Genomic DNA, 225,015 nt, shown 5'->3' with positions numbered 1-225,015 from the left:
TCGAACTGGAGGCCGCCGTAGTAGCCGTTGCCGGTGTTGGCGGCCCAGTTGCCGGTCGCCTCGCACTGCGCGATGCGGTCCCACGCGGAGCCGTCACCGATCGCCGGCGTCGGCGCCTCCTTGGTGCCGACCTTGACGATCTTCGGCTTGGCCTGGACGAGGATCTTCTCCGAGATCTGCTCGCGCGAGACCTCTTCACCATTCTTCTTGGTGACCTTGTAGGTCACCATCTTCTGGCCTGGCGTGCCCGGATCCTCGACGGTCTCCTCGCCCTGCAGCTGCGTCGGGTCGTCGACCTTCTGCACCTCGGGGTCGATGTCCTCCTGCTGGTTGACCATCGAGACGCCCATGCGCGAGACGTGCACCTCGGCGCCGTCCTTGAGCGAGACGTCCAGGCCACCTTCGACGGCGTCCTCCGGCCCGAGGTTGAGCTTGAGCGCGGACACGAACTCCTTGGCGGTGACCGCGTTGCTCGTCACCTGGCGCGGAGCTTTGGTGCCGTCGTAGAGCGTGATGTGCTTGAGGGTCTTGACCTGCACGGTGGAGCCTTCGAGCGGCAGTTCGCCCGAGGACGGCATGGAGGTCCAGGCGCCCTGGGCGACCATGTCGTTCATGCCCAGCTGGTTCATCGCCTCGCCGAGCGTGGTGGCGCGCACCCAGGAGGGCCGCGAGACGCCGTCGACGACCAGGTTCAGCTGACGGCCGCGCTCGAGCTTGATGACGCCGCCGTCGCCGACCGCGGCCTGCGGGGAGGGCGAGAGCGAGTCGTGCTCGCCGACCGACAGGCCGGCGTCCTCGAGCACCTCGCCCACGGTGCCGCCGTAGCTGTGGATGGTGCGCTGCTGGCCGTCCACGTCGACCGTGACGCTCTTGTTCATCGCCAGCGCCGCGGCACCGCCGCCGCCGACGGTGATCATGACCGCGAGCACGGCGCCCTTGAGGAAACGGCGCTTCCAGGTGCGGGTGGCCTCGCGCAGACCCTCCTCCACGGCGACCTGCTTGGCCTGCGGCGTGGCGGTGCGGTCCTCGGCCAGCTCGTCCGGCAGGGACAGCGGCGGGAGCATGGTGGTCTCGGCGTTGATCAGCCGGATGAGTTCGTCGACGTCGACGTCGATCTCCGCCATCAGCGTGTCGGCGTCGGGGCCGAGCGCGGTGAGGACGTCCTGCTCGGTCACGTACAGCTCGTCGGAGAAGTCCAGCTGCCCGTACGCGGTGTCCTCGAGCTCGCGGTCGAGGACTGCCACCGAACCAGCGGAGGAGAAGTAGTCGGGCTCCGCGCCAAGGCGCGCGCCACCCTGCCTGCTACCAGTCACCGGGTCGTTCCCTTTCCCAAGACGGCATGCGTCACCGCAGCCGTCCTTTCGTCGCGACGCATCCGGGGATGCGCCTCTCAAGTCCGACACCCCCAGCCAGCGCCATCGTCACGGTTCCGGGCCGTACCTGCCCCGGTTCCGCTTCCCCGACGTGCACTGACGTGACTGGTGGGCGTATCAGCCGGCATCCGCTGCGCGGTACCGACCGGCACGATCACGGGACAGTAACGTCAGACGGGCGGGTTGCGCAAACACCCCCCGGAGTGTCGTGACTTGTGTCACTCGTCCGATGGACGAACGGGCAAACCCGAACGTCGCAATCCGCGCACCCCGAAGTGACACAAAGAGTTCACGCTCCCGGCAGGCCGTACACCCGCTCGGCCGTGGTCCGGACCGCTTCGGCGACCTCGTGCACGGCCTCGCCCCGCAGCATCGCGAGGTGCCGGACGGTGTAGGCGGTGCAGTACGGCTCGTTCGGCCGGCCGCGGTAGGGGTGCGGCGTGAGGAACGGCGCGTCGGTCTCGGCGAGGAACTGGCCGAGCGGCGCCATCCGGGCCGCCTCGTGCAGACCGCGGGCGTTCTTGAAGGTGACAGTGCCGGCGAAGGACAGCACGTACCCGTGGTCGAGGCACCGGCGGGCGATGCGCTCGTCACCGGAGAAGCAGTGGAACACGACGGTGTCCGGCGCGCCTTCCTCGTCGAGAATGCGCAGGACGTCCTCGTGCGCTTCGCGGTCGTGGATCATCAGCGTCTTGCCGAGCCGCTTGGCGAGGTCGATGTGCCAGCGGAACGCCTCCTGCTGCGCGTCGCGGGGCGAGTAGTCCCAGTAGTAGTCGAGCCCGGTCTCGCCGACCGCCACGACCCGTTCGCCACGAGCCAGACGCTCCACTTCGGACCGCTCCGGCTCACCGAAGTCCTTGGTACGCGTGGGATGGATCGCCACCGCCGCGTACACCCGAGAGTCCCAGGTGGACGCTTCAGCCGCCCACCGGGCTGCGGTCAGATCGTCGGCGACGGTGACCACGCGCGCCACGCCGGCCCGCTCCGCCCGGTCGACCATCGCGGTCACGTCGGCCGCGGTGACCGCCCCACAGGCGTCGAGGTGGGTGTGCGCGTCGACCACCGCCACCGGCAGACGGTCCGGGATCGGCGGCAGTGCCCGCTTGTCTTCGCCCATGCCCCCGAAACTACTCGTGAGTGCCTACGACGGTGAGAACCGGCGTAGGCACTCACGAGTAGTTCAGTCGGTGACGATCGGGGCCCAGTCGGGGCCGGTCTCCCCCAACTTCGGGTCCAGCTTCGTGAACAACGGGGTCGGCTTCGCCAACGGACGGCCGATCTCGACCGGCGACGACGCCCACTTCGCCTGCTCACCCGCGTAGTCGCCGGTGAGGATCGGATTGATCCGCCCAGGCACGTCCAGGTCCTCGACCTCCTGCAGCTCCGGCTGCGCCGCCCACACCCCGGTGCCGCCGAGTGCCTCGTGCACCTTCTGCGCCGAATGCGGCAGGAACGGCGTGAGCAGCGTGTTCGCGTCGCTCACCACCTGCAACGCGGTGTGCAGCACCGCGTCGCGCCGGTCCGGGTCGTCCTTGAGCTTCCACGGCTCCTGATCCGACAGGTACCGGTTCGCCGCGGTGACCACCCGCATCGCCTCCGCCGCGGCCAGCTTGAACCGCGAGCGGGCCAGGTGCGCGCCCGCGGTGTCGAACGCCTGCCGCGACAGGGTCTTCAGCTCCTCGTCCGCGGGTGCGGCCTTGGTCGGGGCCGGTACCGCACCGTTGTTCTTGTGCGCCATCGAAATGGACCGGTTGACCAGGTTGCCCCATTCGTTGGCCAGCTCGAAGTTGGTCCGCCGGACGAACTCGTCCCAGGTGAAGTCGGTGTCCTGGGTTTCCGGGCCGGCCACCGAGATGAAGTAGCGCAGCGCGTCCGGTCCGAACTCACGGAGGAAGTCGTGCACGTAGATGACCGTGCCGCGGGAGGTGGAGAACTTCGAGCCGCTCATGGTGAGGAACTCGCTGGAGACGATCTCGTCCGGCAGGTGCAGTTTGCCGTACTTGCCCGGCTCGCCGCCGCGGTCGCCGTCGCCGTTCTGGCCGAGCAGCAGCGCGGGCCAGATCTGCGCGTGGAAGGTGATGTTGTCCTTGCCCATGAAGTAGTAAGCGCGCGCGGCGTCGTTGGCCCACCACTCCTGCCAGGCGTCCGGCGTGCCGTTGCGGCGGGCCCATTCGACGCTCGCGGAGAAGTAGCCGATCACCGCGTCGAACCACACGTAGAAGCGCTTGAGCGGCTGGTCGCGCCAGCCGTCGAGCGGGATCTTCACGCCCCAGTCGAGGTCACGGGTGATCGGCCGGGGCCGCATGTCGTCGATCAGGTTCTTGGTGAAGTTGAGGACGTTCGGGCGCCATTCGGTCTTGGTGCCCAGCCAGTCGCCGAGGGTCTTGGTGAACGCCGGCAGGTCGAGGAAGAAGTGCTCGGTCTCGACGAACTTCGGCGTCTCCCCGTTGATCCGGGACTTCGGGTTGATCAGCTCCGCGGCGTCGAGCTGGTTGCCGCAGTTGTCGCACTGATCGCCGCGCGCGCCGTCGTAACCGCAGATCGGGCAGGTGCCCTCGATGTAGCGGTCGGGCAGGGTGCGCCCGGTGGACGGGCTGATCGCGCCCCGGGTGGTCTTCGGCACCACATAGCCGTTGCGGTGCAGCGCGAGGAAGATCTCCTGGGTGACCGCGGAGTGGTTGCCGGTGGTGGTGCGGGTGAACAGGTCGTAGGACAGGCCGAGGCCGCGCAGGTCCTCGTCGATCTGGCGGGTGTACTTGTCCGCGGTCTGCTGCGGGGTCAGGCCCTCCTTGTCGGCCTGCACGGTGATCGGGGTGCCGTGTTCGTCGGTCCCGGACACCATGAGCACCCGGTTGCCGGCCATTCGCTGATAGCGGGAGAAGACGTCGGACGGGACGCCGAATCCGGACACGTGGCCGATATGGCGGGGGCCGTTGGCATAGGGCCAGGCCACCGCGGTCAACACAGGGGTGCTCATACCTGTTTAGCCTACGGATGCGGTCCACGCCGTGGCGCAGTGGTCGGCGAAGGGAGAACGGTGTCCGCAACGCGTCTGCTCGTGCTCGGAGTGGTGCGCATGTCCGGCCGGGCGCACGGCTACCAGGTGCGCCGCGAGCTGCTCACCTGGTCGGCCGACAAGTGGGCGAACGTCCAGCCTGGCTCGATCCACCACGCGCTGAAGAAGATGACCGCCGAACAGCTGCTGGCGAAGGTCGACGTCGAACCGGGCGACGCGAGCCCGGACCGGGTGGCCTACCGGCTCACCGCCGACGGCGAACGGAAGTTCCAGCTCCTGCTCGCGAACGCCCTGTCCGATCCCGAGGTCGGGCCTCCGGAGATGGCGGCGGGGATCGCCCTGCTGACCACGTTGCCCCGGGCCCACGCGATCGGCATGCTGCGCCAGCGGCTGGTGCATCTGGAGTCCGAGGAACGCCGGGCCCGGCTGATGCTCGGCGAGAGCGCCGAATGGGGCCAGCCACCGCACGTCAAGGAACTCTTCCGGCTGTGGGGCGGGATCTCCGCGGCGAGCCACCAGTGGCTCGGCGAGCTGATCGCCCGGCTGGAAGCAGGCGAGTACGTGATGGCCGACGATCCCGGCCGGTCGTTCGGCAGCCCCGGTCTCTGGGAGGAGAGGGGTTCTCATGATCACAACACTGCTGGAACCGACCGCCGGCACGGCCACGGTCGGCGGGCACGACCTGCTCACCGACCCGCTCGGCGTACGCCGCGCCATCGGCTACGTCGCGCAGGGCGGCGGCACCGCGCCCGAGGTACGGGTCGGCGAGGAGCTGGAGCTGCAGGGCCGGCTGTACCGGATGACGAAGGCCGACGCGCTCGCCCGCGGCCGGGAGCCGGCCGGGCAGCTCGACCTGACCGGCCTCGGCAGGCGGCTCACGAAAACGCTGTCCGGCGGGCAGCGGCGCAGGCTCGACATCGCGATGGGGCTGATCCATTCGCCATCGCTCGTCTTCCTCGACGAACCGTCCACCGGGCTCGATCCGCAGAGCCGCGCCAGCCTGTGGGAACACATCCGGCGGTTGCGTACCGACCAGGGCGTGACGATCTTCCTGACCACGCACTACCTGGACGAGTCGGACGCGCTCGCCGACCGGCTGATCGTCATCGACGACGGCCGGATCGTCGCCGAGGGCTCACCGGATTCGCTGAAGGCGCGGGTGTCCGGCGACGGCGTGGCGATCGGGGTCCCGGACGAGGACACCGCGACCGCGGCCGAGCTGGCCCGCAGGCTCACCGGCGCACACGACTTCGACGTGTCCGGGGGTTCGGTCCGCTTCCGGGTCCCCGCGGCGACACCGCGATGCCTGAGCTGCTGCGCACCCTCGACGCGAAGCACATCACGACGACGTCCATGCAGGTCACGCGTCCCACGCTGGACGACGTGTTCCTCACTCTCACCGGCCGGTCGCTGCGCGACGCGGAGCTGCCCGCACCGGAGGAACCGGAGGTGTCCGGTGTTGCGTGACATCTGGCTGATCTTCCGCCGGGACTCCGGCGCCGCGCTGCGGAACCCGGCGTGGCTGCTGATCGGCGTCCTGCAGCCGCTGCTGTACCTGTTCTTCTTCGGCCCGCTGCCGGTGAAGACGCCCAACGCGCAGGGACTGTCCGATGTGGACGGCTGGATGGTGCTCACGCTCGCGTCGTGCTCCTACCCGCTGGCGCTCACGCTCAAGAGTGAGGAATCGTTCACCGCCCTGCTGAACGCGGTGCTCATGCCGCTGCTGCTGCTGTCCGGGATTCTGATCCCGATCACCGCGGGGCTCGCGCCGAAGTGGCTGTACACGATCTCGCAGATCAACCCGGCCCGGCACGTGGTCGACGTGGAGCGCACCAGCTTCCGCGGCGACTTCTCGATGGACGCGCTGTTCACCGGGAGTGTGGTGGTCCTGGCGATGGCGGTACTGGCGATCTGGTGGGGAGCTCACACGTTCCAGCGGGGAAAACGCCTGATCACGCGCACCGACACGCCGGGGAAGGTCACCTGGCGCCCCGCCACGGGGCCTAAGGTGGCCTTTCACCCGTCGTGGGGCTTGTCAGGGGTGCGAAGTGACCGAACCGGAGAGCGAGCGCGGGCTCACGCTCACGCATCGTGAGCACGTGCTCGATTGGTCGGCGGTACGGGGCGCCGACGTGCGGTTCGCTTCCGTGACCGTCAGCGAGAACGTGAACTGGAGCGATCCCGGCGCCGAGCGGATGCTGGCGGCCGCGCAGGAAGCGGGCCTGCACACCGGTGCCCGGCACTACGCCCGGCCGGGCGCGGTGCACGACCAGGCCGAGCACTTCGTGCGCACGGCGAGCCGGCTCGGCGCGTTCGCCCCCGGCTCCCTCGCGCCCGCGCTGGAAGTGGACGCGCAGAGCGTGGACGACCGGTTCGTCAAGACCTGGATCAAGCACGTGCGGCATGCCGCGCGGATCCGCCGTGTGCTCGTGTACGCCGGGCACGACTGCTGGGCGCACCGGCTGCACCCGGACCGCTGGGCGGATCCCGAGGTGGTGCTCTGGCTCGTGCGGCACAACGGGATCCCCGGCCGCCCGGGCTGGTTCCACGCGCGGCTGGGCGTGCACCAGCACGCCTGGGGACCGGATGTGCCGGGGGTCGGCGGACCGGTCGCGCAGGACGCGGTGGTGTACCCGTTCACGCTCTCCGACCTGCTGCTCTGAGCAGTTCGCCGTCGGCTCGTCGCGACGCCGCGGGCACAATGGCGGCATGCTCGCCCAGCCGCTGCGTACGGATCTGCCGCCCGAACAGGTGGTGATGCGGCTTGCCGCCTACGCACGGGCGCACGGCTTGGCGCAACCCGCCGCGGTGTGCGGCGAGTGGTTCGGCTCGCGAGCGGTGGTCGCGCCGTTCCTCGACGTGTCCCCCAGGCCGTTCCCGCCACCGGTCACCGAGGTGGATGGCGAGGGCGTAGGCGGGGGCTGGTTCGGGTTCCTCGGCTACGACCTTGCCGACCCGTCCGGTCGCCACGGCCGGTTGCCCGCGTCCGCCTGGGGCTGGGCCGACCACGTGCTGCGCTGGGACTCGGCCGGTAACTGCTGGTTCGAGGCGCTGGACGGCAGCCGCGACCCGGAGCTTCTCCGGTCCACTGTGGAACGTGCGTTGGCCGTTCCGGTGACACCGCGCTGGTCGGCGAGTGCTGTGCGGCGGTCTTCGGGCCACGAGCTGGCGGTGAAGGCCTGCGTGCACGAGATCGAAGCGGGCGAGCTGTTCCAGGCCAACGTGTGCTCGCGGTTCACGGGGACGTTCCGCGGTGAGCGGGCCGCGCTGTTCGCCGAAGGTGTCCGGCGGCTGGCGCCGCGGCGGGCGGCGTACGTGGCGGGAGACTGGGGTGCGGTCGTTTCGCTGTCCCCGGAGTTGTTCCTGGCCCGCCGCGGGCGCCGCGTGCGCTCGTCGCCGATCAAGGGCACGCTGCCGCGGCGGGGTCCGGAACACGAGGGCAACGACCGCCTGCTGCGCCGTTCGGAGAAGGACGTCGCGGAGAACGTGATGATCACCGACCTGGTACGCAACGACCTCGGGCGGGTGTGCGAGGTCGGCAGCGTCGTGGTGCCGGAACTGCTCTCGGTGCACCCGGCACCAGGGGTGTGGCATCTGGCGTCCACAGTGGAGGGTGTGCTCGCGGAGGGGGTGGACGACGCCGGACTGCTGCGGGCCACGTTCCCGCCCGGCTCGGTCACCGGGGCGCCGAAGATCCGCGCACTCGACCTGATCGCCGAGCTGGAACCGCGTGCGCGCGGCGTCTACACCGGCGCGGCCGGCATCGTCTCCCCGGTCGCCGGGATGGAGCTGAACGTGGCGATCCGGACCTTCGAGATCGCCGGCGGGGTACTCGAACTCGGTGTCGGCGGCGGGATCACGGCCGATTCGGACGGTGCGGCGGAGTGGCGGGAATGCCTCGACAAGGCAGCCCCGCTCGAACACCTCCTCGCCACCCCACCTCGGTGAGTGGCGAGCCCGGTTCCGGCCTCGCCACTCACGAGGGTCACGCGCGGGGGTTCAGCAGGAGCTTGCCGATCGTGCGGCGGGAGCGCAGCGCCTCGTGCGCGGCGCGCGCCTCGGCGAGCGCGTACTCGCCGCCGGCGATCGCACGCAGCTCGCCTGCCCGCACCAGGTCGAACAGCTCGGTCAGGGCAGTACCGAAAACGTTGCCGGGCAACCGGAGAGCGTGCGGCAGCCACATCCCGCTGATCGCGGTGCTGTGCCGCAGCAGGCTCGGCAGCTTCACCGGCTTCGGCTGCTCGCGCCCGGCCATGCCGTAGAAGGCGAGCCGCCCGAACGGCGCGAGCGCGGCAACGCTCTGGTCGGTCGTGGTGCCACCGACCATGTCCAGGACGATGTCCACGCGGTTGCCGCCGTTGGCCTCGCGCAGGATGTCGGTCATGTTCTCCGCACGGGAGTCCACGGCCACGTCCGCACCCAGTTCGAGCGCGAGAGCACGCTTCTCCTCGCTGCTCGCGGTGGCGATCACCCGGCCGGCACCCCAGGCCTTCGCCAGCTGCACGGCCAGCGAACCGACACCGCCCGCGGCCGCGTGCACGACCACCGTCTCACCGGGTTCGAGGTGTGCGTTCTTGCGCAGCAGCAGCCACGCGGTCGTGCCCTGCGCGATCATGGCCAGCGCGTGCAGGTCGTCCACCCCGTCCGGTACCGGCAGGGCCATCGCCTCAGCGACCACCGCGCGCTCGGCGTACCCGCCGCCCTCGCCCAGCAGCGCGACCACCCGGCCGCTGTCCGGAGTGCGGCCGACGACCTCACCACCCGGCACGAACGGCAGCCGGCTCGCGGCCAGGTAGGAGTTCTCCGCCTGGTGCGTGTCCGCGTAGTTCACCCCGCTGTGGTCGACCTCGACCAGCACCTGGCCCGGACCGGCCACCGGATCGGGCAGTTCGGCCGGGGTCAGCACCTCCGGTCCGCCGAACTCGGTCACCTGCACAGCACGCATTCGCGCTCCTCCTCACGGCTCGTCATGAGACATTCTGGCAGACGTCTCATTCGCGCGACACTCCGTGCTAACGTCTCGTCCATCGACACGCCGCTCTCCTCCCGTGCCCCGCGTCCCGACGCCGTCGCGGCGTTCCGGCTCGCACGCGGCCGGTTCCGCGATGGCCGGCGCGTCGACCTGCGGGACCTCGTCACCGAACTCGGCGTCAGCCGGGCCACCCTGCACCGCTGGGTCGGCAGCCGAGACCACCTGCTCGGCGAGATCCTGTGGGCGGAAACAGCGGCCGTACTGGACAACGTGTCGTTCACCGGACGCGGCGGCGAGGGCATCGCGGAAGCGATCGGCACCTTCGTGCACACGGTGAACGGCTCCGCGCCGTTCCGCGCCTTCCTGCGCCGGGAACCGGAACGCGCCCTGCGCCTGCTGACCACGAAGGCCAGCCTCGTGCAGTCACGCACGATCGACAAGCTGCGCACTTTGCTGTCCGGCGAAATCACCGCGGGACGGCTGAGCACGCCGCTACCGGCAGCGGACCTGGCCTATCTCCTGGTCCGCGTCGGCGAATCGTTCATCTACACCGACGTGATCACCGGCGACGAACCCGACGCGGCGAAGGCGCACACGGCGGCCCGGATGCTGCTCGGCGCTCACTTCCGCGACGCGACGACCGCGTCGTAGAGCTCCTTTTTGGACACACCGGCGGACTCGGCGACCTCCGCGGCCGCCGTTTTCAGCCGCTCCCCGTCGGCGACGCGAGCGCTGACTTCCCCGACCAGGTCCGCGACGGACACCTCGGCCCGCGTCGCCCCCTGCAGGACCACAGTGATCTCGCCGCGTACACCGCCGTTCGCCCACTCCGAAAGCGAAGCCAGCGTGCCGCGTTTGACTTCTTCGTACGTCTTGGTCAGCTCACGGCACACCGCGGCACGGCGCTGCCCACCGAGCGTCTCAGCCGCGGCGGCCAGGGTGGCGGCCAGGCGGTGCGGCGATTCGAAGAACACCGCGGTCCGGCGTTCGGTCGCCAGCTCCGTCAGCCATTTCGAGCGCTCCCCCGGTTTGCGCGGGGCGAAACCCTCGAAGCAGAACCGGTCGCACGGCAGCCCGGACAACGCCAGCGCCGTGGTCACCGCGGACGGGCCGGGCAGGCAGGTGACCGGCAGGTCTTCCGCCACGCACGCGGCCACCAGCCGGAACCCGGGGTCGGACACACTCGGCATTCCGGCATCGGTGACGAGCAGGACGTTTTCCCCACTGCGCAAGGATTCGAGCAGTTTCGGCAGCCGCGCCGTCTCGACGTCCTCGTAGAAGCTGACGACCCGGCCGGCCGGGGACACGCCCAGCGCGGACGCCAAAGTGCGCAGCCGCCGGGTGTCCTCGGCCGCGATCACTTCCGCCGTGCCGAGCGCTTCGACCAGGCGTGCCGAGGCGTCCCCGGGATCGCCCAGCGGGGTGGCGGCGAGCACGAGCCGTCCAGGCGAGGAGATCATGGCCCCACCCTAATGGCGCCGTCACACTGACCTGACCCCCGCGACCCGTAGTATCGGGCCCCGTGACCGCGCTGCTGACCCGTGCCGACGACGGCGGTGCGCGGCCGGAACCGGTCGACGCGCTGCTGCCCCCGACCGACCGCGAGGCCACGCTGCTCGGCCGGGCGATGCCCACCGACCGCCTCCGCGGCTGGGTGGTCACGCTCGTGCTCACCGCCATCGGCGCGATCGTCCGGCTGCAGAACCTCGGGTTGGCCACGGACAAGGGCACCCCGGTCTTCGACGAGAAGCACTACGTGCCGCAGGCAGCGCAGATGCTGCGCAACGGCGGGTACGAGGACAACGCCGGCTACGAGCTGATCGTCCACCCGCCGCTGGCCAAGGACTTCATCGCGTTCGGCGAATGGCTGTTCGGCTACAACGCCTGGGGCTGGCGGTTCGTGCCGGCTCTCGCGGGCACGCTGATCGTGCTGCTCACCGTGCGCGTCGCGCGGCGGCTGACCCGTTCGACGCTGCTCGGCGGGATCGCCGGAGTGCTGGTGATCTGCGACGGCGTGCTGCACCTGCAGTCCCGGATGGGCATGCTCGACATCTTCATCGCGCTGTTCGTGCTCGCCGCGTTCGCCTGCGTGCTGGCCGACCGTGACCAGGTGCGCCACCGGCTCGCGGTGGCGGTGCGTGAGGGCTGGGCCGGCGAGTCCCCGTGGGGGCCGAAGCTCGGCTTCCGCTGGTGGCGCTTCGGTGCCGGGCTGATGATCGGCCTGACCTTCGGGGTCAAATGGTCCGCGCTCTACTACATCGCCGGGTTCGGCCTGCTCACCGTGTTCTTCGACGTCGCGGCGCGGCGGGCGGCGGGCGTGGAGCGGCCGTGGCTGGGCACCATCCGCCGGGACGTGCTGCCCGCGCTGTGGGCGATCGTGGCCGTGCCGCTGCTGATGTACCTGGCCTCGTTCTGGGCCTGGTTCGCCAGCGAGACGGCCACCGACCGGCACTACACCGAGATCAAGGACGTCGACCCCGGGCTGTTCGGCTGGATCCCGCCCGCGCTGCGCTCGCTCGCCGACTACAGCGCGAACGTGCTGCACTTCCACGAAACCCTGCTGACTCCCAAGGACAATCCGCATCCCTGGGAATCGAAGCCGTGGACGTGGCCGATGGGGCTGCGCCCGATGCTCTACTACTACGACGGCACGGTGACCGGCTGCGGCGAGTCCCGCTGTGTCGGCGCGACCATGCTGATCGGCACGCCGGCGATGTGGTGGCTGGCCGTTCCGGTGCTGGGCTGGGGACTGTGGCGTTCGTTCTTCCGCGCCGACTGGCGCTACGTCGCGGTGCTCGCCGGCTACTTCGCCGGGTACCTGCCCTGGTTCACCAACATCGACCGGCAGATGTACTACTTCTACGCCACGCCGCTGGCGCCGTTCCTGGTGCTCGGGCTGGTGCTCGTGCTCGGGCAGATCCTCGGCAGCGCGAGACGCGGTTTCGAGCGCCGGGGCACCGGTCTGCTCGTCGTCGCGCTCTACACCGGGCTCGTGGTGGCCAACTTCGCCTGGCTGTGGCCGATCCTCAACGGGATGCCGATCACGAACGAGCACTGGCAGGCCGAGATGTGGCTGCCGTCCTGGCGCTGACCGTGGCATCGATCGTGGCGCTGAAGTAGGCGCCCGGCGGCACCCCGACCGCCCGGCGGAACGCGGCGACGAACGCGCTCGCCGTCGCGTATCCGACGCGGTGCGCGACCGTGGTCATCGGCAGCCCGGCGGCCAGCAGCGGCAGCGCCGCACGCAGCCGCACCTGGGTGCGCCAGGTCCCGAAGGTCATCCGGCAGTCCCGGGTGAACGCGCGGGCCAGCGTCCGCTCGCTCGCCCCGACGACCCGGCCCAGCTCGGCCAGCCCACGGGCGTCCGCCGGATCGGCGAGCACCACCGCCGCCGCGTCCCTGGCCCGCGGATCCGCCGGCGTGGGCACCGTGATCGTGGTGACCTCGAGTGGTTCGAGCAGGTCGAACGCCACCGCCTCGGCCCGTTTCCGTGGTGCGGCGGCCAGTCCTTCGGCGGACAGGTACTCCAGGAGTTCCCGCAGCAGCGGCCGCACGGCCACCAGCCGCGGCTGCGGCCAGCCGACCGGGCAGCGCTCCGGGTCGGCGTAGATGCCCCGCAGGTCGGCGTGACCGAGGGTGCCGGTGCGGTGCCAGACCCCGGCGGGCACCCAGAGCGCACGGCTGGGTGGCAGCACCCAGTGCGCGTCGTCCACGGTGACCGCGGCGATCCCGCGCGCGGACCAGACCAGCTGGTGAACCGGGTGATCGTGCCATGGAAACCAGGCGCCTGCCGGCAGCGAAAGATCGCCGACGAGCATCGCTCCGGCATGACCGTAATAGAACACGATGTGGCAGCCTATCGCCTTCCGGTCACCACCGGGACGGCTTACCGTCGAGCACATGCCGATGAACCTGATGCACCGCAAGCTCTGCAGCTCGGAGAAGTGGGCCGCGGCCGTGGCCGAGGTGCTGCCGGGCTGGCTGGCGCGGTTCGACCTCGGCGACGACGTACTGGAGATCGGCCCCGGCTTCGGCGCCACCACGCGGGTGCTGCTGGAGAAGGTGCCACGGCTGAGCGTGCTGGAGATCGACCCGGCCTCCACCCGGCTGCTGCGGGAGAAGTTCGGCGACCGCGCCGAGGTGGTCGAGGGCAGTGGCGCGGAAATGCCATTCGAGAGCGGCCGGTTCTCCGCCGTCGTGTGCTTCACGATGCTGCACCACGTACCGACGAACGCCTTGCAGGACGCCATCTTCTCCGAGGCCGCCCGGGTACTGCGGCCCGGCGGTCTTTACTGCGGAGTGGACAGTCAGCTCAGCTTCCGGTTCCGCCTGCTGCACCTGGGCGACACCATGAACGTGCTCGACGCCGCCACACTGCCCGCCCGGCTTGGCGCAGCCGGCTTCACCGAAGTCGACGTGCGGCACCAACCGAAACAGCAGGTGGAGTTTTCCGCCGCGAAACCCTCGTGAGCGTTGATCAGCGAGGGGAGCGGCGCGGCACGATCTGTGTGACGGGGCCGTCCGGCGACTTTCCGGCCCGGCTGAGCCAGCCCTCCACCTCACGCCGCACGGAGTTGAGCGTCGGACGGCGGCGCGGCTCCGGGTCGAGCGAGGCGGCGAGGATGCGGGCGTGCGCGGAACGACGCGGCAGGTGCGACACCGGATCGGCGCGCGCGGCCGCCATCAGCGCGGCCATCGGCGTCTCGCGGGTACCGCGCGGCGGCTGCCCGGCGAGCGCGTAGCTGACCGTGGCGGCGAGCTGCCAGGCGTCCGAAGCGGGGCTGGCTGGCGCGCCCATCGCCTGCTCGGGCGCCACGAAATCGGGGGTGCCGATCATCATCCCGGTGGCGGTCATCTTCGAATCGCCCTGACTGCGCGCGATGCCGAAGTCGATCAGGTGCGCCAGCCCGACCGGGTCGAGGATCACGTTCGACGGCTTGATGTCGCGGTGCAGCACGCCCTTCTCGTGTGCCGCCACGAGTGCGCCTGCCATGGTGGCCCACAGCCGCCCGGCCGCGACGTCGTCGAGCGGCCCCTGACCGTCGACCACCTCGGCGAGCGGACGGCCCTCCAGGTACTCCATCACCAGCGCGAGCCCGTCCGGCTCCTCGGCCAGGTCGTACACCCGCACGCAGTTCGGGTGGTTCACCACGGCCAGCGCCCGCGCCTCACGCTGCATGCGCTCCTCGGTGTCACGGTCGGGCGCGTGCGCGATCTTCAGCGCGACAGTGCGGTTGAGCTGGGTGTCGACCGCCTCCCACACGGTGCCGAAGCCACCGTGGCCGAGCCGGCGGACCCGCCGGTAGCGGCTGCCGCCGGCACCACGGGATCCGGGTGGCAGCGGGACCGGTCCGGGCATCGCGGCGAGCGCGCCCGGCGGTGGCGGCTCCGGCGCGGACGCGAGCGCGGTGGCGGGGTACGGCTTGTTCACCGGCGGCGGGGGCAGCTGCTCACGCGGCGGGGGCGGCTGCGCGGCGGGCGGCTCGTCACGCCGTGGTTCCGGCCGGTTGATCACCGACCAGGCCGGCGGCCCGACGAGCGCGACCGGGATCAGCCCGAGCACGCTGAAGGGCAGGAAGCCGAGCCAGAAGTGCACCGCCGTGTTGGCCGTCATGCCGACGCTGGCGAGCGCCATCACCACGAACGGAATCCAGAAGAAGCGCGACGGCCACTTCGGACCGCGGCGGAACGCGGTACGCGCCTGCAGCATCACGAACAGCAGCGAGCCGAGTGGCAGCACGGTGAAGGCCAGCAGGTACAGCGCGTAGGAAAGCTTGATGCCGTGCGGGTAGAACAGCGTCTCGTAGATGTTCGAACCGCCGCCGAGGTAGGTCTTCTGCACCCCGACGAACGAGCAGTAGTCCTGGTTCAGCGTCTGCGTCTCGGAAACCGAGAGCCCGGTATGCCCGCCGGCAGCGGCGGCGCGGAAGGTCTCGGAGATGCCGTTGGACAGCAGCCACGGCAGCACCAGCACGCTGACCACGCCGATCAGGCCGAACACGGTGAGCGTGGTGGCGTCGTAACGGTTGCCGGTTCCCTTGCGAACGAGCGCGACGACCAGCGCACCCAGCGCCGGGAAGAGCGCGACGAGCGCACCCGCTGTGGTCGTCGCCCACACCCAGTCACCCGGGCAGAAACCCGGGCCGAACAGGGTGTGCGCGAACGAGAGCAGCGCGCTCGCGAAATCGCTCACCGCCTGGTTCCCCTCACTCTCGGTGCCGCCGTGGTGCCGCAGCGCGGCCGATCCGCCCGCTCCAGCTTAGGACGCACGGGGGTCCGACGGGGTTGCCGGGTCGGGGCGCGGGCGCCGTGCGGCCTGGTCCCGGGAGCGGTCCGCGCCGGTCACACCGCATTGTTCCGATTTCGTCCAGGAAGTGCTCTTGATCATGCTACTTTCGGTGCCCGCTCGAGCCGAGCGAACGGCCTGCTCGTCCACGACCCGTCCCGGAGCACCGGAGTGACCCAGCCCGTCCCACCACCCCTGGCCGCGCTCGACGACAACACCCGGTATCTCGCCGCCGGCGCCCATCTGGACCGTGCGTTCGCGGAGAAGGCGGTGCGGGAGTTCCTGGTCGAACCGACCCGGCAGATCCCGCCGTCGCAGGGTGTGGACACCACCACCGTGCTCACCGAGGCGCTGGCCGCCCGGACCCGGCGCAAGTACCGGGACGGCACGTTGATCGTGCTCGGCCTGATCTTCCTCGTCTTCGGTTCGGTGACCGGGATGACTGCGGGCTGGATCGCCGCGGCCGCCACCGGATACGCGGTGCGGAGTTGGCTGCGGGAGCGGGACCGCAACCGGGTGCACCGAATGGCCGGCTTGGTCAGGATCTGCGCACTGCTGCTGGTGGCGGTGACTTTTGGTCTGTTCAGCATCGCGAGCTTCGGCCTCGGCTCACTGGTGTTCGCCGACAGCCATTACGACTACGAGTACGATTCCGCCGGCTCGATATTCGCCGTGGCCTGGTTGATCGCGCCGCTGTGCTGCCTGCTCATGCTCGCTGTCCTGATCGCGGACCGGCTGGTGGTCTGGCAGCTCACCACGGGCTATTTCGGCCGGCAGGCGCGTATTCCCGGCCAGGTCGGCCTCCCACCCGCGGATCGGCTGTCACTTTCCCTCGCCCCGCAACGTTTCCGGCAGCAACTGGAGCGGCACCGAATCGGCCGGCAGCCGTCGGCACCGGACGCGCGGATGCCGGTGACCGTCTTCCGCGGCCGGAACCCCTTCGTGGGCGCGGGCGAGAGCACTACTCCGTGGTCGATGGCGATCCCGCTCGAACAGGACGGCACCGCGGAGACCGAGGAGCCGCTGACCGCGATGGGGCTCTACCAGCGGGTCGCGGACAAGATGGCGGACCTGCGAGCGACCGGCACACTGTCGCCGGACCGACGGCTGCGCGAACTGCGGATCGGCGGCGCCGTCTTCGTGGCCGCCGAGGAACTGATCGACCACCTGCACCTGCCGGAAGCCCCGGCCTATCTTCAGCGGCTGGATCTGCCGCCGGAGACACATCTGCGGGATGTCGAGGCGAACCGGCTCTTCGAGCAGCCCCGCGAATGGTCGCGCTACTACCTGAGCTTGGAGCTGGAGACCTGGGACCGCGAACTGGTCGTCTCGGCGTTCTTGCACGCCGCGATCGATCGGAACGCGCTCTACCTCGAGTGGACGCCGTGCGTGCTGGCGCCGATCGCCGAGCGGTACCGGAATGTCGACAAGATGGTGCGGGGTGGTCCGCGCCCGGTCGGCGAAGGGTTGCTGCGCTGGCTGCTGCTGCCCGGTACCGCGTTCGCCCGGCTGGTGAACGCCTGTCGGATGCTGCTCCCGCTGCCCTACGACGGCTACCAGCTCAACGCGGACCGGTACGGCACCGCGCGGACATTGCGCGAGCTGGCCGCGATGTCCGAACCGCGCGACTACTTCCAGGCCGTGGACGCCCGGCGCTACATCCAGTTACTGGAGAGCCGGCTGGTGCCCGCCATCGTGGAGGTGCTGCGCGAGCACGGCCTTTCCAGCGTCACCTTCGAACGGCAGATCAACGTGGTGACCGGCAACAATGTGACGATCAGCGGAAGCAACAACGCGCCGGTGCTCTTCGGCGGCACCGTGCACGGCGACGTCACCGGCCGGCCCACGGCGGAAAGGAAACCGTGACCGAACCGGGCAACCACGTGCACATCTCGGGCGACAGCAACGGCCCGATGATCTTCGGCGGAGTAGTGCACGGCAACGTGACCGGCGGTACCGGCGGCGGGGAGACCGAGACCGCGGCCGAACTGCGCCGGCTGGTGGCTGAACTGCTCGCGCTCGTGCGCGCCGCCGATCTCGCCAAGCAGGAGGTCATCGCGGACAACCTCGAAGAGCTCGCGGACGCGGCCGGCTCCGAAGTGGCCGCGGCCGTGCCGATCAGCCGCTGGGAAAAGGTGAAGAAGCTACTGAGTGGCGCCGCGGAGTTCGCCGGGCTCACCGTCCGGATCTCCGAGCAGGTCAGCAAGCTCTGGCCGAGCTGACCTGCGCGACCTCCGCAGCGGCGCGATGATGGGGGCGCATCCTTGCCGTCGACGTCGAAGGAGGCATCGTGGGCGCTTACGCGGAGAGCTACCGGCGCAGTCTGGACGATCCGGAGCACTTCTGGCTCGAGGCATCGCATGCGATCGACTGGACCACGCCGCCCACCAGGGCGCTGGATTCCTCCCGTGAGCCATTCTACCGCTGGTTTCCCGACGGGGAGCTGAACACCGCGCACAACGCGCTCGACCGGCACGCCGACGGCGGACGCGGGGAGCAGGCCGCGCTCATCTGGGATTCGCCGGTCACCGGGCAGCGGCGCCGCTACACCTACCGGGAGCTGCGGGACGAGGTGGCGACCTTCGCCGGCGCGCTCGTCTCCCTCGGGGTCACGCGCGGCGACCGGGTGATCCTGTACCTGCCGATGATTCCCGAAGCCGTGGTGGCGATGCTCGCCTGCGCGCGGATCGGCGCGGTGCACTCCGTGGTGTTCGGCGGCTTCGCGCCGAAGGAGCTGGCCGCGCGGATCGAGGACGCGCGTCCGAAGCTGATCCTCGCCGCATCTTGCGGGGTCGAACCGAGCCGCATCGTCGAGTACAAGCCGATCATCGACGCCGCGCTCGCGGTCACCGAGCACCAGCCCGAGCACGTCGTGGTGTACCAGCGCGAGGCCGCGGCCGCGGAGCTGTCCGGTACCGACCTCGACTGGGTCGACCTGGTGGAAGGCGCCGAGCCGGTCGATCCGGTGCCGGTGCGGGCGACCGATCCGCTGTACATCCTCTACACGTCCGGCACCACCGGGAAGCCGAAGGGCGTGGTGCGTGACGCCGGCGGGCACGCGGTCGCGCTGGCCTGGTCGATGGGTGCGATCTACGACGTGCACGCAGGCGACGTCTGGTGGACCGCGTCCGACGTCGGCTGGGTCGTCGGGCACTCCTACATCGTCTACGCGCCGCTCCTGGTGGGCGCGACCACCGTGCTGTACGAAGGGAAACCCGTCGGCACGCCGGACGCGGGCGCGTTCTGGCGGGTCATCTCGGAACACGGCGTGCAGGCACTGTTCACCGCACCGACGGCGTTGCGCGCGGTGAAGCGGGTGGACCCGGACGCGGCCGAGCTGGCGAAGTACGACCTGAGCGCGTTCCGCACGTTGTTCCTGGCCGGGGAGCGACTCGATCCGGAGACCTACCGCTGGGCGCACGACATCCTCGGCACCCCGGTGGTGGATCACTGGTGGCAGACCGAGACCGGCTGGCCCATCGCGGCGAACCTCCGCGGCCTGGAACCGATGCCGGCGAAACCGGGTTCGGCGACGAAGCCCGTACCGGGCTGGGACGTGCGCATCCTCGGCCAGTCGGGCGAGGAACTGCCGGCGGGGCAGGAGGGCGCGATCGCGCTGAAACTCCCGCTGCCGCCCGGTTCGCTGACCACGTTGTGGGGCGACGACGAGCGCTACCGCGAGGCCTATCTGTCGCGGTACCCGGGCTACTACCTCACCGGCGACTCCGGTCACCTCGATGAGGACGGCTACCTGTTCGTCATGGGCCGCACCGACGACGTGATCAACGTGGCCGGGCACCGGTTGTCGACCGGGTCGATGGAGGCGGTGCTGGCCGCGCATCCGGCGGTGGCGGAATGCGCGGTGATCGGCGTGGCCGACCAGCTCAAGGGCCAGGTGCCACGCGGGTTCGTGGTGCTGAAGGCGGGCGTGGACGTCACCGAGGAGCAGTTGCGGGAAGAACTCGTGGCCATGGTCCGTCGCGATATCGGCCCGGTGGCGGCGTTTCGCGACGTGTCCGTGGTCGCCGCGCTGCCGAAGACGCGGTCGGGGAAGATCCTGCGCAAGACCATGCGTGGCATCGCCGACGGCCGCGACGAGCCGGTCCCCTCGACCATCGAAGATCCGGGCGTGCTGGACACGTTGCGTACGGTGCTACGCCCCTGAACTCGGCCGGGCAGTACTCCGGTCAGCGGGAAACCCTTCACCCGTGCGATTCCCGGGTGACGTGCGGATCTGCGGCACGGCAAGCCGTTCGGCCGGTTGTCCGTGGCCCGCGAGTGGTCTATACCTTTGGGGACCGCTCCTGTCCGCACCGGAGGTGCACTGTGAAGACGTTGTCCAGGGCTGTGCTCGGGGTGGCGGTGCTGGGGCTCGCCGCGGTCGCGGTGCCTTCGTCGGCCTCGGCGGCACCTCCCGCGACGGAGCGGCAGGTCACCGACATCGTGCCGGTCCCGGTGGAGGCGAAAGCCGATCCCAGCGCAAGTTTCCGGCTCACGCCGGGCACTGTGATCCGCGCCGGCCGCGGAACCGGCGACGTCGCCGCGTACCTGCGCGAGCTGCTGAAGCCCGCGACCGGCTACCCGCTGCCGGTGCTGCCCGCGAGCGCCGGGCTGCCGGCCATCTCACTCGAACTGGGCAAGGCCGACCCGCGCGTCGGCGACGAGGGATACCAGCTGACCGTCGCGAAGTCCGGTGTTCGCCTCCGGGCGAACACGGCGGCCGGGCTGTTCGAGGGTGTGCAGTCGCTGCGGCAGCTGCTTCCGTCGGAGATCGAGTCCAAGACGGTGCGGCAACGCAGCTGGACGATCGCCGGCGGTACCGTGCTCGACTACCCGCGCTTCGGCTACCGCAGCGCGATGCTCGACGTCGCGCGGCATTTCTTTGCGCCCGATCAGGTCAAGCAGTACATCGACCGGATCGCGCAGTACAAGATCAACACCCTGCATCTGCACCTGTCCGACGACCAGGGCTGGCGAATCGAGATCAAGAGCTGGCCGCGGCTGGCCACCGAGGGCGGGAAGACCGCGGCGTACGGCGATCCGGGCGGCTACTACACCCAGGCCCAGTACCGTGACCTCGTCGCCTACGCGGCGTCCCGGCACATCACGGTCGTGCCGGAGATCGACATGCCCGGCCACACGAACGCGGCACAGGCCACCTACGCGGAGCTCAACTGCGACGGCGTCGCCGTCCCGCCGCGCACCGACATCGAGGTCGGCTACAGCTCGCTGTGCATCGGCTCGCCGACCACCTACCGGTTCGTCGAGGACGTGATCAGGGAACTCGCCGCGATCACCCCCGGCAAGTACCTCCACCTCGGTGGCGACGAGGCACATTCCACTTCGGACGCGGACTACCGGACGTTCTACGAGCAGGTCGCCCCGCTCGCTGCCAAGTACGGCAAGCTGATCACCGGCTGGCACGAGATCGTGAAGAGCGAGCCGCCCGCGTCGGCCATCCCGCAGTACTGGGACCAGGGCGGGCCGGACGCCGACGTGACGGCCGCCGCCGAGCGCGGGAACAAGTTCCTGATGTCGCCGTCCAACCACGCCTACCTGGACATGAAGTACGACGCCTCGACACCGCTGGGCCAGGACTGGGCCGGGCTGGTCGAGGTGCGCGACGCCTACGACTGGGATCCGGCGGACCTGGTGCCCGGCGTCGGCGAGCAGTCGGTGGCCGGCGTCGAAGCTCCCCTGTGGACGGAAACCCTGCGTACCGCCGACGACCTCGAGTACATGGCCTTTCCGAGGCTGCCGGGGATCGCGGAGATCGGCTGGTCCCCGCAGGCTTCCCGCAGCTGGGACAGCTACCGCGCCCGGCTGGCGAAGCAGGCCACCCGATGGGAACAGCAGGGAATCGGCTTCTACCGGTCCCCTCAGGTCGACTGGCCTTGAGCCAGCCGCGCGGCGACGGCACGGCGCGCCAGCCGGTACGGCTCGGCGCTGCCGTGCAGCATCGCGTCGGCGTTGGCCGCCCGGCCGAGCGCGTGCAGTTCGAACGCGAGCAGCTCCGGATCCGCGTCGAGCTGGCCGAGGGACACGGCCTCGGCAGCGCATGCGCGGATTTCGGCCAGGAACGCCCGGCCCATCGCGGCGATCGCGTCCCGGACCCGGCCCGGCTGAGCGTCGAACTCCGCGCTGACGTTGAAGAAGAAGCAACCACCAGGAAAGACACGCTGCTGCGAGTAGTCCAGCCAGCTCTCGCAGAGCACCCGCAGCCGGGGCAGCCCGTCCGGCGTCGCGCGTGCGGGCGCGAGTACATGTTCCGCGAAAATGCCCTGCGCCGCTTCGACAGCCGCGAGTTGTAGGTCCTCTTTGGACCCGAACAGCGCGAACACGCCGCTTTTGCTCAGCCCCAGCTCGCCGGCCAGCCCGCCGACCGAAAGGCCGGCGAGCCCGTGCACGGACGCGACGTCCACCGCCCGGCGCAGCACCAGGCGGCGCGTCGCGTCTCCCCTGGCGACCCGGCCGTCAACCGGCACGGCGGGCCCGCCAACGCTCCACTGTGGACAGCGGGCCGGACCGGTAGGACTCGGCCAGCGCGGGTGCGGACAGGATCCGTCCGGCCAGCTCCAGCGCGGGCTCGACCCGCTCGGCGGGCAGCTGGGCGTAGTTGACGTGCGCGACCACGACCACCTCGGCGACAGTCGGGCCGGCCGAGCGCTCCACCACCTCGACCGGACCGGACGTGGGCACCGTGCCGGACTTGAGCACCCGCAGGTACCAGCCGCACCGGCCGGTGTCGAGCATCGCCGGGACGACGTCCTTGCGGCCGGTGCGCATGGCGAGCTTGAAGCACGGACTCCGCGGCTGGGACACCTGGACCAGCGCGTCTCCCCACGCCCAGACGTCCCCGATCCGCACGTCGTCCTCGGCCGCACCGGACAGCGACAGGTTCTCGCCGAAGTCGCCGCGGCTCACCTCGAACCCGTCGGCCACCCAGTCCGCGTAGTGCCCGGCCGGATAGACGTAAACCGCTTTGTCGACACCGCCGTGCACGGTCAGGTCGGCCTGGCGGTCCCCGTCCAGGTTCAGCTCGGACAGCGCCAGCTCCGGTTCGGCGACCCTGGCCTTGCGGATCGCGCTCAGCACCGGCTCCGCTCGCCGGTGGCCGAGCACCTGCGGTTCCCCCACATAGACGTTCTCCAACGACAGCATGCCGATAAAATAGCACGATCGTTCGGATAGTTACCCGGGTTTTCTCCATCCGCACGTAAGCTGCCCGGCACAGCCGGACCCGACCCCAGGAGACCCCGTGATCCCCGACGAACTGCTCGCCGAAGCCCGCCGGCACGTCGACTCCGGTCGCTTCTTCGGCGAACTGGCCGTCCTGGTCGGCCATCCGACGGTGAGCGATCGTCCGGAGGGCCGAGCCGCGATCGAGACCTACCTGTCCGAAGTCCTGACGCCACGGCTGGCCGCGCTCGGCTGCGCGACCGAGGTGCACCCGAACCCCGATCCGGCGGGCGGGCCGTTCCTCGTCGGGACGCGGCTGGAGTCGCCGGAGCTGCCGACCCTGTTGTGCTACGGCCATGCCGACGTGGTCGACGGACACGCCGGACAGTGGAGCGAGGACCGCGATCCGTGGACCCTGACCGCCGACGGCGACCGCTGGTACGGCCGAGGCGCCGCGGACAACAAGGGCCAGCACCTGATCACCCTGACGGCGTTGCGGCTGCTGCTGGAGCATCAGGGCGCTCTCGGGTTCAACCTCAAGTTCCTCTTCGAGACCGGCGAGGAGATCGGCTCCCCCGGTCTGACCGAATTCGCCGAGCAGCACGACGAACTCCTGCGGGCCGACGTTCTCATCGCCTCCGACGGTCCCCGCCTGGACGCGGCGACGCCGACGCTGTTCCTCGGCGCCCGCGGCAGCGTCCGGATCGCCCTCGACGTGGATCTGCGCCCGGACGCCTACCACTCCGGCAACTGGGGCGGGCTGCTGCGCAACCCCGCGACCACGCTGGCCGGCGCGATTTCCTGCCTGGTCGACGGCCACGGCCGAATCCAGGTGCCCGAGCTGCTGCCTGAGCGCCTCCCGGAGACCGTGCGAGAGGCGCTCGAGGGCGTCACGGTCGCGAACACGCCGGGCGACCCGGTTCCGGACGAGGGCTGGGGAGCGCCCGGGCTGAGCCCCGCCGAACGGCTGTACGGCTGGAACACCCTGGAAGTCCTGTCGCTCGGCGCGGCCGACATCGACCGTCCGGTGAACGCGATCCCGGGCCGGGCGCGGGCGATGCTGCAACTGCGTTACGTGACCGGCACCGACGTCGCGGCGGTGGCCGGCGCCGTCACGAAGCACCTTGCGGCACAAGGCTTTCCGATGGTTCGGGTGACCGTGGAAAGCAGCTACCGCGCCAGCCGCACGCCAGTCGAGGACCCGTGGGTCCGGTGGGCCCGAGCCGTGCTCGCCGAACTCTCCCCCGGCCCGGTCGCGCTCCTGCCGAGCTTCGGCGGCGGCCTGCCCAACCACGTGTTCACCGACGTCCTCGGCCTGCCCACGCTCTGGCTGCCGCATTCGTACCCCGGCTGCCTGCAGCACGCGCCGGACGAGCACCTGCTCGCACCCATCGCCCGGGAAGGGCTCGTGCTCGCCACCGGCTTGTTCCACGCCCTCGGACAGCGGGCGCTCAGCCGTTCAGCCGCGCCGATTCCTCGTCGCTGAACAGCCGGGACCGGATCAGGAACCGCACTCCTTCCGGGGCCTCCAAGGAGAACCCGCTACCGCGGCCGGGCACGACGTCGATGGTGAGATGCGTGTGCTTCCAGTACTCGAACTGCGGTCCGGACATCCACACCGGCACATCCTCGATGCCGTCAACGGTCAGGTCGCCGAGGTGCACGTCGCGCTCGCCGACCTTGAATTCGCCTGCCGGGTAACACATCGGGGCACTGCCGTCGCAGCAGCCGCCGGACTGGTGGAACATCACCGGGCCGTGGGCCGGCACCAGCCGCCGCAGCAGGTCCGCGGCGGCCGGTGTCAGGTCCACCCGCTCACTCATCAGAAGAAGCCCAGCGCCTGGTCGGAGTAGGAGACGAGCAGGTTCTTCGTCTGCTGGTAGTGGTCCAGCATCATCTTGTGGTTCTCCCGCCCGATCCCGGAGGCCTTGTAGCCGCCGAAGGCCGCGTGCGCGGGGTAGGCGTGGTAGTTGTTCACCCATACCCGGCCGGCCTGAATGTCGCGCCCGGCGCGGTAGGCGGTGTTGCCGTCGCGCGACCACACCCCGGCGCCGAGGCCGTAGAGGGTGTCGTTGGCGATCTTGAGTGCGTCCGCGTAGTCGTCGAACTTCGCCACGGACACCACCGGGCCGAAGATCTCCTCCTGGAAGACGCGCATCTTGTTGTCGCCCTCGAACACCGTCGGCTGCACGTAGTAGCCGCCGGCGAGGTCGCCGCCGAGGTCGGCCTTTCCCCCGCCGGTGAGCACCTTCGCGCCCTCCTGTTTGCCGATGTCGATGTAGGACAGGATCTTCTCCAGCTGGTCGTTGGAGGCCTGCGCACCGACCTGGGTCTCGGTGTCCAGCGGATTGCCCTGCTTGATCTTCTTCACCCGCTCGACGCCGTCGCCGAGGAACCGGTCGTAGATGCCGGACTGGATCAGCGCGCGCGACGGGCAGGTGCAGACCTCGCCCTGGTTCAGCGCGAAGAGCGCGAAGCCTTCCTGCGCCTTGTCGTAGAACGCGTCGTTCTGCGCGGCGACGTCGTCGAAGAAGATGTTCGGGCTCTTGCCGCCGAGCTCCACCGTGACCGGGATGATGTTCTCGCTGGCGTACTGCAGGATCAGCCGCCCGGTGGTGGTTTCCCCGGTGAACGCGACCTTCCGCACGCGGTTGCTCGACGCGAGCGGTTTGCCCGCCTCCACGCCGAAGCCGTTGACGATGTTCACCACGCCCGGCGGAATGAGGTCGCCGATGATCGACATGAGCAGGTGGATCGAGGCCGGCGTCTGCTCCGCGGGCTTCAGCACCACGGCGTTGCCCGCGGCCAGTGCCGGCGCGAGCTTCCACACCGCCATCAGGATCGGGAAGTTCCACGGGATGATCTGGCCGACCACGCCGAGCGGTTCGTGGAAGTGGTAGGCGACGGTGTGCTCGTCGATCTGCGAGATCCCGCCCTCCTGGCCGCGCAGCGCGCCGGCGAAGTAGCGGAAGTGGTCGATCGCCAGCGGGATGTCGGCCGCGAGGGTCTCCCGTACCGCCTTGCCGTTCTCCCAGGCTTCGGCGACCGCGATCCGCTCGAGGTTCTGCTCCATCCGGTCGGCGATCTTGAGCAGCACCCCGGAACGTTCCTCGACCGACGTGCGGCCCCAGGCCGGCGCGGCCCCTTCGGCCGCGTCGAGCGCCTTCTCGATGTCGGCCGCCGTGCCCCGCGCAATCTCGGTGAAGGTCCGGCCGGTGACCGGCGTCGGGTTCTCGAAATACTGCCCGCCCGCCGGAGCGACGTACTCGCCGCCGATGTAGTGGTCGTAGCGGCTCTCGTAGTCGACGACGGCGCCGTCGGTGTTCGGTGCGGCGAAAACGGCCATCTTGTCCTGCCTCGTTGCTGGTCGGTGACGGTCGGCGGCGACCGTAGGCCGGGCAACGTTGCACGGACGTTGCAGGCATGTGAGCTGGGTCTCTACCCTGGGACGGGTGGCGGAGCGGCCCGAATCCGACCTGCTGCGCGATCCGGAGTCCTACGCGCGGCTGCTTCAGCGTGTCCGTGACGCGGTGCTCACCGGGGTGCCGTCGCCGCGTTCGCCGCGGTCGGTGGTCTCCGAGTCCTGGGAGCGCTCGCTCGCCGCGCGGGTCGATCCGGAGCAGGGCGAGGCCCCGCTGGTCTTCGAACGGGCGGAGCTGAACGACCTGCGTGCCGGGCATCCGCTCGCCGCGGTGCTCCCGCTGCTGCGGGAAACGCTGGTGAGCATCGCCGAAGACGCCGAGCACATGATGGTGGTGACCGACGCGGACGGCCTGGTGCTGTGGCGCGAGGGCGCCACCGGCGTGCTGCTGCGTGCGGACAGCCTCTCCCTCGCCGAGGGCACCCGGTGGAGCGAGGAGGCCACCGGCACGAACGCGATGGGCACCGCGCTGGCCACCGGCGAACCGGTGCAGATCTACTCCGCCGAGCATCTGGTCCGGCGCTATCACAACTGGACGTGCGCCGCGGCTCCGGTGCGCGATCCGGACACCGGCGCGCTGCTGGGGTCGATCGACGTGACCGGGCCGCTGCGTACCGTGCACCCGGCGATGCTGGCGCTGGTCACGGCCAGCGCCCAGCTCGCCGAAGGACGGCTGCGCGCCCAGCTTGCGGTGCGGGACGAGAAGATGCGCCGGGCCAACATGCGCCATCTGGAAGCACTTCGCGGCCGCCCCGGCGCACTGCTTTCCGCCGGCGGCCGGGTGCTGGCGACCGAGGCCTGCCTGCTTCCCTCCACTGTGGAGGTTCGGCGCGGCGGAGGCACGGTGACCCTGCCGGACGGCCGCATCGCCACCGTCGACCCGCTCGACGAGGGTTTCCTGCTGCGCGTGGCCACGACCGGCGCGGCTCCCCGCCGCAGACTCCTGCTGGAATACCTCACCGACGGCGCCGGTTCGACCACTGTGGACGGCCGGGACATCCCGTTCACCTTGCGCCACGCGGAATTGCTCACGCTGCTCGCGCTGCATCCACGGGGGCTCTCGGCCGAGCAGCTGGCCTTGCAGCTGTACGGAGAAAGCGGGAACCCGGTCACCGTGCGCGCGGAGATCCACCGCCTGCGCACCCAGCTCGGCACCGGCGTGGTGCAGACCCGGCCGTACCGGCTGGCCGCCGACCTCGACGCGGACTTCCTGCGCGCGCGGACCGCCTTGCGCCGCGGCGACGCCGGCGCGGCCGCCCGCTGCTTCCGCGGTCCGCTGCTGCCCGGTTCGGAATCGCCCGCGATCCTGGAGGAACGCGAGTCGATCACCGCGCAGGTCCGCCGGCTGGTGCTGAACAGCGACGCCCCGGAAAACCTGTGGTCGTTCTGGGAAACCTCTTGCGGCGCGGACGATGTCGAAGTGCTCGATGCGCTGTGCGCGGCGTTGGACCACACCGATCCGCGGCTGGCGGTGGCCCGCGCCCACCGCGCGCGACTGCGTTAGCCGGCGGTCGCCGTCTCCCGGATCTCCTCGTCGAGCGCGCGTGGATGGGACGGGTCCACGAACAGCTCTCGCAGCAGCAGGCTGTCCATGTGCTCGACGGTGAGGCCCGGGCGTTTGCCGGTGAGCGCGTTCAGCCTGCCGCCGAGCCGGAACATCGCACGCAGCACTCCGGCCGGCGCTCCCCGTACCGGCCGCGGACGGCCGGCGGCCCGCGCCATCCGGCCGAGCATGTCGTTCCACCGCAGGTTTTCCTCGACCACCGGAACGTCTGCGCCGGACGCCTGTTCCAGCGCGTCCGCAGTCACCACGCCGACGCCCCGCGCGCTCGTGGCGGCGCTACCGCCCGGCGGCGCGAACAGCGGCGCGGACGAACGCACCCACTTCACCACCGGCACCGACCACTGCGGCACACGCCCGGACGCGACGCCGAAGACGAACGGCACCTCGATCATCGCGACCGGCAGACCCGGCCCGGCCGTTTCCCGGGCGACGCGCGCCTGCTCCAGCCGGCTACGCACGTACGGATGCTTCGCGGCAAGCCCCCACTCGGGATGCACACGGTCGAAGTACGTGTAGTACGAGGCGAGCACAGCCGCCCGCGTACAGCCTGCTTCGCGCGCCGCGCGCATCAACGCGGCGACGGGCGTGACATTGCCCGCGTACAGCCGTGGCTCGACCGGCCCCTTGCCGACTACCCGGTCATCCATGCCACCGGCGAAGACGAGACCGTCGTGTCCGGAGAGCAGCTCGCGCAACTCCTCATGGGACGCCTTCGCGACGTCGAGGACCCGGTCGACACCTTCGCGCGCCGTACGCGCCACCGCGGTCGTCTCGTGGCCACGCAGTCGGAGTTCATCGAGCACGTGCCGGCCCAGCAGGCCGCTACCACCCACAACGAGGATCTTCATACCCCTGATCCTTCCAGGTAGACAGCGTCTACAGAAGTTTGCTACACAGTGGCCAGCAGGTGAATCAAGGGTTACGAGGGGAGTTCGCCATGGGCTACCGCACTTTCGTCACCGTCGGCGACAGCTGCGCCGAGGGCTTGGACGACCCGTACCCCGACCGGAGCCAGTACCGCGGCTGGGCGGACTTCGTGGCGAACCGGCTGGCCGAGGACGATCCCGGGTTCCGCTACGCCAACCTCGCGGTGCGCGGACGGCGGCTGGACCAGATCACCGCCGAGCAGCTGCCCGCCGCGCAGCGGCACGAGCCCGACCTGATCGCCTTGTTCGGCGGAGGCAACGACGTGATGACCCGCGGCTGGGACGCCCGCACGGTCGCGCGCCGGGTGGACGCCGCGATCCGGCGGTGCACACAGATCGCGCCGGCGGTGGTCACCTTCACCCTGAGCGACATCGCGCACCGGATGCCGTTCGGCCGGCGGATGCGCCCGCGGATCACCGCGCTCAACGACGCCATCCGCGAGGCGTCGGTCAGCTACGGCGCCACGCTCGTGGACCTGTGGCCGGACCAGGCCGCCCACGATTCCCGCTACTTCGGCGCGGACCGGCTGCACCTGTCCCAGGCCGGGCACCTGCGGGTGGCCGGGCACGTGCTCGACCGGCTCGGCGTACCGCACGACGAGGGCTGGCTGCGTCCGCTGCCCGGGCTGCCGTCCCGTTCGAGCCGCCTCGCCGATCTGCAATGGGTGTGGCAGGAGGTGCTGCCGGTGGGCGTCACCCGGCTCCGCAACCAGCTCACCGGCCGCAGCCCTGGCGACGGTTTCCTGCCGAAGCGACCCGACCTGCTGCCCGTGGTCTTTTCCGAAGCACAGGTGTGAACCGGACGTTGACTGCTCGGCAACGACTGATCCGCACCGCCACGGAACTGCTCACCGGCTCGGGCGTGGAGGCCGTGACGTTGCGCGGGATCGCGAAGGCCGCCGGAGTCTCGCACGGTGCTCCGCTACGGCACTTCTCCGGCCGTGCCGAACTACTGTCGGCAGTCGCGGCAGTCGGCTTCACACAGCTGCTCGGACACAGCACACGCCTACCCGCCGGGACACCGCGCGTACGCCTGACCGCCGCCTGCCACGCGTACGTCGACTTCGCGCTCGCCAACCCGGCGATGTTCGAGCTGATGTTCCGCCGCGACCTGATCGACTCGGAAGAGCCACAGCTCGTCACGGCCAGCAGCGCGGTCTTCGACTACTTCGCGGAGCTCGTCCAGCTCCACCTCGCCGAAGCGGGCGAAGGCGGCGTACGCACCGAAGCAGATCCACGCCTCGTCGCCGCGTCGCTGTGGGCTGCGTTGCACGGCCTCGCGCAGCTGTGGCTGTGGGGTGGCTTGGCGGAGGCGAGCTTCGCACCGTCTCCCGAAGCAGCACTGGCCGTGACGCTCGACGCGTATCTGGGGGCGTGAAGAGACGCTAGTCGGCTTGGAGCGGTGGCAACTGCCGCGTGATCCGGTCGAACAGCTCCTCCAGCGGCTCGCCGAGGTCCCGGCCGAAATCGGTCAGCCCGTAGGTGACCTGGGGTGGCGTCGTCGGCTCGACCTCGCGCCAGACCAGCCCGTCCCGCACCAGCGTGCGCAGGCTCTGCGCGAGCATCTTCTCGCTGATCCCGTGAATGCTCTCGCGCAGCTCGTAGAACCGAAGGTCGGTACTGCGCAAGGAGATCAGGATCCAGATTCCCCATCGGCTGGTCACGTGGTCGACCACGTTCCTCGCCGGGCAGTCGGTGTGAAACACCTCATACCGAGCCTCCGGCCCGGCCGGGGTGAACTGCGGGCCTCCCACCATGTCGTGAGCTTACCTGAAAGTGCGTGCTTACCAGCAGTTCGACCGGCCCCTAACGTCCGGACCACAGCGAATACGGACGAAGGAGCAGGACATGATCGTGGTGACCGGGGCGACCGGGAACGTGGGAAGACCGTTGACCCGAGCGCTGGCCGAGGCCGGCCACCAGGTGGCGGCAGTGTCGCGGAACGCGCCGGCCGAGGGCGCTGACGGTGTCCGCCACGTCGCGGCCGACCTGTCCGAGTCCGGCGGCCTCGACCCGGTGCTGACCGGCGCGAAAGCGTTGTTCCTGCTACTGCCCGGCGATCTCCACGCCACCGGCGCCGACCCGGCGGACCTCATCGGCCGGGCGGTGGCCGCCGGGGTCCGCCGCGTCGTCCTGCTCTCCTCGCAGGGCGTGGCGACCCGGCCGTTCGGCCGGACGCGGGTCGCGCTGCGGGGAGTGGAGGACCTCCTGCGCGAGTCCGGCCTGGAGTGGGCCGTCCTGCGGCCGGGTGGTTTCGCGTCCAACGCACTGTGGTGGGCCGAATCCGTCCGCACACAGCGGCTCGTCGCGGCCCCCTTCGGCGACGTCGGGGTGCCGATCCTCGACCCGGCGGACATCGCCGAGGTCGCGGCCGCGTGCCTGACCGACGATCGGTACCTCGGCGACGTGTACACGCTGACCGGTCCCGAGGTGATCACGCCGCGCGAGCAGGCCGCGGCCATCGGCACCGCGCTCGGCTCGCCGGTGCGGTTCCACGAGCTGACCCGTGCCGAGGCGAAGGCCGCCATGGCACAGAGCATGCCGGCCGAACTCGCCGACGACACCTTGGACATCCTCGGCGCACCGAACGCCGCCGAGCTGCGGATCAGCCCGGACGTCGAGCGGGTCCTGGGCCGCCGGCCGCGTACCTTCGCCGACTGGGTCACGCGCACTGTCGCCGCGTTCCGCTGACGACGACGGGATCGAGGCTCGGCAGAGAGCCGCACCGGGGTTCCTCCCCGCCCCGGGGCTCCCCGCCGAGCTGCGGGAATGGGGTGACCATCCGGGGTCGAAGGTAACGGTTCAGCGCACCGTCGCCATCCACCCGTGGCCGCATCCAGCCGTAAACCCTGGCGGTACGCGGGCTACCGCGAGCGCGGTAGCGGGTTGGGAAAGCGCCGGTCAGGGAGGTAGCTTCGGCGCGTGCTGGTGGTCGGGGAGCGGATCTCGCGTGAGCTGCGAGCGCGGCCGGTCCTGGCGGACACACTGCTGGCCGTCGCGGTCGCACTGTTCCTGCTCGCCGGCGCCGCGGTGCACCGAGGTGAACTGGGTGACCGGCCAGGGCCGTTCGGCTTGGTGCTCGCGGCGGCCGGGGCGCTGCCGGTGCTCGTCCGCCGCCGTGGTCCGATCAGCGCACTGCTGGCCGCCACTGTCCTCGTCGGAGCGTTCGCGCTGTGCGGGTTCCGCGCGACGCTGGGCCGTCCGGACCTGCTCATCGCCGCGTACACGGTGTGGTCACGGTATCCGGTGCGGCGCGCTTGGCCGCCTTCGCTGTTCGCCATCGTCGGCTTCGAGGTGACCATGCTCGTCGGCGACGGCGCCAATCCGTTGGGCGACACAGTCATCGCCGCGCTGCAAGCATCGGCGACCGTCCTGATCGGACATTCGGTGTACGTGCGCGCGAACCGCCTGCGCGAGACTGCCGAGCGCGCCGAACGCGCGGAGCGCGAAGTCGAACTCGAGGCACAGCAGGCTGTGGCCGAAGAACGCCTTCGCATCGCGCGCGAACTGCACGACGTGGTTTCGCACCACCTGTCGGTGATTTCCGTGCAGGCCAATCTCGCGCGATACGTCTTCGAGTCCGCGCCCGGTACTGCGCGCGACGCGCTCGACACCATCACCGGCACGACCACCGAAGCACTCGACGAACTGCGTCGGCTGCTACGCGTGCTCCGCCCGCCAGATCAGGAGCCGGACCAGTATCGGCCACAACCCGGGTTGAAAGATCTTCCGGCACTGATCGGACGGCTGAGCGACGCGGGCCTCACCGTGCAGCTGCGCGTCACGGGTACGCCCCGGCCGCTTCCGCCGGGGCAACAGCTGTGCGCCTTCCGGGTAGCGCAGGAGGCGCTCACGAACGTGCTGAAGCACGCCCCTCGAGCCGACGCCGAGCTGGGCCTCGACTACCTGGGGGAAGCACTGCGGCTGCGCGTGGTCGACACTGGCGACGAGTCCGCGCCGGCCGGCAACGCCGCCGGACACGGCCTGGTCGGCATGCGTGAACGAGCCCGTATGTACGGTGGCGAGATCGAGATCGGACCGCGCGAGCCTGCCGGCTTCGGGATCGAGCTGACCTTGCCGTACCCGGCCTTCGGGCGGACCGCCGGAGAACCGACGTGACCACTGTGCTCGTGGTGGACGATCAGGACCTGATCCGGGCCGGTCTCGTCGCGCTGCTCGGCGCCGCGCCCGGGATCGACGTCGTCGGTGAAGCGGGGGACGGCGACGAGGCGGTCGCCGAGGCCGCGCGGCTGAGTCCCGAGGTCATCCTGATGGACATCCGGCTGCCCGGGCTCGACGGTGTGTCGGCGACCGGCTGGATCCTCGCCGGGCCGGGTGCCGGCAAGCCGCGAGTCCTGATCCTCACCGTCTTCGACCTCGACGAGTACGTGTACCGCGCGCTGCGGGCCGGTGCCTCCGGCTTCCTGCTCAAGGACAGCCCACCGGACACGCTGATCGCCGGTGTTCAGGCCGTGGCCCGCGGCGACATGCTGTTCGGCCCGACGGTGACCCGCAGGCTGATCGAGGCGTACACGCGGACCCCACCGGGTGAACCCGCACCCGGGCTGACCGGGCTGACCGACCGGGAACTGGAGGTACTGCGCCTGGTCGGTACCGGCATGCCGAACGCGGACATCGCCGGGCGGCTCGGAGTGAGCGAGGCGACCGTGAAAACACATCTCAACCGGCTGATGACGAAGCTCGGCATCTCCAGCAGGGCGCAAGCCGTGGTGGTCGCCTACGAGACCGGGCTGGTGCGCCCGAACCGGTAGTCGTCCGGCAGGTCGAGGCCGAACTCCCGGCGCAACACGGCTTTCGCGGCGTAGAGCCCGGACATGCCGTGCACACCGGGACCGGGCGCGGTGGCTGCGGAACAGAGGTAGACACCGCGCAACGGAGTGCGGTGCGCGTCCCAGCGAAGCACCGGACGGGCCAGCGCTTGCCACATCGTGACGGCAGCGGCCGCGATGTCGCCACCTACGTAGTTCGCGTTGTAAGTCTCGAGCTCGGTTGCCGAAACTGCCCGCGACGCGAGGACAGTGTCACCGAAGCCGGGGGCGTACTGCTCGATGCGGCGCCGGATCACCGCGGTGGCGTCGAGCGAATCACCGTGCGGTACATGGGCGTACGCCCAGATTGGTTGCTTGTTCGGAAGCCCGCGCGACGGGTCGGCAACCATCGGCTGCGCGAGGAGGACGTACGGCTCCTTCGCGCGCTTCCCGGCCGCGACGGCGCGCTCCGCCGCGTACACGGCTTCTCGGGGTCCTCCGAGGTGCACAGTTCCCGCCTGCGCCAGCTCCGTATTCCGCCACGGAATCGGCTCTGTCACCAGGAAATCAACCTTCGCGGCAGCCGGACCGTACTGGACTCGTCGCAATGCCCTGCGGTAGCCGTCCGGCAGCGAAGACGCCGCGACGTCGAGGAAACCGCGCGGCGCTAGGTCGAGCAGCACAACGCGCGCATGCGCGAGCTCACTGAGGTCAGTGACGCGGGCGTCGGTGTGTACGCAGCCACCATGTGCACGGAGGTCCGCCACCAACGCGTCAGTGATTTTCTCCGTACCGCCACGCGGGATCGGCCAGCCGTTGGTATGCGCGAGATGCCCAAGCAGCACGGCAATGCCGTTACCCACGAGCGACGGCAAACGGCCCAAGGCGTGCGCGGCGACGCCGGACAGCAACGCGCGCGCCTCAGTACCGCGGAAAGCTCCAGTCCCGAGAACGCGCGAAGCCAGCAGTGCGGCAATCCGTGGTCGAGGCGAATGCCTGAAGTCGCCGAGCAGGGTTTCGGTGACTTCGTCGGTGCGCGCGATGAGCGGCTCCATGAAGCGTCTCCAACGCGCGCCGTCGACACCCAGGCCGGCGCAGGTGCGTTCGAGATCCGCGTACGCGATCGCCGCGCGGCGCTCGTCGATCGGGTGCCCGTACGCCACCTCCGGCCGGCACAGCTGCACACCGTGCGCGGGTAGATCAAACTGTCGGAAGAACGGCGACGCTGCCGCCATCGGATGGACCGCCGAACAGACGTCGTGCACCACGTCGGTGTCGAAGAGCCGCGCGGACCGCGCACCGCCGCCTGGCTCCGCAGCAGCTTCGTACACCGCCACCGACAGCCCGGAGCGGGCGAGCAACACCGCGGCAGCGAGGCCGTTCGGCCCCGAACCGACCACGGCCGCGTCCAGCGTGCGCGACGGCGGCATACCGCGAGCGTAGGCCTTCGGCGACAGAGGGTGCCCGGTGCCCCGGCCGAACACCTGATCGAATAGTGTCGTACCCCGCGCCTACCGTGGACCCCACGCCGGCCCACCCGGGCCGCACCTGCAGAGAGAGGGGGATCATGCCCGACTACGACTCGCAGCTGGAGCGCGTGCGCAAGCTGCTGGCGAAGGCAGAGGACCCGGGAGTCACCGCGGAAGAAGCGGAGCTGTACAACACGAAGGCCGCGGAGCTGATCGCCCGCCACGGCATCGACAACGCGGTGCTGGCCGCCGCCGGGCGCGGCAGCGACGACATCACCGTGCTGAAGCTGCCGATCGAGAACCCGTACAGCCGCGACAAGGCGAGTCTGCTCACCAGCGTCGCCTACCCGCTGCGCTGCCGGACCCTGCTGCACCGCGTGGGCCAGGGCGTCGAGTCGGTCACCGTGTTCGGCTTCCGCTCCGACCTCGCGCGCGTCGAGTTGCTGTTCACCAGTCTGCTGCTGCAGGCGAGCACCCAGCTGAACCGGGTGCGCCCCGAACAAGGCGTGTTCCGCGAGTCGCTGGCCGCCTACCGCCGCACCTGGCTGCACGGCTTCGCCCGCGCAGTGCACGACCGCCTGCAGCAAGCCGAGGCGAAGGCCGTCCGCACCCACCGCCCGACCGCCCCGGGACAGCCGTCAGCTGAACTGGTGGTCCGCGACCGCACCGCGGTAGTACAGCAAGCCTTCGACCGCGAGTACGGCGACCTCCGCACCGCAACCCCTCGCCGCCTTTCCGGCTCTGGCTATCGAGAAGGCCACCGCGCGGGCACCAAGGCGACCCTGGACCCCTCCGCCCTGTCCCGCCACCGCTCAGCCCTCCCGGTCCGCTGACCCCGACCCGCGCGAAACGGGACCACGGCGCCGCCCCGATTCACTGCCGCCCCGGTTCGCCGGGCACCGTCCCGACACCCACGCGGGCCCGCACCGCACCATCCGAGAGGTCCCCATGCCGCCGCTTCGGGTCGAAGATCTCCGCACCAGTCCGCAGCTTCGGCTGCCGGCGCTCGCGCTGGGGGCGGTCGGTGGGAGTTTCCTCCGGCACGACCCGGTCGGCGAGCTGGCTGCCTCCGCCCGGCTGGCGAAGTGGTGGCCGGAGTTCTTTCTCGTGTTGCTGCGCGAAGGCGTACCGGTCGCCCGGGCCGCTGCGGTTCCGGTCGCGTTCCCCACCGCGGAGCGTCCCGAGCTGCCCGACCACGGCTGGGACGGCGCGCTCCTGTGGGCCGCGGAGGACACCCTGGACGGCCGGCCGCCGACCGCGCTCGTCGCGCTGGAGGTCTACGTCGCCGAGGCGGCACGCGGGCTCGGGGTTGCCGCCGCGGCGCTCGGGGAGCTGAAGAACCGGGCGCGCCGGGCGAGCTTGTCCCGGTTCGTGGTGCCGGTGCGGCCCACCGGCAAAACCGCCCAGCCGTTCGAACCCATGGCGGATTACCTGGCCCGCCGCGACCAGCACGGCCGGGCCGCGGATCCGTGGCTGCGCAGGCACGAACAGCTCGGCGCCTGGCCGGTGAAGATCGCGCCGTTCGCGATGACCGTCACCGCAACGCTCGCCCAGTGGGAGCAGTGGACCGGCATCCGGCTCGGGGACGGGTGCACGGCTGTTCCCGGCGGGATCGCGCCCGTGCTGGCGGCGCCAGGCCAGGACCTCGGCGTCTACGTCGAGCCGAACGTCTGGTTCGAACATCCGCTGTCGGCCCGGCCGGAGCCGGTCAGCCGGCCGGATGCGCCCGGCGCTCGGTGAACCGGTCCGTCACATACGAGGCGACCACCATCAGCAGCCAGACATACCGCCCCCAGGACGTACTCACAAAGCTGACCGGGATCGAGATCAGGAACACCCCGGCCGCGGTATAGCCGCCGACGACGAAGCTCCGCATCACCCGATCCGGGGTGCCCGGGCGGACCAGGCCGTGCCGGGAGGCGTGCCCGGACATCGCGGTCAGCACCAGGGCGAGAGCGGCGATCACGACCGCATAGAACACCGGGCCCAGCACGAAACCGCCGTCCACACTGTCCAGCCGGGTCGCGAACGGCGCCACCGCGATGAGGAACAACCACAGCATGTTCAACCGCCGCAACGTCGGATCGACCACGTGGATCCGACGGAACAGCTGATGGTGGTTCATCCAGAACAGCGCGATGACCGCGAACCCTATCAGGAAGACCAGGTACTCCTTCGGCAACAAGTCCACAAAGGAGTGCCACACCTCGGCATTGGTCTCCCCGTGCGGCAGGGACAGGTCGATACCGAGCAGCGTCATCGCGATAGCGACCACCGCGTCGGAGAAGAAGATCAGACGTTCCCGAACATGCCGCCGGTCGTCTTCGTCGATAAAGTACCGGACTGCCCGTCTTCGTTGGCCACGAGTGGTAAGTCTCGCCACGATGCGGCAGAGTGCGTGCTCACGGTGTCGCAGTGGGTCGCCGGTACGAATCCGGCGCCTGGTCCCTGCTCGTGAGCGGGCGCAACCGGTAGCTGTACCGGTAATCCCGATCGGCGAAGAGCTTGTACGCGTCGTGAGTCTGCGCGCCCCAGCTGTCGTCGCCGCCGACGCCCATCTGCCGGTGGTTGAGCCGCAGCACCACGTCCTCGCGCGGGGTGAGCTGGTAGTCGTGCAGCGCCCCGATCGAAAGGTCCTCCGGCGTGAAGTGCGCAGCGGTGAACTCCAGCAGCGGCTCGCCGGTGGCCAGCAACCCGATGCCACGACGGTTGGTCAGCGACACCCAGCGCACGTCGGTCCTGTTGCCGTTCTCCTGCGGACGGATGTACCCGGTCCACTGTTCGGCCACCGTCGACGAGTACCGTCCGACATCCGAGCCGGTGTTGCGGTCCCAGTGGTTTTCCTCCGGTCCACGGCCGTAGTAGTCGACAGTGCTCAATTCCGCGGGAACGAACAAGATTGTGCCGATTTCGGGCAGGTACGGCAGATCCGGCGACCCCGGATGCACCGTATGGTCGACCTTGATCTCCGCGTTGCCGAACACCGTGTACGTGGTGGTGTACGCCGAAGGCACCGTGGTCGGCAGCGTTCCTTTGACCGACACGACCACGGCTCGGCCCCGGGTCACCGAGACGTCGGTGACCTTCCGGTCGGCGCCCGCGTACCGCCAGGTGGCGTTGCGGCTCGGCTGGCCGTTGCCGATGTCGTTGTCGGTCGGCGCGCGCCAGAAGTTCGGCACTGGCCCGGACTTGACGAGCTCGACCCCGTGCGCCACGTAAGCCGTGATGAGCCCGGTGTCCTTCGCTATGGTGACCGTGAAATCATCGCCGGTGAGCTGAATGTCCTTTTCGGACTCTATCGCAGTGACCGCGGGGACCTGGTCGAGTGGCGTGACCGGGACGGCAGAACTGCCGAAGTCCACCGGCAACTGCTGCTTCGCCACCTCGAAACCACGTTCGGCCCACGCGGTAGAAGTCTTGAGGGTGAAGGACAGCCGGAGAAAGTACTCACCCGAGGGCTTCGCGGGCCGGCGCAGTGGCACGGTGATCACCCGGCTCGACTGGGGCGGCACATCCAGCTGCGCGAGCCGTCCGCGCTGCACGACCGCGCCATCGTTCGTGAGTTCCCAGGAACAGTCGTAAGAACTGACGTTGGTGAACAGGTTCTCGTTCTCGATACGTACCTGCCCGGCCGGCAGGTGATCCCCCGCGGAGACGTTGATCGCCTGGTACACCTGTTTGACTTCAACGGCTTTACCACTGATCCGCCGGTCCGCGGTGATGACGCCGTTCGCGCAGAAGTTTCCGTCGTTGGGATTGTCGCCCCAGTCACCGCCGTAGGAAAGATAGGTCCGCTCAGCGGGCTGCTTCTCCGTGTACTTCGCAGTCGCAGCGTCGAACCAGAACCGTACGGCCGGGTCGTCCGCCGCACGGTTGCCCGTCTCGAGCTCCGCGGCGCTCAGCGCTCGCGCGTACACGCGCGCGATCCGGATGTGCCCACTGAACACTCGCTCGGAATTCTCGAAATCCGTGCCGAGTGCGAACTGGACGGTGCCACTGTCCGGCACTTGGTCGGTGTCCTTGTGCGCCAACGCCTTACCGTCGGCGTACAGCGTCAACCTCTTCGCACCGTGGTCGAGCACGCCGGCCACGTGGTGTTCGGCCCCGACCCAGTTCGCCGGCAACGGCGCGCTGACGGCAATCCAGTCGCCGGCATACACGAAGAACTCGAGAGTGTCCTCGGTCTGCTTCAGCGAGTACTGGTGGTCTCCCTTCGCCACAATCGGCTGGTGACCGCCGATCGCGGCGGGCGTGACCCAGGCTTCCAGGGTCAGCGAACCGGTCAGGTCGAGACTCCGCGCGGGCGGGACGACCGCCGCGCCGGCCAACCCGTGCTCGCGGTCGAACGTCGAGGCGGGGGCGAGTTCCGCGGTCAGTGTCTCGGGTCCGGCCTCGGTCAGCAGCTTGCGCTCCGGCGTGGGCCAGTACAGCCCCTGGTCCACGAAGTCCCAGATGAATCCGCCCTGCAGCACCGGATGCGCGCGGATGACGTCCCAGAACTCCTTGAAGTTCCCGGTGGAGTTCCCCATCGAATGCGCGTACTCGATCATGATGTACGGCCGGGTGTCGGACTGGTCGAGAGCCCGTTCCTTGATCGCTTCCGGGGTCGGGTACATCTGCGATCGCACGTCGCTGACCCCGGGCCGGTCGTCGCCCTCGTACTGGATCACGCGGGTCGTGTCGTAGCCGTGGATCCAGTCGTACATCGCGGCGAAGTTGCTGCCCGCACCGGCTTCGTTGCCCAGCGACCAGATCACCACACTCGGATGGTTCTTGTCGCGGTGCACCATCGCCTTCGCCCGCGCGAGCACCGCGGGTGTCCAGGACGGATCGGACGCGGGGTACTGGTCCCGGACGCCGTGCGTCTCCAGGTTCGCCTCGTCCACGAGGTAGAGCCCGTACTCGTCGGCCAGTTCGTACCAGATCGGATCGTTGGGATAGTGCGAGGTCCGCACGGCGTTGATGTTGAGCTGTTTGATCAGGCGGATGTCCTCGACGAGGTCCGCGCGGGTGAGCGCACCACCGCGGACCGGATGGGCCTCGTGTCGATTGGTGCCACGCAAGGAAACCGGCTGGCCGTTGATGCGCATCAAGCCGTCTTTGAGCGCGAATTCACGGAACCCGACGCGCGCGGACAGCGTTTCGACGGTTTTGCCGGACGGGTCGCGCAGCACGAGGACCGCGGTGTAGAGGTTCGGCTGCTCCGCGGACCAGAGCTTCGGCGAGCGCACGTCCTTCGTCGCCTGCACCGGCACGTCCTGACCGGCCGGCACCGAGGAGAGCTCAGCCCGCTGACGCAGCGGCTGCGGCCATACCGGCCGTCGATTCCCGTCGTAGAGCTGGGTTTCCACGGTGTAGGTGCCGTTGTCCGGACCACCGTAGTTGCGGACGTTCGCGGTGACGGCGAGCCCGGCGTTCGCGTACCCGTCCCGCAGCTGCGGATCGAGCCGGAAGTCCCGCAGGTGCACGACCGGTGTCGAGTACAGGTAGACCGACCGGTAGATGCCGGACAGCCGGATCATGTCCTGGTCTTCCAGCCAGTCGCCGTCCGGGAAGCGGTAGACCTCCACCGCGAGCTGGTTGGTGCCCGGCCGCAGGTGGTCGGTGACGTCGAATTCAGTGGGCGTGCGGGAGTCCTCGCGGTAGCCGAGCAGGATGCCGTTGACCCATACGTAGCACGCCGCTTTCACGCCCTCGAAGTGCAGGAACGTACGGCGGCCCGACCAGCCTGCCGGAACGGTGAAGGTGCGCCGGTACTGCCCGACCGGATTGTACTTGGTCGGCGCATACGGCGGCTGGGCGTTCTCGTTCTTGCCGTTGGCCCCCCACCAGGGGTAGGTGATGTTGACGTAGATCGGGAAATCGTGCCCGTGCAGCTGCCAGTCGGCCGGCACCGGGATGCTGCCCCAGGAACTGTCGTCGACGTCCTCGCGGTGGAAGTCCGGATCACGGGCGTCCGGGCGGTCGGCGTACTGGAACTTCCAGTCCCCGTCGAGACTCTGCCGGTACGGAGACCGGGTGCGATCGCCGGCCAGCGCCTGGCCGAGGTCGCCGTAGGGCAGCAGCGTGGCGTGCGGCGGCTCGCTGCCGACGTCGAAGGTCCCGATGTTGTTGTTCCACTCGGGAAAACCGTTGCCCGGTGGGCTTTTCGGCGCGGCCGCGGCCGGGCAGGCCAGCGCGGAGAGCGTGGCCGGTACGGCGAGGGTGCTGAGCAGCGCGGCCCCACCGGCGAGGAAGGTGCGACGGCTGACCGGGCCCCGATGCGCGGCCGGTTCGGGAGAGATTTGCGACATCGAACACCACCCCGTTCTTCGACGCCTGAAGCGTTACCTCTCGATCACGCGAAGTCAACACATTCGGCCGGAGTCCGACCGGACAAGCTGTTGACTTCCAGCGACCATTCGGCCGAATGGCGGTACTCCAGGCACAGGCTGCCGGTGTCCGTTTCGCGAGGCCGGCCGTTTCCTCCAGGACAGTCCACTGTGGAATCGGCGACGCCCTTCGCCGACGCGACCTCAGGACGGCGGCCAGTTCCGCAGCGCGGCGTCGGCCACTCGCTGGAGGTCCTCGCACGCGGCACCACTCGCGGCCTGCACGGCAAGCCCATGTGCGAGGGTCATGAGATAGCGCGCGATCAGCTCCGGATCGGCGCCGGCGGGCAGGTCGCCCTCCTCGACGGCGCGCCGGAACCGCTCGCGCAGCTGCGCCTGCCCCATGGCACGCCACTCGACCAGAGTGTCGCGCGCGACCCGACCGGACTCGCCGGCGGCCAGCCCGCCCTGCACGCCCAAGCAGCCGGCGGGACGGCCGGGCCGAGTATTGGCGCGGACCGCGCCGGTGAGAAACGCCATCGCCACCGCACGGGCAGTGGGCGCCTGCAAGGCCTCGGCGCCGTAACTGGCCGGACCTTCGGTGTAGCGCTGCAACGCCTTCCGGAAGAGCTGCTCCTTGTTGCCGAAGGCCGCGTACATGCTCTTGCGGGAGATGCCCATGGCCTCGGTCAGGTCGGTGAGACTGGCTCCCTCGTACCCCTCCGCCCAGAAGACCACCATCGCCTTCTCGAGCGCCGCCTCGGCGTCGAACGCCCGCGGCCTGCCCACCTGCGCCTTCTCCACCTCCGCATCCTACCTTGTGCATCGATCGGTGCAGAAGTGCTACGGTCGAGTTGTGCACCGATCGGTGCATAACCTGAGGAGGTCAGCGAATGCTGAGGCTGGAAGGCAAGACCGCGGTCATCACCGGCGGCGGTACGCGAGGAATCGGCCGGGCCACCGCCGCCCGGCTGGTGGCCGAGGGCGCGCACGTGTTCATCACCGGCCGGCGCAAGGCCGAGCTGGACGAGGCGGTGGAGGCCATCGGCGAGGGCGTGACCGCGGTACCGGGCGACATCACCGAACCGGGCGACCTCGAGCGGCTCTACGAGCAGGTCGAAGCTCGCGGCCAGGGGCTGGACATGCTGTTCGCGAACGCGGCGGCGGCCTCGTTCGCCACCATCGAGACGATCACCGGCGAGGAACTCGACCGGATCTTCGGGGTCAACGTCAAGGGCACCGCTTTCACCGTGCAGAAGGCACTTCCGCTACTGAACGACGGTGCATCCGTGATCATCAACGCCTCCACCGCCGCGGACAACGGCACCGCGGGATTCGGCGCCTACGCGGCGTCCAAGGCGGCACTGCGGACGTTCACTCGCGTCTGGGCGAACGAACTCAAGGACCGCGGCATCCGGGTGAACGCGATCTCACCCGGACCAACCGACACCACCGGGATGACTGAACTCGTGGGTCCGGACAAGGCGGCGGAGTTCAAGGCGAACGAGGGTTCCCGGATCGCCCTCGGGCGAATCGGACGCGCGGAAGAGGTCGCGGCCGCGGTCGCGTTCCTCGCGTCCCCCGACAGCAGTTTCATGCTGGGCGCCAACCTGTACGTCGACGGCGGCGAGAACCAGATCTGACCGCATCGAGCCGGCCCGGACGCGGCGATCTTCCGGGGTGACGCTCCCTCCGCGTGTCCACTGTGGACTCGTATCGTCACCGTTGTCGTAGGCGCGCCATCGTACTTGGCTCGCCTACGACAACGACTTCGATTCCGACGGCACCCCGCGGCCGCTGACCGTGCCGGAGGATCTGCGGGGCGTTCCACTATGGATGCGGCCGGGGCCAGCGCTCAGCACGACCACCCGACCCTCGAAAGCCCTGGTCAACGGCCTGCGGCCCGCCCGCCACGTCCGCTCTGCGCGAACCCCCGCCGTCGGCGGCCCACGCCCGCGCGTCCACGACTACAGTAGGGTCCGGACGTCGAAACGCGGCAAGAGAGAGTGAGCGACACGTGGACATGTACCAGCAGAGGCAGGCCGCGGCCACCCCCTTGGCCCAGGTCGGCCACCCCACCGCGTCCGCACCGGTGAGCGGCCTTTCGTGGGGCGATTCGCTCTACGACCGTCTCCTCGCTCAGCGCATCATCGTGCTCGGCCAGGAAGTGAACGACGAGATCGGCAACAAGCTCTGCGCGCAGATGCTGCTGCTGGCCGCCGAGGACCCCGACGCCGACATCGCGATGTACATCAACTCGCCCGGCGGTTCCGTCAGCGCGGGTATGGCCATTTTCGACACCATGAACCTGATCTCCTGTGACGTGGCGACCTACGCCATGGGCATGGCCGCGTCGATGGGCCAGTTCCTGCTGACCGCCGGGCAGCCCGGCAAGCGCTACGCGCTGCCCAACGCCGAGATCCTCATGCACCAGCCGCTCGGCGGGGTCGGCGGCAGCGAGTCCGACATCACGATCCAGGCCGACCGGCTCCGCCGGATGAAGCGCCGGATGGCCTCGCTCATCGCCGAGCACAGCGGGCAGACCCCGGAGCAGATCGCCCTGGACTCGGAGCGGGACCGCTGGTTCAGCGCGTCGGAGGCCAAGGAGTACGGCCTCGTCGACCATGTGATCACGCGGTCGAGCGAGACCTCGGGCACCAACCCGACGAACCCCGGGAACTGATCTCGGCCACGCCCGGCCGTGGTCCCGAGCGGGCGAGCAGCCTCCTCGAGACCACGGCCGGGCGTCGGGCCCCGCGGTGGAGGTGGGTGCCTGGACATGAGCGGCAAGGCCTCGCTGTACAGCCAGGCGCTGCACAAGCTGATGAGCGACATGCTCGAAGATCGGACCATCGTCATCAGCGGCGAGCTGGACAGAAGCGTCTCGACCGTCGTGGTCTCGCAGCTGCTCCTCCTGAACGCCACCGACCCCCACGCCGCGATCCGCCTCTACATCGACAGTGCGGCCGGCTCGCTGCCCTCCGGATTCGCGATCTGCGACACGATCGACTGGATCACCCCGGAAGTCTCGACCTGGGCGATCGGCGCGGTGGGTTCGGTAGCGACCCTCGTCCTGTGCTCCGGAGCCGCCGGCAAGAGGTACGCCCTGCCCGGCACCGATATCGTCCTCCGCCACCCGGCCCGGGACGAAGGCGCGGAGCCCATCACCCCACCGGCGGCCACCTACCACCGGTGGATCGGTGAAATGACCCACCTCCTGGCCGAACGCACCGGCAAACACCCGAACACCATCTCCAGCGATCTCCGCAGCCGGCACCACCTGGCACCCACGGACTCAGTCGCCTACGGCCTCGTCGACCACGTGGCAACGCGGGGAAAATTCGCTCCCCAGGGAAACTGATCCCGGCATCCCACAGCACACCCGAGCCGGCTTCCTTACTCCGAGCGGCACTGCGGTGATCGGCAGCGGCCCACCCCGAACGGACCGTCAGCACCCACCCGACCACCCGGACCGCAGCCACTGACTGACTACGCCATGCTCAGTACCTCCTTCTGCCGCCGTCAGCTCGCGACCGCCGCCGCTTGCTCGGGGAGCGCCCGCGGTCCGATGTGTCCTGGGCGAGGCGGTAGCCGTTGTCCACCACGGCAAGCGAGGTCTCCGGACTCAGCGGCCGAGCGGAACACCCCAGCCGGTGGACGCGCGTGCTGCGGTGCCGGCGGAAATCTGCCGCGGCTCGGAGTCGATGCAGCCTGCGACAAGGCATTGGCAGGGTTTGCGGGCCGAGGTGAACGGGCCCGAACCGTAGGTACGTTGCTTTTCGAGCATCACGCGGTCGGCACCGGCGAGACCGGCTACGCAGGCACCCGGAACCCGCGGCAGCACGTCGGGGAAATGCTGCCGCTGCGCATCCGGCCAATCTGACGAAAACGGCCGGCAGCAAGTCGCGGTCACCAGGGTGTTGGACGTGCACCGGAGGAACCCTGGACCGAGCGCGGCGAGAAGATGCGGCTCATCGCGCGGCGTACCAGAGGTCGATATCCGCTGGCACCCTCCGCGTCCGGCTCGGAGCAGGAACTGCTCGGGCGCGCCAACTCGTCACAATGGTTCGGTCTGAGTTCGACGAAGCGGCGAACAGTCGGCGAAGTGATGAACGAGAAACATGAGGAGGCGGACACTGCAGCCGCGTGAACGATACGCATAGCACTTTTGCCTGCCGGTACCGCAGAGCTCGACGCGCAGCGACTGTCGCCGTTGATCACACAGCGCATCCCATGCCGCGCTCATCCATCCAAAAGTTCGCCGGAGCAGCACGGCAATTTGCCACGGCGGACAGCGGTCAGCTGAGGCGGCGGGTGATGGCAAACGCCGCACGCTGGACTTCGACTCCAAGCTGCTCAACGCGTTCGGCGGGGATTTCCTCCTGAGTGCCGGCGACTTGGACGGCGGCGAGCGCGCCCGGCCCGCTGAGGGCGGCGGCGACCGAGGCCATCCCCGGTTCGCGCTCGCCGACAGCCTGGGCATAGCCGATGTCGCGGACGCTCTTTAGCTCGGCGAGGAGTTCGTCGCGATCGACAGGGCTGCCGTCGGCGCGGGTGCGGTCCTTCACCTGGTCGAGCAGTTGGTCGAGGTCCTCGACGTTCATAGCCGCCGCGAGGACCTTCCCCGCTCCGAGGTGGAGGGGAAGTCGCTCACCGATCGGCAGTTCGTAGCGCAGCGGACGAGCACCGTCCACGCGTGCCAGCACGACCCGGTGCCGGCCGAACCGTTTGAACAGTGAAGCGGTGAGGCCGGTCTCGGCGGCGAGGTCCTGCAGCACCGGCCTCGCCGCGTTCAGCAGGGGGCTCGTCGTGAGGTACGCGTGGGCTCCGAAGATCAACCCGACTCCGGGACGGTAGCCCGTCGGGTCGCGTTCGATCCGCCCGCGGGATTCCAGCACGTTGAGGATGCGTTGCGTGGTCGCGATCGGCAGCTCGGCACGACGGGCGATGTCACTCAGGCGCAGGGCGTGCCGGCTGTCGTCGAGAATTTCCAGGACGTCGATGGCACGTTCGAGCGAACGCATGCTGCTCACCGGGGTTTTGGACGCTTCCGGAGTCACCGCTGGCTACCCCCTCTTGATCGAAGCCTCATCTTCCCACACGGTGGTGAACCATCTCAAACCATGGAGAACATATGTGGTCCGCCACCGGCCCGGTCACGCGGTTCCGGACGCGATCGCCGCCCGGCGCCGCGCCTCATCGGCCTCGACGGCGCGGCCGCCGAGAAGGCTGGCGGCGGCCCGGGCGGCCGGGATGACGATGACACCGTCGTCGTCGGCGACGACGACGTCACCGGGCTGGACGACGACACCGCCGACGGCGACGGGCACGTCGACCTGACCGGGGCCGTTCTTGTAGGGACCGGCGGGCGACACCCCGCGCGCCCACACTCCGAATCCGATGCGTTCGAGCTCGTTCACGTCACGGGCCGCGCCGTCGATGATCATGCCTACGACGCCACGGGCCATCGCGCGCTCGGCGATGAGTTCGCCGATGAGCGCTCGGGTGATGTCGCCGTGGCCGTTGACGACGATGACATCGCCCGGCTGCGAAGCCTGAATGGCCTGGTGAATGGCCATGTTGTCGCCACTGCGGACCCAGACGGTGCGGGCTCGGCCGGCCAGCCGCGCTCCCTTCCACAGCGGGCGGATGCCGCCGTCGAGCATGCCCATGCGGTCACGGGCGTCGCCGATGTTGGCGACGGCGAGACCGCCGAACCGCGCGAGCAGGTCACCTTGGGGAACCAGTGCCGCGTCGGCGCAACTGGTGTGGAGTTCGGCGGTTGCCCGGGTCATGATCGGTCGCACCCCCAGGGAGCCGAGCAGCGCGGCTGACGCGCCGGCTTCTTCCGCACGACGAGCAGCGTGTTTACGAGTGCCGTGGTACAGGCGGTCCAAAGTGGTCTCTCCGCCCGAGAGCTCGGCGGCGATCTGGGCGCGGACCCACTCCTCCGCGCCCGCGGCCCGTCCGGCATCACAGGACTCCACAATCAGCGCCGCGAGCCCTTTCATGAAAGTACTGCGCAACAGCTTGCGTGCGGATGCCTCGCCCGCGGCTCCGCCAATGTCATCCACCGGGGCGCCGAGCGAGGTGAATACGGCGGCGGCGCTGGCAGACGCGGCGCCGCTGATGATCACGCTGGTCCTCGCTCCGTGATTGGGGACGGGACCGATGACCGACACGTCAGCGAACCGACGGGCACCGACGACCTCCGCGATAGCGCTCATGACGGCGGGAGCCGCGGCGTTCATATCCACGTACACCGCGTCGGGATCGAGATGACCGGCCACCGATTCGGCTGCCTGCCGCGCGAAAGTGCCGCCCACGAGGCTCAGCACGACCTCCGCGTCGCGAACGGCCGCCTCCGGAGTCTCCGTTCGCTGAAGTCCGCTGGGGGTGGCGTTGTCGGCCGGGTCGTATCCCGTGACATTCCAGCCCCGTTCGACCATTTCGGTCGCATAGAGCGTGCCAGCCTCGCCCAGTCCCAGTACCGCCATCCGCATGCCGACTCCTTCTATCGCAGAACGGTAAGCTTTACCACTAAACGCCGAGTATCACCGTAGAGTGAAACTATGTCAACGCTGAGCGAGGAGAATTTTCACTGTGCGACAGCATCTTGCATAGAACGGGACAAATTCGATCGCAGGTCTTGTCCGTCAGGACGCCTCCGTGTAATTCTCATGGAACGGTATGAGTTCTCATCCTATGGAGAACCGGAGCTTGTCTGCACGACGTGGTGCCCACAGCGGTGTGGCGACGAGGAGGAACGATGGGACTGGCCGTTTGGGCCTTGATCGCGTATATCGCGGTCATCGTGGTCTGGAACGCGGTGCTCAAACGCAGCATCGGCGAAGCGATGATCCTTGGCTTCGTGGTCCTGTGCGCGTTCGGCACCACGAGCTTTCCGCGGCTGGCGTGGGCCGGGTTGCAGGAGGCCGGCAGCCAGAACATCATCTTCGCGGCCCTGGCTTTCACCTTCATCGGCTCGGTCCTCACCCGGACCGGAGTGGTCGACCGCCAGGTCGACATCCTGAACTCGTTGCTGGGCCGGGTCCGGGGTGGCGCCGGATTCGTGGCGACCGTCGGATCGGCCGCGTTCGGTAGCGTGGCCCACTCGGGCTCGGCGAACGCCGCGACCATCGGATCGGTCGCCATCCCCTGGATGGGTCGGTCGAACTGGTCGCCGCGCATCGCGGCCACCGTGGTGGCGGGCAACGCCGGGAACGGTGCGGTGATCCCGCCCAGCGCCTCGTTCTTCGTGTTGCTCGGTTCCGGCGCGGTCGCCCCGTTCGTCACGGTCGAACAGCTGTTTGTGGCCATGTTCGCCACCGCGGGCTGGTGTGTGGCGTGGCGCCTGCTGTGCATCGTCTACTTCGTGCGGCGGTACAAGATCGAGCGCGTGCCCGCCTCGGAGCTCCTCGGGTTCGCAGCCAGCCTCCGGCGCGGCTGGACCTCGCTGTTCGTCTTCGTGGCGATCGCCGTGCCGATCGTGCTGACGTTCGGAGCGGGCGGGACCGCTCTGACCTCGGCACTCGGCGAGAGCGCCGTCGATGCGATCGACATCCTGGTGTGGATCCCCGTCCTTCTCGGACTCGTCGCCGCCGCAATCGGCCGAGCGAAGCTGCCCAGGACCCGGCGCGGATGGGCGCAGTTGATGGACGAGTCGGCGCCCCGGTTCAAGGATGTCGGCGCCACGCTGGTGTTCGCCTTCGCCGGCGGCGCGGTTCTCAGCGAGCTCGGGCTGTCCGACCAGCTCGGCCGGGTGCTCAACGGTCTCGGCGCACCCCCGTTGATCGCCGCACTGATCGTCGGAGTCATCGTCATTCTCGTGGCCGGACCACTGAGCTCCACCGCCACCATGGCCACGGTCGGCGGCGTCGCGTTCGCCGTGCTCGTCACCGCCGGGGTGCACCCGGTGCTGGCCGCCTGCTCGATTCTGGTGTTCTCCTCTACCGAGGGCGCTTCGCCGCCCGGCGCCGCCGCCATCTATATCTCGACGAGCCTCGCGCAGGTCAACCCGGCACGCACCTTCGTCCCGCTGATCATTTTCTACGTCGTCCCGTTCCTCTTCATCGGCACCGCCGTTGCTCTCGGCATCCTGCCGGTGCCGCACTGACGGCCGAATTCACGGTCCGACCGTTTCCGATGACCATCTCGACCGGAGGCCCACCGATGCCCCCTCAACCGAACGAAACCCAGCGATACGGGCTGCGTCAGCGCGCCGACGCCGTACTGACCGCCTCTTTCAGACTCATCCTGATCACGATGCTCGCACTGGGCGCCGTGGTGGTGTTGCTGCAAATCGCCGGGCTCGTCACCGTGAACGCCGGCCTTGTCGAGGGCGCGGCGGACGCCCTCCAGCCGACCCTTTTCGCGATCTCCGCGGTTTTCGGTGTCCTCACCCTGCTGCTTGCCTACGTCCGCGGCTGGAGGAGCGGCGAATGAAGCTGTTCAGCGAACAGGCGATCCTCACGCAGATCCGCAGCGTGCTCACCGCGTGGGGAATGCCGAAAGACGCTGTCGACACCACCGCGGCGGCGATGGTGTACGCGGACCTGTCCGGCATCGACTCCCACGGGATCTCGATGCTGATGATGTACGAGAAGTTGCGCGGCAACGGGCACCTCGATCTGCACGCCCGGCCCGTCGTGGAACGCGAGAACGCCGCGATGGCGCTGCTGGACGCGGGAGGCGGCCTGGGGCATCCCGCGGCGGTCGCGGCGATGAACCTGGCCATCGACAAGGCACACTCCGCCGGCGTCGGGATCGTGTCGGTGCACAATTCACGTCATTTCGGCGCCGCCGGGTACTACGCGAACTTCGCCGCCGAGGCGGGACTGGTCGGGCTCGTGACGGCCTCAGCGAAGGTCACGAGCGTGGTGCCCACCGGTGCGGCGGTGCCCATGCTGAGCACCAATCCGATCGCCTTCGCCGCACCTGCCCGGCACAACCCGCCCTTCCTGCTCGACATGTCCACCAGCACCGTCGCCTCCAACAAGGTCAAGGTCTACGACCTCCACGAGGCCACGATGCCCGAAGGGTGGGTCGTCGACGAGTCGGGTCGCCCGGTGACCGACGCGGGCGAGGCGATGGCCTGGATCCACAACCGCACCGGTGGCGGCCTGACTCCACTCGGCGGATCGGGCACCACTGGCGGCCACAAGGGCTACGGGCTCGCGGTGATGGTGCAGATACTCAGTGCCGCGCTGTCCGGAGCCGATCTCGCCGCCACCCGCCGACCGGGAGCGGCCGAGGACATAGGGCACTTCTTCCTGGCCCTCGACCCCGGCTTCTTCCGCACTGGCGACGAGTTCCTCGACGACGTGGACGAACTCGTCGACACCCTGCGCGCCACCCCGCCGGCCAAGGCAGGCACACCCGTCCAGGTCGCCGGTGATCCCGAACGACGCAATCGTGAACGACGCCGGACGCAGGGAATTCCCTTGCCCGACAGCCTGATCACGAAAATCGCGGCGATCTGCGAACGGGCGCACATCCCGCTGATGCTCGACCACCCCATCCAGGAGAACTGAAGCCGATGTACGACTTCTGCGTGATCGGCGGCGGAATCGTCGGCGCCGCCACCGCACTGAAGCTGCTCGAGAGGCGGCCCGACGCCAGCCTGTTGCTGCTGGAGAAGGCGACCCAGCTTGGCGTCCACCAAACCGGCCACAACAGCGGCGTCATCCACTCCGGCATCTACTACGAGCCCGGCAGCCTCAAGGCCGAACTGTGCCGCCGGGGCGCGCAGGCCACCAAAGAGTTCGCCGCGGCGAACGGGATCCCGTTCGACGTGTGCGGCAAGCTGCTCGTCGCCACTAACCAGGTCGAGCTGCGCCGTCTCCATGACCTCGCCGAGCGCGCCGAGGTCAACCAGCTCGAGATCGAGCACCTCGACGCCGCGGAGCTCCGCCGCCGCGAACCGAACATCCGCGGTGTCGCCGCACTCCTGGTCCCCAGCACGGGCATCATCGACTACGGACTCGTCACGGCAGCGATCGCCAAGCGCATCGAAGCCGCGGGCGGGCGGATCCGGACCTCGACGGAGGTCGACCGCATCGACGAGAACGGCGACGCCGTCGAAATCGGAGCGGGCGAGCAACGCTGGCCGGCGCGCCGGCTCGTGGTGTGCGGCGGGTTGCAGGCGGACCGTCTGGCCCGCCTCGCCGGGATCCGCACCGACACGGCGATAGTGCCGTTCCGCGGCGAGTACTACCGGCTTCCCGCCGCGCGCAAGGACCTCATCCGCCATCTCATCTACCCTGTCCCGGACCCCGATCTGCCGTTCCTCGGCGTGCACCTGAGCCCCACCGTCGACGGCGGAATCACCGTCGGCCCGAACGCGGTACTCGGGCTCGCGCGGGAGGGCTACCGCAAGTTCAGCGTCGACAAGGCGGATCTCGCCGAACTCGCCCGCTTCCCCGGGCTGTGGCGGCTGGCGAAAGCGAACATCGCCACCGGCGCACGGGAGATGAAGAACTCCTTCTTCAAACGCGGTTACCTCGCCGAATGCCGCAAGTACTGCCCCGCACTGCAGGTCGCGGACCTCCTCCCGCAGGAGGCAGGCATCCGCGCCCAAGCCGTACGCAAGGACGGCTCGCTGGTGCACGACTTCGAACTCGAACGCACGCCGCGATCGGTGCACGTGCTCAACGCCCCCTCCCCCGCCGCGACCTCCGCGCTGCCGATCGGCGAGCTGATCGCCGGGGAAATCCTGTCCGCCCACTGACCCACGACACCGACCGTCGCCCGAGGACCGCCATGCTCATCGATGAACTGACCAGCTCGTTCCGCCCCGTGGACCTGGCCCAACCACTGCATCCCGCGATACCGACGTCCCCGAACCATCCCGGATACCGGCACAGTCTGCTCCGCCGCCACGGCGACACGGTGCGCGAAGACGGCAGTTCCGGCGCCAACGACCTGCTCGTGCTCGGTAGCCACACCGGCACTCACATCGACGCCCTGTCCCACATTTCGCACCGCGGGCAACTCCACGGCGGCGCGGACGCCGCCGAAGCCGCGCGTGGCGGTCGCTTCAGCGTGCACGGCGTCGAGACGATCGCCCCGATGCTGCGCCGCGCGGTGCTGCTCGACCTGCCCGCACTCCACGGGGTCACCCGGCTCGACGCGGGTTACGGCATCAGCCCGGACGAACTCGCCGCCGCGACCGAACTCGCCGGCACGCGGCTGCGCTCTGGGGACATCGCCCTCGTCCGCACCGGATGGTCCCAGCTCTGGGAACAGCCGAGCGCGTTCCTGGGCACCGACACCGGGGTGCCCGGCCCCACGGCGGACGCGGCGCGATGGCTCGCCGAGCAGCAGGTCGCCGTCACCGGCTCGGACACCACCGCCTACGAACACATCCGGCCCGGCACCGGGCACGCCCGGCTCCCGGCCCATGTCGTCCTGCTCGTCGACAACGGCATCCCCATCATCGAAATGCTCCAACTCGAACGGCTCGCCGCGACCGGTCACCGCGTCGCCGCGATGGTGCTCGCCCCGCTCCCGCTGGTGGGCGCCACCGGTTCACCGGTCCGCCCCGTCGCACTCGTCCCCGCCTGAGCCCTCCCGCCCATACCGGACACGTAACCACCCAACGAGGGGTGACCCAAGTATGACCACCAAACCCACCGAAGGTGCCGACCCGGACGCCAATCCCGGCAAAGCAGCAATCCGCCGGATCTCCTGGCGGTTGATGCCGTTCCTGCTCGCCGGTTTCCTCATCGCCTACATCGACCGGTCCAACGTCGGCTTCGCCGGCCTCCAGATGAACGAAGACATCGGCCTCACCGCATCGATGTTCGGGTTCGGCGCGTCGATGTTCTTCTTCACCTACGTGCTCCTCGAAGTCCCGAGCAACCTCGCCATGGCCCGCGTCGGCGCACGCATCTGGATCACCCGCATCATGATCACCTGGGGACTGGTGGCCATGGCCACGGCGCTCGTCCAGGGGCCGGTCTCCTTCATCATCGTGCGCATGCTGCTCGGCGCCGCCGAAGCCGGCTTCTTCCCCGGAGTGATCCTCTACCTGACCTACTTCTACCCGGCCGCATACCGGGCACGGGTGTTCGCGCTCTTCAGCGTCGCCATTCCCCTCGCGAGCATCGTCGGCTCCCCGCTGTCGGGCCTGCTGCTCGGGCTCGACGGCACAGTAGGACTCGCCGGCTGGCAATGGTTGTTCATCGTCGAAGGCGTCCCCGCCGTACTCCTCGGGCTGTGCGCGCCACTGATCCTGCCGACCGGACCGGCAACCGCGAAATGGCTGCCAGAGCAGGAGAAGACTTGGCTCAGCAGCACCCTGCGGGACGAGGATTCGACGGTCGAAAAGCCGGCTCGACGGTTGCCGCTGAAAAGGATCCTGCTGAGCCGCCGGGTATTGCTGCTCACCCTGATCTACGCCGGGACCGCGGCGATCAGCCAGGGGCTTTCGTTGTGGCAGCCGCAGATCATCAAGAGTTTCGGTCTCAGCAACGCGCAGGTCGGCTGGATCAACGCCGTTCCCTTCGCCGTCGCGGTGATCGGCATGCTGCTCTGGAGCCGGTTCTCCGACCGACGCAACGAGCGGGCCCTGTCGACCGCCATCCCCATCGTCGTGGCCATCGTGGGCCTTGCCTTCATCCCGGCCGCTCGGTCCCTCCTGCCGTTCGTCCTTCTCGCCAGCGTGGTCCTGATCGGCACCTACGCATCCAAGGGCCCGTTCTGGGGCCTGAGTACCGAAACCCTCTCCCGCCGCGAAACCGCCGCCGGCGTCGCACTGATCAATTCTCTCGGGTCACTCGCCGCCTTCGGCGGGAACTGGATCATCGGCGTCATCAAGGAGAGCACCGGAAGCTTCGTACTCACGCTCCTGCCGCTGCTGGGCATCAGCGTCGCAAGCCTCATCGCGCTGGCCGTACTGGTCCTTCTCCGCCGCACCCAACGCAAAGAACGACACACAGAGCCCGCTCAACGATCGGTCTGACTGTGGCCGGAAACCGCAACATCCAGCGACGGCACGACCTCGTCCGCGTCGGTGTCGAAGGAAGCCATCTCGCGCATCACCGACACGGTCGTGAGATAGCCCCAGCCGGTCCGCGGAGATCCAGTACGACCTTGCCGGTGATCCCGTTTTCCACTGCTTCATGCGCGGCCGCTACGTCGTCGAGTTCGAAGGAGTGCACGGGTAGAGGTGAGAGCAGATTTTGTTCCAGCGCTGAGGTGACCTCGGTTGCCGCGCGCAGTAGCGCGTCCCGCGGTTCGGTGAGGAACAACGCGAACCTCAGCACAAGGTTCGGCCACATCAACCGGAACACCGGCAGCGTCGGGTCCACCGGCTGCGCCGCGTAGGTCACGACCGTCGCCCCCCCCGGGGCGGCGACGGCCAGGTCCAGTTCGATGTTGTCGGTCATCACCCGCACGATCCGCGCCCCGTAGCCGGCGTAAAAAGCGGCGACGTAGCCGTAGCCCAGCCGCGGCCCGGACCGCGACGCGCGGTCGAGGTTCCTCCAGACACCACCGGCCCGGATGTCGCCGAGCTTCTTCACTTCGATGTGGATCAGCTCACCGGGCCGGTCGTGTTCGGAGCGCCGCCACCGGTTCGGGCTGTTTGTCGCGGGGCCGGGCCGGTGGCGCGCAGGTGCTCGCCGTCGAACACACCCAACATCCCGCCCGGACGGGCTGATCGCGTTGACCCGCAACGAGGTCCGGCGTCAGTCGAACCGGCTCGTCGTTGAGCCGGCCCGCCGCATCGCCGACCTCCTCAGCTGGTCTTCGAACACATTTCTTCTGACGGCGACGCCACCGATATCGCGCCCGCACAAGCCACTATCAGCGCCGAGCAGGAACGTGATCACGAAGTCGCGCCCTGAAATACCAGTTCCCATCCGGTGAGGTTTCCCCCCGAGAATACGAGACCCTACTTGAGCGCGGCCACGAGCTTTTCGAGCGTCTCCCACTTGACGGTCGGGGTGAGATTGAACGTGAAGTACGTGATGCCGAGCACCTCGTGAAGCGACCGGATCCGATCGGCCGCCGCCTCGACCGGGCCGGGCAGGTAGGCCGTCAATGTGCGCAGCTTGTCGTCGGAGACGCCCGGGGCGAGGAACCGGAGGACGGACAGGTCGTTGGGATCGTCGATGCCGACCTGGAAAAAACTGAACGCCAGTTCGATGTCGGCCGATCGGTCACCGGCCTTGTCTTTGAAGAACGTCACGCGTTCTGTTAGATGATCGCGGGTGGCCATGCCGGGGAAGGCGACGATGTCGGCATGCTGGGCCGCCGCGGCCAGCATCCGGTCCCCGATGCCCGCGATCATGATCGGCGGCGGGGTCTGGGCGGGCGCGGGGTTGTAGTCGGAGCTGGACAGCAAACGCCGGATCTCGACCGCGTGCTCGACGACGAGGTCGACGCGGGCCCCAGCGCTCGGAAACGGCAGTCCCGCAGCGTGGAACTCTTCCTCGACGTATCCGGTGCCGAGGCCGATCTCGAGCCGGCCGCCGGTCGCGGAGTCGACGCTGGCGAGATCGCGGGCGAGCAACGCGGGACGGTAGAAAGAGGCGTTGATGACCATGTTGCCGACCCGCAACGACGGGGCAGCCTCGGCGATCGAGATCAATGGTGGCAGCGGCGCTGGCATTCCCAGGTGGTCGGACAGCAGGACCACATCGAAGCCGGTCTGTTCGGCGCGGCGAGCCTCCTCCTTCATCTGAGGAATCGGCCCAACCATGCACAAACCGAAGCGCAAGGGACGGGAAGTCATCTGACAACCTTTCATACTGGTCAATACTTCTCATATAAACCGAATACTGGGCTGTGAACACGGAATTCTGGAGACGGAGACTGCGGGCCGAACCTCCATCCCGCGAGCGATCCACTCTTCACCTCAGGTACTACACCAGGCCCACGGTCACAGACCCACAAACCGGGGAACGACGAGCCCGCAACGTTTCCTTGTCGCCAGAAATTTCTTCGACGGACAGGCACAGGTCAGCCTCCGGTCGCTTCCCATCTGGTGGTGTCTGTCAGATGCGGAGCCCACGAAAGTCGAAGCAAACCACACGATGACGTTGCCGCGGTGCAGGTCGGCGAGCAGCTCGTCCGGAGCGGCGACAACGCACTGGGAGCGCCCACCGGCCTTCGGTGGACGGTGCGCTGGCCGGACATCGCGCTTACCCTCGTGCCGATCGCCGTGGCTAGCCCCTGGCGCACGTCTCTCTGCGCGCCGACTCCGCGCGGCGCGGTGGGCGCGGCTACGGCGACCGACAGCGGCGAAGGCCGGGGCGGCAACGTCTGTCAAAGGGCGGCATCCTGTCCCCCACCACACGACCGAGAGGAATCCATGTCGAACGACGCGCCGGACGCCCCGGCAGCGGTCACACCAGAAGCGATCTACGATCTTCGCCGCCGGCTCGACGGCTACCGGCCCGCCCGGGTCGCAGCTGCGCCCGGCTGGAGCCGGGGTGTTCCACTGGACTACCTCGGCGTGCTCGTCGAGTACTGGCGGACACACTACGACTGGACCGTTCACGAGGACCGGATCCGTCGCCTCCCCTGGGTGATCGCCGGCGGCGAGCACAAGCTGCGGCTCGTGCACCAACGGGTCGGTGCCGAGGCACCGACCCTGGTGCTGCTGCACGGCTGGCCGGACTCCATCCTGCGCTTCGACCGAATCCTTCCCGAACTCGCCGACGTGAATCTGGTGATCCCGGCCCTGCCCGGATTCCCTTTCGCGCTCCCGCTGCCGGATGGCGGCCTTGGCTCTGTGGCGATGGCGACTCTCGTCGGCGAGGCCCTCGAGGATCTCGGCTACCCGCGCTACACCCTTTCCGCCGGCGACATCGGATGCGATGTAGCCGAAGCGCTCGCGGCACAACGTCGGGCGGAGGTCGCGTCCCTGCACGTCACCGACATCTCCCAGATCCACTATCTGGTGAACCCGCCGACGGATCTTTCGGAGACCGAACTGGCGTACACGCGCCACGGCACGGACTGGCAGCGGCGCGAGGGCGGCTACATGCACGAGCAGGCGACGAAGCCACAGACCATCGCGGTGCCCCTGTCCGACTCGCCCGTGGGCCTCGCGGCATGGATCCTGGAAAAGCTGCATGGCTGGACAGACTGCGGCAACGACGTCGAGTCCGTCTTCTCCCGCGACGAACTCCTCACCTGGATCTCGGCCTACTGGTTCGACGGATGCATCGGCACCTCCTTCGAGCCTTACACGGTCGGCGCCGATATGAACTGGGCACCGATCACCGCGCCGACTGCGGCGACCATATTCCCGAAAGACCTGGTAAACGCGCCTAGGGAGTTTGCTGAACGCTACTTCGACATCCGCTGGTGGCGCGAGTTCGACCACGGCGGACATTTTGCCGCCTTCGAACACCCCGCCGACTACCTCACCGGCGTTCGCGCCGCGCTCGAGCTCGCGGAGCAGAACCAGTAGTGACCGGGACAGGAGCCGACATGACCTTTGCCTGCAACGTGGATCGGGCTCGCTGCTTCGATGTGGTGATCCTCGGCGCCGGATCTCCCGCCGACCGCACCGTCCAGCGCGTGGACCGCACGCCCGCACGTGTGTAATACGTTCCACCGCAGCGATCACTGCCACTCGGGAGACGCCCGAAGCGCGCGGTCGAGCGCCGTCAGGGCCACGAGCAGCGCGCTGGCCACCGCCAGCACGACCGCCAGCGCGTGCAGGGCAGGCGTGGTCGCCCCGTCACGGAAGCAGGCGCCGATCACCGTGGCCGCGCCGATCGCACCGAGGAACTGCGCGGTCCGGAACAGTCCACTCGCGATGCCGATCGCGTCCGGGTGCGCCTGCCGGTACAGCACCGTTTGGCTGGCCAGGCTCACCAGCCCCTGCGACACACCGAACAGCACGTTCATCGCGAGCAGCACCACCAGCGGCGTCCGGCCGTCCACGAAGGCCAGTGCGACCACCGCTCCGGTCAGCACGGCCGCGGCCCCGGTCAGCCGGACCCAGGTGCTGAGGCGGAACGGGATCGCGGAGAACAGCACCGCGGTACCGGACAGCGGCAACAACAGCAAGCCGGTGCCCGCCTCGCTCAAACCCCGGGAGGTGTCCAGCCACTGCACGTAGCCGAACAACACCGCGTAGAGCACGAGGAACGTCAACGCCTGCCTCAGGTAGGTGCGCAGCAGGGGGCCGACGACGATGGACGGGCCGAGGTGCAGGAACGGCGCTCGGGCGCGCCGGGTCACCGGCACGAGCAGACCGGCCGCCAGAGCGGCAGGGGCCAGCAGCCACAGGTTCCGGGGGGCCGGGAACATCAGCAGCAGCATCACCGCCAGCAGAGCCACCGAGAACAACCCGATCCCGGCGAGGTCGACCGGGGTGTCCGGGGTGGTCGCCGACCGGTCCCGCGGCACCCACAGCAGGGTGAGCGCGAGCACGACCACCGCGAGCGGCGCGTTCACCACGAATACCGCCTGCCAGCCGAAGGCGGACACCAGCAACCCACCGAGGGCGGGGCCGACCGCGGCGACGGCCTGCGAGCACACCGCGAGCACGGCCAGTGCACCGCCGGACGTCTCCGCGCCCGAGTGCCGCCGCAACACCGCCATCGCCGCCGGGAACGCGGCGCTGGTGCCGATCCCGATCACCAGGCGCAACCCGACCAACCAGCCGATCGACACCGGCAGCAGTGCCACCAGCCCGGCGGCGAGGGTGAGCAGACTGCCCCCGACCAGGGTCCGCCGGGCCCCGAAGCGGTCCACCAGCAGGCCGACGACCGGCTGGCCGAGCGCCGAGCCCAGGTAGAGGCCCGACACCAGCCACGCGGTGCGATCCGGGCCCACCCCGAAGGCCTGGCCGATCGGGATCAGCGCCACGGAGATCAGCGTGGTGTTGACCGGGTTGAGGATCGTGCCGGTGGCCAGCGGGACCAGCAGCCGCACACCGATCCCGGTGCGCGGCCGTGCCCGGACCGTCATGACTCGGTCTCCGCCAGCCCGTAGATGCGTCGTGCTGTACCCGCGAACAGCGCGGCCAGCTCCGCCGCCGACGCGCCGACGCTGATTCGCTTGAACGCGTTCCACAGCGTGGCGTACCCGGTGCCCATTTTGTCCACCGGGAAGTTGCTCTCGAACAGGCACCGGTCGGCGCCGAAAGCCTCGATACACCCGATCACCCACCGCCGCCACACCCTCGCGAGTTCCTCGGAGGTCGGCGGGACCTCTGCGGTCCGGTAGTCGTACTCGGCGAGGCGGCTCACCAGCCCGCCGAGCTTGCACACGATGTTGGGCCGCCGCGCCAGCTCCCGGATCGAGGCCAACCACCGGGCGTGCACCTCGTCCAGCCGGCCCGCGTAGGGGCCGTACCCGAGCGGGAATCCGCAGTGGTTGAGCACGATCGTCAGTTCCGGCACGGCGTCGGCGAGCGCGATCACGTCGTCGAGCTGGTGGTGGAACACCAGCGCGTCCAGGGTCAGGCCGAGCCGCGCGAGCGTCCGGGCACCCTCGCGGACCGCCGGGTCGGCCAACAGGTTCGGGCGCACATACGGGCGGCCGTTCTCGATGGCGTCATCGGCATCCCAATGCGCGGAGTACCGGATTCCGGCGAACCGCTCCGGCGCCACCGCGAGGTGCGCCCGCAGCACCTCCTCCACTCGTGCGCCCAGGCTCAGATCGGCGAAGCCGACGATGCCCTCGGCAACCTTCGCCGGCCCCGGCTGCCGCGCCGTCTCACGCAGCACGAACTCGGTCTCTCCGACCGGCCGGAGGTGCTCCGGCCCCTCGGTGCGGTAGTGGGACACACAGTCGATGTAGACAGTGGACACCACGTTGTGGCCGGTGGCGAGATCCCCGGCGAGATCGCCCGCGAGGTAGGCAGCGGAGCCGATCTGCCACAGGTGGTGGTGGGCGTCGACGATGGGCAGCTCGGGATCGATGATCGGTTCGGCGGGCTGCTTGCTCAGCCACTGCTCGTCCGCCGGGTGGATCCGGCCGAACTCCGACGGACGCCCCGCCGCGCCGAACAAGTCGACTGCTGCCATGATGCTCGCTCCTAAGTTCCAAATAATGGAGTTCTAATTCGCAGATAATGGATACAGAGTCGGCCTCGACGTGGAGTACCGTCAAGAAATCGGCACACCGAGTCGCAGACTGTGAAACTGGGTGGGAGCAAGCAGACATGGACGAGCGCGCGAGCAGGACCGAAGGCGGGGAGACGGCACGGCGGGCATTACGGCTGCTCGACACCGTCGCCCGGAGCTCGAAACCCCGGCGGATGGCCGAGCTCAGCGAGGAGGCCGGGATCAACAGGAGCACCGGCTACCGGCTGCTGCGCATCCTCCAGGAAGAGGGCTACCTCGAACACACCGCCGACGGATACGGCGTCGGCAGCAAGCTCGTCGCCCTCGCCGCAGCCGCCCTACCCCGCCACGACGACTACCTCGTCGCCCGTCCGCTGCTGCGTGCACTGGCCTACCGCACCGGCGAGACCGTCGGGCTGCACCGCCGCAGCGGCGACCGCGCGGTGCTCGTGCTCACCGCGGAGAACCAGGACCACCCACTCCGCCACGTCGCCCAGGTCGGCGAGTCCGTGCCACTGGCGCGCGGCTGTACCGGGATGTCGATGTTGGTTCAACTGCCGCCGCACGAGGTCGAGCAGGTCCTCTCCCGCGCCGGCGCGGGAGCCGCCACCGCGCCACAGGACGTCGCCAGGGCCCGCGAACGCGGTTGGTCGTACAGCGTGGAGGCCAACCACGCTGGCATCGCGGGCTTTGCGGTGCCGGTGCCCGCAGATGACCGCCGGGCCGAACCCATGACGTTGGGCGTCTCCGGACCGCTGGGCCGGATGAACCAGGAGGTCGCGCACCGCTTCGCCCCGTTGCTGGCCGAGGCCGCGACACGACTGGCCGAGCTGGGAGTGAACACCGGCCGGGCGGGCTGACCCGAACTCGGTCTCCGGGTCAGCCCGCCCGGCGCGCAGGTTCCGCAGCAGGAGTGGTGGCGGGATTCCACCTCCAGGAGCGCGAGCAGCCCGGGAAACCTCTTCTCGACGTCCGCGCGTCGCAGCCCAATGCTCTTGCGGTTGCCCTAGTCGATCTCGTCGATCAGACCGCCCTCCCGCAACACCCGGAAGTGGCGGGCCTGGGTCTGCTTCGAGATCGGGAGAGCGAACGAGTTGCAGCCCCGCTCGCCGTCGCCCCGGTCGGCCTGCTCCTTCATCCCCGAACGACGGTGTTCATCGGCGAGGGCCCGGAACACCGTACCCTTAAGGTACGAATTTCATCGTGTCTGACCGGGCGGTGGTCGCCCGCGCCACCACTGCCGGACGGTCGTGCTGCTCGGGGACGCGGCGGCGCGTACGCCCTCGCGGAAGACTCGCCGGCCATCCCGGTGACCATGCCAACACCTTCGCCGCCTACGAGTCGCGACTCCGCCGTGAAGTGGGCCCGCGGCAACGACGCGTCGGCCTGCTCTCCCGGCCCATGGCGCCTCGTACCCGCCCGGGCCTCGCGGCGCGCAACACGGTGGCCCGCGCAGTCGGCCGCACGAGCCGGGTCGCCAGCCGCGGACCGCCAGCAGGAGAAGCGGAACGCGGCACCCCGGTCTCCAAGGCACTACGGCTGCGCGTCGTCCGCCGGGGAGGCCTGGCCGGCGCGCTCCGCCCACCAGCGTCGTGCCAGGCTCCGCACCAGCCGGTCGCCGGCCGAGGTGCGCGCGAAGAACCGCTGGAACAGGACCGGGCCGCAGAGCATGGCGTACTCATCCGCCGTCAGCTGCGCTCCCGAAGGCGCGAGCAGCGCGTTCAAGGCGGCCCGGCGATCGGTGACGATGGCACGCAGGGCGTTGCTGGACCCCGGATCCTGGTCGGCGTGCGCGATCAGGGCCGTCAGGGGTGACGCGTTCCCCGCGTCCTGCATGCCGTCGCGCATACCGGTGAGGAACGCGGCGACGATCTCCTCGGGAGACCCGGACCCGCCGGGCATCCCCTCCCCCGCCCGTTCCAGCGCCAGATCGACGAACAGCGCCTCCCGCGTCGGCCAGTGCCGGTACAGCGTCTGCCGCGTGACGCGCGCCCGCGTCGACAGCTCCTGGTAGGTCACCGCCGCGGGGCCACCGTGCGCCAGCAGCGCGCGAGCGTGGGCGAGGACGTGCGCCTTCGTACGGCGGACGCGGGGATCCGGTGCGATGTCGCCTTCCATCCAATAATCATACAACTCGACCTTTAACACACACTGTGTATGATTGTTCGTCATGAAGGGTATTCGTTATCACCGCTACGGCGGGCCCGAGGTACTCGAGCTCGCCGAAGTACCCGAACCACACCCCGGACCAGGACAGATCCGGATCGCGGTGCACGCCGCCGGGGTCAACGGGATGGACTGGAAGGTCCGCGCCGGGCACCTGCGGGACTTCGCGCCGGTAACGTTCCCGGCCGGCACCGGCCTGGACGCCGCGGGAATCGTCGACAAGGTCGGTCCCGGCGTCGAGGACGTCGAGATCGGCACGGCCGTGTTCGGCACCGGGGCGCGCACGTACGCCGAGTACGCCGTGCTGACCGCGTGGGCGAACAAGCCCGATCAGCTCGGCTTCGCCGAAGCGGCCGGCTTCGGCGTCCCGGTGGCCACGGCGCAACGAATCCTCGATCAGCTCGACGTCGTGGCAGGTCAGACGATTCTGATCAGCGGCGCGTCCGGCGGCGTGGGCTCGGCCATGGTGCAGTTCGCCACCGCACGGGGCGCCCGGGTGATCGGCACCGCCAGTGCCGCGAACCACGCCTACCTGGAACGGCTCGGCGCCATCCCCACCGTCTACGGCGACGGTCTGGTCGACCGCGTCCGCGCACTCACCGGCGACGGCGTGGACGCGGCGTTCGACATCGCCGGCTCCGGTGTCATCCCCGAGCTGGCCACCGTGACCGGGAACGCTGCCAAAGTCCTCTCCATCGCCGACTTCTCCGCCGGCGAGCACGGCGCGCAGGTCTCCAGCGGCGGCGGCGACCGGCGGGCTGCGCTCGCCGAGGCCGCTCGCCTCGTCGAGGCAGGCGCGCTGCACATCCCGGTGGCCAGCACCTTCGACCTCGCGCAGGCCGCGGACGCACAGACCACCAACGAGACCGGCCACGTCGCGGGCCGGACCGTCATCGTCGTGCGCCAGGAGAGGTGAGCCGGAGATGACCCCCGTGACCACCATCGTCCACTTTTCGATGCCGGTGCAGAACGCCGACCGGTTCCTCGCCTTCTGGCAGGACGACATCCGGCCCGCGGTCGAGCGCCAGCCCGGCCTCATCAGCGGGACCTTCCACCGATACCTCGACACCGACAGCCCGTTCCAGTTCGTCAACGTCGCGCACTGGGAGAACGCCGAACTGCTCGCCGCCGCGCTGCACACCTCCGTCCAGGAGATGCACGACAACGGCATCGACATGTTCGAGGTCATGCGGGAGCTCGGCGTGGCGGTCTCACAGAACAACTACACGGAGGCCGTGCGCTACCAGGGCACGGCCGCGACGTGACCACGCTTGAGATGACCCGGAAGGACGTTCTCGCATGACAGTCGTACTCATCCATGGGGCACCCGAGACCCCGGCGATCTGGGCCGGCCTCATCGCACAGCTCGACCGGCCGACCGTCACGCTGCAGCTGCCCGGGTTCGGTCGAGGCTCGGGGCCCGGGCTCGACGACAAGGACGCCTACGCCGACTGGCTCGCGCACGCCCTGCAGGACATCGACGGCCCGCTCGACCTGCTGGGGCACGACTGGGGTGGCGCCCTCGCGACACGCGTCGTCGCGACCCGGCAGGTAGCGGCGCGCAGCTGGGCCAGCGACGTGATGGGGACATGGCATCCCGGCAACGACTGGCACCCCATCGCCCGCCTGTGGCAGTCCGCCGCCGGGAGGCCGCGCTGCGTGCCCTCCGCGACCACGACGCGGCGGCGACCGAGCGCCACTACGGGGTCCCCGCGGGCGGGTTCGCCGACCTGCTCGTCATGCAGGGCATGCCTCGGGAACTGGCCGAAGAGCTCGAAGGCGAGCACGACGAGGGGATGAGCGCCGCCATGCTCGCGCTTTACCGGTCGGCCGTGCCCAACCTGCACGCCGACTGGGGCACGCAGCTCCCTGCCCGCATGCCGGCTCCGGGTCTCGTGCTGTCGCCGAACGGCCACCCGTTCAACGAGGCCGAGCAGACCGAGGAGATGGCCGCCAAGGTCGGTGCCCAGCTGGCGGTCCTGGAAGGGCTGGGCCACTCCTGGATGGTGACCCATCCCGCCACGGTCGCCCCGATCCTCACGACTTTCTGGAACGCACAAGCGGAACAGCAGGCCGAGCACCACGAGCGGAGTGCCGTGCCCAGCATGGAGCAATAGCGGACCAGGATCAGTTCAGAAGGTCGATCACCATCCTCGACGACGCGGGCACAAGCCGGGGCACTTGCCGCTCCTCGAATCGCTGCTTGCCGGTTCCGGGCGGCCCACCGTCGCCGAGGCGGCTGGCGGAGCCTCCGGCGCCCTCGCCGAGGACGTCGCCGGGTGCCTGGCCCGCACCGGACCGCGATCGGCTGATCCGCCCCGTCACGAGGCGCGCACCTGCTCGCCGAGATGGCCCCTGGCGCCGCGGCGGTCAGTGCAGCATCGCCGCGAAGGCGCTCCGCAGCTCGGCTACGTAGCAGCCCGGCACCTCGCCGCCAAGCTCCCAGAAGGCTCGGGTCTCGGCCAACCCGGCGAGCTCGCGTTCGCTGAGTTCGCCGTCCTCGGGTGGCACCTCGACATAAGGGGTGAAGGTGTGGAGTGCCTCGACACGGTCCGGGTACCGCGCCCCGAGCGCAGTCGTCACGCGACCTCCCCAGTCACCGCCGGCGGCCACGAAATGGCCGTAGCCCAGCCTCGACATCAGGACTGCCCAGGCGTCCGCGGTCCGATCGACCGACCAGCCCGTCGTCGACGGTCGGCCGCTCGGCCCGAAGCCGGGGAGGGCTGGAGCGACCACATGGAACGCCGCTGCGCCGGGCTCAGCCGGGTTCGCGAGGGCGTCCGCGACCTCAAGCGGTTCGATCACCGAGCTCGGCCAGCCGTGGGTGAGCACGAGGGGTCGCGCGTCGGCGCGCGGGGAGCGCACGTGGAGGAAGGCTTCCCAGCCTCGATACCCCCGAGCCGCCGTCGATGAAGCGCGACCGACCCGGCCGGGCCCGGCAACTCCGTGCCAACCAAGTCGAGCAGCTGATCGCCGACTACCAGTCCGGCGCGACGGTGTACGAGCTCGGTGACCGGTTCGGCATCGAACGGCGGACGGTCAGCAACATCCTCCATCGTCACGGCGTGCCGATGCGCCGCCGCGGCCTCACACCCGAGCAGGTCGACGACGCTATCCACCTCTACAACCTCGGCTGGTCCCTCGCGCGAGTCGGCGACCACCTGGACGTCAACCACACCACGGTGCTGAACAAGCTGCGCGAACGCGGCATCCCGACCCGAGACACCCACGAACGCCCGCGCATCGAAGCAGGTGGTGCTCGATGACCCGTGGTGCAGCGGTGTCGACGCGAACGGCTTCGGACGGGGTCACCGCCGTGCAAGCCGGTTTCGCCAGTCAGGTACCCGCCCCGCTTCCGCGACGCCGGCCGCGGTCATCGGCCCGGAAGCCGACGGCCCCCCGAACCGGCCGGACATCGGTCACTCGTGATCGGGGTGCGGGAGGCCGGGACGCGACGGATCAGCGACGCCGTCAGCGGCTTCCAGGCCGAGCGTGGCCAGCAGCGAAGCGCAGTCTTCGGCGTCGCTTGCGGCTGAGGCGACCAGCCGGGCACCGCGATACCGCGGAGCGGGGGTGAGCCCCGTGGAGCCGGTCTCTTCGGGTGGTATCGCGGCGCGCCTCATCGGTCTGGCAACAGACACTGGGGTGCCGGTACCCCGGGATTCGCGGTGGTCACCAGTTCCTCCGCCGGGATGGTCCATTTCGGTGGTACCGCGGGGGACGAGAGCGGGACACGCCAGCAGCCGGCAACGACGTCAGCGGCTGATGTGCCCATCACAGTCCGAAAAACGACACGGTGCCGGGTCCGGCTCGGATGCCGAGCGGGCGCACGACGTACCGGTCGTCGCGACCACGAACCGGTGCGTTCACCGGATCTTCTCGGGGATCTCTTCGAGTGTCCGCAGCAACCGGATCGCCAGTGCGCGGGCTTCTTCGGCGGACAGCGGCGAATTCTCCTTCACGGTGTTCTCGACGAGGTTCACTCGCTGCTCGTAACGGGTCACGAAGTCCATGACTTACCTTCTTCTCTCGATGACACACGGCGTACTCATCCGATGGTGGGGAGGTCTCCGGTCCACCGGACAGGGGGAGCACCCTTCCCGAAGGACCGATGTCACCGACGGGTGCGGCCGGACGGGTCGTACGCCCGCTTGCCGTGCGCAGCAGACCGGCGATGCGGAAAGCGTTCGGCCTCGTCTCCGGAAGCGGGTGCCGGGGTGTACACGGGCTGGCGGAACAAGCTCCCGTAGCGGCTGTCCTGGGGTGTGGTGAGCGTCCCGGGGCGGGGTTGTTCCGCGATGGGATGGCTGAACAACGATTTGTCCATGGTGGGAGTACTGATCAGGAAATCCTTTCGGGTACGCCGCCGGAGGGCGGCGTCGGGAGTGCGAGCGGCGGGGCCGGGCCGCGGACAGGTCACCAAGTCGACGTGCTCGGGCGCGGGCTTCAGCTCGGCCGCGGTTCGGAGAGGGTGGTTTTCGGGTCCGACGGCATGTCGGTGCTCCCGTCCCCGGTCGCTGGCAGTGCCGGATTGGGGCCGAGGACGGCGCAGGTTCGACCACTTGCGCACGAAATGCTCTCGGTCAACACCCAGCGTACACGACGGCCGCGCGGAGTGTGTTAAGACTGGGTTCTAGCGAAGGGGCCCTCGTGGACCAGCTCAGTCTCGGTGTCATCGCCCGTTCTCGCAAGGAGAACGAACGGCGGCTGCCGATCCACCCGCACCACCTGGACCGGATCGACGCCGATCTCCGGGAACGCATCTACCTCGAACACGGGTACGGCGAACCTTTCGGCGTACCCGACGAACACCTGGCGCGCGCGGTCGCTGGCCTGCGTACGCGGGAGCAGCTCATCGCCGAATCCGACGTCGTCCTGCTGGCCAAACCCCTGCGGGAGGACGTCGCGGAACTCCGGGAAGGCCAGGTGCTGTGGGGCTGGCCGCACTGCGTGCAGGACGCCGAACTGACCCAGCTGGCCATCGACCGGCGGCTGACCGTGATCGCCTTCGAGGCGATGAACCACTGGCGGCGCGACGGCTCGTTCGGGCTGCACGTCTTCCACAAGAACAACGAACTGGCCGGCTACTGCTCGGTCCTGCACGCCCTGCAGCTGATCGGCTCGACCGGCGACTACGGCCGCCGCTTGCGGGCGGTGGTGATCGGCTTCGGCGCGACCGCGCGCGGCGCGGTGACCGCGCTGAACGCCCACGGGATCCACGACGTCGAAGTCCTCACCGCTCGCGGCCTCAGCGCGGTCGGCTCACCGATCCATTCCGCGACGATGGTCCACTTCGACCACGACAAGAACCACCCGGGCGACCCTCGCCGCAGCCACGCACACACCGCCCACGGCCGGGTGCCGCTGGCCGGGTTCCTCGCCGAGCACGACATCGTCGTCAACTGCGTGCTCCAGGACACCGAAGCGCCGCTGACCTTCCTCATCGAAGACGACCTCGCCGCGCTCACCCCCGGCAGCCTCATCGTCGACGTCTCCTGCGACGTAGGCATGGGCTTCAGCTGGGCGCGGCCCACCACGTTCACCCGGCCGACCTTCCCGGTCGGCCACGGCATCACCTACTACGCCGTCGACCACAGCCCGTCCTACCTGTGGAACTCCGCGACCTGGGAGATCAGCGAAGCCCTGCTGCCACACCTGCGGACAGTCCTTTCCGGACAGTCCACTTGGGACGGAGAGGAAACGGTGCGGCGGGCCATCGAGATCCAGGAGGGCACGATCCGCAACCCCGCGATCCTGTCCTTCCAGCAGCGCGCGCCGGAATACCCGCACCGCTCCCGGCGGCTCAAGGCACCGGAACCGTCCACCTGAGACAAGTGCCGCCGCCGGCCGGGCGTTCGAGCCGCAACGCCCGCCTGGGTGCGCAAGCTGGAAGCCGGGGACGCCGCCGCGGTCCTCGCCCTGCGGGCCCGGCTTTCCGGGCGCGACCGGCACCTGCGGTTCTTCGGCCTCGGCGTGGCCGGGCTGGCCGAGCTCTCGACGCAGCTGTCCCACAGCTCCGGCGTCGGGCACACCGCCGTGGGCTGCTTCCTGCACTCCCGGCTGGCCGGTGTCGCCCGCTACGACATCCTGGCCGACCCGGCCGAAGCGGCGGTCGCGCTGGTCGTCGACGGTCGCGGCCCGATCCTCGGCGTGGCGGCCCTGCTGCTCGAACAGCTCGCCGTCTCGGCGGAACACGAAGGCGTGCGGATGCTCGTCGCCGACACCGACGCGGAAAACGCGAAGATGCTCGGCGTTTTCGCGGCACTGGGCATCCCGTTCCGGCCGGGACTGCAGCGCGAACGGCCCGCTGCCGCGGAACGAAACGTCCCTCCTCCGGAGTAGAATCGGCATTGTCCGAGAGCATTTCGCACGCCGGCGATCAAGCCCGCGTCGTTTTCGGCCCCAAGTCCGGCCAGTGCCTTCCGGCCGGGGACGGGAGCACCGGCATGAAGTCGGTCCCGCACACCACCCACGCCATGCGCTTCGCCCAGGCGGCCGACGAACTCCGCCACCACGCGCCGCGGCTGCGGCTCAAGCCGGAAGCACCCATCACGGGGTGGGTCGACGGCGCCTGGTGGCCCCTTTCCCTGGACCTGACCGTCGAACTGCCGTCGCTGCTCCCGACACTGACCGCCCGGCTGGGCCGGATCGAACGGGTCACCTACCACCTCGCGGCCTGGCCACCCACCCCGCGCCGGCTGCGTTCCGGGGACGAGCACGGCGACGTCCGGCTCGAAGGCTTCCGATCGCCGCACGCCGCCACCCTGACCGTGATCGGGGTCGGCGCGCGCCGCCGGCTGACGCTGCTGGTGATCCCGCCGGACGCCGATCCGGACCTCGCGCACCACGCGCTGCTGACCGCGGCACGCCGCGGCAACGACGACACGGTCGACACGCTGCTCGCCGCCCTTGACGAGGACACAGCGGTGCAGCGCTGGGAGGTCGAAGGCGGCCGGATTCCCACGCAGGCGGAACCGGTGGACGCGTAGCCGTCCTCAGTTCGCTCCGCCGCCGGATCCCGGTGGTGTGGCGTCGAGGCGGGCGTGCAGCCGTTCCCGGATCTCGTCCGGGGTGTAGGCCCGCCGCCGTCGTTCCTGGCGCGCGATCACCACCCCGGTCGCGGCGACCCCGACGAGCCCGGCCAGTCCCAGTGTCTTCCACCAGCGCATGGGCCTAGGCTACTGCCGTGCCGGGGACCGAGCTCGATCTCGACGAAGCCGTGGCCGTGACGCGCACGGGCGACCTGTGGCTGTTCCGGGGCCGGTCCGCGGCCGACCGCACGATCCGCGTCGTCACGAACAGCCCGGTCAACCACGTCGGCATGGCCGTGGTGATCGAGGACCTGCCGCCGCTGATGTGGCACGCGGAGCTGGGGAAGAGCCTGCCGGACGTCTGGTCGGGATCCCACCACCGTGGCGCTCAGCTGCACGACCTGCGCCAGGCGGTGCTCGTCTGGGCCGAGCGGTATCACCAGCGGGTCTGGCTGCGCCAGCTCGACCACCCGGTCACCGCGGAGCTGGAGGACGCCGCCCTGCGCACGATCGCGCGGCTCGACGGCACCCCGTTCCCGTCGACCGCGCGGCTGGCGTCCCGCTGGCTCGGTGGACGGCTGCCGTCCCGGAAGCGGGACGTCGCCCGGGACACCGGCCTCGAGTCCGGTTACTGCGCCGAGATCGTCGCGCTGACCTACGAAGCCATGGGCCTGCTGCCGCCGGGCCGGCGGCCGAACTGGTACGATCCGGGCCGCTTCTGGAGCGGCGACCACCTCGACCTGGCCGGCGGTGCCACCCTGGGCGCCGAGATCGCCGTGCGCCTGCCAGGTTGATATCAGTCCATTGTGGACGTCACAGTGGGACCTCGGTCGGCAGGCGGGGTTCGCGGTGCAGGAGTTCGAGCGCGTCGGTGTCCGCGATCGCCGGGAACTTCCGGTAGCTGTTGCGGACCGCGTGCAGCCAGGGCAGCGGGCGCAGGCAGACGAACTGGTCGACCTCGCGGGCGAGCCGGTCGAGGACGGGTGCCTGGGCGACCGGGACCGCGAGCACGATCCGGCGCACCTGGCGGGCGCGCAGGACGCGGATCGCCGTGTGCGCGGTCGTGCCGGTGGCGGCGCCGTCGTCGGCGAGAACCACGGTCCGGCCGGCGATCGGCACCGGCGCGACGTCGCGCCGGTAGACGGCGACCTGCCGGGCCAAGCCGCCCCGCGCCCGGTCGGCGAGCCTGGTGAGCTCGTCCGCCGAGATGTCGAACCGGCGGATCGCGCCGTGGTCCCAGACGACCAGGCCGCCCTCCCCGACGGCACCGAGCAGCACCGGTGGTGGTCCGGCGGCCTCGATCCGGGCGGTGAGCAGGATGTCCAGCGGCGCCCCGAGGACGTCGGCGATTGCGGCGGCGACCACGAGGCCGCCCTCGGACAGGCCGAGGACCACGGCGCGGTCACCGCGCAGCGGGCGCAGGCGGAGGGCCAGTCGTTCGCCCGCCTCCCGGCGATCACGGAACCGCATGGGCACTCCTGCCGTCGGGAGCCGGTCGGCCGTCCCCCAGCATGACCGCACCGCGTCCGCGGGCGGGAGGGCCGTTGGTCATCACCAGCGGACCGTTCGGCACCTTTCGTTCGACAGTCCACAAAGGACTGTCAATGCGGGCGGCCCACCGTCGAGGGCGCCAGCACGACCGCGGGCGCGAGGGTGCGGTCGGCCAGGGCACGGGCCACGTCGCTGAGCCGGCGGTTGTTCCGCCGGGCGTAGCCGCGCAAGGCGGTGAACGCCGCGTCCATGCTCAGCTGCCCGCTGACGGCGAGCACGCCCTTGGCCTGCTCGATGATCACCCGGCTGTTCAACGCGGTCTGCAGCTGCTCGGAGAGGATCTCACCCTGCCGGAAGGCCCGTTCGTGGAGGATCCCGATGGTCGCGGTGTCGGCCAGTCCCTGGGCCAGTGCCACGTCGTCGGCCGACAGCTCACCCGGGGAGTGCCCGAAGAGGTTCAGCGCCCCGATCGTCTGCCGGCGCAGCCGCATCGGTACCGCGTGCACCGACGCGAACCCGTCCCTGGCCGCCTCGGCCGCGAACCGCGGCCACCGCACCGCCTGGGCGGCGATGTCGGCCACCAGGACCGGGGTGCTGGTGGTGAAGCACTCGACGCACGGCCCCTCGTCGATGTCGAGCTGGAACAGCTCCAGCAGCCGTGCCTGCTCGGTGGAGGACGCCAGCACCTGCAGGCCGCCCCGCTCGTCGGCCAGCGTCAGCCCGGCCGCCGCGACGTCGAGCAGCTCCACGCACTGCACCACCAGCGTGTGCAGCAGATCCGCGACGTCGTAATCGTCGACCAGCGTGTCCGCCAGCGCGACGAACGCCCGGGTCACCTGTCGTTCACGGTCGGGCATGCCCACCATCTCCTGAATCGTCAGCTGCCTTCATGGTGATCCTCACCGGAACTCCTCGTCCAGCCGCAGCCGCCGGGCCACGACGTCGGCCGCGACCTCCAGCAGGGAACGTCCTTGGCCGAACGCGTAGGCCCGCAGCCGGGCCAAGGCGGCCGAGGCGGGCAGGTCCAGGTGCGCGATCAGCATCCCGGTGGCCTGGTGCACCTCCCGGAACCGCATTCCCGCGCCGTCCATCCACTGACCGTCGCCGTCGAGCCAGCGATCACCCCCTTCGCGCAACCCCGACAGGGCGAGTGCCGCGATGTCGGCCACCTGCAAGGCCGTCGACAGGTCGGCAGCGTCGAGCGAGCCCGGCGTCGAGCGGTAGGTATCGAGGGTCGCCACCCGGACCGCCCCGATCTGCACCGGGAACGTGAACAACGCGGCCACCGGCTGCGCCGCGGCCTCGGCCGCGAACACCGGCCACGCCGATGGCGGCCCGGCGGCCAGATCGGGCACCAGAACCGGCCCGCCCGAGGTCTGGGCCTCGAAACACGGTCCTTCACCGAGGGAAAACTGCAGCTCCGCCAGCGCCGAGCTCACCGCGTCACTGGCGTAGACGGTCTCGCGGTGCCCGGTGCCGGCCACCACCGACACCGCCGCTCCGTCCACCGGCAGCAAGCGCACACACGCCCGGCACACGCGGCCGACGACGTCGACCCCGCTGCCGGGCGCGTCTTCGTCCAGGGCGGCCAGCACGCTCGCACGCAGGTCCTCGACCTCAGCCACCGCGAACCCACCACCGGTGAGCTCCGCGTTCCCGCATCCGGTTCCCTCCGGGTCGGTGTTCGTGAGCGCCCCACCAACGCGGACACCGCCGGGCCCGGATCAGCACCGCTACCGCGGCTGCGTCCACCGAGCGTACCCGCCCGGCCACCAGGGCACCCGGCGAGCGGCGACGCTTCACGTGGTCAGGGCCGGCCCGGGTGCGCCGCCGGCGGCGCACCTCGCCCGGCGAGGATGTCCTCGGCACTGGCCGTGGTGTCCGGGTCCGCGGCCGTCCGCAGGGCGGCGGTGGCGGCGTCGCGCGCGGTGTCCGGCGCCACCACGAGCAGGATCAGGCGCCGCTGCTGCGTGCCGACGAGCGCGACGGTGTGCGCCTGCATCGAGTGGAACCCCTCCAGCCGGACGACACGGCCGTCCACCACGAGCTTGCGGTGGGCGATCTCCCAGCCGTCGCCCAGCGGGTAGCTGATCCGCTCGACGTCGCCCACCCGGTCGCGCACCGCCGCGAGGACGCCGGGGAACTCGACGCCGGCGTCGCGGGACCGCGGCCACCACGCGCCGTCGACGTACCCGCCGCCGGCGGCCGGTTTCAGCTGCAGGCGGACCTCGTCACCAACGGCGGTCACGACCGGCTCCGGTCCGGGGTCTCGGTGAGCAGGCCGCGTTCCGCCTTGCCGAACCCGCGGGGCGCCGCGGAGTAGCCGGGGTTGAGCTTGCGGGCCAGGCGTTCAGGCTTGGGCCAGCGGACTTCGGTGGCCCAGCCGACCTTTTCGAACAGCCAGATCAGGCGCGCGGACATGTCGAGCTGGCCGCGGCGGACGCCGTGGCGGGCGCCGGTCGGGTCGGCGTGGTGGGAGTTGTGCCACGACTCGCCCATGGAGGCGATGGCCAGCGGCCAGAAGTTCGCGGACTTGTCGCGAGCGGCGTAGGGCCGGTCACCGATCATGTGGCACAACGAGTTCACCGACCAGGTGACGTGGTGCAGCACGGCCACCCGCACCAGGCTCGCCCAGAAGAACGCGGTCAGCGCGCCCCACCAGGACATCGTCACCAGCCCGCCGAGCACGGCCGGGGCCAGCAAGGTGACCACGGTCAGCGCGGGGAACCAGCGGTCGATCCGGGCGATGTCGCGGTCGGCGAGCAGGTCGGGGGCGAACCGCTGCGCGTTGGTCTTCTCCCGGTCGAACAACCAGCCCATGTGGGCGTGCCAGAAACCCTTCGCGAGCGCGGCGGCCGAAGTGCCGTAACGCCACGGGGAATGCGGATCACCCTCGCGGTCGGCGAAGGCGTGGTGGCGGCGGTGGTCGGCGACCCAGCCGATCACCGGGCCCTGCATGGCCATGCTGCCGGTGGCGGCGAGGGCGATCCGCAGGCCGCGGTTCGCCTTGAAGGCGCCGTGGGTGAAGTAGCGGTGGAAGCCGATGGTGACTCCCAGGCCGGTCAGGAAGTAGAACCCGATGGCCAGGGCGACGTCGGTCCAGCCGAGGCCCCAGCCCCACGCGAACGGCACCGCGGCGGCCAGCGCCAGCAGCGGCACGACCGCGAACAGCTTGACCAGAAAGGTTTCGGTGCGGGACTTTTCGCCCGCGAGCATCGGCTCCGCGGTGTTGGGTGGCCGTTGCAGCGTTTGTGTCATGTCGATCGCTCCTTGACGTACCTGTTCGCCAGGGTCTGGGGCGATCAAGTTCCGGGTAGCCCGCTGACGGCGGCCCAAAACCGGGAGATGGTGGAGGTTGCCGGGACGTCCTCACCGCTGAGGCCCGCTACGTGAGCGAGAGCAACCAATAGTCACAACGAACGAACCGCCGGAATGGTTCCCGTACGGTCGACCCTTCGAATGCCGACCGGCCCCGGGCCCATCCGGCACGCCGGTCGGTGGCCCTCTAGCGTGGCGGTCATGGAACACCCCGAACCCGACGCCCGAACGCTCGAACGCGCCCTCGGCGAGTACGTGCGGGCGGTGGCGGCCGCGGTCGGTGTCCCGGACGAAAGCGCCACGGTGGAGATCAGCGACACCGCAACCGCCTACCTCGGGCTGCCGCGGCGGTGGCCCGGCCGGCCCGGTCACGACGTCATGCTGGTCTGGAACGAACGCCGGGGGTGGTCCCTCGCGGTGGAAACCGACCCCGGCGCGGCCGCGGTCGTCCTCGCGCACCACGGCGACGACCTCGTCCCCGGCCCGGACGCGGTGGCCCGGTTCGTCGCCGACACCGCCGCCGGGCGTCCTCCGGGTCAGGCGCCTGCCGGACCGGCCACCGACGTGTCCCGCCGGGTGCTGGCCGAGCGGCTGCGGCCCTACCTCGGCGACGCCCCGAACGGCTGACCGCGGTCCGGCTCCCGTGGTTCTCCACCGGCCCGCGGGGGCATCCGCCCGGCGGTATGCTCGGGAACCAGCGCCCAGACCCCGCTCTCACCCCGACCGGCCTCGTGCCCGGTCATCGCCAGGAGCAGGTTCTTCATGAATTCCCCCCCAGCACAACGCGCTGATCCGCAGGGCGGGCCAGGGGCTTCTCCGGTGCCGTACGGGCTCCGCGTCGCCGCCGCGGTCTCGTGGCGCCTGCTGGTCGTGGCGGCGGCCCTGACCGTCCTCGGCTTCGTGGCCACCCGGCTGGCCTCGGTGGTCGTCCCGGTCGCGGTGGCGCTGCTGCTCGCCGGGCTGTTCTCGCCCGCCGTCACCTGGCTCGCGGCCAGGAAGGTCCCGCGTGCACTGGCCACCGCGATCGTGCTGATCGTGGGCATCGCGCTGGCCGGCGGGGTCGTGACTTTCGTCGTCATCACCGTCACCGTGGGCATGCCCGCGCTGATCGACCAGGTCACCGTGAGCCTGACCGACCTGCACACCTGGCTGCGCACCGGCCCCCTGCACCTGAGCCAGGGCCAGCTCGACCAGCTGCTCGGCAACCTGACCGCCATGCTCGGCCGGAACAAGTCCGTGATCGCCTCGGGCGCCCTCACCACCGCGGTCACCGTGGGGGAACTGCTCGCCGAGGCCCTGCTCGCGGTGTTCTGCCTGATCTTCTTCCTCGCCCAGGGAAACCCGATCTGGGCGTTCCTCATCCGGGGCGTACCCACCCGGCTGCGCGACCGCGTCGACATCGCCGGGCGCAGCGGGTTCACCACCCCGGCCCACTACGTCCGCGGGACAGCCGCCGTCGCGTTCGTCGACGCCGCCGGCATCGGCCTCGGCCTGGTGATCCTCGGGGTACCCTTGGCGGCTCCGCTGAGCACGCTCGTCTTCCTCGGCGCGTTCATCCCCGTCATCGGCTCGGTGATCGCCGGCGGGATCGCCGTCCTCGTGGCCCTGGTGGCCAACGGCGTCTGGGCGGCCGTCATCGTGCTCGCCGTCGTCGTCGGCGTCATGCAGGTGGAAAGCCACGTCCTGCAACCACTGCTGCTCGGGCGGGCCGTCCGGCTGCACCCCCTGGCCGTCGTCCTCACCCTCGCCATCGGGCTCGTCACCGCCGGGATCGTCGGCGCCCTGCTCGCCGTCCCGCTGCTCGCCGTCATCAGCTCGGGCGTGCGCAGCCTGACCACCCGGCCGGAGAACAACTCGCCTGCGGGAGCCGCTCCTCCTGCCGATCCGGAAGACCGCGCCCCGGACCCCGGCGACCGATGACGTGCACGCCGCCGGACCTGTGGTCTGTTGAGGACAGTCGGGAGCCGGCGGCTCGGCCTGGTGCCGGACGGAGTCCCCGCCCTTGCGCAGCCGGGTCGATGCCCGTCCGCCGAGCCTCCCTTCGGGGACCGGGCGATGAGGTGGTGGCCGATCAGCAGCAGTGCTCGCCAGGCCCGGTGTCGTTCACCGACCAACGCAGCGGAAAGAGCCGTCCGCCCGGTCGAAATCCGGCAAGGTCTCCTCGACTTCGCCGTCGTCCGGTCCGCTCCGGACACCGCGACCGGGGGCGGGACAAACGCCAGCGCTCGGCTCCAGGGCCAGTGAGTGCTCACCCGCGGCGTGACCGGATGGGTCGGTCTGCGGCCGGATCCGAAGTTCGCCGGGACGAACCGGGTCACCGGCGCCGCGGCGCGGTATGCTCACCCTGACAGCGCCGAAGTGCCCAGTCCCCGCCCTTGCGACGACCGACAGCCGATGACCGGACGTCCGCACCGGGGCTGCGCAGTGTCCGATGTGGTCAGATCCGGACGGCGACGTCTGGAGCGAACTCATGAAACTCAGGGCACCGGCCGGCCGACGTCGGCACAACCTCGCACCGGAACCGGTGGTGCCGCTCCTGTTCGGCAAGCGCGGGCCACCGTCGCCCCGCCGGGGCTGAAGCTTTCCGAGGAACTGGTCGGCCGCGTCGCCATCCTGGCCCTGCACGGCGAGTTCGACCTGTTCACCACACCCGGGGTGGACCGGGCCATCGACACGATCCTGCTTCGGGGCCCCCGGCGGCTCGTGGTGGACCTTTCCCACGTCTGCTTCCTGGATTCGGCGGGCCTCGAGGTGCTCGTTGCCGGCCACCGGCGGGCCGGCCCGCGGACCGATCTGCGCATCGTGGCGACGACCCGGGCGACGTGGCGGCCGCTGCAGATCGGCCGGCTCCACGAAACCTTGGTCATCCACACCTCGTGCGCGGCCGCGATCGCCGCTCCCGCGCGCGGGAGCCGGGCTGAGCCGGCGAAAAGTTCCTTCGGCCCCCCGGCAGATGACGTGTGACCCTGGGCAGCCGTGGCCCGGACGAGCAGGGTGGTGGCTACCGGAACGCCGCTTCGCGCTCATCCGGGCCGGCCGTCGAAGGGGACAACCACGCATGCTGATCCAGATCGGCACGGACCAGGCCGTGCACGGCGATGAAGGGCTGATCCGGCACTTCGAGGCGGAGCTCGCCGCCAGGCTGGCGCGGTTCAGCGACCACATCACGCGGCTGGAAGCCCGCTTCAGCGAGGAAGCCGCCGACGACGGGAAGGACCGGTGCTGCGTGCTCGAAGCCCGGCCGGCCGGGCGGCGGACGGTGGCCGTCAGCCATCACGCGGGCTCGGTCGCCGAGGCGTGCCGGGGTGCCGTGCACAAACTCGAGAGCATGTACGGCCGGACGGATCACCGCAAGGGCGGGGACTGCATCCGGCACCAGGACGGGCACGCCGGCTCATGACTGCCCTCAGCGGGCTCGGTACGCCGCGACCCGACGCGACCCGGCCATGAAGCTCCCGCGCGCCCGCTCCTGAGACCCGTTCCGCCGTTGCCCGTACCCGGCTCGCCCGAGGAGCCGTCGGTCCGCCGGCACCAGGACCTGACGATCACCGTGGAACGGCTGGGCGGCGTTGCGGTCGTCGCCGTGGACGGCGAAGTCGACCTCTGCACCGTGCCCATGCTCCGCGACGTCCTCGAAGCGACCTCGAACCGGGCACCGTGGCGGATCGTCGTGGATCTGTCGCTCGTCCGGTTCCTGAACGCCGCCGGGCTGGAGGTGCTGATCGACGCCCAGCGCGTCGCCGGGCCGGGTACCGACTTGAGGCTGGTGGCGACGACGCGCGCGACGTGGCGCCCGCTGCAGCTCACCGGGACGCACGAACGGCTGCCCGTGCACGCCTCGCGCGCGGCGACCGTCGCGGCGCCGCGACGGCGGGCGGCGGACACCGGCTGATCCCGGGGAGAGCCGGTCAGCCTCTCCTCGGCTGTGCGGCACCGCGCCGCCGGCCGAGGTGTTCCGGCGGCGGATCAGTGCGGCCGGGCGGGTCGTCCTCCGCCGTGAAGCCATCGGCGGGCGTGAGGCCGAGCATGGCAAGCAGCAGCTCGCAGTCCGCGGCGTCGTGCGACGTCGACGCGACCACACGAGCGGCCCGGTGCCGCTCTTCCCGGGGCAGGGTGAACGGAACCACCAGGATCGCCGGGGATCTTCGCAACCGGGTCACCGGCCCGGCCGCGCAGCCCGGGAAACCGTTGCCGTTGCGGTCATTCGGCTCCTTCGATCGGCCACGCCACGGGGCTTCGCCCCTCGCCGGCGACGGTCCGGTTCCGGTCTCGTGCGCCGGAGCCCGATGGGTGGGCGTCGAGGATGTCGGTGGCTCGAACCAGGCCGGCCGGTGCATCGGCGGCGGCCCCCTGCGGGCGGACGGGCACCCAGGTCGTGCTGGTGTTCGTCGCGCAGGCTGTGCCCGGTGACGGTCCCGAAGTGCTCGCACCACACCGGGGCCGCGCACGGCGACCCGGTCCGGCGCACGCGGCTGCGGTAGCGGACGAGTCAGCCGGGTGGGTAGCCACCGCCGTGGCGGGTGGGCCAGTCCCGGTACGCGTGCCCGGCCGGCGGCCGATCGGTCTGTTCGTCGTCCACCGGTGCCGCCTTCGCTCACGGTGCACTCGGGGTGCACGTCATCGATCGCCGGGGTCCGGGGCGCGGTCATCCAGCTCAGGCGGGGAAGCGCCGGGAGTGCTTCGCCCGGGCGAGTGGTTCTCCGGCCGGGTGGTCAGGGCGCCCCAGGCGATCGCCGACTTGTTCCGGCCGAGCACAAGGAACGGTGAATCCCGCCGCGACGGTCACCGCGGCACCCGGGTGGAAGACCTTCCGTTCTTCGCTGCCGCCATCCATCCTGGAAGGCACCGCGAGGGCGGGGTACCGGCACGGTGCGAGCCGTTGCGGTCGCGGCGACGTCTCGGTGGGCCGGGAGCCGGCGGCACGGGCGTAAGGTGGCGGTATCGCCGCGGACCTCGGCGTGTCCGCTGGAGCCGGGGCCCGAAGCCGGAAGTTCGAGCGAGTCCCGGCTCTCCCCGCTGCTCATCGGTCCCGCGCCCGGATGATCAGCACCGGCAAAAGGAGATCCGGCATGTCGTCCCTCGATCTCGAAACCGGCGTCGCCGCCGCGGAAATCGGCGATCCGGCCGCGGCCGCCTGCGCGGTGTGCCCCCATTCCCCGGAATCGCATGATGTGATCGCGCGCCGGTTCTGCACGGCAACGCAGGCGGGCGGGTTCCACCGCGGATGCGTGTGCGCTGGTGCGTCGGACGCCGCGGTGACCACGGCGACGCGGGTCCCGAAGTGAAGGGCTCGTCATGAACGCCTTCGGGGGACCCGCAGGCCGGGTCCTCCGGCCGTCGTCGCGGAAGGAGCACCGGGCATGACGTTTGCGCCGGACGACACCGCGGGTCCCGTGGTCGGTTCTCCGACCCTCGACCGGCGGCTGCGGCTGAAACCGCCGGGTGCGGTCAAGGGCTGCTTCGACGGCGCCTGGTGGCCACGCTCGCGAGAGCCGGTGGCGGAATTCAGCGCCCTGGTCACTGCGCTCGCCGTGGATTCGGGCCCGGTGGACCGGATCGGCTTCAACCCGGCGATGTGGGATCTGCCCCCGGGAAGCTCGCGCTCGAACCCGGTTTCGTGGAGCTGGCGGGTTCTTCGGCCTGGACCGGTACACGATCATCGTCATCGGACCGCGCATCCGCCGGCTGACCCTGCTGGTGGTGCCACCCGACGCCGATGCCCCCGCGGCGGAGCGAGCGCTGGCAGCGGCCGCCGCGCCGGACGCGAGCGGCTCCGCCGTGCTGATCCTGACCACCAGCGGCATCCTCGGCCCGGCCGCCGGCCCGGCTTGAGGAGGACAGTCGCCGTTTCGCACCGGAGCAGCCGACGGTCGTGCTGAGCACCGCCGGCGGGGCCGGGGGCGCGGGCGGCCCCGCTTCGGGCAGCACCGGAACGGTCAACGGTGGTGACGGCGCCGACAGCGTCACGGTCGCCGACGGCGCGGTCAGGCCGGCGTCGGCGGCCGTCTCGGCCCACCGGCACCCGCGGCACCAGTCCTGGCCACCGGAACCGGCCGCGGTGGGCGCCGGTCCGTGTCACGGATGTCGGCTCTCACCTGTCGGAGGGCATCGCGGAGCCGGTGGTTCCCCGGCCGGCGGTGCGGTCACGGCGATGACGGGGACACGGGCTCCCCCGGGGTCGACCTCGGGCGGCCCGGCGAGGTCACCGGTCCGCGGCGAGTGTGGATCCGTCCCGGTGTAGGTGACGCGCCAGTTCCCGATGCTGAACGCGATCTGCCGCCGAGGTGGGAAGGGGAAGCCGTGGCCCACCGTCGCGCTGGGGTCCGGATGCCCGGCGGTCATCGTCTGCTCCTCGGCCGTGGGAGCGGTTCCACGGGTTACGTGGAACCACAGGCACGCCGGAGTCCGGGGCGGTCTGGTCAGCCTAGATGAGTGATTCCGTGAAGGTCGTGTGAAGTGGCCCCGAGTGTGGGCATGAGTGGAGGGTGCTCATGATCATTTTGTGAAGAACGACCTGAACACCCTCCTGACGGCACTGTACGTGCTCGTCGATGACCATGTGGTGCTGCCCCGGACCGGCCGGGGACGGCGCCCACTACTCACGGACAGTGAGTTGATCACGCTGGCCACTGCCCAAGTGTTGCTGCGGTATGACTCCGAGCGCCGATGGATTCGCCATCTTCATGCCGACTCCCGGTGGCGTGAATGGTTTGCTCATCTTCCTGGGCAGTCCGGCTACCACAAGCGGTTAAAGGCATCAGAACCGTTGCTGCGCAAGACCATCCTGGCCCTTTCCCTGTGCTGTCCGTCCTGGTTTGACGACATGTGGATCACCGATGCCACCCCGGTGCCGTGCGGGATGTCCCGGGAAACCGTGAAGCGCTCCGACCTGGCCGGCCACGCCAGTTACGGCTACTGTGCGTCACACTCTCGGTGGTATTGGGGGCTCAAGCTTTACCTCGTCTGCGCCGGCGACGGCATGCCGATCATGTGGTGCCTGGCCAACCCGAAACTCGGCGAACGCGAGGTCTTGGCCGCCCTGCTCGAGCACAACCACCACCTCGTTCGTGACGGCCAGACCCTGTTGGCGGACAAGGGTTTCGCCGGCAAGGAATTCAAGAAGCTGACCGCGGCGATGGGGCTGGAGTTGCTGCGCCCGGACCGCAAGGACGAGACCTACCGCAACGGCAACCTCGGCGGTGTCCGTCAACGGATCGAGTCGGTCAACCAGACCCTCAAGGGCCAGCTCGACCTCGAAGCCCACGGCGGACGCACCCCCGCCGGAGTGTTCACCCGCGTCGCCCAACGCCTGCTGGCCATGGCCGCCGGCATCTGGCACAACTGGAACACCGGCCTGACCAGCAAACGATCACTCATCGCCTACGACCACTAACACTAACTTCACGGAATCAGCCGTCTAGTGTCGCGCGTCCCAAGTTGTTTGACGTCCGGGGTCACTGGACTCGGGCTCGCTCCCCGAAACCGGCCCGGTCAGTGCGAACGTCCGGCCGCGGCGATGTAATCAAAGATTCGTTCACCTCGACCGACGACATGAACGACTCTTTCCTGTCGCCGGACCAGCCGCCGCCAGGAGACTGCCAACGAACCTCAGACGCGCGCCGTCAGGTCGGCGACGTGGACCGAGACGCCGGTCCGGCCTGGTTTGATCAACGGCGCGGCCGGGAATCCGGATCCGGTATCGAGTGGCCGCCCCAGTCCCCGGCGCCCGCAGGACTCGGGGAAGGACTCCCATGGACGTATCTTCGGTGAGCGAGGGCGCCGGCCTCCGGGCGGCGTCACGCAACGACTTCAGCGCTCTTGGCCGCATCATGCGGCGTGAAGGCCTGCTTGACCGGCGCTACGGCTACTACGCGGTGAAGATCAGCCTGACCCTGCTGGCGTTCGCCGGCGGCTGTGCGGCGTTCGTCCTGCTGGGCGATTCGTGGTGGCAGCTGGTCACGGCGGTGTTTTTCGCGGTGATGTTCGCGCAGGTGGCGTTCCTCGGTCACGACGCCGGGCACAACCAGGTCTTCCGCACCGGGCGGGCCAACGACCGCGCCGGTTACGCGTTCGGCGGGATCGTCGGCATGAGCTACGGCTGGTGGATGGGCAAGCACACCCGCCACCACGCCAACCCCAACCACGAGGGCGACGATCCCGACATCGACATCCCCTTGCTGGCCTTCACCCGCGGGCAGACGGTGCACAAGAGCGGGTTCGTGCGCTGGACGTCGAAGCACCAGGCGGCGTTGTTCTTCCCGTTGCTGCTGCTGGAAGGCCTGAGCCTGCACTGGGCGGGCATCCAGGCGGTGTGGCGCGGGCAGGTCAAGACCCGGTGGCTCGAAGCGGCGCTGCTGTCCGCGCACGTCGTGGTCTACCTGGGGGCGGTGTTCGTGGTGTTGTCCCCGCCGGTCGCCTTGGCGTTCATCGCCGTGCACCAAGGACTGTGGGGCGTGTACATGGGCTGTTCGTTCGCACCGGGTCACAAGGGCATGCCCACCTACACGGACAAGACCGAGCTCGACTTCCTGCGCAAGCAGGTGCTGAGCAGCCGCAACGTCCAAGGCCGCCGGTGGGTGGACTTCACGCTCGGGGGACTGAACCACCAGATCGAGCACCACCTGTTCCCGAGCATGCCGCGGGCCAACCTGCGCCGCGCGCAGCCCCTGGTGCGCGCGTTCTGCGCCGAGCACGGGATCGACTACGCCCAGTGCGGGCTGTTGAAGACCTACCACTACGTCCTGCAGCACTTGCACGAGGTGAGCGCACCACTCCGCGCGGCGGGCGCACCTGCCCGCTAGACCGTAGGGAGGGCCCGCGGCGCGATCACGGAGCGCCGGTGTCTGTCGAGCGCACGTGTATCGGGTTGGATGTTCACACCCGATCGGTGGTGGCCTGCGCGATCGGCAACGAGGCCGCTGACGAGCGTCCGCCGCAGCCGACGGCCGGTCAGCGAGGCGATGGAAAACCAGTCACCAGGTGGGCGCCCGGCCCTTCTTGCAACGCGCCGCAGCGCTCGCGGTTGCGCGCCCTCACCTCCTTTGCTCCAGTCATGCCGGGATGTGCGTTGATGGCGCCCTGACATACCGGCCGAGATCGACGCCCCGTGGTGTCGATGCCGCCGAAGGAACCTCAGGACCACCCGTCAGCAGCGCTGCGCGGCCGAGGGCGGCTTCGCCGTCCTCAATCCCGGCGCGCCCCAACCGAACTCGAACTCCGTCTCCACCTCCGCCACGCCACCACGCTGCTGCAGGCCCTGCTCGCCTTGACCCAGCAAGAGCAAAGCGTTCGACACACCCCAGCCGATCGGCTACCTCAACAACATCGGCCGCGCTAATGGCCGCGACATCCGCACCATCATGGTGGCCCCCGAGCGCGCGCCTTCGGTCGAACTCGGTTTTGAACTCTTCGCCATCGGCAACCTCACCCCCCGCCCGGTACCCCGCACAGCGAGTGTCGAGCAGCAAGCTCGCCCGGATGCCACGAGCCACAGTCAGCGCCACCCTGACCTAAACAACACCAGCCACAACAAGCACGACACCTTACGGGGATAGAACACAAAACAGGCCCTGAACAGCAAAAACCCTCTCGCTCATGCTACGAGCGAGAGGGTTTCTTACGTACAAATCCGCAGGTGAAAGCGGGAAAATCGAACTTCCGGTGGAGCTGAGGGGAATCGAACCCCTGACCTTCTCGATGCGAACGAGACGCGCTACCAACTGCGCTACAGCCCCTCGGAGCGCGAGGCTCCTTGTTCAGTGCTCGTAGAGCGTATCAGCGCGTCGGCGAGCACTGAACATCGGGGTCACTCCCCGACCGCGCGGCGGTACGGGCCGCCCATGCCGGGTTCGTCGAGTTCCTCGAACGCCGGGTCCTCGTCGTCCAGATCGACCACGACGGCCTGGCGGCGGATGCGGGACATCGGCGAGGGCTTGCGTTCCACGATGTTCCGCGGCGGCGAGGCGACGACCTCCAGGTCGTGGTCGTCCTCCTCCAGCTCCGCGGTCTCGGTGCGGACGGAGGACGGCGGTTCGGCCGGCTCGGCGCGCCGGGGGGTGCGGGTGGTCGAGTAGCGGGCCATCCGGCGCTGGCGGATCTCGTCTTCGATGCGGACCTGGCGGCGCAGGTAGCCGAGGTAGCCGACGAGTGCCAGGTCGACCGCGCCGTGGACCCACCAAGCCAGCGAAAGCACGAATCCGGCGAACGCGGCGGTCGCGACTGCGGCGATCAGCAGGATCACGACCACTCGCTGACGGAACGCGTACTTGGCGCGGGCGGCGATCTCGGCCGCCTCCGGGTCGAAGCCGCCCCGGCCCGGCCGGTAGCCACGCCGTTCACGCGCGGTTTCGGCACGTCCCGCGCGCGCGGGCTGCGGCAACGGTTCGGGCTCCGGTTCCGGCTCCTCCTCGAGGTCGGCGTCGAGTTCCGACTCGAGTTCGGCGAGGTCGTCCTCGACCGACGGCTGCGCATTGTCGGACACGGCGTACTCCTCCTGTCCCTCGTTGCGAGCACCCCCGCTGCGCACCACCCGTGCGGCCAGCGCGGAGGTGGGCGTCCGCGCGACCTGCTGGCGCTTGCGGGCCACCATGGGCACGAGAACGACGAGCCATGCCGCGGCCAGCGCGACGATGATCACCGAACTGGGCATCTCCCGTCACCTCCCCCGATCCTCTGCTGTAGTCACGCTAGCCACAACAGTCACACAGGAGACGCAGACTCGCCGGGTTCGATCACGAAAATGCATCACCGCATTAGGTGAATCTCACAAGATGTGGTAACGCGTATCCGGTAGCGGACGCGGAGTCACCATCAGGCCAGGTCGGCGCGCCCGGACCCGAGGAGCCGCGCGACCAGCCCGTCGCCGGTCTCCTCTTTCGTCACCGCGAAGCACAGGTGATCCCGCCAGGCGCCCGCCACGTCGAGGTACCGCTCGAACAGGCCCTCCTGCCGATAGCCGGCCTTCGTGAGCACCTTCAGGCTGGCGTTGTTCTCCGGACGCACGGTCGCCTCCAGCCGATGCAGCCCGGCCGAGTCGAAGGCGTGATCCGTCACGAGCGCCACGGCGGCGGTGGCCACTCCGCCGCGCACGAGCTCCGAGGACACCCAGTAGCCGATCCAGGCCGAACGCAGTGCCGCCCGGATCACGTTACCCACCGTGATCTGCCCGGCGAACTTTCCGTCAACCGTGATCGTGAACGGAAGACACTGCCCGCGCCGCGCCAGGCCGCGCAACGCGGCCCACTGCGAAGGCCAGGACCACAACGCGTTGCGGTCCGGCCACGGCCCCACACCGGTCGGCTCCCACTGTTCGAGGTGGTTCTGATCGCGCAACCGGATGCGGCTCCACTCACCCGCGTCGCGCAGCCGGACCGGCCGCACGGCGACGACCCCGGCCGGAACGCGCAGCGGACCGAGCCGTGCGGGCCAGCCCGGGTGACGGCTTTCGACCGGGTACGCGAGGGCGGCCACGATCCCGGCCCGCTACGCCCGCTGCGCGAGGAAAGTGACCTTGACCTGCTCGCCGGCCGCGACCTCGGTGAGGTCCTCCTCCACCGTGACCAGGCAGTTCGCCTCGGCCAGCGAAGCGAGCAGGTGCGCGCCCGACGTGCCGAGCGGCTGCACCAGGTACTCGCCGTTGGCCTCGTCACGCAGCAGCTGCCCCCGCAGGTAGCCGCGCCGGCCCTTGGTGGACGTGATCGGTGAGAGCAACCGCGCCCCCACGGTCCGCCGGTGCGGATTGCGCGTACCCCGTGCGGCCCGGATCAGCGGTCGCACGAGCACCTCGAACACCACGAGTGCGCTCATCGGGTTGCCCGGGATCAGGAACGTCGGCACCGAGTCCGGGCCGAGGCGGCCGAAACCCTGCACGGAACCGGGGTGCATGGCGATCCGCGTGAGATCGATGTGCCCGAGGTCGGACAGCGCCGCGTGCACCTCGTCCCCGGACGTGCCTCCGGCACCACCGGCGACCACCACGATCTCCGACATGAGCAACCGGCCCTCGACGACCTCGCGCAGCCGCTTCGGATCTCCCGGCACGATGCCGACCCGGCTCACCTCGGCGCCGGCGTCGCGCGCGGCCGCGGCCAGCGCGTAGGAGTTGACGTCGTAGACCTGGCCGACCGACGGCGTGCGGTCGACGTCCACCAGCTCGTCACCGACCGAGACGATCGACACCCGCGGCCGCGGGTAGACCAGCACCTTCGCGCGGCCGACCGCGGCGAGCAGACCCACCTGCGCGGACCCGATCGTGTCGCCCTTGCGCACCGCTACGTCGCCGATCTGCACGTCCTCACCGGTTCGGCGCACGTAGCCTGCCGAGGGCACCGAGCGGTGCACGGTGACCTTGGCCTGGTGCCCGTCGGTGTAGGACGTGGGAACGACCGCGTCGGCGAGCGTGGGCAGCGGCGCTCCGGTGTCCACCCGCACCGCCTGCCCCGGCTGCAATCGCCTCGGCTGCCGCGAGCCCGCCGGGATCTCACCGACCACCGGCAGCTGGACGGGTTCCTCGCCGGCCGTGCGCACGTCGACGCTCCGGACCGCGTACCCGTCCACCGCGGCCTGGTCGAACCCGGGCAGTGCGTGCTCGGCGACCACTTCCTCCGCGCACAGCAGGCCTTGCGCCTCGGAGATCGCCACGCGGACCGGACGGGGCCGCACCGCGGCGTCCAGGGTCAGCGCGATCTGCGCTTCGACGGAGCGGAACTCCGCGGCCGGCTCACCGGCCTCGTCGGCCGGGGTGGCGTCGGGCGATTCGGTCATGGGCGATCGTTCCCGATCCGTTCGGTCAGCCAGGTTCGCAGCGACGGCCCGTAGGTCGGGTCCTCGAGCGCGAAATCGACGGCGGCCCGCAGGAAACCGCCGGGGTTGCCCAGGTCGTGCCTGCCCCCGTGGTGCACGACGACGTGCACCGGGTGACCCTCGCGGATCAGCAACGCGACGGCGTCGGTGAGCTGCAGTTCACCACCGGCGCCCGGTTCGATCCGGCGCAGCGCGTCGAAGATCGCCCGGTCGAGCAGGTAGCGCCCGGCCGCGGCGAAGGTCGAGGGGGCGTCCTCCGGCTTGGGCTTCTCGACCATCCCGTGGACCTGCTTGACGTCCGGATCGCCGGTGTCGGTGACGTCGAAGACGCCGTACGGCGAGATCTGCTCCTTGGGGATGTCGAACGCGCACAGCACGCTGCCGCCGTACTGGGCCCGGACCGCCGACATCCGTTCGAGGACACCGGCGGGCAGCACCAGGTCGTCCGGCAGCAGCACGGCGACCGCGGTGTCCTCGTCGGTGAGGTTCGGCTCGGCTTGCGCGACGGCGTGGCCCAGCCCCAGCGCCTGTTCCTGGACAGCGGTCTCCACGTCGAGCAGGCCCGGCCCCCGGCGCACCTTCGCCAGCAGGTCGTTCTTGCCCTTGTCCTCGAGTGTCTTCTCCAGTTCGGGCTGCGACTCGAAGTACCGGACCACCGCTTCCTTGCCGGGCGAGGTCACGATGACCAGGCGCTTCGCCCCCGCGCCCGCCGCCTCGGTGGCGACGATCTCGATGCCGGGGGTGTCGACCACGGGCAGCAGCTCCTTCGGCACCGCCTTCGTGGTCGGCAGAAAGCGCGTACCGAGGCCGGCGGCCGGCACGATGGCGGTTCTGAACGTCTGAGTGGATTCGGCGCCCGTCATGGGCGCAAAGCCTAACCTGGTCCCATGCGCGAGCCGGGCAATGAGCACCTGAGCAAGGCGGAGTGGCGCACCCGGGTCCTGACCACCCGCGCCTCGGTGTCCCCCGAACAGCACGCGCGGGAGGCCGCCGAGATCGCAGCCGCGGCCGCTTCGTTGGGAGCCGAAACGGTGTGCGCGTACCTGCCCTTCGGCACGGAACCCGGCCGGATTTCCCTGGTCGAGGCGCTGGCGGCGACCGGAGCCCGGGTCCTGCTGCCGGTGGTCCAGTGCGCGCCCGGCCCGCTCGAGTGGGCTGCCTACACAGGGCCGGACGAGCTGGTACCGGGCCGGCTGCGCGGTGTTCTCGAACCTTCCGGGCCACGACTGGGGGTTGACGCGATCGAAGCGGCGGACGTGATCCTCGTACCGGCGCTCGCCGTCGACCGCCGCGGAGTGCGGCTCGGACGCGGAGCGGGTCACTACGATCGCTCGCTCGCCTCCGCGACCGCGGACCTCCTGGCCGTCGTGCGGACCGAGGAGCTGGTGGACCACCTGCCCGGGCAACCCCACGACGTGCCGATGAACGCAGCACTCACCCCCGGCGGCCTGGTCCGGCTGCCCACCCCGTGATGTGAGCAAGGGGCAATTGCGCCGGAGGAATGTCATCCAGCACAATTGGGTTAGCACTCTTGTCGGTCGAGTGCCAGTGCATGAAGGAGCTTCAGTGCCCACGTACCAGTACGCCTGCAAGGAATGCGACCACCGCTTCGAGGCCGTGCAGTCCTTCTCCGACTCCAGCCTGACGGTGTGCCCCCAGTGCTCCGGCCCGCTGCGCAAGGTCTTCAGCTCGGTCGGCGTGGTCTTCAAGGGCAGTGGCTTCTACCGCACGGACTCGCGCGACTCGGGCAGCTCGAACACCACCACGAGCCAGGCCAAGGGGGAAAGCGGCAAGTCCGAGTCCGCATCGTCGAGCACCTCCTCTTCTTCGGACAGTTCGTCGTCTTCGTCGACGTCCTCGTCGTCGTCTTCTTCCTCTTCCTCATCGTCCTCCTCGAGCACGAGCAGCACTGCCTCCGCGGCGTCCTGAACGGCCAGTTGTCCACAAGGGGGCAGTTGTCCACAGGTGCGTGATCCGGCCCTTTCCGAGGGACGGCGCGGTGCCTAACGTCGGTTCCGTGCGGCACCCCGCCGCACGGGAACCGACGAGGGGACGACCGTGGACACGTTGCTCAGCCGCCTTCCGGCGCTGCCCGATCTGCGCAGGTTGCGCGGCCCCCGAGCCCGGCTGATCCGCCAGTGCCTGGCCGCGGCACTCCTGCTGGCCGGTCTGCTCCTCCTGCTCCTGCCACCCGCCGCCCGCGGCGCACCGGCGACCGGCACCGTGGTCTCGGCCCGAGACCTTCCGGCGGGTTCCGTCCTGCGTTCTGCCGACGTCCGGCTCGTCGCCGTGCCCGACGACGTCCGGCCGGCCGGCGCGCTCACCACCCCGGAGGCCGCCGTCGGCCGGTTGCTGTCCGGACCGGCGCGGGCCGGGGAGCCGATCACCGACGTCCGGCTTCTCGGAGGAAGTTCTCCCGCAACGAGTGAGCCCGGCTCGGTCACGGTGCCCGTACGGCTGGCCGACGCGGCCGTGGCGGAGTTGCTGCGTCCCGGGCAGCACGTGGATGTCGTCGCGCGCGGGACTGCCGGCAGTCCCGCGGCGGTGCTGGCCACCGCCGCCACCGTGGTCACCGTGCACCGTCCCGGCGGGACGGACAGCCGCTCGTTCGGGTCTTCGACCGAGGGCCCGCTCGTGCTGCTCGCGCTGCCGACACAGGCCGCCACCAAGGTCGCCGCCTCTTCGCTGGAACAACCGGTTACGGTTACTCTCCGCTAACCCGTCCCTGTTCCGACGGGCGCCGGCCGCCGCCGGACCGCGCCCGTCCCGAGTACCTCCAGGAGTGGCAAGTGCTGAAAGGCTTCAAGGACTTCCTGATGCGCGGCAACGTCGTCGACCTCGCGGTCGCGGTCGTCGTCGGTGCCGCGTTCACCTCGATCGTCACGGCGTTCACCAACGGCCTGATCAAGCCGCTGATCAACGCCATCGGTGGTTCCGACGCTGCGCAGGGTCTTGGCTTCCGGATCCTCGGCCCCAACGGGTCGACCTTCATGGACTTCGGCAGCGTGATCAACGCGGCGGTCAACTTCGTGATCGTCGCGGCGGTGGTCTACTTCCTGATCGTGCTTCCGGTGAAGCACCTGCAGGAACGGCGCAAGCGTGGTCAGGAAGCCGGGCCGGCGGAGCCCACCGACACCGAACTGCTCACCGAGATCCGCGACCTGCTGCGCGCGCAGGCCGGCGGTTCGCAAAGCTCCACCGGCTCCACGCGTTCGGACGACTGATCGTCACCGATCATGGTGCGGCGGCCGGTTCTCGAGATACCAGGAATCCGGGGTGTCCCGGTCCCGGCCCCGCTCGTCGGACGTGGTCTCCGGCAACACGTCACCGAAGACCTCGTCCAGCCGCCGCCGTTGCTTCGCCTCGCTCACCTGCGGGCGTCGTTCCTCGTGCGGCATGTCCCCATCGTCCCACCAGCTGTTTGACAACTGCAGAGAGACACCCGGGAAACCGCCCGGGCCGGCGGCTCAGACCTCCTCGAGCCCGGACAGCTCGTCGATCACGTGCGGTACGAGCGACGACAGCGTGGCCATGCCGTCGCGCACCGCGGCGCGGGAACCGGCCAGGTTGACCACCAGGGTGCTCCCGGAAACGCCGGCCAGCCCGCGGGAGATCCCCGCGTCCACCGCTCCCGCCGCGAGCCCGGACGCGCGCAGTGCCTCGCCGATGCCCGCGATCGGCCGGTCGAGCACACCGGCGGTGGCGTCGGGCGTGCGGTCCCGTGGGGAGACGCCGGTGCCGCCGACGGTGATGACCAGATCGGCGCCGCCGATCACCGCGGTGTTGAGCGCGTTGCGGATACCCGCCGTCTCGGCCTCGACCACCACGACGCCGTCGACGATGAACCCGGTCTCTTCGAGCAGCTCGGTGACGAGGGGCCCGGCTGTGTCCTCGTGCTCACCGTGCGCGACCCGGTCGTCGACGATCACCACGAGTGCCCGGCCCAGCCGCTGTGCGCTCCGTTCCATGCCGACACCGTATCCGGTTCCGGGCCCGCTCCGCCGCCGCGGGCCCGGCGATTCTGACGATTCGGTGACGTGCCCCGCGCCGGGCAGGCGCGAGCGCGCGGGGCCACCTACCGTCGGGCGGGTGCGAGTGCTCATCACCGGCGGGGCCGGGTTCATCGGGTCCCGGATCGCCGATCGGCTGGCCGACGACGGAGACGAGGTCGTCGTCCTGGACAACCTGCTGCCCACCGCGCACGGCTCGGCCGTCGCTCCCGAGTACACGCGCCGGCACCGGTTCCTGCGCGGCGACGTCACCGACGCCGAACTCGTCGCGGAATTGCTGGACGGCGTCGACGCGGTCTGCCACCAGGCCGCAGTAGTCGGGCACGGGATCGATCCGTCCGACGCGCCCTCCTACGCGTTGAACAACGACTACGGGACCGCGGTGCTGCTCGCGGGGATGCACGCGGCGAAGGTGCGCAAGCTGGTGCTCGCCTCCTCGATGGTCGTCTACGGGGAGGGCCGGTACTCCTGTGCCGAGCACGGGATCGTGCCACCTGCTCCACGCCGTCAGTCCGATGTGGACGCGGGACGGTTCGAGCCGACCTGCCGGCGGTGCGGCAACGGGCTGAGCTGGCAGCTGGTACCCGAGGACGCTCCCCTTCTGCCCCGAAGCACCTATGCGGCAACGAAACTGGCGCAGGAGCACCTCGCTGGGGCCTGGGCGAGGCAGACCGGCGGGACCGTCTGGGCGATGCGGTACCACAACGTCTACGGCCCGCGGATGCCGCAGAACACGCCCTACGCCGGAGTGGCGTCGTTGTTCCGTTCGGCGCTGGAGCGCGGTGAAGCACCGACCGTGCTGGAGGACGGGCAGCAGCAACGCGATTTCGTGCACGTCGACGACGTGGCCCGGGCGAACGTGCTCGCGCTCCGCACCGAGGGGCCGGCCGCGGATCTCACGCCGCTGAACGTCTGCTCCGGACAGCCGCACAGCGTCGGTGATCTGGCACGCGAACTGGCGCGCGCCTGCGGCGGTCCGGAGCCGCGGATCGTCGGCGGTGCGCGACCGGCCGACGTGCGGCACGTCGTCGCCGACCCGGCGCGCGCCCGTGACCTGCTGGGATTCACCGCCGAAACGTCGTTCGAGGAGGGCATCGCCTCGTTCGCGACCGCGGAGCTGCGCACGTCAGTCGCCTGATGAGGTGAAGATCACTTCCCGGAATTATTCGGCGGCGCCGGATCTTGGTGGTGGTCATGCGTTCCATTCAGGTAGGGGACATCGAGGTCCAGGCGCTGACGGACGGCCGGTTGCGTTTTCCGGCCTCGTTCTTCCCCGGCCTGGAGCCGGGAAATTCGCCGGGAGTGATCGCTGCGGACGGCTCCGTTTCCGTGGCCACCGGTGCGTTCCTGATCCGTGGCCACGGCCGGACAATCCTCGTTGACGCCGGGTTCGGTCCGCGGCCGCTGGGCTCACCGCAGGACCTGCCGCACGCCGAGGACACCGGTGGGCTGCCCGCCGCACTCGAGGCGGCCGGCTGCGCTCCCGGCGACGTCGACACGCTGCTGCTCAGTGATCTGCACGCCAGGCACGTCGGCTGGGTCGCGCCCCACGGCAAGCCGTTCTTCCCGAACGCCGAGGTACTGCACGGCGAATCCGGGTGGGAAGCGCTGATCACACCGGCCGGCCGCCACGAATGGGCCAGAGTGGCTTTGGAGGCCATTCGCCGGGAGGGGCGGCTGCGTGGCCTCAACGGGATCGAGGAGATCGCTCCCGGAGTCACGGCGCGGCCCGCGCCCGGCCACACCCCGGGCCAGTACGTGCTGGAAGTCGTGGATCAGGAGCACCGTGCCGTGCTGCTCGGCGGCGTGTTCCAGCTCCCGGCCCAGCTGGCCGATCCCGGAATCGGCTTCCTCGCCGACCGTGACGCGGACCAGGCCGCGCACACGCGCCGGCGGTGGCTGGACGACCTCGCCGGCACCGACACGATCGCCGCCGCGGGGCATTTCCCGGACGAGCCATTCTTCCGGATCACCACACACCACACCGTGGAACCGGTTTCCGCGCTCCCGGCGGCCTGAGCCACCGCACCGGACTCGGTCGCCGTACCGGACGGTCCACAGTGGACCCGCCGGTCAGGACACCGCCAGTGGCAAGCGGACCTCGAAACGGCAACCGGGTCCGTGGTTCTGCACTCCGATGTGCCCGCGGTGGGCCTCCACGAGGCCCTTCGCGATCGCCAGGCCGAGCCCGCCGCCGCTGGTGGTGCCCGTGCGGTCGGGGGTGCGGGCCTGCGTACCCCGGAAGGCGACGTCGAAGACCCGGCTGATCTCGTCGTCCGGAATGCCGCCGCACGAATCGTCGACGGCGAGCAGCGCCTGGTCACCGTCGATGCCCAGCTGGACCGCGACCGTCCCGTCCGGTGGGGTGTGCCGGATGGCGTTGGACACCAGGTTCCGCACGATCCGCGCCAGCTCCGGATCGCTGCCGGACACCACCGGCCACGCCGACGCGTTCTCCAGCACCTGGACTTGTTTGCGCTGGGCCACCGGGGACTGCGCGGCGACCGCGTCGCTCACCACGTCGCGCAACGGCACCGCGGACATGGTCAGCTCCAGCGTTCCCGCGGTGATCCGGGAGAGTTCGAAGAGATCGCCGACCATGCCGGACAGCCGGGTGGTCTCCCCGCTGATGCGCTGGGCGTAGTCGGCGACCTCGGACCGTTCGCAGACCACACCGTCGGCCAGCGCCTCGGCCATCGCCTGGATGCCGGCCAGCGGGCTGCGCAGGTCGTGGCTGATCCACGCGACCAGTTCCCGCCGCGACGATTCGGCGGCGCGTTCCCGGTCGCGCGCCTCGCGTTCCCACACACTGCGCCGTGCGACCCCACGGCCGAACACGATGGCCGCGGGCACCGTCACCAGCGCCACCAGCAGGCACACCAGCAGTTCGGTGGTGAGCGCCTCGGTGAACATGAACCCGCTGATGCCGAGGATCCCGACGAGCAGCGCGGCGACCGGGGTCAGCACCAGGGTGGTCATGGTGGTGGCCAGTGACCGGTGCCGGACCAGGTAGAGCGTGAGCCCGCCGAGCGCCGCCACCGGAAGGGCGAACAGCATCGCGAACGGCAGGATGTGCAGGACGTGGAGGACCATCTCCCACGTCGTTTCGCCGGTGCCGATCATCCCGCCACCCCGTCGTAGCGGTAGCCGACGCCCCATACCGTCGCGACGCGGGCCGGCTTGGCCGGGTCACGTTCGATCTTCTCGCGCAGCCGTCGCACGTGGACAGTGACGGTGGACTGGTCGCCGAAGTCCCAGCCCCACACCTTCTCCAGCAGGTCGGCCCGGCTGAACGCCACCCCGGGATGGGACAGCAGGAAGGCCAGCAGGTCGAACTCACGCGTGGTCAACGGCAGCACCTCGCCGTCGAGGGTGGCCTGGCGGGCGGTCATCTGCAGCCGCAGATCGCCGTCCACGAGTTCCGCCGCGGGCGGGTCCGGCAACGGCATCCGTGCCCGGCGCAGCACCGAAGCGACCCGCAGCGACAGCTCCTTCGGGCTGAACGGCTTGGTCACGTAGTCGTCCGCGCCCAGCTGCAGCCCGGCGATGCGGTTCTCCTCCTCACCGAGCGCGGTGAGCATCACGATCGGCACCTGACTGACCTGACGCAGCCGCCGGCACACCTCGAGCCCGCCCATCCCGGGCATCATCACGTCGAGCACCACGAGGTCCGGGGTGCGCGCGGCGAACCGGGACAGCGCGGCGGAGCCGTCCCCGGCCAGATCCACCGCGAAACCGGCGGCCTCGAGATAGCGGCGGACGACATCGCGCACCGTCTCGTCGTCGTCGACCACGAGCACGCGGCCGGCCTGGTCCTCCATAGCTCACCTCACCAGAGCGTCTGCAGCAGGTGGTTGATCGCCAGTGCGACCACCGCCTGCCCGGCCAGCCACCAGCGGCGGTGGCCCGTGGGCAGCAGCGCGGTGGCCGGGATCAGCCATGCGCCGAACGACAACCAGATCCGTTCTACCTCAGCTTTCGACAGCCCGGAGGAATCGGCGAACACGATCGTCAGCACGGCCGCCAGGGTGATCAGCAGAACCGGATCCCGCAGCAGACCACGGCGAGTGGCCGGAAGGAAGGCCGCGGTCACGCCGCGACGGGCCGCGGCGACCACCGCGGGGCCGCAGGCGATCGCAACGGCGGCCAGGTCGGCCCACACCCAGTACGAGTACGGCCGGACCAGCGCGACGCCTTGGTAGTAACGCTCGACCACCAGGTGATAGCCGTCCACCCACCAGAACCCGGCGGCCGCGAACACCCCGACCACGACCAGGGCCCCGAAAATGGCGAGTGCGGCGGACCGCCACTGCCGGCCGAGGATCGCGACGGCGAGCGCGACCACGCCCAGCAGCACCAGTCCGTAGGAAAGGAAAATCCCGAAGCCCAACAGCAGACCGGAGGCCAGCGCGACGGGCAGCGCGTAGCGGCGACGTTCGCGGAACCCGGCCGCGGACAAGGCGAGGAGTGCGACACCGGTGGCCGTCACGCCGGCGAAGAGGCCGTCGCCGGACACGCCGAGCCACACCGCTCCCGGGGTGAGCACCGCGAACGGCAGGGCGGCCCTGGCGGCTTCCGGCCGGTCGAGCAACGAGAGGGTCGCCGGTACCGCGACCGCGACGAGCGCGGCCACGAGTACGACGAAGGTGGATGCCCAGGCCCCGCCGTGCAGGCCGATGCGGTCGAGCCAGACGAACACCAGCGTCGCGCCCGGCGGGTGACCGGAGACGTGGGTGGTGAAGGAGTCGGGCTGGAAGTCGAGGATGCGGGCGGAGAACCCCTGGACGAACCGCGGGATGTCGGGGACGTGCGGAACCTCGTGCAAGTACTCCTGATCGGTGACGAGACGGCCGGCGAAGCCGTGGCTCCACCCGTCGACCATGGCGAGCGAGAAGATCCACGCGAGCGAGGCGGCGTACCCGGCCACCAGTGCTCGCCGCCAGGTCAGCCGGGCGGCGAGTGCCGGGCCGTACAGGACGACCGCGGCGGCGACCAGCACCGCGAACACCGAGCCGGGGCCGACGTGGGGCACCCAGTTCCCGAACAGCGGCGGCGCGAAGGCGTAGATCACCACGCCGGAATCCGGCCGGTTGTAGTACCAGCCGACGCCCGCGGCGGCGAGGACGACCAGCAAGGCGATCCCGACCGTCACGAGGTCGCCGCGCACGCCGGTGCGGCGGGGAACAGGCGGCACCGGCTCGGCGAGCCGGTCAGCCGTTGTCGACTCGCTCATCGTGGGCAACGATAACGGCACGGGCGGCTTCCCGCCGGACTGGAGCGGAATCCGTGAGAACTCGGTAAGATTCCTTCACCCGTCAGGATTTGGTAAGCACGGCAAGGGTTCTGGACCGTCCTTTACGGACTTAGGGTACCCCGGGTGAACGAACTCGCAGTAGACGTCGTGCTGCCCTGCCTCGACGAGGCGGCTGCCCTGCCCGGAGTGCTGGCCGCACTGCCGCCCGGGTACCGCGCGATCGTGGTGGACAACGGGTCCCGTGACGGATCCCCCACGGTCGCGGCCGGCCTCGGGGCGAAGGTGGTGGACGAACCGCGCCGCGGTTACGGCGCCGCGGTGCACACCGGACTCGAGGCCGCGACCGCCGACGTGGTGTGCTTCGCCGACGCGGACGGGTCACTCGACCTGGCAGACCTGCCGAAGCTCGTGGCGGCGCTGCACGCGGGCGCCGACCTCGCGGTCGGCAGGCGGGTTCCGGTGCGGCGCGCGGTGTGGCCGTGGCACGCACGCCTGGGTAACGCCGTGCTGTCGCTGCTCATGCGGACACGGGGGCTGCCAGTGCGGGACATCGCGCCGCTGCGCGCGGTGCGCCGCGAGGACCTGCTGAAGCTCGGCGTAGCCGATCGCGCCTTCGGGTACCCGTTGGAGCTGCTGGTCAAGGCACAGCGAGCGGGATGGCAGGTCAGTGAACTCGACATCAGCTACCGGGAACGGGCGAAGGGCACCAAGTCGAAGGTGTCCGGCTCGGTGCGCGGGACCCTGCGGGCAGTGCGCGACTTCGGGCGGGTGCTGACCCGATGACGCGGAAGTTCTGCCTGCTGGTGATCGCGAAGGCACCGGTACCGGGTTTCGCCAAGACCCGGTTGTGCCCGCCGGCCACTGCCGGACAGGCCGGGGAGATCGCCGCCGCCGCACTACTGGACACGCTCGACGCGGTGACCGCGACCGCCGGGGCGCTGCCGGTGGTCGCGATGACCGGTGACCTGGCCGCCGCGGCGCGCTCGGCCGAGATCGGGCAGGCGTTGCGGCGCACCACCGTGATCGCCCAGCGTGGCTGGGACTTCGGTACCCGGCTTGCCAACGCGCATGCCGACATCACGGCGGTGCACGCCGGATTGCCCGTGCTGCAGATCGGCATGGACACACCGCAGGTCACCCCAGCGTTACTCACCGACGCCATCCGGCCGGTGCTGGAAGGCGCCCACTCCGCGGTGCTGGGCGGGGCGGAGGACGGCGGCTGGTGGGGCCTGGGGCTCGCCGACCCCCGGCATGCCGACGTGCTCGCCCAGGTACCGATGTCGCAGGAGGACACCGGGGACCGGACTCGCGAAGCGCTGGCCGCCAGCGGCCTGCGCGTGGGCGAACTACCCGTACTGTCCGATGTGGACACCATCGCGGACGCCCGGCGGGTCGCCGCGCTCCGGCCGGGCAGCAGGTTCGCGGCCGCCGTCGATGCGGTGGAGGTGACCGCGTGAAACTTGCCGAGGGAAGGGAGTTCGACCGAGGACTGCTCGGTCAGCGATGTTGGCTGGAACTCGCGAACGGTGGACGCGCGGAACTGCCGGTGGACCGGTGGACCGACGACGGCGGACCGGCAGACGCTGTGTTGCTCGACGCGTGCGAGGGTCCGACGCTCGACATCGGCTGCGGTCCGGGCCGGTTGACCGCCGCGTTGGCCCGTCGTGGCGTCGTGGCGCTCGGCGTGGACAGTTCGCCCGTCGCCGTGCGGCTGACCCGGCAGCGCGGGGCGAGTGCCTTGCAGCGCAACGTTTTCGGCCGCATTCCCGGGGAGGGGCGGTGGAACCACGTGCTGCTGGCCGACGGCAACATCGGCATCGGCGGCGACCCGGACGCGCTGCTGCGCCGGGTGGGTGAGCTGCTCTCGGGCGATGGCGACGTGCTCGTGGAGCTCGAATCGCCGGGCAAGGGACTGCACCGCGACCACGTGCGCCTGCGCCCGGCCTCGGCCGGCGGCCGGTGGTTCACCTGGGCCTGGGTCGGCGTCGACGCGATCGCCGAAGTCGCCGCGCGGACCGGTTTCCGCGTCGACTGGACCACCAGCCATGGCCACCGCTGGTTCGCGAAGCTGGAGCGGGCGTGAAGGAGAAACCCCTGATGGGCGAGGAAGAGCCCTCGCGCACGGATGATGCGGAGCCGCGCCCGTCGGGCAGGCTGGTCGGCGCGTGGCGCGGGCTCGATGCCTGGGTGACCGAAGCGCAGACACGCTTCGGTGCGCGGGCCGCACAGGCAAGAACCGGCGCGACACAGGCGAAAAGCCGGGTGCAGCAGGCGAAAGAGCGCGTGGACGAGCGCATCGAGAAGTTGCCGATCCCGAAGGAGGAGCAGTTCAAGGGCGGTGCACACGGCGAGCGTGCGACGGCGCGGGTCGGCAGCCTGCTCGGCATCGCGTTCCTGATCTGCTTCGTCACCGGTTTGCTGAGCCACCTCATCCAGCACCCGCCCGAATGGTTCTTCTGGCCCAGCCGGCCGGCCTGGCTCTACCGGGTCAACCAGGGCGCGCACGTGATCTCCGGGGTCGCGGCCATTCCGCTGCTGCTGGCCAAGCTCTGGAGCGTGTACCCGAAGCTGTTCGAGCGTCCGCTCGTGCGCTCGCTGCCGCACGCGGTGGAACGGCTGTCCATCCTGGTGCTTTCCGGTTCGGCTTTCTTCGAGCTGAGCACGGGACTGCTGAACGTCGCGCAGAACTACCCGTGGAACTTCTACTTCCCCGAGGTGCACTACGCGGTGGCGTGGGTGGCGATCGGGTCGGTGTTCGTGCACGTCGCGGTGAAGCTGCCGGTCGTGCGGCGCGCGTTGAGCAGGGAGCCGGAGGCGGCCGAGCCGGAGAAGACGCCGGGTCTCTCACGAAGGGGCTTCCTGCGCACCACGTGGATCACGACCGGGGTCGCGGTGGTGGCCACCGCCGGGGTGGCCGTTCCAGCGCTGCGGAACGTCTCCGGACTGTCTTGGCGGTCGGACAAGGGCACGCAGAAGCTCCCGGTGAACCGCACGGCCGTGGCAGCCCAGGTGACCATGACCGCACGCGATCCGAACTGGCGTCTCGAGGTGGCCACCCCGGCCGGCACGAAGCAGCTCACGCTCGCCGATTTGCGTGCGTTACCGCAAACCACGGCGGAGCTGCCGATCGCGTGTGTCGAGGGCTGGAGCCAGATCGCGACGTGGCGGGGGGTCTCGTTCCCCGACCTGTTACGCGCGGTGGGCAGCGAACCGGGTGCCGAGGTGCGGGTTTCGTCGCTCGAAAAGGCCGGTCTGTACGCCACGAGCCTGCTACCCGGCGAGCACACGTCCGATTCGCTCACCTTGCTGGCACTGGAGCTGAACGGGGAAACGCTGAACATCGACCACGGCTATCCGTGCCGCGTGATCGCACCCAGCCGTCCGGGCGTGCTGCAGACGAAGTGGGTCGAAAAGCTGGAGGTCCTGTGAAGACCGCGCGTTTCCTGCTCGTGCTGCCCGGGCTCGCCGCGCTGGCGTACGGCGTGGTGCTGTTCCTGGAGTACGCAGCACCGGCGTGGCCGGACAGCTTCACCACGGTGGTGTGGATCGGCGGCGGGCCCATCGTCAACGACGCGGTGTTCGCGCCGTTGGCCGGCGTCGCGGGCCTGCTGCTGGCGCGAGTGCTGCCGCGACCTTGGCGGACCCCGGTACAGGTGGGCGCACTGCTCACCGCGGTGCTCGGGTTCCTGGCGTTTCCGTTGCTGTGGCGGGCATACGGCGTCGCACCGCAACCCGGTCTGCACGACGGTGACACCTGGCTGGGTCTCCTGCTGACGGTGGCCGCGGTCTGGGTCGCCGTGCTGCTCACGGGCACCGCCCGCACCGTGACAGCGCGCCGGGCCCGGCGGCGCGAGGACGACCTCGAACAGCAATCCTCGGAGTAGTCCCGAACGACGACCCCGGTCAGCCTTGGGCAGCAAGGCGCCGTAAGGCGCGCAGCAAGGGCCACCAGGAGCTGGAAGGTCTCGCCGGAAGCGGCCGCAAGAAGCCGGAAGGTCTCGCCGGAAGCGGCCGCAAGAAGCCGGAAGGTCTCGCCGGAAGCGGCCGCAAAGAGCCGGAAGGTCTCGCAGCAAGCCGCCGGAAGGAGCCGCAAGGTCTCGCAAGGCGCCTCAAGGAACCGCAAGGCTCTCGCAGCAAGCCGCCGGAAGGAGCCGCAAGGTCTCGTAGCAAGGCGGAAAGGCACCTTCGCCCGGGCCCCATGCCCGCCCAACGCCCGGATGTGACCGATGCCTCGGTCGATGCCGAGGCGTTGACCAGGCTCTTCGGCGGCTGCGGAATTTTTCGGCGACTGCGGTGTTTGAGACCGAAGGCGGCTGGGCAGTTCACCGCCGCGGAGGGGCTCTCCGTGTCGAGTCGGAGGCGGCACGGAGAGCCCTTTCGTGTGCGCGGCGCCGGTTTCCGGCTCCCGGTCCCCCGAAAAGCCACGCGCGACCGGCGGTTTCGCTCGGTCGCGCGTGGCTTTGGTGGGTCCGGCCCCTTCCGGGGGTCGAGCCGTGGCTGGTCTCGGCCGCGCCAGGGCGGCCGAGCGATCAGTTCGCCGGTACCGGCTGTCCGCCCAGCGTCACATCGACGGTGCGACCGCCGGAGAGGGTGAACGTGACCTTCTCGTCGGGGGCCCGGGTGCGGACCGCGGCGACGAGCGTGTCGGCTTTGTCGATGACGCGGTCACCGATCTTGGTCACCACGTCGCCGGACTTCAGTCCGGCCTTCTCCGCCGGGCTGCCCGGGGTGATGTCGCCGAGCTGCGCCCCGCCCTGCGGCGCGTCGCCGACCTTGGCACCGATGAACGTCTGGGTCGCGTGCCCGGTCTTGATGATGTCGTCCGCGGTGCGGCGGGCCTGGTCGATCGGGATGGCGAAGCCGATGCCGACGTTGCCGCCCTCGGACCCGCTGCCCTGGCCGCCCTGCCCACCGGAGTTCGGGCTGTAGATGGCCGAGTTGATGCCGATGACCTGGCCGCTCATGTTCGCCAGCGGACCACCCGAGTTGCCCGGGTTGATCGCCGCGTCGGTCTGGATGGCGTCCATCACCGTCGCCTGGTCGGTCTGGTCGCCGCCGGCCTGGACCGGACGGTGCAGGGAACTGACGATGCCCGAGGTGACCGTGCCCGCCAGCTCGAACGGCGAGCCGATCGCCACCACCTGCTGGCCGACCCGCAGGTCGTCGGAGCGGCCCAGCTGCACCGGCGTGAGGTTGGAAATCCCGGAAACCTTGACCACCGCGATGTCGGTCGTCGGGTCACGCCCCACGACGGACGCGGTGGCTTTCTTCCCGTCGGGGAAGACCGCCTGGATCTGGCCGCCGTTCGCGGCGACCTCGACGACGTGGTTGTTGGTCAGGATGTAGCCGTCGCTGCTCAGCACGAACCCGGAGCCCTCGCCCGCGCCGGCGCGGCCGGACACCTGCAGCTCCACCACGCTCGGCGACAGCTTCTGCGAGACCGACTCGATCGATCCGGCCGGCGCGTTCCCGGTCTGCTGCGCGGGTTTCGGCTGGTCGAGCGCGTTCACCGACGGACCGGACGAACCACCGGTGAGGTACCCGACGGTCCCGCCCGCGACCCCGCCGATCACGAGCGCGATCGCCGCGACGCTCGCCAGGAGCTTGCCCGCCCCGGCCTTCTTCGACGGCTTCGCCGGGGTCTCGTACACCGAGGTGCCGGGAGCGCCGTAGGGATTGGCTTGCTGCCCGCTCGGCGGATACGACTGGTACTGCTGGCCGTAGCCCTGCCCGGCGGCCGCACCCGCCGAAGCCGACCCCACGCCGGGAGCCGGGTACGCCCCGGTGCCGGGAATTCCCTGCGCAGCGCCGGCCGGCGCGCCCTGCGCCGGTCCACCCAGCCCGGCCGCGCCGTACGCCGCCGTGCCCGAACTCGTCGGGTCCTGCGCGGAACCGGACGCCGCGCTGCCGGAGCCTCCCGCGCCGTACACCGCAGCACCGGAGCCGGCAGGGTCCTGCCCGGAGCCATACACCCCGCCGCCGGAGCCAGCCGCGCCATACGTCGAACCGGCGGGTGAGTTGGGCGTGGAACCAGCGGAACCAGCTGCCGCGTTCGGGTCGCCTGCGCCCGGCGCGGCTCCCGCGCCTTGGGCCGACCACGGGCTGGGCGCGCCGTATCCCTCGGCGGCCCCGTACGCCCCGCCGGGGGCGCCGGGCTGGCCGGCGGGCGGCTGCGCGGCCGATTCGCCGGAAGCGGGCTGGGACTGGCTCCAGGCCGCCGGTCCGTCGGTGCCCGGCTGGGCACCCGGGTCCTGGCGACCCGTCGCGGAGCCGTGCGCGTGGGGGTCGTTCTCGGTCATGTCCTCACCTAAGCGGCCGGGCCTGAGAGGTTCCTGAGCCGAACCTGTGTTTCGCAGATGAGTATGCCGTGGGTACCGCTCACTCCGCCGCGCGAAGCCGCTCCGCGATCTGTTCCGGGGTGGCGTCGTTGATCCACACCGCCATACCGGATTCGGAGCCGGCGAGGTACTTCAGCTTGTCCTTGGAGCGCAGCACGGAGAACAGCTCGAGGTGCAACCATGCCAGGTCACGGTCCTGGTGCACGGGCGCCTGGTGCCAGCCGGCGATGTAGGGCAGCGGGCGGTCGTACAGCGCGTCGCAGCGGCGCAGTACGTCGAGGTACACGCGGGCGAAGTCGTCCCGCTCGGCGTCGGTGAGCGACGGGATGTCGGGCACCTGCCGGTGCGGCACGACCTGGACGTGCACCGGCCAGCGCGCGGCGGGCGGCACGAACGCCGTCCAGTGCTCTCCTTCCGCGATCACGCGGGCGCCGGACTTCCGTTCGGCGGCCAGCACGTCGCCCAGCAGCGGGCGGCCGTGCTCGGCGGCGTACGCCCGCGCGACTTCGAGCATCCGCTCCGTCTTCGGCGTGACGAACGGGTAACCGTAGATCTGGCCGTGCGGATGCGAGAGCGTGACGCCGATTTCCTCACCGCGGTTCTCGAACGGGAAGACCTGTTCCACACCCGGCGTCCGCGCGAGCGCCGCGGTGCGATCCGCCCAGGCGTCCACCACGAGCCGCACCTGCTCCGGGCTCAGCCGGGAGAACGCGCCGTTGTGGTCACTGGTGAAACACACCACCTCGCAACGGGCCCGCCCCGGCGCGGACGGCACCAGACCGAGATCGTCCACAGTGGATGGTTCGCCGCTCACGTTCTGGGAGAACGACGGGAACCGATTCTCGAACACGACCACGTCGTAGTCGGACTCGGGGATCTCGCTCGGCTTGCCCGGCCGCGAAGGGCAGAGCGGGCACAGGTCGGCAGGCGGCTTGTAGGTGCGGGTCTGCCGGTGCGCGGCCATCGCCACCCACTCGCCGGTCAGCGGGTCGCGGCGGATCTCCGAGGCCGCCGCGACCGGCGGCAGGTCCCGGGTGTCCTCGGCGAGGCGCTCGTGCGCGGCGGTGTGGTCGAAATAGATGATGTCCCGGCCGTCGGCCAGGTGTCGCAAGGTGCGCTTCACGCTTCTTCAGCCTCGAGGTTCTCCGCCGTCTCGGCGATCATGAGTTCTCCCGCCCGCTCGGCGAGGATTTCCCGCGCCGGTTCGGACAGGCCGTCATCGGTCACCACCACGTCCGCCTCGTCGAGGTCCGCGATGGTGGAAATGCCGACCGTGCCCCATTTCGTGTGGTCGGCCAGCACCGCGAGCCGGCGGCCGGCCTCCACCAGCGCGCGGTCGGTCTCACTCTCGGTGAGGTTCGGGGTGGTGAATCCCGGCCCGCTGGACATCCCGTGCACGCCGAGGAAGACCAGATCCAGGTGCAGTGACCGGAGGCTGTGCACGGCCACCGGGCCGACGAGCGCGTCGGACGGCGTGCGTACCCCGCCGGTGAGCACCACCGTGCGGTCCGGCTGGGCCGCGGCCCGCAGCACGTCGGCGACCTGGATCGAGTTGGTCACGATGGTGAGCCCCGGGACGCCGTCGAGGGCGCGGGCGAGGGTCCAGGTGGTGGTGCCCGCGGACAGGCCGATCGCGGTGCCCGGCTTCACGAGCGTGGCGGCCAGCTCGGCGATGGCCTCCTTCTGCGCACGCTGGCGCACGGACTTGGCTTCGAACCCCGGCTCGTCGGTGCTCTTGCCGATCACCGAGGTCGCGCCGCCGTAGACCTTCTCCACCAGGCCGCGGCCGGCGAGCACGTCGAGATCGCGGCGCACCGTCATGTCGGACACGCCGAGCCTCGTCACGAGGTCACTGACCCGGACCGCTCCGGTCCGGCGTGCCTCTTCGAGAATCACTGCCTGTCGCTGCCGCGCGAGCACCGTCCACTCCCCAAGCCCGAACTCCTCAACCACACAAAATCCTACACGATCAAACATGTCGTGCGCGGACGTGGCGATCGGCGTCCCCCGGCCGGGCGAGGCGGCTCAGCCCGGTGCGCCGGGCAGCCGGATGGTCAGCAGCGCGCCGCCCTCGGGCGCCCGGTTGGCGTAGACCGTGCCGCCGTGGCGCACCGCGGCGTTCTGCACGATGGCCAGCCCCAGCCCGGAGCCCGGCAGGGTGCGGGCCTCCGTGGAACGGTAGAAGCGGTCGAACACCTTGGGCAGGTCCTCTTCCGCGATGCCCGGTCCGGAATCGGCGACCTCGACCACGGCCGTGCCGTCGCCGAGCGGCCGCAGTGTCACCCGCACCCGCGAGCCCGGCGGCGAGAACTTGACCGCGTTGTCGAGCAGGTTGAGCACCGCACGTTCGAGCGCGCTGTTGTCGCCGGTGAGCACCCACGGCTGCATGGACACGTCGAACTCGATTTCACCGGCCCGGCGACGGGCGCGGTCCAGCGCGCGCTCCACCACCTCGACCAGTTCGACCCGTTCGGTCAGCTCGCGTGGTTCGTCCTGGCGGGCCAGCTCCACGAGGTCGCCGATGAGCTGGGTGAGCTCGTCGAGCTGGCCGCGGATGTCGGCCTCGATCTCGGCGCGGTCCTCCTCCGGCAGCGACCGCGCCCCCGGCCTGCTCGCCGAAAGCAGCAGCTCCAGGTTGGTGCGCAAGGAAGTCAGCGGCGTGCGCAGCTCGTGCCCGGCGTCGGCGACGAGCTGACGCTGGCGTTCCTGGGAATCGGCGACCGTGCCGAGCATGGTGTTGAAGCTGTGCGTGAGCCGGGCCAGTTCGTCGTCCCCGCTCACCGGGATCGGCCGCAGGTCGCCGGTCGCGGCGACGCGTTCGGTGGCCGAGGTCAGCCGGTCGACCGGTCGCAACCCGGCCCGCGCCACCGCCGTGCCCGCCCCCGCGGCCACCACGATGCCGGCGCCGCCGACGAGGAACAGCACCACGGCGAGTTCGTTGAGCGCCTGTTTGGTGGGCGCCATCGACTGCGCGAGCACCATCGCCTCACCGTGCCCCATCGGCAGCGCGACCACCCGGGTCCCGGTGTTCTTGTCGGTACGCAGGGACTGGGTTCGCCGGCCGGCGGCCACGTCCAGCTCGTTCTGGCTGACCGGCGGCGGCGAACCGGCCTGCGGATAGGCCAGCGCGCCGGTCCAGCCGTTGAGCTGGCCGATCTTCAGGTCCGCACTGGCCAGGAAGGCGCCGGGCACCTGCTGCAGCTGCGTCTGCACCTGGGGCGAGTTCACCGCGGCGTCGGCGCGCGCCAGCAGGTTGTCATCGAGCTGCTGGTAGAGGTTGCTCTGCACGATCAGGTAAGCGCACAGCGAAACGAGCGCCACGGCGCCGGCAACACAGGCCGCGGCCAGCATCGTGACCCGGCCGCGCAGGGAGAACCGGCGAGTGCCCCAACGCTCGCCACGGGGATCACCGACGTCCACAGTCGACACTGCGGGTTCGTCGGTCACGGCGGGGTTTCGCGCAGGACGTACCCCACTCCGCGCACCGTGTGGATCAGCCTCGGCTCCCCGTCGGCTTCGGTCTTGCGACGCAAGTAGCCGACGTAGACCTCCAGCGCGTTGCCCGACGTCGGGAAGTCGTAACCCCATACTTCCTCCAGGATCCTTCCGCGGGTCAGCACGTGCTTGGGGTACGAGAGGAACAGCTCGAGCAGCGCGAACTCGGTGCGGGTGAGACTGATCTCGCGGCCGCCGCGGCGGACCTCGCGTGTGCCGGGGTCCAGCGTCAGATCGGCGAACGACAGCGCCTCGCTCACCTCGCCCTGCTGGTTTTCCGGCGAGGCGCGGCGCAGCAGCGCGCGCAACCGGGCGAGCAGTTCCTCCAGGGCGAACGGCTTGGGCAGGTAGTCGTCGGCGCCGGCGTCGAGGCCGGAGACCCGGTCGGATACGGTGTCGCGCGCGGTCAGCACGAGAATGGGCAGGTCGTCGCCGGTGCTGCGCAGCCGGCGCGCCACCTCGAGCCCGTCGAGGCGGGGCATCATCACGTCGAGCACCATCGCGTCGGGCCGGTTGGCGAGGATCGCCTCCAGTGCCAGCGCACCGTCGCTGGCCAGCTCCACGGTGTAGCCGTTGAACTCCAGGGACCGCCTGAGTGACTCACGGACGGCACGGTCGTCGTCCACCACGAGGATGCGCATGGCGCCAGTCTTACGCAGAGTGCTGAGACCCGCCTAAGAACACACACAAAACTCACGAAGGACCTTCCGCGGGCGGCCTCGCGACCGGCGCGTTCCACTGCCGCCAGAGGGACACGACCCGGATCGCCACCACCATCGCCGCGGCCACCACGGTCACCGGACCCGAGGGCAGTCGCAGAACGTGACCGACGCCGACGCACACCGCTCCGGTGAGCGCGGCCACGGCGTAGATCTCCTTGCGCAGCACGAGCGGGATCTCGCGCAGCAGCAGATCACGGACCGCGCCACCACCGATTCCGCTGGTCATGCCGATGAGGCAGGCCGCGTACACGGTCGCGCCCGCGCTCAGCGCCACGGTGGTCCCCGCCGTGGCGAACACGCCGAGCCCGAGCGCGTCCGCGAGCAGTACCGCCCGCCGGAGCCGGGCGACCTGGGGGTGGAAGGCGAACACGATCAGCGCGGTGGCCGCGCAGACGGCCAGGTAGGGCCAGTTGCGCAGCGAGGTCGGCGGATGGATGCCGAGCAGCACGTCGCGGATGATGCCGCCGCCGAGCGCGGTGGTGAGCCCGAGGACGATCACGCCGAACACATCCAGCCGAGCGCGCACCGCGGCGAGCGCGCCGGACGCCGCGAACGCCACCAGTCCGAGGAACTCGAGCGCGATCAGCACCATGCCCTGGTTCTACTGGTCGAGCAGCCCACCGCGGTAGGCCAGCAGCGCGGCCTGCACCCGGTTGGCGGCGCCGATCTTGGACAGCACCGCGGAGACGTACCCCTTCACGGTCGCCTCGGACAGGTGGAGCCGTCCGCCGATCTCCGCGTTGGAAAGCCCCTGGCCGATCAGGGCCACGACCTCGCGCTCCCGCTCGGAGAGCGAGGCGAGCAGCTTGCGCGCCGGCTGCGCGGCACGCTGCTCGTCGCGATGGCTCTGCACCATCCGCGCCGCCACGCCGGGGTCGAGTACCGCGCCGCCCTTGGCCAGGTCACGGATCGCACGCAGCAGAGCGGACGGGTCGATGTCCTTGAGGAGGAAGCCGTTCGCCCCGAGCCGCAACGCGAGGCTGACGTACTCGTCGATGTCGAAGGTGGTCAGCATCGCGACGCTGGGCGGATCCGGCAGCGCGAGAATGGCCCGCAACGCCCGGATCCCGTCGTCCGGAGCCCGCATCTTGATGTCGAGCAGGGCCACGTCGGGGTGATACCGCCGCGCGACCTCGACCGCGGACCTGCCGTCGCTGGCCTCGCCCACGATTTCGATGTCCGAAGCCCCCGACATCATGGCACGCAGCCCCGACCGAACCAGTTCCTCGTCGTCGGCGAACATCAGCTTGATCAACGAAGCCCTCCGGCAGCCCTGGGTTGGAGGCGGCTCCCCGCACCCGTCACGGAACATTACCTACTGTTGCCCCCGGTCTCGAAACCAGACACGACCAGGTGACCCCACTGGTCCGCCACACCCAGCCGACCCGCTGGTCGAGGCACCGCGCCGTCACCCACCTGGACGCAGCCAACCGTCGGATGGCCTGCCACTTGCCGACCACCCACGACCCGGTAGGCTCCGGATCGGCTACACATGCCCTCGTAGCTCAGGGGATAGAGCACCGCTCTCCTAAAGCGGGTGTCGCAGGTTCGAATCCTGCCGGGGGCACAAAACCCCTGGTCGTAAGCAGATCAGGGGTTCTGCTTGTTCCCGACCCATGCTGAACCCTCATCTTCCGGGAGTTCAACGTCGGGGCGTTCAGGCGGCGCCGGACCGACGTCCTCACCAACGCCGCGGGGGATTCCTTGCCCGGCCGTGGAAAATGCCGTCAGGTCCAGGCGGTGATGGTCTTGCGGACGGGGCGCTGGGCGCCGTCGGTGGCGAACAGTTCGGGGGAATGGCTGCGGATCCGTTCGACGTCCGAGAAGACCAGCTGCAGGTGGGTGCGCATGGCGGCCACGCTCGCGTCGAGAACGCCGTCGGCGAGGCGGTCGACTATGGCGGTGTGCTGGTCGATCAGTGCGGACACCGGGCTGACCATGCGCAACCCCAGACGCCGGGCGCGGTCGAGGTGGGCCTTGGCCGACACGACGGTGCGCCAGGTGTTGGCGTGCCCGCCGACGGTGAGCAGAAGCTGATGGAACTCCTCGTCGAGCTGAAAGAATGCTTCGGTGTCGTGTTCGGCCGCGCGCTGGGCGTCGAGGAGCCGGCGCAGCGCGGCGAGTGACGGGGCGTCCAGGCGCTCGGCGGCGTCGGCGAGTGAGGCGACCTCGACGGCTTCCCGGACGAATTGCGCGTCGGCCACGCGCTGCGGATCGACGCGGGAGACGAACGTACCCAGCTGCGGGAAAACCTGCACCAGCTCCTCTTCGGCGAGCAGCAGCAGCGCCTCGCGCACGGGAGTACGGCTGACCGACAGCTCGGCCGCAAGCTCGTTCTCCGACAGCGGGGCACCGGGCGCCAGCTTCAGGGTGACGATCCGGTTCCGCAGCTCACGGTGCACGACCACCCGCGCCGACGGTTTCCCTGCTGCTCTGGCCATTCGCTCACCTTACCGGTCGGAAAACACTTGACAGCGTCCGCATGGCAGTACTTGTATGGTAGTGCTTCCATGGTGAGGACCGCGAGTTCGAGGAGGGTCGATGCCGACCGAGCTCAGCCGACCGTCCCCGACGCGGAGGGTCGGCGCCTTGCCGATCGAGACCGTGGCCGGACATGACGATCTCTTCGGCTACGGCACGGCTTCGGCCCTCGTGTTCGACAAGGTTTTCTTTCCCTCGGTGAGTCCGCTGCCGGGCACCCTCACCGCGTTCCCCACCTACGCGGCGCGCCCGGCCGGCGGCATCGGGCGGAGCCACGTCGGACACCGGATCGCGCCGCGCCGCCGTGGGGGCACGGGATACGCCGACTGGCCTCGTCCGGCCGACCGCACCACCACCGAAGGACAGCCTGCATGACCAAGATCATCGCCGCCGACGTGCTCGTCACAGCGCCGGGCCGCAACTACGTGACGCTCAAGGTGACCACCGACGAAGGTGTCGTCGGCTGGGGCGACGCGACCCTCAACGGGCGTGAGCTCGCCGTGGCGGCCTACCTGCGTGAGCACGTCTGCCCGCTGCTGATCGGCCGCGACGCGCACCGTATCGAGGACCTGTGGCAGTACCTGTACAAGGGCGCGTACTGGCGGCGCGGCCCGGTGACGATGACCGCGATCGCCGCCGTGGACGTCGCGCTGTGGGACATCAAGGGCAAGCTCGCCGGGCTGCCGGTGTACCAGCTGCTCGGCGGCGCGGCCCGCGACGGCGTGCTGGTCTACGGGCACGCCAGCGGCGGCGACGTGGCGGAGCTGCTCGACGACGTCGCGCGCTACCTCGACCGGGGTTACCTCGCGGTGCGCGCGCAGTCCGGCGTTCCGGGGCTGGACAAGACCTACGGCATCCCGGGTGCGGGTCAGACGGTGTACGAGCCGGCCTCGGGCGCGCGCCCGCACGAGGATCTCTGGGACACGGCGCCCTATCTGCGGTTCGCGCCGGAGATGCTGGGTGCGGTGCGCGAGCGGTTCGGGTTCGGGTTCCACCTGCTGCACGACGTGCACCACCGGCTCAGCCCGGCCGAAGCGGGACGGCTGGGCCGCGATCTCGAGCCGCACCGGCTGTTCTGGCTCGAGGATCCGACGCCGGCCGAGGACCAGGAGGCGTTTCGGCTCGTACGCCAGCACACCACGACGCCGCTGGCCGTCGGCGAGGTGTTCAACTCCGTCTGGGACTGCCGTCAGCTGATCACCGAGCGGCTGATCGACTACATCCGGACTTCGGTCTCGCACGCGGGCGGCATCACGCACCTGCGCCGGATCTTCGCCCTCGCGGAGCTGTACGGCGTGCGCACCGGTTCACACGGCGCGGGTGACCTGTCGCCGGTTTCGCTCTCGGCCGCGTTGCACGTGGACCTTTCGGTGCCGAACTTCGGGATCCAGGAGTACATGGGCCACGCCGAACCGGCGAGCGAGGTCTTCCACACGTCGTACACGTTGTCGCAGGGCTACCTGCACCCGGGCGAGCTGCCGGGGCTGGGCGTGGAGGTCGACGAGGCGGCCGCGGCGAATTTCCCGTACGACCCCAAGTACCTTCCGGTCAACCGCCGCCGCGACGGGTCGGTGCACGACTGGTGAGTCCCTACGACGTGGTGCTCCTCGGTGAGCCCTTGGCGGAGTTCTCGACGCTCCCGCCGTTCGGCGACGAAGTCCCGGCCCGCATGGGCAGGTCCGCGGGAACGTGGTCGTGATGCAGGCCCCGTTCCGGCCCGTAGCCGCGGGCATCGTCCACTTCGGACTCGGTGCTTTCCACCGCGTGCACCAGGCGGTGTACACCGAGGACGCGATGCGCGCGAGCGGAGACCACACGTGGGGCATCGTCGGGGTGAGCAGCCGGATGCGCCCGGTGCTGGCGAAGCAGAACTACCTGTACACCGTGGTGGAGCGCGGCGAGGGGGCGGCCCCGCCCCGCGTGGTCGGTGCACTGGCCGGCGTGGCAGCCGGTGCGCAGGTGCCGGATCTGCTGGCGCGGCCCGCGATCCGGGTCGTCACGCTGACCGTGACCGAGAAGGGATACCGGCACGACCCCGCCACCGGACGACTCGACCTCGCCGATCCCGGGATCGCGGCCGACCTGGCCGGCAAGGCGCCGGTCACCGTCGTCGGGCAGCTCGTGCACGGCCTCCGGCGCCGCCTTGCCGGCCCGCCGATCACCGTCGTCTGCTGCGACAACCTGCCCGGCAACGGGAAGTTCCTGCGCACGCTGGTCCGGCAGTTCTGCGAGGCGGCCGGGTCGACCGAGCTGGCCGGCTGGATCGAGGACAACGTCCGGTTCCCCGGCACCATGGTCGACCGGATCGCGCCCGCTGTCACCACCGCCGATCTCGCCGGAGCGGAACACGAGCTGGGTTATCGCGACGACGCGCTGGTGGTGACCGAACCGTTCAGCCAGTGGGTGATCGAGGATTCCTTCGCCACCGGACGGCCCGCCTGGGACGAAGCCGGTGCGGTCCTGACCGCGGACGTCGAGCCGTGGGAACGGCTCAAGCTGCGCGTGCTGAACGCCAGCCACTCGATGCTCGCCTACTTCGGGCTCCTGGTGGGCCACGAGTCGATCGCCGACGCCGTGCACGATCCGGTGCTGCGCGACGCGTGTACGGCCATGCTCGCCGACGATGTGCTGCCAGTGCTCGATCCACCGTCCGAAGTGGACTTCGAGGAGTACGTCCGGACCACACTCGCCCGGTTCGCCAACCGCGCGTTGCGGCACACCACCGCCCAGGTCGCGAGCGACGGTTCGCAGAAGGTCGGTCCGCGGCTGCTCGAGACCGTCACCGATCTGCGGGCCGCCGGACGCGAACCCCGTTGGCTGCCGTTCGTGGTCGCGGCCTGGACGCGGCACGTCGAGACCACCGAGCACCTGGTGGATCCGCTGGCCACGGAACTGCGGGCGGCTGCGTTGCCGCTCGACGTGATCTTCCCCGGTGACCCGGCCTTCCGCGCCCGGGTCGTCGCGGCCCACCACCGGCTCGCGAGGGAAGACCCCCGTGCCGTCCTGCAGGAGGTACTCGATGGACGCGGGTGAGCTGATGGAGCTCGGCCCGGTGCTCCCGGTGGTCGTGCTCGAGGACGCCGAACAGGCCGTGCCGCTGGCAAAAGCGTTGCTGGCGGGTGGACTCCGCACGCTCGAGCTGACGCTGCGCACGCCCGCGGCGTTCGCCGGCCTCGAACGGATCTCCGCCGAAGTCCCGGACATCGTGGTCGGTGCCGGCACGATCGTGACACCGGCGCAGGCCGAACGGGCCGTCGCCGCGGGGGCGCGGTTCCTCGTCTCCCCCGGTTCGCCGCCGACGCTGCTGAACGCGATGCTCGCCGAGGGCGTGCCCGTGCTGCCTGGCGTCGCCACGGTGAGCGAGGTGCTGGCCGTGCTGGAGCGCGGGCTCACCGAATTGAAGTTCTTTCCGGCCGAAGCCGGCGGCGGCCCGGCTTTCCTGCGAGCGCTGGCGGGACCGCTGCCGCACGTGCGGTTCTGCCCGACGGGCGGGATCACCGCAGCCAACCTCGCGGACTACCTCGCACTGTCCACTGTGCCGTGTGCCGGCGGCAGCCGGCTCACCCCGGCGCCGCTCGTCGCCCGCGGCGACTGGGCGGAGCTCACCCGATTGGCCGCACTCGTCAGTAGCCATTGAGAACAACGGAGTTTCCGATGCCCACCAGGTCCCCCTGGGGCCACAACCTGCGCTGGTACATGGCCGGGTTGTGCAGCCTGTCGTTCGTCGTCAACTACGTCGACCGCACCACGCTGAGCGTGGCGCTGCCGTTCATGTCCGAAGACCTCGAGCTCACCCCCGGCGAGCAAGGCTTCGCGCTGAGCGCGTTCTTCATCACCTACGCGCTGGCGCAGCTGCCCGCCGGTGCGCTGATCGACAAGCACGGCGTACGGCGGGTGTTCGGCATCGGCGCGTTCGTGTGGGGCGCGGTGACGATGAGCGTCGGCCTCATCCGCAACGGCACGCTGCTCATCGGTGCCCGGTTGGTGCTCGGGCTCGGCGAGTCGGTCGGCTACCCCGGGTGCGCGAAGGTGGTCAGCAACTGGTTCCCGCGCTCGGAGCGCAGCTTCGCGAACAGCGTGTGGGACAACGGTTCGCGGATCGGCGCCGTGCTGGCGCTGCCCTTGGTGTCGGCGCTGGTCGCGGCGCTGAGCTGGCGGTGGGCGTTCGCGTTCACCGGCGCGCTGGCGTTGCTGTGGGTCGCGCTGTGGTTCACCACCTACCGCGACCCGGACAAGCACCCCAAACTCACCGCCGAGGAGCGCGCGAAGCTTGTCGAGGGTGGCGCCCGCTTCGCCGAGGCGGAGGCCGGTCACGGTCCGAAGGTGCGGTGGCGAACGCTCTTCCGCTACCGCACGGTGTGGGCGATGATGATCGGCTTCTTCTGCCTCAACTACGTGCTGTTCTTCTTCATCACGTGGTTTCCCAGCTACCTCGTTTCGGAGCGCGGCTTCGACCTGCTCAAGCTCGGGATCTTCGGCACCATCCCCGGTCTCGTGGCGATCGCCGGCTCCGCGCTCGGCGGGTACTCCTCCGACGCGCTGCTGCGCCGCGGCTGGTCGCTGACCCGCGCACGCAAGACGTGCCTGGTCGGCGGGTTGCTGCTGTCGTCGGTGATCGGCGCGGCGGTGCTGGTGGACAGCGCCGGCGTCGCGTTGGCGCTGTTGTCGGTGAGCTACGCCAGCCTCGCGTTCGCCGGTGCGTCGATCGCGTCGCTGCCCGCGGACGTCGCGCCGACCCCGCACCAGGTGTCCTCGCTGGCCGGGATCCAGAACTTCGCGTCGAACATCGCCGGGGTCAGCGGCCCGCTGATCACCGGCGCGCTGGTGTCGCTGGCCGGCGGGTCGTACGTGGTGCCGCTGCTGGTCTCCGGCGGGGTCGCGGTGGTCGGCGCGCTCGTCTACGGCTTCGGCCTGCGCAAGGTGGAGCCGCTTCCGGTGTCCCACCAGGCACGGGTAGTGGCGGCATGACTGGTGCGGCGGTGCTGCTGCACGGCGCCCGCGATCTCCGGTTCGGTTCGGTACCCCCGGAGGACCTCGTGCCCGGCCGGGTGCGCGTGGCGGTGCGGGGCGTCGGCTTGTGCGGTTCAGACCTGCACTATTTCGCCGACGGGCGCAACGGCGCCACCGTCGTCACGGCGCCGACGGTGCTGGGCCACGAAGGGTTCGGCGTGATCACCGAGGGGGAACGGGCCGGGCAGCGCGTGGCGATCGAGCCGGCGGCGCCGTGCCTGCGCTGCCCGGTCTGCCTGGCCGGCCACTACAACGTCTGTCCGGACCACACCTGCCTCGGTTCGCCGCCTGCGCACGGTCTGCTCCGCGAGAGTGTGGTGGTGCCGGCGCAGTTCGCGCACCCGCTGCCCCCTGCGGTGTCCGACGAGGTGGCGCCGTTGATCGAGCCGCTCGCGGTGGCGACCTGGGCGTTGCGGCGCGGTGGCCCGGTCGCGGGACGGCGGGTGCTCGTCACCGGGGCGGGGCCGATCGGGCTGCTCGTGCTGCAGGCCGCCCGTGCTCAGGGCGCGGCGGACGTGGTGGTCACGGACGTTTCGCCGCAGCGGCTCGCCGCCGCCGGCGCGCTGGGCGCCACGACCGGGGAACCGGGGCCGTGCGACGTGGCCTTCGACTGCTCGGGTGCGCCCGCGGCCATCCGGACCGCCGCGGCGGCGCTGGTGCCGGGCGGCACGCTCGTGCTGGTGGGCGTGCCGGGTGAGCCCGCGCCGGCGTTTCCGCTGCAGCTGCTACAGCGCCAGGAACTCGACGTGCGTGGCTGCTTCCGGTACGGCCCGGGAGCGTTTGCGACGGCGATCGCGCTGGCCGCGAGCGGACAGGTGGACCTGGCGGCGCTCGTCACGGCGCGGTTTCCGTTCGCCGAGGCCGTGACCGCGCTGACGACGGCGCTCACCGACCGGGCGCAGCTCAAGGTGCTCATCGACTTCTAGTCTTGTCTGCTGCACACTGTCCACAGTGGAGTTCTTCAACCTGGTGGCTGCTACGCCGTCGTGGTGTCGGCTGCTGCTTCGATCACCCACTGGGGCGGGGCGGTGGAAGTCAATGACGTGACCGTGCATCCGGGGCGAGTCAGCGGGTCGTGCCATTTCTGTTCGGTTCACTCCCGGCCGCCGTTGTTCGCATTCTCGCGGCCCTGCACGGGGTGAGCCCGGTGCCCCGCTGATCGGACAGCCGTTCCCGGTGCCGCTGATCCGCGGCACCGGGAACGGGAAACCACGTGCGCGTCAGCCGATCTGCTGGCTGAGCACCGAGTAGTCGTTGCCCACGTTCGTGTACACGCCGGGGTAGCCCTTTTCGGCGCAGCCCTTGCCCCAGGACACGATGCCGGCGACCTTGCCGTCGACGTAGGCCGGGCCACCGGAGTCGCCCTGGCAGGAGTCCTTGCCACCCTCGGGCACGCCGGCGCAGAACATCGAGGCCTTGTCATAGCTGTACTCGCTCGAGGAGTACGACTCGGCGCAGCTGTCGTTGTCCACGACCGGGACGGTCACCTTCTGCAGCTGATCGGAGACGTCACCGCCTTCCGAGGTCGCGCCCCAGCCGACCACGGTCAGCTCGGCATCCGCCTGGTAGGCCGGGTCATCGGCCGACTGCACCAGCGTCGCGGGCTTGGCGGACAGCTCCTTGTCCAGCGTGAGCACGGAGTTGTCGTGCTGCATGCCGCTGCCGTCGAAGTCGGGGTTCTGCCAGACGTCGCTCACCCCCGCCTTCTCGCCGGAAGTGTCGCTGAAGTTGGTCTGGCCGGCGATGATCTCCATCGAGGACACCTGGACGCCGTCGGTGCAGTGCGCCGCGGTCAGCACCTTGTTCGCCGCGACCAGGGTCCCGGCGCAGTGCTGGGCACCGTCCACGTTGAAGATGACCGTGGACGGGAAGTCCTCGATCGTGGTGGGCGTTCCGCCGACGATCAGCGGTCCGCTGTCGGCGGAAGCGCCCGGGGCACCGCCCAGCGCCAGCGCACCCGCGGCCGCGGCGGCGCTCAGCGCCAACGTCGTACGCCGAATGAGTGAACGGTCTACCTGCATGACATCTCCCTTCGGGGACCAGTGAGGGCACTGTCGAGCAGATCAGGACAAAGCGGGTCTCGGGTAGCTACGTAAGTCGCTACCCGAGAATCAGCCGCATCTGGTTGGTTACTCGCTGCCGGGCCGTCCGATGATGATTCGTCCGCGTGGGGTCGCCGCGTCCGGTGCCGGAGCTGTCACCGCAGGAGCGCGTCGCCGTTTCCGCCGAGGGCGCCGAGCACGGTACGGGTGAGCAGGTCCGTTCTCGCGCCCACCTCTTCGATCGGATCGTCCGTCGTGCTCAGACCCAGCGTCTCGACGGGCCGCCGTTCCACCTCGCACAGCAGCGCCACATACACCTGACTGCACCAGGACGGGTCGGCGGCGGTGATCACGCCGGCCGCGTGCAGCCGCGAGAACAGCAGTTCGATCCCTTCGACCACCTCAGGAGCGAGGATCGGGCCACCGGTCCGCGGATCGGACACCCGCACGAGCGCGGCGCGCCGGCTGAGCTTGAAGTCGAGAACGATCTCGGTCGCCCGGTGCAGTGCTGCCAGCGGCGGCGCCGTCGCCACCCGCGCCTGCTTCAGCGCCAGCAGGTACCGCTCGTTGAACCGCTCGTTCAGGGCCTCCAGCAGCACCTGCCGGGAGCTGAACCGACGGTGCACGGTGACGCGGGTGAGCCCGGCGGCGTCGGCGATCTGCTCGAGGCTCGCGTTCGGGTCCGCGGCGAGCACTTCCTCCGCCGCCTCGAGGATGCGGGCCGCACTGCGTTCCGCGTCCGCCCGCACCCGTCGCGGCTTCGCTTCGGCAGTCATTCCACCTCCCACTGGCGGCGACCATGCTATCGCTGGAGCATTGGTGCACCACTTGTTGACTTAAATGATACATGCGAGTATCAGTTGAGGAACCACCTCGTGAGCGAACAGGAGAGCAGTCATGGATCTCGAACTCGACGGCACACGCGTCCTCGTCACCGGGGCGAGCAGAGGAATCGGACTGGCGATCGTCCAGGCCTTCCAGGGCGAGGGCGCCGAGGTCATCGCCGTGTCCCGGAGGACGACCCCCGAACTCGAGGCCACCGGGGCCACGTTCGTCCCCGCCGACCTCGCCGAACCCGACGGCCCGCGACGGATGGTCGAGAAGGTGCTCGAACTGGACCCACGCCTGGACGCCGTCGTCAACAACGCCGGCGGCGGTACCGCGTCCGCGGAAATGCTCGCCGATCCCTTCGGTGGCACCGCCGCGACGTGGGCGAGTGCCTTGGCGCTGAACCTCGTCGCGGCCGTCGAGACGACCAGGGCAGCGCTGCCCGCGCTGGTCAGGTCCCGCGGCGCGGTGGTCAACATCAGCTCCCGGAACGCCCGCGATCCGCGCGGGGCACCGCTGTCCTACTCGGCCGCCAAGGCCGCACTCAACGCGTTCTCCCGCGGTTTGGCCGAGCAGGTCGCGGAATCGGGCGTCCGGGTCAACGTCGTCACGCCGTCCGGAACCCACACCCCGATGCTCACCGGCGAGGACGGTTTCGGCGCCGAACTGGCGACCCATCTGGGACTCGACCACGAGACACTGCTGGCGGTGCTGCCGAAGGAGGCCGGCATGCTGACCAGCGCGCTGATCGACCCGGCCGAGATCGCCCGCGCCGTGCTGCTCCTGGCCTCCCCCACGATGCCCAGCGCGATCGGCTCCAACTGGACAGTGGACGGCGGCTCACTCAAGGTCGCATGACTGCCTCACTCCAGCTGGGTCCTCTCGCGACCCAGACGCTGCTCGACGCGGGCGCGCTCACCCTGATCGACGCTGTGCTCTCCTCCGGCCGGCCACGGCGGAGTCGCCGCAACCGGCGTCGCTGATCGCAACGGGCTGACCACACCGCAGAGAACGGGAGCCGGTAACCGGCTGCAGGTCCAGGTCGAGCCCACAGACGCTGGGCGGCGAGCCGGCCGGAACTGATCCCCCAGGCACGGGTTGACCGGCTGGCTCTACAGTTTTCGCCAAGACTGACCCAGGGGAGGGCGTCAGATGAGCGAGAACGAGGAACAACCAGCGAAAAAAAGCTGGTGGGGCGAAGGCCACAAGTGGATCGCCGCCGTTGCCGCGCTGATCACGGCTGTAGCCGGAATCTTCATCGGCCGGTCGAGTGCTCCGCAAGCACAACCGGCCACGCCAGCCACGGTGACACCGCCACCGGCGACTGTCACTGTCACCGCGGCCGCGCCGTCATCGGCCGCCATCACGCCCAGCTCGACCAGCCCGGTGAACGCCGATCCCGGAGTCTATTCGTCCGAGGACATCGAGTGGGGCAGGTACAACCTCGATTTCAAGAAGCCGATCTATCTGGCGGAGAAGTACATCGCCCCTTTCTACCTGGACCTCGTGGCGTACGGCGAGGCGGCGAAGCTGGCGGAATGGCAGACCGACTCGCTTCCGGGCAAGGACGAATGCGCCTCGGCGGTGGCCGAGCGTGGCGACTCCCGTACCGGTGAGCTGGTCAAGGGCAACATCGTATGCGGAAAAACCGCCGAGGGCCGGATTTTCCGCATCGAGGTGCTGGGAGTGAGCGGTAACACCGTCACCAGCAAGGTGCTGGTCTGGAACAAGTAATACCGAATCAGCCGATCCCCGCGATGCCCGACAGTCGTTGTCCCAGTTCGGCGATCACCCGGGGTGGGCCGCCGGCGGATTCCGGGAGGGGGACGGCCGTGAGGCGGCCGCCGAGGTCGGAGACGTAGGCCACGTCGTCGTCCACGGCGAGGCCGATCGTCTCGGTGAAGCCGCCCGCCAGGATTTCCGGTTCGGCGGGCTGTTCGCCGGGACGCGGTATCGGGGCGCGGTTGAGGGTGTTGCCTCGCGGTTCGGCGCCTCGGTCGGTCCAGTAGAGGTACGGGCCGTGCAGTTCCAGGTCGATCGGCTCGGGCAGGCGGTCCCACAGGGTTTCGATGTCGCCGCGGTGCGCGGCGGTCTCGCCCGGCAGGAGATCCAGCCCGGCGCGCAGGATCCGGCCCAGGCCACCCTTCGCGGGGCCTTTCTGGGTCCAGTACAGGTGTTCGGAGTCGACCGCGACGCCCACGCATTCCTGCGTCCCGGTGTCGTCCGGGTCGTTCACGACGAGATCGGTCAGCTCGGACCCGTCCGTGCGCGCCCGGGAGACGCGGCAGCCCTCGCGATCGCCCCAGTACAGGAGCCCTTGGTAGGCCAGTTGTTTTCCGGTGGTGATGACGCCGCGGTCGAGGAGATCGCGGGCGCCGGTGCCGTCCAGGCGGACCGCGTGCAGGCCACCATCGGCACCGGAGAACAACGGGTCCGAAGAGGACGGACGTGCCGGGTCGAAAGTGGGCGCTCCCATGGTCGTCCAGTAAAGGGTGTCGTCCACCAGTACCACACCGTCGGGAGTGGGACCGGCTCGATCGTAGATCGTCGAGACGTGGCCGTCGGTCACGTCGACGCGCAGGATCTTTCCCTCGCGAATGCTCAGCACTGCCAGTTCGCGGAACACCATTACCTCCACTCCGGACGGTGCGAGCCGCGCGGAATCAGTGGATTCGTGTAGTGGCCGGGGGTTTCCGACATCCGGATCTGCTCGGTGACGCCCTGGTAGCGGCCGAGCGCGGTGTCCGCGGTGAAGGTCTGCGGATCCAGGTACTCGTGTCCGGGAGTCCGCCCGGCCACCTCCGCGGCGTAGTCACGGTCGAGAATTCCCAGGCTCAGCAACCACAACGCGACCCGGGTGAGCGAGACGGTGACCCGGTAGGAGCCGCCGTCGGTGGCCCGCAGCATCAACGCACGCAGGATGCCCAGCTCCAGGAACCACGACGTGACGTAGTCGTTGACCACCGGAACCGCCGGCAGCGACGGAACGCCGTTCTCCCCTTCCAGCAGCATCACCCCGGCCAGGCAGCCCGCCGTCTGGTCGAAACCGACCCGCCCGGCCCATGGCCCGGTGTCCCCGTTCAAGGTCACCGTGGCGTGGACGATCCCGGGCCGGGCCTCGGCCGCGGCCGAGACGTCGAGCCCGCGCCGCGCGAGGTAACCCGGGCGCCGGTTGGCGTAGAAGACGTCCGCACCGGACAGCAGGTGCCGCATGGTCTGCTGGTCCTCGGGGCGACTGAGGTCGAGCCGCGTCGAGCGAACGCCCACATTGGACGTCGAGTAGAGCAGCGGCAGCTCGTATTCGTTCGGGTCCCACACGTTCAGTACGTCCGCGCCGTGCAACGCCAGCGCCCGCCCGCAGCCGGCACCCGCGATGATGTGCGCCCGGCCCAGTGCGCGAATGCCCTCCAGCGGCGCGCGCACGCCGCCGGGCAAGGGTTCCGGGTCGCTGTCCCCGATCTTCTCGACCACGACCGGCGGCATCGCCGACAGCACCTGCTGGTACTGCGCGGTCGCGATCAGCTCCTCAGTGGTCCGGACCACGGGCATGATCACGCCCGCGGCCTCGGCGGCCTCCTCGAGTTCGAAGGAGTTCCAGCGGGCGATGGCCTGCCGCGCCGCGTCGTCGCGTTCCGGTACACCCAGCAGTGCCGCCGCATCGTTGCGCAGCTTGGGATACGGGCTGATCGGGTGCACCCACCGGCCGTCGGAGGTCTCGTAGAACCGGTCCGTGCCGAACGCCTGGGTGACCCGGGCGGGATCACCGGGCGGATAGCCGTCCAGCAGCTCCCACTTCTTGTCGTAGAACGGGCACAGCCGGTGCGGAGCGACCCGCAGGTCCATCGAGATGTCCTGCCCGCGTCCCCCGCGCAGCTGCCAGATCTTGGCCACCGCGACGGATTTGGCGGCCAGGGCGATCGACGTCCCGCCGGCCAGCCGCAGCGCGCCGGGCAACACCGGATCGGCGCCGGTGAACGAGACCGCACCACCGGCGTCGGCCTCGCTGAGCCCGACCGCGCCGAGCAGTTCGGCCAGCGGGACGTGCAGGTCGTAGTCGTCGGTGGCCGCGGGCTTCGCGAGCGCGGCTTCGAGCTTTCCGGTCAGGTTCATTCCGACTCCAGCGCGTCCAGCACGGCGCGGGTCCTGCGGTCGCGTTCGCCGGACCGCTGCTGGTAGGCCTCGGTTCCGGTGCCGTAGGCGGCTTCGACCGCACCGAGCACTTCGCCGAGGTTTTCCCGGTCCGGACTGCCGGTTTCGAAGGTCATCTGCGAACCGACATGACTCACCAGATGGCGCATCCCGTCCGGGCCGCCGCCGAGGTGCATGCTCTCGAACGGCCCGATCGTCGCCCACCGCAGCCCGAGGGACGCCTTGACCAGCTCGTCGAGATCCGCCGCCTCGATCACGCCCTGCTGCACCAGATACATCGCCTGGTCGTTGACCACGCGCTGCAGCCGGTTGCCGACGAAACCGGGCACTTCCTTCTTCAACGTGATCGGCTTCTTGCCCAGCGCGCGATAGACCTCGACCGCGCGCGACACCGTTTCCGGCGCGGTCCGCTCGCCCGGGACCACCTCCACCAGCGGCATCAGCTCGGGCGGATTGAACGGGTGCCCGATGACGATGCGGGACGCCGCCGCGTTGCCCTCCGCGATCGCGGTGGGCAGCAGCGACGACGAGGACGACGCCAGCACGACGTCGTCGCGGGTGTGCGCGGCCAGCGTCGCGAATATCTCGTGCTTCAGCTCGATCCGCTCGGGACCCGACTCCTGCACGAAGTCCGCGCCCCCGGCGGCCGCCGCGAGGTCGGCGACCGCGGTCACCGGCAGCCCGGCCAGCTGCTGCCCGACGATGTCGGGCAGGTCCGGTCGCGGATCGCTGACCCGGACCTGCCAGCCCGCCCCGGCGAACAGGCGGGCCCAGGACACTCCGATGACTCCCGCGCCGACGATCGCGACGACCGGCATTGCTCCCGCCTCCCTGGTTTACGCAGTGACCGCGTCGGCGTTGTTGAGCAGCGCACTCGGCGCCCGCAGCAGCGACTCCGACGCGACGGCCCGGCGGCGCGCCGAACTCACGCCGCCGAAACTCTCGGTGATGGCGATCAACCGGGCGGCGTGGTGCGCGACCTCGGATTCGTAGGTCATGCCGATCCCGCCGTGCAGCTGGATGATCTCCTCGGCGACCGCAGTGGCCGCGTCGCACACGAACACGAACGCGTCGTCGGCCGTGGCGGCCAGGTCGACCTCGCCGCCGTTGTCGTGCGCCTCGACCGCGGCGGTGGCCCACAACGCCATCGACCGGGCCAGCTCGACGCGCGCGTAGACGTCGACCGCGCGGTGCACCAGCACCTGGAACGTGGCCAGCGGGACGCCGAACTGCTTGCGGGTCTTGAGGTATTCGACGGTCATCGCGAGACCGGTCTCCATCAGGCCGATCGCCTCGCCGGTCACCGCGACGCGAGCCCGGGCGAACGCGCTGCGCAGTGCGGCGGCCGCGTCCGCTTCCGCGCTGCCCAAACGAGTCGCGGGCGTGCCGACGAACTCGACCTGCGAGGTGTGGCCCCAGTCGGCGGCCCGGCCGTCGGCGCGGGTGATGCCCTCCGCGGTCGCCTCGACCAGGTAAACGCCGGTTTCACCAGCGTCGTCGACCGCGGTCACCAGGAACTTGTCGGCCTGGTCGGCACCGCGGACGGGCGATTTCACCCCGGTGAGGGAGCCGTCCGCGGCCGCGGTCACCGTCGGGGCCAGGCCCCACGGGCGGCCCGGCTCGGCGTGCGCGACCGCGATCGTGGCGCCGCCCGCGGCCAGCACCGGCAGCAGCTGCTTGACCTGGTCGTCCGTGCCCAGCCCGGCGATCAGCCATGACGGCAGGAAAACGCCGTCGAGCAGCGGTTCGGCGGCCGCGTGCTTGCCCATCGCCTCCAGGCTCGCGTACACCTCGACCGGTCCGGCGCCGGCACCGTCGTGGTCGGCGGACACGGTCAGCCCGGTCAGGCCCAGTTCGCCGAGGGTCTGCCACACCTGGTCGGACCAGCCGAGTTCGGTGCCCGTGGCGCCCGCCCGCCCGCCGTTCGCGTAGCCCCGGCCGACCGCCTGGTCCACGGTCTCGAAGAGCAGCCGCTGATCTTCGTTCAGTTCGAGGTTCATGGTTGCCGGTGCTCCTTACAGGCCGAGGATCGTCTTGGCGATGACGCCGCGCTGGATTTCGTTGGAGCCGCCGAAGATCGACAGCTTGCGCTGGTTGAGGTACTGCGTCGCGGCCACCGACGCCGCGTCGCCTGCCCGCACCTGTTCCCCGGTGCCGGTCAGCATGCCGTCCGAACCGGCCGCGCGCATCCGGAGCTTGATCAGCTCCTGCAGTGCCTGCGTGCCCTCCATCTTCAGCAGCGACGACACCGGGCTGGCCTTGCCGTTCTCGGACGCGGCGGTCACCCGCAGCTGGGTGGCCTCGAGCGCGAGCAGGGTGGTCTTGGCGGTGTGCAGCGCGGTGCGGAACTGCGGGTCGTGGCCGAGCAGGCCGTCCTCGGTCGGGATCGCGCCGGACGCGGCGGCGAGATCGGCGTAGATCCGCTGCCCGGTGCCGACCTGGGCGATTCCGTTCCGTTCGTTGCCGAGCAGGAACTTCGCGTAGCTCCAGCCCTTGTTCTCCTCACCGACCAGGTTCTCCGCCGGGATCCGCACCTCGTCGAAGAAGAACTCGTTGACCTCGGCGCTGCCGTCGATCAGCTTGATCGGCCGCCGCTCGATGCCCGGCGTGTTCAGGTCCAGCAGCAGGAACGACAGGCCCTGCTGCTTGCGCGGCGCGTCCGGGTCGGTGCGCGCGAGCACGAACATCCAGTCGCCGTACTGGCCGAGGGTGGTCCAGGTCTTCTGGCCGTTGAGCACGTACTGGTCACCGTCGCGGCGGGCGGTGGTGCGCAGCCCGGCGAGGTCCGAACCCGCTTCCGGCTCGGAAAAGCCCTGCGACCACCAGATGTCGAGGTTCGCCGTGGCGGGGAGGAACGTGCGCTTCTGCTCCTCGCTGCCGAACTCGGCGATGATCGGGCCGACCATGCTCACGTTGAACGCCAGCGGCTGCGGTACGCCCGCCCGCTGCAGCTCCGAGGAGTACAGGTGCGACTGGGTCGGGCTCCAGCCGCGGCCACCCCACTCCTGCGGCCAGTGCGGGACGGCGAGCCCGTGCTCGTTGAGGATGCGCTGGCTCGTGACGATGTCCTCGCGGGTGGTCTCCCCCAGCGCGGTGCGCCGCCGGACGTCCTCGGGAACCGCGCCGAGGAACACCTCCCGCAGCCCGTCGCGGAACGCGAGGTCCTCTTTCGAGAGTTCCAGATCCATGTGTCAGTTCCCTTCCGGCGACGGTCGGCCGGCCTGCGCGAGCACCTCGGCGGTGCTCGCCCCGGCCCGTTCGGCGTGCCCGCGGAACCCGGCAGGGGTCCGCGAGAAGTGCAACGGGTTCTCCACGACGCGGATGGTGCCCTCGGTCGGGTGCTCCCGCTCGGTGATCAACCCGACCTCCCGAACATAAGGGTCGGCGGGCAGATCCGCGATGTCGACGACGACCGCGTAGGGCACGTCGTGCTGGGTGAGGAAGTCCTCCCATTCCGCGGTCGTGCGGTTCTCGGAGTTCGCGAGGACCTTCTCCACCCCGGCGGTGAAGATCTCCCGGTCGATCACCGGTGAGTCCCAGGCCGGATCGGCGGCGTCGTCGGTGAGCCCGGCGCCGGTCAGCAACGTGCGGACCGCGGCGTTGGTGTAGGGCACCGCGGAGATCGCGCCGCCGTCGGCCGTGCGCATGGCCGCGTGCGTGGCGCTCAGCGACAGCGGGTTGCCCACGTCGCCGGCAGCGGGCACGAAGACGTCACCGGCCAGGTGCTCGACCAGGTTGACCGCGATCATCGCGTCCGCCATCGCCAGCTCGACGCGCTGGCCCGATCCGGTGCGCTGCTGGTCGAACAACGCCGCGAGGACGCCGTTGAGCAGGTACAGCGCGGCGGTCTTGTCCGCGATGTAGGTGGGAACGAACTGCAGGGTGCCGCCGGCCCGGTCCTGCAGGCTGACCAGGCCGGAGGCAGCCTGGATCACCTCGTCGTAGGCGGGCCGCCCGGCCCGCGACGAGCCGACCGCGAAGCCCTGCGCGTGTGCGTAGACCAGCCGCGGGAACCGTTCACGCAGGTCGTCGTAGCCGAGCCCGAGCCGGTCCAGCGCGGCGGCACGCATGTTCGTCACGAACACGTCGGCGTCCTCGAGCAGGGCCAGCAGGTCATCCCGGCCCGCCTCGTCCTTCAGATCGAGGCTCACACTGCGCTTGTTCCGGTTGACCTGCAGGTACAGCGGGGCCATCCCGGCGCTGCGCCCGACGCCGGCCGGCGAGACGCGGGCGACGTCCCGCAGCGGCTCCACCCGGATCACCTCGGCGCCGAAATCGCCGAGGATCTGGGTCGCGTACGGGCCCATCACCGCGGAGGAGAGGTCGACCACCCGCACTCCGGCGAGCGGACCGGCGGAACCGTCGGACGAGGTCATCGTGATCCTTCCCGGTGTCGATCAACGCTTCGCCATCGACGCTATTGAGCCCTGGCGGGCAAGGGAATGACCGAGTTCCTCAGAGCGGTGTGACCACGGTGATAACACCGCCGGGGGGTTGTTGGAGGGGCCGGTAAGCGGTGGGGCAGGGTCGCGGCGGAGCCGGCGGGTGGTCGCGATGGGGTCGGTCGCGACGAAGGTGGGCGGTCGTGACGGGGCCGGTCACGACGGGGCGGGTGGTCACGACGGGGCCGGTCACAACCGGGCAGGCGGTCACGACGGGGCCGGTCACAACCGGGCAGGCGGTCACGACGGGGCCGGTCACAACCGGGCAGGCGGTCACGACGGGGCCGGTCACAACCGGGCAGGCGGTCACGACGGGGCCGGTCACAACCGGGTAGGCAGTCACGGCAGGGCCGGTCACAACCGGGTAGGCAGTCACGGCAGGGCCGGTCACGACCGGGCAAGCGGTCGCAATTGGGCCGGTCACGACGCGGGTCGGCGGTCGCGACGGGGCCGGTCACGACCGGGTGGGCAGTCACGATGGGGCCGGTCACAACCGGTAGGCAGTCACGGCGGGGCCAGCCACAACCGGTAGGCAGTCACGGCGGGGCCGGTCACGACCGGGCAAGCGGTCGCAATTGGGCCGGTCACGACGGGGGCCGGCGGTCGCGACGGGGCCGGCCACAACCGGGTAGGCGGTCACGACGGGGCCGGTCACGACCGGGTGGGCAGTCACGATGGGGCCATTCGCGACGGGAAGTGGGTGCGCGACGGGGAGAGGTGGCCGCCGGGAGTGGTTGCGGCACGGCCGGTACGCGGTGGGAAGGCCCCTGTGCCGGCTGGGTCAGCCGGCGATCCCGGCGGCGGGGTCCGTCAGTGATGCGGGCCAGATCACCCACCGATGTCGGCCAAGCCGGTCACCGACTCCAGCCGGGTCAGTTGCCGACTCCAGCCGGGTCAGGCGGCGATCCCGACGGCGGGTTTAGTCAGCGATGCCGGCTAGATCACCCACCGACCCCGGCGGGGTCACCCACCGACACCAGCCGGACCACCCACCGACTCCAGTCGGATCAGTCGCCGACGCCGGATAGGTCGAGTGCTTCCGCCGCGCAGTGCAGTGCGGCTTTGTTCGCTGCCGGGTCCGGGTGGGCGGGCGACACCGCCAGTGTGGTGACCCCGGCCGCGGCGAGGGCACGCATCCGGTCGGCGATCCGCTCCTTCGGGCCGACCAGGGAGGTCGCGTCCAGGAACTCCGCCGGGATCGCCGCCATGGCGCCGTCGTAGTCCATGGTCAGGTATCGCTGCCGCACCTCGTCGGCGGCCGCCTCGTAGCCCATCCGGGCGACGAGGTCGCGGTAGAAGTTGTGCTCACGGCTGCCCGCTCCGCCGACGAACCCCGCGACGTAGGGCCGCACGTGCTCGGCCGCGGCGCGCCAGTCGTCACCGACGGCGAGCGGAACGGTGGTCACGACGTCGAAACCGTCGAGGCTCGCGCCGATTTTCGCGCGACCGGCCCGGATCCGCGCCAGCGAATCGCCACTGTGTTCCGGGGAGAAGAACAGACCGAGCCAGCCGTCCGCGATCTCACCGGTGAGTTCCAGGTTCTTCGGGCCGAGCGAGGCGAGGTACAGCGGAATGCGCTCGCGTACCGGCGGAACGGTCAACGACAGAGCCTTTCCAGGGCCGCCAGGAATCGGCAAACGGAAATGCGGACCGTCGTGCCGTACTCGCTCATAGCGTAACGTCTTGCCGACGATTTCCACATATTCACGGGTACGTTCCAGCGGTTTCGCGAACGGCACGCCGTACCAGCCTTCGGAAACCTGCGGTCCGGAAACCCCGAGCCCGAGCCGGAACCGGCCACCGGAAAGGGTGTCCAGGGTCGCGGCGGTCATCGCCGTCATCGTCGGGCTGCGCGCCGGGATCTGCAGAATGGCACTGCCCAGGTCCACGCGTTCGGTCCGGGCGGCGAGCCAGGCCAGTACGGTCGCGGCATCCGCCCCATAGGCCTCGGCCACCCACACCACGGAAAATCCGATCCGGTCGGCTTCCTGCACGAGTTCGAGGTTCGCCGAATCGTTTCCCACGCCTCCGTACCCGATGTTCAGTCCGATTCTCATTCGATCGACGTTACCGTTGGTAATTGACGGACCACAGGAGAATTGGGTGGTTCAGGGGTGAGGTAGGGGCAGTTCCCGTCCACGGCGCCCGCGCCCGGCACGGAGCCGGACCCCGCCAGGCCGGGCCGGCCCCTAAACTGCCTGAAGTGGAGATCCACCACCTGCGGTACTTCCTCGCGGTCGCGCGTGAGCTCAACTTCACCCGCGCGGCGCGGTCGCTGCACATGTCCGTACCCCCGCTCAGCCAGCGCATCCGGGACCTGGAACGGGAACTCGGGGAGCCGCTGTTCGACCGGTCCACACACCACACGCGGCTGTCCGCGGCCGGCGAGGCACTGCTGCCGCTCGCGGAAAAGGTGGTCTCCGGGTTCGACGCCATCCCCGGGCGGATCCACTCCCGGGACCGGCGGACCGACGTGCGCCTCGCCGTGCCCGACGTGCTGAACCCGGCCCACCGGCGCCGGCTCAGCGAATCGATCCGGTCACTGGAGGAGGGCTACCGATTCAGCCTGCGGCAGATGCCGTCGCTGGAGATGGAGTCGGCGCTGCTGAGCAATTCGCTCGATCTCGCGATCTCGCACCTGGGCACCAGCGACGACCGGCTCTCCACGATCGTGCTCTACCGCGAACCGCTCGGCGCGGTCGTGGACCGTTCCCGGTTCCCCGACCGCACCTCGCTGACCCTGGCCGACCTGCGCGGTTACCAGTACCTGCAGGGGCCACGACACTGGGACCTCGGTGCACGCCGGGCCGAGCAGCTGGCAGGCCACGGCGTGCTGGTCGACCCGGACGCGCAGTTCTCCGACATCAGCGGCCTGCTGATCTTCCTGCACAGCACGAAGAGTTTCGCGCTCGCGCCGGTGGAGTCGACCACCGTACTGGCTCTCGACCCGGCCGAATGCGCGGTGCTGCCGATCGAGGACCTCACCGCGACGCTGACCACGTTCCTGATCCGCCGCACCGCACAGTCCGCGATGGACCCGGTGGCGGAGGTCCTGCGGCACGCCCGCTGAGCCGATCGTGTCTTTACATCCAGCTCGCACTTGTCAACTCCACTGTACATCGCCTACCTTTCTGTAAAGCCAGCCAACGGAAAAGGGCGCGATGAGCGAAATGACCGGCACGGTGCCCGTCGGCTCGACCGAACGGTGGACCGACCGCAAGCGGTACCTGTGGCTGATCGGGCTCGTCGTGCCCGCACTGGCCTTCCTCGCCATCGGACTGCACGCCGCCACGGGATGGGGTGTCTGGTTCTGGATCGGGCCGATCGTGATCCTGGTGATCGTGCCCGCGATCGACCTGATCACCGGGCTCGACCGCAGCAATCCGCCGGACGACGTGCTCGAGCGGCTGGAGCGGGACCGCTACTACCGCTGGATCACCTACCTGTTCCTGCCGATCCAGTACCTCGGCTTCGGCTTCGCGTTCTGGCTGATCGCCACGGGCGGGCTGTCCGTGGTGGACAAGGTCGGGCTGGCCGTCTCGATCGGCTGCATCGGCGGGATCGGCATCAACACCGCGCACGAACTCGGGCACAAGAAGGAAAGTCACGAGCGGTGGCTGTCGAAGATCGCGCTGGCGCAGAGTTTCTACGGACACTTCTACATCGAGCACAACCGCGGCCACCATGTGCGCGTGGCGACGCCGGAGGATCCGGCCAGCAGCCGGGTCGGCGAGAGTTTCTACCGGTTCTGGCCGCGGACCGTCTTCGGCTCGCTGAAGTCCGCGTGGCGGCTGGAGCGCAAGCGTTACGCCCGGCGGGAGCGCCATCCGTACCGGATCGGCAACGACGTGCTCAACGCGTGGCTGATGTCGGCGGTGCTGTGGGTGGCGATGGTGGCGTGGCTGGGTTTCGGCGTCCTGCCGTATCTGCTGATCCAGGCGGTGGTCGGGTTCTCGCTGCTGGAAGTGGTGAACTACCTGGAGCACTACGGCATGCTGCGGCAGCGGGTCGGCCCGCCGGAGCGGCGCCGGTACGAGCGGGTCGATCCCAGCCACAGCTGGAACTCCAACAACATCGCGACGAACGTGCTGCTGTATCACCTGCAGCGGCACAGCGACCACCACGCCAACCCCACGCGGCGTTACCAGTCCTTGCGTGACTTCGCCGAATCCCCGGTCCTGCCCACGGGTTACGCCGGGATGATCGTGCTCGCGCTGGTACCGCCGCTGTGGCGCCGAGTGATGGATCCGCGGGTGCTCGCACACTTCGACGGGGACCTCGCACGGGCGAACATCCAACCGGGGAAACGGGAGAAAATCCTGGCCCGCCACGGCACTCGTGCGGACTCGCCGGCCGTGGAACTGTCCGATGTGCACGGTGACGCGACGGAAGGCGGGATGTGTCCCGGCTGCGGTTACGTCTACGACGAGCGGCGCGGCGACCCCCGCGAGGGATTCCCTGCGGGCACCCGGTGGACGGCGATCCCGGATTCCTGGTGCTGCCCCGACTGCGGGGTCCGGGAGAAAATGGATTTCGTGGCTCCGGGAAGGATGGGTGCATGATGCGGATCGAAGCGGATCTGACCCGCTGCGAAGGGCTCGGCATGTGCGAGACGATGGCGCCGGAGTTCTTCGAGGTCAGCGACGAGGGCACGGTGGTGGTCCACGACCCGGCCCCGGGCGAGGAACACCGCAAGGACCTCACCGCGGCCGTCGACGCCTGCCCGGTGCTGGCGTTGAAGCTGCACTGAAGAACACCTTCGCCGCGCGGTTACCATGACCGCCATGAGCGTGGTCCCTTCCGCCGAAGGCGGCCAGTACCGGCGGCCGATCATCACCGCGGCGATCGAGCTGACCGCGCGCTCGGGCTGGCCGTCGGTGACCATGGCCCGGCTGGCCGAACTGGTCGGCGTCAGCCGGCAGACGGTGTACAACGAGATCGGTTCGAAGACCGCGCTGGCCGAAGCGATGATCGCGCACGAGTTGAGCCGGTTCCTCACCGCTGTCGGCGCGGCGTTCGACCGGCACCCCGGCGACCTCGTGGAAGCGATCCGCGAAGCGGCCCGCGCGGTCCTCGAACTGGCCGAGGACAACGTCCTGCTGCGGGCCATCGCCTCGGCGACCCACGGCACGGACACCGAGTTCCTGCCGCTGCTGACCACCCGCGCCGGCACCCTGCTGACCGAGGCGCAGACGATGCTGGCCGAGCGCGTCCGCGGCTACGCACCGCCGCTGGCCGGTGACCGGATCACCGTGGTGATCGACCTCGTCGTCCGCGCGGTGCTGAGCCACGTGATGCAGCCGTCGGACACCCCGGCCCACACCGCCGATTCGCTGGCCTGGGTGACCGCCCGGCTGCTGGGCACCGACCGTCCTTGACAAAAGTAGTTGTCACTGCGAGGTTCGCACCCATGGCCGACCTCGTTCCCTTTCTGATGTTCCAGAAACGCGACGCCGCCGAGGCGATGGAGTTCTACACGTCCCTGCTGCCCGGCGACTCCGTGCTGTCCGACCAGCGCTACGGCGCCGAGGGCCCCGGCCCGGAAGGCACCGTCGTGCTGGCCGAGTTCACCGTGGCCGGGCAGCGGGTGCGGTGCAGCGACAGCTTCGTGAAGCACCAGTTCGAGTTCACGCCGTCGATGTCACTGTTCGTCACCCTCGATTCCGAGGCCGACCTGAAGCGGCTCTTCGAGGCCCTCGCCGACGGCGGCGGCACCCTGATGCCCCTGGACGACTACGGCTTCGGCCCGTTCGGCTGGGTCAACGACCGGTGGGGCGTGTCCTGGCAGCTGAGCGCACCGGTGACGGGCTGAGCCTTACGACTCCGGCTTCCGGCGGGCGCGCGCTCGGCGTTTGCCCTCGTGCATGGCCGCCACCCTGGCGATCGGAATGGTGTGGCCCTCGGCCACCAGGTCCGCCGGAAGTCGTTGGGGGGCGGGGAGTTCCGCGACCCACGGGTCAGCGTCACCGAGGAGGGCGGGCGCCGTTTTCACGGTGAAGTCGGCGGGTGCGACGTCGTCCGCGTCGGTCCAGGGGACGGGGAACGACACCGGCGCGCCCGGGCGGATCCGGGGACTGTAGACGGCGGCCACGGTGGCGCCGCCGGCGCGGGTGGAGTCCAGGAACACCTTGCCGTGGCGGTCTTCCCGGATGAAGGCGGTGGTCGCCAGCCGCGGGTCCAGCCGTTCCGCTCGCGCGGCCAGTGCCCGAGTCGCCGCGGCGACGTCCTCAAAGGACTGACCGGGCGTCAGCGGCACGAAGACGTGCACGCCTTTCGACCCGCTGGTCTTGAGGGCTCCGGCGAGGCCAGCGTCGGCCAGGGCCTCGCGGACCAGGCGGGCGGCGGCCACCGCGACGCCGAACGGGGCACCCTCGGGCGGATCCAGGTCCATGATCAGGTCGGTCGGGCCTTCGTGGCCGACGCGGGTCAGCGCCGGGTGCAGTTCGACCGCGCGCTGGTTGCCGAACCACAGCAGGGTGCGACGGTCGTTGCACAGGCCGTAGGTGACGGTGCGATGCGAACTCTCCGCCCACAGGCTGGTGCGCGGTACCCAGTCCGGGGTGTACTTCGGCAGGTTCTTCTGCATGAACGCTTCCTGTCCGCGCAGGACGCGCATCACCGACAGCGGCCGGTCGGACAGCACCGGCAGCAGCCGCTCGGCGACCGCGTCGAAGTAGTCCACGAGGTCGCGTTTGCACGCCCCGGCACCGGCGAACAACTCCTGGTCCAGGTGCGTGAGGCGGACGCCGTGGCGTTCCTCGTCCGAGGTGCTCATCCACATCACCCTTGCCGAGCCGGTACTGCCAGGTCAACCGCCTACCCGAGCGGTTCCCCCTTCCGGCGCCGCCGCCTGAGGCCGGCGAGGCAGAGACCGAACGGGAACCGCCGAGCCGACGGCGGCAGCAGCCGCACCACGCGGCCGATCCGGCGCATCAGCCGGTCGAACCGTCGCTGGTCCGTGGCCGACCACGGAAGCCGCAGCTGCTCCCGGAACTGCGCCGGCAGGAATCCCGCGGTCACGAAGCGGTGGGCCGGTCCGAAGAGGACACCGAACGGCCGGGGCAGGAACCGGAGATCGACGAGCGAGGTCAGATATTCACGCAGCCGGTCGTCGATGTCCACCTTGGACAGGCCGGCGGTCCAGTACTCCTCGAAGGCAAGGCGATCCGCGGGCCACTGCTCCGGCCGGACCTGCAACGTCGTGCCGAGCGCGGCTGCCTCACCGTAGAGCGCTTCCGGAACCGGGCGGCCGAGCACGATCCGGTGCACGTCTTCGAGCCCGCGGTACAGGCAGGCGGCCACCCACAGTTGCAACTCCGGGTCGAAAGCGTTGTATCGCACCGGGCTCGCGGCGGTGGAGCGGACTTGCGCGTGCGAGACGTTCACTGCCCGCCGGTACGCCGCGCGCTCCTCGTCGGTGCCGAGGGCGGCGACCGCGAGGTAGGTGTAGGTGGTGCGTGCGCGTTTCAGCGGATGCTTGAACAGGTTCCCGGACTCGACAGTGCTTTCCAGCACTCCGTAACCGACTTCCGGACGCGCGAGCTGCATGACCACGTTGGCACTCCCGGCGAGCAACCCGACACCGAGCAGGGACTCTCCGAGTACGTCGGTCATCGCGCTCCTTCCGCCGACGACGACGCGCCGTCGAGCGTCGTGCGGGCGAACTGGATCAACGCACGCGCCGCCGGACCGGCGGGGCCGGTGGCCCGCCACGCCAGCGCCAGCTGACCACGCAGCGACGGCCGCAGTGGCAACCGGTGCAGCTCCGCAGCGTAATAGCGGGCGAGCGACTCCGGAACCAGCGCGACACCGAGATCCCGCATTGCCAGCTGTGCCAGCACATTCGGGTCACTGGCCTCGATCGTCACCCGCGGGCGCAGCCCCGCCGCGGCGAACGCGCGATCCAGCACGCCACGCACACCGGTGCCCTTCGGCAGGCAGATCAGCGAGCGGCCGGCGAGGTCGGCGAGCGTGACGTCGGCTCGGCGGACGAAGTCGTCTCCCGGGCCGGTGACCGCGACGAGCTCCTCGTCCAGCAGCACCTGAGTGGCGAGCCCGGCGGGCACACCGTCGGCGAGGCCGATCACCGCCACGTCGAGCCGCCCTTCCCGCAGCGCCTCGGCCATCACGTCGGAGTTGGCTTCCGCGAGCGTGATCTCCACCCCCGGGTAGTGCTCGGCGAAGCCGGCGAGGAACTCCGGCAACGCGACCGGACCGGCCGAGGTGACCATTCCCATCGCCACCTGGCCGCGGACGAGCCCGTCGTGCTCGGAGACCGTCTCGCGCACCGCCTCCACCGCGGCGAGCGCGGCCCGGGCGTGCGGGAGCACCGCGGCGCCGACCCCGGTGAGCCGCACGGTGCGCCCGGAACGGTCGAACAGGGGTTGCCCCAGCTCCCGCTCCAGCCGCCGGACCTGCGCGCTGACTCCCGGCTGGGCGACGTGCAGCCGCTCCGCCGCCCGCGTGAAATTGGCTTCCTCCGCGACCGCGACGACGTAGGCCAGCTGATGTAATTCCATAAGGAGCAATTCTAGCTCGTGGAAGTACTATCTCTTGGACTTCTCGTCAGCGAGCGGCCACGCTTTCGGTATGCAGACTTTCACCCCTGACCAGCACGGTTACCTCGAGGAGATCGCCGGGTTCCAGACCGGCGTGCCGTCCACCCCGCCGCTGGTGGTGGCGGCGACCGGCGCGGACGACGTCGCCGCGGCCGTCCGGCTCGCCGCCCGACGTGGCCTGCCGATCTCGGTACAGGCCACCGGTCACGGCCTGGGTACCCCGGCGGAAGGGGTGCTCGTCTCGACCCGGCGGATGACCGGCGTGTCGATCGATCCGAGCCGCGGTCTCGCCCGGGTGGCGGCCGGGACGACCTGGGCCGCGGTGATCGAGGCGGCCGCCGAGCACGGGCTCGCGCCACTCAGCGGTTCGGCGCCCGGTGTCGGCGTGACCGGCTACACCCTGGGTGGCGGCTTCGGCCTGCTCGGCCGGCAGTTCGGACTCGCCGCCGACCACGTCCGCTCCGCCGACGTGGTCCTCCCCGACGGCACCGTCACGCGCGGGCCGCTCGAGGCTGGCATCGTCACCGCGCTGGAGTTCTCGCTCTTTCCGCTGCGCACGATCTACGGCGGCGGCCTGCACTTCGGCCCGAAACGGCTCGCCGACGTGCTGCGCGGCTGGCGCGACTGGACCGCCGACCTGCCGGACGCGCTCGGCACGTCGCTGGCGATGATCCCGTACCCGGATCTGCCGATGGTGCCGGAACCGTTGCGGGGTAAGCACATCGCCCACGTCCGGGTGGCCTACGCCGGTTCGGCGGACGACGGCGACCGGCTGGTCGCGCCACTGCGTGCCCTCGGCCCGCTGCGCGACACCCTGGCCACCATGCCGTTCACCGAGTCCGGCACGATCGCCGCCGAACCCCCGCACCCGCACGCCTACCTCGGCGACAACCGGGTACTGCCGTCCTTGCCCGACGACGTGCTGACCACGGTGCTCGACCACGCCGGCCCGGACGCCCCGGTGCCGACCGTGCTGATCATCGATCTCCTCGGCGGCGCCTACCGCCGGAGCACCGCCCCGGACTTCACCCCGGAGTCGCGTTACACAGTGCGCGCCCTGTCCGTGGTCGATCCGGATCCGGCCACCGTGCACGCGGCGCAGGCGAAGCTGTTCGACCCGCTCACCCCTGGCTCCACCGGCCGGCTGCGCAGCTTCGTGTACGGGCAGCCGCTCAGCTGACCGCGCAGGCCGGGTTACCCCAGGTCAGCCCACCTCCGGGGAGGGACGAAGGGACCCATATACTCGGCCCCGAACCGGGCGAAGGGGTCGATTTTTTGCAGACGATGAGCCATGACGAGTACCTCGGCACGCGCCGGTTCCCCGGGCTCGACGGGCTGCGCGCGCTCGCCGCCACGATCGTCGTCTTCTACCACTTCGCCGGGCCGAACTTCACCTGGCTGTCCGGCTGGGTCGGCGTGTACGTCTTCTTCGTGCTGTCCGGCTTCCTGATCACCACGCTGCTGCTGCGCGAACAGGACCGCACCGGCCGGATCTCGCTACGCGACTTCTACCTGCGCCGGGTGTTCCGGATCCTGCCGCCGTACCTGGTGATCCTCGGCGGGATCGTCGCGTTCGTGCTGCTGCGCGGCGAGTTCCTCGCGCGCGACTTCCCGCACGCGCTGAAGTACTACCTGACCTTCCTCAACGAGTTCTTCCCCGGATCCGAGGGCAACGGCAGCGACAACTTCTTCTCCGGCTCCTGGACGCTGGGCATCGAGGAGAAGTTCTACCTGGTCTGGCCGTTCCTGCTGGTCGCGGTGGGGATCGGGGCGGCGCGACGGAAGTTCGGCCTCGCGCTCGCGGCCATGGCCGTGCTCCTGGTGCTGTTGCCGGTGAGCACCGGCGGCTGGCTCCTCGACGGATCGAAGACCGCCATCTACGGCTCCACCGTGCACTACTTCATCCTGCTCAGCGGCTGCCTGCTGGCGATCCTGCTGCACTACCGGCGCAGTTTCGCGGTGCTGCGGCCGCTCACCCACCCGCTCGCGGCGATCCCGATCGTCGCCGGGTTCCTCCTGCTGCACACGAACCTGGACGCGCTCTGGTCCGAAACCCGCGAGAACGTGCTGCTGCTCGTCGGCTACGCCGGGGTGACCATGCTCTTGCTCGTCGTGCTGCTGTCACCCGGTCCGGCGCGGTGGCTGCTCTCGACGGCGCCGATGCGGTTCGTCGGGGAACGCTCGTACTCGCTCTACCTGCTGCAGGGTCCGGTGCACTTCGCGGTGATCCAGGCGGTGCCGCAGCTGGCCGAGCGCAGCCTGCTCACCGCGCTCACCGTGTTCGTGGTCGACCTCGGCGTGTCCGACCTGATCCACCGTTGGGTGGAGCAACCACTCATCCGCACCGGCAAGCAGCTCATCGCCCGCCGGCGCGCCCGTGCCGAGGAAAAAGCCGCCCCGCCGGCGGTCGAGCCCCGGATGGAGGCTGCCGTCGGCTGAGCGGCCGCCGGGGTCAGCGTTCCAGGACGATCACGGGGATCACCCGGCTGGTCTTCTTCTCGTAGTCGGCGAAGCCGGGCATTTCCGCGACCATGGCGGCGTACAGCCGGTCGCGCTCCGCGCGGTCCTCGACGACCCGCGCGGTCACCTCGAACTTCTCCGCGCCGACCTCGACCGTCGTCCTCGGGTGGGCACGCAGGTTGTGGTACCAGTCCGGGTTGGTGTCGGCGCCCGCCTTGGACGCGATGATCACCAGCCGGTCACCGTCGGTCGTGTAGGCCAGCGGCAGCACCCGCTGCTTACCGCTCTTCGCGCCGGTATGCGTGAGCAGCAGCAGTTTCCCGCCCTCGAACGGGCCACCGACCTTGCCCCCGTTCGCGCGGAACTCGTCGATGATCTGCTGGTTGAAGTCCACCGGGGCGGCCTCCTCGCCCCCGTGCCTGCGCACCTCTTCGTTGAACTGCTGGTCGAAATCCGACATCCAGGTCCTCCTCGTTGGTGATCGCAGTCAACAACGAGCGCGCGGCCGCTGTTCCCCCGGGCCTCAGCCGAGCCATTTCGCCGGCGGTCCGCCACAGCGGTCCGGCCACGGCACGTCGTGCCGGTACCACCACGCTTCGCAGGTCCGGCCGTCCGGCAGCGTGTACCGCGGTGGGCCCGCCACCCGGCGCAGGCCGGCCGCCTCCAGCGAACGGCCACTGGCCACATTGCCGATCTCGGCTCCGGCCCGCACGCTGGTCAGGCCCAGGTGCTCGTGGGCAAGGGCAAGGCCGGCGGCGAACAGCTCCCGGCCCAGCCCTCGTCCGCGGTAGGCAGGGGCGAGGTAGCCGCCGGTTTCCGGGCCGCCGTCCTCACCCGCGTGCACGCTCACCAGGCCCGCGCAGCGGCCGGCCACGAGGTCGAGCGCGACCACGTCCACCGAATGGGGATCCGGTGTCGTCCATTCCGGGCCGGTGCCCGGTACCACCCGCAGGGCCTCACCGCGCATCGGCTCGGCGACCACCGAACCGGGCAGCCAGCCGAGCCACCGCTGCGCGGCCGGGTCGCTGCCGCCGGCCACCGCGGCGGCATACTCCCAGGCAGTGGGGGTACGGAAGAGGAAGCGGCCGAGGGTGAACGCGTGCGCGCGGCGGTCGCACCTGCGCTTGGCCATCAGCCGGCCGCGTCGGGTCAGCCGGCTCAACAGGGGTGGTGCGGACATGTCGACCATCGCGGCCGGAATGCTACTCGCCGCCGGCCGCCGCGGCGCCCGATCCGACCGGACGCCGGGCCACTCGTGGCGGCCACCGGGGCGACGGCGACCAGCACAGTATGGTGACCGGATGACGGCCGTACCCGGGGCAACCGAAGCCGAACCCGGGCGTGGCGCACAGCCACGCCAGCTGATCGTGTCGATCTACGGGCTCCACCACCGGGCCGGCGGCGGCTGGCTCTCGGTCGCCTCGCTGATCGACCTGCTGGCCGTGGCCGGGATCGACGAACCGGCCGTGCGGTCCTCCATCTCCCGGCTCAAGCGCCGCGACATCCTGCAGGCAGTGCGCCACGAAGGCGCGGCCGGATACGAGCTGTCCGCCACCGGGCTGGACATCCTCCGCGAGGGTGACGACCGCATCTTCCGCCGCGAGCGCGCCACCCTGGACGAAGGCTGGCTGCTCGCCGTGTTCTCGGTACCGGAGACCGAACGGAACAAACGGCACGTACTACGCACCCAGCTGGCCCGGCTCGGCTTCGGCACCGCGTCGTCGGGTGTCTGGATCGCGCCCGCGCACCTGCACGAGGTCACCGCGGCCACGCTCGTCCGGCTCGGACTGGACAGCTACGCCGACCTGTTCCGCGCCGAGCACCTGGCCTTCGGCGACGCCCGTGACAAGGTGCGCGAGTGGTGGGATCTCGACCAGCTCAACGAGCTGTACACCGCGTTCCTCGACGAGCACGAACCGGCGCTGCGACGCTGGCAGCGGCGCCGCACGACCTCGGGCCGCGAGGCCTTCGCCGACTACCTGCAGGTGCTCACGGGGTGGCGGCGGATGCCGTACCTGGACCCCGGCCTGCCTGCCGGGCTGCTTCCACCCGGCTGGTCCGGGATCCGCGCGGCCGAGGTGTTCTTCACCCTCCACGACCGCCTGGAATCGGCGGCGCAGCAGTACCTGCGCCAGGCGCTCAGCGGCTGACCACCGCGTGGCCCTGGACCTCCACGAGGGCCTCGACGTCCCACAGCCGGCGCACCCCGATGCCCGCCATCGCCGGGTAGTCGGCGCCGACGAGCTGCTTCCACACCCGCCCGATCTCGCGAGCGTGGACACGGTAATCGTCCATATCGACCACGTACACCGTGAGACTGCACAGGTCAGCGGGCTCGCCCCCGGCCGCACGCAGCGCGGTGAGCAGATTGCCGAGCGCGCGTTCGAACTGCGCCACCACACCGTCTCCGACGATCCGGTTGTCCGCGTCCAGCGCGGTCTGCCCGGCGAGGAACACGAACCGGCCCTCGGCGGTCACCGCGTGCGAGAAGCCCGACGGACGGCCCAGCTCGGGCGGATTGATCCGTTCCATGCCGGCACCCTAACCCATCTATCGGATCGTTGACGACCGTGCCCATTACGACATAACCTGGGGGGGTGCGAATTTCGGTTCTAGGCGGTGGCCCGGCGGGGCTGTACTTCGCCGTGCTCGCGAAGCAGCTCGGCCCGGAACACGAGCTCACCGTCTGGGAGCGCAACGCCCCGGACGACACGTTCGGCTTCGGCGTGGTGTTCTCCGACGAGACACTCGGCGGCATCGAGCACGCCGACGCCGCGGTGCACGAGGCGATGAGCCGCGAGTTCGCCCGCTGGGACGACATCGACGTGTACTACCGCGACACCGTCACCACCTCGGGTGGGCACGGGTTCGCCGCGATGAGCCGCAAACGGCTGCTGGCGATCCTCCAGCAGCGGTGCCGTGAGCTCGGTGTGGACGTCCGCTTCCGGACACCGGCCCCGGACGCCGCCGAGCTGGCCGCGGAGTACGACCTCGTGGTCGCCGCGGACGGCGTGAACTCCGGCGCGCGGACGAGCTTCGCCGACGCGTTCGGCCCGACCGTGGAAACCCGGCAGTGCCGCTACATCTGGCTCGGCACCGATCTCGTCTTCGACGCCTTCAAGTTCCACATTCTCGACACCCCGTACGGGATCATGCAGATCCACGGCTATCCCTACTCCGAGCAGGGCAGCACGTTCATCTTGGAGCTGCACGAGGACGTGTGGCAGCGGGCGTTCGGCCCGATCGCGGCGAGCGGGCTGGCGCCGGGCGAGAGCGACGAGAAGTCGATCGAGCTGATCCGTGAGCTGTGCGCGGACGTGCTCGAAGGACACAGCGTGCTGGCCAACAACTCCAAGTGGGCGACGTTCGGCACGGTGCGCTGCGAACGCTGGGTGCACGAGAACGTCGTGCTGCTCGGCGACGCCGCGCACACCGCGCACTTCTCGATCGGCTCCGGCACGAAGCTCGCCATGGAGGACGCGCTGGCGCTCGCGGCGTGCCTGCACGAGCAGCCGGACGTGCCGGATGCCCTTGCCGCGTACGAACAAGAGCGTCGTCCGGTGGTCGCCTCCACGCAGCGGGCCGCACAGGCGAGCCTGGAGTGGTTCGAAAACCTCGCGCAGTACACGCATCAGGAACCCGAGCAGTTCACGTTCAACCTGCTGACCCGCAGCCGCCGGGTCACCTACGACAACCTGCGGCTGCGCGACCGCGAGTTCGCCGCCGAGCTGGACGAGTGGTTCGCCGGTCAGCTGGGTACTTCCGTGGCGCCGCCGATGTTCCAGCCGGCACGGATCGGCCCGCTCGAGCTACCCAACCGCGTGGTGGTGTCCCCGATGGACATGTACTCCGCGGTGGACGGGGTACCGGGGGAATTCCACCTCGTGCACCTGGGCGGCAAGGCACTGGGCGGCGCCGGACTGGTGATGACGGAGATGATCTGCGTGTCCGCCGAGGGCCGGATCACGCCGGGCTGCCCCGGGCTCTACACCGCGGACCAGGAGCGGGCGTGGCAGCGGATCGTCGGCTTCGTGCATAGGGAGACGCCCGCGAAGATCGGCCTGCAGCTGGGGCATTCCGGCCGGAAGGGCTCCACGAAGCTGATGTGGGAAGGGATGGACGAGCCGCTGCCCGAGGGCAACTGGGAGGTCAGCGGACCCTCACCCCTGCCGTATTCGGCGAACAGCCAGACACCGCGGGAGCTGTCGGTGGCGGACCTGGCGGAAATCCGGGAGCGGTTCGTCGCGGCCACCCGTGCGGCCGCCCGCGCCGGTTTCGATCTGCTGGAGCTGCATTGCGCGCACGGCTATCTGCTGTCGTCGTTCCTCTCGCCGCTCACCAACCACCGCACCGACAGCTACGGCGGATCTCCGGAAAACCGGCTGCGGTTCCCGCTGGAAGTGTTCGACGCGATGCGTGCGGTGTGGCCGCAGGACCGGCCGATGACGGTGCGGATCTCGGCCACCGACTGGTTCGAGGGCGGGAACGACGCCGACGAGGCAGTGGCGATCGCGCAGGCGTTCGCCGAACACGGTGCCGCGGCGATCGACGTGTCCACCGGTCAGGTCGTCAGCGAGGAGCGGCCGAAGTTCGGGCGCAGCTACCAGACGCCCTACGCCGACCGGATCCGCAACGAGGTCGGCAGGCGCCACGGCACGGCGGTGATCGCGGTCGGCGCGATTTCCTCCTACGACGACGTGAACTCGCTGATCCTGGCCGGCCGCGCGGATCTGTGCGCGATCGGGCGCACCCACCTCTACAATCCACAGTGGACGCTGCATGCCGCGGCCGAGCAGGAGTTCCCGGTCGCGTGGCCGAAACCGTGGGCGGCCGGCAACCGGCGGCCGCAGACCGGGCGGACCGACGGGCCACAGCCACGGCTGGACCTGGTCCGCACCGGAGGACGGCAGACCGCACACGCCCGCTGGCGACCCGGGAGTGCCCGATGAACGCTTTCGCACTGACCGCCGAACAACGCGAGCTGACCGAATCGGTCGGGAGGATCGCCACCGAGGAGCTTCGCCCGCTGGCCGAGGCGGGCACCGAGGGTGCGGTGAACCGGCCGTTGCTCAAGGCGATGGGCTCGCACGGGCTGCTGGCCCGGTTGTTCCCCGGAGTCGACAGTGGACAGAGTACCCGGCAGGCCGCGGCAATGGAGCTTTGCCTGCTGAGGGAAGCGCTGGCCCGCCGGAGCACCGAAGCCGAGACCGCACTTGCGTTGCAGGGGCTGGGTGCTTACCCGATCCTTCAGTCCGGAATGGACGACCAGGTCGCTCGTTGGCTGCCCGCGGTGGCTTCCGGTGACGCGGTGGCCGCCTTCGCGCTCACCGAACCCGATGCCGGTTCGGACGCGGCGGCGTTGCGGCTGGCCGCCGAACGCGACGGGGACGGCTGGCGGCTGACCGGCGAGAAGATGTGGATCTCCAACGCGCCGGAAGCCGACTTCTACACGGTGTTCGCGCGCACCGATCCGGACGCGGGTTCGCGCGGCGTGAGCGCGTTCGTGGTGCCCGGCGACCGGGCCGGGCTCGGCGGAGGGCACCTCGACCTGGTGAGCCCGCATCCGATCGGCACGTGCGTGTTCGACGGCGTCCGCGTGCACCGGGAGGAGCTGCTGGGCGAGGAGAACCGCGGTTTCGCCGTCGCCATGCGGACGTTGGACCTGTTCCGGCCGAGTGTCGGAGCCTTCGCGGTGGGGATGGCGCAGGCGGCGCTGGACGCGGCCGTCGAGTACACCGCCGAGCGGGAAGCGTTCGGCGGGCCGCTGGTGAAGCAGCAGACCGTGGCGCACACGCTCGCGGAGATGGCGACGCGCACGGAAGCCGCGCGGCTGCTCGTGTACGCGGCGGCTTCGGCCTACGACGCGGGCGAGCAGAACCTCGGCGGCCGGGCCGCGATGGCCAAGCTGTTCGCCACGGAAGCCGCGCAGTACGTGGTCGACTCGGCGGTCCAGCTGCACGGTGCCCGCGCCCTCCGCCGCGGGCATCTCCTCGAACACCTCTACCGCGAAGTTCGCGCGCCCCGGATTTATGAGGGCGCGTCGGAGATTCAGCGCACCATCATCGCCCGCTCGCTGCGCGCTTAGAGCGGCGCGACGAGGCGGGCGCCGGACAGCAGTGTGCCCGCCTGCTTGACGTGCTTGAGGATCGGCGACACTTCCATGCTCTGCAGTCCGGACAACGAGCCGATCCGGTCCGAGGTGAACTCGAACAGCTCGTCGAGGTCGTGGCAGTGCGCCACGGCGTGGATGTTGTACGGCCCGGAAACCGCGGCGACGAACGCGATCTCGGGCTCCTCGGCGAGGGCTCGCCCGACGCTTTTGACCGCCGACGGGTGCACCCGCAGCCACAGGATCGCCCGAGCGTGATAGCCCAGTGCCGCGGCGGAGATCTCGACGTCGATGTGCACGACCCTGCGCTCCAGCAGGGTGTGCAACCGGCGCGACGCCCGCCCTGGCGTCAGGTCCGCTGCCGCGGCGAGCTCGACGAGACCGGCCCGGCCGTCCGCGGCGAGCACGTCGAGCAGCTTCTTGTCGGCAGCCGTGAGGTCCGCTGGTTCCCTGGCGACGACCGGGGCCTCGGAGAACGGATTGCCCTCGGTCCCGAGACGCGCTTCCTGTTCTGTGGTCAGCGTTCCGCGCAGCGCGGCCCAGTAGTGACCACGGCCGCCGAGGAACTGACGAAGCATCGCGGACGCGTTGATGTCGAGGACCGCGGCCGTGCGCGGAAGCCGGTGGCCCAGCAGGTCCTCGCGTTGCTCCTCGGTCCAGGAGCGCACCGCGCAGGTGATCTCCGAGCCCGCGGCGCCGAGAGCCACCCAGCTGACGTCGTCGCGCTTGGCGAGCGCATCGGCGATCGCCGCGACGCTGCCCGGGCGGCAGCGCAGCCGTACCATCCACCGGCTCTGCCCCAGCGCCCCGGAGTCGGGGATACCGGCGACGCGCATGACACCGTCAGCACGCAGCCGCCGGTAACGACGGCTGACCGCCCCTTCGGCAACACCGAGAACGTTCGCGATGGAGGCGAACGACGCACGGGGGGCGATCTGCAGGGCACGAATGATCCGCACATCCTCGGGTACCAAACTGCCGGAATCAGCCATTCGTGCTCCTCTCCGGGAGATGATTCTACAAAACCGCCCTCTCCACGTGCCGTGAAGCCGAACCGGCGCGAAGACTCGACGGCATGGCATCAACGAACATCGACCACCCGCGGACGGCCCTCATCGTCGGCGCGTCCCGCGGCCTCGGCCACGCGATCGCGGCCGAGTTCTTCGAGCGGGGCTGGCACGTCATCGGCACAGTCCGGGACACTTCCGCGCGAACCCCACTGCACGAGCTGGCCGAGCGCTCCGGCGGCCGCGTCCGCGTGGAGCAGCTCGACATCAACGAACCCACCCAGCCCGCCGCCCTGCGTGAACGCCTCGGCGAGCGGGAACTCGACGTGCTCTTCGTCAACGCGGGGACCACGAGCCACCAGGACACGCCCGCCGGCGCGGTGCCCCTCGAGAACTTCGTCGAGGTGATGGTGACCAACGCGTTCAGTCCGATGCGGGTCATCGAGACGCTCGACGACCTCGTGTCCCCGGCCGGGCTGATCGGCGCGATGTCGTCGGGACAGGGCAGCATCACCAACAACACCAAGGGAGGACGCGAGCTGTACCGCAGCAGCAAGGCGGCGTTGAACATGTTCATGCGCAGTCTCGCGGCCCGGCAGGCCGGCAGCGAACGTGCTTTCGCGCTCATCGCGCCGGGCTGGATCCGCACCGGGCTCGGCGGGCCGGACGCGCCGTACACCCTCGAGGAGAGCGTCCCGCCGATCGTGGACGTCCTGCTGTCGCGGCTGGACGAGACCGGGCTCGCATACCTGGACCGCTTCGGTCAGACCGTGCCCTGGTGAAGGTCGGCGGCCGTGCGGCTGAGGTGCCGGACCAGCACCTCGGCCGCTCGCTCGCCTTCCCGCCGCAACGCCAGGCCTTCGAGTTCCGCGTGCTCGGCCAGGTGGTCGCGATCCGGCGCGCTCTCCCCCGACCAGCGGCGGTACAGCTCGCTCGCCGTCCACAGCCGTTCGAACGTGTCCAGCAGGATGTCGTTGCCGCACGCCTCCAGCAGGGCGCGGTGGAATCCGTGGTGCACCGCGGCCCACTCGTCGGAGTGGAAACGAGCGCCCGCAGCGTCGAACGGCGGCGTGCCGGCCAGCCGGTGGTGGGTGGCCCGCACGTGGGCCTCCCATTCGAGGTCGCCGCGGTGGATCGCCATCCGCAGCATCGCCGGCTCCACCGTCGCCCGTGCCTCGGCCAGCACCTGCCACCGTGCGCCGTCCGCCTCCGGCACCACGAAACCCCGGTTCGGCAACCGCTCCGCCAGTCCTTCGCCGACCAGCCGGAGCAGGGCCTCGCGCACGACCGCGAGACTCACCCCGTGAGTGACGGCCAGCTCATTCGGTTTCAGCGACTGCCCGGGGTGGAAGTCGCCGTGCAGGATCGCGCGTCGCAGCGATCCGTACGCGCGGACCGAGGGAGCGCCGTCCGTCTTGGTCATACCGGGCAGACTAGCAAAATAATCGATTATCTGTAAGGTGGTCGATGATCGCCGCGACTGATCACCCCGACAAGGAGGTCCCGATGCCGACCACCGATCCGTTCGCACGCCTGTCCGAGGCAGCCAGTTTCACCCTGACCAGCACCAGCGTGCGGGACGGGCAGCCGCTGGCAGAGGCGCAGCTGTCCGGCTCCGACGTCAGCCCGCAGCTGTCCTGGAGCGGCGCCCCGCTGGGCACCCGGAGCTACGCCATCACGGTGTACGACCCGGACGCGCCGACCATGTCCGGCTTCTGGCACTGGGCCGTGGTCAACCTCCCGGCCTCGGTCACCTCGCTCCCCGAAGGCGCCGAGCCGCCCGAACCGGCGGTCCAGCTGCCGAACGATCTCGGGCAGCCCCGGTTCGCCGGCGCCGCGCCGCCCGCCGGGCACGGGCCGCACCGGTACTTCATCACCGTGCACGCCCTCGACGTCGAAGATCTCGGGCTCCCGGCCGACAGCAGCCCGGCGGTGCTGGACTTCACCATGTTCACGCACACCCTCGGCCGCGCCACCCTGGTCGGCACGGCGGAGACCCCCGGTCCGGAACGCATCGAGGTCTCCCGGCTGATCCCGGCACCGGCCGAGGCGGTGTTCGCCGTGCTGGCCGATCCGCAGGGCCACGTGGACATCGACGCGTCCGGCATGCTCATGGACGCCGAAGGGAAACCGGTCGAACAGGCCGGCGACCGGTTCGTGGTGCACATGAACCGCGAAGCACTCGGTGACTTCCCGCTGGGCAAGTACGACGTCGACGTGGTCATCACGACCCTCGAGCCGAACAAGGAAATCGCCTGGACGATCGAGGGCGGACAGCGGCCCTACATCCGCCACCTCTACGGCTACCGCCTGGAGCCCGCCGAGGGCGGCACGCTCGTCACGTCCTACTACGACTGGTCGGAGATCGAGGAGTCGTGGAAGGCGCGCAACATCTTCCCGGTCGTTCCCGAGTCGGCGCTGAAGGCCACGCTCGGCATCCTGGAGCGCACCGTCGCCCGGCGGTCCTGAAAGCCGGCGATGGCGTCCGGTGTCCCCCAGCCACCGAACGCCACCGCCGGATCCCGGTCAGGCAGCGACCGCGCGGCGTGGCTTGCGGTCCAGCCACAGCTGCGCCGCGACCAGCGCCACCGTCCAGCTGACCCACGACGAGATCGAACCGATCGACTGCGTCAGCGCCAGCTCGCTGCCCCCGAACGTGGTGGCCACCTGCGGTTCCAGGATCATGGCCGCGATCGGTGAGATCACCCGGTTCAAGATGATCGAGAAGGTCAGCGCGAAGCTGCGGATCATCCAGCGCCGGTGGTCGCCGAATCGGCGTTCCCTGGCGGCGCGGTAACCGGCGAACGTCGCGCCGATCCACAGCACCGACAGCAGCACGTCGCTGGCCCTGGCGGTCGGGCCGAACGGGCTGATCGAACCGACAGTCAGCGCCAGCGCACCGGAGGGCAGTACCCCGCCGAACACGTACGCCCGCCCGGACCAGCGGTGCAGCACCGGGAACTTCCGGCGTACCCAGGGCCAGATCTGCACGGTCGCGGTGATCATCGCGATCGAGCCGAACACGACGTGGCCCACGAGGAACCAGTAGTACGCCGGGAAACCCTCCGGCGCCGGCACCCGCGACCGCGCCGGATCCAACGCCAGGTACGGCGGCAGTGAAAACGACAGGAAGGCGATCACCAGCAGCGCCAACGGCCCCACCCACGGCCGCCGCCACCAGGCCCGCCGCGGCTTCGCCGGGGCCGTGGGCGGCACCGGCGTCTGCACCTGCGGTCGAAGTTCCGTCCCCGCCGTCATGTCGCCACTCTCCCTCGTTCGTCCGGTGCGACCCTTCCGAACGTAGGGGTGGACAGGGGCGGGCAACCATGGTGCGGACTGCCGTCACCGGGGTGGGGACAGCCTTACCCTCGGCCAGGTGACCCGCCCCCTGACGCGGTGTGCGGCTCAGGATCCCCGGACGCGGCGGACGGTGTCCCGGAAGAAGTGGCCGCTCTGCTTGATCGTGCGACGTTGCGTTTCGTAGTCGACGCGGACCAGGCCGAAACGTTTGGCGTAACCGTAGGCCCATTCGAAATTGTCCAGCAGTGACCAGGCGAAGTAGCCGCGGATGTCGGCGCCCTGCTGCCGGGCCGCGGCGACCGCCGCGAGATGTGCGGCGAGGTAGGCGGTCCGGCCGTCGTCGGCCACGTAGCCCGCGTCGTCCGGCTCGTCCTCGAACGCCGACCCGTTCTCCGTCACGTAGATCGGCACGCCCGGACAGTCCCGGCCGACGCGGGTGAGCAGTTCGGTGAGCTTGCCGGGCAGGATCTCCCAGCCCATCGACGTGGTCGGCTCGCCGAACGGGACGTCCCGCTGCACCGGCAGCCCGTTCTCGTCGGTCGCGCGGCCGTGCTCGTCGGTGCCGGACAGCTGCACGCCGAAGTAGTAGTTCACGCCGAGGAAGTCCAGCGGCGCCGAGATCAGCTCCGGATCACCGTCCTCGACCGGCAGTTCCGCACCGCGCGCCGCGAGATCGGCCACGACGTCCTCCGGATAACGACCGCGCACCAGCGGGTCCAGGTAGACGCGGATTCCCATCCCGTCGGCGTTGCGGGCGGCTTCCCGGTCGAGTTCGCTGTCGGTGGCCGGATCCGCGGTGCTCATGTTGAGCGTGATCCCGAACTGCGTGTCCGCCGGCGCCGCCTCGCGCATCCGCTGCGTGGCCAGGCCGTGGCCGAGCAGAAGGTGGTGGATCGCCCTGATGCCCGCCGGGAAGTCGCGCCGTCCGGGTGCCATCACGCCGTTCACGTAACCGTGCATCGCCGAGCACCACGGCTCGTTGAGCGTGGTCCAGTGCCGCACCCGGTCCTTCAGCCGGTCGAACACCAGCATCGCGTAGTCGGCGAAGCGGTACGCGGTGTCCCGGGCGGGCCAGCCACCCGCGTCCTCCAGCTCCTGCGGCAGATCCCAGTGGTACAGGGTGAGCCACGGGGCCACGTCTCGGGCCAGCGCCTCGTCCACCAGACGGTCGTAGAAGCCGATGCCGGCCTCGTTGATCGCACCCCGACCGCGTGGCTGGATCCGGGGCCAGGCCACGGAGAACCGGTAGGTGTCCGCACCCAGCTGCGGGACCAGCGCGATGTCCTCGGGCATCCGGTGGTAGTGGTCGCACGCCACGTCGCCGGTGTCGTTGTTGTCGATCGTCCCCGGCAGCCGGCAGAAAGTGTCCCAAATGGACGGAGTGCGTCCGTCCTCGGCCACCGCGCCCTCGATCTGGTACGAGGCGGTCGCCACACCCCAGCGGAAATCGGCGGGCAACGTGTCGATCAGCGCCTGCTGCTCGCGGGTCGCCGCGTCGGTGGTCTCGGTCAACGGATCTCCTTCTCTACGACGGGACAGCGGCGGTGGGACCGGTCGACGGATGCAGCCAGCAGGCGACGCTCCGGTCGCTGCCGTCGCGGTCCGCGGGCACGTCCAGCACCGGCACCTCGCTGTGGCACCGGTCGAACGCGTGCGGGCAGCGGGGCGCGAAGGCACAGCCCGGCGGCAGCGCGCGCTGATCCGGTGGCGAACCGGGAATCCCGGTCAGCTCACGGCGCGGCCCGCGCAACGCCGGGAACGAGTGCAGCAGCCCGTCGCTGTAGGGGTGCAGGGAATCCCGGTAGAGCTCCACGCCACGGGCCTGCTCCACGATGCGACCGCCGTACATGATCGCGATCCGGTCGGAGAACTCCACCAGCAACGACAGGTCGTGGGTGATGAACAGCACCGAAAAGCCCAGCCGCTCACGCAGTTCGACCAGCTGCGCGAGGATCTGTCGCTGCATCACCACGTCCAGCGCGGTGGTCGGCTCGTCCATGATCACCACGCGGGGTTCCAGCGCGAGCGCCATCGCGATCATCACGCGCTGGCGCATCCCACCGGAGAGCTGGTGCGGATAGGCGTCGAGCCGGTCGGCCGAGATCCCCACCAGCCGCAACAGCTCGCGCGCACGGGAGAGCCGGGAAGCCCTGGTGCTTTGGGGGTCGTGTGCCTTGAGCACGTCGACCAGCTGGGTGGACACCTTGTGCACCGGGTTCAGCGAGTTCATCGCGCCCTGGAACACGATCGACGTCTCGGCCCACCGGAAGTCGCGCAGCTGACGGGGCGTCAGCCGCAGCACGTCGTAGGGCTCGCCGCCCTCGGGGTGGTACAGCACCCGCCCACCGCGGATCATCCCCGGCGGCGGGAGCAGCCGGGTCAGCCCGTAGGCCAAAGTGGACTTGCCGCTGCCGCTTTCCCCGGCCAGGCCCAGCACTTCCCCGCGGTGCAAGGTGAGATGCACGTCCTGGACCGCGTGCACGGCCTCGGCACCGAGGCCGTAGTCGACGTCGAGACCCTGGATTTCGAGTACCGGTTCGTTCATCGTTTCTCCCGGCCCAGCACCGGCGTGAACCCGGCACGCAGGCGCACGGTCTTGCCCTCGGCGTTTTTCACCCTGGTTGTGCCCGCCGACCGCAGCCGCGGGCTGACGAACTCGTCGATGCCGAAGTTCAGCAGGGACAGCGCGGTGCCGAGGACCGCGATGGCCAGCCCGGCCGGCACGAACCACCACCACGCGCCCTGGGCCAGCGCCTGCTGGCTCTGCGCCCAGAACAGGATGGTGCCCCAGTTCCAGTCGGAGAACGCGGACACTCCGACGAAGGCCAGCGTGATCTCCGACATCACCGCGAACACGACGGTGCCCACGAAACTCGACGCGATCACCGCGGTCAGGTTCGGCAGGATTTCGAAGAAGATGATCCGCCACGTCGGCTCGCCGCTGGCCCTGGCGGCCTCCACGTAGTCGCGGCGGCGCAGGGAAAGCGTCTGCGCACGCAGCACCCGCGCGCCCCAGGCCCACGAGGTCAGCCCGATCACCACCGCCACCAGGGTGTCCCCGCCGCTGGGCAACGCGGTGCCGATGATGATGATCAGCGGCAGCGCCGGGATCACCAGGAACACATTGGACAGTGCGGAGAGTCCTTCGCCCGGTGTGCCACCGAGGTAGCCCGAGGTGACGCCCACGAGCACTGCCAGGATGGTCGCCACCACCCCGGCGGTGACGCCCACCAGCATCACGCTGCGGGTACCGGCCAGCACCTGGCTGAACACGTCCTGGCCCAGGTGCGTGGTGCCGAACCAGTGCCTGCCGGACGGGGCTTCGATCAGGTCGTCACTGCGCGCGGACGGGTCGTACGGCGCGATCCAGGGCCCGATCACGGCCAGCACCACGAAGAACGCGAGCACGATCAGCCCGGTGAGGGCCTTTCCGCCGGACAGGAAGCGGAACCGGCGCCGGCGGGCGGCGGGCCCGGTGATCGAGTCCGGGGGCAGCGGTTCCGGGGCGGCGGCCTTGAGGTCGGCGGCGGGTACGGCCACGGCTCAGCCCTCCTTCCGGGTACGCGGGTCCAGCAGCAGGTACGCGACGTCGGCGAGCAGGTTGGCCACCAGCACCGACAGCGTGATGATCAGGAAGATCCCCTGCATCAAGGGATAGTCCTGGGAACCGACGGCCTGGAACAGCTCGTAGCCCACCCCCGGATACGAGAACACGATCTCCACCAGCAGCGTTCCGCCGACGATGAACCCCAGCGCCAGCGCGAACCCGGACACGCTCGGCAGCAGCGCGTTGCGTGCGGCGTAGCTGAGCATCACCCGGCGTTCCTTGAGCCCCTTGGCGTGCGCGACGGTGATGTAGTCCTCCGCGGCGACGGTGACCATCATGTTCCGCATACCGAGGATCCAGCTGCCCATCGAGCTGATCAGGATGGTGATCGCGGGCAGCAGGCTGTGCTGGACCGCGCTGCCGATGAACGTGCCGTCCCAGCCCGGCACCAGGCCCGGCTCGTAGCCACCGGAGGCAGGGAAGAAACTGCCGGGCCCGGCCAGCAGGGTGATCGCGATCAGGCCGAGCCAGAAGTAGGGCACCGAGGACAGGAATGTGGTCACCGGCAGCAGGCCGTCCACCCAGGACCCGCGGCGCCAGCCCGCCACCACGCCGAGCGAGGTGCCGATCAGGAAGCCGATGATCGTGGTGAGCCCGACCAGGATGATCGTCCACGGCAGGCTGTCGCCGATTACCTCGGACACCGGCGACGGGAAGAAGGTGAACGACAGCCCGAGATCACCGCGCAGCAGCTGTCCCCAGTAGTGGAAGTACTGGCTCAGCAGGCTCTCGTTCTTGTCGAGTCCGAACAGGACGTAGAGCGACTTGATGGCGTCCGCGCTGAGCGTGCCGTGGGCCTTGGTGATCAGGCTCTGCACCGGGTCGCCGGGGATGAGCCGCGGGATGAAGAAGTTGATGGTGACCGCGGCCCACGCGGTGAACACGTAGAACCCGAGACGCTGCAGCAGGTACCTCATCGGGCCGCCTCGTACAGCCAGCACGCGGCCCAGTGCCCGGCCGGGCCTGCCACCTCGAACCGCGGCGGCAGTTCGGTGCGGCAACGCTCCATGGCCACCGGGCAGCGCGGGTGGAACCGGCAGCCCGACGGCGGGGCGATCAGGCTCGGCGGTTCGCCGGAACCGGTTTCCGGTGCCGGCTCGGCGTTTCCGTCCGGCTCCAGCCGATCCGGGTCGGGCGCCGAGTCGATGAGCAGCCGGGTGTAGGGGTGCGCGGGCTGCTGCGTCACGGTTTCCGAGTCACCGCCCTCGACCATCCGCCCGGCGTACATCACCAGCGTGTCGTCGGCGAAGTAGCGCGCGGACGCGATGTCGTGCGTGATGTAGAGGATTGCCAGGTGCAGCCGCTGTTTGAGGTCCCGCAACAGGTTCAGCACACCGAGCCGGATGGAGACGTCCAACATGGACACCGGCTCGTCGGCGAGCAGCGCCTCCGGATCGGCACCCAGCGCGCGGGCGATGGCGACCCGCTGGCGTTGGCCGCCGGACAGCTCGTGCGGGAACTTGTCGACGAATCGCTCCGGCGGGGTGAGCTGCACGCGCGTGAGCAGCTCGTGCAGCGCCCGCTCCAGCTCCTCGGCGCCACGTCCGGCGCGGCCGTGGATCTTCAGCGCACGCGTGAGGTGGTAGCGGACGGTGTGCACCGGATTCAGCGAGGCGAACGGATCCTGGAAGATCATCTGGACCCGGCGGCAGTAGGCCCGGAAGGCGCTGCCGCCCTTGACGGTGACCGGTTCCCCGTGCAGCAGGATCTCCCCGGCGGTACGCGGGTACAGCTGGGCCAGCAGCCGCGCGACCGTCGACTTGCCGGAACCGGATTCCCCGACCAGCGCGGTGACCCGGCCGCGGCGCAACGTGAGGTCCACGTCGTCGACCGCCCGCACGCTGCGCCTGCCCTGGGTGAGCAGCTGCCTGCCCCGTTTGCGGACCGGGAAGTGCTTGGTCAGCCCGGCCGCCTCGAGCACCACCGCGTCCGCAGTGGATTCCTCGGCGACCGGTTCCCGGATGGCCACCTCGTTGTGCTGCTCGGCCATGTCAGGCCGCGGGCTTGAGATGCAGGACGAGGTCGACGGCGTTGCGCAGGGTCGGCTGCACGGGCCCGTACTGGTTCGTCTCGTCCGGCCAGCCGGTCCAGTGCCGCGTGCTGTACTCGCCGCCGGAGTTGGCCGCCATCAACGGGATCATCGGCTGCTGGTCGATCATGATCTGCTGCAGCTTGGTCATCGCGGCGGTGCGGCTCGCGTCGTCGGCGGCGTTGGCGTAGGTCTGCAACGCCTGCGTCGCCTCGTCGTTGCGATAGCGGCCGTAGTTGCCGTTGATGCCACCGGTGCCGGTCGGCTTGTAGCGGCTGCCGTCCATCACGTCCCGGTACATGTCGTACGGCGAAGCGCCGTCGTTGGTCCAGTGCAGCACGCCCTGGTAGTCGCCGGTGTCCACGGCCTTGGTCCAGGCGTCCTGGTTCATCTTCTCGACCGTGGCGGTGATCCCGATCTGTGCCAGGTTGTCCTTGATGATCTCCAGGTCGGTGATGTAGTCCGACCAGCCCGATGGCACGCTCAGCTTCAGCGTGACCGGCTTGCCCGACGGGTCCGTGAGCCGGTTGCCGTCGAGCTTGAACCCCGCGCCTGCCAGCAGCGCCTTCGCGCCCGGCACGTCGGTCTTCACCGTCCGGCCCCGGTACTGCGGAGCGATCCAGGAGTCCCCCGCCGGCGACGGGATGCCGGTGACCTGGTCGGCCTTCGGGTAGAAGTAGCCGGCCTCACCCTGGTTGAAGATGTCGTCCCGGTTGATCACCTTGTTGACCGCCTGGCGCAGCTTCGCGTTGTCCCACGGCGCCTTTTCGGTGTTGAACCACAGGCCGTGCACGGCGAGCTGGGCGGGGAACCACAGCTTGTAGTGCTCCGGGTCGCGGTTGACGTAGACGGTCTTGTAGTTCGGGATGAACACGAAGCTCCACTCGGCCGCACCGCTGGTGAGGGCGGCGACCTGAGCGTTGTTGTCGTTGTAGGAGGTGTAGCGGATCTCCTTGACCTTCGGCGCTTCCTGCCAGTAACCACTGCGCTGGCTGACCGTGACGGTCTGCGGGGTGAAGGACTTCAGCGTGAACGGGCCGGTGCCGACGGGCTTCTTCACCGGGTCGGTGGCCGGGTCCTTGATCTGCGTCCAGAGGTGCTTCGGCACCACGATCGTCTGCAGGATCTTGACCTGGTTGACGTACTGCGACGCGTCGAACGACAGGGTGACCTGGTTGCCGCTCGCGGTGATGTCACCGTAGGGCACGGAATCGATGTTCAGCGCCTTGTTGTCCCGCAGCAGCTGGAAAGTGTAGGCAACGTCCTGCGCGGTCATCGGCGTGCCGTCGGAGAACGTGACTCCGTCGCGCACGGTGACCACGAGCTTGCGATAGTTGTCCGACCAGTCCCACTTCGTCGCGAGCCAGGGCTTGCCCTCCTCCTTCGGCTTGACCCGATTGAACATCACCAGCGGCTCGTAGAGCACGAACCGGTACCCGAGCGAGGCGGCCGCGGAGGTTTCCAGGAACGGGTTGTTGTTCTCCGCCTGCGGCCCGTTCGGCATCCCGACGTTGAGCACACCGGCGGCGTTCCCCCCGGCGCCCGCGGCCCCGCCACCACAGGCGGCGAGCCCGGCCATGGCCACCACGGCGGCGAGCGCTGCGACGATGGAGCGCCTGACTCGCATGAGTCCTCCTAGATTCCGGCTGGATCCCGGCTCGGTCCCGACTCGATCCCGGCCGGGTCCCCGCTGGGGTTGTGGCTGGGGTTCCGGCTCCGGTGCCGGCTGGCGTCGGGTGCGCCGACCTACCCTGGCCGCGCGACAGGAGGAGTCAACCGGGGTGACGCGAGTCACGTCAATAACACGGCGGTAACTTTTTTGCGTCTAAGTTTAAGTTCTGAAGGAACACCGGCCAGGTACCCGCGTCCCACTGCGGATTCGGCGAATCTTCCATCGTGGCAAGGGATTTCGGAGCGCACCGTGGCCACGCTCGCGCCCATGGCAGGGTGAACGCCGAGCCCTCGGCTGACAGTGCCGGGCTCGGTTGCTTCCGGAGGTGCGGACCTCGTCAGTAAGTAGCAGCGGACAGCCGAAAGGTCCAGACCTTTCGCGCGGTCGTCGAACAGGTGCGGCCGAACAGCCGTATCCACGCGGCCATTCGACGTAAGCGACCTCGCCGCCTCAGACGGGGCCGCCGAGCGGGTGAAAGTGGCGTTTCCACGGTGCCCGTCGATCGCCAAGGGGAGACAGTCGGGCAGCCCAGCGGGGGTCACAGGGAGTACGGAAGTTAGCCTGTCGTGGTCCACTGCCACTCGTATGGGTGGCAGCGAGTCCTTTTCCGTCCACCGGGGAGGCTGATGTCGTGCCCTCAGTGCCCGTAACGGCCGAGCAGGCCACGACGGCCGGGCCGGTCGAGGCACCGGCCCCCCGATCACCGCGGCAGGTCAGCTGGGACGCGGTGCGGGTGCTCTCGATCTTCGCGGTGCTCGCCTACCACATCACGTGCCTGGCTCCCCTGACCCTGCCCGGACTGCCGCCGCTGCCGCATTCGCTGCAGGTGGACTTCCCGTTCGGCTCGGCCACGCTGATCGTCATCTCCGGCTTCTTCGCCGCGACCACGATCGGCCGGGGCACCCCGCTGCGCTGGTGGCTGCGCCGCCTCGCCCGGATGCTGCCCGCGTTCTGGGCCGCGGTGCTGGTGATCTTCACGGTCTCGCGGCTGTGCGCGCCCGCCGACTTCCCCCGGCCGGACTTCGGCGACCTGCTGGGCAACCTGCTGCTGTTGCACCTGCTGCTCCCCGGCGTCGACTACATCGACCTCGCGCACTGGACGGTGCCGGTGCAGGTCGCGGCGTTCGCCATGATCGCGTTGCTGGCCTGGAAGGGCCGGATCCGCGGCCGGATGGCGTCCGCGGTGGTGTGGGTGGTCCTGCTGGTGCCGCTGGCGGTGCGGGTGCTGTTCATGAGCCCCGACGTGCCGGCGCCGGCGTGGCTGTCCGCGATCATGGACGGCACCGGCCTGAACCGGGCACATCTGGTGCTCGCCGGGGTGTCGATCTTCCGCTGGAGCCGGGGCCGGATCGGCTTCCCCCACCTGTTCCTGCTGCTGTGCTTCGTGCTGTGGGCGCACACAGTGCACCCGCCTGGCGGGGATTCGGTCCAGATGTTCACCCTCGCGCTGGTCCTGGTGTGCGTCGCGGCGTACCGGCCGGCGTGGAACGTACCGATCCTGAACCGGCTGGCGAAGCCGATCCAGTGGCTCGCCGGAATCTCCTACGGCATCTACCTCATGCACTACACGGTCGGCACGATCGTCGCTCGCCGGCTCGCCGACCTCGGGCTGCCCTGGTGGCTGTGGGTGCCCGCGTTCTTCGCGAGCGCCGTACTGCTGGGCTGGGCGCTCACCCGCTGGATCGAACAACCGGCGTTCAAGCTGCTCACCCACTCCGGGCGCATCTGACGGAGCTCTCCACCCGACCGTCTACTATGGACTGTGATGGGCGTTCGCCGGGAAGCCCGGTGCCCACCGCCTCGACCGGTGCGACGTAGCCTTAGTTCACCAGTTGATATATGGCCGGAACTTACGCGATCAGGCATTCTGGTGCGGGAAGTTCCGGGCCGGATGGGTGGCACATGGCGAGCAAGCGCACCACCGTCCGCGATCTGCGGCGGCACAACCGGTCCCTGCTGCTGTCGAAACTGTACTTCGACGGACCGCTGTCGCGGCACGAGCTCAGCGGGCTCACCGGCCTGTCCGCCGCCACGGTCAGCAACGTCACCGGGGAACTCGCGCAGGAGCGGCTCATCACCGAGGCCGGGCTGGTCGAGTCCGACGGGGGGCGGCCGCGGGTGCTGCTGCGGGTGGATCCGGGGTACGGGCAGGTGGCCGGGGTCGACATCGGTGAAACCGGCGTGCGTGTCGAACTGTTCGACCTCGCGATGCGTCCGCTGGCCACGGTCGAACACGAGCTGTCGCCGGCCCGCACCGAACCGCGCGCGGTCGTCGAAGCGGTGGTGTCCGGGCTGAACGAGGTGCTGGCCTGCGCCGGCGCGGACACCGTGCTGGGCGTGGGCGTCGGAGTACCGGGCGCGGTCGAGCACGGCGAGCAGGTGCTGGTGCACGCGCCGACCATCGGATGGGAGTCGGTGGCGCTCACCGCGGAGCTGCGGGCGGCCGGGGTGACGCTGCCGCTGTTCGTGGACAACGGCGCGAAAACCCAGGGCCAGGCCGAGATGTGGTTCGGCGCAGGGCGCGGCGCGCGGCACGCGGTGATCGTGCTGGTCGGCTCGGGGGTCGGGGCCGCGGTGATCGCCGACGGCGTCACCTACCGCGGTTCCACCAGCAGCGCCGGCGAATGGGGGCACACCACCATCGTCTACGGCGGGGCGGCCTGCCGGTGCGGTTCGCGCGGCTGTCTGGAGGCCTACCTCGGCGCGGAGGCCGTGCTGGCCCGTTACCGCCGCGCGCGCGGAAAGGCGGCGCCAGGGGATTCGGAGCAAGAGCAGTTCGCCGCGCTGCTGTCGGCGGCCGAGAAGTCGAAGACGGCACAGCGCGTGCTGGAGGAGACGGCCGGCTATCTGGGTGCCGGGATCGCGAACCTGATCAACCTGTTCAACCCGGAGCGGATCGTGGTCGGCGGCTGGGCCGGGCTGGCGCTCGGCGAACGGCTGCTGCCGCTGATCCGCGAGACCGCCGGTGCGCACGCGCTGCGCCACCCGTTCGGCCGGACCTCCATCGAGCTGGCCCGGCTGGGCCTCGACGCCGTCGCCACCGGCGCGGCGACGCTGCCGGTCGCCGCGTTGCTGGAGCAGGGCGCGGATCCACGACCTCCGGTGAAGGGCGACGCGCTCGCGTCGGGGGCCGGGGTCGGCTGACCCGTGGGTGACTACCAGCCTTAATTCAAGTCAGAAAAATTCATCACCGCAGAGCATTGCCGCACGCGGAGCGGCGATGCATACTGCTCCTTACTTTGTTGCGCCGCACAACAAAGCGTCCCGATCGAGCCCTCCCGCCAGAATCGGACGGTGCACGCATGAGGAAACGACGGTTCTTCCCGCTACTGGGCGCGGCCGTGCTCACGGTTTCGGCCATCGCCGTACCCGCCGCGCAAGCCGCGGGCGAGACGGTCAACGTCTGGCTCACCACCACCGGCGATTCGGGCGGCCGCACCGTGACCCGCGGCCTGGAGCAGCAGGCGCCCGTCTCGTTCTCCGCCGGAACCGGCGACGGTGACCAGACCATCACCGTCGACGAAAACACCACCTACCAACAGTTCGAGGGTGGCGGCGCGTCCTTCACCGACACCGCCGCTTGGCTGATGAACTCTTCCGGCGCGCTCACCGCGGACACCCGGAATTCGGTGCTGCGCAAGCTGTTCGACCCCGACGACGGGATCGGGTTGAGCTGGCTGCGCAATCCGATCGGCGCGTCCGATCTCGCCCGCGAGAGCTACACCTTCGACGACCTGCCCGCCGGGCAGACCGATCCGGACCTCGAGCACTTCTCGCTCGCCCACGACGAGGCCGACGTCCTCCCGTTGACCAAGCAGGCCAAGGAACTCAACCCACAGCTGAAAGTGATGGCGTCGCCGTGGAGCGCGCCGCCGTGGATGAAGGACAACGACAGTTACAACCTGGGCTGGGTCGAATCGCAGTACTACGGCGCCTACGCCCAGTACTTCGTCAAGTACCTCCAGGGTTACCGGGACGCGGGCGTGCCGATCGACTACGTCTCGGTGCAGAACGAACCCACCTGCTGCGACGGCTACCCCTCGACCAACTGGAACGGCTCCGGGCTGGCGTACTTCACCAAGAACGACCTGCTGCCCGCGCTCCACGACGCCGGACTGTCCACCAAGGTCCTCGCGCTGGACTGGAACTGGGACCAGTACGACTCGTACGCCGCACCCAGCATGGACGACGCGGCCATCCGCACCGACCCGAACTTCGGCGGGATGGCGTGGCACGGGTACGGCGGCGACGTCGGTGAGCAGAGCACCGTGCACGAGCGGTATCCGGACGTCAACGCGTACTCGACCGAGCACTCCGGCGGCACCTGGATCGGCGACCAGCAGGCCGAGGACATGAACAACCTCATCGACTACACCCGCAACTGGAGCCGTTCGGTCACCAAGTGGAGCCTCGCGGTGGACCAGAACATGGGACCGCACAACGGCGGCTGCGGCACCTGCACCGGGCTCATCACCGTCCACAACGGAGACTCGCGCAGCGGGCAGGTCGACTACACCGTCGAGTACTACACCATGGGTCACCTGACGAAGTTCGTGAAACCCGGTGCGGTGCGGATCGCGTCCGACGACAACCCGACCGTGCGCAACGTCGCGTGGAAGAACCCGGACGCGAGCAAGGCGCTCGTCGCCTACAACTCCAGCACCAGTGCCCAGAACGTGCGGGTCGATTGGGGCGGGCAGTCGTTCACCTACCAGCTGCCCGGGCACACCTCGGCGACGTTCACCTGGAGCGGCGCACAGGCCGCGCCGTCCGGCGGAAACGCCCACGCCGTGAGCGGAATCCGGCGCGGCGCAAGCTGATCGAAAAGGAACGGCGGGCCGTCATCTCCCCCCGGGGACCACGGCCCGCCGCTTTCCACCCTCTTCACCATCTCCCACACCGCGCGCCGCCGGACCGGTTCAGGGGGCGGCCCTTCCCGGTCCGGCTCCCCGTCGCACGCCCCGGCTGGGGGTCCCGGGGCCAGGCGACGCTCCCGCGCGGCTGAAACCGACCGTAGCCGCGGCCTGCCTCGCACGTCAGGGACCCGGCGGCGAGTCCGCCCCAACGGCCACGTCCCGCTGCCCGTCCGCGCCGGACTCCTTGCCTACCGGTCAGTTTCGCGGCACGCGCTCCGTATACGCCTCGACCAGCTGGGCTTCGGCATCGTCGAGATACGTGCTGAGCAGGTCCGCGGTACGGATACCGTCGCCCGAACCGAGCGCGGTCAAGATTTCGTGATTACGCGGCAGATACCGCTCATGAAAGCGGCGGGGATCGGCCATCACGTGGAAGACCAGCCGGAGCTCGGCGGTGAGTCCCTTCATCAGCTCCGCCACGCGTTCGCTGCCGGCGAGCGCCACCAGCTCGGTGTGGAACCGGATGTTCGCGGTACCCAGGTCCTGCCAGCGAGCCTGCCGCACCGCCCGGTCGCCGTCCGCCACCGTGGCCGCGATCCGCCCGTACGCGGCCGGTTTCGCGGTGACTTCGCGAACCGCCGCGCATTCCACGATCCTGCGCACCCGGTAGATGTCACGAAGGTCCTCGACACTCGGCATCCGCACGAAGACCCCGCGGTTCAGCTCGTGCACGAGCAGCCGTTCGTGGGTCAGCAGCCGGAAAGCCTCACGCAGCGTGTTGCGGGAGACCCCGAGCGCGCTGCCGATGTCCTGCTCGGAGAGCCGTCCGCCGGGCAGGAAGAAGCCCTCGGCGATGCGGGTGCGGAGCACCCCGGCGACCCGCTCCGCGGTGCTCGTGCGGCTGAGCAGGCCACGGTCGGCTTCCAGGCCCGGCGGGCTGTCCTCGGTGACCACGACGGGAGCCTAACCGACGAATGAGGGACGATCCAATGAGACTCTTGTGGGATCGTTCAACGATCCGTACGGTAGGCGCCATGTGACTCGTGCCACCATGAGCTGTCCCCCTGTGAGGTGCCCCCATGAACGTCCCCGTCACCGACGGCACCGCGAACGAGGCCCGCCCGTTCGCCTGGTACCGCTCCCTCGGCGCCAAGGGCCGGCGTGCCTTCTTCGGCGCGTTCGGCGGCTACGGCCTCGATTCCTTCGACTACCAGACCCTGCCGTTCGGCCTGGCCGCGATCACCGCGTACTTCGGCATCAGCTCGGGTGAGGCCGGGCTGCTGAGCACCACGACGCTGGTGGTGTCGGCGATCGGCGGAATCGGCGCCGGCGTGCTGGCCGACCGCATCGGCCGGGTCCGCACGCTGCAGCTGACCATCGCGATGTACACCGTCTTCACCGTGCTCTGCGGATTCGCGCCGAACTTCGAGACGCTGCTCGTCTTCCGCGGGCTGCAGGGGCTCGGCTTCGGCGGCGAGTGGGCGGTCGGCGCGGCGCTGGTGGCCGAGTACTGCGCGGCCCGCTACCGCGGTCGCACCGTCGCCTTCGTGCAGAGCGCGTGGGCGGTGGGCTGGGGCCTGCTGGTGATCGTGTACACCGTGCTGTTCAGCGTGCTCGATGCCGACGTCGCGTGGCGAGTGCTGTTCTGGGTGGGCGTGGTCCCCGCGTTGCTCGTGCTGTGGGTACGGCGCAGCGTCGAGGACGCGCCGGAAGTGACGGCGCGGCGCGCGAAGACGAAGAGCCGTGGTTCCCTCGCCGGCATCTTCCGGCCGGAACTTTTGCGCACCACGGTGTTCGCGGCGCTGCTCGCGACCGGCGTACAGGGCGGCTACTACACGCTGTTCACCTGGATGCCGAACTACCTGAAGGTCAGCCGTGGCCTGTCCGTGGTCAACACCGGCGGCTATTTCGCGCTGCTGATCCCGGGCGCCTTCATCGGCTACGTCTGCGGCGGCTATCTCGCCGACCTGCTCGGCCGCAAGAAAACGTTCCTGCTCTTCTCGGTGCTTTCGGCGATCCTGATCGTGCTGTTCGTGCAGCTGCCCTACGGCGCGAACGGGCTCATGCTGGTGATCAGCTTCCCGATCGGCTTCTGCACTTCGGCGATCTTCAGTGGCTTCGGCGCCTACCTCGCCGAGCTGTACCCGACCGAGTTGCGCACCACCGGGCAGGGTTTCACCTACAACTTCGGCCGCGCGGTCGGCGCCGCGTTCCCCGCGGTGGTCGGCTTCCTCGGCGCGGGCGGCGCGATCGCGCTCGGCGCGGTCGGATACGCGATCGCCGCGCTGGCGTTGCTCGGCCTGCCCGAGACCCGCGGCCGGGAACTGACGGGAGTGGCGTCGTGACCAGGTCCGCTCGTGAGTGGCAGCGTTGGCCGGGACCGGAGCCGCCACTCACGAGGAATCCTGCGGAGTTCCGGCCGGCGCAGGCGCGGGCGCTGTTCCGGGCGGGGACCGAGTCGCCGACCACCGGCTGGGCGGACGGTTACACGCAGACCAACCTGATCGCCGTCCCGCAGGACTGGGCCGAGGACGTACGCGAGTTCTGCCGGCTCAACCCGCAGCCCTGCCCGGTGCTCGACGTGAGTGCGCCCGGTGACCCGGCCACCCGGCTCGCGCCCGGCGCGGACCTGCGCACCGATCTGCCGCGTTACCGCGTGTGGCACAACGGCGCGTTGACCGGCGAGGTCACCGACGCGACCGGGGTGTGGCGCAGCGACATGGTGGCGTTCTCGATCGGCTGCAGCTTCACCTTCGAGACCGGGCTGCGGGCCGCCGGCATCCCGCTGCGGCACGTACTGCAGGGCCGCAACGTTTCCATGTACGTGACGGACATCCAGTGCGAACCGGCCGGTCGGCTGTACGGGCCGATGGTGGTGTCGATGCGCTACGTCCCGGCCGACCGGGTCGCCGACGCCGTGCGGATCAGCGCCGCGATGCCCGAGGTGCACGGTGCGCCGGTGCACGTCGGCGATCCCGCGGAGCTGGGTATCGCCGACCTGGCCAGCCCGGACTTCGGCGATCCGGTGGCGGCCGAACCGGGTGACGTGCCGGTGTTCTGGGCGTGCGGCGTCACCCCGCAGGCCGCGCTGATGGCGTCGCGGCCCCCGTTCGCCGTCACGCACGCCCCGGGGTACATGTTCTTGACCGACAAGCAGGACCGCGATTACCGGGTGGACTGACATGGATCTCAACAGCGACCTCGGCGAGGGCTTCGGGGCCTGGAAGATGGGCGACGACGACGCGATGCTCGACATCGTGACCAGCGCGAACGTCGCCTGCGGCTTTCACGCCGGAGAAGCGCGCGTGATGCGCCGGGTGTGCGACCGCGCGGCGGAGCGCGGAGTCGCGATCGGCGCGCACGTCGGCTACCGCGATCTCGCCGGCTTCGGCAGGCGCGCGCTCGACATCGCCCCCGAAGACCTCGCCGACGAAGTGCTGTACCAAATCGGCGCGCTCGACGGCTTCGCGCGTGCAGCAGGCAGCCGCGTGCGCTACGTGAAGGCGCACGGTGCGCTGTACAACACCGCAGCGGTCGAGGAGGAGCTGGCTGCGGCGCTTGTCGAAGGCGTACGTCGCTACCACGACGAGTTGGGCCTGCTGTGCCCGCCAGATTCCGCGATGCTCCACGCAGCAAAGGCAGCCGGCGTGCCGACGTACGCTGAAGCGTTCGCTGACCGTGCGTACACGCCCGAAGGACGGCTGGTGTCGCGAAAGAAGCCGGGCGCGGTGCTGCACGACGCGTCGGAGGTGGCGGCGCGCGCGCTCACCATGGCGACCAGCGGTGACATCACGGACGCCGAAGGCGGCCAGCTCACGCTTCGCGCGGATTCCCTGTGCGTACACGGGGATACGCCGGGTGCTGTCGAGCTGGCGCAGCAGATCCGTGCTTCGCTCACCGAAGCCGGAGTTTCGCTGAGGGCATTCGTGTGACCACGGTTCTGCGGTACGGCGACTCGGCAGTGCTGGTGGAGGTCGACGACGTGCTCGGCCTGCAAGCAGCGTGTGAAGCCGATCCCCCTGCCGGTTTGGTGGAGCTCGTCCCGGCCGCGCGCACGCTGCTGGTGCAGTTCGATCCTGCGCGCACCGACGTGGCCACCATCAGCCGCGCGCTGACTGATCTGTCCATAGTGGAACGGCCGGTCGGCGAAGCGGACGAGGTCACCTTGCCGGTGCGCTACGACGGCGCCGACCTGGCCGAGGTCGCGGAAGCCAGCGGCCTGGACGTGGACGAGGTCGTACGTCGGCACTCCTCGACCACCTACGTCGCGGCGTTCTGCGGCTTCGCGCCGGGGTTCGCGTATCTGACCGGCCTCGATCCGGCTCTGCACCTGCCTCGCCGGAGCACGCCGCGCACGCGCGTGCCGGCCGGGGCGGTGGCAGTCGCCGGGGAGTACACGGCGGTCTACCCGCACCCGTCGCCGGGCGGCTGGCACCTGCTCGGGCACACCGACGCCCCGGTGTGGGACGTCGACCGGCCGCGGCCGAACCTGCTCGCCCCGGGCACCCGGGTCCGGTTCGAGGTGCTCGGATGACGGGCAAGGTGGAAGTCCTCGCCCCCGGGCCGTTCGCGACCGTGCAGGATCTCGGGCGCAGTGGGTACGCGGCGGTCGGCGTCGGCCGGTCCGGCGCGGCCGACCGTGGCGCGCTGAAACTCGCGAACCGGCTCGTCGGGAACCCGGAGACGCATGCCGCGCTCGAAGTGACGCTCGGCGGGCTGCGGATGCGGACGTCGGAACACGCGACCGTCGCGATCACCGGTGCCGCGGTCCCGGTCCGCGCCGGCGGCCGGGCGATGGCGACGCACGCGCCGATCGTGCTGCGCCCCGGCGACGAACTCGAGCTGGGAATGGCGCAACAGGGCCTGCGCAGCTACGTCGCCGTGCGCGGCGGTTTCGACGTGGAGCCGGTACTCGGCGCGCGGGCCACCGACACGCTGGGCAGGCTGGGTCCGCCGCCACTCGTCGCCGGGATGACCCTGCCGGTCGGCCGGCGCGTGGCCGGCTGGCCGGCGACCGACCTCGCGCCCCAGCGCCAAGCGTTCGCGGAACCGGTGCTGCGCCTGCGTCCCGGGCCCCGGCTGGAGTGGTTCACCGGCTCCGCACTGTCCACATTGACCGGTGGCGGCTACACCGTGACCAGCGAACTCGACCGCGTCGGGGTGCGCTTCACCGGTCCGGCACTGACCCGTGCCCGCACCGGCGAACTACCGCCGGAAGCCGCGAGACCGGGCGCGCTGCAGGTGCCGCCGTCCGGGGTGCCGATCCTGTTCCTGGCCGATCACCCGGTGACCGGCGGCTACCCGGTGGCCGCCGTGGTCGCCGAAGCGGACCTGGACGTCGCCGCGCAGCTGCGCCCCGGCCAGCGGGTGCGGTTCACCCTTCGAGACCGGACACGCGCAGGGTGAGGTTGAGCCGTCCGGTCAGGCCGAGATCGGGCTCCGCCGTACCGGGCAAGGTCTTCGGCACCCCGTGGAAGGCCCACCGGGCCGGCCCGCCGAACACGAACAGATCGCCGGACCGCAGTTCGACATCGGTGTACGGGCGGTTGCGGTGCTCGGTATTGCCGAAGCGGAACACGCAGGTGTCGCCGAGGCTCAGCGACACCACCGGCTCCGCGGAGAGCTCGTCCTTGTCTTGGTGCATGCCCATCTTCGCCGTGGCGTCGTAGTAGTTCACGAGCGCGACGTCGGGACGGTAGCTCTGCGCGGGACTGCCGTAGGCGTCCGCGAACGCGCGGCGGCCGAGGTCGGCGAGCCAGCCGGGGAACGGCTGCACCGGAGAACCGTCCTCACGCATGCGCGAGTACCGGTAGGGCAGCCACTGCCAGCCAAGGCAGACCGTGCGCACGGACATCACGCCGCCGCCGGGCAGCCGGGTCGCGCGGTACCCACGCCAGCCGCGGCAGGCTTCGACCAGCGCGCGCTGCTCCTCGGGACCGAGCCAGTCCGGGACGTGCACCGCCCCCGGTGTGATCTCCCTACGGGGTCGCGGCAGCAGCTCCACCGAGCCGACTGTACCGAGCGGGTCGAGCCGGCCGACTGTGCTGGGCCGACGGTGCGGGGTCGGTTGAGCCGGGCCGACAGTGCGGGGCCGATCGCGCCGGGCCGTCGTGCCGGGCGGACGGCCGCAGGAGCCACCCGGGCGGGCGCTCCTGCGGCGGGTTCCCCTCGCCACGTGCCGCCACGTCCGCAGAATTCCACACCGATGGCCCGCGCACCAGTCCTGACCAGCTACAACTCGGAAACGAGGTCGACCACGGTGACCCCGGCGCGGGCCGGCACCGGATCGGTCATCGCGGCGAGCGCCGCCGGTACCCCGTCCAGCCCGATCCGCTGCCCGACCAGCCCGGCCAGGTCGATCCCGGACCGTTCGACCAGGCCGAGCAGCTCCGGGTACTCGTGGGCCGGCAGACCGTGGACACCGACGATCTCCAGCTCGTTGCCGATGACCCGGTGCATCGGGATCGGTGCGGCACCCTGAGCAGGCGGCATCAAACCGGCCTGTACGTGACGTCCGCGCTTGCGAAGGCTGCCGACGGAAGCCGCGCAGGTCGACGGCGAGCCGAGACAGTCCAGCGAAACGTGCGTGCCGCCGTCGGTGAGCGCTCGGACGTGCGCGGCCAGCGTCTCGGGACTGTCGAACGCACCGGCGTCGACGCTGAGGACGGCCCCCGAACGTTCGGCCAACGCACGCGCGTGCGGCGAAACGTCTACTGCCACCACCTTCGCGCCCGCAGCCGCGGCGAGCAGCACTGCGGAGATACCGACACCACCACAGCCGTACACGGACACCCACTGCCCCGCGCGTACGCCGCCCTGACGGAACACTGCGCGAAAGGCCGTGCCGAAGCGACAGCCGAGCGCGGCTGCTTCGGGAGACGTCATCGCGTCCGGCAACGCGACCAAGTTCGCCTGAGCGTGGTCGATGGCCACCAGCTCGGCGAACGAACCCCAGTGCGTCGCGCCGGGCTGGAATTCGTCGTCACAGATCTGCTGGTCACCGCGGGCGCACTGGACGCAGACACCGCAGGCGCAGACGAACGGGACGGTCACCCGCGTGCCGACCGGCCAGCCCCGTACCCCCGCACCGACCGCGGCGATCCGCCCGGCCAGCTCGTGCCCGGCGACGTGCGGCAGCCGCACCGCCTCGTCGTGGCCCTGCCAGGTGTGCCAGTCACTGCGGCAGACCCCGGTCGCCTCGACCGCGATGACGACGCCACCGCCGGGGACCGCGGGATCCGGCACGTCCAGTACCCGGGGCACGACCCCGAACTCCTCGATCACCACCGCACGCATGCGCCCGATGGTAAGTGCCGATTCAGTGCCGCTTCAGTGCCGTTTAATGCCGGTGACGGCCACGGGAGCGCGGCGGTCCCACCAGCCGGCGCAGCGCACCGTCCGGCACGCCGAGGATGTCTTCGAGATTTCTCAACGCCAGCAAAGAGTCCCGGCGTTCCGGACGGCACCGGCCGGACTGCCAGTGACTCAAGGTCGCGAGGCTCAGTGACGTGCCCCGGTCCCGCAGCCGGTACCGGATCCGTTCCAGCCCGAGCCCGCGCGCCCGGATCGCCGCCCGCAGCGCCTCGGCGAACGGACCGGTCTCGAGCAGCCGCTCGAGACCGGGGTCCGTCCGCTCCGGTTGCCCGACCGCTCGACGAGGCGTCATCGCCCACTCCGAACCACATGTGCGGAAAACTCGGAGGGTAGGCCCGCACCCGGCTTGATCGGAAGGGCACTCACTCGGGTGCGGCAACATCCGGCGGCCGCGGAGTGTCCACAGTGGAACAGTGGCTGGGTCGCGAAGGCCGCTCGGGTGAGATTCCGGTCGCGGGATCAGCGCAGCGCGACCGACAGGGCCTGCGCGATCTCCTTGCCGATCGCGTGCATCGCGGCGTCCGGGGGCTGACCGACCTTGACCACCATCGGGCCACCGAACGGCTGGCGCTCCACCACCTCGATCCGCTCGCCCAGCGCGATGGCGTGCTCGGTGAGATAGCGCAACAGGTCCGGATCGGTGTCCCAGACCCGCACGATCTCGCCGACCGCGCCGGGGGGCAGCTCGTCCAGGATGCGCATCGGCAGCTCCTCGACGCTGCCGTCCGCGGCCGGGATGGGATCGCCGTGCGGATCACGCGCCGGGTTGCCGAGCTTCGCCGCGATGCGCTCCACCAGTACGTCGGACATCGCGTGCTCGAGCGCGTCCGCCTCCGCGTGCACCTCGTCCCAGGTGTAGCCCAGCTCGGAGACCAGGTACGTCTCGACCAGCCGGTGCCGGCGCAGCACCGAGCGGGCGAGCAGCCTGCCCTCGGCGGTCAGCTCGATACCGTGGTAGGGCACGTGCTCGACCAGCCCGAGCTGCGCGAGCTTGGTGACCATGCCCGAGGCCGAGGACGGGCTGACCTCGAGCCGTCCGGCCAGCGACGCGTTGGTGACCGGCTCGCCCCGTTCGACGAGCCCGTAGATCACCCGCACGTAGTCCTCGACCGACGTCGACCTCCGGGCGGAACCATCTCCCATACCGCATACGATACGGGCCGGTGCCGCGGCGGCCGTCCAGGTGCGGTCCGGTCAGGGCCGCCAGCGGTAGCGGATCCAGCCCGGCACCGGTTCCGCGCCGAGCTGCGCGTAGAACGCCTCGCCCTTCGCGTTGCCCGCCTGCATGTCCCATTCGACGCGGCCGGTGGTGCGGTCGCGCAGGGTGTCGAGCAGTTCCTGGCCGAGCCCGTGCCTGCGATGCTCCGGGCGGACGAACAGGTCGTCCAGCCAGATCCCGGGACGACCCTCCCAGGTGGAGAAGTTCCAGCTGCAGAACGCGAACCCGGCCACCACGTCCGGACGGCCGGGCGGGGTGGACAGCAGCACCCAGGCCTTCGGGTCCGGCCCGAACAGGTGCCCGCTCATCTCGGCACGGTCGAGCTCGAGGTCGTGTTTGTCCTCGTAGACCGCGTGTTCCTCGATCAGCGTGCAGATTTCCTCGACGTCCTCGAAGACGGCGTCGCGTACGGGCATCGGGCGCCCCTTTCCGTTCGGTTTCTGTCGGTGGTGGTGGGTACCGTCGCCCGCATGACCGAGGACGAACGGTTCGAGGATCTCGTCGACCAGTTCCAGTACCTGCCGGACGTCACCCCACCGGGTGCGAGCCGCGGCTTCGGCTCGCATGCGCTGCGGGTGCGCGGCCGGATCTTCGCGATGTTCGTCCGTGGCCGACTGGTGGTGAAGCTGCCGAAGCCGCGGGTGGACACCCTGGTCACCGGGGGCCACGGGGCCCGCTTCGACGCGAACAAGGGGACGCCGATGAAGGAGTGGCTCGCGGTGGATCCGGCGTCGCCGCTGGTGTGGACCGGCCTGGCAAGGGAGGCGATGGATTTCGTCGGCGCAGCGGGTCCGCCGAAACCTGCCCGCCGAAGGAGGTGAGCCACGGCCACCACCCCGCCGGAGGAAGTGAGCCGCGCCGCCACCCCACCGGAAGAGGTAAGCCGCGCCGCCACCCCACCGGAAGAGGTAAGCCGCGCCGCCACCCCACCGGAAGAGGTAAGCCGCGCCGCCACCCCACCGGAAGAGGTAAGCCGCGCCGCCACCCCACCGGAAGAGGTAAGCCGCGCCGCCACCCCACCGGAAGAGGTAAGCCGCGCCGCCACCCTGCCAGTACGACGGCCGGGCCGCCACCCCGCCCGTCGGAGAGGTGAGCCGCGCGCCACCACCCCGCCGGAGGAAGTGAGCCGCGCCGCCACCCCACCGGAGAAGATGGCCGCGCCACCACCCCGCCGGTACGACGGCCGGGCCGGGGCCGGGCGGTCGCGCCCCGGATCGCCTCGCGCGGCTCATCCCGCCTCGTAACGCAGTTCGCCGGCCACCGCTGTCGCCAGCACCCGCGGCTGCTCCATTGTGGACAGCGGGTTCTCCGACAGCGCGACGAAGTCCGACACCTTCCCTGGCTCCAAAGTGCCGAGGTAGGACTCCGCGAAGGTGGCGTACGCCGAGCCGTAGGTGTAGGCCCGCAAGGCTTGCGCGGGGGTCAGCGCCTCGTCCGTGGCGAACGGCGCGCCGGTCGATGTCCGGCGCGCCACCATGTCCGCCAGGCCCAGCAGCGGGGCGCCCTCGACCACCGGGCGGTCGGAGCTGGCCGGGAGCACGCATCCGGCGTCCAGCAGGCTGCGCAGCCGGTAGCACCAGGGCACCCGGGTCTGCCCGAGCGCGGCACGCATGCCGTCGCCCAGCTCGTTGACGAACCTGGCCTGCGGCGACGGGATCAGTCGCAGCCGGGCCAGCCGCGCCAGTTCGGCGGGCGGCAGGACCCCGCAGTGTTCGATCCGGTGCCGGTGGTCCGCGCGCGGCGTCGCGGCCAGCGCGGCTTCGTAGGCGTCCAGCACCACCGTGATCGCCCGGTCGCCGATCGCGTGCGTCGCGATCTGCCAGCCGGCGTCGTGCGCGAGCCGGATGGTCCGCGCCAGCTCCTCTTCCGGCACCTGGAAGTACCCGCGGTTGTCCGGCTCCCCCGCGAACGGCTCGTGCATCGCGCACGTCCGGCCCACCAGCGAACCGTCCGCGAACAGCTTCATCGGCCCGACCCGCAGCCACTCGTCGCCCAGCCCGGTGCGCAGGCCGAGGTCGAGGCCGAAACCGGCGCCGTCCGGCAGGTCGTGCAGCACACTCGCGGACACCATCACCGTGCTCCGCACCCGCAGCACGCCCCGCTCACGCGCCAGCTGGTAGGCGGCCAGCTCGGCGGGCGTCTGCCCGACCAGCCCGCCGCCGATCCCCGCCTCCTGCACGCTCGTGATGCCCTCGGACAGGTAACGCTCGCTCGCCCGGTCCAGGCCACGGACCACGGATTCGATCGGCACCGGGTAGGTCAACGGCCGCAGCAGCAGCTGAGCCTGCTCACGCAGCAACCCGGTGGGCGCGCCCGACGCGTCGAGCACCGCGTCGCCGCCGACCGGCACGTTCGCCAGGTCCAACTGGTCGAGCACGGCGGAGTTGACCACCGTCATGTGGCCCGAGGTGTGCATGAGCCGCACGAGCATGCCCGGGGCCGCCCGGTCCAGCCCGCGGGCGTCCGGATGCTGCCCGCCGGTCAGCTTGTTCTGGTCGTAGCCACTGCCCACGACCCAGCTTCCGACCGGCAGCCCGGCGGCCCGCCGGGCGATCGCGTCGTAGACCTCCTCGACACTGCGGCAGTCACTGAGCGGCACGTCGTCCAGTCCCATGCCGAACCAGGCCATGTGGTTGTGCGCGTCGTGGAAGCCGGGCGCCACGAACGCGCCGCCGAGGTCCACCCGCCGCCGCGCGGACAGCGCCTCCGCGTCCTCCCCCAAGGCCACGATCCGGCCGTGCAGCACGGCCAGCGCACTTTCCCCGGTGACCAGCCGGGCGTTCTCGTACACCACGTCGACCTGCATGGAACTGACCCTATCGATCGATCGATCGAACGTCTAGGCTCGCGTTCATGAGCACCGTGGACCTGGCCGTCGATGGCGGCATCGCGCAGATCCGGCTGAACCGGCCCGAGCGGCTGAACGCGGTCGCGCCCGTACTGGTGGACGACTTCCTCACCGCACTCGACGCCGCCGCCCGCAGCTCCGCCCGCGCGGTGCTGCTGACCGGCAACGGACGGGCGTTCTGCGCGGGGCACGACCTCAAGGAACCCACGCCCGAGGGCGATTCCCGCGCACGGCTGGATCGGCTCCAGGACGTCACCCGGCGGCTGCGGGCTCTGCCGCAGCCGGTGATCGCCGCGGTGCACGGCTACGCGATCGGCGCGGGCGCGGAGTTCGCGCTCGGCTGCGACCTGATCCTGGCCGCCGAGGACGCGGTGTTCGGATTCCCGGAGGTGTCGCTCGGCCTGAGCGTGACCGGCGCCGCCTCGCGATTGCTGCCGCTGCTCGTCGGGCCGCTGCGGGCGAAGGAGCTGCTGTTGCTCGGCGAGCGGTTCGACGGCCGCCGCGCACACGAGTTCGGCCTGGTCAACGCGGCCGTGCCCACGGCAGAGCTGATGCCGCTCGCGCTGGGCTGGGCGGAGAAGATCGCGCAGCATCCGCCGGAGGCCGCCACGATGGCCAAGCGCGCGCTCGACTCCGGTATCGACCACGCCCTCGAATCGGCACTGGAGCTGGAGGTCAGTCATGCGCTGATCACCGAGCACTCGGCCGCGGTCCGGGAGTCCACCGACGCGTTCCGGAGCCGATCGTGAAGGCGGACACGCTCGTCGAGCTGGTCAGCCGCGCCGCGCGGCTCTGGCCGGAACGCACCGCGTGGCTCTTCGACGAGACCGGCGCGCGGTTCACCTTCGCCGACGTCGACGAGCGCAGTGGCCGGTTCGCCGCGGCGTTGCACGAGCTGGGCGTGCGGGCCGGCGACCGGGTCGCCGTGATGCTGCGCAACCAACCCGAATTCCCGTTGCTGTGGCTCGCGCTCGCGAAGCTCGGCGCGGTGCTGGTACCGGTGAACATCAACTACCGCGAGTTCGACGGCGCGCACGTACTGCGCCACTCGGGCGCCCGCTTCGCCGTGGCTGCGGAGGAATTCGTCGAGCTGCTGGAGAACATCGCACCGGGCACGTCTATCGAGCGGGTCCTCACGTCCGGCGCACTGCAGTCGGACAGCTACCGGGAAGCCGACACAGTCGCGGCCGAGCAGCCGATGAACATCCAGTACACCTCGGGCACCACCGGCGCGCCGAAGGGCTGCGTGCTGCCACACCGCTACTGGACCACCCTCGCGAACGGTCTCGTCGCCGACTTCCCCGCGGTCGGCGAGCAGGACGTGCTGCTCACCGCGCAGCCGTTCCACTACATCGATCCACAGTGGAACGTCGCACTCGGCCTCGCCGCCGGGGCGGAACTCGTGGTGCTGGACCGGTTCCACCCGTCGTCCTTCTGGGCCAAGGTGCGCGAGCACGGGGTCACCTGGTTCTACTGTCTCGGCATGATGCCCACGCTGCTGCTGCGCCAGCCGCCGCACCCGGCCGACCGCGACCACCGGGTACGCGCGGTCTGCGCTTCGGCGATCCCGCCGGATCTGCACGCCGAGCTCGAACAGCGGTGGGGCGTGCCGTGGTTCGAGGCGTTCGGGATGACCGAGACGGGCGGGGACATCCGGGTCTCCGAGGCGGACCACGACGCCGTGGTGGGCACCGGCTGCATCGGGCGGCCGACCCGTGACCGCGAGGTGCTGATCGCCGGTGAGGACGGGAACCCGTTGCCCCGTGGGGAAACCGGCGAGCTGCTGATCCGCGGCATCGGCCTGATGCAGGGCTATCACGAAGATCCCGAGGCCACCGCACGCGCCTTCGCCGGCGGCTGGTTCCACACCGGTGACCTCGCGCGGATGGACGACGAGGGGCGTGTCTACTACGTCGGCCGTACGAAGGACATGATCCGGCGCAGCGGGGAGAACGTGTCTGCCGACGAGGTGGAACGCGCGCTGCTGCAACATCCGGCGATCCGCCTCGCGGCCGTGCTGGCGGTTCCCGACGAGCTGCGCGGCGAAGAGGTGAAAGCGTACGTGGTGTGCGCCGGCGAACGTCCGTCACCGGAGGAGCTGGCTGAGTTCTGCGCCGGGCAGCTGGCCTACTTCAAGGTGCCACGGTTCTGGGCGTTCGCCGACGATCTCCCGCTGACACCGTCCGAACGCGTGGCCAAGGGTGAGCTGCGCAAGGTCGCGGATCTGCGCACCGGCGCGTGGGACAGGAGCACCGGACAGTGGCTGTGACCAGTGCCGAACGGGTGCGTGCGGCTGCAGTGAAACTGTTCGCCGCCAAAGGTTTTCACGGCACCGGCATCCGCGATCTCGCACAGGAGGCCGAGCTTTCGTCGGCCACGCTCTATCACTACATGGGCACCAAGGAAGATCTGCTCGTCGAGATCATGACGACCGCGCTGCGCCGGTTGCTCGACGCCGCGGGGAAAGCCACCGCGGGAACCGCCGACCCGGTGGCGCGGCTGCGCACGCTGGTCACCTTGCACGTGCTCGCGCACGCCGTGCAGCCCGGTGAAACCCGCGTGGTGGACAACGAAGTCGACGCGCTGTCGGCTTCCGCGCGTGCCCGCGTGGTCGCGCTGCGGGACGAATACGAAGGACTGTGGGCGCGGATCATCGAAGACGGTGTCGCCCACGGCGTCTTCCACACCGACCGTCCCGCGGTGACCAGGCTGGCATTGCTGGAAATGTGCAGTGGCGTGGCCCGCTGGTACTCACCGCACGGACCGCTGCGGCTGGAAGAGCTGTCCACGCACTACGCGGAACTGACGTTGCGCGCCCTCGGTGGCCCCGCCGGCACGGTGCGCGCGGACGAGGCCCGCCACTGCCTCGAAGTGGTCGCCCAGGTGTGGGATGTGCCTGTTCAGCCCGGCAATTAGCGGCGCACGCCTTGCCCCGGCGGCTAACCTGGGGGACGCTCGAAGGGTGAACGAGGAAACGATCCAACTCGAACTGGACGACTCGGGTCTCGCACCTGGCCTGCCTGCTCCCTCTCACCCCCTCGATCAGGTCCAGGACGTGCCGTATCGACCGGTCGAGTTCCGCGACGACGATCTGCCTGCCGCACTGGAGCGTTGTTCCGTGTGGCTGCGTCAGGCGCAGGAGTGGCTCGGTGAACCGCTCGACGTGCTCGCGATCCACTTGGACTACGACGAACGTCAGGGTTCGCCCTACTACGATCTGAAGGTGCTCTGCAACGAGGAAGATCTCGCCGGAGTCCCGATCGCGCTTCGCAACAACACCAGGTAACACCCGTACCTTCGCCGCGGAGGCCCTCCCGATTCCGGGAGGGCCTCCGCCGCGTTTCACCGGCCCCGGTTTCCGCGCCGTTCCCGTGACAACGCCCGCGCGTACCGGGAAGATCGGGGACGGACGAGGAGGGTGACACGTGACAGAGATCGTGGTCCGCTGGTCGCAACCGCTGCCGGTGGCCGAACGCCACCTGCGGGTGCTCGACGACATCGAACGCGGCCGGTTCGAGGCCTACCGGCAGGAGATCGACCGGCGCCGGTTCCTGACCGGGCGGGTGCTCGCGAAGACACTCACCGCGCAACGGCTCGGCGGCGCACCGGAGGACGTGCGCTTCGATTCGACCTGTGCGGACTGCGGTAAACCCCACGGCCGCCCCCGGGTACCGGGGTCGGAACTGGTGCTGTCGATCTCCCATTCGGGCGAGCTGATCGGTCTCGCGGCCACCGACGGCGTACCGCTGGGCCTCGACGTGGAGACGTCGAACCGCAAGGCGGACGCGTCGCTGGTCGAGTACGCGCTGAGCCCGGCCGAGCGCCAGGCCGTCGCGGGGCTGTCCGACGACGAGCGTTCCGCGGCGTTCTTCGTGTACTGGACCCGCAAGGAAGCCGTGATGAAGGCGACCGGCAAGGGGTTGAAGATCCCCCTGCAGAGCATCACGTTCTCGCGCTACGACGGGCCGGCGGAGCTGGTCGCCTCCGGCGACCCGGCGCTGGACCCGGCCCGTACCCGGCTGGCCGACCTCAAGGCCGCCGAGGGCCACCGAGCCGCCGTCGCCGCGCTGACCACCGAGCCACTGGACGTGACCGAGGAGCACTGGCTGCCCTGACCTCCTGGCGGGTGGCGGTGGTCACGCCGCGGCCACTCGCTAGGAGCCGTCGTCGAGGCCCATCGCGGCGAGCAGCGTGCCGAACTTCGCCACGGTCTCCCGGTACTCCGCGTCCGGATCGGAGGCGGGCACGATGCCGCCGCCCGCGTACAGGCGCATCGTCCGCTCGGCGACCTGGGCGCAGCGGACCACCACGGCCCATTCGCCGTCCCCGGCCGCGTCGACCCAGCCGACGGTCCCGGCGTAGTAGCCGCGGTCGAACGGCTCCAGCTCCTGTTCCAGCGCACGCGCGCCGGCCGTGGGGGTACCGCAGATGGCCGGCGTCGGATGCAGGGCCGCGGCGAGGTCCAGTGCGGTCACCGAACGGTCCACCAGCTCACCGGTGATCGCCGTGCGCAGATGCCAGATCGCCGGGGTGGACACCAGCTCCGGGCCGTCCGGCACGTCCAGCCTGCGGCAGAACGGCCGCAGCGCCTCGACCACGTACTCGATGACCACGGCGTGCTCTTCCTGGTCCTTGGCCGAGGCCAGGAGCGCCTCGCCGTTCGCCCGGTCGGCGGCCGGATCGGCGGACCGCGGCATGGAACCGGCGTGCGGCGTGGTGAACACCGAGTCACCGGCGCGGGAGAGCAGCAGCTCCGGAGTGGCACCGACCAGGGTGCGGCCGTCGGGCAGCTCGGCGGCGTAGGTGTGGTGGCGGGGGTTCCCGCGGGCCAGGTTGCGCACGATTCCCTCGACCGGGATCGGCGCCTCGAACTCGAGCTCCAGCGCGCGGGCCAGCACGGCCTTGCGCAGGCCCCGCTCCTCGAGCGCGGCGACCGCGGCACGGACGTTGGCGCGGTGTCCCTCAGCCGAGGGCAGCCGCCGCGTGGTCACCGGAGCGGGCAGCTGTGCAGCGGGCGGCGCGGCCGGAGTTTCGGCTTCGGCCTGGGCGCGGTGCAGCGTGCGGGGCAGGACGAGATGCCCGGACACGGTGGTGTCCGGGCCGGTGTCGAACGGCAGCGCCCCGACCGCCAGCGGCACGCCGGTGCGCTCGAGCTCGGCAGCCACCCGCCGGGCCAGCCGGCGCGGGTCGCGGTCGGTCACGGACGCGAGCACGCCCTGCGCGAGCAGCGCCCGCCGGGCCGTCGCCAACAGGAAGTCGCCCCGCTGGTAGCGGAGGGTGGTTTCGACCGGGGTCGCCGGTGCGGTACTGGTCGGCACCCTCCCAGCGTCCCAGGATCCGGGAGCCCGCGGGGAAAGTGTTGCCGGAAGAACACCTCCGGCACACCTTCCCCGCGGCCGTCCGGATGACCGGACGCGGACCGAGCGTTACTTGAGCGCGGCGATCAGCGCTTCGCGCTGCCGCTCGCCCAGGCCGGCGGCCCGCCGGTCGGGGTCGATCCCGGCCTGCTCGAGCAGGGCGGTGACCTTGACCGCACCGAGCCCCGGCACGGCCTTGAGGAGCTGGGTGACCTTCGTCTTGCCGATGGTCTTGTTCTCCTTGGCCTGCTTGAGCACCGATTCGATGGTCTCCTTGCCGGCCTTGATCGAAGCGAGCAGCTCCGAACGCGCCTTACGAGCCTCTGCCGCCTTGGCAAGGGCCTCGGCGCGCTGCTCCGGAGTCAACGTGGGCAGAGCCAACGTAGTGTCCTTTCTTCTCACGTCTCCGCTTCCGCGGCCGACGGCTTCCACCGCGTGCTTGCAAGCGCAAGCGCTGGCCAGCCGTCACTTACCACGGCCCCAGTAAACGCCACGTGCCCGCGGGATGCGCAACCGACACGCACTTATCACCCGCCGTCCACCGGTCGGCGACGGAGTGAAGGGACCCCTCACGACCTGTGCAAACGGTGCGAACGGCCAATTCGCTCCGCTATTGCCTCACCCGAACGGGAAGCTATTTCCGTACAGTTACCACAAGGTATTTTCTTGTCCCGCAACGAGAATCACGGTCGGAGTTGATCAAGGGCGCCGACGGGGACCACCCGGTGTGGGTGAGCCGGCGGCCGGGCTGTGGCCAGAAGTTGACCGTGCCCGCCGCGACCGATCCGGATTAGAGTCGGCGGCACCCCAGTTCACCGGCGAACGAGCACCACGGGAGTCACCCATGTTGAGCACGATGCAGGACGGGCAGCTGTCGCTGGCGAAGCTGCTGCGGCACGGAACGAAGGTGCACGCAGCGAGCGAGGTCATCACCTGGACCGGTTCAGAGGCCCGCCGCGAGACGTATGCCGACCTCGGCAGGCATGCCGCGCGGCTGGCCAACGCGCTGCGCGGCCTCGGCGTGACCGGGGACCAGCGGGTCGGCACGTTCATGTGGAACAACGCCGAGCACCTTGCCGCCTACCTGGCGGTTCCGGCGATGGGGGCGGTGCTGCACACCCTCAACATCCGGTTGTTCCCCGAGCAGCTCACCTTCGTCGCGAACCACGCCGAGGACCACGTCGTGATCGTCGACGGCACGCTGGTCCCGCTGCTGGCGAAGAACCTGGCCTGGATGAAGACGGTCAAGCACGTGATCGTGGCCAACGGCGACGCCTCCGCCCTGGCCGCGCCCGAGGGCGTCACCGTGCACGCCTACGACGAGCTGCTGGCCGGCCAGTCCGACGAGTTCGCCTGGCCGGAGATCGACGAGCACGCCGCGGCCGCGATGTGTTACACGTCGGGCACCACGGGTGACCCGAAGGGCGTGGTGTACTCGCACCGGTCGATCTGGCTGCACTCGATGCAGGTGTGCATGAGCGACAGCATGCGGCTGGCCCAGGAGGACACCGCGCTGGCGATCGTGCCGATGTTCCACGCGATGTCGTGGGGCCTGCCGTACGCGGCGCTGATGGTGGGTGCGTCGCTGTTGATGCCGGACCGGTTCCTGCAACCGGCGCCGATCGCCGCGCTGCTGGCGGCGGAGAAGCCGACGTTCGCCGCGGCCGTGCCGACCATCTGGCAGGGCCTGCTGTCCCACCTCGACGCGAACCCGCAGGACATCAGCCACCTGCGTGAGGTCGTGGTCGGCGGTTCGGCAGCGCCGCCGTCGTTGATGCACGCCTTCGAGGAGCGCTACGGCGTGCCGATCCTGCACGCGTGGGGCATGACCGAGACGTCACCGCTGGGCAGCGTGGCTCGTCCGCCCGCGGACTCGACCGGCGACGACCGGTGGGCCTACCGCTACACCCAGGGCCGTTTCCCGGCCTCGGTCGCCGCCCGGCTGATCGGCGACAACGGTGCGGAACTGCACTGGGACGAAGAGGCCGTGGGCGAACTGGAGGTCTCCGGGCCGTGGATCGCCGGGAGTTACTACGGAGGCAGCGACGGTGCTCCCACGCCGGATCCGGAGAAGTTCCACGAGGGCTGGCTCCGCACCGGCGACGTCGGCAAGATCAGCCCGGACGGCTTCCTGACCCTCACCGACCGGGCCAAGGACGTGATCAAGTCCGGTGGCGAGTGGATCTCGTCGGTCGATCTGGAGAACCAGGTGATGGGCCACCCGGCGGTCGCGGAAGCCGCGGTGGTCGGCATCCCGGACGAGAAGTGGGACGAACGCCCGTTGGTGGCGGTCGTGGTCAAGGAAGGCGAGACGGTCACCGCCGAACAGCTGCGTGACTACCTGACCGGCAAGGTCGCGAAGTGGCAGCTCCCGGAGAACTGGACCTTCGTCCCGGAAGTCCCGAAAACCAGCGTCGGCAAGTTCGACAAGAAACGCATCCGCGCGTCCTACTCGGAAGGAGAACTGGACATCTCCCACTTCTGACGGTCTCGGGGCCCGGAGCATGCCCCGCTCCTCCGGCGTGCCGGCCTTCCGGCGACCCGGCCGGCACGCCGGAGAGCCCGGCACGCCGGGGCCCGGTCGCCGGAGGGCCCGGTCGCCGGAGGGCCCGGTCGCCGATGGCTCGAGTGCCGCAGGGCCGAATGCCGGAGGGCCGGATGCCGGAGTGGTCGGATCTCGGAGGGCCGGATGCTGCAGCGCTGGATGCCGGCGGGCCGGATACTGCAGGGCCGGGTCTCGGAGGGCCGGATGCTGCATAGCCCGGTCCCGAGGGCCGAATCTCGGGCGGCCGGAAGCTGCATGCAGGGCCGAGGGCCGGAAGCTGCATGCAGGGCCGACGGCCGGAAGCTGCAGGGCTGGATGCCGGAAGGGCCGGATCTCGGCGGGCCGGGTGCCGGGCAGTCCCGCGCATGCGGCGGGCTGACTGCGGCACGGGCGGCGGACCAGCGGGGGATTTCCCGGCTGAGGATCGCGGAGGCCCGCTGAGTACCGTGGATGCCCGCTGAGGCCCTTCTCACCCCACCGGCTCCGCCCTTTTCCGGCGAGTTGGTCGTGCCGTGCCGGGCACCTTGGGGGAATCTATGGTCCGCAAGGTCCCTGCACGGCCGAGTCGGAGGAGAACGGGGATGCAGCAGCGCAACAGGAGAGCCTTCCTCTCGCTGGCCGGGACGGCCGCGGTCGGCGCGGTGGCGGCGTGCGGGTCGAACACCGGCCGGCCGGGTGATCCGCCGCCGTCCACCGCGAAGTCCGCGGGTGCGGCGCCCTCGACGGCCGCTGCCCGGGTCGACCTGCAGCAGTGGTACCACGCCTACGGCGAGGAGGGCGTGCAGGAGGCGGTCAAGAACTACGCCGCCTCGTATCCTGGCGCCGAGGTCAAGGTCCAGTGGAACCCCGGGGACTACGACTCGAAGATCGTCACCGCACTGCAGAACAGCGCCGTGCCCGACGTGTTCGAGGCGCAGGTGAAGATCGACTGGGTACGCCAGGGCCAGGTGGTCGCGCTCGACGATCTCGTCGCGCCGGTGAAGAACGACTTCAGCCCGGCAGTGCTCGCCGCGCAGACCGTCGAGGGCAAGGTCTACGGCATCCCGCAAGCGACCGATACGCAGGTGCTCTTCTACCGCAAGAGCCTCCTGCAGGCCGCGGGAGTACGGCCGCCGCAGACCGTGGACGAGCTGATCGACGCCGCGGGCAAGCTGACCAAGGACGGCGTCAAGGGCCTGTTCGCGGGCAACGACGGCGGAGTGGGCACACTGACCGGTCCGCTGATGTGGTCGGCCGGACTGGACTACCTCAAGAACGACAACCGGGAGGTCGGCTTCGACGATCCCCGAGCGGCCACCGCGTTCGGCAAGCTGCACACGCTCAACAGCAACGGTTCGCTGCTGCTCGGAGCGCCCGCGGACTGGTCGGATCCCAGTGCGTTCATCGACGGGCTCTGCGCCATGCAGTGGACCGGGCTGTGGAACGTCCCCAAGGTCCGCGACGCACTGAACGACGACTTCGCCGTACTCCCCTTCCCCAAGCTGGACGACAGTGGCGCGCCCTCGGTGCCGGTCGGCGCCTACGGCGCGATGGTCAACGCGAAGAGCGCGCACGTGAAGGAAGCCAAGGCGTTCGTGAAGTGGCTCTGGATCGACCAGACGAAAGACCAGCTCGAGTTCGCCACCCGCTACGGATTCCATGTGCCCGCACGGCAGAGCCTGATCGACAAGGCGGACACCCTGCGCTCCGGCCCGGCCGCCGACGTCGTCGGTCTCCTGAAAGACCACAGCCACCTCGTCGGCGGTCCAGTGTGGACACAGGCGGCGAACACCGCGTTGTCCGACGCGGTGGCGAAGATCGCCAAGGAAGGCGCCGATCCGGCAGCGCAGACGAAGGCCGCGGTCACCGTCGCGCAGAACGAGCTGAAGCGTCTCTTCGGATGACGCTGCGAGCCCGTCCGCTTTCCCGGCAGGCCCGCAACACCTTGGCGTTCTGGGGCTTCGTCGGCCCGTTCCTGATCGGGCTCGCGGTGTTCGGCTACCTGCCGATCGGGTGGAGCCTGTACCTGTCGTTCTTCGACGCGCGCAACACCGTGACCCCGAGCGTGTTCGTGGGCCTCGACAACTACGTGCACATGCTGAGCGACGGCCCGTTCCTGGCCAGCCTCGGCACCTTCAGCGCGTTCGCGGTGTTCATCGTGCCGCTCACGTTCGTACTGTCCCTCGCGCTGGCGCTCGGTGTGCACCAGCTGAAGTTCGCGCAGACGTTCTTCCGGTCGGTGTTCTTCCTGCCCTTCGCGTGCTCGTACGTGGTGGCCTCGCTGATCTGGAAGACGTCCCTGTTCTCCGGAGTCCGGTACGGACTCGCGAACACGGTGCTCGGACTCTTCGGCGTGGACCCGGTGGCGTGGACCGGCACCGTGCATCCCCCGCTGTACTGGGTGGTGCTGGTGACCGCGCGGCTGTGGCTGCAACTGGGCTTCTACCTGATCCTCTTCCTCGCCGCCCTGCAACGGATTCCGCGTCAGCTCTACGAGGCGGCCTGGCTGGACGGGGCGAAACCGGGCTGGCAGGTCTTCCGGCACATCACGCTGCCGCAGCTGCGCGCGACGTCGGTGGCGGTGCTGCTGCTCAACCTGATCAATGCCTACCAGGCGTTCGACGAGTTCTACAACATCCTCGGCGATTCGCGTGGCTATCCGCCGTTCGCCCGGCCACCGCTGGTCTACCTCTACTACACCTCGCTCGGCTCCGGCGGCCAGGACCTCGGCCGGGGCAGTGCGGGCGCGATGATCCTGGCCGTGCTGATCGCGCTGGTCACCTTGCTGCAGGGCAGGCTCTTCCGCTTCGATCGGAGTGCGACGTGATCCGTGCGATCCTGCGCTGGGGCGCGCTGGTGGTGGCCGCCGTACTGTTCCTGGTGCCGTTCTACCTGTTGCTGCGCAACGGTCTTTCGTCGCGAGCGGAGATCACCGCACCCGGCTGGACGTTCTGGCCGGAGCGGGTGCACTGGGAGAACTTCGGCCGGCTCTTCGACCAGCAGGACGTGCCGTTCGCCCGCAGCCTGCTGAACTCGGCGATCGTCGCGGTGCTGCAGACGGTGGGGCTGCTGCTGATCTCCTCGCTGGCCGGCTACGGGCTCGCCCGCATTCCCTACCGTTATTCGAAACCGGTCTTCTACGCGGTGCTCGGGACGCTGATGATCCCGGCTTCGGTGACCTTTGTGCCGAGTTTCGTGGTGGTCTCGACGCTCGGCTGGCTCTCGGATTTCCGCGGCCTGGTGATCCCTGGGCTGTTCAGCGCGTTCAGCGTGTTCCTGTTCCGGCAGTACTTCCTGGACTTCCCGAAGGAGCTGGAGGACGCCGGGCAGGTGGACGGCCTGACCCGCTGGGGCGTGTTCCGCCGGATCGTGGTGCCCAACTCGCGGGGCTTCTTCGCCGCCATCGCGGTGATCACCGTGATCGGCAGCTGGAACGCGTTCCTGTGGCCGCTGATCATCGCGCAGGATCCGGACTCCTGGACCGTGCAGGTCGCACTGTCCGGTCTGCTGACCGCGCAGAACCCGCAGCTGGACCTGCTCTTCCTGGCCGCCGCGCTGTCGATCCTGCCGATCGTGGCGCTGTTCGCCTTCCTGCAGCGTTACCTGGTGCGCGGCGTGACGGAATCGGGCCTGAAGGGCTGAGCCCGGCGCGGTCACCGAATCCGGGCCGAAATACGCGAACCGCGTAACAGGACCTTCCCGACGTGCGAGTATCCCAGCGTCGACCCAGATCAGGAGCACGTCATGAGCAACCCGTACCAGCCGCCGTCCTATCCCGGCCCGCAGCAGCAGCCGGTGCCCTACGGGCAGTACGGCCCGCCCTCCCCGTACGGGATGCCCTACGCCCCGCCACCGCGCACCAGCGGGCTCGCGATCGCCGGCATGGTCGTCGGGATCGTCGCGTTGCTCGGGTTCTGGATCCCGTTCTTCGACATCGTCGCCGCGGTGGCCGCGATCGGCCTGTCCTGGGGCGGCATGGTGCAGGCGGGCAAACCCGGCTGGACCGGACAGGGCATGGGCATCGCGGGCCTGGTCTGTGGCATCCTCGCGGCCATCCCCGCGGTGATCTTCCTCGTGCTGTTCATCGTCTCGCTGGCGGCGGCGGGCACGTCCTGCGCGTTCTACTGCTGACCCACTTTCGGCGGTAACCGAGCCCCGGCCGTTGTGACACAGTCACCCCCGTTGTCACGAAAACATGAGACAGCTTCGCGTTTCGCGAGCAGGCGGCAGGGGAGCGAAGATGGCCGGGCTGACCAGGCGGAGGTTCACCACGGCGGGCGCCGCCGGCGCCGGGCTGCTGCTGTGCACGCCGACGGCGAACGCGCTGGACCGGGCGTTGCGGCGGACGGCGAGCCGGGCCGTGGCTACCGCGGGCACCACGCTGGAGCAGGTCGCCACGGCGGTCTCGCCCGGCACCACGGCCTACTCCCGGCTCACCGGCGGCCCTGGCTGGCCGCTGGTCGTGCGCTCGGACCTGGTCGCCGCGCCGTCCGGCCGAGACGACCGGCGGACGGCGCTCGGGTCGTTCGTGCAGTTCACCGACCTGCACATCACCGACACCGAGTCCCCGGCACGGTTCGAGTACCTGCACCCGTTCATCGGCTCCGCGCACCGGCCGCAGGAGGCGCTCGGCGCGGTGGCGACCAGCGCACTGGTCCGGCGGGTGAACAGCCTGCGCGCGGGCCCGTTCACCGGCCGTCCGTTCGACTTCGTGGTGACCACCGGCGACAACTCGGACAACCACGAGCTGATCGAGCTGGACTGGTTCCTGACCACCCTCAACGGTGGTGCGCTCACCCCGAACTCCGGCGACCCGGCGCGGTACGAGGGCGTGCAGTCCTCCGGCAACGCCGAGTTCTGGAACCCGGCGGCGAAACTCGCCGACGCGTACACGGAGAAGGGATTTCCGCAGGTTCCCGGCCTGCTCGAGGCCGCCATCGCGCCGTTCACCGCGCCTGGACTGGACGTGCCGTGGTACTGCACGTTCGGCAACCACGACGACAGCGTGGTGGGCACTCTGCCGGAGGGGATCCCTGGGATCGAAGCCTGGTACACCGGCAGGTACAAGGTGATCGGCAAGGACGAGAGCACCAAGGCGAAGCTCGGCAAGGCGATCAATCGCGGCCGGAGCGTGCCGCTCGGCGAGCTGTTCGGCGGCAGCGGCACCATTCGCGAGGTCACCCCGGACGCGCGCCGGCACCCGTTCAGCACCGCGCAGTTCGTGCGGGCGCACCTCGACCCCGCGAACGCCGGCCCCGGCCCGCACGGGCACGGGTTCACCGAAGCCAACGCCGACGGCCGCGACGTCTACTACACGTTCCGGATCGCTCCCGGCGTGACCGGTATCAGCCTCGACACCACCACCCAGGGCGGATTCGCCGACGGGTCGATCGGCCTCGGCCAGTACACCTGGCTGGAAAACACGCTCAAGCGCGGCAGCTCCACCTACTACGACTTCTTCGGCGCCCAACGCACCCAGCAGGTCACCGACGAGCTGTTCGTCCTGTTCAGCCACCACACCAGCGACACCATGGGCAATCCGCTGCCGGACGGCAGGCACCCGCTGGAGCCGCGGCTGAACGGCGACGCGTTCGTCACGCTGCTCGGCCGGTTCCCGAACGTGGTGGCGTGGGTCAACGGGCACACCCACCTGAACAAGATCACCCCGCACGTGGGCAGGACACCGGCGCAGAGCTTCTGGGAGATCAACACCGCCAGCCACGTCGACTTCCCGCAGCACGCCAGGGTGATCGAACTCGCCGACAACCACGACGGCACGCTGTCGCTGTTCACCACGCTGATCGAGGCCGACGCTCCGTATGCCGCCGACTATGCGACGAGCACCCCGGAAGGGCTCGCGTCGCTGTACCGCGAGTTCTCCTACAACGACATCCACGTGGACCTCGACCGCGTCGGCGGCGAAGGCGACCACAACACCGAGCTGCTGCTGACGAATCCGCTCGGTTGATTACCCGCGGGGTCATCGACGCCAGGCCGCACGCACGGTTGACTGTCCGGTATGACCGACGTCGAGGGCACCGAGCTGTTCCACCGCACCATGCCGTTCAGCGAACGGCTCGGCATCGAGGTCCTGGAACACGGACCGGACCTCGTCCGCAGCCGGCTCGCCTGGGCGGATTCGCTGTGCACGCTGGGTGGCGTACTGCACGGCGGGGTCCTGATGGCGCTCGCCGACTCCACCGGCGCGGTCTGCGCTTTCCTGAACCTGCCCGAGGGAGCACAGGGCACCACCACGCTGGAGTCGAAGACGAACTTCCTGCGCGGCGTCCGTTCGGGCTACGCCACTGCGTCGTCCAGACCACTGCACACCGGGCGGCGGGTGGTCGTGGTGGAGACCGAAATCCACGACGACGCAGGGAAACTCGTCGCGAAGGTGACCCAGACCCAGGCCGTACTCTGAGGAGAGGTGTTTACTTACCCGCTCGCGAGGGTGAAAATCTTCGGCTATCACTGGGGTTCGCGGAGATGGAGCCGGAATGCGCGCACGCGGGTTGGTCACGTTACTGTCCATCGCCATGGTGACGATCGGCGCGGCGCCGGCCGCCGCGGCGGTTCCCGGGCGGCCGGGGAACGACGAGGCGATCAGCTACCACGAGTGGTCCGGCGGCGGGCTGCTGACCGGCCGGCTCGACGGGCTCGGCTTCGGTCCCGGCGGACTGCGCATCGCCCGGCCCGCCGGACAGGTCGAGCACGCCGAACCAGGGCTGGGCACCACGCGCACCTACGAGTACGGCTCGTGGACCTCGCCGCGGTACCGGCAGGGTTTCGACGCGACCCAGCTGATCGCGTCGTGGAACGCGCGCACACCGGCGAAGACCTGGCTCGAGGTGCAGGCGCGTGGCCGCACCTCGGCGGGAGGCGAGACCGGCTGGTACGTGATGGGCCGCTGGGCCAGCGGCGACGCGGACATCCAGCGCACCAGCGTCGGCGGGCAGAGCGACGACAACGCCTCGGTCGACGTGGACACGCTGGCCACGAAGACCGGCGTCACCCTGCGGTCGTATCAGCTGAAGGTCACCCTCTACCGCGAGGCGGGCAGCACGGCGACGCCGACGGTGTCCACGCTCGGCGCGATGACCTCGAACGTGCCGGACCGCTTCGACGTGCCCGCGACGAAGCCCGGCCGGGCGCGCGGCGTCGAGCTGAAGGTGCCGGCCTACGCCCAGAACATCCACAAAGGACAGTTCCCGCAGTACGGCGGGGGCGGCGAGGCCTGGTGCAGCCCGACCTCGACCGCGATGGTCGCCGGGTACTGGGGCCACGGGCCGGGCGCAGAGCAGATGGACTGGATCCCCGCGGACTATCAGGACCCGGCGGTGGTCCACGCCGCGCGCACCACCTACGACTACGCCTACGACGGCACCGGCAACTGGCCGTTCAACACCGCGTACGCCGCCTCGCTCGGACTGCGCGGGCACATCACCCGGCTGCACGACCTGAACGAGCTCGAGGACTACATCGCCCGCGGCATCCCGGTGATCACGTCGCAGTCGTTCCTGTCCAGCGAGCTGGACGGCGCGGGCTACGGCACGGCGGGGCACATCATGGTGGTCGTCGGCTTCACCCAGGCGGGCGATGTGATCGCGAACGACCCGGCGTCCAGCTCCGACGACCGCGTGCGCAACGTCTACCCGCGCGCCCAGTTCGAGAAGATCTGGCAGCGTACGAAGCGCTACACCGACACCGGCTCGGTCGCGAGCGGCCCGGGCGGCATCGTCTACCTGATCACCCCCTGAGCCGGGTATGGCGGTATGCGCATGAGCCGTGGTTAGCTGCCCTCGAAACGCCAACGGTGCCGAAAGGGTGTGCGCATGCCGTACGAGGTCCAGGGAGTCGTGTCACGGGCCAAGGGCGAGCCGGTCGCGCTGGAGACAGTGCTGGTGCCGGACCCGGGACCGGGCGAGGCGGTCGTCTCGGTGCAGGCCTGCGGCGTCTGCCACACCGACCTGCACTACCGCGAGGGCGGCATCAACGACGAGTTCCCGTTCCTGCTCGGACACGAGGCGGCCGGCCGGGTGGAGCAGGTCGGCGCCGGCGTGCGCGACCTGGCCCCTGGCGACTACGTGATCCTCAACTGGCGTGCGGTGTGCGGCACCTGCCGGGCGTGCAAGCGCGGCAAGCCCTGGTACTGCTTCTCGACCTTCAACGCCGAGCAGCCGATGACGCTGTCCGACGGCACGAAGCTCTCGCCCGCGCTCGGGGTCGGCGCGTTCCTGGAGAAAACGCTGGTCCACAGTGGACAGTGCACGAAGGTGAACGAGGCCGCCGAGCCCGCGGTCGCCGGGCTGCTCGGCTGCGGGGTGATGGCCGGGCTGGGCGCGGCGATCAACACCGGCGCGGTCGGCCGCGGTGACTCGGTCGCGGTGATCGGCTGCGGCGGAGTGGGCGACGCCGCCGTCGCCGGTGCCCGGCTGGCCGGCGCCACCACCATCGTCGCGATCGACACCGACGACAAGAAGCTGGAGTGGGCCAAGGACTTCGGCGCCACGCACACGCTCAACAGCCGGGGGCTGAGCGAGGCGGACGTGGTCGCCGCGATGCAGGACGCCACGCATTCATTCGGTCCGGACGTGGTGATCGACGCGGTCGGCCGTCCCGAAACCTGGCGCCAGGCGTTCTACGGCCGCGACCTCGCGGGCACCGTGGTGCTGGTCGGCGTGCCGACGCCGGAGATGAAGCTGAACGACCTGCCGTTGATCGACTTCTTCTCCCGTGGCGGTTCGCTGAAGTCGTCCTGGTACGGGGACTGCCTGCCGTCGCGGGACTTCCCGATGCTGGTCGAGCTGTACCTGCAGGGCCGGCTGCCGCTGGACAAGTTCGTCACCGAGCGGATCGGCGTGGACGGCGTGGAGCAGGCGTTCGGGCGGATGCACCACGGCGAGGTGCTGCGCAGCGTGGTGGAGTTCTGACCCTCTTCTCCGACGCGGACTATCCGGCCGACCCGTACCCCGGGGCGCGGCCGGACCGCTCGTTCGTGCACCTCGACGGCGCCGGCCACTCGCTGGACACGGCGCCGCCGGGGTGGCGTTCGCGGACCCCGGTGCTGGCCTACGGTTCCAACGCCTGCCCGTCGAAGATCAGCTGGCTGCGTTCGGAGCTCGGGCTCACCGGTCCGGTGGTGGCGGTGCGCGTGCGCTGCACCGGCCTGGCCGCGGTGTGGGCGGCCGGCGTCCGCGCCCGAGACGGCCAGCGCCCGGCCACCCTCACCGCGGCGCCGGACGTGGTGGAGGACCACTTCGTGTGGTTCGCGACCGAGGAGCAGCGCGCCGTACTGGACGTGTGCGAGGGCCGGGGCAACCGCTACGACCTGGCCCGTCTGGACAGCGCGGACATCCGCACCGAGGACGGCACCCGGGTCGAGGGCGTGCTCGCCTACGTCGCGGCGTCGTCGGTCCGGTGCCCGCTGCTCGTCGAAGGCCACCCGGTGCGGGTCGCCGACCTACCGCAAGCCGAGGCAGCCCGGCTGACCGGCGACCCGGCGCCTGACCACGGGCTGGCCGGTACGGTGCTGGCCCCGGCGCAGACGTTCAGCTGAGGACGGTTCGAGCGCGTCAGGCGAACGCGGCTCGACGGACGCGTAGCTCGGTGGCGGCAATCGCGGCGGCGCAGCAGGCCACCAGCGCGATCGCGGCGAGGTACCCGGCGCGGCCGTCGTGCGCGACGGCGAACGCACCGAGGACCGCGATGCCGACACTCTGGCCGACCTGGCGAGCAGTGTTGTAGATACCGGAGGCCAGCCCCGCGTTCTGCGCGCCAAGCGAGGTGCTGGCGGTTTTGTTCAGTCCCGTGGAGTAAATGCCGGTGCCTGCCCCGATCATGAACTCCGCCGCCACGAGCAGCCACCACCGCTCGGCGCCGGTCGCACCCAGCAGCGCGAGTGTCCCGAACGCGGCAGCGGCGGAGCCGATGAGGATCATCGGGCGCGTGCCACGGGGCAGCAGGTACGGATTCACGATCGCGCTGGCCAGCACGACCCCGACGGCGAAGGAAACCAGCAGCAGTCCTCCGGTCAACGCGGAGACGCCCCAGGCGGCTTGGAGGTGGACCGCGAGAAAGAACTGGAGCCCGTAGGCACCGAACTGGAAGGCGAACCCGCCGATGACCGCGCCGGTGAATCCCGCGCTGCGAAACACCTTCAAGGGCATCATCGGCGTGATCGAGCGGTGCTCGATCACCACGAACGCCCCGAGCAGGACGACCCCCGCGGCCAGCAGCGCCCAGACGAGACCCCCGGGCGTGTCGTTGCCCGCTTCGATGAGCCCGGCAGCGAGCGCGACCAGACCGGCCGTGCCGGTGATCTGCCCGGCCGTGTCGAACCGAAACCGTTGGTGTGCCGCGTATTCCTGGTCGGCCGGACCGACAAGGGACGCGGCGGCGATGGCGATCGGGGCGGTCAGCCAGAACACCGCCCGCCACCCGACGGTGTCGGTCAGCAGCCCGCCGAGGAACGGTCCCGCGGCCATTCCCACCCCACCGAAGACGGTCATCAGGTTCACCGCGCTCGAGCGGTGCCGCGGGTCCGTGAAGCTCTTGCCGACCAGTGCAAGGAGCATCGGCACCAGCAGAGCTGCGAACACGCCTTGCGCGGCCCGGCACACGATCAGGACACCGATCGCGGGACTGAGTGCGCACGCGACGGATGCCGCGGCGAAGCCGACCGCGCCGACGCGGAACAGCCTTTCCACCCCGAGCCGGTCGCCAAGGCTGCCGCCCAGCAGCAACAGCGAGGCCAACGGCAGCGTGTACGCATCGACTACCCAGGAGATCCCGCCGTCCTGCGCCTGCAACTGCTTCGCGATCGTGGGAAGCGCGAGGTTGAGCGCGCTGCCGTCGAGGGTGATGACGACCCAGCCGAGGTAGACCGCCCACCCGCGCGCCGACCACGCCGTCCGGACCGGCGTCCCGAGGTCGGTCACGCGCGTGCCGCCGTCAGCAAGGCCAGCACGCCTTCGACCGCGTCGTCGAACACGGCGACGTCCTGCGCGGACCGCGCGAGCACGTAGGCGCCCTGCAGGGTCGCCGCGACCGTCGCCGCCGTCTTCGCCGCATCCAGTCCGGCACGGAATTCGCCGCTTTCGACCCCGGCCGCGATGACCGCGGCCAGCTGCGCGCGAATCCAGCCGAACATCTCCTCGACCGCACCCCGCAGCGCCGGCGAGCCGACGACATCCGCGTCCTGCGCCAGCCGGCCGAACTGGCAGCCCTTGAGGACCTCGCGCTGCCGGACCAGGTACGCCCGCAGGTGCTCGACCGCGCTGCTGCCGGACGCCAGATCAGTGGTGATCTGCTCCCGCATCTCCTCGGCGTTGCGCTCGATCGCCTCCTGCGCCAAGGCCTCCTTGCCGCGGAAGTGGTGGTACATGCTGCCCTGCCCGGCGCCGGCGACGTCCAAAATCGCCCGCGGGCTCGTCGCTCCGTACCCGCGCTCCCACAGCAGCTCCCGGGTCGCCTCGACCAAATCATCGCGTGTGCTCACGAGTTGTACTGTACATACTAGTAGTTACAGAAGCTAGAGCACCTTGGCATCGGGCGGCCACGGGAGTGGTCCGCGGTGCCGTGGGTCCGGTCGGTCGGCCGGTCAGTTCCCCGGGGTTCAGCCGAGGCGCGGGTCCGGAATCGCCCGCAGTGCCAGGAAACCGATCGGTTCGTCGCGCAGCCGGGCGTAGCGCTCGGGGTCCAGCTCGGCGCTTTCCGGCACGGGCCGCGGTTCCCGCAGGCATTCGATCAGGAAACCGGCCGTGCGCAGTTCCTCACAGGTGCTTTCCAGCGGAGCCAGCCAGTAGCGCACCTGCCAACCCTGACTCCAGACCTCTTCGATCACGCGCACGTCGAAGTAGCTGCCGCCCTGTCGGAGCCAGTCGCCGAACGGGTGCATCCGCGAGAGCACCAGCGCGCCGTCCGGCCGCAGCACCCGGCGGAACTCCCGGAACGCGGCCACCCGGTCGTCGACGTATTCCAGCGCCAGCGCGAACAGCACCTGGTCGACCGAATCGTCCGGAAGCCAGTCCAGCGGCCGCGCGAGATCCTGCACGCGGAACGTGGCGTCCGGCACCCGCTGCCCGGCGAGTTCGACCATGCGCGGGCTGAGATCGAACCCGGTCACCCGCGCGCCCCGTCTGGTCAGCTCCTCGGCGTACAGGCCGGGGCCGCACGCGGCGTCGAGCACGTGCTGTCCGGCCACCTCACCGAGCAGCGCGAGGCACGCCGGGCGGTCGTAGTGCGCGTTGTACAAGCCGTCGCGGGCGTGGTCGAGGAACTCGTCGGCGAACACGTCGTACTGCGGAAAGGAGCCCACTGCATCGGTCATCCGCCCAGTCTGGCCCGCGCGGACCGGTCAGCCGAGCAGTTTTCCGGGGTTCAGGATCCCGGTCGGGTCCACGGCCGCCTTGGCCGCGCGCAGGACCTCGACTCCGAGGGTGCCGATTTCCGCGGCCAGGTACGGCGCGTGGTCCACGCCGACCGCGTGGTGGTGGCTGATCGTGCCGAGTCCGGTGATCACTTCCGACGCGGCGGCTTTCGCCCGTTGCCACTGCCCGGCCGGATCGGCGTCGTCACGGGAGGCCAGCACGGTGAAGTACAGCGAGGCGCCGGTTTCGTAGGCGTGCGAGACGTGGCACATCACGATCGCGCGGCCGAGCGAGGTGGTCAGCGCGTCCCGTACCGCGTCGTGCAGCTCGTCCACTGTGGACCAATACGTCGCGGTTTCCAGGGTCTCCACGCAGACGCCGTGGTCCAGTAACGTATCGCGCTGCCGCGGGCCGGAGAACCGGCCGCGCAGCCACGACTGCCCGAGCGCGGGACCGATGCGGTGGGCATCCGCACAGCGCAGCATCGCCCTCGTCCGCGCGCGGCGGCGGCCGACGTCGCCCTCCCATCCGACGATCAGCAGGCACGGGTTCCGGATGCCGCGAGCGGCGAGGTACGCCCGGAGCGCGGTGGTCTTCCAGCCCGCGTTCAGCGCGAACGACACCTTCGTCTCGTCCACATCGGACAGCCGGGTCACGTCCGCCAGCCCGTGGTCCTGCGCGAGCTTGCGCACGGCCGCGGCGCCGGCCTGCCAGCCGTCGACGACCCAGCCCTCGTAGTACCGCTGGTCCGGCAGCGGCCGCACGCGCAGCGCGACCTCGGTGATCACCCCGAGCGTGCCTTCGCTGCCGACCGCGAGGTGCCGCAGGTCGGGCCCGGCCGCGGAAGCCGGTGCCACGCCGAGGCGCCACTCGCCCTTCGGCGTGGCCAGCCGGAGTCCCGCGACCATGTCCTCGAACCGGCCGTACCCCGACGAGGCTTGTCCGGCCGAACGGGTCGCGGCGAACCCGCCGATGGTGGCCCGCTCGAACGACTGCGGCACGTGGCCGAGGGTGAAGCCGTGCGCGGCGAGCAACCGTTCCGCCTCCGGGCCCCGCACTCCGGCCTGCAGCACCGCGATCCGTGAGACCGGGTCGACCGACACCAGTTCGTCCAGCCGGACCAGGTCGAGCGCGACCACGGCCGCCTTGTCCCCGCGCAGTGCCGCGACCCCGCCGACCACCGAGGTGCCACCGCCGAAGGGCACCACTCCGACGTCGTGCCGCACGCACACGTCGAGCACCGCCTGCACCTGCTCCGGATCCGCGGGCAGCAGCACCGCGTCGGGCACCGGCACCTCTTCGGCACCGGCCCTGGCCCGCACCAGGTCCAAGTAGGACAGCCCACTCGCCCGGTCCAGCCGCTGCGACCCGTCGAGCAGGACGTACTCGTCGCCGAGCAGTGCCGCGAGTTCCGCACGGGCGGCTTCGGGCACCGCGGACCCGGGAACGTTCCGTCGCGAATCGACCCGAGACCCTCGATCCACTCCGACCGGCCCGATACGCTGGCCCAGCCACCGGACCGCCCGATCGGGCAGCGAGGCGGCACCGCCGTCGGCGCTCCAGGAGTGCCGGAGCCGGTGGTTGACGAGATCATTCATGACTACAGTGTGACATATGGACGTTAAACGTCACTCCTCCTCGGAAGAGACCGCCTCGGCGCTCGCGGACACCCGCAGCCGCCAGACCTCGGCCCGAGTGGCCGACGACGTGCTGCTCGACGCCGCCCGCCAGTGCGTGCTGGCAGTCGGAGTGCGACGCACCACACTCGCCGAGATCGCGCGTACCGCGCAGGTCAGCCGGATGACCGTGTACCGCCGGTTCCCCGACGTGCGCAGTGTGCTCGCCGCGCTGATGACCCGCGAGTTCAGCGGCCTCCTGCAGCGGGCAGGGCAGGCCGGCGACGACGCGCCGCACACCCGGGCCAGGATCGTGCGCATCGCGTCGGCCAGCGTCAGCGCGCTGTCCGGCGACCCGCTGTTCCGGACGCTGCTCGACCTCGATCCGGAGCTGGTGCTGCCCTACATCGTCGAGCGGCTCGGCGCCACGCAGAAGTTCTCCGAACAGGTGCTGGCGAAGCTGGTCGAGGCGGGTCACCGCGACGGTTCGGTGCGCATGGCGCAGGTCGCCGTCCAGGTCCGGTCGGTGCTGCTGGTGGTCCAGTCGTTCGCGTTCTCCCTGCGGCCGGCCACCGCCGACCTCGACGAGACCGCCCTGCTGGCCGAGTTCCGCCATCTCGTCGACGCGGCGCTGCGACCATGAGCACCGGCTCGCTCAACGTCCGGCGCCGCGAACGCGAACTGGCGTGGCTGACCGGCGGCGAACAGGTCGACGTGCTGGTGGTCGGCGGCGGGGTCACCGGCGCCGGCATCGCACTCGACGCCGCGTCCCGCGGGCTGTCGGTGGCGCTCGTGGAGGCACACGACCTCGCGTTCGGCACGTCCCGCTGGTCGAGCAAGCTCGTGCACGGCGGACTGCGCTACCTCGCGAAGGGCGAGCTGGGGCTGGCGCACGAAAGCGCGGTGGAGCGCGGCATCCTGATGACCCGCACCGCGCCGCATCTCACCAGGGCGATGCCCCAGCTCTTTCCCCTCCACCCGGGCACCTCCCGGGCGCAGCAGGCGTTCATCGCCGCCGGTCTGCGCTCCGGCGACGCGCTGCGGCGGGCGGCACGCACGCCGTCGTCGGTGCTGCCGGGGCCGCGCCGGATTCCGGTGGCCGAAGCACTCGCCCTGTCCCCCGGCCTGGCGCGAACCGGATTGCGGGGTGCGCTGCTGGCCTACGACGGGGCGCTGGTCGACGACGCCCGGCTGGTGGTCGCGCTGGCCAGGACCGCTGCACTGCTCGGTGCCCGGATTCTGCCGAGATTGACGGCGCTTTCCTTGTCCGGCACGGAAGTCCGCGTACAAGACGGCGCGCGGGAGTACGACCTGCGGGCCCGCCAGGTGATCAACGCGACCGGGGTGTGGGCGGACACGCTGACCGACGCGGTCCGGCTGCGCCCGTCCCGCGGTTCCCACCTGGTGCTGCGCGCGGACACCGCCGGAATCGGTGCCACGTCGGTGAACGTGCCGGTGCCGGGCGAAAGCAACCGGTTCGTCTTCCTGCTGCCGCAGCCGGACGGCCGGGTCTACCTGGGACTGACCGACGAGCCCGCCGACGGCGCGGTACCGGACGTGCCCGAAGTCCCGGAGTCCGATGTGGACTTCCTGCTCTCGGTCGCCTCGACGGCGCTGGCCCGGCCGCTGACCCGGGCGGACCTGGCCGGTTCGTTCGCCGGGCTGCGTCCACTGGTCGCCGGGTCCGCGGGACGCAGCGCGGACCTGTCGCGAAAACACACTGTGGTGACCGATTCCAGTGGGGTGCTGACCGTGGTGGGCGGCAAGCTGACCACCTACCGCCGGATGGCCGAGGACGCCGTCACCGCGGCGCTCGCCCACGCGGGCCTGCACGCCGGGCCTTCGCGGACCGCGAAACTGCCGTTGCTCGGCGCCGCCCCGCGGGAACGGCTGTCTCTGGTGGACGCACCGGTGAGGCTGGTCGCGAAGTACGGCACGGAGGCCCCGCGCGTCGCCGCGCTCGGCGAGCTGGAACCGGAGTTCGCCGAGCCGCTGTCGGGAAGCACCGAGATCACTGCGGCCGAGGTCGTGTGGGCGGTCCGTCACGAGGGTGCTGCGACGGTGGAGGACGTGCTCGAACGCCGCACCCGGCTGTCGCTCGTCCCGGACGAAGCGGCTGCCGCACGGGACCGGGTCGCGGACCTGGTGGAAAAGGCGCTGGCCGGGCTGCAGTGAGGCGTGGGCTACGCCCCGAGCGGACGCGCCAGCGCGACGATCAGGCGGTCGGCGATGCCGACGGGCCACGGGTAGGCGGGAGCCAGTGCCCGTTGACAGGCCAGCCCGTGCAGGCCCAGCCACAACGCGACAGCGTCGGCGTGCGGGCCGGTGTCTGCGGCCCTGTCGTCGCTCAACACCTCGGTGAGCAGCTGGGTGCACACCTCGGCGGGTGCGCAGCGACCACCGAACATGGCGCGGTACCGGCCCGGATGGTCGTCGGCGTACCGGAGATAGGCATGGCAACAGGCGAACAGCCGTTGCCGCTGGTCGTCCCCGGCGGCGTCCAGCGCGGCATGCGTCTCTTCCGCCAGTTCGACGAAGGCTTCCCGCGCCACCGCCAGCAGGATGGTGGGTGGATCGGGGAAGTAGCGGTAGATCGACGGTGCGGTGATGCCGGCCCGGCGGGCGACCGACCGCAGGGTGACCGCACTTTCGTCCCCGGTCTCGTCCAGCAGCTCACCCGCCGCGGCCACGATCCCGTCGCGCAGGCAGGTTCGCGTTCGGGTTCGGCGCTCGCGCAGGCGTGGCGGCGGTGTCCGCACCCGCGCCTCGTCCGTCACCGATCGTCCTCCAGGTGCGCCAGCGCGGTGATGAGACGCTCGGCGATGTCCGCCGGCCACGGGAAGGAAACGGTGACCGACCGCTGGTGGGCGAGCCCGTGCAGGCCCAACCACAACGCCACGACGTCGGCATCCAGGTCGTCGGTGGTCGAGTAGCCGGCGCTGACGCAGGCTTCGAGGGCACCGGCGAGCACCTGCAGGCAAGCGTCCCCGAGGGAGGAAACGTCGCTCTCGGACAGTGATCCCTCGCCCAGGTCGGGCATCCAGAGCCCGCCGAACATCGTGCGATAGCGCCCGGGGTGGCGCTGCGCGAAATCCAGGTAGGCAGTGCACACCGCGAACAGCTGCCGCCGCGGATCGGCGCCGGCGGAGGCCAGCTCCGTCCGCAAGCCGGCTTCCAGACCGGCGAACGTTTCGCGTACCACGGCCAGCATGATGCTCGGCTGGTCGGGAAAGTGGCGGTAGATCGAGGGCGCGGCGATCCCGACCCGGCGAGCCACCGACCGCAGCGTGACCGCGCTCTCGTCACCGGTCTCGTCCAGTAGCTCCGCCGCCGCGGCCACGATGTCGGCCCGCAGCCGGGCGCCCTCCCCGCGACGGTTGCGGGCGCGGGCGGGTGACACGGGGGCGCTCGTCTTGTCGGCCATACCGTGATCTTACACCAGAAAACTCACGGCTGTTAGCTCTTGCGCAACCGGGGGCAACGTGCGTACGTTTACAGTCGTAAGCACACAGACCGAAACGGACCCCACCATGAACGCCACCGTCGCCACCACCACCGAGATCGTGCTGCCCGGCAAGGTCGAGCCGGACGGACTCCACCTCCAGCGCCGGCCACTGCCCACGCCCACCGCGGGCCAGGTCCTGCTGCGCATGGACGCGACCGGCGTTTCGTTCGCCGAGCAGCAGATGCGCCGCGGCAAGTACTACGGCCAGCCTCAGTTCCCGTTCGTGCCCGGTTACGACCTGGTCGGCACCGTGACCGCGATCGGTCCGGGAGTCGACGAAGCCCTGATCGGACGCAGGTTCGCCGCGGTCACCAAGGTCGGCGCCTGGTCCGGCCACCTGCCGGTCGACGTGGCGGACCTGGTCGCCGTCCCGGACGACCTGGATTCCGCGGCGGCGGAAACCGTGGTCGTTAACGGGATCACCGCCTGGCAGATGCTGCACCGCTCCGCACAGCTGGCACCGGGGGCCACGATCGTGGTGCTGGGCGCCAACGGCGGCGTCGGCTCCACGCTCGTGCAGCTCGCCCGGCACGCGGGCCTCACCGTGATCGGCACCGCCTCGGCACGCAACCAGGAAGCAGTACGCGAACTCGGCGCGACTCCCCTCGACTACCGTGATCCGCAGCTGTACCAACGCATTCGTGAGCTGGCACCGAACGGCGTCGACGCCGTCTTCGACCACATGGGCGGCCCGTCACTCGTGCAGTCGTGGCGGCTGCTGCGCCGCGGCGGAACACTGGTCTGCTACGGCGCCGCGGCGACCAAGAACGAAGAAGGCAACAACCAGCTGCCGGTACTGAAGTCGTTCGCGCGGCTGGCTTTGTGGAACACGCTGCCCAACGGCAGGAGCGCGAGCTTCTACAACTTCTGGGCAGGCAAGAGCCGCCGCCCTGCCGCTTTCCGGGCGCGGCTTCGCGAAGATCTCACCCAGGTGTTCCAGCTCCTGGCCGACAAGGTGCTCACCCCGCAGATCGCCGCGCGATTCCCGTTGAGCGAGGCCGCCGCGGCCCTGACGCTCGCCGAGTCCCACACCGTCGTGGGCAAGGTCGTGCTGGTCGCCGATTCGCCGGAATCCCCGGTCGCGTAACCCGCAGCATCCACCCCCGCAAGCCTTTCAACCCATGGAGAAAGACATGAACAGCACCGAGAACACCCGACGCGGCAGCCGCAAGCGCGTCACGCTCATCGCCGGCGCGGCAGTGGTGGTGGCCGCCGCCGTGGGCATCACGGTCGCCGTGACGAGCGCGGACGGACCACCCGTCGACAACGGAACCGCGGCGCTGGCCGTCCAGCAGATCGACGCCGTCGGCCCCGTCCTGGTCGACCAGGCCGGCCGGGCGCTCTACTACTTCGAAACCGACGAACCCGGCGTGGTCACCTGCACCGGCGGATGCGCCACGAAGTGGCCGCCGCTGACGCTGCCCGCCGGCCAGGAAACCCCCGAACTCGGCGACGGCGTCGACGCGAAGCTCGTCGGGCACACCGAAGCGGAGAACGGCGCGCAGGTCGTCACCTACCAGGGACTTCCGCTCTATCGCTACAGCTCGGACAACCCCGGCGAGGCCGGCGGCCACGAGAAGGACCAGAACGGCGGCCTCTGGTGGGCGGTCACCAAGGAAGGAAACCACGCGTCGTGAACGCCTCCACCAAGCAACCCCGCGCGACGAACGCCCCCACCACGGTGAGCCGGCGCCGGTTGTTCGCCTGGACCGGCTCCGCGGTCGCCATCGGCGCCGTCGGTGCCGGCGGCGCGGCCGCGGTCCTCAGCCCGGCCGGCGCCGCCTCCCCGGCGCCGGTTGCCGACTCGCCCACCCTGCCCGGCCCGGTGCCGTTCCACGGCATCCACCAGGCCGGTATCGCGACACCCACGCAGGGACATCTGCTCCTGAACGCCTACGACGTCCCGGGCACCGTCACCCGGGCACAGCTCACCGCGACCCTCAAGGCCTGGACCACCACCGCACGTTCGCTGACCGCGGGCAAGCTCGTCGAGCAGGACCCCACCATCAGCGTCGACGGCGATCCGGCCGCGCTCACGGTCACCGTGGGGATCGGCGGCGCGCTGCTCGACCGGCTCGGCATCGCCCGGCCGGGACCGCTGGCCGAGCTGCCCGCCTTCGCCGGTGACGAGCTCGAAGAGCGGTTCAGCGGAGGCGACCTCGTCGTCCAGCTGTGCGCCGACGATCCGCTGGTACTCGCGGGCGCGGACCGGGCACTGCGCAAGGCCGCCGGGGCCACGGTGCGACCGCGCTGGCAGCAGGCGGGCTTCCAGGGCGCGGCGGCCCGCCGCGACGGCCGCACCACCCGCAACCTCATGGGCCAGGTCGACGGCACGAACAACGTGAGCACCAGCGAACGGGCCCGCAGCGGCCCGGTCTGGGTCGACGCCACCGACCCCGGCTGGCTGACCGGCGGCAGCTACCTCGTGGTCCGCCGCATCCGGATGCTGCTCGACGACTGGGAGAAGACCCCGCTCGACCACCAGGAGAAGGTCATCGGCAGGCACAAGCACAGCGGCGCCCCGCTCGGCTCGAAGCTCGAAACCGATCCGGTCGACCTCGACGCGCGCCGTCCCGACGGTTCCCCGGTGATCCCCGCCGACAGCCACGTCCGGCTGTCGCACCCGAACCCGGGCGAGGAGATGCACCGGCGCGGTTTCTCCTATCGGGCCGGCATCCTACCCGACGGCACGAGCGACGAGGGCCTGCTCTTCCTGGCCTACGTCAAGGATCCGACCACGAGTTTCGTCCCCGTCCAGCACCGACTCGCCCAGCACGACGCGCTGAACGCCTTCACCCGCACCACCGGGAGCGCGCTGTTCGCCATGCTCCCCGGCATCACCGGGCCCGATGACTGGTACGGCAGGGCGCTGCTGTCCTGATCTACTGTGGACTGTTGCCGGTGATCGATCCGTACCGCTGCAACGCCACCTGACGCTCCTCGGCGTGCTCGACCATCGGAACGGGGTAACCCTCCGGTCGCTCTTTCAGCACATGCACTGCTTTTCCCGCGACACCACGCAGCTCCGGTACGTAGCGTCGCACGTAGTCTCCCTGCGGATCGAACTTCTGCCCCTGGGTGGTGGGATTGAAGATCCGGAAGTACGGCGCGGCGTCCGTCCCGCTGCCGGCGACCCACTGCCAGTTCAGCTGGTTCGACGCCAGGTCGCCGTCCACCAGGTGGCGCATGAAGTGCCGGGCACCCCACCACCACGGCAAATGCAGGTCCTTCACCAGGAAACTCGCCACGACCATCCGGACCCGGTTGTGCATCCAGCCCTCGGCCAGCAGCTGCCGCATACCGGCGTCGACGATCGGGAACCCGGTGCGCCCGGCACACCACAGTTCGAACGCCTCCCGCGCCGGTGCTCCGGTGTCGTGGCGCATCCGGTCGAAGCGGCGATCGTAGTTCTCCCTCGCGGTTTCCGGGCGATGCCAGAGCACATCGGCGTGGAACTCACGCCAGCACAGCTCCCCGCGCAGCGCCTGCGCACCCTCGGACGAATCGCCGGCCAGATCGGCCAGCATCGTGCGCGGGTGAATGTTCCCCCACCGCAGGTAGGCCGACATCCGGGTGGTGCCCTCGTGATCGGGACGGTCCCGTTCCTCGGCATAGTGCGCGATTCCGTCGTCGAGGAACTCCTGCCACACCTCCAGCGCGGCCGCCTCCCCGGCCGCGGGCTGCCGCATTCCGCCCAGCGCGGGCGATTCCGGTATTCCCCCCGACTTCCGCGGCGGCACCCAGTCCACTGTGGACGCGGACGTGTCCGCCGGTCGCGGCCAGCCGTGCCGGTCCCAAGCCCGGCGGAACGGAGTGAACACGCGGTAGGGGCTGCCGTCGGGTTTCGTGACCCGGCCCGGCGTGACGGCGTACGGCGACCCGGTCGCCACCCACTCGATACGGTGCTCCGCCAAGGCTTTCGCCACTGCCTCATCGCGACGGCGGCCATACGGGCCGAGATCGGCGGTGACGTGCACCGCGGACGCGCCGATTTCCCTTGCCGCCGCCACGACCTCGCGAACCGGATCACCACGGCGCACCAGCAGCCTGCCCCCGAGCGCGGCGTCCAGCGCACGCAACGAGTCCAGCAGGAAAGCCGTCCGCGGCGTCCCCGCGGGCTGCAGCAGCCGCTCGTCCAGGACGTACAACGCCAGCAGGTGCTTGCTGTGCCCGGCCGCGGTCAGCAGGGCGGCGTGGTCGGCCAGCCGCAGATCGCGGCGGAACCACAGCACCGCGGGCGCTTCCATCGTCATGCCCGGCAACGATAATCGCCCCGCCGTGCACGAGCACGACGGGGCGATCGGGAAAAGCTCGCTCAGCGCTGCGAAATCGGCTGGTAGTCGCGCGAGGCGTGCCCGGTGTAGATCTGGCGCGGACGGCCGATCTTGGTCTGCGGGTCGTTGATCATCTCCCGCCAGTGCGCGATCCAGCCGGGCAGCCGGCCGAGCGCGAACAGCACGGTGAAGAACTTCGTCGGGAACCCGAGCGCCCGGTAGATCAGGCCGGTGTAGAAGTCCACGTTCGGGTACAGCTTGCGCTCGACGAAGTAGTCGTCGGACAGCGCGGTCTCCTCGAGCTTCTTGGCGATGTCGAGCAGCTGGTCGCCACCGGCGATCTTGCCGAGGATCTCGTCCGCGGTGTTCTTGATGATCTTCGCGCGCGGGTCGTAGTTCTTGTAGACCCGGTGCCCGAAGCCCATGAGCTTGACACCTTTTTCCTTGTTCTTCACGCGGTTGACGAACGACGCCACGTCGCCGCCCTCGTCGCGGATGCCCTCGAGCATGTCCAGCACCGCCGCGTTGGCCCCGCCGTGCAGCGGGCCGAACAGCGCGTTGATCCCGGCGGACACGCTCGAGAACAGGTTCGCCTCGGACGAGCCGACCAGCCGCACGGTCGAGGTGGAGCAGTTCTGCTCGTGGTCGGCGTGCAGGATGAACAGCAGGTCCAGCGCCTTGGCGACCTCCGGGTCGACCTCGTAGGGCTCGGCAGGGAACCCGAAGGTCATCCGCAGGAAGTTCTCCACCAGGCCGAGCGAGTTGTCCGGGTACAGCAGCGGCTGGCCCACGGACTTCTTGTAGGCGTACGCGGCCAGCGTCGGCACCTTCGCCAGCAGCCGGATGGTGGACAGCTCCACGTTCGGTTCGTCGAACGGGTTCAGCGAGTCCTGGTAGAAGGTCGACAGCGCGGAGACGGCGCTGGAGAGCACCGGCATCGGATGCGCGTCGCGCGGGAACCCGGAGAAGAACGCCTTCAGGTCCTCGTGCAGCAGCGTGTGGCGCTGGATCCGCTCGCTGAAGTCGGCGAGCTGGGTCTCGGTCGGCAGCTCACCGTAGATCAGCAGGTAGGACACCTCGATGAAGGTGGACTTCTCGGCCAGCTGCTCGATCGGGTAGCCGCGGTAGCGCAGGATGCCCGCGTCGCCGTCGATGTAGGTGATGGCCGAGGACGCGGCACCCGTGTTGACGAACCCGGGGTCGTAGGTGATGTACCCGGTCGAGGCCAGCAGCTTGCCCAGTTCGATCCCCGGCGCACCTTCCACCGGATGGACGACCTTGAATTCGTGCTCGCCGTTCGGCAGGCGCAGCGTCGCGGTTTCGCCGCCGGACTGCCCCGCATTCGTCGCGTCGGACATGCAGGTCCCTCTCACGTTGGGCACGGGCCGGCGGCGCCTGCGGGTTCCGCAGGTAGCCACGTGTTCACGCGAGGAAACACGCGCCTCGCTGCACACCGCCCCGCTGGGAATGAATTCACCACTACGCTAGTCGAAAGGTGGGCCGGTGCGCACTCGATGCGTTGCCCCCGACGGCCCCTTTGGGACCAGGTTCACACACGGGTTCACGCACAGGCTCACCCAGTGGTTCACACACTGGCCGCCATGTCCGCCGCGGTCGGCGGCTCCGCACCGCTGCGCGAGACGGTGATCGACGCCGCTTTCGCCGCGTAGGCGAGCGCTTCCCGCCACTGCTCGGCGCCGAGCGCGGCCGGCTCGGTGACCTCGTGGTGGTGCAACCAGGCGAGCAGGGCACCCTGCACGGTGTCGCCCGCGCCGATCGTGTCCACTACGGCCACCGCACGGGACGGAACGTGGGCCAGCTCACCCGCGGCGGTGATCACGGACAGCCCCTCGGCGCCACGGGTCAGCACCACGGCGTCCACACCGGACTCCACCCAGCCATGCGCGGCCACCACCGGATCAGCACCCTCGGCCAGCCACGCAGCGTCGTCGTCGGAGATCTTCAGCAACCGGACATCGGGCAGCCACGACGCGAACCGTGCCCGGTAGGCAGCCGGATCCGAGATGAGTGCTTCCCGGATGTTCGGATCGAGCGCGGTCAGCGTGCCGCGTGCCGACTCCCTGCGCAGCATCGCCTCGTACGCACTCGCGCCCGGTTCCAGCACCATGCCGAGCGTGCCGAGCGAGAGCGCGGTGGTCTCCGCCGGCAGCGGGCCCGGGTCGGCGAACAGCCGGTCGGCGGTGCCCTCGACGTAGAATGTGTAGTGCGCGCCACCACGTTCGTCGAGCGCCACCACGGCGAGCGTGGTCGGCTCCTCACCACGCTGCAGCAGCGAAGTGCCCACGCCGGACGCGGCGAGCCGGTCCACGAGCGCACCGCCGAACCGGTCGGTGGACACCCGCGACAGGAACGACGCGGGCACGCCGAGCCGCGCGGTCGCCAAAGCGACGTTGTACGGTCCGCCACCGAGCCGGGGCAGCAGTGCGCGCAACCCACCGTCCACAGTGGAATCCAACGGTTCACCCGGTACGAGGTCGACCAGCGCCTCTCCACCCACCACGATCACGGCGCGAGTGTAGAGGACGTACGGATGACAAAGCCTGTCCACGAAGACGCGGTGGCCGAACGTCAGTCCTGCTTGGTCAGTCCGCCCAGCAGCAGTTCGCCCAGCGCGGTGAAGGCCTCGGCGTCGGACACGTCGATGCGCCGCGCGAGTACGCCGGTCTGGATGCCCTCCACGATCAGCCCGGTCATCTCCGCGACGAGCCGGGCGTGCACGTCCCGGAACACCCCGTCGGCCACGCCCTTGTCGATGAACGCCCGGATCCGGCGCGCGGCGACCCGACTGTTGAGCTGATAGGTGTCGCGAGCGGGCGCGAACTCGGCGATGTCGGTCATGAACACCGCGGAAGCCCGGTTCAGGTGCTCGGCCACGCCGGCGAGGTACTGGCCGATCAGCTCGCGAGCGTCGGAGATCCCCGCGATCCGTCCCTCGATGCGCTCCGCGGCCCCGCGGAAGTAGTGCGCGACGACCTTCACCGCCAGCTGCTCCTTGCTCGGCGCGAGGGCGTACAGGGTCGACTTGGAGCAGCGGAGGCGGGCAGCGAGGTCGTCCAGGGTGAAGGCCGCGAACCCCTCTGCCAGGAACAGGGTCTCGAGCTCGGCCAGCAGCGCCCGCTGCCGCGCGGTGGGCCGGCGGCGGACTTCAGGTGCGGACATCTGGTCACTATCTCCTATATCTCGAGGACGCCGCCGCTCCCGGTGCGGTACTGTAGAACAGCCCTCAGTACTGTTTTGAGTACTCCAGCTGGAGGATCCCATGCCGGTGGAACGGCTGCTGCCCACGTCGGAGGCGGAAGACCTGCTCAAGCTCGTCACGGAAATCGCCCACGAGGAGCTGAAGCCGCGCGCGTCGGCGGACGAGGAGGCCGAGCGCTTCCCGCGGGACCTGTTCACCCTGATGGGCAAGTCCGGGCTGCTGGGCCTGCCGTATCCGGAGCGCTGGGACGGCGGCGGTCAGCCGTACGAGGTCTACCTGCAGGCGCTGGAGGAGATCGCGGCCGCGTGGATGAGCGTCGGCGTGGGGCTGTCCGTGCACACGATGTCGTGCTACGCGCTGGCCGAGTACGGCACGCGCGAACAGCGCGACCGCTGGCTGCCCGACATGCTGGGCGGTGAGCTTCTGGGCGCGTACGCACTGTCGGAAAGCCAGGCGGGCTCCGACGCGGCCGCGCTGTCCACCCGCGCGCGGCGCGACGGGGACAGCTACGTCGTCAACGGCACTAAGGCGTGGATCACGCACGCGGGCGTCGCGGACTTCTACACCACGATGGTGCGTACCAGCGACGACGGCGGTCACGGCATTTCGTGTCTCCTCGCCGATTCGTCGACTCCCGGCCTCTCGGCCGCGCCCCGCGAACGGAAGATGGGGCTCACCGGCTCACCGACCGCGCAGCTGCTGTTCGAGGACGCGCGGGTGCCGGTGGAACGGCTGATCGGCGACGAGGGCGCGGGGCTGAGGATCGCACTGTCGTCGCTGAGCTCCGGCCGGCTCGGGATCGCCGCGTGCGCGGTCGGGCTGGCACAGGCGGCGCTGGACGAGGCGGTGGAGTACGCGAAGGGCCGCAGCCAGTTCGGCCGTCCGATCATCGACTTCCAGGGCATGGAATTCCTGCTCGCGGACATGGCCGCCACGGTCGAATCGGCCCGCGCGACCTACCTCGACGCCGCCCGCCGCCGCGACCGCGGCCGCGACTTCCAGCGCCAGTCGTCGATCGCGAAACTCGTGGCCACCGACGGCGCGATGAAGGTGACCACGGACGCGGTCCAGATCCTCGGCGGAGCCGGCTACACGAGGGACTTCCCGGTCGAACGGTACTTCCGGGAGGCGAAGGTGCCGCAGATCTTCGAGGGCACGAACCAGATCCAGCGGATGGTCATCGCCCGGGCACTGAAGGAGGCTTGACCTCTCTGGCTGCGGAAAGTGTCGTACCCATCGCTTAGCGTGGCCACCATGGATGTCAGCACACTTCCGCACCGCTTGCTCTCGATCACGGAGTACCTCGCGCTCGGGGAGGTCGAGCCCGGCTACACGGAGCTCGTGGAAGGCCGCCTGGTCTTCTCGCCCACGCCCGGCGCGTGGCACAACCACGCGGCTGTTCAGCTTGCCCTCCAGCTGAAGGGGCAGCTACCAGCAGGCCATGCAGTGCTGCTCGGCCTCGACCTCGACCTGCGCCTCGCCCCGGACGGCGCGCCGGGGTTCTGCCGGCGGCCGGATCTCCTTGTCACCACGAGATCACCGGCGCGGAGCGTGGACGGCGAAGCACCGGTCCTGCGCGCGGACGAGGTCCCGCTCGTGATCGAGGTCGTCTCCGCCGGTTCGAAACGGACCGACCACGTCGCGAAACACCGTGAGTACGCCGACGCCGGGATCCCGTTCTACTGGATCCTCGACCTCGACGAGCCGATCTCCCTGGTCGCCTGCCACCAGGCGGGGGAACTCGGTTACCGGGACGCCCCGGCGGTCACCGGGACCTTCGCGACCGCCGAGCCGTTCCGGTGCGAGATCGACCTCCCCGCGCTCCTCGACTGACTGCGCGGGCTCAGCGTGCCTCGCGGTAGCGCCGGTCGGCCGCCACGCCCTCGCCGGTCGCCTCGTCGAACCGGTACACCTCACGGCCGCGGACGAAGACGCGCATCGCGCGGTTCATCACGTCCAGCGGGTCGCCCGACCACACCACCACGTCGGCGTCCAGGCCCGGGGCCAGCGAGCCGATCCGGTCGTCCAGGCCGAGCATCTGCGCCGGGTGCACGGTCAGTGCCTTCAGCGCGGTCTCCGGGTCCAGCCCGTCCTTGACCGCGAGCGCCGCCTGGTAGACCAGGAAGTTGATCGGGACCACCGGATGGTCGGTGGTGATCGCGATCTTCACCCCGGCCCTGGCCAGGATGCCCGCCGAACGCAGGCTGCGGTGGCGCAGCTCCACCTTCGACTTCGTGGTGAACAGCGGTCCGAGGATCACCGGGACGTCGCGTTCGGCCAGCAGGTCGGCGATCAGGTGACCTTCGGTGCCGTGGTTGATCACCAGTCGGTAGCCGAACTCCTCGGCCAGCCGGATGGCGGTGATCATGTCGTCCGCACGGTGCACGTGCTGGTCCCAGTACAGCTCGCCGTCGAGCACCTTGACCAGCGTCTCGTTGGTCAGATCGACCTCGAACGGCTTGCCCTCGCCCAGGGTGTGCTCGCGCTTGGCCTGGTAGTTGCGGGCCTTGGTGAACGCCTCCCGCAGGATCGCGGCCACCCCCAGCCTGGTCGAGGGCGTGGTCTTCTTTTCGCCGTAGACCCTTTTCGGGTTCTCGCCGAGCGCGCTCTTCACGCTCACCTGTTCGGCGAAGACCATGTCCAGGATGCTGCGGCCCCAGGTCTTCACGCCGATGGTCTGGCCGCCGATCGGGTTGCCCGAGCCCGGCTTGATCACCACGCTCGTCACGCCGCCGGACAGCGCGTCGTCGAAACCGGACTCGTACGGGTCGATGCCGTCGACGGCGCGGAACCGGGCGCCGTTCGGGTCGGTCATCTCGTTGGTGTCGTTGCCCGACCAGCCCTCGCCGTCCTCGTGCACCCCGAGGTGCGCGTGCGCGTCGACGAAACCGGGCAGCACCCAGCTGCCGGACGCGTCGATCAGTTCCGCGTCCTCCGGCACCTCGACGTCGGCCTCCGCGCCGACCTGGGAAATCCGGCCGTCCTCGAGCAGCACGGTGCCACCCTCGATCGGTGCCGAGCCGATGGGGACGACGTAGCCCCCCACAATCGCCTTGTAAGCCATAGTTCGACACGCTAACGAACTCAGCTCCGCGCGCGCACCCGGACCTTTTCCAAGTGCACGAGCTCGTGCACCCCCTCCGGCGTCCGATGCGTCTCGCGGTACCCGTTCCGGGCGTACAACCGCAGCGGGCCGGCCGAGAACTCCCCGGTGGTGAGCCGGAATGTGCGCACCGCGGCCGGGGCGGCGGCCTCGGCCGCGAGCAGCAGCGCGGTACCCAGCCCCTCGCACTGGCGGTCCGGAGCCACCGCGAGCCGGCCGATCTGCGCGGCGTCGCCGTGCACCCGCAGCCGCACGGCGGCCACGATCCGCGAACCGTCCCGCAGGCCCCACACCGTGACCGCCGGATCGGCGAACACCGCACGCACCTGCTCCAGCGTTTCCAGCAACGGCGGCAGATCGAGGTCGTGGTGCGCCCGCGCCTCGGCCAGGAACGCGGCCCGCTGCAGGGTGAGCAGCTCGCCCGCCGCGGTTTCCGGCAGCTGTTCGGGCGTCACCGGACGCGGATTCCCCAGCTGCCCGACCAGGAAGCCGCCGGTTCCAGCTCGATCAGGTCGGTGCCGGTGTTCAGCGCGTCCGCCGGGCAGGTCATCGGCTCGATGGCGACCGCGCGGCCACGGCCGGTCAGATCGTCCGGCGTGAACACCTGCACCCACCGGAAGTCCGGCCCGGTCCAGACCACCAGCTGCTGGTCGCCACGCGAGAGCACGTGGTGGTGCGTGCCGTCCGCGTCGAGTTCCAGCGCGCCGAACGCGGTGTCCAGATCGGCTTGCACGAGCGGCTTGCCCTGGCGGAAGTCGTACTCGGTACCGGCCACGTCCTGTTCCTCGGCGTAGGGCATCTGCTCCTCGCCCTCGTACGGCCGCACCCGCGACGCCGGCAGGGTCAGCGTCAGCTCGTCGGTGGGCACGTCGCCGATCCGGAAGTACGGGTGCGTGCCCACGCCGACGCCGATCGACTGCTCGCCCTCGTTGCGGATCTCGTGGGTGACCACCAGCTCACGCGGCTGCAGGTCGTAGGTGATCGTGGCGCGCAGCGGAACCGGCCAGCCGGGCTGCACCTCGACGTCGACCGCGAGGGTGATCGAGGTTTCGGCGTGCTCCAGCAGCTCCCATTCGAGGTGCCGGGTGAGCCCGTGGATGGCGTTGCCGCGCGCCTCCTCGGTGATCTCCAGCTGCTGGGTCTCACCCTCGAACTCCCACTGGCCGCCCTTGGTGCGGTTCGGCCACGGCAACAACACCTGGCCGAGTCCCTTCGGCGGCTTCTCGTCCTCGGCGAACGTTTCGACGTAGGGCACCCCGCCGACCTCGAAGGCACGCAGTCCGGCACCGATCTCGGTGACGACGGCGCGTGCGGTGCCGCGGGTGATCTCGAACTGCTCTCCGGTGGGGTTCGCCATGGGCCAGAGATTACCGGCCGGACTCCCCTTGCCGCGCTCAGTCGAACTAACTAGACCGGTCGTCATAGTTGGGCTACGGTGCGGGCATGGTCCACCGCACCGACACCCGGCGCCGGATGCTCGATTCGGCCGCGGAACTGTTCTGCACGCAGGGCTACCACGCCACCGGACTCACCCAGCTCGTCGCCGCGGGCAGGGCACCGAAGGGTTCGCTGTACTTCCACTTCCCCGGCGGCAAGGAGCAGCTGGCCGCCGAGGCCGTGCGGCTGTCCGGGGAGCGGCTGGGTGAACAGTTCCGCGAACTCACCGGCACCGCGCCCGATCCGGCGACCGGCCTCGACCGGATCATCGACGTCCTCGCCGCGGCGCTGGCCGGGTCCGGCTTCCGCGGTGGCTGTCCGATCGCGACAGTCGCGCTGGAAGCGGGCGAGAGCGAGCCGATCCGCACAGCCTGCGACGAAGGCTATTCCGGCTGGATCGACGGCCTGTCCGGCTATTTCGCCGGACACGGCCTGTCCGAGGACCGTGCGCAGTCACTGGCGACTGTGGTCATTTCCGCCATCGAAGGCGCTCTGCTGCTCGCCCGCACCCGCCGCGACGTCGCGCCGCTGCGAGCCGTAGCCGAGCACCTGCGTGCCACCGTCGAACGGGAGTTCTCCTGATGCGCGTGCACCATCTGAACTGCGGCACCCTGCATCCGCTCGGCGGCAGGCTGGTGGACGGCCGGCCGGGCCTGTTCCGGCGCGCCACCCTCGTGTGCCACTGCCTGCTGCTGGAAACCGGCACCGGGCTCGCGCTCGTCGAGACGGGCATGGGCTCGCCCGCCGTCGCCGACCCGGCCGGCTGGCTGGGCACGCGGTTCGCCCGCCTGATCAACCCGGCCACGGACGCCGCCGAAACCGCGGTGGCCCAGATCCGCACGCTGGGTTTCGACCCTGCCGACGTCCGCGACATCGCGGTCACCCACCTCGACCTCGACCACGCCGGCGGGCTGGTGGATTTCCCGCAGGCCCGGGTACACGTCTACGGCGCGGAGCTGGCCGCTTTCCGCACGGGCAATCCGCGTTACCGCGACGTGCAGTTCCGGCACGGTCCACAGTGGGTGTCCTATCCGGACGCCGGGGACGACTGGTTCGGCTTCTCCGCGGTGCGTGAGCTGGACGGCCTGCCGGGCGTCGCGCTGGTCCCACTCGCCGGGCACACCGCGGGGCACGCCGGGGTGGCCGTCGACACCGGGAACGGCTGGCTGCTCAACGCCGGCGACGCCTACTTCTTCCACGAGCAGATGGACGCCGAACCGCACTGCCCGCCGGTATTGGCTATGTTCGAGCGGCGAATGCAGACGTTGCCCGGACCGCGCCGGGAGAACCAGCGGCGGCTGCGGGAACTGCACCGGGACCATCCGGACGAGGTGAGCATGTTCGCCTCCCACGATCCGACCGGATTCACGCGGCTCAGCGAGAGGAGCAAGGCATGAAGGTGCACCACCTGAACTGCGGCACGATGCGGCCGCCGGGCGGGCGGCTTCTCGACGGCCAACCCGGGTACCTCCGGCGCAGTACGCTCGTGGCGCACTGCCTGCTGGTCGAAACCGCCGATTCGCTCGTGCTGGTGGACACCGGATTCGGCAGTCGCGGCGCCACCGATCCGCGCGGCTGGCTCGGCGCGCCGTTCGTGGCGATGGTGGGCGCGCGCCCTTCGGCCGAGGAATCCGCGGTGGCGCAGATCCGCGCGCTGGGCCACGATCCGGCCGACGTGCGGCACATCGTGATGACGCACCTGGACGTCGACCATGCGGGCGGGCTCGTCGATTTCCCGGACGCGACCGTGCACGTCCGTGCCGAGGAGCGCCGGGCCGCCGGGAACCCCAAGAGTTTCCCGGAGAAGACCCGGTACCGAGCCGGCCAGTTCGCGCACAGTCCACTGTGGAGCACGTACGAGGAGACCGGCGAGAACTGGTTCGGCTTCGACGCGGTCCGGCCGTTGCGCGGGCTGCCACCCGAGATCCTGCTGATCCCGCTGAGCGGGCACACCGACGGCCACGCCGGTGTGGCGATCGACACCGGAGACGCCTGGCTCCTGCACGCCGGCGACGCGTACTTCTTCCACGGCGAGGTGGCCCCGGTGCAACCGCACTGCCCGCCCGGAATGCGAGCGTTCGCGAACGTCAACCAGATGGACGGCCGCGCCCGCCGTGCGAACCTCGCCCGGCTGCGCGCCGTGGCCCGCGACCACACCGACGAGGTGACCGTGTTCAGCGCACACAGCCCGGTGGAGCTGCAGGCACTACGTCGCTGACTCGTCCACAGTGGAGTCTTCCAGTTCGGCTTCGCGCGCGTGCCGGCTCCGTCCGGTCAGGCGCAGTATCCCGTAGGCGGCCACCAGCACGACGAAGAACGGGATACCGAACTTCCACGCGGGATCGAGTCCTTCGACCCAGAACGTGGAAACCAGTACCGCCGCGAGGAAAACGAGAACAACGTAGTTGACCACCGGCGCGCCCCACAGCCGGGCGGGCGAGGGTGGCAGGCCGGCCCGGCGGCGCCGCATGCGGAACGCCAGGTGCGTGATCAGGAGCAGTCCCCACACCACCATCGCGCCGAAGATCGAGATACCGAACATCACCAGATAGGCGTCGGAATCGGAGTTCTTCGACAGCACCGTCGCGATGATCAGCCCCGCGGTGGAAAGGACGAGCGCGTTGCGTGGTACCCCGGAGCGGGTCAGCTTGCCCGTCCAGGCCGGCGCGAGCCGGTGCTCGGCAAGGGAATGCAGCATGCGCGTGGTCAGGTAGAGGTTCGCGTTCGCGCTGGAGAGCGCCGCGGTGAGCACGACGAAGTTCATCACCGTCGCCGCGGCGGGCACACCGGCCGCGGCGAAGACCCGCACGAACGGGCTCGCGTTGATCGAGCCGCCCGCACCGGTCACCGTCCACGGCACCACGAGCACGACCACCAGCATCGCCGCGACGTAGAACACGGCCAGCCGCAGCACCATCGCCCGCGACGCGCGCGGAATGTCCCGCGCCGGGTCCTCCGATTCGGCTGCGGTGACCGACACCAGTTCGGTGCCGATGTAGCTGAACAGCACGAAGACCATCGCCAGCAGCAGACCGGACACCCCGTGGGGCAGGAAGCCGCCACCCACGGTGAGATTCGCGACCCCCGGCGCCGGCGCGTGCGGCAGGCCGAAGAACACGAGAATCAGGCCGAGCACTACGAACACCGCGATCGCGCACACCTTGATCATCGAGAACCAGTATTCGAACTCGCCGAACACGTGCACCGCGGCCGCGTTGACCACGACGACCAGCAGCGAGAACACCGCGACCGGCAGCCACAACGGGATCTGCGGCCACCAGTACTGCACGTAGACCCCGGCCGCGATGGTCTCGCCGCCGATCGCGATCACCTGCATCGCCCAGTAGGCCCAGCGCACGACGAATCCGCTGCCCGCGCCGAGGTACTTCTGCGCGATCGCGCCGAACGCGCCCGGGACCGGGTGCACCACCACCATCTCCGCGAGCGCCCACGAGATGACCAGCGCGACGAGTCCACACAGGACATAAGCGAGCACCACCGAGGGCCCGGCGTGCGAGATGGCCAGGCTGGAACCGAGGAACAGGCCGGTGCCGATGGCTCCGCCGATCCCGATCATGGTCAGCTGCCTGCTGCGCAGCCTGCGCTGCAGCCGGTGCGGGGACGGGGACTCGGGCATGGCTGCTCCTACCGGCTCGACCGGTGCTCGGCGATCGCGCGGACCACGGTATCCAGGTCGGACTCGTCGTTGTAGTAGTGCAGCGACATGCGCAGGACGTCACCGCGTGCGCTGCACACGATCCTCCGCTCGGCGAGGAAGGCCGCCAGCGCGTCGGGGTCGTCGTCGGCCAGTGCGACGAGTGGGCCACGCCGGGCTTCGTCCACCGGGGACCGAAGCCGTTCCCCGGCCTCGAGCAGTCGTTCCTGCAGCTGCCCGGTCAGCGCGCGGAGGCGGTCGCGGACTCGCACCGCGTCGAGCTGGTGGATCAACGAGAGCCCCGCGACCGCGCCGTACGCCGAAGGAATCGAGGGCGTACCGGTCTCGAACCGGCGAGCGTGTTCGGGGTGGTCGAGATGCCGTGGGTCGAACTCGAACGGGTTCGTCCGGCCGAACCAGCCGGTCAGCGGCGGCGGCACCGCGTCGCGCAGTCCGGGCCGCACGTACAGGAACGCGATACCGGAGATGCCCAGCAGGTACTTGAGGCTGCCGCTGACCAGGTAGTCACAGCCGAGCCGGGTGACGTCGACCGGTTCGACGCCGAGGCCCTGATAGGCGTCGACGAACGTCCGCGCGCCGCGTTCGCGTGCCAGCTCGGCGATCTCCGACACCGGGAACCGCAACCCGTTGGCATAACTGATCAACGGGACGGACACCAGCCGGGTGTCCTCGCCGATCAGGGCAGCGTAGTCCTCGACGTCGACCAGTCCATTGTGGTGCGCGGCGAAGCGGACGTCGGCGCCACGGTCCTGCTGCGCGAGCCAGACATGGGCGATGGAAGGGAATTCCAGGTCCGTGGTGACCAGTCCGGGCTGCCGGCTCCAGGACTGGGTGGACGCGACCTGGTAAGCACCTTCCGACGCGGACGGCACCACAGCGATGTCGTCCGGGCCCGCGCCGATCAGCCGGGCAAACGCCTCGCGTGCCTCGGCGACCTTCGCCATCCACCGGTCCCAGGGCGCTCCGTACTCCCGGATGGTGTGCTGGAACTCGGAAAGCTCGGCGGTCAGCGCGTCGGAAAGGGCGCCCTGACTGCAGCTGGCCAGGTGCACCGTGTCGGCGAAAGCCGGGAAGTGCCCCCGGAATTCGGCCGGGCTGGGATGGTCGGTCACGATCCTCCGTTCAGTAGCTGGGCGGGGTGACGGCCACGAGAAAGGTGGCCGGGCCGGATCCGTCGTTGCGGTAACGGTGCGGGAGCCGGGAGTCGAAGTAGCACGAATCGCCCTCGGCCAGACGGTGTTCGGCCCCGTCGACCTCGACCACGAGCACTCCACGGGTCACCACGACGCATTCCTCGGACGGGTGCGTCCACGACCGTCCGGACGACACGCCACCCGGGCGCAAGGTCCCTTCGAGCAGTTCGAGCCGTCCGGAACCGGGAGACACGCGCTCGTAGGAGATCTCCCCGTGCGGCGACTGCTGCTTCAGCCTGCGGTCTTTGCGCACCACGGCCACCGCGGCCTTCTCCGGTTCGGCGAACAGGTCGAACAACGGGGTCTCCAGCGCTTTGGCGAGCACCCTGGCGGTCTGCAGACTGGGATCGGTGAGCCCGCGTTCAACCTGACTGATCAGGCCGGTGGAGACCCCGGCCCGCGCCGCCAGCTCCCGGATCGACAACGCTTTCGCCATGCGCAAAGCGCGGATACGGTCGCCGAGACCGCCGACCTCACCCTCCGCCATGGTCATTGCCGAACCGTCCTCGTGCGTCTTCCATCAGTACGGCTGAACACGGTACTGTAGAGAGTGACTATCGCTCTGTCAACGCCCGTCATGAACCCGCGATGGAGAGGACGCAGCCATGAGCACCGCCGCCGGAACCGCGGTCGACCAGCTTCTGACCCAGCTCGCCGAGGGCAGGCTGCGGATCGTCGATCTCACCACCAGGCTCAGCGCCGACACGCCGACCCTGCGGCTGCCCGAGCCGTATGCGAACCTCGTCGATTTCAGTCTCGAGGAGGTCAGCGCGTTCGACGACGCCGGTCCACTGTGGCGTCACCACAACATTCACACCGGTGAGCACATCGGTACCCACCTGGACGCGCCGCGGCACTGGATCTCCAACCGCGACGGCGCGGACACCGCGGCGGTGCCGGTCGCCCGGCTGATCGGCCCGGCACACGTGCTCGACGTGTCCGCGCGCGTCACCGAGGACCCGGATTTCCTGCTGCAGGTCGAGGACATCCGCGCGTGGGAGGGCGAGCACGGCCCGCTGCGTCCCGGCGGCTGGCTGCTGGTGCGCTCCGGCTGGGACCGCTACGGCCACGACCGCGAGGCCTTCCTCAACACGACCGACGGGGTGAGTCACACCCCGGGCATTTCGGCCGAGGCAGCGCGCTGGCTCGCCGAGGAGTCGCCGATCGCCGGCTACGGCGTGGAAACCGTCGGCATCGACGCGGGCAACGGGTTCGCGCTCGACCCGCCGATGCCCGCGCACCACCATCTGCTGGGCGCGGACAAGTACGGCGTCACCTCCTTGCAGAACCTCGCCCTGCTGCCACCCACGGGCGCGCTCGTCGTGGTCTGCCCGCTGCCGATCGTCGGCGGAACCGGCAGTCCGGCCCGGGTCCTCGCCGTCGTACCGTCCACTGTGGAGAGCTGACCGTGGACGTGGCACAGGCGGTCGGGATGGCGCTGGGCGCCTTCGGCGTGCGGCGGGCCTTCGGCGTGGTCGGGAGCGGGAACTTCCACTTCACGAACGGGCTCGTCCGCGGCGGCGTCGAGTTCGTCGCGGCCCGGCACGAGGGCGGCGCCACCACGATGGCCGACGCCTACGCCCGGTGCAGTGGTGAGGTGGCGGTCGTGTCGGTGCACCAGGGGTGCGGGCTCGGCAACGCGACCACCGGGCTCGGCGAGGCGGCCAAGAGCCGTACCCCGCTGCTGGTGGTGACCGGCGAGGCCACCGATCCACTGTCCAACTTCCACATCGACCAGGACGGCCTCGCCCGGTCCGTCGGCGCCAGCAGTGTGCTGGTCCGCTCCGCGGGGACCGCACTCGCCGACGTGCGGCGCGCCTACACCCAGGCGCGCCGGGAACGACGCACTGTCCTCTTGCGACTTCCCTTGGACGTTCAGGCGGAACAGTTCGACGAGCAGCTCCTCGACGGGCTGGCTCCGATCGAACCGCTGCCGTATCCGGTCGCGTCCGAGGTGGACGTCGACGCGCTTGCTTCGGCGTTGCGGCAGGCGAAGCGGCCGGTCTTCCTGTGTGGCCGTGGCGCCCGGTCAGCCCGGGAATCGTTGCTGGAGCTGGCCGATCTCAGCGGTGCGTTGCTCGCCGAAGGAGCGGTCGCGAAAGGACTGTTCGCCGGTCAGCAGTGGGCGATCGGAGTGTCCGGCGGCTTCTCCTCGCCGCCGGCGGCGGAACTCATCCGCGGCGCCGATCTCGTGGTCGGCTGGGGTTCGGCGCTGAACGACTGGACGACCGCGCACGGACAGCTGCTCGGCAGCGAGGCGACACTCGTCCAGGTCGATCTGGAGCCGGCCGCGATCGGGCGGCACCGCCCGGTGTCCCTTGGCATCCTTGGCGACGTCGGCGAAACCGCGCAGGCCGTGACACGGCGACTGGTGGACGAAGCCCACCACAGCAAGGGCTATCGCGCACAGCCCGTGACCGGCCTGCACTGGCGCGACCAGCCGTACGAGGACGCCGGCACCGAGCACGTGATCGACCCGCGCACGCTGTCGATCGCGCTGGACGAGTTCATTCCGGACAACCGGGTGATCGGCGTGGATTCGGGGAATTTCATGGGCTTTCCCACCATGTACCTCGACGTGCCGGACGAGAACGGGTTCTGCTTCACCCAGGCGTTCCAGTCGATCGGGCTGGGCCTGGCGACCACGATCGGCGCGGCGCTGGCCCAGCCGGCCCGTTTCCCGGTCGCCGCGTGCGGGGACGGCGGATTCCTCATGGGCATCGCAGAACTCGAGACCGCCGTGCGGCTCGAGCTGCCGATGCTGATCGTGGTCTACAACGATCACGCCTACGGCGCCGAGGTGTACTTCTTCGAGCCCGACGGCCATCCCGCGGACACGGTCACGTTCCCCGACACCGACCTGGCGGCGATCGCCCGCGGCTACGGCTGCGACGCGGTGACCGTCCACACGCGAGCCGACCTGACGGAGGTGGCCGACCGGGTCGCGGCCGGGCTCACCCGTCCGCTGGTGGTGGACGCGAAAATCGCCGGCTTCAGCGCCTGGTGGCACCGGGCGGCGATGACCCGGCACTGAGCCGGGCGAGCACCACGTCCGACAGGTCGCCACCGCCGCCGACGTCCAGCCGGGCCAGGAACTGGTCGACGGTGCATGCACCTCCGCGACACGGCTCCGTCCACGGTCAGCCACGGCGGCAACGTCGGGCAGGCTCCGTACTGACGCATTACGCGCGGACGGAAAGTCCGATCACCACGCTTCCTTGGCTGGCGTTGAAGGATCCGGGCTCTGGCCCACTCCGGTGGCCTGGTTCCGCTGCTCGCCGGCACGCCCACTGGCGACAAGTCGACAGTCGCCTCGCGGGCTCACGCGGCACGCCGGTCCAGTGCCCGTTTCACCAGCCAGTTCACCAGCCACAGCAGGACCCCTACGGCCAGCAGGATGCCCGCGACCCGGTAGTCCTGCGCCGGGCGGCCCGAGAACGGGCTCACCAGGTACAGGCAGCACACCGCGGCCAGCACCGGGACCACGGTCGGGGCGCGGAAGTGCCGGTGGGACATCTTGTCGCGGCGCAGGATCAGCACGGCGATGTTGACGACGGCGAACACGACGAGCAGCAGCAGCGCCGTGGTACCGCCGAGTGCGCTGATGTCCGCGAAGGACACCAGGACGATCGCGATCAGGCTGGTGAACACGATCGACACCCACGGCGTGCGGCGGACCGGGTGCACCCGGCCGAAGACCGGCGGCAGCACCCGTTCGTTCGCCAGGCCGTAGAGCAGCCTGCTGGCCATCAGCATGTTGATCAACGCCGAGTTGATCACCGCGAACAGGCCGATCGCGGAGAAGACCTCGCGCGGGAACCCCGGTGCGCCCACGTCGAGGACCTTCAGCAGGGCGTCGCTCTCGGCCGCGGCCAGGTCGCCTGCCGGGACGAGCAGGGACGACGTCACCGACACCAGCACGTAAATCGTCGCGGCGATGACCATCCCCCAGAGCATCGCGCGGGGGAAGATGCGGACCGGATCGTGGCATTCCTCGGCCATGTTGACCGAGTCCTCGAACCCCACCATCGCGAAGAACGCCAGCGACGTCGCCGAGGTGATGGCCACCAGCCACGTCTTGTCCGCGGTGTCGATCTCGACCAGCCGGGCCGGTTCACCGTCGCCGTTGAGCACCGCCCACACGCCGACGCCGATGATGATCAGCAGCCCGGCCAGCTCGATGCAGGTGAGCACCACGTTGGCCTTGACCGATTCGCCCACGCCGCGGAAGTTGATCAACGCCAGCAGGACCACGAAGGCGATCGCGACCAGCACCGTCGGCAGCTTCACGAACGCGGCGAGGTAGGTCGCCCCGAAGGCGACCGCGGCCGAGGACGCCGACGTGATGCCGGAGCACATCACCGCGAACGCGACCATGAACGTCAGGAACGGCACCCCGAACGCCTTGTTCGCATACAGCGCCGCGCCGGCCGCCCGCGGGTACTTGCCGACCAGTTCGAGGTAGCTGAACGCGGTCATGAACGCGACCACGAACGCCAGCAGGAACGGCAGCCACAGCGCCCCGCCGACCCGGCCGGCGACCTGCCCGGTCAGCGCGTACACCCCGGTACCGATGATGTCGCCGACCACGAAGAACAACAGCAGCTTCGGCCCCATGACCCGCCGCAGCCGCGGTTCCTCCGCCCGCGGTGCCCCCACGCTCACGTCCGTCATGGGCGGTCAGTCTGCCTCGCCGGGCCGGGTGCGGAAAGTCGATCAGGCTCCGGTGACGGCGGTGTGCACCAACGGGACCATCATCTGCTGCGTCATCTTGGCCGGGCCGGTGTAGTTGACGAGCACCGGGACGCCGTTCGCGACCTTCGCGGCGGCGAGCGTGGCGGTCTTCCGGCCGTCCAGGTAGTACACCGCGCCGTCCGGGAAGCCAGGCACGTCCACCGCACCGGCCTTGGCCTTCTTGATCGCGGCGATCATGTCCGCGGGCTTGGCCTGGCGCCCCTCGTACCGGGTCACCGCGAGCGCGCCGGCCTGCTTGTCGCCGACCAGGTACTCACAGCTGGTGGCCTTGCCGCCGTTGTTCGCGTTGGCCTCGGTCGGCCCGGTCTTCGCGGTCACGCCGGGAATGTTGATCGCCTTGCCCACCTCGTTCGCGGACAGCAGCGAGCAGGTGTCCCCGGTCTTCCCCGGCTTTCCGGCCGGAGCGGACGACGAGGACGCCGGGGCGGACGACGACGGCTGGGGAGCGGCGGCCTGCTGATCACCCGAGGAACAGGCGGCGAGAGCGGCGGCGGCGACCAGCAACGCGATCGGTAAGGCACGCATGCCGCGCATACTAGGCCGTTCGGAGCAACGCCGGCGGGCCCGGTCCGCGACAGCACCCGCCACCAGTACGGGAGCACGGCGATCGCATGCACCTCACGCAGCGGCCGCTCGGCCCCGCGACGGCCGACCCACGCGGCGGTCACGGTGGCAGCCCACCCGACCGCGACGGCCGGCCTCACGCCGTGGCGGCGAGCCTCACGCCCCGGCGGCCCGCGCGACGGCCGGCCTCACGCGGTGGCGGCGACGTCGTCCTCCTCGGCGGGGGCCCGGTAGCGCCAGAACGCCGGGAGCACCAGCATCGCCGCCAGGACCAGGACGATCACCAGCAGTCCGCCGCCGGTGGCCGTGACGGCGGTGCCCCAGGCGGCCGCCGCCCAGCCGTGCGTGAGGTCGGCGATACGCGGGCCACCCGCGACCACCACGGTGAACACGCCCTGAAGCCGCCCGCGCATCTCGTCGGTGGTCGCCGTCTGCAGGATCGCCTGGCGGTACACCGCGCTGACCATGTCGGCCGCACCGGCGAGCGCCATGAACACCACCGCGAGCCACAGCGAATGGGCGAGCCCGAAGGCCGCGACCGCGGCACCCCACAAGCAGATCGACACGACCACCGCGACGCCGTGCCGGTACACCCGGTGCAGCCAGCCGGAGAACAGCCCGATCAGCATGGCGCCGGCCGGCAGCGCCGCGTAGAGCAGTCCGAGCGCCGGGCCGCCGCCGGGCGGGTCGCCGAAGGTGCGTTCGGCCATTTCCGGGACCAGTGCCCGCGGCATCCCGGCGACCATCGCGATGATGTCCGCCACGAACGACGCGAGCAGGACCTTTCTCGTGGCCAGGTAACGGAAACCGTCGATCACCGAGCGCAGCCCGGCACCCCGCGACGTGTCGCCGAGCGGCGGGATGGCGGGCAGCCGCCACACCGCGAGCAGCGTGATCAGCAGGGCACAGACATCCACCAGGTACAGCGTGGACAGGCCGATCACCGGGATCAGCGCGCCGCCGAACAGCGGGCCGAACACCGCGCCGAAGGTGGACATCGTGGTGTTCAGCGCGTTCGCCGAGGGCAGCAGCGCAGCCGGCACGAGCCGTGCGACGACCGCGCCGCGGGTGGGCATGTTGATCGCGAAGAACGCCTGGTTGGCGGCCAGCAGCCCGAGCACCAGCCACACCGAGTGGACCCCGGTGAAGGCCTGCAGCCACAGCAGCGCCGAGGTGATCGTGACGCCGACGTTGGTGATCAGCAGCAGCTTGCGCCGGTCGACCGCGTCCGCGATCGCGCCACCCCAGAGGCCGAACACGAGCAGCGGCACGAGCGCCACCGCGCCGCTGAGGCCGACATAGCCGGACGAGCCGGTCAGGTCGAAGAGTTGTTTGGGTACCGCGACCGCGGTCAGCTGCGAACCGACCGCGGTGACCGCGGTCGACATCCAGAGCCGCCGGAAGGCCGGGATCTTGAGCGGACGCGTGTCGACGATAATCCGGCCGAGAAGCTTCCGGGCTCCGCTGCGGGGCGGCGACGACCCCCGTTCAGAACTCACGACCCCAGACTTTAGCCATGCTAATCAACGGCGAGCCAGGTGATTTCGCCCTCCCGAGTGGCGAGACCGGCATCGCCACTCACAGGGGCACGGGTGATCAGGGGGCGAGGCGCTCCACGTGCCAGCCGTCGTGTGTGCGGTGGAAGCGGAGACGGTCGTGCATCCGGTCCTCGCGGCCCTGCCAGAACTCCACGAAGTCGGGGCGGACCCGCCAGCCACCCCAGTGCGGCGGCGCCGGAATCCGGTCGACCTCGCCGAACCGGCGTTCGACCGTGCGCAGCGCGTTGTCCAGCGCCCGGCGGCCGTCGACCACCCGCGACTGCGGCGAGGCCCAGGCCCCGAGCTGCGACCCGCGCGGGCGCTGGGCCCAGTAGGCGGCCGTCTCCTCGGCGCCGACCTTCTCCACCTCGCCACGCACGGTGACCTGGCGGTGCAGCGGGTACCAGGGGAAAGTCACCGAGGCGTAGCGCGTCGCGGTGAGGTCGTGGCTCTTGGCCGAGGTGTAGTTGGTGTAGAACACCACGCCGCGCTCGTCGAGTCCCTTGCACAGCACGGTGCGGGAGGAGGGCCTGCCCTCGGCGTCGGCGGTGGCCAGCACCATCGCGTTGGGCTCGGCGAGTCCCTCGGAGACCGCCTGGCTCAGCCAGCTCTGCAGCTGCTCGGTCCACGTCGAGGCCAGCGCCGACTCGTCGAACGGCGCGCCGTCGTAGGCCACCCGCATGCCGGGCAGGCGCACGACCGCGTCCGTCACGTCGGCCGCCTCGTCGATCTCCGGTGTCATCCGGCCCACCCTCTCATCGTCCCTGGCAGGGGTCTCGGCTCACGGGTATCCGCCGACGGTATTGGCTCACCGTGCGCGGCGAAACCCACCGAACGGTGACTCCTGACACGCCGCGGGCCGGATCGATCCAGGTCACCGACGGGTGATCGCGGCGAGCATCAGCGCCCGCAGCTCCGCGCTCACCTCTTCGACCGGCAGCGGCGGCTCGTGCGCCTGCCATTCGCGCAGCAGCCCGGTCGCGGCGCCGACGAGAGCGATCGCGGTCAGCCGGTAGTCACGGTCGGGCACGAGGCCGGCGGCCGCGCCCCGGCGGACCTCGGTCTCGATGAAAGCGGCCCAGCGGTCGACCCAGACCTGGTGCTGTGCTTCCAGCTCCGGGCTCACCCCGACCGCTTCCACGTAGTTGAGCCGCGGCATCCGGGGGTCGACGGTCACGGTGGCCACGAACACGTCCAGCAGCCGGGCGATCCGGGTCATCGCGTCGGCGTCGGCGACCTCGTCCAGCGCGGCGGAGACGTGCCGCAGCGCGAGCGAGTTGATCCGGTCGTGCAGGGTGCGCAGTACTTCTTCGAGGCCGGCGAACTCCTCGTAGAAGTTCCGCGTGGACACCGCGGCCCGGCTGCACAGCTGGGTGATCCGCGTCCGCCGGAAACCGTGGTCGGTGAAGAGTTCGAGTGCCGCGGTCAGCAGCCGCTCCCGCCGCTCGGCTCGCCTGCGCTCGGGTGGGACGCCACCGTACGTACGGGCCACAGGTCCCCTTCCCACCAATGAAAATATCCATGACCAGAAGTGCGCACGCACGCCTGCCAGGGCACGAATTTCTAGCAGTAGTCGCTTTCGAAGGAACAACGAGGTCCCGGGCAGCCGAGACCGCCGGGTGGCGAAGACGGCCCCGATCGCATTTGTGGTCCACAGTGGACTCAGCGGACCCACGGCGCCGATTTCCCGGCCGCGCACGATCTGGACGACCGGCCAATCGGAACGTGCAGCCGCAGTGCGGACCACCGCCGCGGTTGGTCCGCACGACACGGCGCGCCCACCCCGGGCAACCCGCCGTTCACCTCCGCTCGCCGGAGAACTTGCCGTCCGGGCGACGGCTGGGCTGAATCGTTCTCGGAATCGTGACCGAAACCACCACTTCTTCCGTTGCCCCGGGGTGGGTCGGAGGAGCATGGTTTGTCCACCGTGCGATGAGGCGCGCCAGGAGCCAGCGTGTATCCCGTCCGCGCGCGTGAGTACACAGCCGGGGAAATGCGCATCGAAAGGGTTTCTCGAGAGTGACTACCTCCACGACCAGCAAGACCGAACAGGCCGACGACGGCTTCCGGCCGGGGCTCGAAGGCGTCGTCGCGTTCCACACCGAGATCGCCGAGCCCGATCGGGACGGCGGTGCGCTGCGTTACCGCGGCGTGGACATCGAGGACCTCGCGGGCAAGGTGACCTTCGGGGACGTATGGGGCCTGCTCGTCGACGGCCGGTTCGGACAGGGCCTTCCGCCCGCCGAGCCGTTCCCGCTCCCGGTGCACACCGGGGACGTCCGGGTCGACGTCCAGTCGGCGCTCGCCATGCTCGCGCCGATCTGGGGCTTCCAGCCGCTGCTCGACATCACCGACGACCAGGCCCGCGACCAGCTGGCCCGTGCCTCGGTGATGGCGCTGTCCTACATCGCCCAGTCCGCGCGCGGGCTGAACGAGCCCGCGGTGCCGCAGGCACGGGTGGACGAGGCGTCCTCGATCACCGAGCGGTTCCTCGTCCGCTGGCGCGGCGAGCCGAATCCGGACCACGTCAAGGCGCTCGACGCCTACTGGGTCTCGGCTGCCGAGCACGGGCTCAACGCGTCCACCTTCACCGCCCGCGTCATCGCCTCCACCGGCGCCGACGTGGCCGCCTCGCTCTCCGGCGCGATCGGCGCGATGTCCGGGCCGCTGCACGGCGGGGCGCCTGCCCGGGTGCTGCCGATGATCGAGGAGGTCGAACGCACCGGCGACGCGACCGGCCTGGTCAAGGGCATCCTCGACCGCAAGGAGCGGTTGATGGGCTTCGGTCACCGCGTCTACCGCGCGGAGGACCCGCGGGCCCGCGTGCTGCGCCGCACCTGCAAGGAACTGGGCGCGGAACGCTTCGAGGTCGCCGCCGCGCTGGAGCAGGCGGCGCTGACCGAGCTGCGGGAACGCCGCCCGGATCACCCGATCGAAACGAACGTGGAGTTCTGGGCCGCGGTGATCCTGGACTTCGCGCAGGTCCCGCCGCAGATGATGCCCTCGATGTTCTCCTCCGCCCGTACCGCGGGCTGGGCCGCGCACATCCTGGAGCAGAAGAAGACCGGCCGGCTCGTCCGTCCGTCGGCGAAGTACGTCGGACCGGCCCCGCGCAAGCCGGGCGACGTCGAAGGCTGGGACAGCGTCACCAAGCACTGACCCCGTTCACCGCCGTGAAGGCCTTTTCCAGGGATTCCCCGGAGGAGGCCTTCACGGCGTTTCAGCGTTCGCGGGCCTTGGTCGTGGCGAGCATGGCGGTCAGCTGGTCCACCAGCCAGCCGTCCAGTTCTTCGCGCGGCACAGTGCCTTCCTGCAGCCACGACAGCAGTGCGCCTTCCACCACGGCGGTCCAGCAGCGCAACGTGAGCAGCACGAGAGCCGAAGGCTCGGCGATTCCCAGCGACTCGAGGATCAGCGTCACCGCACGGTTGCGCACCTCGTCGATCGCCGCGTCGGTTTCCGACGTCGCGATGACGGAACCACTGCGCAACAGGGCGACATAGCCCGCCCGGTAGTGCGCGACGACGTCGATGAGACCACGCACGGCTGCGCGCACCCGCACTTCCGGCGGACCTTCCTCCAGCGTCGCCAGCCCGTCGACGAGCCCGTCGGTCACCGTGCGCAGCGCCTGCACCTGCAGTTCGCGCAGGCTTCGGAAGTAGCGGTAGAACAGCGGCCGCGACACCCCGGCGTGCGCGATGATGTCGTCCACTGTGACCAGTTCCGGAGCCCGGCTGCCGAACAAGTCCAGCGCCGAGGCGATCAGGTCGGCGCGCCGGGCCTGCGGGGTCATCCGGCGCGGCCGGCTCACGGCGTGACGTCCAGCTTCGCCGCCGCACGCAGCAGTCCGGGCGTCAGTCGCGAAAGGACATACGCCACCTTCGCTTCCGGAGTGGACGGTTGCACCGCGATGTTCTTTTCCACTGCGCGCAGAATGTCCCGAGCGACCTTTTCCGGGCCGAAGTTACGCCGTGCGTACAGCTTCGAGGACGCCTTCTGCCGCCGCCGCTGTTCCTCGGCGTCCACGCCGACGAACCGGGTCGTGCCGGTGATGTTGGTGTTCACGATGCCGGGGCACACCGCCGTGACCCCGATGCCCTCGGCCGCCAGCTCCGCACGCAAGCCGTTGCTCAGCGCCAGCACCGCCGCTTTCGTGGTGCCATAGGCGGTCAGAATCTTCGACGGCAGGTAGGCCGCGGCAGACGCGAGGTTCACGATCTGCCCGCCCTCGGCACGTTCCTTCATCATCGGGGCGAAGGCGCGGCAGCCGTGGATCACTCCCCACAGGTTCACGTCCACGACCTTTTCCCAGTCCTCGACAGTCGTGTCGGTGAAGGAGCCGGACATGCCGATTCCCGCGTTGTTCACCACGATGTCGGGGACGCCGAAATCGGCGGCCACCTGCCCGGCGAACCGCGCCACCGCTTCTCCGTCAGAAGAGTCCACTGTGTACGAACCCGCGGCGGATCCCTTTTCCTGCACCAGTTTCGCGGTCTCTTCGGCGGTGTCCGCATTGAGGTCGGTCACCACGACATCGGCCCCTTCGGCAGCGAAGGCCAGCGCTGTCTCCCGGCCGATGCCGCTGCCCGCACCGGTGACCACGACGAGCTGATGCGCAAAACGACCACGCATCGGGTTCCCCGTCCGCGCCCGTTTCAGCGCCCGGCTTTCCTCGCCGGTTTCCACGTAGGCAACCAGTTCGGCCGCCGCGGCGGCGATCACTTCCGGCTTGCCACGCGCGACCCAGTGCGAGCCGACGACCCGCCGGATCCACAGGTCCGGCACCCAGCGCTGGACCTCGGTCTGCAGCGGGGTGGTCACGTAGGCGTCGCCGGTCGGCGCGAGCACCTGCACCGGGATTTCCGCGGGACGCGGGTCCGGCCGGGCCATCCGCGAACCCATGTTGGCGCGGTAGAGCTTCAAGCCGTGCACGCCGTCCGCGACC

General features: G+C 70.3%; 223 protein-coding genes, 2 tRNA genes and 4 pseudogenes (2 of these 229 cut by a window edge). 121 read left to right on the top strand and 108 right to left on the bottom strand.

The genetic code is table 11. The features are described from left to right. The 3 genes from BJY18_RS28425 to metG all read right to left on the bottom strand — a co-directional run. Positions 1-1,313, bottom strand: the 5' portion of a protein-coding gene (locus BJY18_RS28425) for a resuscitation-promoting factor (RefSeq protein WP_376774736.1). It extends 148 nt beyond the left edge of the window; the window shows 1,313 of its 1,461 coding nt (coding positions 1-1,313); it begins with the start codon at positions 1,311-1,313; its stop codon lies beyond the left edge, outside the window. Between the two features lie 349 nt (positions 1,314-1,662). Further along, a complete protein-coding gene (locus BJY18_RS28420; protein ID WP_184782976.1) occupies positions 1,663-2,490 on the bottom strand; it encodes a TatD family hydrolase in 828 nt (275 codons plus the stop codon). Positions 2,491-2,553: 63 nt separating this feature from the next. Beyond that, positions 2,554-4,350, bottom strand: coding sequence for a methionine--tRNA ligase (gene metG / locus BJY18_RS28415; RefSeq protein ID WP_184782975.1), 1,797 nt, complete (start codon positions 4,348-4,350; stop codon positions 2,554-2,556). 60 nt (positions 4,351-4,410) lie between these two features. Here metG and BJY18_RS28410 point away from each other — a divergent pair. The 5 genes and pseudogenes from BJY18_RS28410 to BJY18_RS28390 form a co-directional block, all read left to right on the top strand. After that, positions 4,411-4,989: pseudogene (locus BJY18_RS28410) on the top strand (PadR family transcriptional regulator); the annotation flags it as partial. Positions 4,990-5,014: 25 nt separating this feature from the next. Then, a pseudogene (locus BJY18_RS28405) lies at positions 5,015-5,856 on the top strand (ATP-binding cassette domain-containing protein); the annotation flags it as partial. Positions 5,857-6,013: 157 nt separating this feature from the next. Continuing rightward, positions 6,014-6,484, top strand: coding sequence for an ABC transporter permease (locus BJY18_RS28400; protein WP_246460374.1), 471 nt, complete (start codon positions 6,014-6,016; stop codon positions 6,482-6,484). Beyond that, a complete protein-coding gene (locus BJY18_RS28395) occupies positions 6,438-7,052 on the top strand; it encodes a glycoside hydrolase family 25 protein (RefSeq protein ID WP_184782973.1) in 615 nt (204 codons plus the stop codon). Before BJY18_RS28400 ends, BJY18_RS28395 begins: the two co-directional genes overlap by 47 nt. A 46-nt stretch (positions 7,053-7,098) precedes the next feature. After that, entirely contained in the window at positions 7,099-8,337 is a 1,239-nt protein-coding gene (locus BJY18_RS28390) for an aminodeoxychorismate synthase component I (protein ID WP_184782972.1), read from the top strand. 37 nt (positions 8,338-8,374) lie between these two features. On the opposite strand, the gene BJY18_RS28385 is transcribed toward BJY18_RS28390, so the two are convergent. Then, positions 8,375-9,334: a quinone oxidoreductase family protein gene (locus BJY18_RS28385; RefSeq protein WP_184782971.1), complete on the bottom strand. Its 960-nt coding sequence runs from the start codon at positions 9,332-9,334 to the stop codon at positions 8,375-8,377. Between the two features lie 24 nt (positions 9,335-9,358). Between BJY18_RS28385 and BJY18_RS28380 the strand changes: the two genes are divergently transcribed. After that, complete coding sequence (locus tag BJY18_RS28380) at positions 9,359-10,012, top strand: QsdR family transcriptional regulator (RefSeq protein WP_184782970.1); 654 nt, start codon at positions 9,359-9,361, stop codon at positions 10,010-10,012. Here BJY18_RS28380 and rsmI read toward each other — a convergent pair. Continuing rightward, positions 9,982-10,821, bottom strand: coding sequence for a 16S rRNA (cytidine(1402)-2'-O)-methyltransferase (rsmI, locus tag BJY18_RS28375; protein WP_184782969.1), 840 nt, complete (start codon positions 10,819-10,821; stop codon positions 9,982-9,984). The genes BJY18_RS28380 and rsmI overlap by 31 nt on opposite strands. Before the next feature lie 62 nt (positions 10,822-10,883). Between rsmI and BJY18_RS28370 the strand changes: the two genes are divergently transcribed. Continuing rightward, positions 10,884-12,452, top strand: a complete 1,569-nt coding sequence (locus tag BJY18_RS28370; protein ID WP_184782968.1) for a dolichyl-phosphate-mannose--protein mannosyltransferase — start codon at positions 10,884-10,886, stop codon at positions 12,450-12,452. Here BJY18_RS28370 and BJY18_RS28365 read toward each other — a convergent pair. Next, entirely contained in the window at positions 12,403-13,179 is a 777-nt protein-coding gene (locus BJY18_RS28365; RefSeq protein ID WP_184784900.1) for an AraC family transcriptional regulator, read from the bottom strand. The two genes, BJY18_RS28370 and BJY18_RS28365, sit on opposite strands and share 50 nt — an antisense overlap. Before the next feature lie 82 nt (positions 13,180-13,261). Between BJY18_RS28365 and BJY18_RS28360 the strand changes: the two genes are divergently transcribed. Beyond that, complete coding sequence (locus BJY18_RS28360; protein ID WP_184782967.1) at positions 13,262-13,831, top strand: class I SAM-dependent methyltransferase; 570 nt, start codon at positions 13,262-13,264, stop codon at positions 13,829-13,831. A 7-nt stretch (positions 13,832-13,838) separates the two neighbouring features. Here the strand turns inward: BJY18_RS28360 and BJY18_RS28355 are convergent, their stop codons facing one another. Continuing rightward, on the bottom strand, positions 13,839-15,554 hold the full coding sequence (locus tag BJY18_RS28355; RefSeq protein ID WP_184782966.1) for a serine/threonine-protein kinase: 1,716 nt from the start codon (positions 15,552-15,554) through the stop codon (positions 13,839-13,841). 264 nt (positions 15,555-15,818) lie between these two features. Here BJY18_RS28355 and BJY18_RS28350 point away from each other — a divergent pair, with 264 nt between their 5' ends. The 4 genes from BJY18_RS28350 (at position 15,819) to BJY18_RS28335 (ending at position 21,545) form a co-directional block, all read left to right on the top strand. Continuing rightward, entirely contained in the window at positions 15,819-17,513 is a 1,695-nt protein-coding gene (locus BJY18_RS28350) for an AbeC-like domain-containing protein (protein ID WP_184782965.1), read from the top strand. Next, positions 17,510-17,869: a hypothetical protein gene (locus BJY18_RS28345; RefSeq protein WP_184782964.1), complete on the top strand. Its 360-nt coding sequence runs from the start codon at positions 17,510-17,512 to the stop codon at positions 17,867-17,869. Before BJY18_RS28350 ends, BJY18_RS28345 begins: the two co-directional genes overlap by 4 nt. A 68-nt stretch (positions 17,870-17,937) precedes the next feature. Beyond that, positions 17,938-19,812 (top strand): propionyl-CoA synthetase, encoded by a 1,875-nt coding sequence (locus BJY18_RS28340; protein WP_184782963.1) that lies wholly within the window; start codon positions 17,938-17,940, stop codon positions 19,810-19,812. Between the two features lie 161 nt (positions 19,813-19,973). Further along, a complete protein-coding gene (locus BJY18_RS28335) occupies positions 19,974-21,545 on the top strand; it encodes a beta-N-acetylhexosaminidase (protein ID WP_312873986.1) in 1,572 nt (523 codons plus the stop codon). On the opposite strand, the gene BJY18_RS28330 is transcribed toward BJY18_RS28335, so the two are convergent. Together BJY18_RS28330 and BJY18_RS28325 are read right to left on the bottom strand one after the other, a co-directional pair. After that, positions 21,527-22,132 (bottom strand): TetR/AcrR family transcriptional regulator, encoded by a 606-nt coding sequence (locus BJY18_RS28330; protein ID WP_184782962.1) that lies wholly within the window; start codon positions 22,130-22,132, stop codon positions 21,527-21,529. The two genes, BJY18_RS28335 and BJY18_RS28330, sit on opposite strands and share 19 nt — an antisense overlap. Next, positions 22,122-22,808 (bottom strand): MOSC domain-containing protein, encoded by a 687-nt coding sequence (locus BJY18_RS28325; protein WP_376774735.1) that lies wholly within the window; start codon positions 22,806-22,808, stop codon positions 22,122-22,124. The genes BJY18_RS28330 and BJY18_RS28325 overlap by 11 nt, the downstream gene beginning before the upstream one ends. Positions 22,809-22,905: 97 nt before the next feature. On the opposite strand from BJY18_RS28325, the gene BJY18_RS28320 reads away from it, so the two are divergent. After that, on the top strand, positions 22,906-24,312 hold the full coding sequence (locus tag BJY18_RS28320; protein ID WP_184782961.1) for a M20 family metallopeptidase: 1,407 nt from the start codon (positions 22,906-22,908) through the stop codon (positions 24,310-24,312). On the opposite strand, the gene BJY18_RS28315 is transcribed toward BJY18_RS28320, so the two are convergent. Both BJY18_RS28315 and exaC read right to left on the bottom strand, forming a co-directional pair. Continuing rightward, positions 24,278-24,649, bottom strand: a complete 372-nt coding sequence (locus BJY18_RS28315) for a DUF779 domain-containing protein (protein ID WP_184782960.1) — start codon at positions 24,647-24,649, stop codon at positions 24,278-24,280. The genes BJY18_RS28320 and BJY18_RS28315 overlap by 35 nt on opposite strands. Beyond that, positions 24,649-26,172, bottom strand: coding sequence for an acetaldehyde dehydrogenase ExaC (gene exaC, locus BJY18_RS28310; protein WP_184782959.1), 1,524 nt, complete (start codon positions 26,170-26,172; stop codon positions 24,649-24,651). The genes BJY18_RS28315 and exaC overlap by 1 nt, the downstream gene beginning before the upstream one ends. A gap of 106 nt (positions 26,173-26,278) precedes the next feature. Here exaC and BJY18_RS28305 point away from each other — a divergent pair, with 106 nt between their 5' ends. Then, on the top strand, positions 26,279-27,751 hold the full coding sequence (locus BJY18_RS28305) for a helix-turn-helix domain-containing protein (protein ID WP_312873985.1): 1,473 nt from the start codon (positions 26,279-26,281) through the stop codon (positions 27,749-27,751). Here BJY18_RS28305 and BJY18_RS28300 read toward each other — a convergent pair. Further along, positions 27,748-28,659, bottom strand: coding sequence for an NAD(P)H-binding protein (locus tag BJY18_RS28300; protein ID WP_184782958.1), 912 nt, complete (start codon positions 28,657-28,659; stop codon positions 27,748-27,750). The two genes, BJY18_RS28305 and BJY18_RS28300, sit on opposite strands and share 4 nt — an antisense overlap. An 89-nt stretch (positions 28,660-28,748) precedes the next feature. Between BJY18_RS28300 and BJY18_RS28295 the strand changes: the two genes are divergently transcribed. Both BJY18_RS28295 and BJY18_RS28290 read left to right on the top strand, forming a co-directional pair. Beyond that, positions 28,749-29,534: an SGNH/GDSL hydrolase family protein gene (locus BJY18_RS28295; RefSeq protein WP_184782957.1), complete on the top strand. Its 786-nt coding sequence runs from the start codon at positions 28,749-28,751 to the stop codon at positions 29,532-29,534. Positions 29,535-29,542: 8 nt separating this feature from the next. Further along, entirely contained in the window at positions 29,543-30,115 is a 573-nt protein-coding gene (locus tag BJY18_RS28290) for a TetR/AcrR family transcriptional regulator (protein ID WP_184784896.1), read from the top strand. Between the two features lie 7 nt (positions 30,116-30,122). Here the strand turns inward: BJY18_RS28290 and BJY18_RS28285 are convergent, their stop codons facing one another. Beyond that, positions 30,123-30,494: a winged helix-turn-helix transcriptional regulator gene (locus BJY18_RS28285; protein ID WP_184782956.1), complete on the bottom strand. Its 372-nt coding sequence runs from the start codon at positions 30,492-30,494 to the stop codon at positions 30,123-30,125. 91 nt (positions 30,495-30,585) lie between these two features. On the opposite strand from BJY18_RS28285, the gene BJY18_RS28280 reads away from it, so the two are divergent. The 3 genes from BJY18_RS28280 to BJY18_RS28270 all read left to right on the top strand — a co-directional run bounded on the left by BJY18_RS28280 (position 30,586) and on the right by BJY18_RS28270 (position 33,509). Continuing rightward, complete coding sequence (locus BJY18_RS28280; RefSeq protein WP_184782955.1) at positions 30,586-31,428, top strand: NAD(P)H-binding protein; 843 nt, start codon at positions 30,586-30,588, stop codon at positions 31,426-31,428. Between the two features lie 231 nt (positions 31,429-31,659). After that, entirely contained in the window at positions 31,660-32,856 is a 1,197-nt protein-coding gene (locus BJY18_RS28275) for a sensor histidine kinase (protein WP_312873984.1), read from the top strand. Further along, on the top strand, positions 32,853-33,509 hold the full coding sequence (locus tag BJY18_RS28270) for a response regulator (RefSeq protein ID WP_184782954.1): 657 nt from the start codon (positions 32,853-32,855) through the stop codon (positions 33,507-33,509). The genes BJY18_RS28275 and BJY18_RS28270 overlap by 4 nt, the downstream gene beginning before the upstream one ends. Here the strand turns inward: BJY18_RS28270 and BJY18_RS28265 are convergent. Continuing rightward, positions 33,476-34,936 carry a phytoene desaturase family protein gene (locus BJY18_RS28265; RefSeq protein ID WP_184782953.1) on the bottom strand — a complete coding sequence of 487 codons (1,461 nt, stop codon included), beginning with the start codon at positions 34,934-34,936 and terminating at the stop codon, positions 33,476-33,478. The two genes, BJY18_RS28270 and BJY18_RS28265, sit on opposite strands and share 34 nt — an antisense overlap. A 137-nt stretch (positions 34,937-35,073) precedes the next feature. On the opposite strand from BJY18_RS28265, the gene BJY18_RS28260 reads away from it, so the two are divergent. Further along, positions 35,074-35,808, top strand: coding sequence for a DUF2786 domain-containing protein (locus BJY18_RS28260; protein ID WP_184782952.1), 735 nt, complete (start codon positions 35,074-35,076; stop codon positions 35,806-35,808). Between the two features lie 115 nt (positions 35,809-35,923). Beyond that, positions 35,924-36,715, top strand: coding sequence for a GNAT family N-acetyltransferase (locus BJY18_RS28255; RefSeq protein ID WP_184782951.1), 792 nt, complete (start codon positions 35,924-35,926; stop codon positions 36,713-36,715). On the opposite strand, the gene BJY18_RS28250 is transcribed toward BJY18_RS28255, so the two are convergent. From BJY18_RS28250 to BJY18_RS28240, 3 genes are all read right to left on the bottom strand, one after another. Next, entirely contained in the window at positions 36,684-37,358 is a 675-nt protein-coding gene (locus BJY18_RS28250) for a TMEM175 family protein (RefSeq protein WP_312873983.1), read from the bottom strand. The two genes, BJY18_RS28255 and BJY18_RS28250, sit on opposite strands and share 32 nt — an antisense overlap. A 19-nt stretch (positions 37,359-37,377) precedes the next feature. Then, positions 37,378-41,268, bottom strand: coding sequence for a glycoside hydrolase family 2 TIM barrel-domain containing protein (locus BJY18_RS28245; protein WP_184782949.1), 3,891 nt, complete (start codon positions 41,266-41,268; stop codon positions 37,378-37,380). A 222-nt stretch (positions 41,269-41,490) separates the two neighbouring features. After that, the gene (locus BJY18_RS28240) at positions 41,491-42,090 is read right to left on the bottom strand and encodes a TetR/AcrR family transcriptional regulator (RefSeq protein ID WP_312873982.1); all 600 of its coding nucleotides are present in this window, start codon (positions 42,088-42,090) and stop codon (positions 41,491-41,493) included. Positions 42,091-42,179: 89 nt separating this feature from the next. On the opposite strand from BJY18_RS28240, the gene BJY18_RS28235 reads away from it, so the two are divergent. The 3 genes from BJY18_RS28235 (at position 42,180) to BJY18_RS28225 (ending at position 44,647) form a co-directional block, all read left to right on the top strand. Further along, a complete protein-coding gene (locus BJY18_RS28235) occupies positions 42,180-42,929 on the top strand; it encodes an SDR family NAD(P)-dependent oxidoreductase (protein WP_184782948.1) in 750 nt (249 codons plus the stop codon). A gap of 380 nt (positions 42,930-43,309) precedes the next feature. Further along, a complete protein-coding gene (locus BJY18_RS28230) occupies positions 43,310-43,969 on the top strand; it encodes an ATP-dependent Clp protease proteolytic subunit (RefSeq protein ID WP_281393714.1) in 660 nt (219 codons plus the stop codon). A 96-nt stretch (positions 43,970-44,065) separates the two neighbouring features. Next, the gene (locus BJY18_RS28225) at positions 44,066-44,647 is read left to right on the top strand and encodes an ATP-dependent Clp protease proteolytic subunit (protein WP_184782947.1); all 582 of its coding nucleotides are present in this window, start codon (positions 44,066-44,068) and stop codon (positions 44,645-44,647) included. Between the two features lie 937 nt (positions 44,648-45,584). Here the strand turns inward: BJY18_RS28225 and BJY18_RS28220 are convergent. Then, complete coding sequence (locus BJY18_RS28220) at positions 45,585-46,310, bottom strand: IclR family transcriptional regulator (RefSeq protein ID WP_184782946.1); 726 nt, start codon at positions 46,308-46,310, stop codon at positions 45,585-45,587. Positions 46,311-46,442: 132 nt separating this feature from the next. After that, a complete protein-coding gene (locus BJY18_RS28215; protein ID WP_184782945.1) occupies positions 46,443-47,789 on the bottom strand; it encodes an RraA family protein in 1,347 nt (448 codons plus the stop codon). Positions 47,790-48,055: 266 nt separating this feature from the next. Between BJY18_RS28215 and BJY18_RS28210 the strand changes: the two genes are divergently transcribed. The 6 genes from BJY18_RS28210 to BJY18_RS28185 are packed head-to-tail and all read left to right on the top strand — an operon-like array spanning position 48,056 to position 54,250. Continuing rightward, on the top strand, positions 48,056-49,402 hold the full coding sequence (locus tag BJY18_RS28210) for a TRAP transporter large permease subunit (protein ID WP_184782944.1): 1,347 nt from the start codon (positions 48,056-48,058) through the stop codon (positions 49,400-49,402). A gap of 29 nt (positions 49,403-49,431) precedes the next feature. Beyond that, entirely contained in the window at positions 49,432-49,731 is a 300-nt protein-coding gene (locus tag BJY18_RS28205) for a hypothetical protein (RefSeq protein ID WP_184782943.1), read from the top strand. Next, positions 49,728-50,819 (top strand): Ldh family oxidoreductase, encoded by a 1,092-nt coding sequence (locus tag BJY18_RS28200; protein WP_184782942.1) that lies wholly within the window; start codon positions 49,728-49,730, stop codon positions 50,817-50,819. Before BJY18_RS28205 ends, BJY18_RS28200 begins: the two co-directional genes overlap by 4 nt. A gap of 5 nt (positions 50,820-50,824) precedes the next feature. Continuing rightward, a complete protein-coding gene (gene lhgD / locus BJY18_RS28195; RefSeq protein WP_184782941.1) occupies positions 50,825-52,015 on the top strand; it encodes an L-2-hydroxyglutarate dehydrogenase in 1,191 nt (396 codons plus the stop codon). 32 nt (positions 52,016-52,047) lie between these two features. After that, positions 52,048-52,851, top strand: a complete 804-nt coding sequence (locus BJY18_RS28190; protein ID WP_184782940.1) for a cyclase family protein — start codon at positions 52,048-52,050, stop codon at positions 52,849-52,851. A gap of 52 nt (positions 52,852-52,903) precedes the next feature. Further along, positions 52,904-54,250: an MFS transporter gene (locus tag BJY18_RS28185; RefSeq protein WP_184782939.1), complete on the top strand. Its 1,347-nt coding sequence runs from the start codon at positions 52,904-52,906 to the stop codon at positions 54,248-54,250. Between the two features lie 76 nt (positions 54,251-54,326). On the opposite strand, the gene BJY18_RS28180 is transcribed toward BJY18_RS28185, so the two are convergent. Continuing rightward, on the bottom strand, positions 54,327-54,812 hold the full coding sequence (locus BJY18_RS28180) for a zinc-binding dehydrogenase (RefSeq protein ID WP_221457991.1): 486 nt from the start codon (positions 54,810-54,812) through the stop codon (positions 54,327-54,329). A 371-nt stretch (positions 54,813-55,183) separates the two neighbouring features. Beyond that, positions 55,184-56,026, bottom strand: coding sequence for a TIGR03621 family F420-dependent LLM class oxidoreductase (locus tag BJY18_RS28175; protein ID WP_184782938.1), 843 nt, complete (start codon positions 56,024-56,026; stop codon positions 55,184-55,186). Positions 56,027-56,605: 579 nt separating this feature from the next. Between BJY18_RS28175 and BJY18_RS28170 the strand changes: the two genes are divergently transcribed. Continuing rightward, complete coding sequence (locus BJY18_RS28170) at positions 56,606-57,712, top strand: epoxide hydrolase family protein (protein ID WP_184782937.1); 1,107 nt, start codon at positions 56,606-56,608, stop codon at positions 57,710-57,712. Positions 57,713-57,867: 155 nt separating this feature from the next. Here BJY18_RS28170 and BJY18_RS28165 read toward each other — a convergent pair whose 3' ends face one another. Both BJY18_RS28165 and BJY18_RS28160 read right to left on the bottom strand, forming a co-directional pair. Continuing rightward, complete coding sequence (locus tag BJY18_RS28165) at positions 57,868-59,223, bottom strand: MFS transporter (protein WP_184782936.1); 1,356 nt, start codon at positions 59,221-59,223, stop codon at positions 57,868-57,870. Continuing rightward, positions 59,220-60,284 (bottom strand): amidohydrolase family protein, encoded by a 1,065-nt coding sequence (locus BJY18_RS28160; protein WP_184782935.1) that lies wholly within the window; start codon positions 60,282-60,284, stop codon positions 59,220-59,222. Before BJY18_RS28160 ends, BJY18_RS28165 begins: the two co-directional genes overlap by 4 nt. 137 nt (positions 60,285-60,421) lie before the next feature. Here BJY18_RS28160 and BJY18_RS28155 point away from each other — a divergent pair, with 137 nt between their 5' ends. Then, a complete protein-coding gene (locus BJY18_RS28155; RefSeq protein ID WP_184782934.1) occupies positions 60,422-61,183 on the top strand; it encodes an IclR family transcriptional regulator in 762 nt (253 codons plus the stop codon). Between the two features lie 146 nt (positions 61,184-61,329). Here the strand turns inward: BJY18_RS28155 and BJY18_RS37545 are convergent, their stop codons facing one another. Continuing rightward, positions 61,330-61,461: a hypothetical protein gene (locus BJY18_RS37545; protein ID WP_281393713.1), complete on the bottom strand. Its 132-nt coding sequence runs from the start codon at positions 61,459-61,461 to the stop codon at positions 61,330-61,332. Between the two features lie 395 nt (positions 61,462-61,856). Further along, positions 61,857-62,441, bottom strand: a complete 585-nt coding sequence (locus BJY18_RS28145; protein ID WP_184782933.1) for a TetR/AcrR family transcriptional regulator — start codon at positions 62,439-62,441, stop codon at positions 61,857-61,859. A 52-nt stretch (positions 62,442-62,493) separates the two neighbouring features. Between BJY18_RS28145 and BJY18_RS28140 the strand changes: the two genes are divergently transcribed. From BJY18_RS28140 to BJY18_RS28125, 4 genes and pseudogenes are all read left to right on the top strand, one after another. Continuing rightward, positions 62,494-63,405 (top strand): NADP-dependent oxidoreductase, encoded by a 912-nt coding sequence (locus BJY18_RS28140; RefSeq protein ID WP_184782932.1) that lies wholly within the window; start codon positions 62,494-62,496, stop codon positions 63,403-63,405. A 7-nt stretch (positions 63,406-63,412) separates the two neighbouring features. Further along, a complete protein-coding gene (locus tag BJY18_RS28135; RefSeq protein ID WP_184782931.1) occupies positions 63,413-63,754 on the top strand; it encodes an antibiotic biosynthesis monooxygenase family protein in 342 nt (113 codons plus the stop codon). A gap of 34 nt (positions 63,755-63,788) precedes the next feature. Continuing rightward, a pseudogene (locus tag BJY18_RS38120) lies at positions 63,789-64,070 on the top strand (alpha/beta fold hydrolase); the annotation flags it as partial. Positions 64,071-64,117: 47 nt separating this feature from the next. Then, positions 64,118-64,606: an alpha/beta fold hydrolase gene (locus BJY18_RS28125; RefSeq protein ID WP_246458996.1), complete on the top strand. Its 489-nt coding sequence runs from the start codon at positions 64,118-64,120 to the stop codon at positions 64,604-64,606. Positions 64,607-64,859: 253 nt separating this feature from the next. Here BJY18_RS28125 and BJY18_RS28120 read toward each other — a convergent pair whose 3' ends face one another. Further along, a complete protein-coding gene (locus tag BJY18_RS28120) occupies positions 64,860-65,354 on the bottom strand; it encodes an alpha/beta fold hydrolase (RefSeq protein WP_184782928.1) in 495 nt (164 codons plus the stop codon). Positions 65,355-65,398: 44 nt separating this feature from the next. Between BJY18_RS28120 and BJY18_RS28115 the strand changes: the two genes are divergently transcribed. Then, positions 65,399-65,755, top strand: a complete 357-nt coding sequence (locus BJY18_RS28115) for a helix-turn-helix domain-containing protein (RefSeq protein WP_184782927.1) — start codon at positions 65,399-65,401, stop codon at positions 65,753-65,755. Positions 65,756-66,355: 600 nt separating this feature from the next. On the opposite strand, the gene BJY18_RS28110 is transcribed toward BJY18_RS28115, so the two are convergent. Beyond that, entirely contained in the window at positions 66,356-66,502 is a 147-nt protein-coding gene (locus tag BJY18_RS28110) for a DUF6307 family protein (protein WP_184782926.1), read from the bottom strand. A 637-nt stretch (positions 66,503-67,139) separates the two neighbouring features. Here BJY18_RS28110 and BJY18_RS28105 point away from each other — a divergent pair. The 3 genes from BJY18_RS28105 to BJY18_RS28095 all read left to right on the top strand — a co-directional run bounded on the left by BJY18_RS28105 (position 67,140) and on the right by BJY18_RS28095 (position 69,478). Continuing rightward, entirely contained in the window at positions 67,140-68,318 is a 1,179-nt protein-coding gene (locus BJY18_RS28105; RefSeq protein WP_184782925.1) for a N(5)-(carboxyethyl)ornithine synthase, read from the top strand. A gap of 48 nt (positions 68,319-68,366) precedes the next feature. Beyond that, positions 68,367-68,831 (top strand): GNAT family N-acetyltransferase, encoded by a 465-nt coding sequence (locus tag BJY18_RS28100; RefSeq protein ID WP_184782924.1) that lies wholly within the window; start codon positions 68,367-68,369, stop codon positions 68,829-68,831. Positions 68,832-68,935: 104 nt separating this feature from the next. After that, entirely contained in the window at positions 68,936-69,478 is a 543-nt protein-coding gene (locus tag BJY18_RS28095; protein WP_246458994.1) for a DUF5994 family protein, read from the top strand. A gap of 6 nt (positions 69,479-69,484) precedes the next feature. Here the strand turns inward: BJY18_RS28095 and BJY18_RS28090 are convergent, their stop codons facing one another. Next, positions 69,485-69,658, bottom strand: coding sequence for a hypothetical protein (locus BJY18_RS28090; protein WP_184782923.1), 174 nt, complete (start codon positions 69,656-69,658; stop codon positions 69,485-69,487). Between the two features lie 17 nt (positions 69,659-69,675). Between BJY18_RS28090 and BJY18_RS28085 the strand changes: the two genes are divergently transcribed. Beyond that, positions 69,676-70,314 carry a hypothetical protein gene (locus BJY18_RS28085; RefSeq protein WP_184782922.1) on the top strand — a complete coding sequence of 213 codons (639 nt, stop codon included), beginning with the start codon at positions 69,676-69,678 and terminating at the stop codon, positions 70,312-70,314. 19 nt (positions 70,315-70,333) lie between these two features. Here BJY18_RS28085 and BJY18_RS28080 read toward each other — a convergent pair whose 3' ends face one another. The 5 genes from BJY18_RS28080 to BJY18_RS28060 all read right to left on the bottom strand — a co-directional run bounded on the left by BJY18_RS28080 (position 70,334) and on the right by BJY18_RS28060 (position 74,269). After that, positions 70,334-70,990 carry a phosphoribosyltransferase gene (locus tag BJY18_RS28080; RefSeq protein WP_184782921.1) on the bottom strand — a complete coding sequence of 219 codons (657 nt, stop codon included), beginning with the start codon at positions 70,988-70,990 and terminating at the stop codon, positions 70,334-70,336. Positions 70,991-71,121: 131 nt separating this feature from the next. Beyond that, entirely contained in the window at positions 71,122-71,868 is a 747-nt protein-coding gene (locus BJY18_RS28075; RefSeq protein WP_184782920.1) for a GAF and ANTAR domain-containing protein, read from the bottom strand. Positions 71,869-71,910: 42 nt separating this feature from the next. After that, positions 71,911-72,636 (bottom strand): GAF domain-containing protein, encoded by a 726-nt coding sequence (locus BJY18_RS28070; protein WP_184782919.1) that lies wholly within the window; start codon positions 72,634-72,636, stop codon positions 71,911-71,913. Between the two features lie 182 nt (positions 72,637-72,818). Continuing rightward, positions 72,819-73,259, bottom strand: coding sequence for a DUF5994 family protein (locus tag BJY18_RS28065; RefSeq protein WP_184782918.1), 441 nt, complete (start codon positions 73,257-73,259; stop codon positions 72,819-72,821). Beyond that, entirely contained in the window at positions 73,256-74,269 is a 1,014-nt protein-coding gene (locus BJY18_RS28060; protein WP_184782917.1) for an acyl-CoA desaturase, read from the bottom strand. The genes BJY18_RS28065 and BJY18_RS28060 overlap by 4 nt, the downstream gene beginning before the upstream one ends. Positions 74,270-74,530: 261 nt before the next feature. Between BJY18_RS28060 and BJY18_RS28055 the strand changes: the two genes are divergently transcribed. The 5 genes from BJY18_RS28055 (at position 74,531) to BJY18_RS28035 (ending at position 78,221) form a co-directional block, all read left to right on the top strand. After that, positions 74,531-74,956 (top strand): DUF6292 family protein, encoded by a 426-nt coding sequence (locus BJY18_RS28055; RefSeq protein WP_184782916.1) that lies wholly within the window; start codon positions 74,531-74,533, stop codon positions 74,954-74,956. A gap of 135 nt (positions 74,957-75,091) precedes the next feature. Then, positions 75,092-76,249, top strand: a complete 1,158-nt coding sequence (locus BJY18_RS28050) for an AI-2E family transporter (protein WP_184782915.1) — start codon at positions 75,092-75,094, stop codon at positions 76,247-76,249. Between the two features lie 474 nt (positions 76,250-76,723). Further along, positions 76,724-77,293: an STAS domain-containing protein gene (locus BJY18_RS28045; protein ID WP_184782914.1), complete on the top strand. Its 570-nt coding sequence runs from the start codon at positions 76,724-76,726 to the stop codon at positions 77,291-77,293. Between the two features lie 94 nt (positions 77,294-77,387). Further along, positions 77,388-77,729: an HPF/RaiA family ribosome-associated protein gene (locus BJY18_RS28040; RefSeq protein WP_184782913.1), complete on the top strand. Its 342-nt coding sequence runs from the start codon at positions 77,388-77,390 to the stop codon at positions 77,727-77,729. Positions 77,730-77,816: 87 nt separating this feature from the next. Then, positions 77,817-78,221 (top strand): STAS domain-containing protein, encoded by a 405-nt coding sequence (locus BJY18_RS28035; RefSeq protein WP_246458993.1) that lies wholly within the window; start codon positions 77,817-77,819, stop codon positions 78,219-78,221. A 16-nt stretch (positions 78,222-78,237) separates the two neighbouring features. Here the strand turns inward: BJY18_RS28035 and BJY18_RS28030 are convergent, their stop codons facing one another. Then, positions 78,238-78,480, bottom strand: a complete 243-nt coding sequence (locus tag BJY18_RS28030; RefSeq protein ID WP_184782912.1) for a hypothetical protein — start codon at positions 78,478-78,480, stop codon at positions 78,238-78,240. A gap of 918 nt (positions 78,481-79,398) precedes the next feature. Between BJY18_RS28030 and BJY18_RS28025 the strand changes: the two genes are divergently transcribed. The 5 genes and pseudogenes from BJY18_RS28025 (at position 79,399) to BJY18_RS28015 (ending at position 83,130) form a co-directional block, all read left to right on the top strand. Beyond that, complete coding sequence (locus BJY18_RS28025) at positions 79,399-79,614, top strand: RGCVC family protein (protein WP_184785074.1); 216 nt, start codon at positions 79,399-79,401, stop codon at positions 79,612-79,614. Between the two features lie 75 nt (positions 79,615-79,689). Beyond that, positions 79,690-80,020: pseudogene (locus tag BJY18_RS38115) on the top strand (DUF5994 family protein); the annotation flags it as partial. 9 nt (positions 80,021-80,029) lie between these two features. Then, on the top strand, positions 80,030-80,161 hold the full coding sequence (locus tag BJY18_RS38110; RefSeq protein WP_376774782.1) for a hypothetical protein: 132 nt from the start codon (positions 80,030-80,032) through the stop codon (positions 80,159-80,161). A 670-nt stretch (positions 80,162-80,831) separates the two neighbouring features. Then, positions 80,832-81,722 (top strand): IS982 family transposase, encoded by an 891-nt coding sequence (locus BJY18_RS28020; protein WP_184778676.1) that lies wholly within the window; start codon positions 80,832-80,834, stop codon positions 81,720-81,722. A 358-nt stretch (positions 81,723-82,080) separates the two neighbouring features. After that, positions 82,081-83,130 carry a fatty acid desaturase family protein gene (locus BJY18_RS28015; protein ID WP_184782911.1) on the top strand — a complete coding sequence of 350 codons (1,050 nt, stop codon included), beginning with the start codon at positions 82,081-82,083 and terminating at the stop codon, positions 83,128-83,130. Positions 83,131-83,990: 860 nt separating this feature from the next. Here BJY18_RS28015 and BJY18_RS28010 read toward each other — a convergent pair. The 5 genes from BJY18_RS28010 to BJY18_RS27990 form a co-directional block, all read right to left on the bottom strand. After that, positions 83,991-84,063: transfer RNA gene (locus BJY18_RS28010), tRNA-Ala, on the bottom strand. A 71-nt stretch (positions 84,064-84,134) separates the two neighbouring features. Then, positions 84,135-84,977: a divisome protein SepX/GlpR gene (sepX, locus tag BJY18_RS28005; protein WP_184782910.1), complete on the bottom strand. Its 843-nt coding sequence runs from the start codon at positions 84,975-84,977 to the stop codon at positions 84,135-84,137. A gap of 161 nt (positions 84,978-85,138) precedes the next feature. Next, positions 85,139-85,798 carry a GNAT family N-acetyltransferase gene (locus BJY18_RS28000; protein WP_184782909.1) on the bottom strand — a complete coding sequence of 220 codons (660 nt, stop codon included), beginning with the start codon at positions 85,796-85,798 and terminating at the stop codon, positions 85,139-85,141. A gap of 12 nt (positions 85,799-85,810) precedes the next feature. Then, positions 85,811-87,091 carry a molybdotransferase-like divisome protein Glp gene (gene glp, locus BJY18_RS27995; protein ID WP_184782908.1) on the bottom strand — a complete coding sequence of 427 codons (1,281 nt, stop codon included), beginning with the start codon at positions 87,089-87,091 and terminating at the stop codon, positions 85,811-85,813. Further along, positions 87,088-87,993, bottom strand: coding sequence for a UTP--glucose-1-phosphate uridylyltransferase (locus tag BJY18_RS27990; protein ID WP_184782907.1), 906 nt, complete (start codon positions 87,991-87,993; stop codon positions 87,088-87,090). Before BJY18_RS27990 ends, glp begins: the two co-directional genes overlap by 4 nt. Before the next feature lie 24 nt (positions 87,994-88,017). On the opposite strand from BJY18_RS27990, the gene BJY18_RS27985 reads away from it, so the two are divergent. The 4 genes from BJY18_RS27985 to mscL all read left to right on the top strand — a co-directional run bounded on the left by BJY18_RS27985 (position 88,018) and on the right by mscL (position 90,354). Continuing rightward, a complete protein-coding gene (locus BJY18_RS27985; protein ID WP_184782906.1) occupies positions 88,018-88,602 on the top strand; it encodes a 5-formyltetrahydrofolate cyclo-ligase in 585 nt (194 codons plus the stop codon). A 94-nt stretch (positions 88,603-88,696) separates the two neighbouring features. Continuing rightward, entirely contained in the window at positions 88,697-89,059 is a 363-nt protein-coding gene (locus BJY18_RS27980) for an FmdB family zinc ribbon protein (RefSeq protein WP_184782905.1), read from the top strand. 129 nt (positions 89,060-89,188) lie between these two features. Beyond that, a complete protein-coding gene (locus tag BJY18_RS27975; RefSeq protein ID WP_312873981.1) occupies positions 89,189-89,848 on the top strand; it encodes an SAF domain-containing protein in 660 nt (219 codons plus the stop codon). 71 nt (positions 89,849-89,919) lie between these two features. Beyond that, positions 89,920-90,354, top strand: coding sequence for a large-conductance mechanosensitive channel protein MscL (mscL, locus tag BJY18_RS27970; protein WP_184782904.1), 435 nt, complete (start codon positions 89,920-89,922; stop codon positions 90,352-90,354). 3 nt (positions 90,355-90,357) lie between these two features. Here mscL and BJY18_RS27965 read toward each other — a convergent pair whose 3' ends face one another. Together BJY18_RS27965 and BJY18_RS27960 are read right to left on the bottom strand one after the other, a co-directional pair. Next, the gene (locus tag BJY18_RS27965; RefSeq protein WP_184782903.1) at positions 90,358-90,528 is read right to left on the bottom strand and encodes a hypothetical protein; all 171 of its coding nucleotides are present in this window, start codon (positions 90,526-90,528) and stop codon (positions 90,358-90,360) included. Positions 90,529-90,597: 69 nt separating this feature from the next. After that, the gene (locus BJY18_RS27960; protein WP_184782902.1) at positions 90,598-91,098 is read right to left on the bottom strand and encodes a MogA/MoaB family molybdenum cofactor biosynthesis protein; all 501 of its coding nucleotides are present in this window, start codon (positions 91,096-91,098) and stop codon (positions 90,598-90,600) included. A gap of 121 nt (positions 91,099-91,219) precedes the next feature. Here BJY18_RS27960 and BJY18_RS27955 point away from each other — a divergent pair, with 121 nt between their 5' ends. Together BJY18_RS27955 and BJY18_RS27950 are read left to right on the top strand one after the other, a co-directional pair. After that, the gene (locus BJY18_RS27955; RefSeq protein ID WP_184782901.1) at positions 91,220-92,278 is read left to right on the top strand and encodes an NAD-dependent epimerase/dehydratase family protein; all 1,059 of its coding nucleotides are present in this window, start codon (positions 91,220-91,222) and stop codon (positions 92,276-92,278) included. 56 nt (positions 92,279-92,334) lie between these two features. Then, positions 92,335-93,159 (top strand): MBL fold metallo-hydrolase, encoded by an 825-nt coding sequence (locus tag BJY18_RS27950; protein ID WP_221457987.1) that lies wholly within the window; start codon positions 92,335-92,337, stop codon positions 93,157-93,159. Positions 93,160-93,213: 54 nt separating this feature from the next. Here the strand turns inward: BJY18_RS27950 and BJY18_RS27945 are convergent, their stop codons facing one another. From BJY18_RS27945 to BJY18_RS27935, 3 genes are read right to left on the bottom strand one after another with little or no spacing between them, the layout of a single operon-like run. Beyond that, complete coding sequence (locus BJY18_RS27945) at positions 93,214-94,263, bottom strand: sensor histidine kinase (RefSeq protein WP_184782900.1); 1,050 nt, start codon at positions 94,261-94,263, stop codon at positions 93,214-93,216. After that, on the bottom strand, positions 94,260-94,961 hold the full coding sequence (locus BJY18_RS27940) for a response regulator transcription factor (protein WP_184782899.1): 702 nt from the start codon (positions 94,959-94,961) through the stop codon (positions 94,260-94,262). Before BJY18_RS27940 ends, BJY18_RS27945 begins: the two co-directional genes overlap by 4 nt. Positions 94,962-94,969: 8 nt before the next feature. Beyond that, entirely contained in the window at positions 94,970-96,373 is a 1,404-nt protein-coding gene (locus BJY18_RS27935; protein WP_184782898.1) for a hypothetical protein, read from the bottom strand. Positions 96,374-96,517: 144 nt separating this feature from the next. Here BJY18_RS27935 and BJY18_RS27930 point away from each other — a divergent pair, with 144 nt between their 5' ends. From BJY18_RS27930 to BJY18_RS27910, 5 genes are read left to right on the top strand one after another with little or no spacing between them, the layout of a single operon-like run. After that, positions 96,518-97,177: a glycosyltransferase family 2 protein gene (locus BJY18_RS27930; RefSeq protein ID WP_184782897.1), complete on the top strand. Its 660-nt coding sequence runs from the start codon at positions 96,518-96,520 to the stop codon at positions 97,175-97,177. Continuing rightward, on the top strand, positions 97,174-97,851 hold the full coding sequence (locus BJY18_RS27925) for a TIGR04282 family arsenosugar biosynthesis glycosyltransferase (RefSeq protein ID WP_184782896.1): 678 nt from the start codon (positions 97,174-97,176) through the stop codon (positions 97,849-97,851). Before BJY18_RS27930 ends, BJY18_RS27925 begins: the two co-directional genes overlap by 4 nt. Next, on the top strand, positions 97,848-98,477 hold the full coding sequence (locus BJY18_RS27920) for a methyltransferase domain-containing protein (protein ID WP_184782895.1): 630 nt from the start codon (positions 97,848-97,850) through the stop codon (positions 98,475-98,477). Before BJY18_RS27925 ends, BJY18_RS27920 begins: the two co-directional genes overlap by 4 nt. Beyond that, positions 98,474-99,823: a molybdopterin-dependent oxidoreductase gene (locus BJY18_RS27915; protein WP_312873980.1), complete on the top strand. Its 1,350-nt coding sequence runs from the start codon at positions 98,474-98,476 to the stop codon at positions 99,821-99,823. Before BJY18_RS27920 ends, BJY18_RS27915 begins: the two co-directional genes overlap by 4 nt. After that, positions 99,820-100,278 (top strand): hypothetical protein, encoded by a 459-nt coding sequence (locus BJY18_RS27910; RefSeq protein ID WP_312873979.1) that lies wholly within the window; start codon positions 99,820-99,822, stop codon positions 100,276-100,278. The genes BJY18_RS27915 and BJY18_RS27910 overlap by 4 nt, the downstream gene beginning before the upstream one ends. Positions 100,279-100,923: 645 nt before the next feature. On the opposite strand, the gene BJY18_RS27905 is transcribed toward BJY18_RS27910, so the two are convergent. The 7 genes from BJY18_RS27905 to BJY18_RS27875 all read right to left on the bottom strand — a co-directional run bounded on the left by BJY18_RS27905 (position 100,924) and on the right by BJY18_RS27875 (position 108,204). Beyond that, on the bottom strand, positions 100,924-102,324 hold the full coding sequence (locus BJY18_RS27905) for a S1C family serine protease (protein ID WP_376774772.1): 1,401 nt from the start codon (positions 102,322-102,324) through the stop codon (positions 100,924-100,926). A gap of 448 nt (positions 102,325-102,772) precedes the next feature. Then, positions 102,773-103,855 carry a galactose-1-phosphate uridylyltransferase gene (gene galT / locus BJY18_RS27900; protein WP_184782893.1) on the bottom strand — a complete coding sequence of 361 codons (1,083 nt, stop codon included), beginning with the start codon at positions 103,853-103,855 and terminating at the stop codon, positions 102,773-102,775. Beyond that, positions 103,852-104,652 carry a DeoR/GlpR family DNA-binding transcription regulator gene (locus BJY18_RS27895; protein ID WP_184784886.1) on the bottom strand — a complete coding sequence of 267 codons (801 nt, stop codon included), beginning with the start codon at positions 104,650-104,652 and terminating at the stop codon, positions 103,852-103,854. The genes galT and BJY18_RS27895 overlap by 4 nt, the downstream gene beginning before the upstream one ends. A gap of 105 nt (positions 104,653-104,757) precedes the next feature. Then, positions 104,758-106,152: a HAMP domain-containing sensor histidine kinase gene (locus BJY18_RS27890; RefSeq protein WP_312874123.1), complete on the bottom strand. Its 1,395-nt coding sequence runs from the start codon at positions 106,150-106,152 to the stop codon at positions 104,758-104,760. Positions 106,153-106,175: 23 nt separating this feature from the next. Further along, a complete protein-coding gene (locus tag BJY18_RS27885; protein WP_184782892.1) occupies positions 106,176-106,868 on the bottom strand; it encodes a response regulator transcription factor in 693 nt (230 codons plus the stop codon). 52 nt (positions 106,869-106,920) lie between these two features. After that, positions 106,921-107,541 (bottom strand): trimeric intracellular cation channel family protein, encoded by a 621-nt coding sequence (locus BJY18_RS27880; RefSeq protein ID WP_184782891.1) that lies wholly within the window; start codon positions 107,539-107,541, stop codon positions 106,921-106,923. A 9-nt stretch (positions 107,542-107,550) separates the two neighbouring features. Beyond that, a complete protein-coding gene (locus tag BJY18_RS27875; RefSeq protein ID WP_184782890.1) occupies positions 107,551-108,204 on the bottom strand; it encodes a response regulator in 654 nt (217 codons plus the stop codon). Between the two features lie 239 nt (positions 108,205-108,443). Between BJY18_RS27875 and BJY18_RS27870 the strand changes: the two genes are divergently transcribed. After that, positions 108,444-108,516: transfer RNA gene (locus tag BJY18_RS27870), tRNA-Arg, on the top strand. A gap of 160 nt (positions 108,517-108,676) precedes the next feature. On the opposite strand, the gene BJY18_RS27865 is transcribed toward BJY18_RS27870, so the two are convergent. Further along, a complete protein-coding gene (locus tag BJY18_RS27865) occupies positions 108,677-109,390 on the bottom strand; it encodes a GntR family transcriptional regulator (protein ID WP_184782889.1) in 714 nt (237 codons plus the stop codon). Between the two features lie 100 nt (positions 109,391-109,490). Between BJY18_RS27865 and BJY18_RS27860 the strand changes: the two genes are divergently transcribed. The 6 genes from BJY18_RS27860 to BJY18_RS27835 all read left to right on the top strand — a co-directional run bounded on the left by BJY18_RS27860 (position 109,491) and on the right by BJY18_RS27835 (position 115,366). Beyond that, the gene (locus tag BJY18_RS27860; RefSeq protein WP_184782888.1) at positions 109,491-109,805 is read left to right on the top strand and encodes a hypothetical protein; all 315 of its coding nucleotides are present in this window, start codon (positions 109,491-109,493) and stop codon (positions 109,803-109,805) included. Then, a complete protein-coding gene (gene manD / locus BJY18_RS27855; RefSeq protein ID WP_184782887.1) occupies positions 109,802-111,016 on the top strand; it encodes a D-mannonate dehydratase ManD in 1,215 nt (404 codons plus the stop codon). Before BJY18_RS27860 ends, manD begins: the two co-directional genes overlap by 4 nt. A gap of 112 nt (positions 111,017-111,128) precedes the next feature. Continuing rightward, on the top strand, positions 111,129-112,463 hold the full coding sequence (locus BJY18_RS27850) for a mannitol dehydrogenase family protein (RefSeq protein WP_184782886.1): 1,335 nt from the start codon (positions 111,129-111,131) through the stop codon (positions 112,461-112,463). After that, entirely contained in the window at positions 112,450-113,067 is a 618-nt protein-coding gene (eda, locus tag BJY18_RS27845) for a bifunctional 4-hydroxy-2-oxoglutarate aldolase/2-dehydro-3-deoxy-phosphogluconate aldolase (protein ID WP_184782885.1), read from the top strand. The genes BJY18_RS27850 and eda overlap by 14 nt, the downstream gene beginning before the upstream one ends. Positions 113,068-113,084: 17 nt before the next feature. Further along, on the top strand, positions 113,085-114,398 hold the full coding sequence (locus BJY18_RS27840) for an MFS transporter (RefSeq protein ID WP_184782884.1): 1,314 nt from the start codon (positions 113,085-113,087) through the stop codon (positions 114,396-114,398). Then, the gene (locus tag BJY18_RS27835; protein ID WP_184782883.1) at positions 114,395-115,366 is read left to right on the top strand and encodes a zinc-binding dehydrogenase; all 972 of its coding nucleotides are present in this window, start codon (positions 114,395-114,397) and stop codon (positions 115,364-115,366) included. The genes BJY18_RS27840 and BJY18_RS27835 overlap by 4 nt, the downstream gene beginning before the upstream one ends. A gap of 294 nt (positions 115,367-115,660) precedes the next feature. Here the strand turns inward: BJY18_RS27835 and BJY18_RS27830 are convergent, their stop codons facing one another. Next, a complete protein-coding gene (locus BJY18_RS27830) occupies positions 115,661-116,461 on the bottom strand; it encodes a S1 family peptidase (RefSeq protein WP_184782882.1) in 801 nt (266 codons plus the stop codon). A 176-nt stretch (positions 116,462-116,637) separates the two neighbouring features. Continuing rightward, complete coding sequence (locus BJY18_RS27825; protein ID WP_184782881.1) at positions 116,638-117,258, bottom strand: TetR/AcrR family transcriptional regulator; 621 nt, start codon at positions 117,256-117,258, stop codon at positions 116,638-116,640. A gap of 121 nt (positions 117,259-117,379) precedes the next feature. Between BJY18_RS27825 and BJY18_RS27820 the strand changes: the two genes are divergently transcribed. The 3 genes from BJY18_RS27820 to BJY18_RS27815 all read left to right on the top strand — a co-directional run bounded on the left by BJY18_RS27820 (position 117,380) and on the right by BJY18_RS27815 (position 119,044). Then, positions 117,380-118,168 carry an SDR family NAD(P)-dependent oxidoreductase gene (locus tag BJY18_RS27820; protein ID WP_184782880.1) on the top strand — a complete coding sequence of 263 codons (789 nt, stop codon included), beginning with the start codon at positions 117,380-117,382 and terminating at the stop codon, positions 118,166-118,168. Beyond that, entirely contained in the window at positions 118,165-118,293 is a 129-nt protein-coding gene (locus tag BJY18_RS37535; protein WP_281393710.1) for a hypothetical protein, read from the top strand. The genes BJY18_RS27820 and BJY18_RS37535 overlap by 4 nt, the downstream gene beginning before the upstream one ends. Before the next feature lie 169 nt (positions 118,294-118,462). Then, positions 118,463-119,044, top strand: coding sequence for a hypothetical protein (locus BJY18_RS27815; RefSeq protein WP_184782879.1), 582 nt, complete (start codon positions 118,463-118,465; stop codon positions 119,042-119,044). A 7-nt stretch (positions 119,045-119,051) separates the two neighbouring features. On the opposite strand, the gene BJY18_RS27810 is transcribed toward BJY18_RS27815, so the two are convergent. The 7 genes from BJY18_RS27810 to BJY18_RS27780 form a co-directional block, all read right to left on the bottom strand. Continuing rightward, entirely contained in the window at positions 119,052-119,936 is an 885-nt protein-coding gene (locus tag BJY18_RS27810; RefSeq protein WP_184782878.1) for an SMP-30/gluconolactonase/LRE family protein, read from the bottom strand. Between the two features lie 2 nt (positions 119,937-119,938). Continuing rightward, positions 119,939-121,420: a CoA transferase gene (locus tag BJY18_RS27805; RefSeq protein ID WP_184782877.1), complete on the bottom strand. Its 1,482-nt coding sequence runs from the start codon at positions 121,418-121,420 to the stop codon at positions 119,939-119,941. After that, positions 121,417-122,277: a 3-hydroxyacyl-CoA dehydrogenase NAD-binding domain-containing protein gene (locus tag BJY18_RS27800; RefSeq protein WP_184782876.1), complete on the bottom strand. Its 861-nt coding sequence runs from the start codon at positions 122,275-122,277 to the stop codon at positions 121,417-121,419. The genes BJY18_RS27805 and BJY18_RS27800 overlap by 4 nt, the downstream gene beginning before the upstream one ends. 18 nt (positions 122,278-122,295) lie before the next feature. Next, a complete protein-coding gene (locus BJY18_RS27795; RefSeq protein WP_184782875.1) occupies positions 122,296-123,459 on the bottom strand; it encodes an acyl-CoA dehydrogenase family protein in 1,164 nt (387 codons plus the stop codon). 15 nt (positions 123,460-123,474) lie between these two features. Further along, on the bottom strand, positions 123,475-124,647 hold the full coding sequence (locus tag BJY18_RS27790; RefSeq protein WP_184782874.1) for an acyl-CoA dehydrogenase family protein: 1,173 nt from the start codon (positions 124,645-124,647) through the stop codon (positions 123,475-123,477). A gap of 3 nt (positions 124,648-124,650) precedes the next feature. Next, on the bottom strand, positions 124,651-125,835 hold the full coding sequence (locus BJY18_RS27785) for a CaiB/BaiF CoA transferase family protein (RefSeq protein ID WP_184782873.1): 1,185 nt from the start codon (positions 125,833-125,835) through the stop codon (positions 124,651-124,653). A gap of 1,073 nt (positions 125,836-126,908) precedes the next feature. Then, on the bottom strand, positions 126,909-127,958 hold the full coding sequence (locus tag BJY18_RS27780) for an LLM class F420-dependent oxidoreductase (protein ID WP_184782872.1): 1,050 nt from the start codon (positions 127,956-127,958) through the stop codon (positions 126,909-126,911). 146 nt (positions 127,959-128,104) lie between these two features. Between BJY18_RS27780 and BJY18_RS27775 the strand changes: the two genes are divergently transcribed. From BJY18_RS27775 to BJY18_RS27755, 5 genes are all read left to right on the top strand, one after another. Beyond that, positions 128,105-128,971: a LysR family transcriptional regulator gene (locus BJY18_RS27775; protein ID WP_184782871.1), complete on the top strand. Its 867-nt coding sequence runs from the start codon at positions 128,105-128,107 to the stop codon at positions 128,969-128,971. Between the two features lie 91 nt (positions 128,972-129,062). Then, positions 129,063-130,463 carry a fatty acid desaturase gene (locus tag BJY18_RS27770; RefSeq protein ID WP_184782870.1) on the top strand — a complete coding sequence of 467 codons (1,401 nt, stop codon included), beginning with the start codon at positions 129,063-129,065 and terminating at the stop codon, positions 130,461-130,463. Beyond that, positions 130,460-130,651: a ferredoxin gene (locus tag BJY18_RS27765; protein ID WP_246458991.1), complete on the top strand. Its 192-nt coding sequence runs from the start codon at positions 130,460-130,462 to the stop codon at positions 130,649-130,651. Before BJY18_RS27770 ends, BJY18_RS27765 begins: the two co-directional genes overlap by 4 nt. A 25-nt stretch (positions 130,652-130,676) precedes the next feature. Then, entirely contained in the window at positions 130,677-131,279 is a 603-nt protein-coding gene (locus BJY18_RS27760; protein WP_184782869.1) for a TetR/AcrR family transcriptional regulator, read from the top strand. 32 nt (positions 131,280-131,311) lie between these two features. Continuing rightward, positions 131,312-131,713 (top strand): VOC family protein, encoded by a 402-nt coding sequence (locus BJY18_RS27755; protein WP_184782868.1) that lies wholly within the window; start codon positions 131,312-131,314, stop codon positions 131,711-131,713. Between the two features lie 3 nt (positions 131,714-131,716). Here BJY18_RS27755 and BJY18_RS27750 read toward each other — a convergent pair whose 3' ends face one another. From BJY18_RS27750 to BJY18_RS27740, 3 genes are read right to left on the bottom strand one after another with little or no spacing between them, the layout of a single operon-like run. Next, positions 131,717-132,676 carry a DNA polymerase domain-containing protein gene (locus tag BJY18_RS27750; RefSeq protein WP_184782867.1) on the bottom strand — a complete coding sequence of 320 codons (960 nt, stop codon included), beginning with the start codon at positions 132,674-132,676 and terminating at the stop codon, positions 131,717-131,719. Between the two features lie 41 nt (positions 132,677-132,717). Then, positions 132,718-133,515 carry an oxygenase MpaB family protein gene (locus BJY18_RS27745; RefSeq protein WP_184782866.1) on the bottom strand — a complete coding sequence of 266 codons (798 nt, stop codon included), beginning with the start codon at positions 133,513-133,515 and terminating at the stop codon, positions 132,718-132,720. Beyond that, positions 133,512-134,420: a LysR family transcriptional regulator gene (locus BJY18_RS27740; RefSeq protein ID WP_184782865.1), complete on the bottom strand. Its 909-nt coding sequence runs from the start codon at positions 134,418-134,420 to the stop codon at positions 133,512-133,514. Before BJY18_RS27740 ends, BJY18_RS27745 begins: the two co-directional genes overlap by 4 nt. 70 nt (positions 134,421-134,490) lie before the next feature. Here BJY18_RS27740 and BJY18_RS27735 point away from each other — a divergent pair, with 70 nt between their 5' ends. After that, complete coding sequence (locus tag BJY18_RS27735; RefSeq protein WP_184782864.1) at positions 134,491-135,639, top strand: FAD-binding oxidoreductase; 1,149 nt, start codon at positions 134,491-134,493, stop codon at positions 135,637-135,639. A 104-nt stretch (positions 135,640-135,743) separates the two neighbouring features. Continuing rightward, positions 135,744-136,898: an acyltransferase family protein gene (locus BJY18_RS27730; protein WP_184782863.1), complete on the top strand. Its 1,155-nt coding sequence runs from the start codon at positions 135,744-135,746 to the stop codon at positions 136,896-136,898. Between the two features lie 13 nt (positions 136,899-136,911). Here BJY18_RS27730 and BJY18_RS27725 read toward each other — a convergent pair whose 3' ends face one another. Both BJY18_RS27725 and BJY18_RS27720 read right to left on the bottom strand, forming a co-directional pair. After that, positions 136,912-137,379 (bottom strand): nitroreductase family deazaflavin-dependent oxidoreductase, encoded by a 468-nt coding sequence (locus BJY18_RS27725; protein ID WP_184782862.1) that lies wholly within the window; start codon positions 137,377-137,379, stop codon positions 136,912-136,914. A gap of 63 nt (positions 137,380-137,442) precedes the next feature. Continuing rightward, on the bottom strand, positions 137,443-138,099 hold the full coding sequence (locus tag BJY18_RS27720; RefSeq protein ID WP_184782861.1) for a GNAT family N-acetyltransferase: 657 nt from the start codon (positions 138,097-138,099) through the stop codon (positions 137,443-137,445). 121 nt (positions 138,100-138,220) lie between these two features. Here BJY18_RS27720 and BJY18_RS27715 point away from each other — a divergent pair, with 121 nt between their 5' ends. Further along, positions 138,221-139,069: a PaaX family transcriptional regulator gene (locus BJY18_RS27715; RefSeq protein ID WP_184782860.1), complete on the top strand. Its 849-nt coding sequence runs from the start codon at positions 138,221-138,223 to the stop codon at positions 139,067-139,069. Here BJY18_RS27715 and BJY18_RS27710 read toward each other — a convergent pair. Continuing rightward, positions 139,059-139,451, bottom strand: a complete 393-nt coding sequence (locus BJY18_RS27710) for a RidA family protein (protein WP_184782859.1) — start codon at positions 139,449-139,451, stop codon at positions 139,059-139,061. The two genes, BJY18_RS27715 and BJY18_RS27710, sit on opposite strands and share 11 nt — an antisense overlap. A gap of 65 nt (positions 139,452-139,516) precedes the next feature. Between BJY18_RS27710 and BJY18_RS27705 the strand changes: the two genes are divergently transcribed. Beyond that, positions 139,517-141,868, top strand: coding sequence for a bifunctional salicylyl-CoA 5-hydroxylase/oxidoreductase (locus tag BJY18_RS27705; RefSeq protein ID WP_184782858.1), 2,352 nt, complete (start codon positions 139,517-139,519; stop codon positions 141,866-141,868). Beyond that, entirely contained in the window at positions 141,865-143,004 is a 1,140-nt protein-coding gene (locus BJY18_RS27700) for an acyl-CoA dehydrogenase family protein (protein WP_184782857.1), read from the top strand. The genes BJY18_RS27705 and BJY18_RS27700 overlap by 4 nt, the downstream gene beginning before the upstream one ends. Here BJY18_RS27700 and BJY18_RS27695 read toward each other — a convergent pair. After that, positions 143,001-144,020, bottom strand: coding sequence for an Lrp/AsnC family transcriptional regulator (locus BJY18_RS27695; protein WP_184782856.1), 1,020 nt, complete (start codon positions 144,018-144,020; stop codon positions 143,001-143,003). The two genes, BJY18_RS27700 and BJY18_RS27695, sit on opposite strands and share 4 nt — an antisense overlap. Positions 144,021-144,103: 83 nt before the next feature. On the opposite strand from BJY18_RS27695, the gene BJY18_RS27690 reads away from it, so the two are divergent. Continuing rightward, positions 144,104-144,817: an SDR family NAD(P)-dependent oxidoreductase gene (locus BJY18_RS27690; protein WP_184782855.1), complete on the top strand. Its 714-nt coding sequence runs from the start codon at positions 144,104-144,106 to the stop codon at positions 144,815-144,817. Here BJY18_RS27690 and BJY18_RS27685 read toward each other — a convergent pair. Further along, positions 144,799-145,458, bottom strand: coding sequence for a GntR family transcriptional regulator (locus BJY18_RS27685; protein WP_184782854.1), 660 nt, complete (start codon positions 145,456-145,458; stop codon positions 144,799-144,801). The two genes, BJY18_RS27690 and BJY18_RS27685, sit on opposite strands and share 19 nt — an antisense overlap. Positions 145,459-145,502: 44 nt before the next feature. On the opposite strand from BJY18_RS27685, the gene BJY18_RS27680 reads away from it, so the two are divergent. Then, complete coding sequence (locus BJY18_RS27680; RefSeq protein WP_246458989.1) at positions 145,503-146,504, top strand: YbhB/YbcL family Raf kinase inhibitor-like protein; 1,002 nt, start codon at positions 145,503-145,505, stop codon at positions 146,502-146,504. Positions 146,505-146,561: 57 nt separating this feature from the next. Here BJY18_RS27680 and BJY18_RS27675 read toward each other — a convergent pair whose 3' ends face one another. The 7 genes from BJY18_RS27675 to BJY18_RS27645 form a co-directional block, all read right to left on the bottom strand. Further along, entirely contained in the window at positions 146,562-147,293 is a 732-nt protein-coding gene (locus BJY18_RS27675; RefSeq protein ID WP_184782853.1) for a DUF2306 domain-containing protein, read from the bottom strand. 147 nt (positions 147,294-147,440) lie between these two features. Further along, on the bottom strand, positions 147,441-148,847 hold the full coding sequence (locus BJY18_RS27670; protein ID WP_184782852.1) for a GH1 family beta-glucosidase: 1,407 nt from the start codon (positions 148,845-148,847) through the stop codon (positions 147,441-147,443). A 13-nt stretch (positions 148,848-148,860) separates the two neighbouring features. After that, complete coding sequence (locus tag BJY18_RS27665; RefSeq protein ID WP_184782851.1) at positions 148,861-149,880, bottom strand: ABC transporter ATP-binding protein; 1,020 nt, start codon at positions 149,878-149,880, stop codon at positions 148,861-148,863. Beyond that, positions 149,877-150,875 (bottom strand): ABC transporter permease, encoded by a 999-nt coding sequence (locus tag BJY18_RS27660; RefSeq protein WP_184782850.1) that lies wholly within the window; start codon positions 150,873-150,875, stop codon positions 149,877-149,879. Before BJY18_RS27660 ends, BJY18_RS27665 begins: the two co-directional genes overlap by 4 nt. Before the next feature lie 3 nt (positions 150,876-150,878). Further along, the gene (locus BJY18_RS27655) at positions 150,879-151,859 is read right to left on the bottom strand and encodes an ABC transporter permease (protein ID WP_184782849.1); all 981 of its coding nucleotides are present in this window, start codon (positions 151,857-151,859) and stop codon (positions 150,879-150,881) included. Then, the gene (locus tag BJY18_RS27650) at positions 151,856-152,932 is read right to left on the bottom strand and encodes an ABC transporter ATP-binding protein (RefSeq protein WP_184782848.1); all 1,077 of its coding nucleotides are present in this window, start codon (positions 152,930-152,932) and stop codon (positions 151,856-151,858) included. The genes BJY18_RS27655 and BJY18_RS27650 overlap by 4 nt, the downstream gene beginning before the upstream one ends. 1 nt (position 152,933) lies before the next feature. Further along, positions 152,934-154,598: an ABC transporter substrate-binding protein gene (locus BJY18_RS27645; RefSeq protein WP_184782847.1), complete on the bottom strand. Its 1,665-nt coding sequence runs from the start codon at positions 154,596-154,598 to the stop codon at positions 152,934-152,936. A gap of 685 nt (positions 154,599-155,283) precedes the next feature. Here BJY18_RS27645 and BJY18_RS27640 point away from each other — a divergent pair. From BJY18_RS27640 to BJY18_RS27630, 3 genes are all read left to right on the top strand, one after another. Further along, entirely contained in the window at positions 155,284-156,372 is a 1,089-nt protein-coding gene (locus BJY18_RS27640; protein WP_184782846.1) for an acyltransferase family protein, read from the top strand. A gap of 173 nt (positions 156,373-156,545) precedes the next feature. After that, the gene (locus tag BJY18_RS27635; protein WP_184782845.1) at positions 156,546-157,787 is read left to right on the top strand and encodes an ROK family protein; all 1,242 of its coding nucleotides are present in this window, start codon (positions 156,546-156,548) and stop codon (positions 157,785-157,787) included. Positions 157,788-157,945: 158 nt separating this feature from the next. Then, entirely contained in the window at positions 157,946-159,463 is a 1,518-nt protein-coding gene (locus tag BJY18_RS27630; protein WP_221457983.1) for a glycoside hydrolase family 30 protein, read from the top strand. A gap of 291 nt (positions 159,464-159,754) precedes the next feature. Here the strand turns inward: BJY18_RS27630 and BJY18_RS27625 are convergent, their stop codons facing one another. Next, a complete protein-coding gene (locus BJY18_RS27625) occupies positions 159,755-160,453 on the bottom strand; it encodes a GntR family transcriptional regulator (RefSeq protein WP_312873978.1) in 699 nt (232 codons plus the stop codon). Between the two features lie 125 nt (positions 160,454-160,578). On the opposite strand from BJY18_RS27625, the gene BJY18_RS27620 reads away from it, so the two are divergent. From BJY18_RS27620 to BJY18_RS27600, 5 genes are read left to right on the top strand one after another with little or no spacing between them, the layout of a single operon-like run. Then, positions 160,579-161,844: an MFS transporter gene (locus BJY18_RS27620; RefSeq protein WP_184782844.1), complete on the top strand. Its 1,266-nt coding sequence runs from the start codon at positions 160,579-160,581 to the stop codon at positions 161,842-161,844. After that, positions 161,841-162,680, top strand: a complete 840-nt coding sequence (locus BJY18_RS27615) for a putative hydro-lyase (RefSeq protein WP_184782843.1) — start codon at positions 161,841-161,843, stop codon at positions 162,678-162,680. The genes BJY18_RS27620 and BJY18_RS27615 overlap by 4 nt, the downstream gene beginning before the upstream one ends. A 1-nt stretch (position 162,681) precedes the next feature. Further along, entirely contained in the window at positions 162,682-163,431 is a 750-nt protein-coding gene (locus tag BJY18_RS27610; RefSeq protein ID WP_184782842.1) for a LamB/YcsF family protein, read from the top strand. Next, positions 163,428-164,033: a 5-oxoprolinase subunit B family protein gene (locus BJY18_RS27605; protein ID WP_184782841.1), complete on the top strand. Its 606-nt coding sequence runs from the start codon at positions 163,428-163,430 to the stop codon at positions 164,031-164,033. The genes BJY18_RS27610 and BJY18_RS27605 overlap by 4 nt, the downstream gene beginning before the upstream one ends. Continuing rightward, entirely contained in the window at positions 164,030-164,905 is an 876-nt protein-coding gene (locus BJY18_RS27600) for a 5-oxoprolinase subunit C family protein (protein WP_184782840.1), read from the top strand. Before BJY18_RS27605 ends, BJY18_RS27600 begins: the two co-directional genes overlap by 4 nt. On the opposite strand, the gene BJY18_RS27595 is transcribed toward BJY18_RS27600, so the two are convergent. From BJY18_RS27595 to BJY18_RS27575, 5 genes are all read right to left on the bottom strand, one after another. Further along, positions 164,874-165,503: an alpha-ketoglutarate-dependent dioxygenase AlkB family protein gene (locus BJY18_RS27595; RefSeq protein ID WP_184782839.1), complete on the bottom strand. Its 630-nt coding sequence runs from the start codon at positions 165,501-165,503 to the stop codon at positions 164,874-164,876. The two genes, BJY18_RS27600 and BJY18_RS27595, sit on opposite strands and share 32 nt — an antisense overlap. Positions 165,504-165,730: 227 nt before the next feature. Further along, positions 165,731-166,795 (bottom strand): alcohol dehydrogenase catalytic domain-containing protein, encoded by a 1,065-nt coding sequence (locus BJY18_RS27590; RefSeq protein WP_184782838.1) that lies wholly within the window; start codon positions 166,793-166,795, stop codon positions 165,731-165,733. Positions 166,796-166,838: 43 nt separating this feature from the next. Further along, positions 166,839-167,165 carry a transcriptional regulator gene (locus tag BJY18_RS27585; RefSeq protein ID WP_184782837.1) on the bottom strand — a complete coding sequence of 109 codons (327 nt, stop codon included), beginning with the start codon at positions 167,163-167,165 and terminating at the stop codon, positions 166,839-166,841. 167 nt (positions 167,166-167,332) lie between these two features. After that, entirely contained in the window at positions 167,333-168,016 is a 684-nt protein-coding gene (locus tag BJY18_RS27580; protein WP_184782836.1) for a metal-dependent transcriptional regulator, read from the bottom strand. 51 nt (positions 168,017-168,067) lie between these two features. Further along, a complete protein-coding gene (locus BJY18_RS27575) occupies positions 168,068-168,508 on the bottom strand; it encodes a GNAT family N-acetyltransferase (protein WP_184782835.1) in 441 nt (146 codons plus the stop codon). Between the two features lie 54 nt (positions 168,509-168,562). On the opposite strand from BJY18_RS27575, the gene BJY18_RS37060 reads away from it, so the two are divergent. Further along, entirely contained in the window at positions 168,563-168,913 is a 351-nt protein-coding gene (locus BJY18_RS37060; protein WP_184782834.1) for a hypothetical protein, read from the top strand. 407 nt (positions 168,914-169,320) lie between these two features. Here the strand turns inward: BJY18_RS37060 and BJY18_RS27565 are convergent, their stop codons facing one another. After that, on the bottom strand, positions 169,321-170,898 hold the full coding sequence (locus tag BJY18_RS27565) for an amidohydrolase (RefSeq protein ID WP_184782833.1): 1,578 nt from the start codon (positions 170,896-170,898) through the stop codon (positions 169,321-169,323). A 47-nt stretch (positions 170,899-170,945) separates the two neighbouring features. Between BJY18_RS27565 and BJY18_RS27560 the strand changes: the two genes are divergently transcribed. The 5 genes from BJY18_RS27560 (at position 170,946) to BJY18_RS27540 (ending at position 175,055) form a co-directional block, all read left to right on the top strand. After that, the gene (locus BJY18_RS27560; RefSeq protein WP_184782832.1) at positions 170,946-171,689 is read left to right on the top strand and encodes an enoyl-CoA hydratase/isomerase family protein; all 744 of its coding nucleotides are present in this window, start codon (positions 170,946-170,948) and stop codon (positions 171,687-171,689) included. Further along, positions 171,686-173,209, top strand: a complete 1,524-nt coding sequence (locus tag BJY18_RS27555; protein ID WP_312873977.1) for an ATP-dependent acyl-CoA ligase — start codon at positions 171,686-171,688, stop codon at positions 173,207-173,209. The genes BJY18_RS27560 and BJY18_RS27555 overlap by 4 nt, the downstream gene beginning before the upstream one ends. Continuing rightward, the gene (locus tag BJY18_RS27550) at positions 173,206-173,856 is read left to right on the top strand and encodes a TetR/AcrR family transcriptional regulator (protein ID WP_184784880.1); all 651 of its coding nucleotides are present in this window, start codon (positions 173,206-173,208) and stop codon (positions 173,854-173,856) included. The genes BJY18_RS27555 and BJY18_RS27550 overlap by 4 nt, the downstream gene beginning before the upstream one ends. Before the next feature lie 46 nt (positions 173,857-173,902). After that, the gene (locus BJY18_RS27545; protein WP_184782831.1) at positions 173,903-174,226 is read left to right on the top strand and encodes a hypothetical protein; all 324 of its coding nucleotides are present in this window, start codon (positions 173,903-173,905) and stop codon (positions 174,224-174,226) included. Positions 174,227-174,365: 139 nt separating this feature from the next. After that, positions 174,366-175,055 carry a 4'-phosphopantetheinyl transferase family protein gene (locus BJY18_RS27540; protein ID WP_184782830.1) on the top strand — a complete coding sequence of 230 codons (690 nt, stop codon included), beginning with the start codon at positions 174,366-174,368 and terminating at the stop codon, positions 175,053-175,055. Positions 175,056-175,094: 39 nt separating this feature from the next. Here BJY18_RS27540 and BJY18_RS27535 read toward each other — a convergent pair whose 3' ends face one another. Beyond that, positions 175,095-176,258 (bottom strand): isochorismate synthase, encoded by a 1,164-nt coding sequence (locus BJY18_RS27535; protein ID WP_184782829.1) that lies wholly within the window; start codon positions 176,256-176,258, stop codon positions 175,095-175,097. 108 nt (positions 176,259-176,366) lie between these two features. Beyond that, positions 176,367-176,678 carry an integration host factor, actinobacterial type gene (gene mihF / locus BJY18_RS27530; RefSeq protein WP_184782828.1) on the bottom strand — a complete coding sequence of 104 codons (312 nt, stop codon included), beginning with the start codon at positions 176,676-176,678 and terminating at the stop codon, positions 176,367-176,369. A 463-nt stretch (positions 176,679-177,141) separates the two neighbouring features. Between mihF and BJY18_RS27525 the strand changes: the two genes are divergently transcribed. From BJY18_RS27525 to BJY18_RS27480, 10 genes are all read left to right on the top strand, one after another. Continuing rightward, entirely contained in the window at positions 177,142-178,782 is a 1,641-nt protein-coding gene (locus BJY18_RS27525; protein ID WP_184782827.1) for a long-chain fatty acid--CoA ligase, read from the top strand. 641 nt (positions 178,783-179,423) lie between these two features. Beyond that, positions 179,424-180,725, top strand: a complete 1,302-nt coding sequence (locus tag BJY18_RS27520; RefSeq protein WP_184782826.1) for an ABC transporter substrate-binding protein — start codon at positions 179,424-179,426, stop codon at positions 180,723-180,725. Then, positions 180,722-181,648: a carbohydrate ABC transporter permease gene (locus BJY18_RS27515; protein ID WP_184782825.1), complete on the top strand. Its 927-nt coding sequence runs from the start codon at positions 180,722-180,724 to the stop codon at positions 181,646-181,648. Before BJY18_RS27520 ends, BJY18_RS27515 begins: the two co-directional genes overlap by 4 nt. Then, positions 181,645-182,463 (top strand): carbohydrate ABC transporter permease, encoded by an 819-nt coding sequence (locus BJY18_RS27510; protein WP_312873976.1) that lies wholly within the window; start codon positions 181,645-181,647, stop codon positions 182,461-182,463. Before BJY18_RS27515 ends, BJY18_RS27510 begins: the two co-directional genes overlap by 4 nt. Before the next feature lie 102 nt (positions 182,464-182,565). Beyond that, positions 182,566-182,952 (top strand): DUF4190 domain-containing protein, encoded by a 387-nt coding sequence (locus BJY18_RS27505; RefSeq protein WP_184782824.1) that lies wholly within the window; start codon positions 182,566-182,568, stop codon positions 182,950-182,952. Positions 182,953-183,061: 109 nt separating this feature from the next. Further along, positions 183,062-184,789: a TIGR03767 family metallophosphoesterase gene (locus BJY18_RS27500; RefSeq protein ID WP_184782823.1), complete on the top strand. Its 1,728-nt coding sequence runs from the start codon at positions 183,062-183,064 to the stop codon at positions 184,787-184,789. Between the two features lie 51 nt (positions 184,790-184,840). Next, the gene (locus tag BJY18_RS27495) at positions 184,841-185,242 is read left to right on the top strand and encodes a PaaI family thioesterase (protein WP_184782822.1); all 402 of its coding nucleotides are present in this window, start codon (positions 184,841-184,843) and stop codon (positions 185,240-185,242) included. Positions 185,243-185,318: 76 nt separating this feature from the next. Next, positions 185,319-186,578, top strand: a complete 1,260-nt coding sequence (locus tag BJY18_RS27490; RefSeq protein WP_376774734.1) for a C39 family peptidase — start codon at positions 185,319-185,321, stop codon at positions 186,576-186,578. A 75-nt stretch (positions 186,579-186,653) separates the two neighbouring features. Next, positions 186,654-187,751 carry an S-(hydroxymethyl)mycothiol dehydrogenase gene (locus tag BJY18_RS27485; RefSeq protein WP_184782821.1) on the top strand — a complete coding sequence of 366 codons (1,098 nt, stop codon included), beginning with the start codon at positions 186,654-186,656 and terminating at the stop codon, positions 187,749-187,751. 65 nt (positions 187,752-187,816) lie between these two features. Next, on the top strand, positions 187,817-188,377 hold the full coding sequence (locus tag BJY18_RS27480) for a gamma-glutamylcyclotransferase (protein ID WP_312873975.1): 561 nt from the start codon (positions 187,817-187,819) through the stop codon (positions 188,375-188,377). 16 nt (positions 188,378-188,393) lie between these two features. On the opposite strand, the gene BJY18_RS27475 is transcribed toward BJY18_RS27480, so the two are convergent. From BJY18_RS27475 to BJY18_RS27460, 4 genes are all read right to left on the bottom strand, one after another. Continuing rightward, positions 188,394-189,758: an MFS transporter gene (locus BJY18_RS27475; RefSeq protein ID WP_184782820.1), complete on the bottom strand. Its 1,365-nt coding sequence runs from the start codon at positions 189,756-189,758 to the stop codon at positions 188,394-188,396. Continuing rightward, the gene (locus tag BJY18_RS27470; RefSeq protein ID WP_184782819.1) at positions 189,755-190,318 is read right to left on the bottom strand and encodes a TetR/AcrR family transcriptional regulator; all 564 of its coding nucleotides are present in this window, start codon (positions 190,316-190,318) and stop codon (positions 189,755-189,757) included. Before BJY18_RS27470 ends, BJY18_RS27475 begins: the two co-directional genes overlap by 4 nt. A 117-nt stretch (positions 190,319-190,435) precedes the next feature. Then, complete coding sequence (locus BJY18_RS27465; protein WP_184782818.1) at positions 190,436-191,149, bottom strand: class I SAM-dependent methyltransferase; 714 nt, start codon at positions 191,147-191,149, stop codon at positions 190,436-190,438. A gap of 27 nt (positions 191,150-191,176) precedes the next feature. Then, complete coding sequence (locus tag BJY18_RS27460; protein ID WP_184782817.1) at positions 191,177-192,787, bottom strand: FAD-binding oxidoreductase; 1,611 nt, start codon at positions 192,785-192,787, stop codon at positions 191,177-191,179. 97 nt (positions 192,788-192,884) lie between these two features. Here BJY18_RS27460 and BJY18_RS27455 point away from each other — a divergent pair, with 97 nt between their 5' ends. Together BJY18_RS27455 and BJY18_RS27450 are read left to right on the top strand one after the other, a co-directional pair. Continuing rightward, positions 192,885-193,448 carry a TetR/AcrR family transcriptional regulator gene (locus BJY18_RS27455; RefSeq protein WP_312874122.1) on the top strand — a complete coding sequence of 188 codons (564 nt, stop codon included), beginning with the start codon at positions 192,885-192,887 and terminating at the stop codon, positions 193,446-193,448. After that, positions 193,445-194,980: a glycerol-3-phosphate dehydrogenase/oxidase gene (locus BJY18_RS27450; protein WP_184782815.1), complete on the top strand. Its 1,536-nt coding sequence runs from the start codon at positions 193,445-193,447 to the stop codon at positions 194,978-194,980. Before BJY18_RS27455 ends, BJY18_RS27450 begins: the two co-directional genes overlap by 4 nt. Positions 194,981-194,988: 8 nt before the next feature. Here the strand turns inward: BJY18_RS27450 and BJY18_RS27445 are convergent, their stop codons facing one another. Both BJY18_RS27445 and BJY18_RS27440 read right to left on the bottom strand, forming a co-directional pair. Next, entirely contained in the window at positions 194,989-195,582 is a 594-nt protein-coding gene (locus BJY18_RS27445; RefSeq protein ID WP_221457982.1) for a TetR/AcrR family transcriptional regulator, read from the bottom strand. Then, positions 195,579-196,229 (bottom strand): TetR/AcrR family transcriptional regulator, encoded by a 651-nt coding sequence (locus tag BJY18_RS27440; protein WP_184782814.1) that lies wholly within the window; start codon positions 196,227-196,229, stop codon positions 195,579-195,581. Before BJY18_RS27440 ends, BJY18_RS27445 begins: the two co-directional genes overlap by 4 nt. 106 nt (positions 196,230-196,335) lie before the next feature. On the opposite strand from BJY18_RS27440, the gene BJY18_RS27435 reads away from it, so the two are divergent. From BJY18_RS27435 to BJY18_RS27425, 3 genes are read left to right on the top strand one after another with little or no spacing between them, the layout of a single operon-like run. Then, a complete protein-coding gene (locus BJY18_RS27435; RefSeq protein WP_184782813.1) occupies positions 196,336-197,397 on the top strand; it encodes a medium chain dehydrogenase/reductase family protein in 1,062 nt (353 codons plus the stop codon). A 46-nt stretch (positions 197,398-197,443) separates the two neighbouring features. Beyond that, entirely contained in the window at positions 197,444-197,947 is a 504-nt protein-coding gene (locus BJY18_RS27430) for a COG4315 family predicted lipoprotein (protein WP_184782812.1), read from the top strand. Then, the gene (locus tag BJY18_RS27425) at positions 197,944-199,191 is read left to right on the top strand and encodes a Dyp-type peroxidase (protein WP_312873974.1); all 1,248 of its coding nucleotides are present in this window, start codon (positions 197,944-197,946) and stop codon (positions 199,189-199,191) included. The genes BJY18_RS27430 and BJY18_RS27425 overlap by 4 nt, the downstream gene beginning before the upstream one ends. 1 nt (position 199,192) lies before the next feature. Here the strand turns inward: BJY18_RS27425 and BJY18_RS27420 are convergent, their stop codons facing one another. The 4 genes from BJY18_RS27420 to BJY18_RS27405 all read right to left on the bottom strand — a co-directional run bounded on the left by BJY18_RS27420 (position 199,193) and on the right by BJY18_RS27405 (position 203,764). Further along, positions 199,193-200,563: a cryptochrome/photolyase family protein gene (locus BJY18_RS27420; RefSeq protein ID WP_184782811.1), complete on the bottom strand. Its 1,371-nt coding sequence runs from the start codon at positions 200,561-200,563 to the stop codon at positions 199,193-199,195. A 62-nt stretch (positions 200,564-200,625) separates the two neighbouring features. Then, a complete protein-coding gene (locus tag BJY18_RS27415; protein ID WP_184782810.1) occupies positions 200,626-201,942 on the bottom strand; it encodes a citrate synthase in 1,317 nt (438 codons plus the stop codon). Between the two features lie 227 nt (positions 201,943-202,169). After that, entirely contained in the window at positions 202,170-203,111 is a 942-nt protein-coding gene (locus BJY18_RS27410; RefSeq protein ID WP_184782809.1) for a carbohydrate kinase family protein, read from the bottom strand. A gap of 62 nt (positions 203,112-203,173) precedes the next feature. After that, the gene (locus BJY18_RS27405) at positions 203,174-203,764 is read right to left on the bottom strand and encodes a TetR/AcrR family transcriptional regulator (protein ID WP_184782808.1); all 591 of its coding nucleotides are present in this window, start codon (positions 203,762-203,764) and stop codon (positions 203,174-203,176) included. Between the two features lie 100 nt (positions 203,765-203,864). On the opposite strand from BJY18_RS27405, the gene BJY18_RS27400 reads away from it, so the two are divergent. Both BJY18_RS27400 and BJY18_RS27395 read left to right on the top strand, forming a co-directional pair. Then, positions 203,865-205,010, top strand: coding sequence for an acyl-CoA dehydrogenase family protein (locus tag BJY18_RS27400; RefSeq protein ID WP_184782807.1), 1,146 nt, complete (start codon positions 203,865-203,867; stop codon positions 205,008-205,010). A gap of 48 nt (positions 205,011-205,058) precedes the next feature. Continuing rightward, entirely contained in the window at positions 205,059-205,637 is a 579-nt protein-coding gene (locus BJY18_RS27395) for a Uma2 family endonuclease (RefSeq protein ID WP_184782806.1), read from the top strand. A gap of 10 nt (positions 205,638-205,647) precedes the next feature. Here the strand turns inward: BJY18_RS27395 and BJY18_RS27390 are convergent, their stop codons facing one another. Genes BJY18_RS27390 through BJY18_RS27380 form a run of 3 tightly spaced genes read right to left on the bottom strand, consistent with a single transcriptional unit; the run spans position 205,648 to position 208,264 of the window. Next, positions 205,648-206,868, bottom strand: coding sequence for an amidohydrolase (locus tag BJY18_RS27390; protein ID WP_184782805.1), 1,221 nt, complete (start codon positions 206,866-206,868; stop codon positions 205,648-205,650). Positions 206,869-206,888: 20 nt separating this feature from the next. After that, positions 206,889-207,392 (bottom strand): GNAT family N-acetyltransferase, encoded by a 504-nt coding sequence (locus BJY18_RS27385; RefSeq protein WP_184784874.1) that lies wholly within the window; start codon positions 207,390-207,392, stop codon positions 206,889-206,891. Beyond that, positions 207,359-208,264 carry an aldose 1-epimerase family protein gene (locus BJY18_RS27380; protein WP_184782804.1) on the bottom strand — a complete coding sequence of 302 codons (906 nt, stop codon included), beginning with the start codon at positions 208,262-208,264 and terminating at the stop codon, positions 207,359-207,361. Before BJY18_RS27380 ends, BJY18_RS27385 begins: the two co-directional genes overlap by 34 nt. Positions 208,265-208,350: 86 nt before the next feature. Between BJY18_RS27380 and BJY18_RS27375 the strand changes: the two genes are divergently transcribed. The 3 genes from BJY18_RS27375 to BJY18_RS27365 are packed head-to-tail and all read left to right on the top strand — an operon-like array spanning position 208,351 to position 210,562. Then, positions 208,351-208,926 (top strand): TetR/AcrR family transcriptional regulator, encoded by a 576-nt coding sequence (locus tag BJY18_RS27375; protein WP_184782803.1) that lies wholly within the window; start codon positions 208,351-208,353, stop codon positions 208,924-208,926. Continuing rightward, on the top strand, positions 208,926-209,741 hold the full coding sequence (locus tag BJY18_RS27370) for an MBL fold metallo-hydrolase (protein ID WP_184782802.1): 816 nt from the start codon (positions 208,926-208,928) through the stop codon (positions 209,739-209,741). Before BJY18_RS27375 ends, BJY18_RS27370 begins: the two co-directional genes overlap by 1 nt. Then, the gene (locus tag BJY18_RS27365) at positions 209,738-210,562 is read left to right on the top strand and encodes an MBL fold metallo-hydrolase (protein ID WP_184782801.1); all 825 of its coding nucleotides are present in this window, start codon (positions 209,738-209,740) and stop codon (positions 210,560-210,562) included. Before BJY18_RS27370 ends, BJY18_RS27365 begins: the two co-directional genes overlap by 4 nt. Here BJY18_RS27365 and BJY18_RS27360 read toward each other — a convergent pair. From BJY18_RS27360 to BJY18_RS27350, 3 genes are read right to left on the bottom strand one after another with little or no spacing between them, the layout of a single operon-like run. Continuing rightward, positions 210,551-211,981 (bottom strand): amino acid permease, encoded by a 1,431-nt coding sequence (locus BJY18_RS27360; protein ID WP_184782800.1) that lies wholly within the window; start codon positions 211,979-211,981, stop codon positions 210,551-210,553. The genes BJY18_RS27365 and BJY18_RS27360 overlap by 12 nt on opposite strands. 8 nt (positions 211,982-211,989) lie before the next feature. After that, positions 211,990-213,132 (bottom strand): aminotransferase class V-fold PLP-dependent enzyme, encoded by a 1,143-nt coding sequence (locus BJY18_RS27355; protein WP_184782799.1) that lies wholly within the window; start codon positions 213,130-213,132, stop codon positions 211,990-211,992. 10 nt (positions 213,133-213,142) lie between these two features. After that, on the bottom strand, positions 213,143-213,706 hold the full coding sequence (locus BJY18_RS27350; RefSeq protein ID WP_246458987.1) for a helix-turn-helix domain-containing protein: 564 nt from the start codon (positions 213,704-213,706) through the stop codon (positions 213,143-213,145). A gap of 112 nt (positions 213,707-213,818) precedes the next feature. On the opposite strand from BJY18_RS27350, the gene BJY18_RS27345 reads away from it, so the two are divergent. Then, a complete protein-coding gene (locus BJY18_RS27345; protein ID WP_184782798.1) occupies positions 213,819-214,619 on the top strand; it encodes a cyclase family protein in 801 nt (266 codons plus the stop codon). A 2-nt stretch (positions 214,620-214,621) separates the two neighbouring features. Continuing rightward, entirely contained in the window at positions 214,622-216,247 is a 1,626-nt protein-coding gene (locus tag BJY18_RS27340) for a thiamine pyrophosphate-binding protein (protein WP_184782797.1), read from the top strand. 287 nt (positions 216,248-216,534) lie between these two features. On the opposite strand, the gene BJY18_RS27335 is transcribed toward BJY18_RS27340, so the two are convergent. The 5 genes from BJY18_RS27335 to BJY18_RS27315 form a co-directional block, all read right to left on the bottom strand. Next, positions 216,535-217,887 (bottom strand): APC family permease, encoded by a 1,353-nt coding sequence (locus tag BJY18_RS27335; RefSeq protein ID WP_184782796.1) that lies wholly within the window; start codon positions 217,885-217,887, stop codon positions 216,535-216,537. A gap of 42 nt (positions 217,888-217,929) precedes the next feature. Then, positions 217,930-218,493 (bottom strand): DUF3558 family protein, encoded by a 564-nt coding sequence (locus BJY18_RS27330; RefSeq protein WP_312873973.1) that lies wholly within the window; start codon positions 218,491-218,493, stop codon positions 217,930-217,932. Between the two features lie 227 nt (positions 218,494-218,720). After that, complete coding sequence (locus BJY18_RS27325; protein ID WP_184782794.1) at positions 218,721-220,031, bottom strand: MFS transporter; 1,311 nt, start codon at positions 220,029-220,031, stop codon at positions 218,721-218,723. 97 nt (positions 220,032-220,128) lie between these two features. Next, the gene (pdxH, locus tag BJY18_RS27320) at positions 220,129-220,812 is read right to left on the bottom strand and encodes a pyridoxamine 5'-phosphate oxidase (RefSeq protein WP_184782793.1); all 684 of its coding nucleotides are present in this window, start codon (positions 220,810-220,812) and stop codon (positions 220,129-220,131) included. A gap of 132 nt (positions 220,813-220,944) precedes the next feature. Continuing rightward, positions 220,945-221,562 carry a TetR/AcrR family transcriptional regulator gene (locus BJY18_RS27315; RefSeq protein WP_184782792.1) on the bottom strand — a complete coding sequence of 206 codons (618 nt, stop codon included), beginning with the start codon at positions 221,560-221,562 and terminating at the stop codon, positions 220,945-220,947. Between the two features lie 527 nt (positions 221,563-222,089). Between BJY18_RS27315 and BJY18_RS27310 the strand changes: the two genes are divergently transcribed. Then, positions 222,090-223,229, top strand: a complete 1,140-nt coding sequence (locus BJY18_RS27310) for a citrate synthase 2 (RefSeq protein ID WP_184782791.1) — start codon at positions 222,090-222,092, stop codon at positions 223,227-223,229. Positions 223,230-223,290: 61 nt separating this feature from the next. On the opposite strand, the gene BJY18_RS27305 is transcribed toward BJY18_RS27310, so the two are convergent. Continuing rightward, positions 223,291-223,863, bottom strand: coding sequence for a TetR/AcrR family transcriptional regulator (locus BJY18_RS27305; RefSeq protein WP_184784872.1), 573 nt, complete (start codon positions 223,861-223,863; stop codon positions 223,291-223,293). A gap of 14 nt (positions 223,864-223,877) precedes the next feature. Further along, positions 223,878-225,015: the 3' portion of an SDR family oxidoreductase gene (locus BJY18_RS27300; protein WP_221457979.1), read on the bottom strand. Its footprint extends 587 nt past the window's final position; the window shows 1,138 of its 1,725 coding nt (coding positions 588-1,725); its start codon lies off the right edge, out of view — the gene reads right to left on this strand; the stop codon is at positions 223,878-223,880.

Source organism: Amycolatopsis jiangsuensis (genome assembly GCF_014204865.1).
GTDB lineage: Bacteria > Actinomycetota > Actinomycetes > Mycobacteriales > Pseudonocardiaceae > Amycolatopsis > Amycolatopsis jiangsuensis.
Note: the sequence above shows the minus strand (reverse complement) of the source record. Positions and strands in the feature narration are given on the sequence as shown.

Excerpts from the sequence above, each read along its gene's own strand:
- BJY18_RS28165 (WP_184782936.1), bottom strand. The coding sequence starts at position 59,223 with ATGACGGTCCGGGCACGGCCGCGCACCGGGATCGGTGTGCGGCTGCTG.
- BJY18_RS27330 (WP_312873973.1), bottom strand. The coding sequence starts at position 218,493 with ATGCGTGCCTTACCGATCGCGTTGCTGGTCGCCGCCGCCGCTCTCGCC.
- BJY18_RS28285 (WP_184782956.1), bottom strand. The coding sequence starts at position 30,494 with ATGGTGGGAGGCCCGCAGTTCACCCCGGCCGGGCCGGAGGCTCGGTAT.
- BJY18_RS27435 (WP_184782813.1), top strand. The coding sequence starts at position 196,336 with ATGAACGCCACCGTCGCCACCACCACCGAGATCGTGCTGCCCGGCAAG.
- BJY18_RS27835 (WP_184782883.1), top strand. The coding sequence starts at position 114,395 with ATGACTGGTGCGGCGGTGCTGCTGCACGGCGCCCGCGATCTCCGGTTC.
- BJY18_RS27830 (WP_184782882.1), bottom strand. The coding sequence starts at position 116,461 with ATGCAGGTAGACCGTTCACTCATTCGGCGTACGACGTTGGCGCTGAGC.
- BJY18_RS27800 (WP_184782876.1), bottom strand. The coding sequence starts at position 122,277 with ATGCCGGTCGTCGCGATCGTCGGCGCGGGAGTCATCGGAGTGTCCTGG.
- BJY18_RS27440 (WP_184782814.1), bottom strand. The coding sequence starts at position 196,229 with ATGGCCGACAAGACGAGCGCCCCCGTGTCACCCGCCCGCGCCCGCAAC.
- BJY18_RS27560 (WP_184782832.1), top strand. The coding sequence starts at position 170,946 with ATGAGCACCGTGGACCTGGCCGTCGATGGCGGCATCGCGCAGATCCGG.
- BJY18_RS27590 (WP_184782838.1), bottom strand. The coding sequence starts at position 166,795 with ATGCGTGCGGTGGTGATCGAGGAGTTCGGGGTCGTGCCCCGGGTACTG.
- BJY18_RS27350 (WP_246458987.1), bottom strand. The coding sequence starts at position 213,706 with ATGACCATGGCGGAGGGTGAGGTCGGCGGTCTCGGCGACCGTATCCGC.
- BJY18_RS28075 (WP_184782920.1), bottom strand. The coding sequence starts at position 71,868 with ATGCCCGACCGTGAACGACAGGTGACCCGGGCGTTCGTCGCGCTGGCG.
- BJY18_RS28380 (WP_184782970.1), top strand. The coding sequence starts at position 9,359 with ATGAGACATTCTGGCAGACGTCTCATTCGCGCGACACTCCGTGCTAAC.
- BJY18_RS27335 (WP_184782796.1), bottom strand. The coding sequence starts at position 217,887 with ATGACGGACGTGAGCGTGGGGGCACCGCGGGCGGAGGAACCGCGGCTG.
- BJY18_RS27770 (WP_184782870.1), top strand. The coding sequence starts at position 129,063 with ATGAGCGAAATGACCGGCACGGTGCCCGTCGGCTCGACCGAACGGTGG.
- BJY18_RS27740 (WP_184782865.1), bottom strand. The coding sequence starts at position 134,420 with ATGGAATTACATCAGCTGGCCTACGTCGTCGCGGTCGCGGAGGAAGCC.
- BJY18_RS28280 (WP_184782955.1), top strand. The coding sequence starts at position 30,586 with ATGATCGTGGTGACCGGGGCGACCGGGAACGTGGGAAGACCGTTGACC.
- BJY18_RS28060 (WP_184782917.1), bottom strand. The coding sequence starts at position 74,269 with ATGACACAAACGCTGCAACGGCCACCCAACACCGCGGAGCCGATGCTC.
- BJY18_RS27720 (WP_184782861.1), bottom strand. The coding sequence starts at position 138,099 with ATGTCCGCACCACCCCTGTTGAGCCGGCTGACCCGACGCGGCCGGCTG.
- BJY18_RS28050 (WP_184782915.1), top strand. The coding sequence starts at position 75,092 with ATGAATTCCCCCCCAGCACAACGCGCTGATCCGCAGGGCGGGCCAGGG.
- BJY18_RS27790 (WP_184782874.1), bottom strand. The coding sequence starts at position 124,647 with ATGGATCTGGAACTCTCGAAAGAGGACCTCGCGTTCCGCGACGGGCTG.
- BJY18_RS27840 (WP_184782884.1), top strand. The coding sequence starts at position 113,085 with ATGCCCACCAGGTCCCCCTGGGGCCACAACCTGCGCTGGTACATGGCC.
- BJY18_RS27695 (WP_184782856.1), bottom strand. The coding sequence starts at position 144,020 with ATGGCTGATTCCGGCAGTTTGGTACCCGAGGATGTGCGGATCATTCGT.
- BJY18_RS27760 (WP_184782869.1), top strand. The coding sequence starts at position 130,677 with ATGACCGCCATGAGCGTGGTCCCTTCCGCCGAAGGCGGCCAGTACCGG.
- BJY18_RS27380 (WP_184782804.1), bottom strand. The coding sequence starts at position 208,264 with ATGGCGAACCCCACCGGAGAGCAGTTCGAGATCACCCGCGGCACCGCA.
- BJY18_RS27950 (WP_221457987.1), top strand. The coding sequence starts at position 92,335 with ATGCGTTCCATTCAGGTAGGGGACATCGAGGTCCAGGCGCTGACGGAC.
- BJY18_RS28040 (WP_184782913.1), top strand. The coding sequence starts at position 77,388 with ATGCTGATCCAGATCGGCACGGACCAGGCCGTGCACGGCGATGAAGGG.
- BJY18_RS28205 (WP_184782943.1), top strand. The coding sequence starts at position 49,432 with ATGACCATCTCGACCGGAGGCCCACCGATGCCCCCTCAACCGAACGAA.
- BJY18_RS28145 (WP_184782933.1), bottom strand. The coding sequence starts at position 62,441 with ATGGAAGGCGACATCGCACCGGATCCCCGCGTCCGCCGTACGAAGGCG.
- BJY18_RS27685 (WP_184782854.1), bottom strand. The coding sequence starts at position 145,458 with ATGACCAAGACGGACGGCGCTCCCTCGGTCCGCGCGTACGGATCGCTG.
- glp (WP_184782908.1), bottom strand. The coding sequence starts at position 87,091 with ATGACCGAATCGCCCGACGCCACCCCGGCCGACGAGGCCGGTGAGCCG.
- BJY18_RS27655 (WP_184782849.1), bottom strand. The coding sequence starts at position 151,859 with ATGAGGTACCTGCTGCAGCGTCTCGGGTTCTACGTGTTCACCGCGTGG.
- BJY18_RS27490 (WP_376774734.1), top strand. The coding sequence starts at position 185,319 with ATGCGCGCACGCGGGTTGGTCACGTTACTGTCCATCGCCATGGTGACG.
- BJY18_RS27750 (WP_184782867.1), bottom strand. The coding sequence starts at position 132,676 with ATGAGCACCTCGGACGAGGAACGCCACGGCGTCCGCCTCACGCACCTG.
- BJY18_RS28295 (WP_184782957.1), top strand. The coding sequence starts at position 28,749 with ATGGGCTACCGCACTTTCGTCACCGTCGGCGACAGCTGCGCCGAGGGC.
- BJY18_RS28025 (WP_184785074.1), top strand. The coding sequence starts at position 79,399 with ATGTCGTCCCTCGATCTCGAAACCGGCGTCGCCGCCGCGGAAATCGGC.
- BJY18_RS27985 (WP_184782906.1), top strand. The coding sequence starts at position 88,018 with ATGCGCGAGCCGGGCAATGAGCACCTGAGCAAGGCGGAGTGGCGCACC.
- BJY18_RS27465 (WP_184782818.1), bottom strand. The coding sequence starts at position 191,149 with ATGACCGATGCAGTGGGCTCCTTTCCGCAGTACGACGTGTTCGCCGAC.
- eda (WP_184782885.1), top strand. The coding sequence starts at position 112,450 with ATGGACGCGGGTGAGCTGATGGAGCTCGGCCCGGTGCTCCCGGTGGTC.
- BJY18_RS27345 (WP_184782798.1), top strand. The coding sequence starts at position 213,819 with ATGAGCACCGCCGCCGGAACCGCGGTCGACCAGCTTCTGACCCAGCTC.
- BJY18_RS27360 (WP_184782800.1), bottom strand. The coding sequence starts at position 211,981 with ATGCCCGAGTCCCCGTCCCCGCACCGGCTGCAGCGCAGGCTGCGCAGC.
- BJY18_RS27885 (WP_184782892.1), bottom strand. The coding sequence starts at position 106,868 with ATGCGCATCCTCGTGGTGGACGACGACCGTGCCGTCCGTGAGTCACTC.
- BJY18_RS27525 (WP_184782827.1), top strand. The coding sequence starts at position 177,142 with ATGTTGAGCACGATGCAGGACGGGCAGCTGTCGCTGGCGAAGCTGCTG.
- BJY18_RS27710 (WP_184782859.1), bottom strand. The coding sequence starts at position 139,451 with ATGGAACGGATCAATCCGCCCGAGCTGGGCCGTCCGTCGGGCTTCTCG.
- BJY18_RS28115 (WP_184782927.1), top strand. The coding sequence starts at position 65,399 with ATGAAGCGCGACCGACCCGGCCGGGCCCGGCAACTCCGTGCCAACCAA.
- BJY18_RS27495 (WP_184782822.1), top strand. The coding sequence starts at position 184,841 with ATGACCGACGTCGAGGGCACCGAGCTGTTCCACCGCACCATGCCGTTC.
- BJY18_RS27375 (WP_184782803.1), top strand. The coding sequence starts at position 208,351 with ATGGTCCACCGCACCGACACCCGGCGCCGGATGCTCGATTCGGCCGCG.
- BJY18_RS27665 (WP_184782851.1), bottom strand. The coding sequence starts at position 149,880 with ATGAACGAACCGGTACTCGAAATCCAGGGTCTCGACGTCGACTACGGC.
- BJY18_RS27305 (WP_184784872.1), bottom strand. The coding sequence starts at position 223,863 with ATGACCCCGCAGGCCCGGCGCGCCGACCTGATCGCCTCGGCGCTGGAC.
- lhgD (WP_184782941.1), top strand. The coding sequence starts at position 50,825 with ATGTACGACTTCTGCGTGATCGGCGGCGGAATCGTCGGCGCCGCCACC.
- BJY18_RS28245 (WP_184782949.1), bottom strand. The coding sequence starts at position 41,268 with ATGTCGCAAATCTCTCCCGAACCGGCCGCGCATCGGGGCCCGGTCAGC.
- BJY18_RS27785 (WP_184782873.1), bottom strand. The coding sequence starts at position 125,835 with ATGACCTCGTCCGACGGTTCCGCCGGTCCGCTCGCCGGAGTGCGGGTG.
- exaC (WP_184782959.1), bottom strand. The coding sequence starts at position 26,172 with ATGGCCGTTTTCGCCGCACCGAACACCGACGGCGCCGTCGTCGACTAC.
- BJY18_RS28260 (WP_184782952.1), top strand. The coding sequence starts at position 35,074 with ATGCCCGACTACGACTCGCAGCTGGAGCGCGTGCGCAAGCTGCTGGCG.
- BJY18_RS27485 (WP_184782821.1), top strand. The coding sequence starts at position 186,654 with ATGCCGTACGAGGTCCAGGGAGTCGTGTCACGGGCCAAGGGCGAGCCG.
- BJY18_RS27755 (WP_184782868.1), top strand. The coding sequence starts at position 131,312 with ATGGCCGACCTCGTTCCCTTTCTGATGTTCCAGAAACGCGACGCCGCC.
- BJY18_RS28360 (WP_184782967.1), top strand. The coding sequence starts at position 13,262 with ATGCCGATGAACCTGATGCACCGCAAGCTCTGCAGCTCGGAGAAGTGG.
- BJY18_RS28170 (WP_184782937.1), top strand. The coding sequence starts at position 56,606 with ATGTCGAACGACGCGCCGGACGCCCCGGCAGCGGTCACACCAGAAGCG.
- BJY18_RS28080 (WP_184782921.1), bottom strand. The coding sequence starts at position 70,990 with ATGCGGTTCCGTGATCGCCGGGAGGCGGGCGAACGACTGGCCCTCCGC.
- BJY18_RS27515 (WP_184782825.1), top strand. The coding sequence starts at position 180,722 with ATGACGCTGCGAGCCCGTCCGCTTTCCCGGCAGGCCCGCAACACCTTG.
- BJY18_RS37535 (WP_281393710.1), top strand. The coding sequence starts at position 118,165 with ATGACTGCCTCACTCCAGCTGGGTCCTCTCGCGACCCAGACGCTGCTC.
- BJY18_RS28055 (WP_184782916.1), top strand. The coding sequence starts at position 74,531 with ATGGAACACCCCGAACCCGACGCCCGAACGCTCGAACGCGCCCTCGGC.
- BJY18_RS27450 (WP_184782815.1), top strand. The coding sequence starts at position 193,445 with ATGAGCACCGGCTCGCTCAACGTCCGGCGCCGCGAACGCGAACTGGCG.
- BJY18_RS27585 (WP_184782837.1), bottom strand. The coding sequence starts at position 167,165 with ATGACGCCTCGTCGAGCGGTCGGGCAACCGGAGCGGACGGACCCCGGT.
- BJY18_RS27600 (WP_184782840.1), top strand. The coding sequence starts at position 164,030 with ATGACGGGCAAGGTGGAAGTCCTCGCCCCCGGGCCGTTCGCGACCGTG.
- BJY18_RS28175 (WP_184782938.1), bottom strand. The coding sequence starts at position 56,026 with ATGACTTCCCGTCCCTTGCGCTTCGGTTTGTGCATGGTTGGGCCGATT.
- BJY18_RS28190 (WP_184782940.1), top strand. The coding sequence starts at position 52,048 with ATGCTCATCGATGAACTGACCAGCTCGTTCCGCCCCGTGGACCTGGCC.
- BJY18_RS37060 (WP_184782834.1), top strand. The coding sequence starts at position 168,563 with ATGACCGAGGACGAACGGTTCGAGGATCTCGTCGACCAGTTCCAGTAC.
- BJY18_RS27420 (WP_184782811.1), bottom strand. The coding sequence starts at position 200,563 with ATGACGATGGAAGCGCCCGCGGTGCTGTGGTTCCGCCGCGATCTGCGG.
- sepX (WP_184782910.1), bottom strand. The coding sequence starts at position 84,977 with ATGCCCAGTTCGGTGATCATCGTCGCGCTGGCCGCGGCATGGCTCGTC.
- BJY18_RS27575 (WP_184782835.1), bottom strand. The coding sequence starts at position 168,508 with ATGCCCGTACGCGACGCCGTCTTCGAGGACGTCGAGGAAATCTGCACG.
- BJY18_RS28095 (WP_246458994.1), top strand. The coding sequence starts at position 68,936 with ATGAAGTCGGTCCCGCACACCACCCACGCCATGCGCTTCGCCCAGGCG.
- BJY18_RS27825 (WP_184782881.1), bottom strand. The coding sequence starts at position 117,258 with ATGACTGCCGAAGCGAAGCCGCGACGGGTGCGGGCGGACGCGGAACGC.
- BJY18_RS28160 (WP_184782935.1), bottom strand. The coding sequence starts at position 60,284 with ATGGCAGCAGTCGACTTGTTCGGCGCGGCGGGGCGTCCGTCGGAGTTC.
- manD (WP_184782887.1), top strand. The coding sequence starts at position 109,802 with ATGACCAAGATCATCGCCGCCGACGTGCTCGTCACAGCGCCGGGCCGC.
- BJY18_RS27730 (WP_184782863.1), top strand. The coding sequence starts at position 135,744 with ATGAGCCATGACGAGTACCTCGGCACGCGCCGGTTCCCCGGGCTCGAC.
- BJY18_RS28300 (WP_184782958.1), bottom strand. The coding sequence starts at position 28,659 with ATGAAGATCCTCGTTGTGGGTGGTAGCGGCCTGCTGGGCCGGCACGTG.
- BJY18_RS27805 (WP_184782877.1), bottom strand. The coding sequence starts at position 121,420 with ATGAACCTGACCGGAAAGCTCGAAGCCGCGCTCGCGAAGCCCGCGGCC.
- BJY18_RS27370 (WP_184782802.1), top strand. The coding sequence starts at position 208,926 with ATGCGCGTGCACCATCTGAACTGCGGCACCCTGCATCCGCTCGGCGGC.
- BJY18_RS27860 (WP_184782888.1), top strand. The coding sequence starts at position 109,491 with ATGCCGACCGAGCTCAGCCGACCGTCCCCGACGCGGAGGGTCGGCGCC.
- BJY18_RS28135 (WP_184782931.1), top strand. The coding sequence starts at position 63,413 with ATGACCCCCGTGACCACCATCGTCCACTTTTCGATGCCGGTGCAGAAC.
- BJY18_RS27460 (WP_184782817.1), bottom strand. The coding sequence starts at position 192,787 with ATGAATGATCTCGTCAACCACCGGCTCCGGCACTCCTGGAGCGCCGAC.
- BJY18_RS27630 (WP_221457983.1), top strand. The coding sequence starts at position 157,946 with ATGAGGAAACGACGGTTCTTCCCGCTACTGGGCGCGGCCGTGCTCACG.
- BJY18_RS27580 (WP_184782836.1), bottom strand. The coding sequence starts at position 168,016 with ATGGGAGATGGTTCCGCCCGGAGGTCGACGTCGGTCGAGGACTACGTG.
- BJY18_RS27880 (WP_184782891.1), bottom strand. The coding sequence starts at position 107,541 with ATGGTGCTGATCGCGCTCGAGTTCCTCGGACTGGTGGCGTTCGCGGCG.
- BJY18_RS27940 (WP_184782899.1), bottom strand. The coding sequence starts at position 94,961 with ATGGAGGACCAGGCCGGCCGCGTGCTCGTGGTCGACGACGACGAGACG.
- BJY18_RS28185 (WP_184782939.1), top strand. The coding sequence starts at position 52,904 with ATGACCACCAAACCCACCGAAGGTGCCGACCCGGACGCCAATCCCGGC.
- BJY18_RS27390 (WP_184782805.1), bottom strand. The coding sequence starts at position 206,868 with ATGGCTTACAAGGCGATTGTGGGGGGCTACGTCGTCCCCATCGGCTCG.
- BJY18_RS28365 (WP_184784900.1), bottom strand. The coding sequence starts at position 13,179 with ATGCTCGTCGGCGATCTTTCGCTGCCGGCAGGCGCCTGGTTTCCATGG.
- BJY18_RS27635 (WP_184782845.1), top strand. The coding sequence starts at position 156,546 with ATGGCGAGCAAGCGCACCACCGTCCGCGATCTGCGGCGGCACAACCGG.
- BJY18_RS28090 (WP_184782923.1), bottom strand. The coding sequence starts at position 69,658 with ATGCGCTGGTGGAAGACACTGGGACTGGCCGGGCTCGTCGGGGTCGCC.
- BJY18_RS27405 (WP_184782808.1), bottom strand. The coding sequence starts at position 203,764 with ATGTCCGCACCTGAAGTCCGCCGCCGGCCCACCGCGCGGCAGCGGGCG.
- BJY18_RS27925 (WP_184782896.1), top strand. The coding sequence starts at position 97,174 with ATGACGCGGAAGTTCTGCCTGCTGGTGATCGCGAAGGCACCGGTACCG.
- BJY18_RS27620 (WP_184782844.1), top strand. The coding sequence starts at position 160,579 with ATGAACGTCCCCGTCACCGACGGCACCGCGAACGAGGCCCGCCCGTTC.
- BJY18_RS27645 (WP_184782847.1), bottom strand. The coding sequence starts at position 154,598 with ATGCGAGTCAGGCGCTCCATCGTCGCAGCGCTCGCCGCCGTGGTGGCC.
- BJY18_RS28220 (WP_184782946.1), bottom strand. The coding sequence starts at position 46,310 with ATGCGTTCGCTCGAACGTGCCATCGACGTCCTGGAAATTCTCGACGAC.
- BJY18_RS28045 (WP_184782914.1), top strand. The coding sequence starts at position 76,724 with ATGACCGGACGTCCGCACCGGGGCTGCGCAGTGTCCGATGTGGTCAGA.
- BJY18_RS28265 (WP_184782953.1), bottom strand. The coding sequence starts at position 34,936 with ATGCCGCCGTCGCGCACGCTGGACGCGGCCGTGGTCGGTTCGGGGCCG.
- BJY18_RS28420 (WP_184782976.1), bottom strand. The coding sequence starts at position 2,490 with ATGGGCGAAGACAAGCGGGCACTGCCGCCGATCCCGGACCGTCTGCCG.
- BJY18_RS27610 (WP_184782842.1), top strand. The coding sequence starts at position 162,682 with ATGGATCTCAACAGCGACCTCGGCGAGGGCTTCGGGGCCTGGAAGATG.
- BJY18_RS28325 (WP_376774735.1), bottom strand. The coding sequence starts at position 22,808 with ATGCTGTCGTTGGAGAACGTCTATGTGGGGGAACCGCAGGTGCTCGGC.
- BJY18_RS27680 (WP_246458989.1), top strand. The coding sequence starts at position 145,503 with ATGATCGCCGCGACTGATCACCCCGACAAGGAGGTCCCGATGCCGACC.
- BJY18_RS27780 (WP_184782872.1), bottom strand. The coding sequence starts at position 127,958 with ATGAGAATCGGACTGAACATCGGGTACGGAGGCGTGGGAAACGATTCG.
- BJY18_RS27865 (WP_184782889.1), bottom strand. The coding sequence starts at position 109,390 with ATGGCCAGAGCAGCAGGGAAACCGTCGGCGCGGGTGGTCGTGCACCGT.
- BJY18_RS28255 (WP_184782951.1), top strand. The coding sequence starts at position 35,924 with ATGCCGCCGCTTCGGGTCGAAGATCTCCGCACCAGTCCGCAGCTTCGG.
- BJY18_RS27850 (WP_184782886.1), top strand. The coding sequence starts at position 111,129 with ATGCAGGCCCCGTTCCGGCCCGTAGCCGCGGGCATCGTCCACTTCGGA.
- BJY18_RS28155 (WP_184782934.1), top strand. The coding sequence starts at position 60,422 with ATGGACGAGCGCGCGAGCAGGACCGAAGGCGGGGAGACGGCACGGCGG.
- BJY18_RS27815 (WP_184782879.1), top strand. The coding sequence starts at position 118,463 with ATGAGCGAGAACGAGGAACAACCAGCGAAAAAAAGCTGGTGGGGCGAA.
- BJY18_RS28210 (WP_184782944.1), top strand. The coding sequence starts at position 48,056 with ATGGGACTGGCCGTTTGGGCCTTGATCGCGTATATCGCGGTCATCGTG.
- BJY18_RS28225 (WP_184782947.1), top strand. The coding sequence starts at position 44,066 with ATGAGCGGCAAGGCCTCGCTGTACAGCCAGGCGCTGCACAAGCTGATG.
- BJY18_RS27765 (WP_246458991.1), top strand. The coding sequence starts at position 130,460 with ATGATGCGGATCGAAGCGGATCTGACCCGCTGCGAAGGGCTCGGCATG.
- BJY18_RS27745 (WP_184782866.1), bottom strand. The coding sequence starts at position 133,515 with ATGACCGACGTACTCGGAGAGTCCCTGCTCGGTGTCGGGTTGCTCGCC.
- BJY18_RS28315 (WP_184782960.1), bottom strand. The coding sequence starts at position 24,649 with ATGAGTGAGCGGGTGGACCTGACACCGGCCGCCGCGGACCTGCTGCGG.
- BJY18_RS27715 (WP_184782860.1), top strand. The coding sequence starts at position 138,221 with ATGACGGCCGTACCCGGGGCAACCGAAGCCGAACCCGGGCGTGGCGCA.
- BJY18_RS28215 (WP_184782945.1), bottom strand. The coding sequence starts at position 47,789 with ATGCGGATGGCGGTACTGGGACTGGGCGAGGCTGGCACGCTCTATGCG.
- BJY18_RS27675 (WP_184782853.1), bottom strand. The coding sequence starts at position 147,293 with ATGACGGCGGGGACGGAACTTCGACCGCAGGTGCAGACGCCGGTGCCG.
- BJY18_RS28230 (WP_281393714.1), top strand. The coding sequence starts at position 43,310 with ATGTACCAGCAGAGGCAGGCCGCGGCCACCCCCTTGGCCCAGGTCGGC.
- BJY18_RS27690 (WP_184782855.1), top strand. The coding sequence starts at position 144,104 with ATGGCATCAACGAACATCGACCACCCGCGGACGGCCCTCATCGTCGGC.
- BJY18_RS27725 (WP_184782862.1), bottom strand. The coding sequence starts at position 137,379 with ATGTCGGATTTCGACCAGCAGTTCAACGAAGAGGTGCGCAGGCACGGG.
- BJY18_RS28140 (WP_184782932.1), top strand. The coding sequence starts at position 62,494 with ATGAAGGGTATTCGTTATCACCGCTACGGCGGGCCCGAGGTACTCGAG.
- BJY18_RS27965 (WP_184782903.1), bottom strand. The coding sequence starts at position 90,528 with ATGCCGCACGAGGAACGACGCCCGCAGGTGAGCGAGGCGAAGCAACGG.
- BJY18_RS28200 (WP_184782942.1), top strand. The coding sequence starts at position 49,728 with ATGAAGCTGTTCAGCGAACAGGCGATCCTCACGCAGATCCGCAGCGTG.
- BJY18_RS28400 (WP_246460374.1), top strand. The coding sequence starts at position 6,014 with ATGGTGCTCACGCTCGCGTCGTGCTCCTACCCGCTGGCGCTCACGCTC.
- BJY18_RS27945 (WP_184782900.1), bottom strand. The coding sequence starts at position 94,263 with ATGATCGGCACCGGCGAAACGACGTGGGAGATGGTCCTCCACGTCCTG.
- BJY18_RS27520 (WP_184782826.1), top strand. The coding sequence starts at position 179,424 with ATGCAGCAGCGCAACAGGAGAGCCTTCCTCTCGCTGGCCGGGACGGCC.
- BJY18_RS27565 (WP_184782833.1), bottom strand. The coding sequence starts at position 170,898 with ATGCAGGTCGACGTGGTGTACGAGAACGCCCGGCTGGTCACCGGGGAA.
- BJY18_RS27415 (WP_184782810.1), bottom strand. The coding sequence starts at position 201,942 with ATGTCCGACGCGACGAATGCGGGGCAGTCCGGCGGCGAAACCGCGACG.
- BJY18_RS27990 (WP_184782907.1), bottom strand. The coding sequence starts at position 87,993 with ATGACGGGCGCCGAATCCACTCAGACGTTCAGAACCGCCATCGTGCCG.
- BJY18_RS27505 (WP_184782824.1), top strand. The coding sequence starts at position 182,566 with ATGAGCAACCCGTACCAGCCGCCGTCCTATCCCGGCCCGCAGCAGCAG.
- BJY18_RS27650 (WP_184782848.1), bottom strand. The coding sequence starts at position 152,932 with ATGGCCGAGCAGCACAACGAGGTGGCCATCCGGGAACCGGTCGCCGAG.
- BJY18_RS28015 (WP_184782911.1), top strand. The coding sequence starts at position 82,081 with ATGGACGTATCTTCGGTGAGCGAGGGCGCCGGCCTCCGGGCGGCGTCA.
- BJY18_RS28110 (WP_184782926.1), bottom strand. The coding sequence starts at position 66,502 with ATGGACTTCGTGACCCGTTACGAGCAGCGAGTGAACCTCGTCGAGAAC.
- BJY18_RS27700 (WP_184782857.1), top strand. The coding sequence starts at position 141,865 with ATGAACGCTTTCGCACTGACCGCCGAACAACGCGAGCTGACCGAATCG.
- BJY18_RS27500 (WP_184782823.1), top strand. The coding sequence starts at position 183,062 with ATGGCCGGGCTGACCAGGCGGAGGTTCACCACGGCGGGCGCCGCCGGC.
- rsmI (WP_184782969.1), bottom strand. The coding sequence starts at position 10,821 with ATGATCTCCTCGCCTGGACGGCTCGTGCTCGCCGCCACCCCGCTGGGC.
- BJY18_RS28385 (WP_184782971.1), bottom strand. The coding sequence starts at position 9,334 with ATGCGTGCTGTGCAGGTGACCGAGTTCGGCGGACCGGAGGTGCTGACC.
- BJY18_RS37545 (WP_281393713.1), bottom strand. The coding sequence starts at position 61,461 with ATGAAGGAGCAGGCCGACCGGGGCGACGGCGAGCGGGGCTGCAACTCG.
- BJY18_RS27735 (WP_184782864.1), top strand. The coding sequence starts at position 134,491 with ATGCAGACTTTCACCCCTGACCAGCACGGTTACCTCGAGGAGATCGCC.
- metG (WP_184782975.1), bottom strand. The coding sequence starts at position 4,350 with ATGAGCACCCCTGTGTTGACCGCGGTGGCCTGGCCCTATGCCAACGGC.
- BJY18_RS27960 (WP_184782902.1), bottom strand. The coding sequence starts at position 91,098 with ATGGAACGGAGCGCACAGCGGCTGGGCCGGGCACTCGTGGTGATCGTC.
- BJY18_RS27365 (WP_184782801.1), top strand. The coding sequence starts at position 209,738 with ATGAAGGTGCACCACCTGAACTGCGGCACGATGCGGCCGCCGGGCGGG.
- BJY18_RS27400 (WP_184782807.1), top strand. The coding sequence starts at position 203,865 with ATGCCGGTGGAACGGCTGCTGCCCACGTCGGAGGCGGAAGACCTGCTC.
- BJY18_RS27395 (WP_184782806.1), top strand. The coding sequence starts at position 205,059 with ATGGATGTCAGCACACTTCCGCACCGCTTGCTCTCGATCACGGAGTAC.
- BJY18_RS27935 (WP_184782898.1), bottom strand. The coding sequence starts at position 96,373 with ATGAGCGAGTCGACAACGGCTGACCGGCTCGCCGAGCCGGTGCCGCCT.
- BJY18_RS27820 (WP_184782880.1), top strand. The coding sequence starts at position 117,380 with ATGGATCTCGAACTCGACGGCACACGCGTCCTCGTCACCGGGGCGAGC.
- BJY18_RS28390 (WP_184782972.1), top strand. The coding sequence starts at position 7,099 with ATGCTCGCCCAGCCGCTGCGTACGGATCTGCCGCCCGAACAGGTGGTG.
- BJY18_RS28235 (WP_184782948.1), top strand. The coding sequence starts at position 42,180 with ATGCTGAGGCTGGAAGGCAAGACCGCGGTCATCACCGGCGGCGGTACG.
- pdxH (WP_184782793.1), bottom strand. The coding sequence starts at position 220,812 with ATGACACCGGAGATCGACGAGGCGGCCGACGTGACGGACGCGGTCGTG.
- BJY18_RS27795 (WP_184782875.1), bottom strand. The coding sequence starts at position 123,459 with ATGAACCTCGAACTGAACGAAGATCAGCGGCTGCTCTTCGAGACCGTG.
- BJY18_RS27430 (WP_184782812.1), top strand. The coding sequence starts at position 197,444 with ATGAACAGCACCGAGAACACCCGACGCGGCAGCCGCAAGCGCGTCACG.